Origin of the sequence: Shewanella sp. MF05960 (assembly GCF_050849305.1) — a bacterium.
Taxonomy (GTDB): Bacteria; Pseudomonadota; Gammaproteobacteria; order Enterobacterales; family Shewanellaceae; genus Shewanella.
In genome coordinates, this window is record NZ_JBOZPS010000003.1 from 1 (window position 1) to 230,686 (window position 230,686).

Annotated in this window: 206 protein-coding genes, 1 tRNA gene, 6 pseudogenes and 1 riboswitch (1 of these 214 cut by a window edge); of the genes and pseudogenes, 95 read left to right on the forward strand and 118 right to left on the reverse strand. The window is 42.2% G+C overall.

Features of this window, described 5'->3' with window-relative positions:
* Positions 1-110 precede the first annotated feature (110 nt).
* Positions 111-545, reverse strand: a complete 435-nt coding sequence (locus ACROAE_RS03375) for a hypothetical protein (RefSeq protein ID WP_432399514.1) — start codon at positions 543-545, stop codon at positions 111-113.
* 661 nt (positions 546-1,206) lie between these two features.
* Positions 1,207-1,446: a helix-turn-helix domain-containing protein gene (locus tag ACROAE_RS03380; RefSeq protein WP_124731077.1), complete on the reverse strand. Its 240-nt coding sequence runs from the start codon at positions 1,444-1,446 to the stop codon at positions 1,207-1,209.
* 156 nt (positions 1,447-1,602) lie between these two features.
* Between ACROAE_RS03380 and ACROAE_RS03385 the strand changes: the two genes are divergently transcribed.
* Positions 1,603-2,112: a hypothetical protein gene (locus ACROAE_RS03385; RefSeq protein ID WP_432399515.1), complete on the forward strand. Its 510-nt coding sequence runs from the start codon at positions 1,603-1,605 to the stop codon at positions 2,110-2,112.
* A gap of 155 nt (positions 2,113-2,267) precedes the next feature.
* Here ACROAE_RS03385 and ACROAE_RS03390 read toward each other — a convergent pair whose 3' ends face one another.
* Entirely contained in the window at positions 2,268-2,678 is a 411-nt protein-coding gene (locus ACROAE_RS03390) for an antitoxin Xre/MbcA/ParS toxin-binding domain-containing protein (protein WP_432399516.1), read from the reverse strand.
* A 349-nt stretch (positions 2,679-3,027) separates the two neighbouring features.
* On the opposite strand from ACROAE_RS03390, the gene ACROAE_RS03395 reads away from it, so the two are divergent.
* From ACROAE_RS03395 to ACROAE_RS03405, 3 genes are read left to right on the forward strand one after another with little or no spacing between them, the layout of a single operon-like run.
* Positions 3,028-4,260: an ABC-three component system protein gene (locus ACROAE_RS03395; RefSeq protein ID WP_432399517.1), complete on the forward strand. Its 1,233-nt coding sequence runs from the start codon at positions 3,028-3,030 to the stop codon at positions 4,258-4,260.
* Positions 4,241-4,906 (forward strand): ABC-three component system middle component 1, encoded by a 666-nt coding sequence (locus tag ACROAE_RS03400; protein WP_432399518.1) that lies wholly within the window; start codon positions 4,241-4,243, stop codon positions 4,904-4,906. Before ACROAE_RS03395 ends, ACROAE_RS03400 begins: the two co-directional genes overlap by 20 nt.
* Positions 4,881-7,214, forward strand: coding sequence for an AAA family ATPase (locus ACROAE_RS03405; RefSeq protein ID WP_432399519.1), 2,334 nt, complete (start codon positions 4,881-4,883; stop codon positions 7,212-7,214). Before ACROAE_RS03400 ends, ACROAE_RS03405 begins: the two co-directional genes overlap by 26 nt.
* A gap of 200 nt (positions 7,215-7,414) precedes the next feature.
* On the opposite strand, the gene ACROAE_RS03410 is transcribed toward ACROAE_RS03405, so the two are convergent.
* The 3 genes from ACROAE_RS03410 to ACROAE_RS03420 form a co-directional block, all read right to left on the reverse strand.
* Positions 7,415-7,657, reverse strand: a complete 243-nt coding sequence (locus ACROAE_RS03410) for a DUF1778 domain-containing protein (RefSeq protein ID WP_188923824.1) — start codon at positions 7,655-7,657, stop codon at positions 7,415-7,417.
* 434 nt (positions 7,658-8,091) lie between these two features.
* On the reverse strand, positions 8,092-9,423 hold the full coding sequence (locus tag ACROAE_RS03415; RefSeq protein ID WP_432399520.1) for a tyrosine-type recombinase/integrase: 1,332 nt from the start codon (positions 9,421-9,423) through the stop codon (positions 8,092-8,094).
* A gap of 87 nt (positions 9,424-9,510) precedes the next feature.
* Positions 9,511-9,600: transfer RNA gene (locus tag ACROAE_RS03420), tRNA-Ser, on the reverse strand.
* Positions 9,601-9,922: 322 nt separating this feature from the next.
* On the opposite strand from ACROAE_RS03420, the gene punR reads away from it, so the two are divergent.
* From punR to ACROAE_RS03450, 6 genes are all read left to right on the forward strand, one after another.
* Positions 9,923-10,825: a DNA-binding transcriptional activator PunR gene (gene punR, locus ACROAE_RS03425; protein ID WP_432399521.1), complete on the forward strand. Its 903-nt coding sequence runs from the start codon at positions 9,923-9,925 to the stop codon at positions 10,823-10,825.
* A gap of 191 nt (positions 10,826-11,016) precedes the next feature.
* Positions 11,017-11,676, forward strand: coding sequence for a Bax inhibitor-1/YccA family protein (locus ACROAE_RS03430; protein WP_188955293.1), 660 nt, complete (start codon positions 11,017-11,019; stop codon positions 11,674-11,676).
* Positions 11,677-11,741: 65 nt separating this feature from the next.
* Complete coding sequence (tusD, locus tag ACROAE_RS03435; RefSeq protein WP_432399522.1) at positions 11,742-12,131, forward strand: sulfurtransferase complex subunit TusD; 390 nt, start codon at positions 11,742-11,744, stop codon at positions 12,129-12,131.
* A gap of 17 nt (positions 12,132-12,148) precedes the next feature.
* The gene (gene tusC / locus ACROAE_RS03440) at positions 12,149-12,505 is read left to right on the forward strand and encodes a sulfurtransferase complex subunit TusC (protein ID WP_432399523.1); all 357 of its coding nucleotides are present in this window, start codon (positions 12,149-12,151) and stop codon (positions 12,503-12,505) included.
* Positions 12,502-12,810 (forward strand): sulfurtransferase complex subunit TusB, encoded by a 309-nt coding sequence (gene tusB / locus ACROAE_RS03445; protein ID WP_432399524.1) that lies wholly within the window; start codon positions 12,502-12,504, stop codon positions 12,808-12,810. Before tusC ends, tusB begins: the two co-directional genes overlap by 4 nt.
* A complete protein-coding gene (locus tag ACROAE_RS03450) occupies positions 12,804-13,142 on the forward strand; it encodes a TusE/DsrC/DsvC family sulfur relay protein (protein WP_432399525.1) in 339 nt (112 codons plus the stop codon). Before tusB ends, ACROAE_RS03450 begins: the two co-directional genes overlap by 7 nt.
* Positions 13,143-13,767: 625 nt before the next feature.
* Here ACROAE_RS03450 and serS read toward each other — a convergent pair.
* The 6 genes from serS to lrp form a co-directional block, all read right to left on the reverse strand.
* On the reverse strand, positions 13,768-15,054 hold the full coding sequence (gene serS, locus ACROAE_RS03455; RefSeq protein ID WP_432399526.1) for a serine--tRNA ligase: 1,287 nt from the start codon (positions 15,052-15,054) through the stop codon (positions 13,768-13,770).
* An 18-nt stretch (positions 15,055-15,072) separates the two neighbouring features.
* Complete coding sequence (gene crcB / locus ACROAE_RS03460; protein ID WP_432399527.1) at positions 15,073-15,447, reverse strand: fluoride efflux transporter CrcB; 375 nt, start codon at positions 15,445-15,447, stop codon at positions 15,073-15,075.
* Positions 15,440-16,771 (reverse strand): replication-associated recombination protein A, encoded by a 1,332-nt coding sequence (locus ACROAE_RS03465; protein WP_432399528.1) that lies wholly within the window; start codon positions 16,769-16,771, stop codon positions 15,440-15,442. The genes crcB and ACROAE_RS03465 overlap by 8 nt, the downstream gene beginning before the upstream one ends.
* Positions 16,772-16,779: 8 nt before the next feature.
* Positions 16,780-17,436: an outer membrane lipoprotein chaperone LolA gene (gene lolA, locus ACROAE_RS03470; protein ID WP_432399529.1), complete on the reverse strand. Its 657-nt coding sequence runs from the start codon at positions 17,434-17,436 to the stop codon at positions 16,780-16,782.
* A gap of 8 nt (positions 17,437-17,444) precedes the next feature.
* Positions 17,445-20,114, reverse strand: coding sequence for a DNA translocase FtsK 4TM domain-containing protein (locus ACROAE_RS03475; protein ID WP_432399530.1), 2,670 nt, complete (start codon positions 20,112-20,114; stop codon positions 17,445-17,447).
* Between the two features lie 294 nt (positions 20,115-20,408).
* The gene (lrp, locus tag ACROAE_RS03480; RefSeq protein WP_432399531.1) at positions 20,409-20,906 is read right to left on the reverse strand and encodes a leucine-responsive transcriptional regulator Lrp; all 498 of its coding nucleotides are present in this window, start codon (positions 20,904-20,906) and stop codon (positions 20,409-20,411) included.
* 179 nt (positions 20,907-21,085) lie between these two features.
* Here lrp and ald point away from each other — a divergent pair, with 179 nt between their 5' ends.
* Positions 21,086-22,201 carry an alanine dehydrogenase gene (ald, locus tag ACROAE_RS03485; RefSeq protein WP_432399532.1) on the forward strand — a complete coding sequence of 372 codons (1,116 nt, stop codon included), beginning with the start codon at positions 21,086-21,088 and terminating at the stop codon, positions 22,199-22,201.
* Between the two features lie 178 nt (positions 22,202-22,379).
* On the opposite strand, the gene ACROAE_RS03490 is transcribed toward ald, so the two are convergent.
* The 4 genes from ACROAE_RS03490 to ACROAE_RS03505 all read right to left on the reverse strand — a co-directional run bounded on the left by ACROAE_RS03490 (position 22,380) and on the right by ACROAE_RS03505 (position 29,289).
* Positions 22,380-24,638: a bifunctional diguanylate cyclase/phosphodiesterase gene (locus ACROAE_RS03490; protein ID WP_432399533.1), complete on the reverse strand. Its 2,259-nt coding sequence runs from the start codon at positions 24,636-24,638 to the stop codon at positions 22,380-22,382.
* Positions 24,639-24,877: 239 nt separating this feature from the next.
* Positions 24,878-26,092, reverse strand: a complete 1,215-nt coding sequence (locus ACROAE_RS03495; protein ID WP_432399534.1) for an RsmB/NOP family class I SAM-dependent RNA methyltransferase — start codon at positions 26,090-26,092, stop codon at positions 24,878-24,880.
* A gap of 124 nt (positions 26,093-26,216) precedes the next feature.
* Positions 26,217-27,485 carry a sugar MFS transporter gene (locus tag ACROAE_RS03500; RefSeq protein WP_432399535.1) on the reverse strand — a complete coding sequence of 423 codons (1,269 nt, stop codon included), beginning with the start codon at positions 27,483-27,485 and terminating at the stop codon, positions 26,217-26,219.
* 172 nt (positions 27,486-27,657) lie between these two features.
* On the reverse strand, positions 27,658-29,289 hold the full coding sequence (locus ACROAE_RS03505; RefSeq protein ID WP_432399536.1) for an alpha-glucosidase family protein: 1,632 nt from the start codon (positions 29,287-29,289) through the stop codon (positions 27,658-27,660).
* A 530-nt stretch (positions 29,290-29,819) separates the two neighbouring features.
* Here ACROAE_RS03505 and ACROAE_RS03510 point away from each other — a divergent pair.
* Together ACROAE_RS03510 and ACROAE_RS03515 are read left to right on the forward strand one after the other, a co-directional pair.
* Positions 29,820-32,609 carry a TonB-dependent receptor gene (locus ACROAE_RS03510; RefSeq protein WP_432399537.1) on the forward strand — a complete coding sequence of 930 codons (2,790 nt, stop codon included), beginning with the start codon at positions 29,820-29,822 and terminating at the stop codon, positions 32,607-32,609.
* Between the two features lie 100 nt (positions 32,610-32,709).
* A complete protein-coding gene (locus ACROAE_RS03515) occupies positions 32,710-34,233 on the forward strand; it encodes a tryptophan halogenase family protein (RefSeq protein WP_432399538.1) in 1,524 nt (507 codons plus the stop codon).
* 122 nt (positions 34,234-34,355) lie between these two features.
* Here the strand turns inward: ACROAE_RS03515 and ACROAE_RS03520 are convergent, their stop codons facing one another.
* Positions 34,356-34,496, reverse strand: a complete 141-nt coding sequence (locus ACROAE_RS03520; protein WP_432399539.1) for a hypothetical protein — start codon at positions 34,494-34,496, stop codon at positions 34,356-34,358.
* Between ACROAE_RS03520 and ACROAE_RS03525 the strand changes: the two genes are divergently transcribed.
* Together ACROAE_RS03525 and ACROAE_RS03530 are read left to right on the forward strand one after the other, a co-directional pair.
* Positions 34,495-36,264, forward strand: a complete 1,770-nt coding sequence (locus tag ACROAE_RS03525; protein WP_432399540.1) for an alpha-amylase family glycosyl hydrolase — start codon at positions 34,495-34,497, stop codon at positions 36,262-36,264. The genes ACROAE_RS03520 and ACROAE_RS03525 overlap by 2 nt on opposite strands.
* A 108-nt stretch (positions 36,265-36,372) precedes the next feature.
* Positions 36,373-38,343 carry an alpha-amylase family glycosyl hydrolase gene (locus tag ACROAE_RS03530; protein WP_432399541.1) on the forward strand — a complete coding sequence of 657 codons (1,971 nt, stop codon included), beginning with the start codon at positions 36,373-36,375 and terminating at the stop codon, positions 38,341-38,343.
* 173 nt (positions 38,344-38,516) lie between these two features.
* Here ACROAE_RS03530 and ACROAE_RS03535 read toward each other — a convergent pair whose 3' ends face one another.
* Together ACROAE_RS03535 and ACROAE_RS03540 are read right to left on the reverse strand one after the other, a co-directional pair.
* Positions 38,517-39,830 carry a coproporphyrinogen III oxidase family protein gene (locus tag ACROAE_RS03535; RefSeq protein ID WP_432399542.1) on the reverse strand — a complete coding sequence of 438 codons (1,314 nt, stop codon included), beginning with the start codon at positions 39,828-39,830 and terminating at the stop codon, positions 38,517-38,519.
* 408 nt (positions 39,831-40,238) lie between these two features.
* The gene (locus tag ACROAE_RS03540; protein ID WP_432399543.1) at positions 40,239-40,481 is read right to left on the reverse strand and encodes a YecH family metal-binding protein; all 243 of its coding nucleotides are present in this window, start codon (positions 40,479-40,481) and stop codon (positions 40,239-40,241) included.
* Between the two features lie 460 nt (positions 40,482-40,941).
* Between ACROAE_RS03540 and trmY the strand changes: the two genes are divergently transcribed.
* Positions 40,942-41,538 (forward strand): tRNA (pseudouridine(54)-N(1))-methyltransferase TrmY, encoded by a 597-nt coding sequence (gene trmY / locus ACROAE_RS03545; protein WP_432399544.1) that lies wholly within the window; start codon positions 40,942-40,944, stop codon positions 41,536-41,538.
* Between the two features lie 598 nt (positions 41,539-42,136).
* Here the strand turns inward: trmY and ACROAE_RS03550 are convergent.
* Positions 42,137-43,256 (reverse strand): annotated as a pseudogene (locus ACROAE_RS03550) (ISAs1 family transposase).
* 581 nt (positions 43,257-43,837) lie between these two features.
* Between ACROAE_RS03550 and ACROAE_RS03555 the strand changes: the two are divergent.
* From ACROAE_RS03555 to ACROAE_RS03590, 8 genes are all read left to right on the forward strand, one after another.
* Entirely contained in the window at positions 43,838-44,323 is a 486-nt protein-coding gene (locus ACROAE_RS03555; RefSeq protein WP_432399545.1) for a hypothetical protein, read from the forward strand.
* A gap of 42 nt (positions 44,324-44,365) precedes the next feature.
* Positions 44,366-45,133: a hypothetical protein gene (locus ACROAE_RS03560; protein WP_432399546.1), complete on the forward strand. Its 768-nt coding sequence runs from the start codon at positions 44,366-44,368 to the stop codon at positions 45,131-45,133.
* A gap of 38 nt (positions 45,134-45,171) precedes the next feature.
* Positions 45,172-45,831, forward strand: coding sequence for a hypothetical protein (locus tag ACROAE_RS03565; protein WP_432399547.1), 660 nt, complete (start codon positions 45,172-45,174; stop codon positions 45,829-45,831).
* Positions 45,832-45,869: 38 nt separating this feature from the next.
* Entirely contained in the window at positions 45,870-46,280 is a 411-nt protein-coding gene (locus tag ACROAE_RS03570; protein WP_432399548.1) for a hypothetical protein, read from the forward strand.
* 551 nt (positions 46,281-46,831) lie between these two features.
* Positions 46,832-48,817 carry a glycoside hydrolase family 97 protein gene (locus tag ACROAE_RS03575; protein ID WP_432399829.1) on the forward strand — a complete coding sequence of 662 codons (1,986 nt, stop codon included), beginning with the start codon at positions 46,832-46,834 and terminating at the stop codon, positions 48,815-48,817.
* 389 nt (positions 48,818-49,206) lie between these two features.
* Positions 49,207-50,745, forward strand: coding sequence for an MFS transporter (locus ACROAE_RS03580; protein ID WP_432399549.1), 1,539 nt, complete (start codon positions 49,207-49,209; stop codon positions 50,743-50,745).
* Between the two features lie 77 nt (positions 50,746-50,822).
* Positions 50,823-53,303, forward strand: coding sequence for a glucan 1,4-alpha-glucosidase (locus ACROAE_RS03585; RefSeq protein ID WP_432399550.1), 2,481 nt, complete (start codon positions 50,823-50,825; stop codon positions 53,301-53,303).
* A gap of 159 nt (positions 53,304-53,462) precedes the next feature.
* On the forward strand, positions 53,463-53,858 hold the full coding sequence (locus ACROAE_RS03590) for a DUF805 domain-containing protein (RefSeq protein ID WP_432399551.1): 396 nt from the start codon (positions 53,463-53,465) through the stop codon (positions 53,856-53,858).
* 134 nt (positions 53,859-53,992) lie between these two features.
* Here the strand turns inward: ACROAE_RS03590 and ACROAE_RS03595 are convergent, their stop codons facing one another.
* Complete coding sequence (locus tag ACROAE_RS03595; RefSeq protein WP_432399552.1) at positions 53,993-54,925, reverse strand: DUF808 domain-containing protein; 933 nt, start codon at positions 54,923-54,925, stop codon at positions 53,993-53,995.
* Between the two features lie 95 nt (positions 54,926-55,020).
* Entirely contained in the window at positions 55,021-56,055 is a 1,035-nt protein-coding gene (locus ACROAE_RS03600) for a LacI family DNA-binding transcriptional regulator (protein WP_432399553.1), read from the reverse strand.
* 761 nt (positions 56,056-56,816) lie between these two features.
* Here ACROAE_RS03600 and ACROAE_RS03605 point away from each other — a divergent pair.
* Positions 56,817-57,245, forward strand: coding sequence for a hypothetical protein (locus tag ACROAE_RS03605; protein ID WP_432399554.1), 429 nt, complete (start codon positions 56,817-56,819; stop codon positions 57,243-57,245).
* 135 nt (positions 57,246-57,380) lie between these two features.
* Here the strand turns inward: ACROAE_RS03605 and ACROAE_RS03610 are convergent, their stop codons facing one another.
* Positions 57,381-58,091, reverse strand: a complete 711-nt coding sequence (locus ACROAE_RS03610) for a DUF3334 family protein (RefSeq protein WP_432399555.1) — start codon at positions 58,089-58,091, stop codon at positions 57,381-57,383.
* A gap of 274 nt (positions 58,092-58,365) precedes the next feature.
* Here ACROAE_RS03610 and ACROAE_RS03615 point away from each other — a divergent pair, with 274 nt between their 5' ends.
* The 11 genes from ACROAE_RS03615 (at position 58,366) to ACROAE_RS03665 (ending at position 68,245) form a co-directional block, all read left to right on the forward strand.
* Entirely contained in the window at positions 58,366-59,976 is a 1,611-nt protein-coding gene (locus ACROAE_RS03615; protein WP_432399556.1) for a methyl-accepting chemotaxis protein, read from the forward strand.
* Between the two features lie 256 nt (positions 59,977-60,232).
* The gene (locus ACROAE_RS03620) at positions 60,233-60,490 is read left to right on the forward strand and encodes an HPr family phosphocarrier protein (RefSeq protein ID WP_432399557.1); all 258 of its coding nucleotides are present in this window, start codon (positions 60,233-60,235) and stop codon (positions 60,488-60,490) included.
* Between the two features lie 10 nt (positions 60,491-60,500).
* Positions 60,501-62,216: a phosphoenolpyruvate--protein phosphotransferase gene (gene ptsP / locus ACROAE_RS03625; RefSeq protein WP_432399558.1), complete on the forward strand. Its 1,716-nt coding sequence runs from the start codon at positions 60,501-60,503 to the stop codon at positions 62,214-62,216.
* A gap of 68 nt (positions 62,217-62,284) precedes the next feature.
* Positions 62,285-62,794 carry a PTS glucose transporter subunit IIA gene (gene crr / locus ACROAE_RS03630; RefSeq protein ID WP_432399559.1) on the forward strand — a complete coding sequence of 170 codons (510 nt, stop codon included), beginning with the start codon at positions 62,285-62,287 and terminating at the stop codon, positions 62,792-62,794.
* Positions 62,795-63,083: 289 nt separating this feature from the next.
* The gene (locus ACROAE_RS03635; RefSeq protein WP_432399560.1) at positions 63,084-63,425 is read left to right on the forward strand and encodes an ArsC family reductase; all 342 of its coding nucleotides are present in this window, start codon (positions 63,084-63,086) and stop codon (positions 63,423-63,425) included.
* Positions 63,425-64,555, forward strand: a complete 1,131-nt coding sequence (gene dapE, locus ACROAE_RS03640) for a succinyl-diaminopimelate desuccinylase (RefSeq protein WP_432399561.1) — start codon at positions 63,425-63,427, stop codon at positions 64,553-64,555. The genes ACROAE_RS03635 and dapE overlap by 1 nt, the downstream gene beginning before the upstream one ends.
* A gap of 68 nt (positions 64,556-64,623) precedes the next feature.
* Entirely contained in the window at positions 64,624-65,256 is a 633-nt protein-coding gene (locus ACROAE_RS03645) for a M15 family metallopeptidase (RefSeq protein WP_432399830.1), read from the forward strand.
* A 36-nt stretch (positions 65,257-65,292) separates the two neighbouring features.
* A complete protein-coding gene (locus ACROAE_RS03650; protein ID WP_432399562.1) occupies positions 65,293-66,141 on the forward strand; it encodes an alpha/beta fold hydrolase in 849 nt (282 codons plus the stop codon).
* Between the two features lie 109 nt (positions 66,142-66,250).
* On the forward strand, positions 66,251-66,865 hold the full coding sequence (gene can, locus ACROAE_RS03655) for a carbonate dehydratase (RefSeq protein WP_432399563.1): 615 nt from the start codon (positions 66,251-66,253) through the stop codon (positions 66,863-66,865).
* A 396-nt stretch (positions 66,866-67,261) separates the two neighbouring features.
* Positions 67,262-67,999: a 3-deoxy-manno-octulosonate cytidylyltransferase gene (gene kdsB, locus ACROAE_RS03660; RefSeq protein ID WP_432399564.1), complete on the forward strand. Its 738-nt coding sequence runs from the start codon at positions 67,262-67,264 to the stop codon at positions 67,997-67,999.
* A 36-nt stretch (positions 68,000-68,035) separates the two neighbouring features.
* Positions 68,036-68,245, forward strand: a complete 210-nt coding sequence (locus ACROAE_RS03665) for a DUF2897 family protein (RefSeq protein ID WP_432399565.1) — start codon at positions 68,036-68,038, stop codon at positions 68,243-68,245.
* Positions 68,246-68,562: 317 nt separating this feature from the next.
* On the opposite strand, the gene ACROAE_RS03670 is transcribed toward ACROAE_RS03665, so the two are convergent.
* Together ACROAE_RS03670 and ACROAE_RS03675 are read right to left on the reverse strand one after the other, a co-directional pair.
* Entirely contained in the window at positions 68,563-69,642 is a 1,080-nt protein-coding gene (locus ACROAE_RS03670) for an AI-2E family transporter (RefSeq protein ID WP_432399566.1), read from the reverse strand.
* 29 nt (positions 69,643-69,671) lie between these two features.
* Positions 69,672-69,893, reverse strand: coding sequence for a sulfurtransferase TusA family protein (locus ACROAE_RS03675; RefSeq protein ID WP_432399567.1), 222 nt, complete (start codon positions 69,891-69,893; stop codon positions 69,672-69,674).
* A gap of 178 nt (positions 69,894-70,071) precedes the next feature.
* On the opposite strand from ACROAE_RS03675, the gene ACROAE_RS03680 reads away from it, so the two are divergent.
* From ACROAE_RS03680 to ACROAE_RS03690, 3 genes are all read left to right on the forward strand, one after another.
* Positions 70,072-71,490 carry a M48 family metalloprotease gene (locus ACROAE_RS03680; protein WP_432399831.1) on the forward strand — a complete coding sequence of 473 codons (1,419 nt, stop codon included), beginning with the start codon at positions 70,072-70,074 and terminating at the stop codon, positions 71,488-71,490.
* A gap of 85 nt (positions 71,491-71,575) precedes the next feature.
* A complete protein-coding gene (gene arsC / locus ACROAE_RS03685) occupies positions 71,576-71,932 on the forward strand; it encodes an arsenate reductase (glutaredoxin) (protein ID WP_160052293.1) in 357 nt (118 codons plus the stop codon).
* Between the two features lie 11 nt (positions 71,933-71,943).
* The gene (locus tag ACROAE_RS03690; protein ID WP_432399568.1) at positions 71,944-72,321 is read left to right on the forward strand and encodes a DUF2069 domain-containing protein; all 378 of its coding nucleotides are present in this window, start codon (positions 71,944-71,946) and stop codon (positions 72,319-72,321) included.
* Positions 72,322-72,417: 96 nt separating this feature from the next.
* On the opposite strand, the gene hda is transcribed toward ACROAE_RS03690, so the two are convergent.
* Both hda and ACROAE_RS03700 read right to left on the reverse strand, forming a co-directional pair.
* Positions 72,418-73,128 (reverse strand): DnaA inactivator Hda, encoded by a 711-nt coding sequence (hda, locus tag ACROAE_RS03695; RefSeq protein ID WP_160052290.1) that lies wholly within the window; start codon positions 73,126-73,128, stop codon positions 72,418-72,420.
* Between the two features lie 84 nt (positions 73,129-73,212).
* Entirely contained in the window at positions 73,213-74,310 is a 1,098-nt protein-coding gene (locus ACROAE_RS03700) for a DUF2066 domain-containing protein (protein WP_432399569.1), read from the reverse strand.
* A gap of 249 nt (positions 74,311-74,559) precedes the next feature.
* Between ACROAE_RS03700 and ACROAE_RS03705 the strand changes: the two genes are divergently transcribed.
* On the forward strand, positions 74,560-75,795 hold the full coding sequence (locus tag ACROAE_RS03705) for a uracil-xanthine permease family protein (RefSeq protein ID WP_432399570.1): 1,236 nt from the start codon (positions 74,560-74,562) through the stop codon (positions 75,793-75,795).
* 100 nt (positions 75,796-75,895) lie between these two features.
* Here the strand turns inward: ACROAE_RS03705 and grxD are convergent, their stop codons facing one another.
* The gene (grxD, locus tag ACROAE_RS03710) at positions 75,896-76,237 is read right to left on the reverse strand and encodes a Grx4 family monothiol glutaredoxin (RefSeq protein ID WP_011637214.1); all 342 of its coding nucleotides are present in this window, start codon (positions 76,235-76,237) and stop codon (positions 75,896-75,898) included.
* Between the two features lie 235 nt (positions 76,238-76,472).
* On the opposite strand from grxD, the gene sodB reads away from it, so the two are divergent.
* The 4 genes from sodB (at position 76,473) to ACROAE_RS03730 (ending at position 82,175) form a co-directional block, all read left to right on the forward strand.
* Positions 76,473-77,057, forward strand: a complete 585-nt coding sequence (sodB, locus tag ACROAE_RS03715) for a superoxide dismutase [Fe] (protein ID WP_432399571.1) — start codon at positions 76,473-76,475, stop codon at positions 77,055-77,057.
* A gap of 307 nt (positions 77,058-77,364) precedes the next feature.
* Positions 77,365-79,299: a PrkA family serine protein kinase gene (locus tag ACROAE_RS03720; RefSeq protein WP_432399572.1), complete on the forward strand. Its 1,935-nt coding sequence runs from the start codon at positions 77,365-77,367 to the stop codon at positions 79,297-79,299.
* Positions 79,300-79,355: 56 nt separating this feature from the next.
* The gene (locus tag ACROAE_RS03725; RefSeq protein WP_432399573.1) at positions 79,356-80,621 is read left to right on the forward strand and encodes a YeaH/YhbH family protein; all 1,266 of its coding nucleotides are present in this window, start codon (positions 79,356-79,358) and stop codon (positions 80,619-80,621) included.
* Positions 80,622-80,630: 9 nt separating this feature from the next.
* A complete protein-coding gene (locus ACROAE_RS03730) occupies positions 80,631-82,175 on the forward strand; it encodes a SpoVR family protein (RefSeq protein WP_432399574.1) in 1,545 nt (514 codons plus the stop codon).
* A gap of 124 nt (positions 82,176-82,299) precedes the next feature.
* On the opposite strand, the gene fadR is transcribed toward ACROAE_RS03730, so the two are convergent.
* Entirely contained in the window at positions 82,300-83,019 is a 720-nt protein-coding gene (gene fadR, locus ACROAE_RS03735) for a fatty acid metabolism transcriptional regulator FadR (RefSeq protein WP_432399575.1), read from the reverse strand.
* Positions 83,020-83,602: 583 nt separating this feature from the next.
* Between fadR and nhaB the strand changes: the two genes are divergently transcribed.
* Together nhaB and dsbB are read left to right on the forward strand one after the other, a co-directional pair.
* The gene (nhaB, locus tag ACROAE_RS03740; RefSeq protein ID WP_432399576.1) at positions 83,603-85,195 is read left to right on the forward strand and encodes a sodium/proton antiporter NhaB; all 1,593 of its coding nucleotides are present in this window, start codon (positions 83,603-83,605) and stop codon (positions 85,193-85,195) included.
* 112 nt (positions 85,196-85,307) lie between these two features.
* Positions 85,308-85,817: a disulfide bond formation protein DsbB gene (gene dsbB / locus ACROAE_RS03745; protein WP_432399577.1), complete on the forward strand. Its 510-nt coding sequence runs from the start codon at positions 85,308-85,310 to the stop codon at positions 85,815-85,817.
* A gap of 141 nt (positions 85,818-85,958) precedes the next feature.
* Here the strand turns inward: dsbB and ACROAE_RS03750 are convergent, their stop codons facing one another.
* The 3 genes from ACROAE_RS03750 to ACROAE_RS03760 form a co-directional block, all read right to left on the reverse strand.
* Positions 85,959-86,405 (reverse strand): YcgN family cysteine cluster protein, encoded by a 447-nt coding sequence (locus tag ACROAE_RS03750; RefSeq protein ID WP_432399578.1) that lies wholly within the window; start codon positions 86,403-86,405, stop codon positions 85,959-85,961.
* 61 nt (positions 86,406-86,466) lie between these two features.
* Complete coding sequence (locus tag ACROAE_RS03755) at positions 86,467-87,429, reverse strand: lytic murein transglycosylase (RefSeq protein ID WP_432399579.1); 963 nt, start codon at positions 87,427-87,429, stop codon at positions 86,467-86,469.
* Positions 87,430-87,461: 32 nt separating this feature from the next.
* Positions 87,462-87,740 carry a YcgL domain-containing protein gene (locus ACROAE_RS03760; RefSeq protein WP_432399580.1) on the reverse strand — a complete coding sequence of 93 codons (279 nt, stop codon included), beginning with the start codon at positions 87,738-87,740 and terminating at the stop codon, positions 87,462-87,464.
* 119 nt (positions 87,741-87,859) lie between these two features.
* Here ACROAE_RS03760 and minC point away from each other — a divergent pair, with 119 nt between their 5' ends.
* The 3 genes from minC to minE are packed head-to-tail and all read left to right on the forward strand — an operon-like array spanning position 87,860 to position 89,625.
* The gene (gene minC, locus ACROAE_RS03765) at positions 87,860-88,525 is read left to right on the forward strand and encodes a septum site-determining protein MinC (RefSeq protein ID WP_432399581.1); all 666 of its coding nucleotides are present in this window, start codon (positions 87,860-87,862) and stop codon (positions 88,523-88,525) included.
* 27 nt (positions 88,526-88,552) lie between these two features.
* On the forward strand, positions 88,553-89,362 hold the full coding sequence (gene minD, locus ACROAE_RS03770) for a septum site-determining protein MinD (protein WP_432399582.1): 810 nt from the start codon (positions 88,553-88,555) through the stop codon (positions 89,360-89,362).
* Positions 89,363-89,364: 2 nt separating this feature from the next.
* Positions 89,365-89,625, forward strand: a complete 261-nt coding sequence (gene minE / locus ACROAE_RS03775) for a cell division topological specificity factor MinE (RefSeq protein ID WP_160052275.1) — start codon at positions 89,365-89,367, stop codon at positions 89,623-89,625.
* A gap of 103 nt (positions 89,626-89,728) precedes the next feature.
* On the opposite strand, the gene rnd is transcribed toward minE, so the two are convergent.
* The 8 genes from rnd to ACROAE_RS03815 all read right to left on the reverse strand — a co-directional run bounded on the left by rnd (position 89,729) and on the right by ACROAE_RS03815 (position 98,513).
* The gene (gene rnd, locus ACROAE_RS03780) at positions 89,729-90,841 is read right to left on the reverse strand and encodes a ribonuclease D (RefSeq protein ID WP_432399584.1); all 1,113 of its coding nucleotides are present in this window, start codon (positions 90,839-90,841) and stop codon (positions 89,729-89,731) included.
* 73 nt (positions 90,842-90,914) lie between these two features.
* Positions 90,915-92,588 carry a long-chain-fatty-acid--CoA ligase FadD gene (fadD, locus tag ACROAE_RS03785; RefSeq protein ID WP_432399586.1) on the reverse strand — a complete coding sequence of 558 codons (1,674 nt, stop codon included), beginning with the start codon at positions 92,586-92,588 and terminating at the stop codon, positions 90,915-90,917.
* 213 nt (positions 92,589-92,801) lie between these two features.
* A complete protein-coding gene (locus tag ACROAE_RS03790) occupies positions 92,802-93,689 on the reverse strand; it encodes an alpha/beta fold hydrolase (RefSeq protein ID WP_432399587.1) in 888 nt (295 codons plus the stop codon).
* A gap of 203 nt (positions 93,690-93,892) precedes the next feature.
* Positions 93,893-94,756, reverse strand: coding sequence for a class I SAM-dependent methyltransferase (locus ACROAE_RS03795; protein WP_432399588.1), 864 nt, complete (start codon positions 94,754-94,756; stop codon positions 93,893-93,895).
* A complete protein-coding gene (locus ACROAE_RS03800; RefSeq protein ID WP_432399589.1) occupies positions 94,753-95,427 on the reverse strand; it encodes a M50 family metallopeptidase in 675 nt (224 codons plus the stop codon). The genes ACROAE_RS03795 and ACROAE_RS03800 overlap by 4 nt, the downstream gene beginning before the upstream one ends.
* On the reverse strand, positions 95,420-95,749 hold the full coding sequence (locus tag ACROAE_RS03805; protein WP_432399591.1) for a hypothetical protein: 330 nt from the start codon (positions 95,747-95,749) through the stop codon (positions 95,420-95,422). The genes ACROAE_RS03800 and ACROAE_RS03805 overlap by 8 nt, the downstream gene beginning before the upstream one ends.
* Before the next feature lie 64 nt (positions 95,750-95,813).
* Complete coding sequence (gene tsaB, locus ACROAE_RS03810) at positions 95,814-96,515, reverse strand: tRNA (adenosine(37)-N6)-threonylcarbamoyltransferase complex dimerization subunit type 1 TsaB (RefSeq protein ID WP_432399593.1); 702 nt, start codon at positions 96,513-96,515, stop codon at positions 95,814-95,816.
* 72 nt (positions 96,516-96,587) lie between these two features.
* Positions 96,588-98,513: an ATP-dependent DNA helicase gene (locus tag ACROAE_RS03815; protein WP_432399594.1), complete on the reverse strand. Its 1,926-nt coding sequence runs from the start codon at positions 98,511-98,513 to the stop codon at positions 96,588-96,590.
* A gap of 282 nt (positions 98,514-98,795) precedes the next feature.
* Here ACROAE_RS03815 and ACROAE_RS03820 point away from each other — a divergent pair, with 282 nt between their 5' ends.
* Entirely contained in the window at positions 98,796-99,353 is a 558-nt protein-coding gene (locus ACROAE_RS03820; protein WP_432399595.1) for a DUF1569 domain-containing protein, read from the forward strand.
* A 90-nt stretch (positions 99,354-99,443) separates the two neighbouring features.
* Here ACROAE_RS03820 and ACROAE_RS03825 read toward each other — a convergent pair whose 3' ends face one another.
* On the reverse strand, positions 99,444-99,803 hold the full coding sequence (locus ACROAE_RS03825) for a Fis family transcriptional regulator (RefSeq protein ID WP_432399596.1): 360 nt from the start codon (positions 99,801-99,803) through the stop codon (positions 99,444-99,446).
* Positions 99,804-99,986: 183 nt separating this feature from the next.
* Here ACROAE_RS03825 and ACROAE_RS03830 point away from each other — a divergent pair, with 183 nt between their 5' ends.
* The gene (locus ACROAE_RS03830) at positions 99,987-101,330 is read left to right on the forward strand and encodes a hypothetical protein (protein ID WP_432399597.1); all 1,344 of its coding nucleotides are present in this window, start codon (positions 99,987-99,989) and stop codon (positions 101,328-101,330) included.
* Between the two features lie 158 nt (positions 101,331-101,488).
* Here ACROAE_RS03830 and ACROAE_RS03835 read toward each other — a convergent pair whose 3' ends face one another.
* Complete coding sequence (locus tag ACROAE_RS03835; RefSeq protein ID WP_432399599.1) at positions 101,489-102,355, reverse strand: diguanylate cyclase domain-containing protein; 867 nt, start codon at positions 102,353-102,355, stop codon at positions 101,489-101,491.
* A gap of 688 nt (positions 102,356-103,043) precedes the next feature.
* Between ACROAE_RS03835 and hisG the strand changes: the two genes are divergently transcribed.
* From hisG to hisIE, 8 genes are all read left to right on the forward strand, one after another.
* On the forward strand, positions 103,044-103,943 hold the full coding sequence (gene hisG, locus ACROAE_RS03840; protein ID WP_432399600.1) for an ATP phosphoribosyltransferase: 900 nt from the start codon (positions 103,044-103,046) through the stop codon (positions 103,941-103,943).
* A 5-nt stretch (positions 103,944-103,948) separates the two neighbouring features.
* Positions 103,949-105,238, forward strand: a complete 1,290-nt coding sequence (gene hisD, locus ACROAE_RS03845; RefSeq protein ID WP_432399601.1) for a histidinol dehydrogenase — start codon at positions 103,949-103,951, stop codon at positions 105,236-105,238.
* Positions 105,239-105,268: 30 nt separating this feature from the next.
* A complete protein-coding gene (hisC, locus tag ACROAE_RS03850) occupies positions 105,269-106,330 on the forward strand; it encodes a histidinol-phosphate transaminase (RefSeq protein WP_432399602.1) in 1,062 nt (353 codons plus the stop codon).
* 61 nt (positions 106,331-106,391) lie between these two features.
* Positions 106,392-107,459, forward strand: coding sequence for a bifunctional histidinol-phosphatase/imidazoleglycerol-phosphate dehydratase HisB (gene hisB, locus ACROAE_RS03855; RefSeq protein ID WP_432399603.1), 1,068 nt, complete (start codon positions 106,392-106,394; stop codon positions 107,457-107,459).
* 9 nt (positions 107,460-107,468) lie between these two features.
* Positions 107,469-108,113: an imidazole glycerol phosphate synthase subunit HisH gene (hisH, locus tag ACROAE_RS03860; RefSeq protein WP_432399604.1), complete on the forward strand. Its 645-nt coding sequence runs from the start codon at positions 107,469-107,471 to the stop codon at positions 108,111-108,113.
* Positions 108,110-108,847, forward strand: a complete 738-nt coding sequence (gene hisA / locus ACROAE_RS03865; protein WP_432399605.1) for a 1-(5-phosphoribosyl)-5-[(5-phosphoribosylamino)methylideneamino]imidazole-4-carboxamide isomerase — start codon at positions 108,110-108,112, stop codon at positions 108,845-108,847. The genes hisH and hisA overlap by 4 nt, the downstream gene beginning before the upstream one ends.
* Positions 108,829-109,602: an imidazole glycerol phosphate synthase subunit HisF gene (gene hisF, locus ACROAE_RS03870; protein WP_432399607.1), complete on the forward strand. Its 774-nt coding sequence runs from the start codon at positions 108,829-108,831 to the stop codon at positions 109,600-109,602. Before hisA ends, hisF begins: the two co-directional genes overlap by 19 nt.
* Positions 109,603-109,626: 24 nt before the next feature.
* Positions 109,627-110,250, forward strand: coding sequence for a bifunctional phosphoribosyl-AMP cyclohydrolase/phosphoribosyl-ATP diphosphatase HisIE (gene hisIE, locus ACROAE_RS03875; RefSeq protein WP_432399608.1), 624 nt, complete (start codon positions 109,627-109,629; stop codon positions 110,248-110,250).
* An 88-nt stretch (positions 110,251-110,338) separates the two neighbouring features.
* Here hisIE and ACROAE_RS03880 read toward each other — a convergent pair whose 3' ends face one another.
* The 12 genes from ACROAE_RS03880 to speA all read right to left on the reverse strand — a co-directional run bounded on the left by ACROAE_RS03880 (position 110,339) and on the right by speA (position 123,087).
* Entirely contained in the window at positions 110,339-111,208 is an 870-nt protein-coding gene (locus tag ACROAE_RS03880; protein ID WP_432399609.1) for a mechanosensitive ion channel family protein, read from the reverse strand.
* A 76-nt stretch (positions 111,209-111,284) separates the two neighbouring features.
* On the reverse strand, positions 111,285-112,220 hold the full coding sequence (lpxM, locus tag ACROAE_RS03885; protein ID WP_432399610.1) for a lauroyl-Kdo(2)-lipid IV(A) myristoyltransferase: 936 nt from the start codon (positions 112,218-112,220) through the stop codon (positions 111,285-111,287).
* Between the two features lie 162 nt (positions 112,221-112,382).
* The gene (gene ihfA / locus ACROAE_RS03890) at positions 112,383-112,682 is read right to left on the reverse strand and encodes an integration host factor subunit alpha (RefSeq protein WP_432399611.1); all 300 of its coding nucleotides are present in this window, start codon (positions 112,680-112,682) and stop codon (positions 112,383-112,385) included.
* Positions 112,683-112,685: 3 nt separating this feature from the next.
* A complete protein-coding gene (pheT, locus tag ACROAE_RS03895; protein ID WP_432399612.1) occupies positions 112,686-115,073 on the reverse strand; it encodes a phenylalanine--tRNA ligase subunit beta in 2,388 nt (795 codons plus the stop codon).
* Between the two features lie 14 nt (positions 115,074-115,087).
* Positions 115,088-116,071, reverse strand: coding sequence for a phenylalanine--tRNA ligase subunit alpha (gene pheS / locus ACROAE_RS03900; protein WP_432399614.1), 984 nt, complete (start codon positions 116,069-116,071; stop codon positions 115,088-115,090).
* A 753-nt stretch (positions 116,072-116,824) separates the two neighbouring features.
* The gene (locus ACROAE_RS03905; RefSeq protein WP_432399615.1) at positions 116,825-117,718 is read right to left on the reverse strand and encodes a RimK/LysX family protein; all 894 of its coding nucleotides are present in this window, start codon (positions 117,716-117,718) and stop codon (positions 116,825-116,827) included.
* Between the two features lie 50 nt (positions 117,719-117,768).
* Positions 117,769-118,119, reverse strand: coding sequence for a DUF3802 family protein (locus tag ACROAE_RS03910; RefSeq protein ID WP_432399616.1), 351 nt, complete (start codon positions 118,117-118,119; stop codon positions 117,769-117,771).
* 81 nt (positions 118,120-118,200) lie between these two features.
* A complete protein-coding gene (locus tag ACROAE_RS03915) occupies positions 118,201-118,776 on the reverse strand; it encodes a YceI family protein (RefSeq protein ID WP_432399617.1) in 576 nt (191 codons plus the stop codon).
* A 79-nt stretch (positions 118,777-118,855) separates the two neighbouring features.
* Positions 118,856-119,311 (reverse strand): YaiI/YqxD family protein, encoded by a 456-nt coding sequence (locus tag ACROAE_RS03920; RefSeq protein ID WP_432399618.1) that lies wholly within the window; start codon positions 119,309-119,311, stop codon positions 118,856-118,858.
* A gap of 29 nt (positions 119,312-119,340) precedes the next feature.
* A complete protein-coding gene (gene pdxH / locus ACROAE_RS03925) occupies positions 119,341-119,979 on the reverse strand; it encodes a pyridoxamine 5'-phosphate oxidase (protein ID WP_432399619.1) in 639 nt (212 codons plus the stop codon).
* A gap of 161 nt (positions 119,980-120,140) precedes the next feature.
* Complete coding sequence (locus tag ACROAE_RS03930) at positions 120,141-121,070, reverse strand: adenosylmethionine decarboxylase (RefSeq protein WP_432399833.1); 930 nt, start codon at positions 121,068-121,070, stop codon at positions 120,141-120,143.
* A gap of 106 nt (positions 121,071-121,176) precedes the next feature.
* On the reverse strand, positions 121,177-123,087 hold the full coding sequence (gene speA / locus ACROAE_RS03935; protein ID WP_432399620.1) for a biosynthetic arginine decarboxylase: 1,911 nt from the start codon (positions 123,085-123,087) through the stop codon (positions 121,177-121,179).
* A gap of 594 nt (positions 123,088-123,681) precedes the next feature.
* On the opposite strand from speA, the gene ACROAE_RS03940 reads away from it, so the two are divergent.
* The 4 genes from ACROAE_RS03940 (at position 123,682) to ACROAE_RS03955 (ending at position 127,212) form a co-directional block, all read left to right on the forward strand.
* Entirely contained in the window at positions 123,682-124,515 is an 834-nt protein-coding gene (locus tag ACROAE_RS03940; RefSeq protein WP_432399621.1) for a CvfB family protein, read from the forward strand.
* A gap of 260 nt (positions 124,516-124,775) precedes the next feature.
* Positions 124,776-125,429 carry a YceH family protein gene (locus ACROAE_RS03945; protein WP_432399623.1) on the forward strand — a complete coding sequence of 218 codons (654 nt, stop codon included), beginning with the start codon at positions 124,776-124,778 and terminating at the stop codon, positions 125,427-125,429.
* Positions 125,430-125,482: 53 nt separating this feature from the next.
* Positions 125,483-126,316: an ABC transporter permease gene (locus ACROAE_RS03950; RefSeq protein WP_432399624.1), complete on the forward strand. Its 834-nt coding sequence runs from the start codon at positions 125,483-125,485 to the stop codon at positions 126,314-126,316.
* Positions 126,313-127,212, forward strand: a complete 900-nt coding sequence (locus tag ACROAE_RS03955) for an ABC transporter ATP-binding protein (RefSeq protein ID WP_432399626.1) — start codon at positions 126,313-126,315, stop codon at positions 127,210-127,212. The genes ACROAE_RS03950 and ACROAE_RS03955 overlap by 4 nt, the downstream gene beginning before the upstream one ends.
* A gap of 762 nt (positions 127,213-127,974) precedes the next feature.
* Here the strand turns inward: ACROAE_RS03955 and ACROAE_RS03960 are convergent.
* From ACROAE_RS03960 to ACROAE_RS03970, 3 genes are all read right to left on the reverse strand, one after another.
* Positions 127,975-128,181 (reverse strand): cold-shock protein, encoded by a 207-nt coding sequence (locus ACROAE_RS03960; RefSeq protein WP_011637160.1) that lies wholly within the window; start codon positions 128,179-128,181, stop codon positions 127,975-127,977.
* Positions 128,182-128,423: 242 nt separating this feature from the next.
* Positions 128,424-129,257 carry a 23S rRNA (guanine(745)-N(1))-methyltransferase gene (gene rlmA / locus ACROAE_RS03965; protein ID WP_432399627.1) on the reverse strand — a complete coding sequence of 278 codons (834 nt, stop codon included), beginning with the start codon at positions 129,255-129,257 and terminating at the stop codon, positions 128,424-128,426.
* 23 nt (positions 129,258-129,280) lie between these two features.
* Positions 129,281-130,087 (reverse strand): hypothetical protein, encoded by an 807-nt coding sequence (locus tag ACROAE_RS03970; protein ID WP_432399628.1) that lies wholly within the window; start codon positions 130,085-130,087, stop codon positions 129,281-129,283.
* 172 nt (positions 130,088-130,259) lie between these two features.
* Between ACROAE_RS03970 and sbcB the strand changes: the two genes are divergently transcribed.
* The 5 genes from sbcB (at position 130,260) to ACROAE_RS03995 (ending at position 136,547) form a co-directional block, all read left to right on the forward strand.
* Positions 130,260-131,675, forward strand: coding sequence for an exodeoxyribonuclease I (gene sbcB / locus ACROAE_RS03975; RefSeq protein WP_432399629.1), 1,416 nt, complete (start codon positions 130,260-130,262; stop codon positions 131,673-131,675).
* Positions 131,676-131,721: 46 nt separating this feature from the next.
* Entirely contained in the window at positions 131,722-132,618 is an 897-nt protein-coding gene (cdd, locus tag ACROAE_RS03980) for a cytidine deaminase (protein WP_432399631.1), read from the forward strand.
* A gap of 268 nt (positions 132,619-132,886) precedes the next feature.
* Entirely contained in the window at positions 132,887-135,910 is a 3,024-nt protein-coding gene (locus tag ACROAE_RS03985; protein WP_432399632.1) for a YdbH domain-containing protein, read from the forward strand.
* A gap of 88 nt (positions 135,911-135,998) precedes the next feature.
* Entirely contained in the window at positions 135,999-136,199 is a 201-nt protein-coding gene (locus ACROAE_RS03990; RefSeq protein ID WP_432399634.1) for a YnbE family lipoprotein, read from the forward strand.
* A gap of 12 nt (positions 136,200-136,211) precedes the next feature.
* A complete protein-coding gene (locus ACROAE_RS03995; RefSeq protein WP_432399635.1) occupies positions 136,212-136,547 on the forward strand; it encodes a YdbL family protein in 336 nt (111 codons plus the stop codon).
* Positions 136,548-136,642: 95 nt separating this feature from the next.
* Here the strand turns inward: ACROAE_RS03995 and ACROAE_RS04000 are convergent, their stop codons facing one another.
* The 3 genes from ACROAE_RS04000 to ACROAE_RS04010 all read right to left on the reverse strand — a co-directional run bounded on the left by ACROAE_RS04000 (position 136,643) and on the right by ACROAE_RS04010 (position 140,010).
* Positions 136,643-137,032 carry a hypothetical protein gene (locus ACROAE_RS04000; protein WP_432399834.1) on the reverse strand — a complete coding sequence of 130 codons (390 nt, stop codon included), beginning with the start codon at positions 137,030-137,032 and terminating at the stop codon, positions 136,643-136,645.
* A gap of 401 nt (positions 137,033-137,433) precedes the next feature.
* The gene (locus ACROAE_RS04005) at positions 137,434-138,057 is read right to left on the reverse strand and encodes a 2OG-Fe(II) oxygenase (protein WP_432399636.1); all 624 of its coding nucleotides are present in this window, start codon (positions 138,055-138,057) and stop codon (positions 137,434-137,436) included.
* A gap of 204 nt (positions 138,058-138,261) precedes the next feature.
* Complete coding sequence (locus ACROAE_RS04010) at positions 138,262-140,010, reverse strand: SulP family inorganic anion transporter (RefSeq protein ID WP_432399835.1); 1,749 nt, start codon at positions 140,008-140,010, stop codon at positions 138,262-138,264.
* Positions 140,011-140,414: 404 nt separating this feature from the next.
* On the opposite strand from ACROAE_RS04010, the gene ACROAE_RS04015 reads away from it, so the two are divergent.
* The 3 genes from ACROAE_RS04015 (at position 140,415) to ilvN (ending at position 144,294) form a co-directional block, all read left to right on the forward strand.
* Positions 140,415-141,590 carry a multidrug effflux MFS transporter gene (locus tag ACROAE_RS04015; RefSeq protein ID WP_432399836.1) on the forward strand — a complete coding sequence of 392 codons (1,176 nt, stop codon included), beginning with the start codon at positions 140,415-140,417 and terminating at the stop codon, positions 141,588-141,590.
* 491 nt (positions 141,591-142,081) lie between these two features.
* Complete coding sequence (locus ACROAE_RS04020; protein WP_432399638.1) at positions 142,082-143,800, forward strand: acetolactate synthase 3 large subunit; 1,719 nt, start codon at positions 142,082-142,084, stop codon at positions 143,798-143,800.
* Entirely contained in the window at positions 143,800-144,294 is a 495-nt protein-coding gene (gene ilvN, locus ACROAE_RS04025; RefSeq protein ID WP_432399640.1) for an acetolactate synthase small subunit, read from the forward strand. The genes ACROAE_RS04020 and ilvN overlap by 1 nt, the downstream gene beginning before the upstream one ends.
* A gap of 131 nt (positions 144,295-144,425) precedes the next feature.
* Here ilvN and ACROAE_RS04030 read toward each other — a convergent pair whose 3' ends face one another.
* The 3 genes from ACROAE_RS04030 to pdsO form a co-directional block, all read right to left on the reverse strand.
* The gene (locus ACROAE_RS04030) at positions 144,426-145,034 is read right to left on the reverse strand and encodes a class GN sortase (RefSeq protein ID WP_432399642.1); all 609 of its coding nucleotides are present in this window, start codon (positions 145,032-145,034) and stop codon (positions 144,426-144,428) included.
* 11 nt (positions 145,035-145,045) lie between these two features.
* Entirely contained in the window at positions 145,046-147,205 is a 2,160-nt protein-coding gene (locus tag ACROAE_RS04035; RefSeq protein ID WP_432399644.1) for a marine proteobacterial sortase target protein, read from the reverse strand.
* Positions 147,206-147,287: 82 nt separating this feature from the next.
* Positions 147,288-148,049, reverse strand: coding sequence for a sortase-associated OmpA-like protein PdsO (pdsO, locus tag ACROAE_RS04040; RefSeq protein ID WP_432399646.1), 762 nt, complete (start codon positions 148,047-148,049; stop codon positions 147,288-147,290).
* A 238-nt stretch (positions 148,050-148,287) separates the two neighbouring features.
* Between pdsO and pdsR the strand changes: the two genes are divergently transcribed.
* The 4 genes from pdsR to ACROAE_RS04060 all read left to right on the forward strand — a co-directional run bounded on the left by pdsR (position 148,288) and on the right by ACROAE_RS04060 (position 152,950).
* Positions 148,288-148,977: a proteobacterial dedicated sortase system response regulator gene (gene pdsR / locus ACROAE_RS04045; RefSeq protein ID WP_432399648.1), complete on the forward strand. Its 690-nt coding sequence runs from the start codon at positions 148,288-148,290 to the stop codon at positions 148,975-148,977.
* A gap of 3 nt (positions 148,978-148,980) precedes the next feature.
* Complete coding sequence (gene pdsS, locus ACROAE_RS04050) at positions 148,981-151,152, forward strand: proteobacterial dedicated sortase system histidine kinase (RefSeq protein ID WP_432399837.1); 2,172 nt, start codon at positions 148,981-148,983, stop codon at positions 151,150-151,152.
* 158 nt (positions 151,153-151,310) lie between these two features.
* Positions 151,311-152,501: a cystathionine beta-lyase gene (locus ACROAE_RS04055; protein WP_432399838.1), complete on the forward strand. Its 1,191-nt coding sequence runs from the start codon at positions 151,311-151,313 to the stop codon at positions 152,499-152,501.
* 23 nt (positions 152,502-152,524) lie between these two features.
* Positions 152,525-152,950 carry a hypothetical protein gene (locus tag ACROAE_RS04060; protein WP_432399650.1) on the forward strand — a complete coding sequence of 142 codons (426 nt, stop codon included), beginning with the start codon at positions 152,525-152,527 and terminating at the stop codon, positions 152,948-152,950.
* A gap of 270 nt (positions 152,951-153,220) precedes the next feature.
* On the opposite strand, the gene ACROAE_RS04065 is transcribed toward ACROAE_RS04060, so the two are convergent.
* The 3 genes from ACROAE_RS04065 to ACROAE_RS04075 form a co-directional block, all read right to left on the reverse strand.
* On the reverse strand, positions 153,221-153,733 hold the full coding sequence (locus ACROAE_RS04065) for a CreA family protein (RefSeq protein ID WP_432399652.1): 513 nt from the start codon (positions 153,731-153,733) through the stop codon (positions 153,221-153,223).
* 14 nt (positions 153,734-153,747) lie between these two features.
* Positions 153,748-155,154, reverse strand: coding sequence for a molecular chaperone (yegD, locus tag ACROAE_RS04070; RefSeq protein WP_432399654.1), 1,407 nt, complete (start codon positions 155,152-155,154; stop codon positions 153,748-153,750).
* Positions 155,155-155,402: 248 nt separating this feature from the next.
* Positions 155,403-156,419, reverse strand: a complete 1,017-nt coding sequence (locus ACROAE_RS04075; protein ID WP_160052210.1) for a rhodanese-related sulfurtransferase — start codon at positions 156,417-156,419, stop codon at positions 155,403-155,405.
* Positions 156,420-156,636: 217 nt separating this feature from the next.
* Here ACROAE_RS04075 and ACROAE_RS04080 point away from each other — a divergent pair, with 217 nt between their 5' ends.
* The 4 genes and pseudogenes from ACROAE_RS04080 to ACROAE_RS04095 form a co-directional block, all read left to right on the forward strand.
* The gene (locus tag ACROAE_RS04080; protein ID WP_432399656.1) at positions 156,637-157,371 is read left to right on the forward strand and encodes a glutathione S-transferase; all 735 of its coding nucleotides are present in this window, start codon (positions 156,637-156,639) and stop codon (positions 157,369-157,371) included.
* A gap of 843 nt (positions 157,372-158,214) precedes the next feature.
* A pseudogene (locus ACROAE_RS04085) lies at positions 158,215-158,886 on the forward strand (IS4 family transposase); the annotation flags it as partial.
* A 71-nt stretch (positions 158,887-158,957) separates the two neighbouring features.
* A protein-coding gene (locus ACROAE_RS04090) for an IS3 family transposase (RefSeq protein WP_282111312.1) occupies positions 158,958-160,489 on the forward strand; the annotation gives its coding sequence in 2 pieces (ribosomal slippage) (positions 158,958-159,420 and positions 159,420-160,489; 1,533 coding nt in all).
* 32 nt (positions 160,490-160,521) lie between these two features.
* Positions 160,522-161,048, forward strand: a pseudogene (locus ACROAE_RS04095) (transposase); the annotation flags it as partial.
* Positions 161,049-161,182: 134 nt separating this feature from the next.
* Here ACROAE_RS04095 and ACROAE_RS04100 read toward each other — a convergent pair.
* The 5 genes and pseudogenes from ACROAE_RS04100 to ACROAE_RS04120 form a co-directional block, all read right to left on the reverse strand.
* A complete protein-coding gene (locus tag ACROAE_RS04100) occupies positions 161,183-161,989 on the reverse strand; it encodes a hypothetical protein (RefSeq protein ID WP_432399658.1) in 807 nt (268 codons plus the stop codon).
* Positions 161,990-162,037: 48 nt separating this feature from the next.
* On the reverse strand, positions 162,038-162,178 hold the full coding sequence (locus ACROAE_RS04105; RefSeq protein ID WP_432399660.1) for a hypothetical protein: 141 nt from the start codon (positions 162,176-162,178) through the stop codon (positions 162,038-162,040).
* A gap of 369 nt (positions 162,179-162,547) precedes the next feature.
* Positions 162,548-162,700, reverse strand: a pseudogene (locus tag ACROAE_RS04110) (transposase); the annotation flags it as partial.
* Between the two features lie 208 nt (positions 162,701-162,908).
* Positions 162,909-163,907 (reverse strand): GGDEF domain-containing protein, encoded by a 999-nt coding sequence (locus ACROAE_RS04115; protein WP_432399662.1) that lies wholly within the window; start codon positions 163,905-163,907, stop codon positions 162,909-162,911.
* Positions 163,908-164,107: 200 nt separating this feature from the next.
* Positions 164,108-164,344, reverse strand: a complete 237-nt coding sequence (locus tag ACROAE_RS04120; RefSeq protein WP_432399664.1) for a hypothetical protein — start codon at positions 164,342-164,344, stop codon at positions 164,108-164,110.
* Here ACROAE_RS04120 and ACROAE_RS04125 point away from each other — a divergent pair.
* Positions 164,337-164,468, forward strand: coding sequence for a hypothetical protein (locus tag ACROAE_RS04125; RefSeq protein WP_432399666.1), 132 nt, complete (start codon positions 164,337-164,339; stop codon positions 164,466-164,468). The genes ACROAE_RS04120 and ACROAE_RS04125 overlap by 8 nt on opposite strands.
* 46 nt (positions 164,469-164,514) lie before the next feature.
* On the opposite strand, the gene ACROAE_RS04130 is transcribed toward ACROAE_RS04125, so the two are convergent.
* From ACROAE_RS04130 to hinT, 11 genes are all read right to left on the reverse strand, one after another.
* Positions 164,515-165,063 carry an NAD(P)H nitroreductase gene (locus ACROAE_RS04130; protein ID WP_432399668.1) on the reverse strand — a complete coding sequence of 183 codons (549 nt, stop codon included), beginning with the start codon at positions 165,061-165,063 and terminating at the stop codon, positions 164,515-164,517.
* Between the two features lie 101 nt (positions 165,064-165,164).
* Complete coding sequence (locus tag ACROAE_RS04135) at positions 165,165-165,758, reverse strand: HvfX family Cu-binding RiPP maturation protein (protein ID WP_432399670.1); 594 nt, start codon at positions 165,756-165,758, stop codon at positions 165,165-165,167.
* Positions 165,759-165,850: 92 nt separating this feature from the next.
* Positions 165,851-166,696, reverse strand: coding sequence for a DUF6279 family lipoprotein (locus ACROAE_RS04140; protein WP_432399672.1), 846 nt, complete (start codon positions 166,694-166,696; stop codon positions 165,851-165,853).
* A 61-nt stretch (positions 166,697-166,757) separates the two neighbouring features.
* Positions 166,758-167,783, reverse strand: a complete 1,026-nt coding sequence (locus tag ACROAE_RS04145) for a phosphotransferase (RefSeq protein WP_432399674.1) — start codon at positions 167,781-167,783, stop codon at positions 166,758-166,760.
* Between the two features lie 36 nt (positions 167,784-167,819).
* The gene (gene pnuC, locus ACROAE_RS04150) at positions 167,820-168,497 is read right to left on the reverse strand and encodes a nicotinamide riboside transporter PnuC (RefSeq protein ID WP_432399676.1); all 678 of its coding nucleotides are present in this window, start codon (positions 168,495-168,497) and stop codon (positions 167,820-167,822) included.
* A gap of 5 nt (positions 168,498-168,502) precedes the next feature.
* The gene (locus ACROAE_RS04155; protein WP_432399678.1) at positions 168,503-168,763 is read right to left on the reverse strand and encodes a hypothetical protein; all 261 of its coding nucleotides are present in this window, start codon (positions 168,761-168,763) and stop codon (positions 168,503-168,505) included.
* 49 nt (positions 168,764-168,812) lie between these two features.
* Entirely contained in the window at positions 168,813-171,011 is a 2,199-nt protein-coding gene (locus ACROAE_RS04160; protein ID WP_432399679.1) for a TonB-dependent receptor, read from the reverse strand.
* 57 nt (positions 171,012-171,068) lie between these two features.
* Positions 171,069-171,175, reverse strand: a riboswitch (TPP riboswitch).
* Between the two features lie 147 nt (positions 171,176-171,322).
* Complete coding sequence (locus ACROAE_RS04165) at positions 171,323-171,715, reverse strand: YcfL family protein (protein WP_432399680.1); 393 nt, start codon at positions 171,713-171,715, stop codon at positions 171,323-171,325.
* A 36-nt stretch (positions 171,716-171,751) separates the two neighbouring features.
* Positions 171,752-172,219 carry a PaaI family thioesterase gene (locus ACROAE_RS04170; RefSeq protein WP_160056244.1) on the reverse strand — a complete coding sequence of 156 codons (468 nt, stop codon included), beginning with the start codon at positions 172,217-172,219 and terminating at the stop codon, positions 171,752-171,754.
* Complete coding sequence (locus ACROAE_RS04175) at positions 172,212-172,724, reverse strand: PaaI family thioesterase (RefSeq protein ID WP_160056246.1); 513 nt, start codon at positions 172,722-172,724, stop codon at positions 172,212-172,214. Before ACROAE_RS04175 ends, ACROAE_RS04170 begins: the two co-directional genes overlap by 8 nt.
* Positions 172,724-173,077: a purine nucleoside phosphoramidase gene (gene hinT / locus ACROAE_RS04180; protein WP_160056248.1), complete on the reverse strand. Its 354-nt coding sequence runs from the start codon at positions 173,075-173,077 to the stop codon at positions 172,724-172,726. Before hinT ends, ACROAE_RS04175 begins: the two co-directional genes overlap by 1 nt.
* Positions 173,078-173,279: 202 nt before the next feature.
* On the opposite strand from hinT, the gene ACROAE_RS04185 reads away from it, so the two are divergent.
* Complete coding sequence (locus ACROAE_RS04185; protein ID WP_432399682.1) at positions 173,280-175,037, forward strand: M61 family metallopeptidase; 1,758 nt, start codon at positions 173,280-173,282, stop codon at positions 175,035-175,037.
* A gap of 118 nt (positions 175,038-175,155) precedes the next feature.
* Here ACROAE_RS04185 and ACROAE_RS04190 read toward each other — a convergent pair whose 3' ends face one another.
* The 20 genes from ACROAE_RS04190 to yceD form a co-directional block, all read right to left on the reverse strand.
* Positions 175,156-175,788, reverse strand: coding sequence for a LuxR C-terminal-related transcriptional regulator (locus ACROAE_RS04190; RefSeq protein WP_432399683.1), 633 nt, complete (start codon positions 175,786-175,788; stop codon positions 175,156-175,158).
* 224 nt (positions 175,789-176,012) lie between these two features.
* Positions 176,013-177,800: a protein kinase domain-containing protein gene (locus ACROAE_RS04195; protein WP_432399684.1), complete on the reverse strand. Its 1,788-nt coding sequence runs from the start codon at positions 177,798-177,800 to the stop codon at positions 176,013-176,015.
* 41 nt (positions 177,801-177,841) lie between these two features.
* On the reverse strand, positions 177,842-179,308 hold the full coding sequence (locus ACROAE_RS04200; RefSeq protein WP_432399685.1) for a NarK family nitrate/nitrite MFS transporter: 1,467 nt from the start codon (positions 179,306-179,308) through the stop codon (positions 177,842-177,844).
* Between the two features lie 11 nt (positions 179,309-179,319).
* Positions 179,320-179,646, reverse strand: coding sequence for a nitrite reductase small subunit NirD (nirD, locus tag ACROAE_RS04205; RefSeq protein WP_432399686.1), 327 nt, complete (start codon positions 179,644-179,646; stop codon positions 179,320-179,322).
* Positions 179,643-182,273, reverse strand: coding sequence for a nitrite reductase large subunit NirB (nirB, locus tag ACROAE_RS04210; RefSeq protein WP_432399687.1), 2,631 nt, complete (start codon positions 182,271-182,273; stop codon positions 179,643-179,645). Before nirB ends, nirD begins: the two co-directional genes overlap by 4 nt.
* Before the next feature lie 309 nt (positions 182,274-182,582).
* Entirely contained in the window at positions 182,583-183,188 is a 606-nt protein-coding gene (locus tag ACROAE_RS04215) for an ANTAR domain-containing response regulator (RefSeq protein WP_432399688.1), read from the reverse strand.
* Positions 183,176-184,351 carry a glycosyl transferase gene (locus ACROAE_RS04220; protein WP_432399689.1) on the reverse strand — a complete coding sequence of 392 codons (1,176 nt, stop codon included), beginning with the start codon at positions 184,349-184,351 and terminating at the stop codon, positions 183,176-183,178. Before ACROAE_RS04220 ends, ACROAE_RS04215 begins: the two co-directional genes overlap by 13 nt.
* Positions 184,344-185,216 (reverse strand): uroporphyrinogen-III C-methyltransferase, encoded by an 873-nt coding sequence (cobA, locus tag ACROAE_RS04225; RefSeq protein WP_432399690.1) that lies wholly within the window; start codon positions 185,214-185,216, stop codon positions 184,344-184,346. The genes ACROAE_RS04220 and cobA overlap by 8 nt, the downstream gene beginning before the upstream one ends.
* Positions 185,216-187,984, reverse strand: a complete 2,769-nt coding sequence (locus ACROAE_RS04230; RefSeq protein WP_432399691.1) for a nitrate reductase — start codon at positions 187,982-187,984, stop codon at positions 185,216-185,218. The genes cobA and ACROAE_RS04230 overlap by 1 nt, the downstream gene beginning before the upstream one ends.
* A 461-nt stretch (positions 187,985-188,445) precedes the next feature.
* A complete protein-coding gene (gene cctA / locus ACROAE_RS04235; RefSeq protein WP_432399692.1) occupies positions 188,446-188,781 on the reverse strand; it encodes a tetraheme c-type cytochrome CctA in 336 nt (111 codons plus the stop codon).
* A 370-nt stretch (positions 188,782-189,151) separates the two neighbouring features.
* A complete protein-coding gene (locus ACROAE_RS04240) occupies positions 189,152-190,027 on the reverse strand; it encodes an NAD(P)-dependent oxidoreductase (RefSeq protein WP_432399694.1) in 876 nt (291 codons plus the stop codon).
* A gap of 13 nt (positions 190,028-190,040) precedes the next feature.
* Positions 190,041-190,529 carry an acyl-CoA thioesterase gene (locus ACROAE_RS04245; protein WP_432399695.1) on the reverse strand — a complete coding sequence of 163 codons (489 nt, stop codon included), beginning with the start codon at positions 190,527-190,529 and terminating at the stop codon, positions 190,041-190,043.
* A gap of 90 nt (positions 190,530-190,619) precedes the next feature.
* Positions 190,620-191,861, reverse strand: a complete 1,242-nt coding sequence (gene fabF / locus ACROAE_RS04250) for a beta-ketoacyl-ACP synthase II (protein WP_432399696.1) — start codon at positions 191,859-191,861, stop codon at positions 190,620-190,622.
* Between the two features lie 163 nt (positions 191,862-192,024).
* The gene (gene acpP, locus ACROAE_RS04255; protein WP_011496723.1) at positions 192,025-192,258 is read right to left on the reverse strand and encodes an acyl carrier protein; all 234 of its coding nucleotides are present in this window, start codon (positions 192,256-192,258) and stop codon (positions 192,025-192,027) included.
* 163 nt (positions 192,259-192,421) lie between these two features.
* The gene (fabG, locus tag ACROAE_RS04260; RefSeq protein ID WP_432399697.1) at positions 192,422-193,168 is read right to left on the reverse strand and encodes a 3-oxoacyl-ACP reductase FabG; all 747 of its coding nucleotides are present in this window, start codon (positions 193,166-193,168) and stop codon (positions 192,422-192,424) included.
* Between the two features lie 10 nt (positions 193,169-193,178).
* A complete protein-coding gene (gene fabD / locus ACROAE_RS04265) occupies positions 193,179-194,105 on the reverse strand; it encodes an ACP S-malonyltransferase (protein ID WP_432399698.1) in 927 nt (308 codons plus the stop codon).
* Positions 194,106-194,186: 81 nt separating this feature from the next.
* A complete protein-coding gene (locus tag ACROAE_RS04270; RefSeq protein ID WP_432399699.1) occupies positions 194,187-195,146 on the reverse strand; it encodes a beta-ketoacyl-ACP synthase III in 960 nt (319 codons plus the stop codon).
* A gap of 8 nt (positions 195,147-195,154) precedes the next feature.
* Complete coding sequence (plsX, locus tag ACROAE_RS04275; protein WP_432399700.1) at positions 195,155-196,183, reverse strand: phosphate acyltransferase PlsX; 1,029 nt, start codon at positions 196,181-196,183, stop codon at positions 195,155-195,157.
* Between the two features lie 15 nt (positions 196,184-196,198).
* Positions 196,199-196,369, reverse strand: a complete 171-nt coding sequence (gene rpmF / locus ACROAE_RS04280) for a 50S ribosomal protein L32 (protein ID WP_011636967.1) — start codon at positions 196,367-196,369, stop codon at positions 196,199-196,201.
* A gap of 17 nt (positions 196,370-196,386) precedes the next feature.
* Positions 196,387-196,911 carry a 23S rRNA accumulation protein YceD gene (yceD, locus tag ACROAE_RS04285; protein ID WP_432399701.1) on the reverse strand — a complete coding sequence of 175 codons (525 nt, stop codon included), beginning with the start codon at positions 196,909-196,911 and terminating at the stop codon, positions 196,387-196,389.
* A gap of 249 nt (positions 196,912-197,160) precedes the next feature.
* Here yceD and ACROAE_RS04290 point away from each other — a divergent pair, with 249 nt between their 5' ends.
* Positions 197,161-197,778, forward strand: coding sequence for a Maf family protein (locus ACROAE_RS04290; RefSeq protein ID WP_432399702.1), 618 nt, complete (start codon positions 197,161-197,163; stop codon positions 197,776-197,778).
* A 95-nt stretch (positions 197,779-197,873) separates the two neighbouring features.
* Here the strand turns inward: ACROAE_RS04290 and ACROAE_RS04295 are convergent, their stop codons facing one another.
* Entirely contained in the window at positions 197,874-198,521 is a 648-nt protein-coding gene (locus ACROAE_RS04295) for an HAD-IIIA family hydrolase (protein ID WP_432399704.1), read from the reverse strand.
* A 45-nt stretch (positions 198,522-198,566) separates the two neighbouring features.
* Positions 198,567-199,523 carry a 23S rRNA pseudouridine(955/2504/2580) synthase RluC gene (rluC, locus tag ACROAE_RS04300; protein ID WP_432399705.1) on the reverse strand — a complete coding sequence of 319 codons (957 nt, stop codon included), beginning with the start codon at positions 199,521-199,523 and terminating at the stop codon, positions 198,567-198,569.
* A 627-nt stretch (positions 199,524-200,150) separates the two neighbouring features.
* Between rluC and rne the strand changes: the two genes are divergently transcribed.
* Positions 200,151-203,516, forward strand: coding sequence for a ribonuclease E (gene rne / locus ACROAE_RS04305; protein WP_432399706.1), 3,366 nt, complete (start codon positions 200,151-200,153; stop codon positions 203,514-203,516).
* Positions 203,517-203,916: 400 nt separating this feature from the next.
* Here the strand turns inward: rne and ACROAE_RS04310 are convergent, their stop codons facing one another.
* Positions 203,917-204,834 (reverse strand): bifunctional methionine sulfoxide reductase B/A protein, encoded by a 918-nt coding sequence (locus ACROAE_RS04310; protein WP_432399708.1) that lies wholly within the window; start codon positions 204,832-204,834, stop codon positions 203,917-203,919.
* 157 nt (positions 204,835-204,991) lie between these two features.
* Here ACROAE_RS04310 and ACROAE_RS04315 point away from each other — a divergent pair, with 157 nt between their 5' ends.
* Both ACROAE_RS04315 and ylqF read left to right on the forward strand, forming a co-directional pair.
* A complete protein-coding gene (locus tag ACROAE_RS04315; RefSeq protein ID WP_432399709.1) occupies positions 204,992-205,831 on the forward strand; it encodes an isopenicillin N synthase family dioxygenase in 840 nt (279 codons plus the stop codon).
* Between the two features lie 164 nt (positions 205,832-205,995).
* Positions 205,996-206,937, forward strand: a complete 942-nt coding sequence (gene ylqF / locus ACROAE_RS04320; RefSeq protein WP_432399711.1) for a ribosome biogenesis GTPase YlqF — start codon at positions 205,996-205,998, stop codon at positions 206,935-206,937.
* Positions 206,938-207,050: 113 nt separating this feature from the next.
* On the opposite strand, the gene ACROAE_RS04325 is transcribed toward ylqF, so the two are convergent.
* Both ACROAE_RS04325 and ACROAE_RS04330 read right to left on the reverse strand, forming a co-directional pair.
* Positions 207,051-207,545: a low molecular weight protein-tyrosine-phosphatase gene (locus ACROAE_RS04325; RefSeq protein ID WP_432399712.1), complete on the reverse strand. Its 495-nt coding sequence runs from the start codon at positions 207,543-207,545 to the stop codon at positions 207,051-207,053.
* 151 nt (positions 207,546-207,696) lie between these two features.
* Complete coding sequence (locus tag ACROAE_RS04330; RefSeq protein WP_432399713.1) at positions 207,697-208,545, reverse strand: DNA ligase; 849 nt, start codon at positions 208,543-208,545, stop codon at positions 207,697-207,699.
* A gap of 147 nt (positions 208,546-208,692) precedes the next feature.
* On the opposite strand from ACROAE_RS04330, the gene ACROAE_RS04335 reads away from it, so the two are divergent.
* Positions 208,693-209,061, forward strand: coding sequence for a diacylglycerol kinase (locus ACROAE_RS04335; RefSeq protein WP_432399714.1), 369 nt, complete (start codon positions 208,693-208,695; stop codon positions 209,059-209,061).
* A gap of 73 nt (positions 209,062-209,134) precedes the next feature.
* Here ACROAE_RS04335 and hdfR read toward each other — a convergent pair whose 3' ends face one another.
* Entirely contained in the window at positions 209,135-210,010 is an 876-nt protein-coding gene (hdfR, locus tag ACROAE_RS04340) for an HTH-type transcriptional regulator HdfR (protein ID WP_432399715.1), read from the reverse strand.
* A 108-nt stretch (positions 210,011-210,118) separates the two neighbouring features.
* Between hdfR and ACROAE_RS04345 the strand changes: the two genes are divergently transcribed.
* The 3 genes from ACROAE_RS04345 to ACROAE_RS04355 all read left to right on the forward strand — a co-directional run bounded on the left by ACROAE_RS04345 (position 210,119) and on the right by ACROAE_RS04355 (position 213,066).
* Entirely contained in the window at positions 210,119-210,547 is a 429-nt protein-coding gene (locus ACROAE_RS04345) for a DUF413 domain-containing protein (protein ID WP_432399716.1), read from the forward strand.
* Positions 210,548-210,993: 446 nt separating this feature from the next.
* Positions 210,994-211,905, forward strand: coding sequence for a DUF481 domain-containing protein (locus ACROAE_RS04350; protein WP_432399718.1), 912 nt, complete (start codon positions 210,994-210,996; stop codon positions 211,903-211,905).
* A gap of 135 nt (positions 211,906-212,040) precedes the next feature.
* Positions 212,041-213,066, forward strand: coding sequence for a GGDEF domain-containing protein (locus tag ACROAE_RS04355; RefSeq protein ID WP_432399719.1), 1,026 nt, complete (start codon positions 212,041-212,043; stop codon positions 213,064-213,066).
* 91 nt (positions 213,067-213,157) lie between these two features.
* Here ACROAE_RS04355 and bioD read toward each other — a convergent pair whose 3' ends face one another.
* From bioD to bioB, 4 genes are read right to left on the reverse strand one after another with little or no spacing between them, the layout of a single operon-like run.
* On the reverse strand, positions 213,158-213,889 hold the full coding sequence (gene bioD / locus ACROAE_RS04360; protein WP_432399839.1) for a dethiobiotin synthase: 732 nt from the start codon (positions 213,887-213,889) through the stop codon (positions 213,158-213,160).
* A gap of 7 nt (positions 213,890-213,896) precedes the next feature.
* Positions 213,897-214,655 (reverse strand): methyltransferase domain-containing protein, encoded by a 759-nt coding sequence (locus ACROAE_RS04365; RefSeq protein ID WP_432399721.1) that lies wholly within the window; start codon positions 214,653-214,655, stop codon positions 213,897-213,899.
* Between the two features lie 30 nt (positions 214,656-214,685).
* On the reverse strand, positions 214,686-215,873 hold the full coding sequence (locus ACROAE_RS04370; protein ID WP_432399722.1) for an aminotransferase class I/II-fold pyridoxal phosphate-dependent enzyme: 1,188 nt from the start codon (positions 215,871-215,873) through the stop codon (positions 214,686-214,688).
* Positions 215,874-215,879: 6 nt separating this feature from the next.
* Positions 215,880-216,932 (reverse strand): biotin synthase BioB, encoded by a 1,053-nt coding sequence (gene bioB / locus ACROAE_RS04375; RefSeq protein ID WP_432399723.1) that lies wholly within the window; start codon positions 216,930-216,932, stop codon positions 215,880-215,882.
* A 114-nt stretch (positions 216,933-217,046) separates the two neighbouring features.
* On the opposite strand from bioB, the gene bioA reads away from it, so the two are divergent.
* Positions 217,047-218,381 carry an adenosylmethionine--8-amino-7-oxononanoate transaminase gene (bioA, locus tag ACROAE_RS04380; RefSeq protein WP_432399724.1) on the forward strand — a complete coding sequence of 445 codons (1,335 nt, stop codon included), beginning with the start codon at positions 217,047-217,049 and terminating at the stop codon, positions 218,379-218,381.
* On the opposite strand, the pseudogene ACROAE_RS04385 reads toward bioA, so the two are convergent.
* A pseudogene (locus ACROAE_RS04385) lies at positions 218,368-218,859 on the reverse strand (LysR substrate-binding domain-containing protein); the annotation flags it as partial. The gene bioA and the pseudogene ACROAE_RS04385 overlap by 14 nt on opposite strands.
* Positions 218,860-218,998: 139 nt before the next feature.
* Here ACROAE_RS04385 and ACROAE_RS04390 point away from each other — a divergent pair.
* Positions 218,999-220,089 (forward strand): annotated as a pseudogene (locus tag ACROAE_RS04390) (ISAs1 family transposase).
* Here ACROAE_RS04390 and ACROAE_RS04395 read toward each other — a convergent pair.
* Positions 220,077-220,286, reverse strand: coding sequence for a hypothetical protein (locus ACROAE_RS04395; RefSeq protein WP_432399726.1), 210 nt, complete (start codon positions 220,284-220,286; stop codon positions 220,077-220,079). The pseudogene ACROAE_RS04390 and the gene ACROAE_RS04395 sit on opposite strands and share 13 nt — an antisense overlap.
* 24 nt (positions 220,287-220,310) lie before the next feature.
* Positions 220,311-220,505: a LysR family transcriptional regulator gene (locus ACROAE_RS04400; protein ID WP_432399728.1), complete on the reverse strand. Its 195-nt coding sequence runs from the start codon at positions 220,503-220,505 to the stop codon at positions 220,311-220,313.
* A gap of 223 nt (positions 220,506-220,728) precedes the next feature.
* On the opposite strand from ACROAE_RS04400, the gene ACROAE_RS04405 reads away from it, so the two are divergent.
* A complete protein-coding gene (locus ACROAE_RS04405) occupies positions 220,729-221,271 on the forward strand; it encodes a LysE/ArgO family amino acid transporter (RefSeq protein ID WP_432399840.1) in 543 nt (180 codons plus the stop codon).
* 52 nt (positions 221,272-221,323) lie between these two features.
* Here ACROAE_RS04405 and ACROAE_RS04410 read toward each other — a convergent pair whose 3' ends face one another.
* Both ACROAE_RS04410 and ACROAE_RS04415 read right to left on the reverse strand, forming a co-directional pair.
* Positions 221,324-221,923, reverse strand: coding sequence for a glutathione S-transferase family protein (locus ACROAE_RS04410; RefSeq protein WP_432399841.1), 600 nt, complete (start codon positions 221,921-221,923; stop codon positions 221,324-221,326).
* A 15-nt stretch (positions 221,924-221,938) separates the two neighbouring features.
* Entirely contained in the window at positions 221,939-225,361 is a 3,423-nt protein-coding gene (locus ACROAE_RS04415; RefSeq protein WP_432399729.1) for a hybrid sensor histidine kinase/response regulator, read from the reverse strand.
* A 287-nt stretch (positions 225,362-225,648) separates the two neighbouring features.
* On the opposite strand from ACROAE_RS04415, the gene acs reads away from it, so the two are divergent.
* From acs to ACROAE_RS04430, 3 genes are all read left to right on the forward strand, one after another.
* Positions 225,649-227,601: an acetate--CoA ligase gene (gene acs, locus ACROAE_RS04420; RefSeq protein ID WP_432399731.1), complete on the forward strand. Its 1,953-nt coding sequence runs from the start codon at positions 225,649-225,651 to the stop codon at positions 227,599-227,601.
* A 331-nt stretch (positions 227,602-227,932) separates the two neighbouring features.
* Entirely contained in the window at positions 227,933-229,660 is a 1,728-nt protein-coding gene (locus tag ACROAE_RS04425) for a DEAD/DEAH box helicase family protein (protein WP_432399733.1), read from the forward strand.
* Positions 229,661-229,739: 79 nt separating this feature from the next.
* Positions 229,740-230,000, forward strand: coding sequence for a GrxA family glutaredoxin (locus tag ACROAE_RS04430; protein WP_432399735.1), 261 nt, complete (start codon positions 229,740-229,742; stop codon positions 229,998-230,000).
* Between the two features lie 64 nt (positions 230,001-230,064).
* Here the strand turns inward: ACROAE_RS04430 and ACROAE_RS04435 are convergent, their stop codons facing one another.
* Positions 230,065-230,686: the 3' portion of a DcaP family trimeric outer membrane transporter gene (locus ACROAE_RS04435; protein ID WP_432399737.1), read on the reverse strand. Its footprint extends 530 nt past the window's final position; 622 of the gene's 1,152 nt are visible here — the last part of the coding sequence; its start codon lies off the right edge, out of view; the stop codon is at positions 230,065-230,067.

Consider the following 230,686-nt stretch of genomic DNA (forward strand, 5'->3'; position numbering starts at 1 on the left):
AACGATTATTCATTGCGAAGGTGAAAGTTACCGACGCAAAACAGCGCTCAATAAGAGCAAATAAAATTCGGTGTCAACCGGCCAAGATAATTGACGCGGAACCGGCCAAGTTAATTGACGCTAGATACTCCAGTTAGGGCGCATAACTGAAAAGCATTTTTCCCGGACAAACAAAGCACTTCTGTTTGTGCTAACGATGTTAATTCAGCTCGAGAGAAAGGATTAGGCTCTGCGTGACAAACCGATAGATTTTGAACCCCATCCATTGGATTTCTAACGATTACACCATCCCGAAAAGCATTGTTAAATATTGCACGCAGAATGATATAAAACTCATTAATTGATTTGTTTACATAGCTTTTATGTAACTTTTGACGTAATTGAATGATGTCACTATGACATAGGGAATTAATTGCGTGCTTGCCGACAAGCTTAATAACTTTTTTAGCTTTACACGTTTCTGAATTTAGCGTGGAAGGAGCTACTTCATGTTTTCTTGAAGATAAATATTGTTCAACATAAAACTTGATACTGAGGTCTTGCATAACGAACCCTACTGCAGCTCTACGGCTGCTTTTCTTAGAGTTAGATTAACATATCTTTGAACATACACAATACGAAATATTAAATAACATGTTATATTTCAATAATTTATATACATTTAATATTTTAAAAAGTCAATATTACAACGTCATGAACAAAATAAAACATTACATAATCACAGTGTTAAATGTCATAGCGAACACATTTAATATGACTGAAATCATCGACAACAATTTATATTATGAGTAAATTATTTTTTGAATATGTAGAAAAAGACTGAGGGGGGGGAAGTATTAACGGTTCGTCATGACACAGTAATGTTACCGACATTGTTGAGCTGTCATAGCATGCAGTAACTTAGTCAACTTTACAGTCATCACTTTCAATACAAACAAAGTATCACTAAATGACATTGTGTATTGATGAGCAAAAATTATATTTGGCAGCTTTACCCACCTTAGCCGTTTATCTTGTGCTTAAGTGGCTTTTGCAAGTTTGAATCATACATAAAAAGCATTGATAATCGATATACCGCAAAATACTGTCATAGAGTTGTTCTAGACGTGCTTCGATAAGATTATTCTCGTAACTGCATTACGCAGCATATCGTCTCTTCTAACGTTAAATAAACCTTCATTTTACTCAACAATCTTGTGTCTTAAGCTATTCAGCCTCAAGTAAAATCGCTTTCTCGTCTGGGATTAAATCATGCACTGAGCATTCAAGAATCGCTGCAATAACATACACTTTCTCTAAGCTGATACTTTTCTCACCACGCTCTACGATACCAATATAGTTGAGGCTAAAGCCGCATTGCTGTGACAGGTCTTTCTGAAGTATGTCTTTTTCTTTTCTTTTTTCTGCGAGTTTTTTTCCAAACTCAATCGCAATCTTTTTTTTCATTCTTATCTTGTAGATTAAATTAAAACACACTATAGTGTGTTTTGTGGTGATTAATCACTTAGCTAATATCAGTTTGCCGCTGCCTTATTAGCTAAACGCTCGCCCACGGATGCTAGCATCCGTGGGTTTATTTACTCACAACTCGAATCCTTCAAAATGACACAAGTTGATTTTATAGACATTATTAATAAACATTGCCCCATCGTGTTTACTACTGAGTATTTGTTACAAGCCCTTATCTATACGTATGAGACTGAAGATGCCGCCATTCTTCGAAAATGCATGCATAACCATTTATATCGATTAGAAAAATACCACTTTGTGAAACGGCTTTCTCCTAAAAGAAGTCGCAACGCACAATACGAACAACGATTAAATCTACAAGCCCCAATTCATATGCTACCCAAAAGACCAGACAGTGCTTTACATAAGCACACTGATAATCAGAGCATGGTAAAAAACCACTATAATGTACTTCAGCAACATATCAAGCAGTTAACACATAAACTCAATGCTTTTAAATTGCTTAGTCATAAGTTTCATTTATATAGCCCCATCATCAATGGCAAAATCAAGGTGTTAGATACCGAGCTATATGCAAAAGGCATTGAGCTCAATGCCGTCAATGAATTGATAGATGAAATCAAAAAGAGCAGCGGAGGTTGAACGTAAGTTGGCAAAAGGCATTATTGACTAAGGCATACTATTCACAAAGTAGAGTCAATCGACATTTTCAACGGCATTTGCCGTTGAAAATGTTGGATGGAATAGAGTTTGGTAATTAAAATTGTCGTCAACGCGCTGTAAATCCACTGAGGTTGTTACGCCGTCATGCCATAAGATAACTTAGTTATCGTCGCATTAATCATGTCCACACCAATTATGGTATATAACAGCGTTATCGGTTGTTGATTAGCAAACGCCTGGTTGGGTGTCTTTAGCCATAAAAGCATTTTATCTTGCGTACCAAAGTACTCTGTTCCTGCTTGAATAGTACTGATGAGCATCAACACACGCTCGGTCGCGATGACTGGCAACAGCTTATCGTGAAGTCTTAATTTTACCCCTAATACTGTTTCTAATTCACGCTTAGATAAGCCAGTAAACGTCATCGCATTAGTTAGCATGGCAGCAGTTAAGCCCTGCCTAACAAGCTCTATATCGCTATGTGAGTCATGATGAGGAGCATTGATGCATGTACCAACTAATGCTGAAAACGCTTTATTGAACATACAGGCCGACTCCCACAGAAAACGATTATTTGATAACAGTATAAGTGAAATTCAAAAGCCTGAAGACCTAATTTATTCGGAGACAATAAAGGCTAAGCTTCGTTGTCACTTCAAACACACTTTTGGACAGAAATGAGTTAGGGTTAGTGCTCTAAACTGCAAGCTTCGCATAAGCTGAGTTCGGTCAAATAAAGTTTCGAAAGTGTCTACTGAGTATGTAGCTATTCAGACAATATTCTTGAACAAGGCCGAAAAGTTCAGAATATGTTTACCAACCAAACGAAATAATTACATAAAGCATCATAAATACAGTAACATGACTCAATCACGCAGGCAGCAAGGAGTTCATGTGAGTCAAGAAGATGATGAGAAATACCCAGCCAGCGCCATATCCTCGTGGAGCGGCTTCGTTTATCAAGGAAAAGTTGCACTATATCACTCACTTAAGCTTATTCACGATGGCGACTTGGACTTCGAGCTTCAGCTAGACAGTAGCGACGACTTCGCTATTTATAAAGATGGAAAGCTACATACCGCCCATCAAGTCAAAGCGAAGATTAGCGAATATCGTAGTGGCTACACCACGGCGCTGGAGCAGTCCACTTTAATCGAATACGACAAAATCAAAGGGACGACCCGTTACTTTCACGTATCCGTCCAGCTAAACAATACAGACGTTCACAAAGGCGCTAGCGGAGAAACAGTGAAATTCTACCGCTACGGAGACAACTATCATTGCGGACTGGGTGAAATTGAAGGGCTGACCAAAGAACTCATAAAAAAAATATGTGAGAAACAGTCCATCACTGTCAGTGATAACCTTATAAATTTTAACTACTGCTTACTGTCAGAAAAAATAAGCACCAAGGCAATACATACCCATAAATTAAATCAAGTTGACGGAATCCCAGAAGACAGAGCCGCATACGAGGGCCGCATCAACGCCAGAAACATTTTAGATGACCTGCTGGCCGAAAATCCCTATCAGAATAGGGACTATTATGCAGTTGAATTAAAGGCCAGGCTCCAAACCCATCTAGAAGAAAGACTGGATCAGACGCTACCAACAATGAGTGACGCCACTTATGAGAGAGCTAGGCGTCTGTGTGAGCACATTCGCGAAACGCACATCAACGAATTAAAAACCCTATGTCAGATGATGAAGCCATCCGAGCGGTTTCAAGACGTTCAGACGAACGACATCAGGCGATACACCAAGCTTATCCAGGCTATTTCGGTGGAGCCCATATTCAACCATCTCCCGCACTACCTCGACAGCGAAAATCGGTTCTACGTACCTACCGCTCTTGACGTAGATGAAAGCGAAGAGTGTGAGTCTGACATGATCAGTGAAATGAAAAACAACAGGGATCTACTGAGACTACTTTTTGAGTACAACCATCTAATCGCCAGCAAAGCGGAAGCCTCATTCACCTTTAATACAAAATTCACAAACTCAGATGATTTCGACAACAAGCAGACCACTGAAAAGCTTGAAAGCAACATCACCAAGTCGCTATGCATTAGCGTAATGACAAAAGACGACGCGGAGGTTCGACTGAATGATAAAGCAACTCATTAATGAAGCACTTGTTGCCCATGGCTTTGTGAGTATACGCGAACTGGGTACCACAAGCTTTTATATTCGCGAGTCTGGATCTGCCATCAGGTTCGCAGTCCTACATAATCTTGACGACTTCCCAGACCCAGCTGAGCTGAATAATAAAATCAATAACCTTGCTCCTGAGGAATTTCTCAGTAACCCTAGCTTTAAGAAAAACTGCGATTTGATTTGCATTCATCGCCTTGACGTTCTGGCCGAGTTCAAGGATCACGAAGAAGAAATATTCGCTATCGAGGAAGACCCGCATTTTTATAAAAAATATGTCCTTTATTACAGTATTGCGGAAGAAAGCGCTCTCACTGATTTTACCTACGACAAACTGGTATCTGTGATTGCTGACAAAAAGGAATTTCTTAACTACAAAGAAAACCCTCTTGCTGCCACACAATACAGCTTTGCGGCGAAGACCTTTATCAAGCTTCCTTTCTTAGAGCTACCTAGCCATCAAGGAAACCTTGTGTCCTTGAGGTTACAGGCAGCTGAGGCCGTTGCAGAAGCCGATCTGAACGATACGTATTCGACTATCCAGAAAGTCACAGGCAAAAACGCCGACGAAATTATCAAGGAAATGATTAACAATGAACTGGCAAATATCCAAGATTGAAGTCTCTAGCTTCAAAGCATTCAAGCATATCTACTTAGATCTTGGCGAGTCGTCCTTGCTAACTCTGGACGGCCCTAACGGTTATGGTAAAACAAGCATATTCGACGCCATCGAACTACTACTCACCGGCCAGATCAATCGAATACAAAACCTATTCTCTACTTTATTAACCAAGAACAAAAGGGACTACGCGGACAATCTCTTCTGGAACAACCGCTCCGGCGAGAATGACCTCTGCATTAAAATTGAATTCATTAATGATGATCGTAAACTTGTTTTAGCAAGACATTGTCCAACTGCGATATTCAAAAAACCAGCGAACAATCGTGCAGACAAGTATGAAAACTTTAAGCTTTACGAGCTGCCGGAATTTGAATCATCTGACTTCACGAAAACCAATCAGCGCGATAATAATTTCCTTGACGAAGTTTTTGGTAAAAACTTCAGAGAAAATTTTTCCTTTCTGAACTATCTGGAGCAAGGACAAAACCGGCTGCTACATACTCGGGTAGACGAACGTAAGGATAAACTAGGAAACCTTTTCAACATTAGTGATATCGAAGCCGAGATCGAGAGCTGCAACGCCATATACAATAAATTCACAAAGCACATCAACGACCCTGAGCGTAAAGCAAAAGTTGAGTCACTCACGGAAGAGATAGCCACCCTAAGAAACACATTGCAGGCAGAGGCAGGGATCGTTGAGTACAAAAAGCTCTCGACGACCGATGTCCAACCAGTGTGGGACAATGAGATTCTGTTCTCAACGTATTCAGCGGTAGACCATGCTGCTTACCAAGAATCAGTAAGCAAGATTATTGCCCTTCTGCCACTCAAAGCCACGATAAAAACCAGGGTTTACAACGAGACAATCGATGCCGACATTGATCGTAACGAGGAGTCTCTGAGAAGCTTGGCTCGGTTCGGTAAAGACCTTGGTAAGCTTGATGGGCTTGAAGCTATCAAGAAGAGGATTGATGAATTAGAGCGCGCAGCAAACATCATCAAACGCGGTGCCACAGTCATCAAGGTCGAAGAAGCCAGAACACTACCAAACTGGAAGGATGGGCGCCTTGAGTGGTTTGAGTTACAAATTGAGTCCCGAAACAGACTAGGAGGAAAAAGCAGCGCCAACGCGAAAGTCGTAGCCGAATTGGAACGCTTGAAAAAGCAGTTGCTTGAAGAACATAAAAAGTCCTATCCCGACGACGAGTTGTGCCCTCTCTGTGGCGCTGACTGGGAAGTTCACAAATCAATGGTGGATGCCATTGAAGCGAGAACCAAGCAGATCTCTGATTCGCTTGGCCAAGACGGTAAGGATTTAGTTAGCTTTATCGCTGTTATGGACGCTGAGCTGAAGCTCATCGACACTCATATACAAGACAGCCTCAAACTTCTCAAGCCTACATTTGAACCAAATCTTCATGCAGCACTGACTAAGATTAAGCTTCGGCTCCCGGCAATAACCCAGTTACTGGAGAAGCTGCAAAGCGAAAACATTCAATTTACTGACTCATTTACGGAAATTGATGACGTAGTAAATGAGCGACTTGAAAAGCTCAAAGAGATTCTAAGGAATAAAAAACAGGTTGAAGCTGACGCTTTAGCGCTGCCGGAGGACTGGCGAGAAACAACAAATAGCGTCTTCAAAGACCTTCAGGACTTCTACATAATCACAGCTGAAGACCTAAAGGACAAAGAACAGTACATATCGATTAAAGCCAACGAGGCTCAAAACGCCAGGCTCCAAACCTGCATTTCCGATCTTAAGCTTATCGAAAAAGAAACCCTGGCGGCCAAAAAAGCACAAGGTAAAATCGAAAAGCTCCGCAGCACACTGAAGAAGACAGAGCAGAGTTATACCGACCAGACAATTTCGGCGATTGAGCTCATATTCCACATCTACAGTGGCCGACTGATCCAAAACTATCAGCGTGGCCTGGGCCTGTTTATCGAGAGCCGCGAAGGTACGCAGTTGAGGTTCCTGACTGCCGAGAAGTCTGAACACGACGCAGTCATGTCCATGAGTTCTGGTCAGGTGTCCGCCCTCAGCCTTGCCTTCTTCCTCTCGCTCAACAAGGTCTATGCTCGGGTACCTCTCATACTAATTGATGATCCGTCGCAATCCCTAGATGAAGTAAACGTTGCTTCCTTGACCGACCTACTCCGTTGTGAACTCAAGCATTGTCAATTGGTTGTATCCTCCCACGAGGACGATATCTCGGCCTTTATGCGCTATCGGTTTGACAGAGCCGGTTTGACAACAAGTTCGCTCAACATGCAGCTATTGGCGAAAGAATCTTCGTAAAAGCCGCCCGTATCAATGTAATAGAGCTGGGCGACCGTGATGTTCATATGGATGGGTTAACCATCCTGAAGAGGTTGTCACAAACAACAATAGGATCTGGTTTTACGCTTTCCTTCATTAGGTAAAGTATTCCAAAACCAAATCTCAATTAATGTACCTTCTGTCGTTCATAACTTATTTTGGGGCAAAAATGCGTCGGTTTATTCCCAAGGCGCTTTTCGTTTAAACAGCTTTTTGAGAGCTTCTACCTTGGCTGGCTCTGTCTCTGAATTAAGATATGTTACAAACTTTTCGTAGTCGGCGTCGTTTAACGCTATTAGTTCAGCTTTTTCTAGCATTTCAGTCCATTCTTTAATACTGACTTCACTAAGTTCATCTGCATGTGCGGTATAAGAAGTCATACTTTCTAGCACTTCTTTTTCAGTTAAGTTTTTTTTAGTCATCACAAATCCAAGGAACGAATTTTGGTTGGCCACATTATAGCAATTATCTGTTTATCTGATTCAAATTTAATCTGCGGTTAGCAAAGTTTGGGGCAAAAATTTGTTAGATTGAGCAGAACTGCATTGGGACTGATTTCGCTCTCAGTGAGAGCGAAAAGGTTTATTTCGCACTACCCTATAGCTGATGAGTGCTGGGTTGCAGAGCATTTAAGACAATTTATTAAAAAAGCAACGTTTGAAACGCTTGTTTGATTTACACGTTTTTTCGCACTCACTGACTGCGAGCCATTTTCAACACCATTAATTTTCGCTCTCTGCTGTAGCGAAATAATGACAGCTTTGGCAGTGTTTGTGCCTCATTTGGCGCTGTTACTGCCAATTGCGTCTGGATATTTTTCGAGGTTTAATGCTTATCGATTAAGCACACCCGATCATCAAATTTGATAGTCAATTCTCTCGATATCCTTGAGCAATGCTGCAACGTTTATATCTTTGCCGTAACGACTGAAAGTGATGTTGGGATTAGCGTGACCGACGATTTGAGCAACAATATGCTCACTGATATCCAGTTGCTTCATTTCATCGATAAACGTGTGTCTGAAGCCATATGACGTGGGGCGCAGGTTCGCTTGCATGCCTATCTCGGTTTGAAGCTTGGCGAGCTGTTTGCAGTAAGTTTTTGACCAATCTTCAATGATGCCGACAGGTTTATAATCAAACAGCTGGGTATGTGTTGTTTTTCTTTGCTCAACAAACGCAATAAAGCCTAGCTCAAGCAAGCACTGATGAATGGGCACATAACGCTTGGCATTGAGGTTCTTTAATCGTTGTACAGCGCCACTGTCATCAATGCAAATACAGTGTACGCCGTCGATTAGTTTGATATCTCCAGGTTTGAGCTGGCAGGCTTCTGAAGGCCTTAAACCGCCATAAAGCATTAATCGGGTGACCCATTTGAAATCGATTGTTGAAGCTTTGAATGATGAGCTGCGAAGTAGGCGTTTAAGTTCAGGATGCGTCCAGCGGTCTCTAGCTTGATTCGGTTTAGCTTTTGGTTTTTGACCGACAGTAACGCTTTCAAAGGGGTTGCTGGTGCAGTAATTCATTAATTGGCACCACTTAAAGAACTGAAATATGGCAGCTAAGTACTCTTTATTGCTTTTGTAGCTTCGGCCTTGAGTTAGTAAAGCATCGCGATAGGTCATCGCATCAGCACTGGTGATGTCATGCACACATTTATCATCAGTTTTAAGCTTGGTTTTAAGAATGGATTTTGATGATACGGTATCAATAAAATGCCGAGTACGCTGCTCAAGCTGCTTGATAGACAGAGGCCTAATGGCTGATTTTTGTTTTGAGATAATAAATGCGCTTAATGCTTCGTTTAACCCAATAACAGGCTTTGCTTGCGCCACAGCGGTAGTTTCACGATGCTGAGACAATTTAGTCTCTCTAATGGGGATAGCATGAGGTTTTTGCGTGATGTTGAATGTAATATCAGGATCAGCTGCATCAAACTGAGCTCTAAGATTGTTAATGACCTCATCAACGTAGCGAATAAAGTCATTAATACGGGTTTGATGGTCAATAGACTTGATGATTTTTTTGAGTGCTCCGGCAACATCAATGTTACGGATGACCGCTTCTGCTCTGTCACGAGTCAATAAGGAGACTTTTACGTCAAAGGGAAAGCCCTTGTCGCGTAAATATTTGGCTAAACAGATGCGTGTGAAGTATACGTTGTTGGGTGCTCGATAAAGATACATTGTCTGAGTCAATCCTTATGGAGAGCCCCTCAAACGCCAAAAACAAAAAAAGCCGTTGATAATCAACGGCTTTTCTCGTATTTAATGTGGCGGAGGGATAGGGATTTGAACCCTAGAACGGGATAAACCGTTGCCGGTTTTCAAGACCGGTGCATTCGACCACTCTGCCATCCCTCCGAGCGGCCGAATAATATGACAATGGCTGTTTGGTGTAAAGGGTAAATTGAAAATAATCAGTTAAGTGGCGATAAAACACTCAGAAGATGAATAGATAGCCTGTGAATTATAATTTATCGGCACTTTAAGGTCGATATAGTGACTCACATGGCTGTCATTTATAAGGTATTGAGAATGGTCTGCATTCATTAAACAGGTTATCTGGTCTTTTGCTCAGCAAAATATGTGATTAAACAGCTGATAACCGCGACTTTGCTTGATTTGATTGGGGTTAATGTTTACCTTTACAGCAAGTAATGTTGCCAATGCCAAGGATAGCGAGATGCTTTCAGAACAAGCATTCGAAATGATAGATATAGTTGCCCGAGTGGGCAGTTTTACTGCCGCCGCCAATAAATTAAATAAAGTCCCCTCGGCGGTGAGTTATGCAATTAAACAAATTGAAGATGACCTAGGGGTCATCTTATTTGAACGTCATCATCGTAGTGTGAGTTTGACGCCTGCGGGTGAGCATTTTGTGGCTCAGTCGCGTGAGATCATGACTAAATTGAATAACATCAAGCGTGATACTCAAAAAGTCGCCAATGGTTGGCGGCCTTCTTTGTCTATCGCGATTGATAATATGGTGCGCGCCGACAAGATAAGCGGGTTGATTGCCGATTTTTATCGCCACTTTACCGACATTGAATTAATCATCCGCCTTGAAGTGTATAACGGCGTATGGGAAGCGTTATCGACAGGTAAGAGTGATGTTGCCATTGGCGCGACCTCGAGTATTCCTGTTGGTGGGGTATTTAAGTCTCGCGATATGGGAATGATTCAGTGGTCGTTTTTGGTCGGTAAAAACCACCCATTGGCTAAAGCTGAACATGCATTAACTGACGAGGAGTTATTACAATATCCGTCTATTTGTTTACAAGATACAGCGCATAATATCGCACACAGACCTAACTGGTTATTAAACAACCAGCGCCGTATTGTGGTGCCAGACTGGATCCGCGCATTAAACTGTTTTCGTGAAGGCTTAGGTGTAGGTTATATGCCTAACCATTTGGCGGATATATTCATTAAAGCCGGTGCATTAATAGAAAAGCAATTAGACAAACCCAAACAAGATACCGCCTGCTGTTTGGCCTGGAATCATGCCAATATGACCCCTGCAATGCAGTGGGTTCTCGATTATTTAGGCGAGACACCTAAGCTTAAAAAAGAATGGCTAAGCTAAACGGAAGCTATTGAAGATTATAAGGTTATATTACTCTTAGCTTTATGGTAACGTAGCGACATGAATCGATGTCATAAATTAATTTATATTTAATGTACATTGCTTACGCTAGTAACAAAGATTTACTGTCAGAGTGAAAACGATAGGTTTTCGCGTTGAACAAATCATTGAGTTAATCTCTGGAGACGATAATGAGTCAACAATCAGTTATATCCCCTAGTCTATCGACTACTGAAGTCAATAAACTGTTAAAAAACACCTATATGCTGTTATCAATGACATTGGCTTTTGCTGCGGCTAGCGCAGGTTTAAGCATGTTATTTGAAATTGGTCGCTGGCCATCACTGGGCTTAGCATTAGGTGGCTTAGTATTATTATTTGTGACTTTGAAAAAAGCTGACACTGCGGCGGGTATCTTTTGGGTATTCGCCTTTACCGGTATGGAAGGTGCCTCATTAGGTTACATCCTTAACCATTATGCTGGTATGGCCAATGGCCCTGGCTTAATTATGCAAGCACTAGGCTTAACATCCGTTATCTTTGTGGCGTTATCAGCTTATGCACTGACTACCAAAAAAGACTTCTCGTTTATGGGCGGGTTCTTGTTTGCTGGCATGTTAGTCATGATTGGCGCACTAGTGATTAACTTATTTGTGCAAAGCTCGATTATGTTTATGGCAATGAACGCGGGTATTGCATTACTGATGACCGGTTTTATTTTATATGACACTAGCCGTATCGTGAACGGCGGCGAAACCAACTACATCCGTGCAACCGTTTCATTATTTTTAGATTTCTTAAACTTATTTATGAGTCTTCTGCATTTAATGGGTATGGGCAACGACGATTAATCGCCGATAGAGTTCAGCGTTAAATTACGATAAAATGACCCTACTTTAGGGTCATTTTTTTTATCATGAGCAAATTCATTATTCAAGTAAACGGCAGTGTTTATGGCTCTAGCGCCAGTTTTCGTGCATTGACCTTTTGTCAAAGTGTGTTGGTCAATGGTCATGACATTATCACGGTCTTTTTCTACCAAGATGGCGTGACAAACAGTAACGCCCTTACCTGCCCAGCCTCTGACGAAATAGACATGCATGCACAGTGGCAAGCTTTTGCACAACAACATAATGTGCCGCTCACTAATTGCGTGTCTGCTGCGCTTCGCCGTGGGGTGTTATCACAGCAAGAATCACTTGAAAACGGTAAAAGCCATTGGAACAGTGACGAGGCCTTTAGCATGGGCGGCTTAGGCGAATTAGTGGTTGGCATAGAAAAAGCCGATCGTTTAATCAGCTTTTAAAATCGATAGGATCAATCATGAAATCTGTGGCCATTGTATTTCGCCATGCACCATTTGGATCCACCAGTGGCCGCGAAGGTTTAGATGTTGCTATGCTTAGCGCCAGCTTTGAGCAGCAAGTGAGTCTTATTTTTACTGACGAAGCGGTATTACATCTCCTGGGTGGGCAAACCCCAGAGCAAGCAGGCGCAAAAGATTACTTAGCGGCCCTAAAAGCACTGCCGTTATACGATATTGAAACGGTATTAGTGTGCAGTGAATCGATGCAGCACTTGGGGATGAATGCTAGCGAATTGAGTATTGATGCCGAGGTTGCTAGTGCCGATATGATAACCCAAACATTGCAAGCGGTTGATGAGGTATTAGTATTTTGATTTTACATCATATTCAAACATCAGCATTAACCGACAACGCACTCAACACCTGCTTACGGTACATTAACTCTAACGACAGTATATTATTGGCTGGCGATGCCGTTAACTGCTTATTACAAGCCCCGTGGCAACAGCGTTTAGCCTCGGTTAACCTATTTGTGTTGCAAGATGATATTCAAGCGCGGGGATTACAGCAGCGTATTGATATGATTGCAGAACATATGTCAGCCGAACTTTTTCATATTATTGATTACTCAGATTTTGTTGAGCAATCACTTAAGCATAGCAAGGTCATCACTTGGTAAACTCTTTTGAATTTAATGGTCTACAGATTGAAATTGACCATCAAGGCTATTTAAAAAATGTTGCAGATTGGCAAGAGCCAATGGCGCCGGTTATTGCAGCGACTGAAAACATTGAATTGACAGAACAACACTGGGAAGTGATTCGGTTTGTACGCAATTTTTACCTAGAATACAAAACCAGCCCAGCGATCAGAGTGTTAGTTAAAGCCATCGGCCAAAGCTTAGGTGCTGATAAAGGTAACTCTAAATACCTGTATACCCTATTCCCAATTGGCCCTGCCAAACAAGCCACTAAAATTGCCGGATTACCAAAACCGGCTAAATGCTTGTAGATTATTGAAATACCATTGCGCGTTAGTAAATGATCTCTCAGCGAGAATTTAAAAGGGTTTAAACAAGGCGAATGACTGAATGAATAGTTGTTCTCTTTCGAAGTCATGCAACGCAGTGTAAGCCCTTTTAAAACTCGCCTGAAAGGAATGTCTCAGCGGCTTTTGCTTTGCGTTCTCGCTATTTGAAAGGGAACAACCATTACTACATAGCGACGCCTTAATCAAAAACCGCTGGACGCATTCTGAGTGGTCACTTATTAATGCGCAATGGTATAAATACCAAACAAAAAGCCCAGTTAAGCATGCTTAACTGGGCTTTTTACTGTTCACTATTTTTCGGTACTTTTACTTCGACGCTTGATTTGGGCTTTAAATTTAGAACTTTACATTCAGGGCTTTATATTCAGAGGCTTTACTGAGGTACGACATTATCTAATAAAATAAAGGCAACTTGGCCAAGCAACACGAATACCAATAATACAAAAAACATCCCAATCGAAGACGACACAAATCTGCTGTTATTACGCTGACCAGTAGCCACCGCTTATTATCCTTTGCAAGTATCAAAAATGTTTGTCGCACTCGAGGAGCACGACAAATACATTACACCATTAACCATTAACCATTAACCAATTACGCTTAAACCGCCCATGTACGGACGTAAGACTTCCGGCACGGTAATGGTGCCGTCTTGGTTTTGATAGTTTTCAAGAACGGCTACTAAGGTACGGCCGACAGCCAAACCAGAACCGTTGAGTGTGTGTAATAATGCAGGCTTATTGTCGACTTTGCTACGGTATCGAGCTTGCATTCTACGCGCCTGGAAATCTTTCATATTTGAACAAGATGAAATTTCACGGTAAGTATTTTGCGCGGGTAACCATACTTCAATGTCGAAGGTTTTGCTTGAGCCAAAGCCCATGTCACCAGTACACAACACCATAGTGCGGTGAGGCAGGTTTAATAGCTGTAATACTCTTTCAGCATTAGCAGTAATTTCGTCTAATGCTGCCATAGAGTTATCTGGATGAGCAATTTGTACTAGCTCAACTTTATCAAATTGGTGCTGGCGAATTAACCCGCGAGTATCACGGCCGTATGAACCCGCTTCACTTCTGAAACATGACGTTAATGCGGTCATCTTCATTGGCAGTTCGCTTTCTTCAACAATCATATCGCGCACATAATTGGTTAATGGCACTTCAGCGGTAGGAATAAGCGATAAACCCTGACCTTCTTCTGTAGCCGGCTTAGTATGGAATAAGTCTTCACCAAACTTAGGTAATTGGCCTGTGCCCATTAAGCTGTCTTCGTTAACTAATAACGGAACGTAAGTTTCTGTGTAGCCATGTTCTGTGGTGTGTAGGTCTAGCATAAACTGACCTAATGCACGGTTTAAACGGGCTATTTGGCCGCGCATAATAATAAAGCGCGAACCGGTGATTTTAACGGCGCTTTTAAAGTCTAATCCGCCAAGTGCTTCGCCTAAATCTAAGTGATCTTTGACTTCAAAGTCGAATACTTTTGGGGTGCCCCACTGACGCACTTCAACGTTTTCGGTTTCGTCTTTACCTACTGGCACTGACTCGTCTGGCAAGTTCGGTACGCTCATGGCAATAACGTTAATTTGTTGTAATAGCTCAGCAAGCTCAGCCTTTTTCGCATCTAACTGCGATCCTAAATCACCCACTTGCGCCATAATGGAACTGGTGTCTTCGCCGCGAGCTTTAGCTTGGCCAATCGACTTAGAAATCGCGTTACGCGATGCTTGTAAGTCTTCAGTTTCTACTTGAAGCGATTTACGCTTTTCTTCAAGCTTGGTCAAATTATCGACATCAAGAGTAAAACCACGAGAGGCTAAACGCTCGGCAGTGACTTCGAGTTCGTTACGCAAAAATTTTGGATCTAGCATGTTGTCAGTTCTTTTTAGTTAAACGCGAGAAAATACAAGTTGTTGACCGATGTACACCATAAAAAGACACAAGGTGACATTCAACAACACATTTAAAACAGCCTTATGCCAAAGGCCGTCCTGGATCAGCAATAAGGTTTCATTCGAGAAAGTTGAAAACGTGGTGAGTGCGCCTAATAAACCCACACCAACCAAGGCTTTTAATTCTGGACTCACGTGACTCAGTTGCCCGAGTGCATAAACAACGCCCATTAAAAACGATCCCAATATATTGACCATCAGTGTACCAAAAGGAAAACTGCTTCCAAATAGCTGGATCATAAATATTGACAAAAGATAGCGTAAAACAGCACCAATTGAGCCACCCAACGCCACAAGTAATACATTAGTCATAGCGTTTGACCTCACTTTGCCTGTCAAGCTCGTTGAGTTGTGCCAATTTTTCTTGAATGCGTTTCTCAAAACCACGATTCGTTGGCTGGTAAAACTGGCTGTGTTTGAGTGATTCAGGAAAGTAATTCTCACCAGGTGCAAACGCGCCCGGTTCGTTATGGGCATAGCGGTATTCTTTACCAAAGCCGATTTCTTTCATCAGTTTGGTCGGCGCATTACGCAAATGATTGGGCACAGGCTCATGGCCAGTTTGTTTAGCTAACTCTCGTGCGGCGCCAAAGGCACTGTAAACGGCATTACTTTTAGGCGCACTGGCTAAATAAAGCACCGCTTGTGCGATAGCGCGCTCACCTTCTGCGGGGCCGATACGGTGATAACAATCCCAGGCATTAAGCGCAACAGTCATGGCTACAGGATCGGCATTACCGATGTCTTCAGAGGCAATGGCCAATAAACGCCTGGCAACATAAAGTGCATCGCCGCCGCCTTCTAAAATTCGGCAAAACCAGTAAAGTGCAGCATCAGGCGCTGAGCCTCGAACTGATTTGTGTACCGCTGAAATTAAGTCGTAAAACTGATCGCCATTTTTGTCGTAACCTGCCGCTTGATGGCCTGCCACTTGAGTGAGCATCTCTGTTGTAAACTCACCGCCATCGCTGACTAAATCACTCATGAGCTCAAGCAAGTTTAACGCTTTGCGGGCATCACCTTCACTGATGTCGGCAAGTTGCTTAGCAACGTCTGTCGGTAGCATTAATTGGCGTTTGCCATAACCACGCTCAACATCCGTTAAGGCTTGATTGACGATTAAGGCTATTTCATCGGGCGTTAACCGATTGATTAAATACACACGCGCACGTGACAATAAGGCGTTATTGATTTCAAACGAGGGGTTTTCGGTTGTCGCGCCAATAAAAATAACCGTACCGTCTTCAATAAACGGTAAAAAGGCATCTTGTTGGCTTTTGTTGAAACGATGAACTTCGTCGACAAATAATAAGGTGCGCTGGCCACGACTTTGCGCAATGGCTTTGGCTTGCTCAATGGCCGCTCGAATATCTTTTACACCCGAGGTTACCGCTGAAATTCGCTCGACATGGGCATTAGCATAATGGGCAATAAGTTCTGCTAAGGTGGTTTTACCTGTTCCGGGTGGCCCCCACAATAGCATTGAATGGGCTCGGTTTGCCTCTAGCGCTTTACGTAGCGGCTGGCCTTCGCCAAGCAAGTGAGCCTGGCCAATATACTCACTAATTTCCCTTGGCCGCATACGCGCAGCCAAAGGACGAAAATCGGGTGCAAAATCGAAACCTAGATTAGCCATGAAACAACTTAGTTACCTTGCTTTAAACGCTGATCATCAATATCAACGTTGTCTGGAATGGCAAACTTAAACAAGTTTTTTTCAGCAGGCAACACAGCACGCTGCGCAGACAATTGGAATTGGCTTAAATTACCTTGCTCGTCAGTTAAGTTAAATTGAGTTAATTGATCTGCATTAAAACACACACTGACCGCAACAACGCTGCTATTTAACTTTTTAGGTTGAATATCAAAACAGTTCGATTTAGCTTTGTTTTTACGCTTTATTACTGTGTATTTATTCCATGTTTCATCATCGCGATGCACTAATAACGCCATAGGCGAGGCATCAACAGCTTGTGAAACATCCATTACAGTCACTTCTTCAGCAAAGGGGTTAAACACCCATAAGTTGGTGCCATCGGCCACAATTAATGATTCGTCTGGCTCGGTTAAGTGCCAGTAAAATTGATTAGGATAAGCCAGTGCAAAAACGCCGTTACCACTTTGAATAGGCTTATTGTTAATGTCGGTCACTTGCTGAGAAAACGTGGCATGCAAGTTATCTATTTTAGCTAGTTTGGTGCGTAATTCGGTGGCGTCATCGGCCTGCACGGCGGCAGATAACATGCTCGTCGTTAAAAATAGGCTTAATACTGTACTTAAAACTGTAATGCGTTTGTTCATCATTATTCCTATTGGCTTCTTGGTGGTGGCGGTGCCAACACCTCGCGGTTACCGTTGTGGCCTTGCGAGCTCACAATACCTTGGCCTTCCATCATTTCAATGATGCGAGCGGCGCGGTTGTAACCAATCTTAAACTTACGTTGTACGCTTGAAATAGAGCCTCGGCGGGTTTCGGTTACAAACGCCACGGCATCATCATAAAGCGCATCATATTCTTCTTCAGTATCTGAGGTTTCACCCGGCAGCAGCACTTGCTCACCTTCTGACACCCCATTTAAAATTTCATCAATATACTGTGGTTTACCACGTTCGCACCAATCGGCTACCACTTTGTGCACTTCATGGTCGTCAATAAATGCACCATGGACACGGTTAGGTACACTGGTACCGGGTGGTAAATACAACATGTCGCCCATGCCTAACAAGGTTTCTGCACCTTGCTGATCTAAAATGGTGCGCGAGTCGATACGTGACGACACCTGGAACGCTATACGGGTTGGGATGTTGGCTTTAATCAAACCGGTGATCACATCAACCGACGGACGCTGTGTCGCTAATATTAAGTGGATCCCTGCCGCACGTGCTTTTTGCGCAATACGAGCAATGAGCTCTTCAACTTTTTTACCCACAATCATAATCATGTCGGCAAACTCATCGACAATCACCACAATTGATGGCAACTTTTCTAATGGCGGCGCTTCATCTAGCATGCTCTCAGATGATTTCCATAATGGGTCTGGAATGTATTCACCTTTGGCAGCAGCTTCTTTAATTTTGTAGTTGTAACCTTTTAAGTTACGTACACCTAAAGCCGACATTAATTTGTAACGACGTTCCATTTCACCTACACACCAACGCAGTGCATTGGCCGCTTCTTTCATGTCGGTGACCACTTCACATAATAAATGTGGGATGCCTTCATATACAGACAGCTCAAGCATTTTAGGGTCAATCATGATAAAGCGAACATCATCAGGGCCAGATTTATATAACAAGCTGGTGATCATCGCGTTAACCCCGACAGACTTACCAGAACCTGTCGTACCTGCCACCAATAAATGCGGCATTTTACCTAAATCGACGACAACGGGTTCACCGGCGATGTCTTGGCCAAGCACCATCGATAACGTTGATTTACTGTCGTTGAACGCTTCGCTGTCTAGCACATCGCGCATAAATACGGTTTCACGGAACTTGTTTGGTATCTCAATACCGACATATGCTTTACCCGGAATAACCTCTACAACTCGCACGTTTTCAGCTAATAAAGAACGCGCTAAATCTTTAGCAAGGTTAGAGATTTTTGATGCTTTTACCCCAGGAGCCAACTCAAGCTCAAAACGAGTAATCACCGGGCCTGGGTAGACTCCAACCACGTTGGCAATAATATTAAAATCAGCCAGTTTGGTTTCAACAAGTCTCGCAACCTGGTTGAGCTCTTCTTCGCTAATCGGGTTTTTCTTACGATCGGGCACATCAAGTAAAGTAATGCTGGGTAGCGGATCCATTTTGCGTTTTTCTTGTGGCGCCTGGCCATCAATAACCACTAAACCATCGACAATTTTGGCTTCTTTTTTCGGTTGTTTTTGAGCCACTAACGCACCTACAGAATGCGGTTTCTCAAACGCTCCTGCAAATGGATCGGGCGTGATGTCGATATCATTCTCAGTGTCAGTATCGTCGATATCATTGTTAACACTAAAGCTGACTTCATCTACATCGTCTTTACTGGCAACCCATGGTGCAAATGTTGGCTCGTCATCTTGCAGTGTAATCGACGGCTCTTGACGGTCATCGGTGTCTAATTCGTCATCATCAATATCGCGGGGTTCAAATACGTCAACCACTTTAGGTTTACGGCTAAAGAAGCTGCGTTTTTTCTCCACCGGCGCAACGGCTATGTCGTCTTCGACTGCAGCCTTGGTTGCAAACATCTCTTTGGCTTTTTTAGCCTCTTTTGATGTAACGGGTATACCTGAAGCGTCTTGACCGTCTAATTCATCACGGCGTTGTTTAAACTTATCAACCAATGACATAAAGCCTTTGGTGTCTTCGGTTTCACGCTCACGCTTAAACAGGCTTGGTAACGTCCATACTTTTTTGGCACACCAAATGGCACCAAAACCAATTAACTCAATAATAGTGAGCCAACTTACCCCTGTAGCTAAGGTAAAACCGGCACAAATAAAGCACATTAATAACAGTGTGGTGCCTAACGTACTAAAATACGGCAGCATCGCCTGCCCTATCACATCACCGGCTACGCCACCGGCTGAAAACACAAACATGTTGTCGGCGTTCATGCTGACTAGTGCGGCTAACGCCAACAGCATGAGCATAAAGCCTATGATGCGTAATCCGACGGAAAAATAATCAATCTCAAATACCCGATGAGCACGGTTAAAAATAAACCACCCTGTGGTGGCGATAATCACCGGGATTAAAAAGGCAATAAAGCCAAAAAAGTAAAACAGCACATCGGCTGTCCAAGCACCTACAGCGCCAGTCCAGTTATGAATTTCACCTTGAAAATGCGACTGACTCCAGCCCGGATCATTCGGGTTAAAACTGGATAGCGCCAATAGAATGTAGGTTGCAACCATGCAACAAAGAATTAAACCACCTTCAAGCAAGCGTTGTAAGCCGCTGAGTGTTTTTAGACTATTTTCCTGAGTCAAACGAAAACATCCATAAAAGAGTGAAAAATAAGGGTTAAGATAACAGAATATCACTGTATTTGCAGTGATTATGCACCTTGATTTCATCAAGCTCAATGGATTGTTATAGGGAATTAATCCAACAAATCAAAACTGCGATTGAGATGCATAAAACTGAATGATTTATCGACAAAAAAAATCAATGATGAACTGATAAGTTGCAGCGCTATTGTCCATCACGATTGAAATATAAGGCATTGCAGCTAGCACTTCATGCTACCTAACAGGTAAAACCACTTAGTGATTAAGATAAGGTTATCCTAGGTTGTATAAAGCAACTTTATTCGTTTGCTTTACCTCTTCCATCACCACATAAGTACGAGTATCTGATATAGACGGTAATTTCAGCAAGGTTTCACCTAATAATCGTCGATATGCAGACATATCTGATACTCGAGTCTTCAATAAGTAGTCGAAATCACCAGAAACTAAATGGCATTCTTGAATGTCATCAAGTAATTGAACTGCACGATTAAAGCGGTCGAAAATGTCTGGAGTATCTCTGTTTAAGGTTATTTCAACAAAGACTAACAGTGATGCACCTAAATAATGTGGATTAACGAGTGCTGTGTACCCGTTAATAAACCCTTGTTTTTCAAGTCGTTTAACTCTTTCAAGACAGGGCGTTGGACTTAAACCCACTCTTTTAGATAACTCTACATTAGAGATGCGTCCGTCAATTTGAAGTTCATTGAGTATGTTGCGATCGATACGGTCTAAATCTTTAATTGAATAGTTTTTATTAGTTGCCATACATTTAACCTTGTTTTGTCCCTAAAACAATATTTAAACCTTTTTAAGGGGAATCTTCAGCAGCATAATCTGCTTAACCGGAACTATACTAGAGTTCCCTGAAATAAGCACGTTCAGGTCACAATTAATAACAATTATACCCACTTACAAGTGGGTTTTATGCAAATTGAGGCTCAAAAATGATTATTGGTGTACCAACAGAAATCAAAAACCACGAATACCGTGTTGGCATGGTTCCTTCAAGCGTGCGCGAATTGACCATTAAAGGTCATGACGTATTTGTTCAATCTGATGCGGGTGTGGGTATCGGTTTTACCGATCAAGATTATATTGATGCTGGTGCTTCAATTTTAGCAACTGCTGCAGAAGTCTTTGCTAAAGCTGAAATGATTGTAAAAGTGAAAGAGCCGTTAGCTGTTGAACGAGCGATGTTACGTAACGACCAGATTTTATTTACTTATTTACACCTTGCGCCAGATTTGGCTCAAACGAATGATTTAGTTGCGAGCGGTGCAGTGTGTATCGCTTACGAAACAGTGACTGACGACCGTGGTGGTTTACCGCTACTTGCCCCTATGTCAGAAGTGGCTGGCCGTATGTCGATTCAAGCGGGTGCGCGTGCACTTGAAAAATCGTTAGGTGGCCGCGGCATGCTATTAGGCGGCGTACCAGGTGTTGAACCGGCTAAAGTTGTGATCATCGGTGGCGGCATGGTAGGTACTAACGCAGCGCAAATGGCTGTTGGCATGGGTGCCGATGTGGTTGTACTTGACCGTAGCATTGATGCATTACGTCGTCTAAACGTGCAATTTGGTTCTGCTGTTAAAGCCATTTACTCAACTGCAGATGCCATTGAGCGTCATGTGCTTGAAGCTGACTTAGTTATTGGTGGTGTATTAGTACCAGGTGCAGCAGCACCAAAGCTTATCACTAAAGACATGGTTAAGCGTATGAAGCCTGGCAGTGCGATTGTTGATGTGGCAATCGATCAGGGTGGTTGTGTTGAAACTTCACACGCTACCACTCACCAAGACCCAACGTATATTGTTGATGACGTAGTACACTATTGTGTTGCTAACATGCCTGGTGCTGTTGCACGTACATCTACTTTCGCATTAAACAATGCCACGCTTCCTTATATCATTAAGTTAGCTAACCAGGGTTACAAACAAGCTTTATTAAATGACAAACATTTATTAAATGGCTTGAACGTTATCCACGGTAAAGTCGTGTGTAAAGAAGTCGCTGAAGCATTAAACCTTGAGTTTACTGAACCAAAGAGCATGCTTAACTAATCGCCTTATTTGAGTTAACTCAGTTAGGGTTAACTCGATTTAGCTTAAGCTGGTTCAATAAAAATGCCGCATAGTATTATGCGGCATTTTTTATTTAACACTGTCAAACACACACTGACATTGGTATTAATCGCAAAAAATAACCTTGAAAGATTAGCAGCCTCTAAACTAATAGCGGTTATTTGGCTTGTGCCTGTTTGGCTAATAACTCAAAGAATGCGTGTTCTGGCATCGGTTTGTAGAAAAAGTACCCCTGCACCGCCTCAATATTTTGCTGTTTAATAAAATCCAGTTCTGTTTGAGTTTCAACGCCTTCGGCGACAATCGATAAATCTAAAGCACGACTCATACTGACAATCGCTTCAATGAGTGCTTCATGGCGAGTGCCCATTGATATTTTTTGAATAAAAGACTTATCAATTTTCACCTGATCAACGGGGAAATTCGCCAGATATGATAATGATGAATAGCCGGTACCAAAATCATCAACCGATATTTGCATACCACGATGCCTTAATTCGATAAGAAGTTGGTTAATGGTCTCAAGCTGCTTCATCATTAACGATTCTGTGATTTCTAGGGTAATCAATGAGTACGGCAACCGCTCAGCACCGTACTCGGCTTCTTTGGCATCAAAATACGCTAAAAATCGTTGTTGTAATTCGGTGGTCCAAAACTCAATGGTCGACACATTAATCGATAATGGGATCGCTAAACCGCGGTTTTGTAAGGTAGTAATAGTATCAATAGCCTGGTTTCTTACCCATTCGCCAATTTGCACGATAAAGCCTGACTCTTCTGCAATGGGAATAAACTCATCTGGCGAGATAAATTGGCCATCGTATTGCCAGCGTAATAATACTTCCGCTTTAATAATTAAGCCGGTATTTGGGTTCACTATCGGTTGATAATAAAGTTCAAACTGCTGTTCATTAATGGCCGATTTTAAACGCAGATGAAGCTCGGCATTGCGTTCTGCATCTTTCTGAATTTGTTGATTAAAAAATTTAAAACCGTTACGTCCATGTGACTTAGCATTATACATCGCTTGAGTGGCACAATTTAATATTTGCTCGACTTTGTCAGCATCGTCTGGGTATCGCGCTAAGCCAATGCTAACAGTCAGTTTAAGATGTTGTCCACCTACTGAAAAGGGATTATCTAATACCGCAGAGACATCGTGAACCATACTGATGAGTGTTTCTGTCGACCTTTCGCCCGGAAATACTAAAGCAAACTCATCGGCGGCAATCCGAGACAACAGCACATTTTCAGGGATGACACTCGACAAACGTTTAGCCATCAAGGTGAGGATTACGTCACCTTTGTCATGGCCTAATGTATCGTTAATTTGTTTAAAATGATCGATGTCTATCAACATCAAACTAAACTGTTTTTCATTTTTTTTATGTAAATCATCAGGTTCAATGATGCTTTGTAAACTGTCGAACAAATATTTACGATTTGCCAAACCGGTTAGTTGATCATAATTTGTTTGAAAATGAATCGTTTGCTCAGCATTTTTTCTGGCTGAAATATCATTAATTAACCAGGCAAAACAATTTTGCTGGGTAAACGAGTCACGGATCACCGCTACGGTTAACGATATATCGATAATGTCGTTATCAGTTCTTAAGCCTTTTAACTCACCCTGCCAGGCATGGCCTCGTGATAAATGCTCAAATAAATCGACAATTTGCTCGGCGGGTGAATGGCTTAAAAATCGCTGCACATCAAATAATTTGAGATTGGCATAATAAGTCGAAGTTAACGATTTAAAAATCGGGTTAGCTGACAATACTGAATTGTCTTCGCTGGTGATCACTAGGGCAATAGGTAAGCTGTTAAAGATTTTACTGCTCAAGCGCTGAACATGCATACCGCGACTGCGTTCAATGGCCAAACTGGCTAAACGAGCCGCTTCTTGAATTAAAATTAAATCCTGTTCAGTAGGCGATTTTATGGTGTCGTAATACATGGCAAATGTGCCGAGCACTTTACCATCACTGTCTTTAATCGGTTCTGACCAACAGGCTTTTAACCCACAGTTAATTGGAATTTCTTTATATTGCTGCCAATTAGGATGGCCATCAATATCTTCAACAATAACCCGCTCAGCTAAAAAGGAAGCCGCACCACATGAGCCGACTTGAGGACCTATCTCAATCCCGTTAATGGCCTGATTATACGCATCGGGTAAGTTAGGTGCTGCACCCGATATTAATCGTTTCCCGTCTTCGCTGATTAATAATACTGACGCGCGAGTGCCAATTTTTTGCGCTTCGATAAGCAGCACTAATGCGTTCAGCATTTCGCCAAGTGGCAGGCCTTGCAACACCATATTCAAGATAGTGCTGTAACGCTCTAATCTTGACTCATGGTAACCCTCTTCAAGAGGTTGTTGCTCAGAGTTGTCGATATTCGGTCCTATATCCATATGGCTCCACAATGGTATGAGTAAACTCATATTACAACTGAATAATATGTTAATAAGATTATGCATTTATAGAAAGTTTATCAACGTTAAATTAAGATTTAATTATATAAAACACTATAAAATCTATGCTTTATTGTACAAATAAAAAAACGGTGCTTAAAAAAGCACCGTTAAGTAATTGTTAATTATCAGTTACAGAAAATCCAGTCCAATAACGTTGATAACACCTTGCGCAAATATTATTCGGCAATGCGTTCCATCTTAGCAAGGTAGAAGCCGTCAAAGCCGCGCTCCGACACTAAAATATTTTCATCTTCTAATAAAGTAAACTGTGGGTTTTCAGCTAAGAAGGCATCCACTTGTTGACGGTTTTCTTCTGGCATAATTGAACACGTTGCGTAAATGAGCATTCCGCCCACTTTGACCATACGACTATAGCTTTGCAAAATATGCTTTTGCAGTTCAATGAGCACTGGCAAACGCTCTGGAGTATCACGCCATTTTGAATCTGGGTTACGTTTTAGTACACCTAAACCTGAACATGGCACATCAAGCAAGACACGATCAGCGGTTAGCTTTAAACGTTTGATGGTTTTAGAGCTGGCAATAATGCGGGTTTCAACATTATGCGCGCCGGCACGTTTGGCACGGGTTTTAAGGTTATCGAGTTTCCATTGCTCAACATCCATGGCCAATAAACGCCCCTTGCCTTGCATTTGAGCTGCTATGTGCAATGTTTTACCACCCGCACCTGCACACGCATCAACCACACGCATACCCGGTTTGGCGCCTACTGCATCGGCCACTAATTGCGAACCGGCATCTTGTTGCTCAAACCAGCCATCTTTAAAAGCATCGGTGCGAAACAGTGCAGAATCTGAGGTCACTTCAACTGCTGAAGCAACATCGGACAATGCAACGGCTGTTACACCCTCTTTTTGTAAGCGAGCAATCAGCTTTTCACGATCGCACTTAAGCTCATTAACACGTAAATACCGCTTAGGTTGCTCGGCTAATGCGGCGCGCTCTGCTGGCCACTTGTCGCCTAATTGAGTTTGCCCTAGCTCGTTTAGCCATTCTGGACAACCGTCCCATAACACAGGATCGGCTTTGGCTTTTTCGAGATTGGCATCAAATGATGCTTGTTCGATTTGCAATGAATACTGCATTTTTGGCAAATCAAGACCATGAAACACATGCCAGCCATTAAGCAGTTTTGAACCTAGACGCTCAAACTCATCTGGGGTGATATCGACTAAAAAACAATATAAATTCAGCCGACGTAAGATATCGCCAGTAACTTGGGTGATCCGCGCTTGTTCTGATGGATTAAGCGATAAACCTGAAAAGTGCTCAGAGTAAGCTCTATCTAGTGGTTTTCCTCGGGTTAACACCATGGTCAGTACGTTTAATACTAATTCAGATGAACTGCCAGACAGCGGGTAAGTTAACATGGGCTCTCTCATAAAATAACAATAGTGTAAAAACGTGCCGATCATAGGGATTTAGACCACTGATAGCAAGAAAAAGCGACCCGAAGGTCGCTTAGTTTATCAGCCGTTAACGCATAAGATGCGATTACATTTTTGAGCCTTTAGCACCATAGAACAAAATAAAGCCATAACACACAACCGGTAAAATAAAGGCTAATTGCAAGCCCATGTTATCTGCCATTACGCCTTGCAGTAACGGCACAATGGCGCCGCCGACAATGGCTAAACATAAAATGCCGCTGCCTTGTGAGGTGTGAGGTCCTAAATCACGCAACGCTAAGCTGAAAATGGTCGGGAACATAATCGAGTTAAATAAACCCACCGCTAAAATAGACCACATCGCCACCGCGCCGCTGCTGTTCATCGCCACTAAGACCAACGCCGCCGCCATTAACGAATTAAAGGCTAATAGGGTGCCAGCTGGAATTTTTTGCATTACAGCTGAACCAATAAAGCGACCGACCATCGCCCCGCCCCAATAATAGGTAATGTACTTAGCCGCATCGGCTTCTTGCAATCCGGCGATATGTTCTTCGCCTAAAAAGTTAACCAAAAAGCTGCCAATTGAGACTTCTGCGCCCACATAAACAAAAATCCCCACCGCACCTAATACTAAGTGCATACTCTGCCATGCACTGGTTTTTCCTTTATGGGTAACAACGCCATTGTTGTCTGACACTTCATTGTGTTCTGCAATGGTCGGTAAGTTTAGTTTAGAGAAAATTAAGGCCAGCAAACCCAACATACCTGCCAAAATAAGATATGGCAGTTTAACGACTTCAGCTTCTGCTTGAGCATGGCTTAAGCCTGCTACTGCGCCCGTAGCCACAGATAAAATCAATACCGCGCCAAAATAAGGGGCAACCGTTGTACCCAGCGCATTAAACGCCTGAGTTAGGTTTAAGCGGCTCGATGCGGTTTCAACACTGCCTAAGGCATTAACATAAGGATTAGCGGCCACTTGTAAAATAGTAATGCCTGACGCCAACACAAACAGCGCGCCTAAGAATAAACCGTAAGTGGCAAACGCAGCGGCTGGGTAAAACAATAAACACCCTACACAGGCAATCAATAACCCGCACACGATGCCTTTTTGATATCCCATCTTTTTCACTAACTTACCGGCTGGCAATGACACCAAAAAGTAAGCACCAAAAAAGCAAAATTGAATCAACATGGCTTCGGTATAGTTAAGTGAGAACACCGCTTTTAAATGCGGAATTAGAATGTCGTTTAGGCAGGTAATAAACCCCCACATAAAAAACAGCGATGTTAATGACACCAGAGCAAAGCGATAATTACCGCTATCACCGTCTGTGGTTGTGTGTTGTGAACTTTGCATTGTTGAAGCCATAATTGGTCTCTTCTTGTTAGTTATGTAGATTTAGTGATTTCGATTTTGATTTAGCTGTTTAGGACATCTGCTGTGATGTCTGTGAGATGGCACATCAAGGCCCATTCAACTCGATATAGAACCTTTTGATCAAAAAAGCCGAAATACTCAGCGTACTTCGGCTTTAATTAAGTTAGTCGATAAAGGCATAAAAGCTGCTAAACCCTGGTAACACAATGGTGTTTGCTTGCTGCTTATCTTGATGCCCTGCTGCTAGTCCATGGTCGTTCAGCACGGTATTGACCTTAATGTCAGCTAACTCAAACTGTGATGGTTGTGTCGATAAGTTAAATAATACCAACATCCGCTGCGAGCCGAGTGTTCTGACAAAAGCCAACACATTAGGATGTGCATCGACAAATTGGATGTCACCGTCGATGAGTATATTTTGTTGTTTACGCCATGCTAAAAAGTGACGATAACTGTTTAAAATAGAGTCGCTCTCGGCTTCTTGTACATCCACTGCACTATTGATGTGCTCTGCTGAGATGGGTAACCAGGGTTGTGTATGGCTAAAACCGGCATTGTCGGCAGACTTAACCCAGGGCATTGGCGTACGACAACCATCACGACCTTTAAACATTGGCCAAAAGGCAATACCAAACGGGTCTTGTAACTGGTTAAATTCGATTGGCGCTTCAGTTAAGCCTAACTCTTCGCCTTGATAGCTGCAGACACTACCGCGTAACGAAAACAACATGGCATTGAGCATTTTAACCATGGTCGGGTTAGCTTGCTCTTTACCCCAGCGCGTGGCAACACGTTGAACGTCATGGTTGCCTATTGCCCAACATGGCCAACCGTCACCAATACTGGCTTCTAATGCTTCTACTGTTTGGCGAATATAGGCTGCGCTAAAATCATCGGTTAATAGCTCAAAACTGTAGGCCATATGTAGGCGGTCATCGCCCTGAGTGTATTGAGCCATGGTCGCGAGTGAATCTTCTGACGAAACTTCACCTAATGTCACTGCACCGGGATAACGGTTAATCAATGCACGCAACGCTTCAATAAAGCCCACCGTTTGCGGCCGGGTATTATTGTAATAGTGGTATTGATAAGCGTAAGGATTGTCTTCGCTGAACCCACGGCCTTGGCGTTGGTCTTTCGGTTTAGCAGGATTGTCGCGTAATTGCTCGTCATGATAACAAAACGTGATCGCATCAAGACGGAAACCATCGACACCCTTTTTAAGCCAAAACTCCACGTTGTTTAACACCGCCTGACGGACTTGTGGACAATGAAAGTTTAAATCTGGTTGGCTTTTAAGGAAGTTATGTAAGTAATACTGCTGACGACGAGGCTCCCATTCCCATGCGCAACCACCAAAAATAGCTAACCAGTTGTTTGGCGCGCTACCATCATCTTTAGGATCCGCCCACACGTACCAGTCGGCTTTATCGTTGTCACGACTCTGGCGACTTTGCTCAAACCACGCATGTTGATCAGAGGTATGACTTAATACCTGGTCAATCACCACTTTAATATTGCGTAGATGAGCCTGTTCAATAAGTTGATCAAAATCAGCCATGGTGCCAAATAATGGGTCAATTTCAAGGTAGTCACTGATGTCGTAACCAAAATCTTTCATTGGCGACTTAAAGAAAGGAGAAATCCATATCGCGTCAACATTGAGGCTAGCAATATAATCAAGCTTGGCTATGATCCCCTGCAAGTCACCCACGCCATCGCCATTCGAATCCATCAAACTGCGAGGATAGACTTGATAAATCACCCCACCACGCCACCAGGTTACCTGACCCATTGTTTCCCCTTAAAATAAGCTAACCCGTCTCAAGACTCGCAAGTTAACTTTATGTTGCGAACGAGTAACAGCCCGCTGTTGTTTTATTGATATCCCTGAGGATACGTGAATAAGGAAATCAGGTTCAATACACCTGCATACGTATGCAAAGAAACAAATAGCATTACCACTTTACCAGAAACAATAAATAAATAATAAAAACAGAATCTTACCTTTTATTTTGATGTCAGCTACAATGGCTTTTAAATATACAATTACCCCTCTATATCCCTGCAACAAGCTTTGAATACGTATGCATAATATTGTCGGCAAAAGTGTACTGGGAGTAGTATCGTCACTGTTGTGCAACAATTTGGTCATAACTCCAGCACTTATGCAGTCACTTATAATGGTTATTTAACATAGTTATTTATCATAGTCATTGAGCATGCTGGGGCATAAACACAATAAAGACTGTAACCATAATTCAAAAGGACACTAACACTCGACCTAAATCAAGCGGTTAAGTGTTCACTAAAGGGGAAAGATGAATGTTGCTATTTAAACCGAGCCTACTTACGTTAGCATTAGCCGCCGCGGGTGCGAGTATCAGCGCTTACGCTGCAGATGATGTACAAACAACAGAAACCGCTGAAGAAAATATCGAAGTGATCCAGGTCACAGGTATTCGTCGCAGTTTACAAGAATCACAATCATTAAAAATGTCTTCATCTTCAATCGTTGAAGCCATTTCTGCAGAAGACATTGGTAAATTACCTGATGTCAGTATCGCAGAGTCACTCGCTCGCCTACCTGGTATTACCGCACAGCGACTTGATGGCCGTGCAAACGTTATTTCTATTCGTGGCCTAGGCCCAGATTTTACCACTGCCACCTTAAACGGTCGCGAACAAGCGTCTGTCAATGACAACCGTGGCGTTGAATTTGACCAATACCCTTCTGAATTACTTAACCGTGTTGTGGTGTACAAAACCCCTGACGCCTCGGTTATGGCGCAAGCCATTGGTGGCACGGTAGACATGCAAACCATTAGCCCACTGACTCATGGCGAGCAAGCCATTGCGGTGTCATTACGTGGCGAAATGAACGATTTGGGTTCACTTAACAGTGGTTCAAGCGACACTGGTTATCGTGGCAGCATTTCATATATCGACCAGTTTGCCGACGACACTATTGGTATTGCATTGGGTTATGCCCGTATGAAGTCGCCTAACCAAGAAGAGCGCTGGCAGGCATGGGGTTACCCAGATTTATACAAGCATGTTGATAATGGGCGAGAGTTTTACAATGCAAACGGGTCATATAACGATGTCGATGGCGAAGCTGCTGGCTTCACAGGTTTAGGTGGAGCAAAACCGTTTGTACGCTCAAGCGAATTAGAGCGCGATGGTGTATTAGCTGTATTTGAATACGCACCTAATAACCAATTCACTTCAGTTGTTGATATTTATTACACTAAATTTACTGATGATCAGCGTTTACGTGGTATAGAAATTCCTGGTGCTTGGGGATCTAACGGTGGTTTAGTTTCACCTATAAGTGAAGATGGTTTGATGGTGTCGGGCTCGATAAGTGGCGCTGAAGTTGTTGTGCGTAACGATGTCAACAAACGTGATGCTGACTCGTTATCAATTGGCTGGAACAACAAGTACACCATCAATGATAATTGGCGCGTTGAAGCTGACATTGCAATGTCAAAAGCCGATCGTACCGACATTGGTATGGAAAGTTACAGCGGCACAGGTCGTGGTACCGGCGTTGGCGCGGTTGATGACTTAGGTTTTGCCTATAATGGCGATGGCGGTTATGACTTTACTCACAACTTAGATTACGCCGATCCAAATGTGATTAAATTAGGCGACCCACTCGGCTGGGGCAGTCCATTAGGGCCTAACACCCAAGACGGTTTTATTAATAAACCAGAAATTGAAGATGAGCTAAACTCGTTCCGTTTAAGTGCTGAGTACATTTTTGATGAAGGCGCTGTTCGTAGCGTTGAATTTGGTGTTAATCGCACAAATCGTGACAAGAGTAAGCTTGATAAAGGTTATTACTTAACACTTGCCGGCTACGATGGGTCAGATAACTACCTAGAAACCGTGCCAGATCAATTCTTGCTATCGCCGACTTCACTCGACTTTTTCGGTATGGGTGATGTACTCAGCTATGACTCATTAGCATTTTATAATGCCGGTGGTTACACCGAAACAGACGTAGCAGATGTGGATTTATCTCGCGCAACTAACTCTTGGTCTGTTTCAGAAGAAGTGTCTACTGTATTTGTTAAAGCAAACCTGGAATCTGAATTAATGGGTTTCCCATTAATGGGTAACGTCGGTTTACAAGCCGTACATACTGACCAAAGCTCTGACGGAACAGTCGCAACCGTTGAAAGCGGAGTGGTTAGCTTAACACCTCGCACCGCAGGTGACTCTTACGTTGAATGGCTACCAAGCATGAATTTAGGCTTTGAAGTTGCCGACGGTCAAATGGTTCGCTTTGCAGCTGCGCGTACCCTAACCCGTGCGCGTATGGACAAAATGAATGCTAACGTTAACTTTAGCTACAATGAAAATCCAAACGACGGTGTTAACTGGTCTGGTGGTGCGGGTAATCCTGAATTACGCCCTTGGTTAGCGCGTCAATATGACATTAGCTACGAAAACTACTTTAGCGATCAAGGTTACTTCTCGTTAGCTGTTTTCTACAAAGACCTAGAAAACTACGTCTATGACCAACAATCAGCCTTTGATTTTAGCACTATTTTACCTCAAGGCGCTGACGACAACCCAATCGGGCTTGTGTCTCAACCACAAAATGGTCAAGGCGGTTATGTACAAGGTATTGAAGCCTCTTTATCACTAGATTTCGGCTTATTTGCAGATCAACTTGAAGGTTTTGGTACCATCTTAAGTGGTTCGTATAACGACAGTGAAGTGAAAGAAACCTCAGATAGCGCAGCGACAACATTGCCAGGCCTATCTGAAAAAACCTTTAACGCAACGGTTTACTATGAAAACGCCGGCTTTGAAGCGCGTATTAGCTCACGCTACCGCAGCGACTTCCTAGGTGAAGTGACCGCAATCAGCTTAACGCGCGTTAACGTTAACGTGAAAGCTGAAACCGTCGTTGATGCGCAAATTGGTTATGACTTTACTGAAAGCGGAATCGATGCACTATACGGTCTATCGGTTCAGTTCCAGGTCAACAACTTAACCAACGAGCCATTTACCTCGTACACAGGTGAAGATGCACGTCACGTACGTGATTATCAAAACTATGGTCGTAACTTTATGTTAGGTGCCAACTACAAGTTTTAAACGGCTTGTAATATAAAACCTCCCTCAAAAGCCTCTGTACCTTTTACAGGGGCTTTTTTACTTTATTGCACTCATCACACAATAAACAAAGGCGATAACAATGAAACAAACAACAATAAAAAACATTGTCATTGTGGGCGGCGGCACCTCAGGGTGGATGACAGCGGCCATGCTAGCGAGGCTGTTTAACACCCAACTCCATATTACTCTCATCGAGTCTGACGCCATTGGCACTATTGGTGTGGGCGAAGCGACAATCCCCCCGCTACAAATTTTTAATAGCGTACTGGGCATTAAAGAAAGCGACTTTATTAACGCGACCCAAGCCACTTATAAATTGGGTATCGAATTTGAAAACTGGTATCAACAAGGTGATGCTTACATGCATGCCTTTGGTAATGTTGGCCGCGACCTAGGCTTTACATCATTCCATCATTACTGGCTTTGTGCCCAGGCCACTCAAAATGCTGACTCAAACACACAATATAATTCAGCAGACTTTTGGCGATACTCCATCAATTACCAGGCCGCTAAACACAATAAATTTCAGCCTATTGCCAATATTCCTAATGCACAAATGTCCGGCATTACTCATGCATACCATTTTGATGCCAGCCTATACGCCACCATGCTCCAACAATATTGCTTGCAACGAGGTGTAAACCGTATTGAGGGGAAAATAGATAACACAACACTTGATAACCACGGCAATATTGCCAGTGTTATCTTGCAAAACGGCCAAACCATCTCCGGTGATTTTTTTATCGACTGCTCGGGCTTTTCTGCCCTATTAATTGAGCAAGCGCTTGGTGTCGATTATGAAAACTGGCAACATTGGTTACCTTGTGACAGTGCCTACGCCGTGCCGTGTGAAAGTACTCATCCACTGCTGCCATATACTAAAGCCACCGCACATGATGCAGGTTGGCAATGGTGTATTCCGCTGCAACATCGCACCGGCAATGGCATTGTTTATAGCAGCAAATTCATGAGTGATACGCAAGCAAAACAGCTGTTACTCAATAACCTTGATGGCACACCATTAGCTGAGCCCCGTAAAATCAAATTCACCACGGGCAGACGGGTAAAGCAGTGGCATAAAAACTGTGTCGCGATTGGTTTATCGAGCGGTTTTTTAGAGCCGCTAGAATCCACCAGCTTACATTTAGTGCAATCGGCGATTATTCGTCTAACTAAATTGTTCCCGCATCATGGCATTCAATCTCAGCAAGTCGATGAGTTTAATCGCCAATCACAAACTGAGTTTGAACAAATTCGCGACTTTATTATTTTGCACTACCACCTCAACGCCAAACAAACAGAACCCGATAATACTGGGTTATGGCAGCATTGCCGCGACATGAATATTCCTGAGAGCTTGCAGCAAAAAATCGATTTATTTAGCCAAACAGCCTGTGTATTTAGGCACCAAGACGAACTCTTCACCGAAGCAGCCTGGATACAGGTGATGCTCGGCCAGGGCATTACACCGGCAGACTTTCATCCGCTCGCGGCAGCGGTTGAGCCTGCTGCGTTACAAGATTATTTAGGCAACATCAGTAAAGTGATTAACACCACAGTTGCCAACATGCCTGAACATATCGCGTTTATTCGCGCGCTTTAGTGGATTTGGTGCATGGCATCTGTTGAAGATAAGAAGCTCAATACCATAAAAAATAAGAACTAAAAAGGACACCTCATGACCTTGTCGAACTCAAAGTTACACTCAAAGTCACGCTCAAAGACTCACGCAAAGCCAAACTCATTAACGCCAGCAAAAAAGTGTTTGCTTGCAGGTTCAATTTTATTCGGTTTAGCAATCAGTTGCAGTGCATTATCTGTGAATGCGGCGGTTAATGTTGAACCCCTTTCGTGGTGGGCAGGCATGCACAATCCACAACTGCAATTATTGGTTGCTGGCGATAGTATTCGTGGCCACCAGGTTAAACTGCTCAACGCACAGGGCGTAAAGCTGGTAAACGTTGAGCAAACCGCTAGCTCCAATCATTTGTTTATCAATTTAGATTTACAAGATGCCAAAGCACAACAACTAAAAATTGGCCTTTATGATAATGATCAGCTCGTTGAGCAATTTGATTATGCTATTCAAGCAAGGGAGCCTGGCGCGCGCGAACGCCAGGGGTTTAGTAATAAAGATGTGATTTACTTAATCACCCCAGACCGCTTTGTTAACGGCAATCCAGATAACGATAATCACCCAAGCATGCTCGAAAAGAGCGATCGTAGCTTTGATGGTGGTCGTCACGGTGGCGATATTTTGGGGATCCGTAAAGCGCTGCCCTACCTGCACGAGTTAGGTGTGACTCAGTTATGGATTAACCCACTGCTTGAAAACAACCAAGATAAGTATTCTTATCACGGTTATTCAACCACCCACTTTTATCAAATAGACCCACGTTTTGGTACAAACGAAGAGTACAAGGCACTAGTGCAAGAGGCGCGCAGCTTTGGCATTGGGGTCATTAAAGATGTCATTGTGAATCACATGGGCTCAGGTCATCAATGGATGGCCGATTTTCCGAGCGAAACCTGGGTTAACGGCCAACAAGCCTGGCAGCAAAATCCGCAAGAGATTTTGTACACCAGCCACCGTCGCACCACAGTACAAGACCCATACGCGGTGACCAGTGACACCGCTGATTTTGACAAAGGCTGGTTTACCGACACCATGCCCGACATGAATCAAACCGATCCACACATGGCAACTTACTTAATTCAAAACAGTATCTGGTGGGTTGAATATGCAGGCTTGAGTGGTATACGCGAAGACACCTATTCTTATGCAGACAAAACATTTTTAACACGTTGGTCTAAAGCCATTATGGACGAATACCCAAACTTTAATATTGTTGGCGAAGAATGGACAAGCAACCCGATTACCGTGAGTTACTGGCAGTCAGGTAAACAAAATAACGATGGTTACACCTCATACACCCCAAGTATGATGGACTTTCCGCTGTACGACACTTTGATTGCCAGTTTAACCGAGCCAGAAGGCTGGGACACAGGCTTAATTAATTTGTACCAACGCTTAGCCGACGATGTGGTGTATGCCAAGCCGACATACTTAGTGTTATTTGAGGGCAATCACGACACCAACCGTTTATACAGCCTGATGAAAAACGATTTAGGCTTGTTTAATATCGCAATGGCCTACGTGCTCACCAGTAACCGTATTCCACAGATTTTTTACGGCACAGAAGTGCTAATGCAAAGCCCAAGTGAAGGCAGAAACGATGGCGCGGTGCGCGGTGATTTCCCGGGTGGTTGGCCGCAAGATAAGGTCAACGCCTTTACCGGTGAAGGCTTAGATAACCAGCAACAAGCCACATTGTCATTTATGCGCAGCTTGCTTAATTACCGTAAAAATTCTGCAGCAATACAACACGGCAATTTACGTCATTTTGTGCCTAAAGATGGCGTTTACGTGCAAAGCCGACATGCTGATAATGAAACCTTATTGATTATCTACAATAAAAATGAGCAAAGCGTTGAGCTCGACTTATCACGCTTTAGCAGCATATTTAATGGCAATACTCAAGGCGTTGATATTATCAATCAACAATCATATCAATTAGATACCCCGCTTAAGCTTGAGCAAAAAGGCGTGACCATTTTGTCGCTCAAACGATAAGATTACACATTGCTAAGGCTAGGCTGAACCACTGTGGATTAGCCTAGCCGTGATAAACACACACGCTTATGCACCACACCAAGTGGATACCAAGATAAAAGAGTCCCTATGTTATTACCTTCAGTATCAATTAACGTTAACATGCGTCCCCTCGCCTACATAACCGTGATAGGGTTAAGCTTAAGCATCAGCGGCTGTAAGCCCACCAATACCGACATTCAAAAAACTGAAAATGTGAGAGAATCGGCATTATCAATGACACAAGTTAAGTCATCGCCAACAACCGGTAAACCCGTGGTATACCAGGTTTTTACTCGCTTATATGGCAACACTAATACCACCAATAAACCTTGGGGCACCATTGCCGACAATGGTGTCGGCAAATTTAGCGACTTTACCGATACCGCTTTACAAGACATCAAATCCCTCGGCACCACTCACGTGTGGTATACCGGAGTGCCGCATCATGCGGTCATTAACGATTACACCAGTATTGGGATCAGTAATGACGACCCCGATGTCGTTAAAGGCCGTGCAGGCTCACCTTATGCGGTAAAAGATTATTACAACGTCAACCCAGATTTAGCGACCAATCCAGCCAATCGCCTAGCTGAATTTGAAGCCTTAATCGAGCGCACTCACGCTAATGGCATGCAAGTGATTATCGACATAGTGCCCAATCATATTGCCCGTAACTATCACTCTCTGTCAGCCCCAAAAGGTGAACTAGACTTTGGTGCCAATGACGATACCTCACAGGTTTATAGCAAACATAACAACTTTTATTATGTGAGCGGTGAAGACTTTGCCGTACCCGATGCTCCTAATGGTTACGCCCCGTTAGACGGAGAAACTCATCCTCTGAGTGACGGTAAGTTTACTGAATCTCCAGCTAAATGGACTGGTAATGGCTCACGTTTAGCCAAACCTGACGCCAACGACTGGTATGAAACCGTTAAAATAAATTATGGTGTTAAGCCCGATGGCAGCCAAGACTTCCCTGCACTGCCCGCTGAATATGCAAGCAAAACGGCCGCGAAGCATTTGGCTTTTTGGCAAGCACAAACCGCGGATGACATCCCAGATTCATGGCGTAAGTTTGAGCGCATTGCCCAATACTGGTTAGCCAAAGGAGTGGATGGATTTCGATACGACATGGCCGAAATGGTGCCGGTTGAATTTTGGAGCTACCTCAACAGCCACATTAAACACACAAACCCCAATGCCTTTACTCTGGCAGAGGTATATAACCCTGATTTATATCGTGATTATATTCATTTAGGTAAAATGGATTACCTTTACGACAAAGTGGATTTATACGACAGCTTAAAAGCCATTATTCAAGGTAAAGCGAGCACAGCGGTTATCGCCACAGTGCAAGCAAAAGTGAGCGACATTGAACAACATATGCTGCACTTTCTAGAAAACCACGACGAGCAACGTATTAACACCGCCGATTTTGCCGGTAATGCATTTAATGCTCTGCCGGCAATGGTGGTCTCTACAACGTTAAGTCGCTCACCCACCTTGCTGTATTTTGGTCAGGATGTCGGCGAGCAAGGCGCTGAAAATGCAGGCTTTGGACAACCGACTCGCACCAGTATTTTTGACTATGTGGGCGTACCAGCTCATCAACGCTGGATGAATAACGGCAAGTTTGATGGTGGACAGTCAACACCTGATGAAAAGGCATTGCGCACCTATTATCAAACGCTAATAAACTTAAGCCATACCGCTACTGCGCTAAGCGGTGAGTATAGAGAATTAGACAGCATCCAACGCCAAAATAAGCTTAAAGGCTATGATGACAGCGTATTTGCTTTCAGCCGCTTTAACGATGTTCAGCAATTAATCATCGTCAGTAATTTCAGCCAAAGCCAGAGCAAGCAATTTATCCTTCAGCTACCGAATACACTCATGCAAATGTGGCATATTAACGGAAATAAACAACTGACCGATTTATTAAAAAATACCCCACTCAATCAGCAACTCATTTGGCATCAAGATGGCAGTGCCAGTGTTGATATTGAACTAGCCCCTTTACAATCTGTGATTCTTGACGTTATCAATAAGACGTAAAATGATACTGACAAGACTTTAGGGCCTGTTGATATCAGACTTACCCATTGGTTTGTTAGCAAGGCGCAGTCTTTTATTACTAACTGCGTCAATCGCTAGCCTAAGGCAAATCAATGCAACGCAGCTGTAAGACTAAGGGCTGGTTGATAGCCGTTTATTAATCCGTTCAGGGGTTAAATACTTGCCAGCGTTTCAATTGCGCTTAAGGGTAATTCACGGGCCTGCTCGCGAAGAAAATCCATCCCAGATAAAAAGCCTGAAAACATTTTAAGTGCAATAAACTGGCCTTCAACGGTGGTAATGTAATTCTCACCTTGTTTAGTCAGCGCCCCTGCTGAAATTAAAAAACTCATTTCTAACGGAAATGCATGCCACAAAGACTTGCCCGTGTAGGCTTTACATTGTTGATTATTCAGCAAGCCAAGGCCCATCATCATCATTAAATAATGCTGTGAAAGTGCCTTGGTTTTTAATGGTTTGGTATAACAAGTGCCACTTTGTCCTGCTTTGATACGGTGAATATAATTTGGAATATCAAAACTGGAAATTCTAAACTGCTCGCCAAAACGACCAAATGCGCCAGAGCCGACACCGAAGCAGTCTTCACCATCTAATACATATTTATGTTCAACTGGCTGACCAAAGTTACGGCTAAAGGTCCACGGAAACTCCATAATATAGTGTTCTGCTAATGCTTCTTTAACTGCCAAAAATTGAGGCCATAACGCTTCAGATTTGCCAGCAAGGCAACCGGCTTTTTTACGGTTTTTACCCAGGCCAAGGGTTAATGGATAGGTGGTGATTTGATCAGGATGTAACCGGATGGCTTGTGCTAAATCAATAGCTACTGCTTCAGGTGTTTGAATCTTAAATCCATACATCATATCAATGTTGACTGTAGGTATTATTTCGATAGCACGACTGACATACTCAGCTTGTTGTAAACTACTGCCAAACTTTTCAAAGCGGCCAACCATTTTTAAGATTTCATCGTCAAAGCTTTGTATTCCAATCGACATACGGTCGACCAAACCTTTGAGTAAATGCGGATTACCGTCTTTAAAATAAATAGGGTCACTTTCACACGTGACTTCACGTACTGAGGTTAATGACTTAATCAACTCTATCGTTTTAATCAACTCATCTTCTAAAATAGTGGTCGTGCCGCCGCCAATATACACCCGATTAAAACGAAAGCCCTGGGCTATAACTTGACGAATTTCTTGTCTCAGCGCCGTAAAGTATTCGCGCGCGACAGGCTCATTAAATTTAATTTTATGAAATGAGCAATAACGGCACAAGGTATGACAAAAAGGAATGTGGATATAAAGCGTTTCAATCGGCTTGTCTGGCACAATAAGTGGCTGTAATTCATCAATTGCGACAGCATCGTTCAAGTTTAATGAATGCCTTATGGTTTGACCCATAACCCAGTCAAGGCTGCTTGTGGCAATGTTTAACTTTGAGGACGTAAATAATGTGTTCATAAAGTTGGCCTTAGTCTTAGAAACAGCCAATGGCATGAATAGTTAAATCAGCCGGATTGGCTTTAGCACTGCAGAGCTGTGCGACGTAAGTATGCTATTTAACCGCGATGATTTGCATAATATTAGAAAATCTATATTTGCTTGTATAACCACACCTACACCGTTACCTACACAATACGAGCCTTCTTATTGTTAAAATTTGATGTCGGTCACATATTGAACTTCAAAGGTTTAACGGGAAGCTGTGGGTTAATTGGTAAAATCGATTTATCCGAGCCAGAAATCATCACTAAAGAGTAAGTGATTCACATTGAAGGGGGGATCTTACGTTAGATTAGGTAATATTAGGCTTATCTAGAACCAACTAGTGCTAAGCCATATATTGCTACTTTAGTGACCTTAGAGAGTTTAATGATTACAGATTTTGTCGGCTGCGGTGGTAATACCGCCATTACTCGGAATAAACTTACCTTTGCCTTCTAAAAATGTAATCAGCATCTCAGCATCCATTTCTTCAGCAGAGCAAGTATGATAGCGAGTCTCTGCGCCAAACGTAGTTTCCATCATCATTTTAAGCTCTTGCTTCGTTAACGCAGAACCGTGGGTTAACATCATTTGCATTACTTGATGGCCGTGGATTGAATCAGACATTGTATCTCCAGTTAAGATGTAAAATTTTTATACTTTATATCTTATTCTTGACAGGCAAACCCTGATCTCGCACACATGTTCAGCAAAGTGATTGGCCATTTAACATAAATAATGAACAATGTGAGCCTATGATTTACTTTCACTGGGACTCAAATTGATAAAATGCGATAGCTACCATCGAACCGACTACAGGTCATCAACGCCAAATTCAAGACACTTCAATAGCGCAATATGCGTATAAACCCACCGTCACCCATGGCGTAAAATGCTGTTTAAGCTTGATTAAGATTCATAATGTTAGTTACTGAGATTAATCGCATTACAGTAGGCATTAAAACTGTGATAATGGCCAATATACTTTGTCGCTAATGGATTGGGGGATACAGATTTAACTGTGACTCACTGATTAGCGGAGAAGAGAATCGATGTTAGCTTAATTTAATTTCCAATAGGATTTACGATGCGCGCTTTTGTAGTTCGAGCCAGAGCGGCTCCAGTTGATAGCCAGCAGTTTTTGGCGGGCATTGGCCAATCAGCTCATACCGAAATTTTAGCCCACACCTTAATGAATACCATCTTCGTTGCTCAATCACATCGTGATGATGTCGTGGTGTATTTAGTATTAGAAAGCACGACCGATTTTTCACGCACAATATGCTTTCGTTCAAGTGAGTTAGGTCATATTGGTGGCTTTCATGAGCAAAACCTCACCAATAAAATAGCCAAGGCATTAACGGTATCCAAAGGTATGGATAAAGAACAGTTACGTGACGTAGAAGCAGGCATCACCGTTCGCACTGTTAGCTTTGAAAAATTAGTGCAAGAATTAGCCGAAGATTATCAGCTGTATATGTTAGAGAAAAAAGGTACCCCGGTTCGCGATGTTGAGTTTGCGCAAAACCCATGTTTTTTACTAACCGACCATATCCCTATGCCTAAGAAGAGTTTTAACAGTCTTAAACGTCTTGGTGCTCAACACATTAACTTAGGCCCTAAAATGCTGTTTGCATCGCAATGTGTGGTGTTGATCCACAATGAATTAGACATGAGATTGTAATGATGATGCCCGTGCGGCCATTTACCTTGTGAGTCCTTGATCTACCGTCACTAGCGTTGTGGCGCTTCTCCCATAAAAACTTTAAAACTTGAGAAGATCGCAACGTTTCCTTTGCTCATACTAAATAACACTGTCTTTACGGCAATGCTTTGAGCCGTGAACCAGCATTTTACTTTATGGTATTTTCCCCTACAGCTAATGGATATAGCCAAAGGATGACAACTATAGTTAACGTTTATATTTTGGAACACCTCATAATATAATCATGGATGTAATTTTATCCTTATTTTTATAAACGTATAATTTTAACCTGATATCCATTGTTTTGTTTACTTCATAGCAGTATACCCAATAGGGAGCTTTATTAATGTCTAAAGAATTGGCACTCGCCATGCACTATTTCGACCTTTCCAATGAAAGTAAATTTTCAAGTATCGAACAACTATTCGATAACGATTAAACATTTTGTACTCGTAACTTAGATTACTTCATCGGTGTTGAAAATATTATGAAAATGCAAAGAGTACATCATGGTTCTTTCAAAAAACTCCATTGGTCAGTAACCGCTATCAATGCAGGGCAACCGCATGAGTGTTCATTAATTAGCCATATCACTGAATCTAGCATTTAATACCGCTTCTAAGTATGCTGTTTTCATCCAGGCTCGTTTTTGTTTAGCTGGTATGCTTCCCTTTGAAGGTTCGCTTCTAAGCATATTCAATGCGCCTTGGCGTAACATAGCCCAATTTTCAGCACCATGGTCTTGATAAATTTGGCAAGCATCTTCAGCCATACTGACATCTAACACCCAATGCAGGCTATTTTCTACAGCCCAATGAGCACGCACCGCTTCAGCGAGTTGCAACTCTGTCAGTTCAGCGGAACTGATATGGTAACGATACATGAGCTCAGGCGCTTTTCCTTTTTGCTGACGAAAGCTCATACTCATGCCAAGTGTATGTAATTGAGGCCATTGTGAGAATTCTTCTGTAAACTGTTTGGCACTTAAGACATGGCAAATTCGCGCTTCGATACGACCATGTTGTTGCTCAAAGCTTACGCCGCCTAGCGGGGCTTTACGTGTCTCAAAAAATGCTGTTTCTACAGCTTTATGTAGATTGCCCTGATTACTTTTTAGCGTAAATAAGTAATCGCCACCTTGCTCGACAATGTGCTCTGCAATGTTAATTTGGCAACCCATGGCATCAATCGAAACCAAAGCACCTTCAATATCCAGAAGCTTTATTAGCTCTGGGATTGCTGTGATTTCATTGGACTTTTCAGAGGTCTTGACTTGCCCAAGAACGACTTTGTTTTTACATGCAAACGCATTCACCATATAAATTATTGATTGTCGGTTCCCACGTTGATAGGAGCCTCTCAATGTCTTGCCGTCTATCGCGATAAGTTGACCTTGCGTTATTTCATGCACGGTTTGAATCCACTTTATGAAACACAGCCTAAATTTCTCGGGGTCAATGCGTGAGATAGTCCTCGCGATGGTGTAATCGACAGGGACACCATCACTTAAATATCCATGCTGTTGAAACCAATCAAGATGACCATCAGCGTAATCACGGATCTCGCTCCAGCCCTGCTCCAACAATAACACCACAGAGAGTAACAAATAAAATATCTTAGAGAGGATAAGTGATTTTAGCCGATTGACGAGTGTCGGTAAGCTCGCTGAAAAAGGTTGTGAAGGCTTCAAGGTACATAATTTACTCTCCCAAAAGAGAGTATAAGATCACAGCTAAGCCAAGGCGTCAAACAGATTGTGTGTCAATATCAGCAGCTCAAAAAACGTTCACGATCTCACCCTGGACTAATGGTGATCTGTCACAGGTAGAGTTTGAAAGTTCTCAATTAAAAATGTACTGTTTGGCTTTTCCAGTACAGTTATTAACATTCAATTTTTCACAATAAAAAGCATTCCCTTAATACAGTTAACATCACATATAATGTCATAAAGATATAAACCCATCATAAATAATAACTTATTATTTAAATTTTAAATTTTAAATTTTAAATAAACACCACAAAGTATTACACGGCCACACCCCAACACACCTCAATTAACTACTACTGAAATACTAAATAAAAATTGTTTTTATGAAAATAATAAAAGACTCTTGAAACAGAGCTAAGCACACAGTATATTACCCGAAACTTCTTAAGGAAGAGATACATCTTACATTAAAACAACCATGTAATTTAAGGTGTCATCAAGGCGGATGAATAAAAATTTTCATTTTACCCTTAAATCTTCCAACATAATCTATTGATTAAGGTAAATATAATGTTCAAAAAAAATATCATAACAATTTCGCTGTTAACGCTTTCCACATTTACAGCTAATGCTGCAGATATGAAAACAAAAATAGAAATAAAAAAAGCAGAAGAGAGCATACAAGAAGCAAAAGTAAAACTAGTCAGTGCATGTGGCAATAAAGATGTTAAATTCAATATTGATTGGACAAATTACGACACGTACGATTATAAAAAACTGAGACGATCACAAGAACAAATCGTACGCTTCAGTGGTGCACTAATAGTCAAACTTGTAGAGAACCTTACCGAAATATGTTCTCAAGGTGAATACGCGGAAATGTATAAAAGTGAACTTACTAAGATATCGCAAATAAACATCTCTGGTCATAAAGATCAGGAATTACGGGATGCTTCGTTCAAACTTGAAAATGAAGGCGAAACGCTTTTAATGGAACTAAATGCATCTTCAGCTTATGATTCAAAATTTGAAAAACTACTTAAAGCACTTTGGTAAATATTAGACTGTTATGAACTTATTTCATTTTTAAGGAATAAAATGAAAACTTTTTTAGTAACTACATTGCTTTTCTTTAGTTTATCTATCGATGCTCACAGCTATAGTGATACTGTGAATGAGCAAGAAATACAGATACTCGTAGAACAAGGAAGTTTTCAGGAAGCTATTGATGTCTTACCTGAAATATCACCTTCAAAACGTTCTCTAGAATGGAACATATTAGCTAAAAAATCATTCGCTAATTTAATTGAACGCAATATAATCAGTGGCAATTTCTACGGTAATATTGAACAGGGTTCCGTTATAAAATCTAGGTATCCATTTTTACTTAAAGATACTAAAATTATGAGTAATATATTTAAGAGTGGATTGTTCATTAATCCGAACTGTAACACTCGCTTTGATAATGAATGCATGTCCATGCTAGGTTACTCTTTAGCCTTTAACAATGATGGTCCTAAAGTGGCTGCGAGGTTGGTAGAAAATAACAGAAATCAGATGGCTGGCGAACCCTTAGAATTAATTCAACTTTATGAAATGGCAGCAAAAACCAAACAAAATGAAATTTGTTCTGATAACAAGTTACAAAATGCAGTTAGCTTAGCTGCATCAAAAAATGACAAAGTTTACCAAAGTTTTGCTTCTAATATAGTAACTAAATCTTGTGATAAGTTTATGTTTAAGTCTCTTGAAGATAATCTACATCGTGATGAGACTATCCAAAAATTAATGTGCAAGCCAATGAGCGTATCCAAGCAACTAGGTAAAATTAGTCTTATGGTATGTAAAGACAAAGGTTTAATTTAATGTTATCTAATTCCCTATAAAAAATTAAAAGAGAATTTATGCTTCCACCTTCATATGAAATATTCATCTCTTCTTTTGAAAAAATTTTAGAGAGAATAAAACAAAAAGAGAATATAGAACCGCCAAGAATCGTTTTAAATGATAAATTTGGACACCGTTACATTGGATTTCTAACTCACTTAGACTTAGATAATAGAGTTTTAGTTTTATATTCAAAAGAAGATTTTATAACATACATTCAGATCGAAAACATAGCTTCAATTGGTTTATTAAATGCGAAAACCAAATTGAATTTATTAGAAATTAATAACAAAAAAACCAATTCTTTTGATTCAAAATCAGAACGAGCTATTTCATTAGATGAAAAATCAGAGATGATTGAAGAAGCCATTCAAAAAAATCTAGGTGTAAAAATTAAATTTATCCCTCCAAATATTGAAATGTATGACAGTGTTATGATAGACAATGTATTATCGTTAATAGATAGCACTTTTGATTCATTAATGGAGATAGCTTATGACGAATTTGGTAAAAACTTAGTCTCAAAAGTTGATGCGATTGAATTTGTTAATGTTGATAATAATTTTCTATCTTTGACTAAAACAAATAACCGAATAACATTAAAGTATTGTTTGTCAAAAAGCCTTCCAAATGACTACAACTCTTTAATAAAAAACAAATTAGAAAAAACTTTGTAATTTCGTAATAAAACCTACTATTAACATGGAGATTTAAAATGGGTTTAGCTGAAAGACGTGCGACAAAAGAATTTCAAGATAATCGCTTAGAATCTTTGAAAGATAAGATATTCAAAGATGCAGGCTTTAAGTTTGAAATTGAAGTCAACTGGTCTACTTTAGAAGTAGAACGCTTCAGTCACTTATATGATGAGTGCTGGCCAAAAGTTTACTTCCAACCTCTTGCAAAAGCATTTAAAGAAATGTGTTCTGAAGATTTTGCAAGAGAAGTAATACAAGAATCGTTAAAAAAAGTAGTTATTCAGAATTATAGTGATAATCACAGAAGCGATAAATTTGCTGAATTCAAAAGTGGAACACTAACATTAAATCACTCTCCAATTACGAATGTAGATCAAGTAGATGATCGTGCATTTAATATTCAACATGTTGTTGAAAAAGAACTATAATTTAAATTAGCTCTTAAAAAATAAATTTTAAGAGTCTAAGGTTTTAGTTGTTACATAGAAGCTGATTATACTTTTTAACCAGCTTCTAAAATAAATTTCCTCTCTAAATCATCACGTCAGCATGTTCAATTAGCGTCTAATTTTCCCTGCATTTTTACTGGTATAATTTTACTAAATTTAATCGTCAATATTGATCGCCCTCTGTAGCATAAAATAAGTTAGAACAAATAAAATTTGTGCTTAGCATTCTGCTTTTTCAAAAAAACTCGTTAGAAATTATCAATAATTATTGTACACAAACACGCAATTTATTCGTACACTTTTTGTGTAGGTATCCTGAATACGTATGCAGATCTTTGCGGTAAAATCTAAAAGCGTCATATATTACTTGTTGATAACGATATAATAATAAACAACAAGGATACCGTATGACGCCCTCATACCCACAGCCTGCGACCTTGTGTCGTAGTGCTGAGACTCAATCTCGATTTAATAAATCAATTATTAGTTTAACCTGCGCTTTAGCGCTATCTGGCTTAGCATTTTCTAACATGGTGAATGCTAAAACCGTGCATGTGAGCTCGCCTGACACCCACATCAATATCAGTTTAACTGACGACAATGGTCGTCCTGAATATCAAATAGCCTTTAACGGTAAAACCGTCATTAACCCGAGTAAACTTGGCCTGGTATTTCAGCAGCTAGGTGAGTTTGGCAGTGAGTTTACCATTAAAAATGTCAGTCGTAGCAATGTTGACCAAACCTGGCAGCAACCGTGGGGTGAGCGTGAGAATGTACGCGATCATTACAATCGTATCAAAGCCACCTTGTCTAACGGTAAACTCGATTTTGATATTGAATTTAAAGCGTTTAACGACGGCATTGGCTTTCGTTATCTTGTGCCAAAACAAGCGGGTCTAGCGAGCACACCCAAACTGGATATTACCGACGAGCTCACCGAGTTTGTTATCCCAAATCCACAACTCACAACAGCATGGTGGATCCCCGGACGTGGCTGGAACCGCTATGAGTATTTATACCGCACAACTTCGCTGGATAAAATCGACCGCGCCCATACTCCTATGACGTTTAGAACAAATGATGGTGTGCACATGAGCATCCATGAAGCCGCTCTAACCGACTATGCTGCCATGGTATTAAATCAAGGCCGTGACGGTACATTACGCGCAGATTTAACCCCATGGTCAGACGGTATTCGGGTGAAAACTCAACCAGGGTTCACCACACCGTGGCGCACCATTCAAATTGCTGACAATGCTATTGGTTTACTCAATTCCGACTTAATCTTAAACCTCAACGAGCCTAACAAACTGGGCGATGTATCTTGGGTACAACCAGGTAAATACGTGGGTATTTGGTGGGGCATGCACCTAAACGAAAACACCTGGGGCAGCGGACCTAAACACGGCGCAACCACCAGTGAAACAAAACGCTACATGGACTTTGCTGCGCAATATGGCTTTGACGGTGTATTAGTTGAAGGTTGGAATGAAGGCTGGGATGGTAGTTGGTTCGATAACGGCGACGTGTTTAGCTTTACTAAAGCTTATCCTGATTTTGACATCGATGAGATAACTCAATATGGACACAGTAAAAACGTTCGTTTAATTGGCCATCATGAAACTTCAGGTTCTGTGACCAACTACCGCAATCAAATGAGCGATGCATACGACTTATATAAAAAATATGGCGTCACTCAAATTAAAACCGGTTATGTGGCCGACGGCGGCGACATCAAGCGTATTGATGAAAACGGCATAGTGAGACACGAATGGCACGACGGTCAGTTTATGGTTAATGAGTATTTGCACAGCGTAACGGAAGCGGCAAAACGCGGCATTAGCATTAATACTCATGAGCCAATTAAAGACACAGGCTTGCGCCGCACTTACCCTAACTGGATTGCGCGCGAAGGCGCGAGAGGCCAGGAGTTTAATGCCTGGGGCAGCCCACCCAATAATCCTGAGCACACCGCGATATTGCCATATACCCGAATGCTGGCAGGACCAATGGACTTTACCCCAGGTATTTTCAACTTGGCCCCACAAGGATTAGATGCCGAAAACCGCGTACAAACCACGCTAACCAAACAACTGGCGCTGTACGTTGTGTTATACAGCCCCATCCAAATGGCGGCAGATTTACCGCGTAACTATGTGCAACGACTTGATGCATTTCAATTTATTCAAGATGTGCCAACTGATTGGGGCGAGAGTATTGCCCTTGCCGGTGACATTGGTGATTACGTGGCGTTTGCTCGTAAACAACGCGGCGCAGAAGATTGGTATTTAGGAGCCTTGACTGACGAAAACCCACGTAAATTCACGGTTAAACTCGACTTTTTAACGGCTGGTAAACGTTATGAAGCCCAAATATACCGTGATGGTCATAACGCTAATTGGCTAACAAATCCGTATGATTACGTCATTGAAACCAAGATTGTGAGTGCCAAAGACACTCTTGCCCTGTCACTCGCGTCAAGTGGCGGTACCGCAATTCGTTTTAAAGCACTGTAATATGTTACGTAAGTGTTCGTGTTAGGTTGCTCAAATGGCATGAATACGTATGTAGCACGTTGAACCCACAACAGGCTCAAGGCTACTATAAAACCTGCTATTTCGTTCTCAGATTGCAGGATGAGAAGGGCTAGGTCGTTTCTGGTAAGCCACTTGTTGAGGCCACCAGCTTTAAAGCACCTTAATTGCCTTTATTGATGGTTTATTAGGAAAATAAGCCATCGATAGAGCTTAGGTCTTGGCGAATACTTGTCTTAGGGAGATGTGTATTCGCCATTTTTTATGACACCATTATCTCAAGTTTGTATCTGGCAAACTTAAGAGCCACGTAGCATCATTAAAAGTAATAATAAAAAATCAGCATAGCGACTGATAAAAAGGGATATAACATGTCTGCGGAAAATCATCATAAAGTGACTCAACAGCCACAGCTCAGCTTTTGGCAAATCTTTAATATGTGCTTTGGTTTTTTGGGGATTCAATTTGGTTTTGCCCTACAAAATGCCAACGTCAGTCGTATTTTTCAAACCTTAGGTGCTGCCATCGACGACATTCCTATTTTATGGATTGCCGCGCCGCTTACAGGCTTAATTGTGCAGCCCATTATTGGTTACATGAGTGATAACACCTGGAATGCCCTTGGCCGTCGTCGTCCTTATTTTTTAATTGGTGCAGTGTTAACCACATTGTCACTGTTTATTATGCCTCACTCACCTACCCTGTGGATTGCTGCGGGCATGTTGTGGATTATGGACGCATCAATCAATATCGCTATGGAGCCATTTCGTGCCTTTGTTGGTGACAACTTACCTAAAAATCAACGTACCCAAGGGTACGCAATGCAAAGCTTTTTTATTGGCATAGGCGCCGTTGTAGCCTCAGCAATGCCTTATATGTTGACCAATGTATTCGACGTAGCCAATACCGCTGCAGCGGGTGAAATTGCAGATTCAGTGCGCTATTCATTCTATTTTGGTGGTGCGGTTTTGTTTGTCGCGGTGGGTTGGACCATTGTTTCAAGTAAAGAGTATTCGCCTGAAGAGTTAGCCTCGTTTGAGCAACATGCCAACCATGTTGACACAGCAGAAAATCCCAACTGCCGCACCAGTAAACAGTATCAAAACGGTGGCATTATTTGGATGCTCATTGGCGGAATATTTACCGCAGCCATTGTCATTCAAGAACTTGATAAACAGCTTTATATTCTCAGTATTGGTATTTTTGCTTTTGGGCCTCTGCAACTGTTTTGTGCCCGTAAACTCACTCAAGCAAACAACACCAACGTGCAACGCAAAAACTTTGGCATGCTGTTTAATGTGGTCGATGATTTGTTCCATATGCCAAAAGCCATGCAGCAATTAGCTGTAGTGCAGTTTTTTGCCTGGTTTGCCCTCTTTGCCATGTGGATTTATACCACTGCGGCCGTGACCTCACACCATTACGCTACCAGCGACGTGCTTAGCCAGGCGTATAACGACGGCGCCGATTGGGTGGGAATGTTATTTGCCTCATACAACGGCTTTGCCGCAATTGCCGCCATCATTATTCCCTTTTTAGCCAAAGCTGTCGGCATTAGACTAACCCACACCATCAATATGTTTTTGGGTGGACTGGGACTTATCAGCTTTATGTTTATTGAAAACCCGAATCAATTGTGGATCCCCATGATTGGTGTTGGCTTTGCTTGGGCCTCTATTTTGTCTGTGCCCTACGCCATGTTGTCGTCTGCGTTACCCGCTAAAAAAATGGGGGTGTATTTAGGGATTTTTAACTTTTTCATTGTTATCCCTCAGCTACTTGCGGCCAGTATTTTAGGCTTGTTATTAAAAGTCTTTTTTGACGGCCAGCCGATTTACGCTCTGGTATTGGGCGGCGTATTTATGATGGTGTCGGGCATTGCCGTACTGTTTGTAAAACAAGATAACTAAATCAATTAACCGTTTATTAAATACAAAACAATAACAGTGATCTGTCATCGTCACAGACAACATTTTTGGGGAAGTTTATGTTAAAGCCACACTCACATCGTAGTGCAATTTCGAGTGCCATAACGGCAAGCTTACTAGGCCTGTTTTTAACAGGCTGCTCGCCCGCAGACACATCAACAAAGGTTGAAGTGTTACCAACAACGGCACCTTTAAGTGTTGTCGCGCCGGGCGCACCGGGTACTGAGCCTACGTGGGCATTCTCTGGTAAAACCGGTATCGGCACATCATATGAACCCTATATTAATGGCGAATATCAAGACCAAGCCACTAATCCTGTCAGTAAAGTGTGGTTTTCGATTGCCCAGGGCATACTCACCGAAACCATGTTTGGCCTTATTCATAATGCGCAATTAAAAGAACTGCAATTTATTATCAGCGGTAATGGCTTTGTTGATACAGAAAAAGACAACACCATTAGTACCATCGAATACCTCGACACCGACGAACAAGGCCGACCATTGTCGCTTGCGTATAAGATTATTAATAAAGACGTGGAAGGCAAATACCAAATCGAAAAGCATATTTTTACTGATCCTGATAGAAATAGCTTAATGATGAACGTGACATTTACCGCTTTTGAAGCCGGAATTACCCCACACTTGTACGTTAATCCGCATATCGATAATAGCGGTGCGAATGATATTACCTTCATTGATGGCCAAGCGCTGGTAGCGCACACCAATGAGGCAAACTCAACGGTGATGACCATTAAAACCGATGTTGATTTTGTCCACGCAAGTGTAGGATTTGTGGGCACATCAGACGGGATTATCGATTTACAAGACAACGGTAAACTTGATTCTCTGTACCAAACCACCAGCGATAATAATCAAGGCGGCAACGTTGCGCTAACGGCTCAATACCCTACCCTTTCAAATGCCAATGATAGCTTAAGCTTTAATCTTGCCATCGGCTTTGGTAAAGACAAAACCAGCAGTCTAGCCACAGCACAAGCCACATTAGATGCAGGTTACGATGCCGTTAAGCAGGCTTATTTAGGCGATGACAGCCATATCGGTTGGAAAGACTACCTTGGCTCTTTAGCGCCATTAAACGACATGAGCGCTAACACCACAGATAACGGCAAACTGCTGTATGCCAGTGCACTCGTGCTCAAAGCACAAGAAGATAAAACTCATGCAGGCGCACTAATCGCATCCTTATCAAACCCTTGGGGCGACACAGTATCTGCAAAAGTAGGCAGTACGGGTTATAAAGCGGTATGGCCACGCGACTTTTACCAATGCGCCATGGCATTTTTGGCCATGGGCGATACTCAAACACCTAAAGTGGCATTTGAGTATTTAAAGAAAGTTCAGGTTAATCAGCAAACCCCAGGCTTTGCCGGCACACCAGGTTGGTTTTTACAGAAAACCCACGTTGATGGCGAAATTGAATGGGTTGGCGTGCAGTTAGACCAAACCGCAATGCCAATTATGCTCGGTTGGAAACTCTGGCAAGCTGGGGTGTTAACAGATACAGAGATCACCACCTGGTATAAAGACATGCTAAAACCTGCCGCTGACTTTTTGGTAAGCGGTGGCAAGGTAAAGCTCGATTGGAATGACACCGAAATTACTCCGCCAAGCACCCAACAAGAACGTTGGGAAGAACAGGCAGGCTTTTCGCCTTCGACAACCGCTGCCGTCATTTCAGGGTTAGTGGCCGCAAGTGATTTAGCTGAGTTGGCCAATGATCCACAAGCAAGTGAATACCGTGAGCTTGCCACTAAACTGCAACGCCAGCTTGAAACAACCATGGTCACCACTAACGGCTTGCTTAATACCACAGATGCGGCAAATACCGAGGGTAATACGGCTCCTTATTACGTGCGTATTAGTCCTAATGGCAACCCAAATACCGCTGATACCTTATTAGATAACAACGGTAAGCCAGGCTTAGATCAACGGCTAATTTTAGACGGCGGCTTTTTAGAGTTAGTGCGTTATGGTGTAGTTGATGCGCAAGACCCTGTCATTAAAAACAGCGTAATGCTTATTGATAATCAACAGCTTGAAGATAACTTACGGGTTAAATACGAGTTTACCGCGAAAGATGGCAGTAAAGTACCGGGTTATCGCCGTTATGGTAATGATGGCTACGGTGAAGATACCGTGACGGGGATGAGCTATGCAGAAAAAGGCAATACTGAAGATCAACGCGGCCGTATATGGCCCTTCTTTACCGGCGAGCGCGGCCATTACGAGTTAGCACTTGCTAGATCTGAAGGCAATTTAACCCCTGACAGTAAAAAAGCTTTGATTAACACCTACGTGCAAGGCATGGAAACCTTTGCAAACCAAGGGTTAATGTTACCAGAGCAAGCGTGGGACGGTGTCGGTAACCCAACACGTTATGATTATAAAATGGGTGATGGAACCAACTCAGCAACGCCTTTGGCCTGGACTCATGCAGAATACGTTAAATTGGTGCGTTCAATGACCGATGAGCAAGTATGGGACTTTTACCCTGTGGTGAAACAGCAGCTGGCTAAATAAGCCTTTTTAATTACACCGATGTGATTAACGATTAAATAAAGCCATTGTGAATATCAATGGCTTTATTTTTGCCACTCACTTAAACAAAACCTTGTTAATTCAACGCTATCTTGTTACAAATACATCAGATTAAGAAATGTTAACGTTAAGGAACAACGAATGGATTGGTATTTAAAGGTTTTAAAACAGTATTTCGATTTTAAAGGTCGCGCGCGTCGTAAAGAATATTGGATGTTTGGACTAATCAGTGCCGTGATCAGCATCGTTCTGACGCTGATAGACATGGGTACGGGTATGTACAATGACGCTTTTGGTGCTGGAGCATTAAGCTCAATATACTCACTCGCCATCATGATCCCAAGTATTGCCGTTAGTGTGCGCCGCTTACATGACACAGACCATTCAGGATGGTGGTTACTGTTGATATTAATCCCATTCCTAGGTGTATTAATTCTGCTTGTCGTCATGTGCTTTAACAGTAAAGATGACAACGAATACGGCCCAAATCCAAAAGCTGAACCAAACTTTACAGATAACGACAATTTAACCGCTTAAATTATCAGCATCGTTAAAACAAAAAAGAGCAGGGTCAATGCCCCTGCTCTTTTTTTACATCGCTCATTTACATCTTTAATGTACATATCAAACTAAATCATGTTTTACCAATGAAGCGCTTTAACGCTACAGCGTTAACCTTTTGATGGCATTAATTTCATCACACCATTCATCAATAATACCGCTAAACCGCCAGCAACCACACCAAATAGTGCATTGAGTAGACTTGGGGTTAACATCCCTAAAAAGCCACCGACAACATTGATTTGCTCAACAACCACTGCCGCATGCTCTATCCATTCAAACACCACATGAATACCGTGCGTTAAAATGCCACCGCCCACCATAAACATGGCAATGGTGCCAACTACGGTGAGTATTTTCATTAAATAAGGCGCAGCAGACACCAGCATTAAGCCAATATTGTGTCCTAAACCTTCGGCTTTACGTTTGGCAAGGTATAAACCTAAATCGTCAATTTTGACAATACCAGCGACTAAGCCATATACGCCAACCGTCATGATAATAGCAATAACCGATAAGGTTAAAAATTGGCCCATTAAATCCATGTGAGCGGCAACACCTAGGCTAATGGCAATAATTTCAGCTGACAATACAAAATCGGTACGAATGGCACCTTTGATTTTGTCTTTTTCAAATGCCGCTAAATCGTCAATGTCAGCTTTACCTTTAGCAACAATGGTTTCATCGTCAGCTGGTGCAGCCTTTTTGTGCACCATCGAATGATAAACTTTTTCAAAGCCTTCGTAGCATAAAAATAAGCCACCAAACATCAACAACGGCGTAATGGCCCAGGGAATAAACGCGCTGATCAATAACGCCAGCGGCACCAGGATTAACTTATTACGAAATGAGCCTTTGGCAACCGCATAGACCACAGGTAATTCACGTTCTGAGGCTACCCCTGACACTTGTTGGGCGTTTAAGGCTAAATCATCGCCAAGTACCCCTGCGGTTTTGCGTGCGGCAACTTTACTCATTGCTGCTACGTCGTCAAGAATTGTTGCAATATCATCTAACAAGGTTAATAAACTGGCGCCTGCCATAATTGCTTGTGTCCTTTATCAATAAAAAAGAGTGGGTGTGATGCTATATATTTATTGTGTTTTTTAGCCGTTATCAATCGTTAACGACGGCTCGCTTATTCGTCTACGTTAGCACCGCATGAGCTGCGAACCACTAAGCTGGTTTGAATTAACCGCTGACTGACTTCTTCCCCACGGATTAATTTCAACACACTTTCAACTAAAATCTCACCCGCAAATTGAGTATCTTGTTTTACTGTGGTTAATGCTGGATTGGCAAAACTGGCAACCGGAATATCGTCATACCCCACTACAGCAACCTGCTCAGGCACTAACACACCGCGCTTTTTTAACGCACGTATTGCACCAATAGCAATGAGATCGCTGGCAGTAAAAATCGCTTCAAATTGAACACCACTATCAAGCAAGGCAATAGCAGCCTCATACCCTGAAGCCTCGGTATTAATAGCGTGATGCAATAACAGTTTATTGGCATTTATTCCCGCAGCAGTTAACGCATCAACATGACCTAAGTAACGGTCACGAAATTCTGGGCTGTGCCCTGAGGCATCACCTAAAAATGCAATATGTCTGTGGCCAAGAGTTAATAAATGTTCAGTGGCTATAACGCCTCCCTGGTGATTGTCGCAACCAATCGATAACACGGCTTTATTGTGCTGCTCGGCGCCCCAAATCACAAAGTGGGTATTTTTTTCAATCAAGGTATCCAGCTTATGGGCGTAGTCCATGTAATCGCCATAGCCGAGTAAAATAATGCCGTCTGCTTTATTACTGTCTTCGTAATCGGCGTGCCAATCTGTCGACAATTGTTGAAACGACACTAATAAATCATAGCCTTGCCGTGCTGTTGCACGCGTAATAGACCCAAGCATGGATAGAAAGAACGGGTTAATCATTGAGTCATCATTTGTGGGGTCTTCACAAATCAACAAGGCTAATGTCAGACTGTTTTGGGTGCGCAAATTACTGGCATTTTTATCGACTTTATAATTAAGCTCTTTGGCAATGGCTTGAATACGCTGGCGAGTTTCTAAATTCACCAATGGGCTGTTTCGTAATGCTCTAGACACTGTCGATTGCGATACGCCTGCACGGTAAGCTATATCAATAGAAGTCGCTTTAGAAGTCATTGCTCTGCATCGCCTTTAGTTATTGGGTGAAGGTTGAAATTGAAAGCACTCGAATATGCCTTTAGTACTTAAAATTAACAAGCAGTTAGCCTCTACTACTTTGTAATTTGTATACATTTTACTTTACTCGCTTAACTCGCTATTCAAACATTTGTCATTTGCTAGTAATGGGTCAACTTAAACGAACTGAATATGCATAAGAGAGATAGCTAACCTCATCTTTTTCATTGGTTTTAATCATCTATAATCACATGTTAAGTTATGTCTCCAGTAATTACTACGGGTAATTTTTTTAACTTTAAGAAGGTGGTATTGTTAATTATTCATTTAAAAGGACTTAGTAACATGCTTATTCAATTTAATAAATCATGGGTTAACCATCCTTATCCCAGCAACCCTTGCGACAAAACGTAATTCGCTAATCAATGTGCTATCCGCATGGGTGTCTCATTAGAGGTGTCTGGAATCGATATTTCATCTTTTGATAAAATGTATCCTCAACGTCGCTGTTATCCTGGTTTAAAACATACGCCGAGGCATATCCTTGCTGCACAAGAACTTGCAAATTAGATTGACTCTGCAAACTGTACATTTGTTGGTGACAAACAAGTCCTTAAAAACGATGATCTATCTGTTTTAAAAGATAAAAAAGGCATTGTTTTTATAATGAATGGTTGGGGAAGTACTGATCTTATTGATTTATGGGATGGTGAATATTTAAAGGCTGGAGATCCTGACTGGCTTAATTTAGGAGAGCAAATATGGTTCTGGGAAATGTCAGCATGATTCGACCATTTGGTTTAGTCGGATCATTATTGTTAATGTCATGTGCTAACGCTCATATCAGTTTGAACGATGATTCAGGGCAATGCGTTTTCGATAAAGATACTCAACATATTGCATTACAACTAAAAACACCATGCTCTCTTGTAAAAGTTAATGACAATGGGCGTTATTTTTATCAATACAACAATGTGAAAGTTTATATTGTTGCTGGAGCGCCTGCTGCTTTGGATGAACTCAAAAGGTGGCAAGTGAAAGCGATTGATAAATGCTCATTACAATCACAAGCTGTGTTTATTACTGATGGCAAGATGACTGTTTCAACTGTAAGAGATAAAGGGTTAACGTGTCCAACAATTGGCCTAGATGAAAAGGTCTTCCGTCACTTCCTTAATAATAAACAATAATTTTTTAATGATAAGATTCTTGACGCTATAAGCTGACTTTATTTATAGAGCTTTGATAAGAAATTAACAACCGAGATAATCTAATTCGAGAGAAATAACCAAGATGAATTGGTTATTTCTCTCGATCTGCATTACTTATAAACCCAGCTCACTGAGTAAATCATCAGCATCGTCAACCACTATCCCTTTTACATTGGGATCGCTTAGCACGTCTTTAGATTGACGAGGTTCTGGAGACATGGTCTTACGGTGTGCTTCGATTAGCGAATCTGGGTCAAACTCTTCGTCCATTTCAAAATCGGCCGAACGAATAAACTCGGTTTGATCCATGGCAAATTCAAGGTAGAAAATATGATTACTTTCAGTTTTAAATGACACGCGCCTTGCCACAGCATTATCAAGGTTAGTGTCTACCGATATGGTTAACTCTTTATTAATGGTTAACATTTTCGGCTGGCTTTGAGTAATAGAGGTTTGTAACTCTTTCGAGATTTTACCAATAAAATCACCCAAAATTTGGTTCATCAGCTCGCCCATCACATTACTGACATCATCTGACGTGTGAGAAAAAGCCAATTCTGACTCTGGCATGCCCATGTTAATCATGTAACGACGATATATCTCAATGGCGGCATCGGCTGAAAAATTGATAACAACAAGACCGGAAAACCCGCCATCAAAAATTGAAAAGCAGCCTAAATCAGGCTTTAAACGTGTACGAGAAATGCTTTGCACCATGCCAGCATGGCTAACTCGGCTTGCACTAGCACTCGACAATACATGAGAAACTGAATGGCATAGTTTTAAAAGAATGTCGTCGTTGTTAACTGCGTTAGAAGAATTCATGGCTTGTATACCTTTTCGTTATTTAGGCTAATCTTGCGGGTAAAACGTAAAAAAATCAAAATTAAAACAATTGATTAGCATGTTTTATCATCAAACATATCATAAATGTGATTAACCGCATGATATACATGTACTTTTCAAAAGCTATTTACTCACGCCGCACAATTGTAAATAAGCGTTGTTTGTTCACAAAAACACACATTAATCGTTAATTTTTTTCACAATGCTATTATAATTCGAACACGCTATATGGATATGTATTTTAGGACTATAAATGATTGAATTATTAAGACGTTTAACCATTTTGAAACGACTTTTCATTATGCTTATTCTCGCGGCGATTGGTACTGTGGTCTTTGGCACTTTTTCCGTTAAAGAACAATACAATCATTTAGTCGAACAAAAGCAACAGCAAGTAACTGCTCAAGTGTCACTACTTAACAGTAGCCTTGAGGCGATGCAACAGCATCAGCCATTATCTAACCCGGAATTATTAGCGCTTATTAGTGAAATACACTTTACTGATCATGTAGGCTTATGGGTCGTCGATGAACAACAGCGTGTATTAATTGACAGTGCAAACTCTACTAATGTGGGTCAGTCAGTTAATGCGTTAGCAAGCGGCGACAATAGTCGTATTTTTAATCAACTGTTAACCGATGCTAAGCAAGCCGTCGTTCATACACAATTGACCATTAACACTGTAGGCAATAGTGCTCAAACGGTGTTAACAGCCGCAACTTATTTCCCTAGCCATCATTGGACACTCATCACTCGTGCAAGTTTACAGGATGTTAACCAAAGCATGATCGGCATTATTATTGATTATTTAATTATCATGATGATTATTTCGGTGCCTATTTTTGCCTTCTTTTTATTATTGAATCACTCGATTACCCAACCCTTAAAAACGGCGATTAACGCAATGGAGCAAATTGCTAAAGGCGAAGGCGATCTTACCCAACGCTTATCGACACAGGGCAATGATGAAGTGGCCCAAATGGCCCATGAATTTAATCAATTTGTGATCAAAATAGCCGACATGGTTGCCCATTTACAGCCGTTGGGTGTCAATTTACAAGATGAGGCACTTCATTTGCTCAGTACGGTTACCGAGTCGAACCAAAGCGCAAACAAAGTAAACAATGAAACTCAAAGCGTTGCCACTGCCATAAATCAAATGTTGTCCACTAGCCAAGAAATGGCTCGTAATACCCAAGATGCCGCACAAGGCGCTAATAATGCTAAACACCAGGCTTTGCAAAATCAGCAGCTAATGCGCCAAACAGTTGAGCACACAGACAGCTTAGTGAGCGAGTTAAAACAGTCTGAAAAAGTCACCTTAAGTTTAAGCCAATCATCGGCAGAAATTGGCAGTATCTTGGATGTTATTGGCAGCATTGCTGACCAAACTAATCTATTAGCTCTTAATGCGGCAATTGAAGCCGCGCGAGCAGGTGAACATGGGCGTGGGTTCGCCGTGGTTGCAGATGAAGTGCGCGCATTAGCCAACCGCACTCAATCATCAACCAATGAAATCAATAAAATTATTAATCAAATTCAGCACGGCATTCAATCGGTTATTGACAGTAACACCCATACTCAACAACAGTCATCGCAATTACAAACTAAAGCGATTCAATCTAGCGACGCCATCGTGGAGATTTTAGCGCTTATCGACAATATCAGTAATATGACCGCGCAATTAGCCAGTGCAACGGAAGAACAAGCGCTGGTGACTGAAGATATTAACCGTAATGTCACGACCATTTCAGAACTGACGGAGTTATCACTGAGCGCCAATGAAACCCATGCACACGCTGCGCAGTCATTACAAACTGTCAGCAAAGACATGAGCCATACTTTAGGTCAATTTAAAATATAATCCTGTAAATCGTTATGCTAGCCATTTGCCTGACTGGCATAACGATTCATCTCCTACACCACACCGCGACAGACTTTGCGCTTGGCATCACTTTTAGCCTTGCACACTTTAGGGTATATTAAGCGCTTCAGATAGAATACCTTGGTATTTCAGCCTTGTTTAACACGGTGTTCCAACACGGTAGTAACAGTATAAACATCTGAAATATAGCGTTAAATGAGTATTTAGTTGTCATTCATTAATGAGTATTTTCTCTATGTATCAAAAAACGGTTACGATTGTCGCACCTCATGGCATTCACACTCGCCCTGCGGCTTTGTTAGTTAAAGAAGCGAAAACATTTACATGCGACGTGATGGTAGAATGCAATGGCAAACAAGCCAGTGCGAAAAGTTTATTCAAATTACAGACATTAGGGCTATACCAAGGCGTGTCTGTTACCGTATTTGCCACTGGAGAACAAGCGCAAGCGGCAGTCGATAAAGTTGCCTCTTTGCTGCTCACCCTCAGTTAAAGGACTGTTTATGTCATTCAATGGAATTGTGGTTTCTGCAGGCATTGCATTTGGTAAGGCATTAACCATGACCTCGCACATGCCGCCATTAGACTTTAAACTGCTCAGTGCAGAACAAATAAGCCTACAACAGCAACAATTAACCCATGCCATTGAACTGCTCATCCACCATTTACAACATTGCCAACGTCATTTGTGCCAAGAGTGTGAAAATTTTCAGCTGATTGATGCTGATATCATGTTGCTCGAAGATGAAGAATTACAGCAAGAACTACTGCAACATATCAAGCAGTTTAAAGTTTGCGCGGCGGTAGCGATTGATAGAGTATTTAATCAGCAAGCCGCTGAATTAGCTGAGTTAGATGACCCATACCTTGCGAATCGCAGTAACGATATTTTGTGCTTGGCCAAACGATTAACAAGCACAATACATGGTCATTTACAGTGGGATTTATCAACCCTCACTGAAGACACTATTTTATTAGCCGACGATTTAACCCCTGCCGAATTTGCCATTTTACCGCTGAAACACATTACCGGCATCGTGTTACAAACAGGCGGGCTCACCAGCCATACTGCCATTTTAGCGCGTGCTGCGGGTATTCCAGCACTGCTCAATTATCAGTTTTCACAACGTCCTGTAAAAATTAAAGATGGTGAACAACTGGTATTAGATGGTATGTCTGGCGAGCTGCATATTGCGCCAACCGAGGCAGAATTTGAGCAATTACTGCAAAAACAACAACAGGAAAGACAACGTCGTCAAGCATTGACAGCATATAAAGATAAACCCAGCGCCACTCTTGATGGCCACGCAATTACCTTGCTGGCAAACGTTGGTAATTTAAGTGAAATATCTCATGTTACTGATGTAGGTGCTCAAGGTATTGGTTTGTTTCGAACTGAGTTTTTGTTGATGAACGCCAAAGCATTGCCGGATGAACAACAGCAGTACAAACTGTATTGCGATGCCCTGCACAGCTTGCAAGGACAAGTCTTGTCTATTCGCACTTTCGATATTGGTGCCGATAAAGAGATCCCCTATTTACAACAAACTCAAGAAGATAACCCAGCACTGGGTATACGTGGGATCCGTTATAGCCTGGCACACCCAAACACCTTTATTACCCAAGTTAAAGCCGTTCTTCGCGCCGCCAATCATGGTCAAATCAGATTAATGTTCCCAATGGTGAGTCAAATTGAAGAACTTGAGGGCGCATTAGCATTAATTGAACAAGCTAAATCACAATTAATTGAACAAGAAAAAGGCTTTGGTGAGCTAAGCTTAGGGATTGTGGTTGAAACACCTGCTGCAGTGTTTAACCTGCCCAGTATGTTACCTTTGCTTGATTTCGTTAGTATTGGCACCAACGATTTAACTCAATACACCCTAGCCGCAGACCGGACGAATCCGCATTTAGCCAAGCTGTATCCTGCGTTATCACCGGCGGTAATCCAGTTAATTGCAATGACGATTCAATTATGTAAACACGCCAAGGTTAAAGTCTCTTTATGTGGTGAACTTGGCAGCGATCCGCAAGTCTTACCGTTATTGGTCGGCCTAGGCTTAGATGAAATCAGTATTAATCCGACTAACTTACTCGAAGTGAAAGCCGTGCTAGTACAAGGCCGGTATCAAGATTTTGTTAAACATGCACAAACGGTATCGGCATTAACGCGTATAGATGATATCCGCGCGGCTATCAGCACTATTAATTACAATTAAAACTGGTAAAGTTGCCAGAGCTGTTTACAATTAAACATATAAAAATATTAATAAAAGGGGCTTTTCATATGGGATTTTTAAGCCGTATTCGACGACTTATTTCAGGCCAACCGCAATTAACTGGCGGCATTGCTATTTTGGCTCCGGTATCGGGTGAGATTGTGCCAATTGAAAGAGTACCAGATGTCGTTTTTGCTGAAAAAATCGTTGGCGATGGTATTGCCATCGATCCTAAAGGCGAATTTATTGTTGCCCCCATTGACGGCACCATAGGTAAAATATTTGAAACCAACCACGCCTTTAGTATTGAGTCTCCTCAGGGTCTCGAGCTATTTGTCCACTTTGGTGTTGGCACAGTTGAGCTAAGAGGCAAAGGCTTTAAACGCTTAGCTGAAGAAGGCCAACAGGTTAAAGCGGGCCAACCTATTCTGTCATTTGACTTAGCCTTTTTACGCGACAATGTCGAAAGTTTACTCACTCCAGTGGTACTGGCAAACATGGAAGATGTGATCAAATTAGACAAAGCCCAAGGCAGTGTTATTGCCGGTAAAGACGTGATTTTTACCGTTCAAATGTAATCAAATTTCATCCTCACTTTTACATTTTTTGCCACCAAGATTGACTAAGATGCAAGCAACCTCAGCTTGCATTTTATGAAATCTATTCAAATGCCTGCATTACCCTTGTTCAAGCTGCAACTCAATGCCACAATGTTGTCATTATCTCTATTGTCATTACCTTAGTTGTCATTGCCTTATTTCATAAAAGCCTCATGTGCACTCATGGGCTGAAGTATTGCTTATGGATTACAGGGTTCATTCGGCAAACTCGACACATAAAATTTAACCGATAAAAGGGAGCCCACCTTTGACTTTATACGGCATTAAAAATTGCGATACAGTGCGTAAAGCACGCAAATGGTTGGAAGCAGAAAAGATTGATTACACCTTTCATGATTTTCGTGATGATGGTTTAACGGCTGATACCATGAGTCAATGGGCCAATATTGTCGGCTGGGAAACATTATTCAATAAACGCAGTACCAGTTTTCGTGGATTAAGCGATGCAGAAAAAACAGACATCACCCAAGACAAAGCCATCGTGCTTATGGTGCAACACCCTACTCTCATAAAACGTCCAGTTCTGGTCAATCAAGAAAACATTCTGGTTGGGTTTAAAGCTGAGCAATACCAAGCGTGGTTCGCATAATGAATAATGATGTTGTTGAATTAACAAAAGAGTTAATTTCTCGTCCATCGGTCACCCCGCTCGACGAAGGTTGTCAAACATTAATGGCTAAACGCCTAGCCGCCATTGGATTTGATATTGAACCGATGGTTTTTGAAGACACCACCAATATGTGGGCTAGACGCGGTAAAGGTAATCCCGTATTTTGCTTTGCGGGCCACACAGATGTCGTCCCAACCGGTGACTTAAATCGTTGGCATACCCCCCCTTTTGAACCCACCATTATTGACGACTATATCCATGGGCGTGGCGCTGCCGACATGAAAGGATCCTTAGCGGCCATGATTGTGGCCACCGAGCGTTTTGTTGCAAAGCACCCCGACCATAATGGTTCGATTACCTATTTGATCACCAGTGACGAAGAAGGCCCGTTTATTAATGGCACCACTCGCGTTATTGATACGCTGGAAGCTCGCAATGAAAAGATCACCTGGGCACTTGTGGGCGAACCATCATCGACCCATAAACTCGGTGATATCGTCAAAAATGGTCGCAGAGGGAGTTTAACCGGTAATTTAACTGTCAATGGTATTCAAGGTCATGTGGCTTACCCTCACCTTGCCGATAACCCCATTCACAAAGCCACACCAGCATTAACTGAGTTAGCGCAAATGCATTGGGACAATGGCAATGAGTTTTTCCCACCGACCAGTTTTCAAATTGCCAATATTAATGGCGGCACCGGCGCATCGAATGTGATCCCAGGCGATCTTAAAGTGATGTTTAACTTCCGTTATTCAACTGAAGTTACCGCTGATGAATTGATAAAGCGCGTGGTTAATATTCTTGATGCTCACGGCCTAGATTACGATATTGATTGGGTCTTCAATGGCTTGCCCTTTTTAACCGGTGATGGTCCACTGCTTGAAGCCACACGTGATGCCATACGTGAAGTCACTGGTTATGAAACCGATCCACAAACCACTGGCGGCACTTCAGATGGGCGTTTTATTGCGCCAACAGGGGCGCAGGTGATTGAATTAGGTCCGGTTAATGCCACTATTCACAAAGTGAATGAGTGTGTAAAAGTGTCTGATTTAGAAGTATTAGCTAATTGTTATGAGCGCATTTTGGAAAAATTATTGTGCTAGTAACACCGTCGCTCAACATCGATATTCCTCAACAACAACTCAAGCTATACGGCTTAGATGGCCAGCATATGGTGTCTGTTGGGGACTATTTACTTGAGCAAAATACCGCAGCAGCGTTTTGCAAAATGCAGAACGCTGCAAAAAAAAGCGGCATAGATTTGCAATTGTGTTCGGCTTATCGACCTTTTGAACGTCAAGTGCATATTTGGAATGCCAAAGCCTCAGGTACACGGCCTTTGCTCGATAAAGCATCGCAACCTATTGATTATGCATCATTGTCTGAACAACAGCTTATCGACACTATTTTAATTTGGTCAGCCCTACCCGGCGCGTCAAGGCACCATTGGGGCACCGATATCGATGTATTTGATGCTAAGCAGATCAGTAAACACGCTCTGCAACTAGTCAGCGTAGAATACCAAGAAACAGGCCCGTGTTTTGCTTTACACCAATGGCTTGTACAACATGCGGTTGAATATGGTTTTTATTTTCCTTACCAAACACAACAAAGTGGCGTAAGCCCTGAGCCCTGGCATTTAAGTTACTTTCCGATTGCCAAAGATTACGTCAGCCAGTTTCGGGCAGATGAACTGGCAAAGGTGTTGTCTCATGCTGAAATATCATTACAATCGCCGCTAATTGAACGATTAACCGAGTTGGTTAATCACTATGTATTTTATGTCGCGCCCTCTCCGGCTTAACGCCTGCGTGTCGCCTAATTAAATGAGCCAACTGTTATGCCAACCTTGTTACCCAATATCATTATCGACGAACAGCCACTGCATTATATTGATAAAGGCCACGGACCAGTGGTGGTGTTTTGTCACGGTTTATTAGCCAACAGCCACATGTGGCAAGCGCAAATTGATGCGTTATCGACACAATACCGATGTATTGCGATTGATTTTTGGGGTCACGGCCAAAGCCAAACGTTGCCCGGAGGCTGCGATAGTTTACAAGATGTTGCCAAACACGTTTTACGGTTACTTGATGCTCTTGCAATTAACGTTGTTGCGGTGGTTGGCCATGGCAGCGGCGGAGCCATTGCCGCAGAAATGGCATTACTGGCGCCAGCACGCGTACACGCATTAGTGATGCTAAACAGTTTTGTTGGCTTTGAGCCACAAGTAAACTGCATAAAATATCAAGGCTTTATGGCACAAGTGGCCAATGCCCAAGCGGTTCCTGTAACGCTAGCCGCAAGCTTAACTGAGTTGTTTTTCAGTAAAGATGCTAATGAAATCAGTCAACACAATATCGCCCTAGCCCAAGCCATCAAAACGTTTGAGCAACAATTAATTGCCATTAACGCACAACAAATTGCCCCGTTGCTTAAATTTGCCAATATGGCGATTTTTAAACGCGATACCTTAGAGTCGGTTGAAGCTTTAACCTTACCGACACTCGTTGCCGTAGGGCTAAATGGCCACCTTCGTACCGCATTAGAAAGCTACTTAATGCACGACTGTATTGATGGCAGCCAATTGCTGCATATCGAACAAGCTGGGCATTTAGCAAATATTGAAAAAGCCGATTTATTTAATCAGCATCTTATTGATTTTTTGAATAAAGTGAATTTTAATTAATCCACTTAATGGATAGACCAGATCCGCAAACATTGCTGATATACTCGTAACTTAATGACATATTGCCTGTAAATCCTAACAGGCAAAATACTGAATAATCCGAGCACCAATGAAACTCCTTAAACCATTATTTGATAATAATCGCCGTTGGGCAGAGCGGATCAACAAAGAAGATCCTACTTTTTTTGAACAGCTAGCTAAGCAACAAAATCCTGAATACTTGTGGATTGGCTGCTCAGATAGCCGAGTACCTTCAAACCAAATTATTGACCTACTCCCGGGCGAAGTATTTGTTCACCGTAATATCGCCAACATGGTCATTCATACTGATTTAAATTGTTTATCGGTACTGCAATATGCAGTTGATGTACTCAAAGTTAAGCACATTATGGTTGTTGGCCACTATGGCTGTGGTGGTGTTCGCGCCGCAATGGGGAACGAGCGATTAGGCTTAATCGATAATTGGCTAGGCCATTTGCGCGACGTTCATCGTATTCATCAGGCCGATCTTGAACCCATGACTGAACAACAGCGTTTTGACCGTTTGTGTGAACTCAACGTAATGGAACAAGTGTCTAATGTTGTATCAACCAATATTGTTCAAGAAGCCTGGGATAGCGGCCAAGATGTGGCAGTCCATGGCTGGATTTACGGTATTAACAATGGCTTATTAACCGACTTAGATGTCACAATTGACCGCATTCATGGTCGTAATATTCCGTAAAACAGTGACTCAAATCGCGACAACAAAAGGCCTGCATGGCCGTCAGATATTCGACGGTTATTTGCAGGCCTTCGTTTTCCTAAATAATGCCTTAAAAAGTGTTAAGATATTTATTATTAAAAGTATTATTATTGTCCCAAGGCTGTTTTTTTAAGCATGTAAACGCGCAATTGACTGCCGCTAAGAGAAAGAGGCAGATTAAAATATTACCTTGTATATAATTAACGGTATTGCTTACTCATATTGCTTAACCTACGTGCTTAACTTACGACGCGCTTAACTAATGCAATTAATCAGGGCACTGCAAATCAGTGCGGTTAACGCACAACATATTCTGTTATTGAGGATAAGTCTAAATCCTCAATAGGTATTTTCTACAACAGTAGGGCTAATTTAATGAACGTGACTCTCATCATCCCAGCACGATATGGCTCAAGCCGTTTCCCGGGTAAACCACTGGCTCTCATTGCGGGTAAACCTATGATCCAGCGAGTTTACGAGCGCGCTGCACTGGCCAAAGGCATCGACAATATTTACGTTGCCACCGATGACGACAGAATTAAAAACACCGTAGAAGGCTTTGGCGGCAAGGCAGTCATGACCGACCCTGATGCCGCATCAGGTACAGATCGCATTAACGATGCCATTGAGCGCCTAGGCTTAGGTGACGATGATTTAGTGATTAACCTACAAGGTGACCAACCGTTAATCGATCCAAGCTCTATTGAGCAAATGGTGAGTTTATTTCAACAACACCCAGGCGAGTTTGAAATGGCCACGTTGGGCTTTCAAATTACCGAAGAGAAAGAATTAGACGACCCAATGCACGTTAAAGTGGTGTTTGATAACGACTATAACGCCTTGTACTTTTCACGAGCTCGCATTCCTTTTGGCCGTGACATTAAAGACTACCCTGTTTATAAGCACATTGGCGTTTATGCTTATACCAAACGTTTCATTAATGCATTTGCTAAGTTGCCAGTAGGCAGACTAGAAGACATTGAAAAACTAGAACAATTACGCGCATTAGAAAATGGCCATAAAATTAAAGTCGTTATCAGTAAATACAACGCTCCTGAAGTTGACGTGCCGGACGATATTGAAAAATGTGAGCGCATTTTAGCGGCAAATTAAATGGTACCGACACACACCATTACCAAGGAGTAACCCATGAGTTTAGAAGGCTACGAAGTCTGGTTGATTATTATCTTAGTGCTTGGTGTTATTGCCAGTAATATTGCGGTTTTAAAGTATTCAGCAAAATTTAAAATGCCACAATTTGGTGATCCAAAAGATAACAAGGCGACACCAGATCAGAATAACGCTGACACAGACAAACCGTCAGACACAAAAGATGATGACAGTAAGCCTAATGGCTAATCTTGAGCCTCTGTTCTAATGCTTATTAGAGACAAAAAAACGCTAGCCTCTTCGCAGTGGCTAGCGTTTTTTTATTGCGGGACTCTTAATATTGGAGCACTAAGTGCTCGTTCATAGGAGCTTAATCAAAGTCGCTAAATCATTAGGAACTAAGTCAAAGTAGTTAGATCATTTGAAACTGAGTCATTTGGCTCTAAGTCATAGGAGCCCTGCGCTAAACCTTAAACCTAAATGCTTGGAGCTAAATGCTTGGAGCTAACTAAAATAATGCTCGGTAAATTAACTCATAGCGCAATATTCAGCAGAAATCCTATCGATTATTCGTAATCAAAGGACTCTTTAGGTGCGACATCATTAGGCCAGGCATTAATCACCGCTTTGACTAACGATGCCAATGGAATCGCAAAGAAAACCCCCCATACGCCCCACAGCCCGCCAAACACAAGTACCGCTGCGATAATCACCACAGGGTGTAAATCAACCGCATCAGAGAACAATAAAGGCACTAATACGTTACCGTCTAACGCCTGAATAATACCGTAACCAAGCATCAAATAACCAAACTCAGGGCTAAATCCCCACTGGAAAAAAGCCACTAGTGCGATGGGTAGCGTCACTAAGGTCGCACCAACATACGGTATCAATACCGACAAACCAGTAAGTACACCTAACAATGCAGAATAGCGCAGCCCCATAATGGCAAAGAAGATATAGCTCGCAACGCCAACAATTACAATTTCAATGACTTTACCGCGGATATAGTTAAAAATTTGCTGGTCCATTTCAAACCAAACATTGCGTGCTAAATCACGATTTGTGGGAAAAAAACGCTTACTGCCCTTCATTAATTGGTCTTTGTCTTTTAAGAAGAAAAACACCAGTAATGGCACTAAAATCGCGTATACCATCAACACTAATAATGACGCAGAATAGCCTAACAACTGCTTACCTAAGTCTAACAAGTGCTGAGTATCAAGCATCTTATTAATCTCTTCCATCATAGAGTCTATCTGTGGAGCACTGATAAATTGCGGGTAATCAGCACTAAATTCTCTAACAATGATCATGCCTTTATCAATCATTGACGGTAAATCGGTTACCAATGACACACCCTGACGCCAAATACTGGGTGCTAATCCCAACATTAAAATTAGCATTAAGCCTAAAAATACCACTAACACGATAGAGGCTGCCGCCGTTCGACTAATGCCTAAACGCGACATTTGCGCCACAGGCCATTCAAGTAAAAATGCTAACACCAACGCAACCAATAAAGGCGCAAGTAAACCAGCACCAAAGTACAACGCAAGACCAATACCAATAATAATAAACATTAAGGTAATGGCTTGTGGATCGCTAAAACGGGTTTTGTACCACTCTGTTAAAAATGCCAGCATTGAACAACCTTTATATTAAAAACACTAATTTAATTTGTTTTGGTAATAATTACGGACAAACAATGCAACTCATCGGCAACGATTTCAATACCAAAACCCATTTTTTTCATTAACAAGGGAACATCTCGACGTGAACCGTGGTCAGATAGAAGAACATGTAAGGTTTCACCCACTTGTATTTGCTTGAGTAAAAGTTTCACTTTAACTAAAGGATACGGACAAGAATACGGCGTTAAATCAATAAAAATCATTATGAACTTGCTTTAATCATTCTAGGGCTATTATCCTAGCTTGAACAACAAACCACAAGCGATGTTGCAAAACCAACTTGTGCGTTAAGCCAAGAACTTACGACTCATTTAGCATTAAAGGTTTCGCTTGCGTAAATTATCATTATCGACCTTTTCAAAAGCATTAACAGCCACTGCCATTAGCATTGTATTTGCCGGCAGTATTGCCCACAGCTTTGCCAATAATGATCTTCCCGATCTTGGTACTGCAGCTGTTAACACCTTCAGTTTAGAAAAAGAAACCGTGTACGGTGACGCATACATGCGAGTCATCCGCTCATCTGCACCTGTACTGGCCGATCCGGTACTGACACAATATTTATCTGAACTAGGGAATAAATTAGTTGCCAATGCGACAGGCGTTAAAACCCCTTTTTACTTCTTCTTACTGCGTAATGATGAAATCAACGCTTTTGCGTTTTTTGGTGGCCACGTTGGCGTACACACGGGTTTGTTTTTAAATGCTGAAAACGAAAGTGAATTAGCATCAGTGCTCGCACACGAAATTACCCACGTTACCCAGCGCCATTTAGCCCGTTCAATCGAGGCACAGCAAAAAAGCTCGACGGCGACGATTGCAGGCATGTTAGGCGCGATTTTATTAACGATTGCCGCACCGCAAGTGGGAATGGCGGCATTAGCGACAACACAAGCGATGGCCACTCAATCGAAAATAAACTATACCCGTCTTCATGAAAAAGAAGCAGACCGAATTGGGATGCAAATATTGGTTGATGCAGGCTTTGACCCCAATGCCGCGTCTACTTTTTTTGGCCAACTTGCCGTACGTTACCGCTTTTCAACCACGCCACCACAAATGTTGCTCACTCACCCGTTACCAGAGTCTCGTATTACTGAAGCGCGTAACCGTGCCGCGCAATACCCTAAGCGCTTTGTGCCTGACAGTTTAAATTACCAATTAGCCAAAGCCCGTATTCAAGTGCGATTTTCTAACTTTAGTGACGACGGCGCGTTATCGTTATTTGAACAACAATTAAAGAAAAACAACTACACATTTGAAGATGCAGCCCTATACGGTAAAGCATTAGCATTATTCCGTTTAGAAAAGTTTGCTCAAGCAGAAGCCATCATCGATGCGTTATTGAAAAAAGATAATAACAATTTGTTTTATCTAGACACAAAAACAGATCTACTCGCTCAGAAAAAAGACTTCACCGCTGCCATCGCATTACTGGAAGCGCAGCGTAAAATTAAACCCACATCGCAAGTGGTCAATACCAACCTTGCCAATATTTACGTTGAAGCAGACCAACCACTAAAGGCAATTCCACTGCTTGAAGAGTTAATCTTTTTCGACAAACAAAATATGTTGCCTTACCAGATTATGGCTGACGCTTATCGTAAGCTTGATAATAAAGCCTTAGAGTATTACAGCAATGCCGAAATTATGGCATTAACCGCCAATTATCAAGGCGCAATCGACCAATTAAACTATGCCTATCGTTATTCTGAAGGACAAACCTTGCAGCTTGCACGAATTGAAGCCAGGATCCGCCAGTTTAGACAAGCCGATAGAGAACTTGATCAGTTTAAGTAACCATAACGGTGTAACTTTAGCGGTCTTTTTTTGATAGAATAATGGCAAACTGAAGGTTTGCCATTTTTTATGACGGAAAATAAACATGACAAAAACTAAAACGACTATTTTACACAATCCTCGCTGCTCAAAAAGCCGTGAGACGTTAGCGTTACTTGAAGCCCAAGGTGTTGATATTACTGTAGTCGAGTACCTAAAGCAGCCTCCGAGTGAGACCGAAATCAGTAATATACTTACCCTTTTAGGTTTAACAGCACGCCAAATGATGCGCACCAAAGAAGATGAATATAAAGCGCAAAACTTAGCAGACCCGGCACTGACTGAAGCACAGCTTATCAGCGCAATGGTTGCAACGCCAAAATTAATTGAACGTCCAATTGTACTGGCTAATAACCAGGCTGCGATTGGCCGACCACCTGAAACTGTTTTATCTATTCTGTAACGAGCAAAATAATGACCACACAAACCTTATTCCAACTCAGCCGTATTGGTTACCTTGCTTTACTCTTGCTGCTTAGCGGTTGGTTTATTCAACAAGGCTTAAATGGCACCTATTCTCTTGGTTTTAGTTTAATTTGGATTGTCCCATTACTCTTTCCGTTAAAAGGCATTATTACCGGCAACCCATACACCTATGCCTGGGCGAGTTTTATTTTATGTGTGTATTTGCTACATGGTTTGACCCTAGCGTATATCACCACTGACGCGTTTGCCTTTGCACTGATTGAATCTGTCTTGATTTGTATTTTATTGGTTACCTTTCCTTTCTATGCCCGCAAACGCGGCCGCGAATTAGGCTTAGGATTAAAGAAAAAATCTGAACAACAGTAGAATATAAATAAACAAAAACGCCAAATGAATTCATTTGGCGTTTTTTTATTGTCATTTAAGTGCATTACGCGCGTTATCTGTGATTAAAATCTAGCTCTATAACCTAAGCATTTCTTTAATAAACGGAATAGTCAGTTTACGTTGATGAACCATCGACGCTTTATCAAGTTTATCGAGCACATCAAATAAGGTACGTAAATCACGAGCCATTCGTGTTAGCAAAAAACGCCCTACTTCATCAGATAACTGTAAACCGCGCATTGCAGCGCGGCGTTGTAATGCGGCGAGCTTTTCATCATCTGCCATGGGTTGTAGCTGATAAATCAATCCCCATTGCATACGCGAGACGAGGTCAGGTAAAGAGAATCCCACCTCAGATGGCGATGCATTACCGCTGACAATCAAACGACAATCTTGCTGCTCTGCAATACGATTATACAGATGAAAAATGGCTTCTTCCCATACAGGATGTCCGGCAATGGCTTCAACATCATCGATACAAATCAGCTCTAATGATTCGAGCCCTTCAAACAATGCTGGAGAAATACTGGCGTGGATCCCTAATGGAATATATAGCGTACGTCGCTCTAAATCATTCGCATGGGCACAAGCTGCATGCATTAAATGAGTGCGACCTGATTTTTCGGGACCATAGATGTATAAAGAAGACGCAAGTGACCCTTCAGCACTAGCTTGAAGTTTTTGGATCAGCTCATCGTTACCCGAAGCAGGATAATAACTTTGAAAGGTTTCATCGTCAGGTAAGTAAACGGGTAAAGATAATTGTCTTGGTGAGTTTTGTGTCACTCAGATAGGTCTCGAAATCATAAACGAACAAACGTTATTATACATGTAAGCGCTCTATAATCACAGAGCGCCACCTTTGCCGACTTATTGGCCGAGCCATTGATACATTAACGAGGGTTGCGAAACCTCAGTTTTTTGTTGGTAAAATGACTCCACACTGCCCATTGTATCAAGCTTTGACAGGCGGCTGTCGATATCCAGTAAACGCTGTAAATCATCGACACTACTATATAACTCAACGTTATAGGTTGCAGTGCTGCCTTTAAACGAATGCAAGCTTATTGATTTAATGGCGCTTAACTGACGTAAATAGGCTTCAATATTGACCACCTGAGTCATGTTATTTAAGCCAGAAAAGCTCACTTCTGTGGCCGCATTACTGCCTGTTGACGCAATCGCATACTGACTAATGTGGTAATCGGCTAAAATAGTCATCATGCGTTTTACCGCTTGTTGATTGTCTGCTGCCTCGCCTTGCTGCGCGACTAAAGGTTGTAACACCCCATCGGTTCGGGTTTTATTGAATAAATTGATCGTAAACATCACTCGACTGCCTTGGTTTTCAATATTGGCAATCGCAAAGTAATCTGACTGGTAACGTGCCGAGGCAACAAATACGACATCCGTAAAACCGCCACGCACATCATTGACGGTGACACCCATCACGTCATCAAGATCCATAATCGGTAACATCACCGGAATGCCTTTATTGGCAGACGCTTGGGTTAACTCATCACGAAGTTCTGATAAAGAGGCATCAGCTAAAATAGTGGGCTCAGTATTTTCATCAACCGTTAACCACATCAGCGTTAATGGGCGTTGGCTTCCCCATACAGGCAAACCGGCCTGACGTAGCTTGGCAATCACTCTTTGATGATCAAAACTGGCTTTCAGCATCAGTTCGCCATTTTGTTCGAAATAGCCGTACTGAGTCAAAATGACTTCAGGCTCATTTATCTGAGCTTTAATGAGTGGGTTTAACACCACACTTGGGCTGCCAGAATTTTTTAAAAACACAGCCGCTAACGCTTCTTTCAATGCATTATTTTTAACATCGTTTGCACGTGAACTCACCGCAATATCAGCCTCTTCAAGCTTACTGACTTCAGCAGCTTGCACGAGCGCGATTGAGGTTAACGCAATTAAAGGTAACACAATGAGATTAATTAGTTTTTTCAGCATCTGATAACATAAACGCAGCAAATATAAGTAGCAAAATTATATCATAATAAAAAATGGATAACGAAAACTCTTTTTACGGCAAGGTAGCACTAAGGTCAATTTGACTAAGTATTGTAGCGATATCAAATAACTATAATCACCACATAGGCCTAATACAGGTTATGAAAACACAGGCTTTTATGTGACAATTCGCGCCGTTTAATCACACGCCAGCTTCTAGCCTGCTTCTAGATAATGATGGAGAAAAATATGAAACGCGTGTTAATCCCGCTTCAAGGTGCACAAATGTTATTTGTCGCCTTTGGTGCACTGGTACTTATGCCATTATTAACTGGCCTAGACACTAGCGTCGCCCTGTTTACTGCCGGTTTCGGCACCCTTTTGTTTCAACTCGTCACTAAGCGTCAAGTCCCCATATTTCTTGCTTCTTCTTTTGCCTTTATTGCGCCGATTTTATATGGCGTACAAACCTGGGGCATTCCGGCCACTATGGGTGGATTAATGGCGGCTGGTGTGGTGTACATGTTACTGGGCTTATCGGTTAAGTTACGCGGCACCGGCTTTATTCATAGGCTGTTACCGCCTGTGGTCGTCGGCCCTGTCATTATGATTATTGGCTTAGGCTTAGCCCCTGTTGCAGTCAATATGGCGCTGGGTAAAAGTGGCGACGGCAGCATAGTGATTATTGAACAAAACACCGCATTATTTATTTCACTTGCCGCATTAATGACTACGGTTTTGGTTGCTGTATTCGCCAAAGGATTAGTGCGATTAATGCCGATCCTTGCCGGTATCTTAGTTGGCTACGGCGCCAGTTTAGCCTTTGGCATCGTTGACTTTACCCCGGTAACGCAAGCGGCGTGGTTAGCCATGCCCAACTTTGTTGCCCCAGAATTTAATTGGCACGCTATTTTATTCATGATCCCAGTAGCCATTGCACCTGCAGTTGAGCACATTGGAGATATTTTAGCGATTTCAAATGTGACCGGTAAAGATTTTCTTAAAAAGCCAGGCTTGCACCGCACATTAATGGGTGACGGTATTGCGACTATTGCAGCATCGGCGTTAGGTGGACCACCAAACACCACATACAGTGAAGTCACTGGCGCAGTAACATTAACCAAAAGCTTTGACCCACGCATTATGACATGGACGGCTATCACCGCGATTACGCTTGCTTTTGTTGGTAAATTGGGGGCATTAATGCAAACGATCCCGGTACCGGTAATGGGCGGCATTATGTGCTTATTGTTTGGCTCTATTGCGGCGGTTGGTTTAAATACCTTGATACGCCATCAGGTCGATTTATCTGAGCCACGTAATCTGAGTATTGTTGGGGTGACTCTGGTATTTGGTATTGGCGGCATGGCCTTTGGCATCGGCTCATTTAGCCTAACAGGCATCAGCCTTTGCGGTATTGTGGCGATAGTCATGAATTTAATTTTACCGACGGTAAAAAAGCCTCACACAGATGATACACATTAAGATTGATACCTGACTCGGTTAAATAACAGATAATAAAAAGCCCCAATGGCTCTCGCTTTGGGGCTTTTTTTATTGCGTTAAACACATTAAAGGTTAACGATTACTCTGCTGCATCTTCTGTACGGAATTTATCAGCAGTGGCTTTAATAATTGGTTGAAGCTCACCTTTTTGGAACATTTCTGTGATGATATCACAACCACCAATCAACTCGCCTTCAACCCATAATTGTGGGAATGTTGGCCAGTTAGCAAATTTTGGTAATTCAGCACGGATATCTGGGTGCTGTAAAATGTCTACGAATGCAAATTGTTCACCACAGTTGATCATCACTTGAGCAACCTGAGATGAAAATCCACAGCTTGGTAATTTAGGCGAACCTTTCATGTACACAATAATTGGGTTTTCGCTAATTTGCTGTTTAATCTTTTCTACAGTTTCCATTTGATTTCCTAAGTACGACGACTGAACACATAATAGCTATTGTACGACACCTAGACAAATAACAAAATGCTACGATTTGTAAGGTTAATCTAAAATCCAGCAAATCAATTAGCCCAAGCGCGATAATTCCCTAAACAATGATTCACATCACAAAAATAATCAGTACAATAGCAAGAGAGCAATGTTACCTGATTGGTAAACAAAAACGATAACCTGAATCCATGGAGAGATACTAATGGCTTTCGAACTACCAGCATTACCTTATGCAAAGAACGCACTTGAACCGCACATTTCACAAGAAACTATCGAGTTCCATTACGGTAAGCACCACAACACTTACGTGGTAAAACTGAATGGTTTAGTTGAAGGAACTGAATTTGCTGGCAAGACGCTAGAAGAAGTTGTTAAAACTTCAACAGGTGGCATGTTCAACAACGCAGCTCAAGTTTGGAACCACACTTTTTACTGGAACTGTTTAGCGCCTAACGCTGGCGGCGAAGCCACTGGCGATATCGCAGCGGCTATCAATGCATCTTTCGGTTCTTTTGAAGAATTCAAAGCTAAGTTTACAGATTCTGCAGTAAACAACTTCGGTAGCGCTTGGACTTGGTTAGTGAAAAAAACTGACGGTTCTTTAGCTATCGTTAACACCAGCAACGCTGCAACGCCGTTAACAGATGAATCAGTTACTATTTTATTAACTGTAGACGTATGGGAACATGCTTACTACGTTGATTATCGTAACGCACGTCCAGAGTATTTAGCTCACTTCTGGCAACTTGTTAACTGGGAATTTGTTAACAAAAATTTTGCTGCTTAATCTTAATTAACAGTAAAACTTAAGGAGCCTATATGGCTCCTTTTTTATGCCTGCATGTCATTAACGCTCATACTTTATGCTCAGCTCTATTTTTGCAACTATTGCAAATGCTACTGTTTGTCTTTGTTTTTATTTAACTTATTTTAACTTATTTTAACTAAAATTTAGCTAAGTCGTTTTCCCTGTCCTACACTTTAGTCGTAAAGCCTAATGTAGCTGGATAGGTCTAGCAGCATATTCCCCTAGATCCTCTCCCATCACTTTGGCTTTTAAAAGTGAGACAACTGTATGTTTTGAGGGGGTTACCATGGGCATATTTGAGCATTATCAACAACGTTATGAGAAAAAGCTCGACGAGGAATACACCTTAGCGCAATTTCTTGATATTTGTAAGCAAGACAAAAGTGCATACGTGTCTGCTGCAGAGCGATTATTAATGGCCATTGGTGAAGCCAAAATGGTCGACACAGCCAAAAATCCCATCCTGAGTCGAATTTTCTCTAACCGTTTAATTGCAAGTTATCCCGCTTTTAAAGATTTTTATGGCATGGAAGATGCCATAGAACAAATCGTGGCTTATTTAAAACATTCAGCTCAAGGCTTAGAAGAATCAAAACAGATCCTGTATTTGCTTGGCCCTGTCGGTGGCGGTAAATCATCACTGGCTGAAAAACTAAAAGCCTTAATGCAACAAGTCCCTATTTATATTCTCAGTGCAGATGGTATGCGCAGCCCTGTCAACGACCACCCTTTTTGCTTATTTGATCCCGAAGAAGACAGCGCGCTGCTACAGAGCGAATACAATATTCCCATTCGCTACCTTAAAACGATTATGTCTCCCTGGGCAGTTAAACGCTTGCATCAATACGGCGGCGACATCTCTAAATTTAGAGTCGTAAAAGTCTATCCATCAGTATTAGATCAAATTGGTATTGCGAAAACAGAGCCTGGCGATGAAAACAATCAAGATATTTCTGCGCTTGTCGGTAAGGTGGATATTCGTCAACTTGAGCATTTTTCACAAGATGATGCCGATGCGTATGCATACTCTGGTGCGCTGTGTCGTGCCAACCAAGGCTTGATGGAATTTGTCGAGATGTTTAAAGCGCCCATTAAAGTGCTACACCCATTATTAACCGCCACTCAAGAAGGCAATTACAATGGTACAGAGGGCTTATCTGCACTGCCCTACAATGGGATTATTTTGGCTCACTCAAATGAGTCAGAATGGTCGACATTTAGAAATAACAAAAACAACGAAGCTTTTTTAGACCGGGTTTATATTGTTAAAGTGCCTTATTGTTTGCGCGTGTCAGAAGAAATGGCAATCTATCAAAAATTGTTAGTCAACTCCGAATTATCTGCAGCATCATGTGCACCTGGAACGTTAGAAACCTTAGCACAGTTTAGTGTGTTATCACGCTTAAAAGTCCCTGATAATTCATCGATTTATTCAAAAATGCGTGTCTATAATGGCGAAAGTTTAAAAGACACCGATCCAAAAGCTAAATCATACCAGGAGTATCGAGACTACGCCGGTGTTGATGAAGGCATGCAAGGATTGTCGACTCGTTTTGCCTTTAAAATTTTGTCACGTGTGTTCAACTTTGATAGTGCTGAAATTGCCGCTAATCCTGTGCACCTTTTTTACGTACTTGAAAAGCAAATTGAACAAGAACAATTCCCAAGTGAAACAGGCGAGAAGTACCTTGAGTTTTTAAAAGGCTACCTTATCCCTAAGTACGTTGAATTTATTGGTAAAGAAATTCAAACCGCCTATCTTGAGTCTTATTCAGAATATGGCCAAAATATTTTTGACCGTTATGTCACCTACGCAGACTTTTGGATCCAAGATCAAGAGTATCGCGATCCTGAAACCGGTCAGTTATTTGACCGTGGCGCCTTAAATGCTGAGCTGGAAAAAATTGAAAAACCAGCAGGCATCAGTAATCCTAAAGACTTCCGTAATGAAATTGTTAACTTCGTTTTACGCGCCAGAGCCAACAACGAAGGTAATAATCCATTGTGGACCAGTTACGAAAAACTGCGCACTGTGATTGAAAAGAAAATGTTTTCTAATACAGAAGATTTATTACCCGTTATTTCATTCAATGCCAAAACCTCAAATGATGATCAACGTAAACACGATGATTTCGTCAATCGGATGATGGAGAAAGGCTACACCAAGAAACAAGTCCGCTTATTGTCTGAATGGTATTTACGCGTTCGAAAATCATCATAATCAACACCCAGCCCTGGCTGAGACATACTCAGCCAGATAGTTGACTTGGGGGGCGTATGGCAAACTTTATCGATAGACGACTTAATGCTAAAGGAAAAAGCACGGTTAATCGTCAGCGTTTTATTGAACGCTATAAAAAACAAATCAAAAAAGCGGTCAGTGATGCCGTGACCCGTCGCAGTGTGACTGATATTGATAAAGGGGAAGAGATCAGTATTCCGACTCGCGACATCAGTGAACCGCTATTTAGGCAAGGTCAAGGCGGTAAACGAAATCGCGTTCATCCTGGTAATGATCAGTTTAATCGTGGAGACCAAATACAGCGCCCTAGTGGCGGTCAAGGTGGTGCGGGCCAAGGCGATGCTTCAAACAGCGGCGAAGGCAATGACGATTTTGTCTTTAATATCTCAAAAGATGAATATCTAGAATTATTATTTGAAGACTTAGCGCTACCCAACTTGCAAAATAATCGCCTTAATAAGTTGGTTGAGTATCAAATTTATCGGGCGGGTTTTACCAACGATGGCGTGCCAGCCAATATTAATATTGTACGCTCGCTGCAATCGTCACTTGCGCGCCGTATTGCGATGTCTGGCAGTAAAAAGCGCGCCCTCAAATTATTAGCAGCCGAGCTTGAGCAATTACAAAATACACCAGGCTCAAAAGCTGAAAACATTCTCGCGTTAAAAGAGCAAATTGAATTGCTCAAAAAACAAATCGCCAATGTGCCGTTTATCGACACCTTTGACTTAAGGTTCAATAACTACGCAAAACGTGAAAAACCATCCAGTCAGGCGGTAATGTTCTGTTTAATGGATGTATCTGGCTCGATGGATCAAGCGACTAAAGACATTGCCAAACGGTTTTATATATTGCTGTATTTGTTTTTAACCCGCAGTTATAAAAATCTTGAGGTGGTCTATATCCGCCATCACACCCAAGCAAAAGAAGTCGATGAACACGAATTTTTTTACTCGCAAGAAACTGGCGGCACCATAGTATCGAGTGCATTAACATTAATGAATGAAATACAACAAGCACGTTATCCCGAAAACGAATGGAACATTTACGCAGCGCAGGCCTCTGACGGTGATAATTGGGTCGACGATTCGCCCCAGTGCCATGACTTATTGGCCAACCATATACTGCCTAAAGTGCGATACTTTAGTTACATCGAAATCACTCAGCGTGCCCACCAGACCTTATGGGATCAGTATCAAGATCTGCAACAACAATTTGATAATATTGCAGTGCAACACATTCGTGAAGTCGAAGACATTTATCCGGTATTTCGCGAACTCTTTAAAAAACAGGCTGTATAGGGGGTGACCATGGTTAATGCAACTCGCAAGCCGTTGGATGATGGACCCGAATGGACATTCAACTTACTTGACCAATATCAGCATGCCATTGCTGAAGCTGCAGATTTTTTCAAATTGGATGCATATCCAAACCAAATCGAAATCATCACCGCCGAGCAAATGATGGACGCTTACGCCGGAACTGGTATGCCAATCGGTTATACACATTGGTCGTTTGGCAAACGTTTTATTGAAACGGAGCAGGGTTACAAGCGCGGGCAAATGGGCTTAGCCTACGAGATTGTGATTAACTCAGACCCTTGCATTGCCTATTTAATGGAAGAAAACACCATCACCATGCAAGCCCTAGTGATGGCACATGCGTGTTATGGCCATAACAGTTTTTTTAAAAATAACTATTTATTTAAAACCTGGACTGATGCCAGCTCAATTATTGATTACTTAGTGTTTGCCAAGAATTACATTCGGGAATGCGAAGTAAAATACGGCATTGAACAGGTTGAACTCACGCTCGACTCTTGCCATGCATTAATGAATTATGGCGTTGATCGTTACAAGCGCCCTGCTGAGGTGTCGTTTAAAGAAGAGCAAGCACGCCAACAAGAGCGCGAGGATTACCTGCAAACTCAGGTTAATGACTTATGGCGAACCATCCCCATATCACCGCAAAAAACACCCCAAGATAACGACAAAATCTTTCCAGAAGAACCGCAAGAAAATATTCTGTATTTTATCGAAAAAAACGCCCCATTATTAGCACCTTGGCAACGTGAACTGGTGCGTATTGTGCGTAAAATGGCGCAATATTTTTACCCTCAAAAACAGACTCAGGTCATGAATGAAGGCTGGGCAACATTTTGGCATTACACCATTTTGAATCGTCTTTATGATACCGGTAAAGTCAGCGATCGCTTTATGTTAGAGTTTTTACAAAGCCACACGGCAGTCGTCGCGCAGCCGTCTTATAATAGCCCTTACTATACTGGCATTAACCCCTATGCATTAGGGTTTGCCATGTTTATTGATATTAGGCGTATTTGTGAGAATCCAACGGATGAAGACCGTCAATGGTTTCCCGATATCGCGGGCAGCGACTGGCTAACCACAGTACATTTTGCGATGCAAAACTTTAAAGATGAGAGTTTTATCAGCCAATACTTATCTCCTAAAGTGATAAGAGATTTTAAGTTATTTGGGATTTTAGATGATGAAAAACGCAGTCATTTAGCCGTATCCGCCATTCACGATGAACAAGGTTATCAAGATATTCGCAATACACTGTCGCAGCAGTATAACTTGTCTAACATCGAGCCTAACATTCAAGTACAACAAGTGCTGGTCAATGGCGACCGTTCAATAACACTTCGTTATATCCCTTTTGATAATATCCCGTTGGCAGACAATCATCAGGAAGTATTGAAACATCTGCATCGGTTATGGGGGTTTACTGTGACACTCGAGCAAGTTGATGAACTTGGCATGATAAAAGTACTATCCACATGCCCAGAAATAGAACCACAGCCACACCAATCTTCTTATAACGTTATCGCTTAGGCTCATTACATAAGCTAATAACATATGCTATAACATAAGTCCTTTAACATAAGTCCTTAGCTTATGGGCATAAAAAAACCAATCGCTAAACGATTGGTTTTTATGTTTAAGCTATCAAACTGATTTAGCTGTTGTCATGACCGATTTCAGCAGGCATATCATCACGCAGTTTTTGCCATAATTTACCGCTTTCAATACCATTGTTACGCATTAACGTAGGCACTTCGGCATAGTTTTTATCTTTGGCTAATTTTTCAAGTTTGATATAGAAACGCATCGTCAATTCTCGAGCTTCTTGGCTTGAAAAGTAGAAACGCCCCACACGGTTATATAAACCTTTAAATCCATTTAAAATCAACACATACAGTGGATTTCCTGACGCAAAAGCCAAAGTGTGATGTAATTGGTAATCAAACTCGGCATAGGCTTCAGCATCGTTTTCTAACGAATGAATACCTGCTAAAGCGGCAATGGCTTTATCGGGATTATGTCTAATCGATGCTCGGAAATAAATGTTACTCACGTTGCCACGCGCTGACATTAACTGATCGACTAATAACGGAAATCCATCTGGATTTAAATCCGCGATGGTTTCAAGAATATTGAGTCCTGATGTTTCCCAAAAGTTATTCACTTGGGTTGGTTTGCCATGTTGAATTTTCAACCAGCCATCTCGAGCTAAACGTTGCAGGACTTCACGTAATGTTGTGCGAGTCACTCCAATGAGTTCAGAAAGCTCACGTTCCGCGGGTAAAATTGATCCGGGTGGGAACTTGTTTTCCCAAATGGAACGAACAATGTACTTTTCGGCGAAACTTGCTGGGCCTTTGGCATTGATGATCATTAGCCTTCATATCCTATTGCTAAACAATGGCGAAACTATTGACTGATCATACCAGAGCGGTGGAAAATAAAAACCATTGTTTATTCACAACACATATAATGCTTGTTTTTTAAACATACCTAATTTATTCAAATCGGATTAACTGAATTCACTTCACAACTTGACTATTATCATCAACATATCGTGATTTATGTCGATAAAATAAAACAAGTTTAGTATATACTCATGTAGCTAGTTTGTTAGTGCTGTGTAGGTATTTTTGCCCGTACTACGGCATTACAATGAGACTTGTTTAAGCTACACTAGCGACGAAAATAATGAGCCATATAGCGTTTTTCGCATTACAACATGCGCTAAAACCTTGTTTAATAAATCAATTCATCACTATTTTCAATTAACCACAGGCCATTTGTAATACTATAGTAGGTAAAGTTTTAATGAAAATTAATGAAATATTGATTTTCATCAAGTTTTTAATCCGAACTTGCCTCTATTCTCCCAACCTGTTGAAAATAAGAATGTGTTGTTTGCTATCAAGAAATGGTACCAATACTGTCACAATAACAATATCGGAGAGGCTGCTATGCAGGCAACCAAGGGTCAAGCGCTATTTGTTAACTTTTTAGGCAATTCGCCTAAGTGGTACAAATACGCCATTTTGGCATTTTTAATTATTAATCCCCTGCTGTTCTTTTATGTCAGTCCATTTGTCGCAGGATGGGTGCTGGTTGTTGAATTCATTTTTACACTCGCGATGGCATTAAAATGTTATCCGTTACAGCCAGGGGGCTTGCTTGCAATTGAAGCGGTGATGATAGGCATGACATCGCCCACCCAGGTTCTGCATGAAATAGAAGCCAACTTAGAAGTGCTTTTACTATTAGTGTTTATGGTTGCCGGTATTTACTTTATGAAGCAGCTGTTGCTGTTCGTATTTACCAAGATGATCACGAAGGTTCGCTCCAAAGTCATTGTGTCCTTGATGTTTTGCACCGCATCGGCCTTTTTATCTGCCTTTTTAGACGCTTTAACCGTTATTGCAGTGATCATTGCTGTGGCGGTGGGCTTTTACTCTATTTATCACAAAGTCGCGTCAGGCAAGAGCTTTAGCGATAATGATGGGCACGACCATACATCGGAATCTTCAGACCAACTCAACGACGATGAATTAGAAGCATTTAGAGCGTTCTTACGTAACCTATTGATGCATTCTGGTATTGGTACCGCTTTAGGTGGTGTATGTACCATGGTGGGTGAGCCACAAAACTTAATCATTGCGGCGCAGGCTCATTGGCAATTTGGTGAGTTCTTCTTACGTATGTCACCAGTCACTATGCCGGTGCTGTTTGCGGGTATTTTTACTTGTTTCCTTGTAGAAAAATTAAAATGGTTTGGCTATGGCGCGCAGTTACCTGATGCTGTTCACCGCATTTTAACTGACTACGCAGCTCATGAAGATTCGCATCGAACCAACCAAGATAAAATGAAATTGGTTGTTCAGGCGTTAATTGGTGTTTGGTTAATTGTCGGCTTAGCACTGCATTTAGCATCTGTAGGCTTAATCGGTTTATCTGTCATTATTTTAGCGACGGCCTTTAATGGTGTGACTGATGAACATGCATTGGGTAAAGCGTTTGAAGAAGCATTACCGTTTACTGCACTTTTAGCCGTGTTCTTCGCCATTGTTGGTGTGATCATTGACCAAGGCTTATTTGCGCCAGTCATCCAATGGGCATTAGGTTATGAAGGCAATACGCAGTTGGTGATTTTCTATATTGCAAACGGCTTATTGTCTATGGTGAGTGATAACGTCTTTGTGGGTACGGTGTACATTAACGAAGTTAAATCAGCATTATTGAGTGGCCAAATTACCCGAGACCAATTTGACTTACTTGCTGTCGCAATTAACACAGGTACTAACCTTCCGTCAGTCGCTACGCCAAACGGCCAAGCTGCGTTCTTGTTCTTGTTGACCTCTGCGATTGCACCGCTTATTCGTCTGTCTTATGGTCGCATGGTGTGGATGGCATTACCTTATACCATCGTATTATCGATTGTGGGAGTGATGGCCATTGAAACCGGTTTCTTAACTGATATGACCCAAGTACTGTACGACACGCAGTTGATTATTCACCACTCAGCGAAAGATTTGGGCGGTATGGTTAGCGGCCATTAGTGAGCTAGGATGTTGGACTTAATAGATAATTTATCTTAAAGTCGACACAACCCATTTGAACACCCTCAATTGAGGGTGTTTTTTTATCTCAAAATTGCACTAGGAGCAGTACTTGTCAACGTTACAACTCTTTTGTCGTGGTCGTTTATCGTGGGGATTACTCGCGCTCTCTGGAGTGGTATTAGAGCTTGCCGCATTGTTTTTTCAATATGGAATGGATCTGTCACCCTGCGTAATGTGCATATACGTGCGTGTAGCCGTTCTTGGCCTTATATTGGCGGGATTAATTGGCATGCTTCAACCCACATGGTGGATTTTACGCTTTGTAGGCTTAGTGGGTTGGGTGGTGTCTGCTGTATGGGGATTTCGTTTAGCTTATGAGCTTAACAACATGCAAGTGAACCCGTCACCTTTTGCAACATGCTCTTTTTATCCTGAATTCCCAAGCTTTATGCCATTAGATGTTTGGCTCCCATCGGTGTTTTCTCCTACCGGAATGTGTAGTGATCTGCCTTGGACGTGGTTATCGGTGAGCATGGCACAATGGATGATGGTGTGTTTTGCTATCTATGCCCTGATTTGGTTAGCTATGCTTGTTCCGAGCTTAAAACCGGCAAAATAACCTATCACCGTGATTAAACAAAAAAAGACCTCAATAGAGGTCTTTTTTTGTCGTGACGCACATCGGTGTCTGCAATTTTATCGAAACCGCTGGACGCATGCTGAGTGGTCACTTATTAATGCGGATTAGTATTATAGTTTACTATTCAACATCAAGTAATGGCCACAAAACAATACAGTCTTCTAAGTATTTAACTTTCATCTCGTTAACCGTTTTACCTTGCACCGAAATACCTGCAGCATGCATAGCCTCTTTGTCACCGGTCAATAATGGGTGCCAGCTAGGTAACGCTTTACCCAAATATAAACGACGATAAGCACAGCTGTCTGGCAGCCAGGTTAACTCGCTAATGTTAGCAGGCGTTATCGCAGTACATTCTGGCACGTATTTAAAACGTTCAATGTAGCGTCGACAACTGCAACTGTCCCCATCGAGTAAATGACAAGCAGCATTGGTGTAATACAATTCATCGGTTTCATCATCGATAATTTTATTTAAGCAGCATTTACCGCAGCCATCACAGAGCGACTCCCATTGTATCGGAGTCATTTCATCTAACGGGGTTGTTGTCCAAAACTGTGTCATCATGGTCTATCTAAAGAATTATTCATCAAAATTTGTCAGCATTTTACACCGAAAACAGTTCAAGTTACTGCTTAATTTTTTCAGAAAGATAGGTTAACGCAAGGGTGTCATGAAATGAGGGCGTAAATTGATGTAATAATCGAAAATTATCGTAAACCAAATAAAAGCGACCTTTGCTACCGTCGGGAGCAATTAACGACACATTCATATCGCTGCGCGATGGCAAGTTATCACCATTAAAACGCCTAATGCCATATGCCTGCCATTGGGGAAAAGTATGAGTCGTGGCCAACCCTAATAAATTAGGGTCCAACATCATGGTCGCTTTAACTTGCCTGCCCCAGGTAGAGTCAAATTGCCAACCTTGTTGATGTAACATATTGGCCGCGCTGGCAAACGCATCTTCTGTCGTATCCCAAATATCAATTGTGCCGTCTTGATTGCCATCTACTGCATACGCTAATAACTGTGATGGCATCATTTGCATTTGCCCCATAGCCCCAGTTGATGAACTACGCAACGAAGCGATTGGGATATTTTTCTGCTCAATGAGTTTCAACGCAGCAATAAACTCATTAACATAAAAAGATTCATTTTCACCTTTAAAAGCAAGAGATGCTAAAACAGATAATGTTGAAAACCGACCAGATTGCTCGCCAAAGCGCGAATTAACTCCCCATAGGGCAATCAGAAAACGAGGTTGAATTTGATAACGCTGGCTGAGCTTATGAACGAGCACTCCATGTTGTTGCAACATGGCTCTAGCGGTGCTGACAATAATTTCTGGGATGTCTTGTGCAATAGAGGTTTCAAGCGTGTGTTGTGGCTTAGAATCAAGATTGGCTTTTTTGAACACTTTAATCTGTGAAATATGCCGCTCTGCCGTCACAGGAGCAACACCGGCATTAATGGATTGTTGTTGTAGGGAAAGCAGATAATCCTCAAATTGGTGATGACTACTCTTAGCCATCACTAACGGAGAAAATAAGAAGTAAACTATTGTGCTTAAGATGATTTTTAGAATCATATGAGTCCTGTTTACTCCTCAAAAGATTCAGTTTATTGCTTAAAACCTATCTCTTGTTTGTGTTGGTCGAGTAAATTAATATTCGGTGGCGGAATTTGTAAATAAAAGCCTTGTTCTTCTAATGCCACTTTCACTTTACCAATATCAGCAATACCAAGATGATCACGCTTTGATAAAGGTACAATCATCACTAATGTTGGTGCGCCAAACATTTCCATTAATTGAGCTGGAACATCATCAAAAACATCACGTTTTTTGACAAAAAGGTAAGTATCGGCTTTTCTACTGCTTTTATATACTGCACAAATCATTTTAGTGTAAATTTCCAAAGGTTCAAACTTGATAGTCAACTAAGCACACTATAACATGGTGACTCAAGAAAATAATTGTAAATCAGTTTCTAGCTGATGTTTTGGAGAATGATGCCGGGATGGCTAAACAAAATCTCGAATTAAAAGCCACGTCTTTTACACTGTCAGTACTGCACATAAATAATAGTAATCTCGACATTATTGCTGCTGAATTAGATAACAAACTGGCACAAGCCCCGCAATTTTTCTTGGGCGCGCCTTTGGTGTTAAATCTTGCTGCGATTAAGCATACCCAAATCGATTTTTACGCGCTCAAACAATTATTAACTGACCGAAATTTAATTATCGTTGGCATTACCGATGCGAATGAAGCGCAAATAGAACAGGCTAAAAACATGGCGATTGCCGTGGTCAAATCAGGTAAACAAGCCGCAAAAGCTGAGCTACCTAAAAGAGCCACTAAAATTGTTAAGCAAAATGTGCGTTCTGGACAACAAATATACGCACAAAATGCTGATTTAGTCATTTTTGGTGCGGTTGGCAATGGCGCTGAAGTCATTGCTGATGGTAGCATTCATATATATGGTGCACTTCGTGGTAAAGCCATGGCAGGTGCTGCGGGTGATAATAAAAGTGTGATTATTGCTAACTCGCTTGAAGCAGAATTAGTGTCGATTGCTGGGCAGTATTGGTTAACAGAACATTTACAACAATACGCACTCGATCAAAGAGGTTGTATCCGCCTTGAAGGCGAATCTCTCACAGTTGAATCATTGCCTCAATAATTGGCAAATAAAAGGATATAAAACAAAATGGCGCAAATTATTGTTGTCACATCAGGTAAAGGTGGTGTGGGAAAAACAACATCCAGTGCAGCAATTGCCACAGGATTGGCTTTAAAAGGAAAAAAAACCGTTGTTATCGATTTTGATATCGGTTTACGTAACCTTGATTTAATTATGGGTTGTGAACGTCGTGTAGTGTATGACTTTGTTAATGTGATTAATGGCGAAGCAAACCTCAATCAAGCCTTAATTAAAGATAAGCGCTGTGACAAACTCTTTGTATTACCTGCGTCGCAAACACGTGACAAAGATGCATTAACCAAAGAGGGTGTGGGGCGAGTATTAGACAATTTAGCCAAAGACTTTGATTACATCGTCTGTGACTCACCAGCCGGTATTGAGCAAGGCGCAATGATGGCATTATACTTTGCCGACATAGCCATTGTAACGACTAACCCTGAAGTCAGCTCAGTGCGCGACTCAGACCGTATATTAGGCATGTTACAAAGCCGTTCTCGTCGTGCAGAGCTGTCACTTGAGCCTATTAAAGAATATTTATTACTTACCCGCTATTCACCTGCTAGAGTCAAAACAGGTGAGATGCTCAGTGTGGAAGATGTAAAAGAAATTTTAGCCATCGAGCTACTTGGGGTTATTCCTGAGTCTCAGTCGGTACTTAAAGCGTCAAACTCTGGTGTACCAGTGATTATTGATCAAGAAAGTGATGCAGGCTCAGCCTACAGCGATACTGTCGCTCGCTTATTAGGTGACGATGTACCGGTTCGATTTATCACAGAAGAAAAAAAGGGATTCCTTAAAAGGATTTTTGGTAGCTAACTATGTCGATACTTGATTATTTCAGAAGCAATAAAAAACCTAATACCGCATCGCTGGCAAAGGAAAGATTGCAAATTATTGTGGCACATCAGCGTGGAGAACGCGGTGCGCCCGATTACTTCCCAAAGATGAAGCAAGAAATCATCGAAGTGATCCGCAAATATGTTCAGATATCAGACGACCAAGTCTCTGTGCAACTTGATCAAAACGATGATAATTTATCGGTATTAGAACTTAACGTCACCTTACCTGATTCAAAGTAGTTCGCTAAGGTGAAAAAAGGATACTGGCATAATGCGAGTATCCTTTTTTATTGGCTATCGAAAATAATGACATTTACGATAACCCACAATCCCTTACGACCACTTAGCTAAACTGAATATCAGCCAGTAAGTCACCGATTAACTGCCCTCTCCAACCGCACAATAATAACGGTGTAGGTGTTTGCTTTTTATGATAAAGCCATAATAAATATTCATGAATATGGCGTTTTGAACCGACAAACTCTAACGACACTTGTTCGCGCTCACACAATTCAGTTAAACGGGTTTTAAGGTCTTTAAATGCAGACTTGTAACCTGATTTTAAAGCGACTATATCAACCTCTTCAGGCAGATTAGTTAAATCGGCCGTGGCCATCACCGCTAATAAATCTTTGCCATGAATCCGTTTTTCTTGCTCAGTTAAATCAGTTAAACGACTTAATTCGGCAAGGGTTGTCGGCTGCTTTTTAGCAAGAGCAATGAGCGCATGGTCTTTAACCACAAAACCCAATGCCAAATTACGGTTAACCGCTTTGCTTAAACGCCATTTCGCCAGTACTTTTAAATACGCAAGTTGTTGGCCATTAAGTTGAAATGCATTTTTGACTTTGAGGTAAATGCTGTCACCGTCGGGCAACGTCATTCTGCCCTCAGTCATGCGTTGGCCTTCTTCAAACAACCAGGCTTCGCGTTGATTTTCAATTAGTTTTTGCTGTAATTGCGGATACAACTTATACAAATAATACACATCATTGGCAGCATACTGTAACTGAGCATCGGTTAACGGTCGCTTCATCCAATCTGTTCTGGATTCGCCCTTATCCACTTCAACCTGTAAACATGCTTCAACCAGTTTGGCATAGCCTAAACCATGGCCAAACCCTGCCAGGCTTGCCGCGATTTGACTATCAAATAACGGACTTGGTTGACATTCACCATAATGGGCAAACACTTCGAGATCTTCACTGCATGAATGCACTAATTTAACGATATTAGGGTTAGTCAGGAGTTGCCAAAACGGGCTGAGATCAGTAATCGCCACAGGATCAATCAAGGCTAACGTATTACCATCATAGGCTTGAATAAGCCCTAACTTTGCATAATAAGTACGGGTGCGGACAAACTCAGTATCAAGTACCAATAAGGTACTTTGTTGGTATTGCTCAACTAATGACAAAAGGCTCGCATCATCACTGATATATTCAAACGTTAACAAAATAAGCTCCGCTAAAAAATACAAATGGGGAAAGGCACCAATAAAAAAGCCGGCGCAATTGCCGGCTAGTATTTTATGCTTTCTTCACTTCGTCTCGAAGTTGTCGGCGTAAAATTTTACCCACATTCGTTTTTGGTAATTCGTCCCTAAATTCTACCAGCTTAGGCACTTTATATCCCGTTAAATGATGTCGGCAATGTTTAATTAGCTCTTCTTCAGTAAGCGACTTGTCTTTGGCGACCACGAAAATTTTAACCAATTCACCACTGGCTTCATGCGGTACACCAACAGCGGCGACTTCAATCACCTTAGGGTGCATAGCAACAACTTCTTCCACTTCATTAGGGAATACGTTAAAACCAGACACTAAAATCATGTCTTTTTTACGGTCAACAATGAAGAAAAAGCCTTTTTCGTCCATGTAACCGATATCACCTGTTGCGAGCCAGCCATCTTTATCAATGACTTTTGATGTCTCTTCAGGACGCTGCCAGTACCCTTGCATAATCTGTGGGCCTTTTGCATGTAGCTCACCAGTTTCGCCTTGGGCCAAGACTTTTGAGTCATCATCACGGATTTGGATCAATGTTGATGGCGCTGGAAAACCAATAGAGCCGTTATAACCTTCTAAATTATAAGGACAACACGTTACCAATGGCGATGCTTCTGTTAAGCCGTAACCTTCTAATAAGCGAGTTTTGGTAATTTTTTGCCATTTATCAGCCACTGCACGTTGTACCGCCATCCCGCCGCCAATGGAAAACTTAAGCCCAGAAAAATCTAACTTATTAAATTCTTCATTGTTCACTAGCGCATTAAATAAGGTGTTAACCCCGGTAAGTGCTGTAAATGGGTATTTTTTTAACTCGCCTACAAACGCCGGAATATCGCGTGGGTTAGTTATTAATAAATTTTTGCTGCCTTTATGTAAAAACAATAAGCAGTTAACGGTTAAGGCAAAAATATGATAAAGCGGCAGTGCGGTGACCACAAACTCAACACCGTCTTCCAGCGCTGGCGAATAGGCGCCATTAGCTTGCAATACATTACTCACCACGTTTTTATGGCTTAACATCGCCCCTTTAGAGACGCCAGTTGTTCCGCCGGTGTATTGTAAAAACGCTAAATCATCGCCATTAATAGCCGCTTTAATGTACTGTAGACGACGACCTTTTGTTAGCGCATCACGAAATGACAATGCGTGAGGCAAATGGTATTTAGGTACCATTCTTTTAATGTATTTCACCACAAAATTAACCAGTGTACGTTTAGGTGCACTGAGCTGATCGCCAAGACTGGTAATAATAACCGACTCAACTGGCGTTTGGTCAACGACTTCTTCAAGGGTGTTGGCAAAGTTTGAAACAACCACAATGGCTTTTGCGCCAGAGTCGATAAGCTGATGCTTTAACTCACGAGGGGTATACAGTGGGTTAACGTTAACCACCACCATGCCTGCGCGTAAAATACCAAATAAAGCAATAGGATATTGCAATAAGTTCGGCATCATAATAGCGACACGATCACCTTTATTTAAATGCAGATCATTTTGTAAGTAGGCTGCAAATGCGCGGCTGCGTTCTTCAAGCTTACGATAGGTCATTGTGGCACCCATGTTGATAAATGCAGCTTGATCGGCATATTTAGCCACTGAATCTTCAAACATATGTACTAACGAACTATATTGAGATGGGTCTATTTCGGCCGGAACATGTTCAGGCAGGTGATTAATCCAAGGCTGGTCCACAGGTGTCTCCTAATAATTCCACTGTGCTAAGACGTGCATTCCCCGTCAGTGGTAAATTTTATAGCACTGCGTATCATTAATATTGTTATCGCAGGCTTTTTTATATTACCTGTAATGATAATTGTAGTGACAAAAATCATACAAGTGTTTTAATTTTTGATCATAATCACATAAATACATTCAAAATAACAGCGATTTTAGCTGTCTAAACCACTAATTTAGAATAAAAGCTCCAATCGTTTCTGCGACGCGGTTTGCATTACCCATATGTAGGTGATGATCGCCTGCTAATGTTACCATTTTAATGTTGCTAAACCAGGTATTTGCATGCTGGTCTGTTAAGGTGAGTTGTTTGTAACCGTCTTGGGCACCAATGAAGAGTGTTTGCGTGTCACTAGTGGACATTAATCCATCTACTTGTTCAAACGTAAAACGATTTAATGAATCAAGCTTTAATCTTGGGTCGCTTCGCCAAGCACATTTTCCATCGATCAATTGCATATTTCGTTTCGTGATCAGCTCACACCAAGGCAATGCAAGCCCAGTCAATTGATGGCGAGCTTGAACGGCCACATCCATCGACGAATACGTTGGTATTGGCCGTGATAATTGGCGGTTAAAACGCTGCTGTTGCAGTAAACCTTTACGAAGTCGAGTCTTAGCATGCTCTGCAGATTCATATAAAGGCGCGAGTGCTTCAATCAAAATCAGCTTATCCACATTTTCCCCCATACAGGCATTATATGCAGAGGCAATAATGCCACCCAACGAATGTCCTATGAGTGTTATAGGCTGCCCTTCGATTGATATAGCTTGAATAACAGCTTGTAAATCATAGATATAATCAATCCAATGTAATGGGTAGCGTCCTGGGCGATGTTCAGATAATCCGTGGCCAGGCAAGTCAATACAGATCAGTTGATGCGACTCAAATAATCCATGTTGTTCAAATACATTGGCTAACGGAATAAAGCTGTCGACGTTATCTAACCAACCGTGTAGAGCCAAAATAATGGGTTTATCGGCTTGTCCATAGCGCTTTGCGGCAATATTGATATGCGCCAATGGCAATTGAAATTCGGTTGAATTGAGTGTCAACATGATTGGCTCACCTTTTATAACTGTAAAACGCATTAAGTGGAGATACACAATAAAACACAACGCGCATCATCGACATGTACAAACCATGACATGATAATCAATGGGATAAGAAAGATTTCGCGGAATGGTATTACTCATAAAAATAACACACGGCGTATTCGCCGTGTGTTATTAAAAAGGACTGATTAACTGACTCTAATAGCTTACTTAGCAGCAGTTTTGGTGAACTTAAGCGTCATACGATCACTTTCACCTATATCAATATACTTTTGCTTATCTTGATCGCCCATGGCTAAACGCGGTGGCAGTGTCCACACGCCTTTTGGATAATTTTTGCTGTCTTTTGGGTTAGCATTGATTTCAGAGCTTGCTGTAAGTTCAAAACCGTATTTATGGGCTAACTCAACCATTTGATTTTGGTCCATATAGCCGCTTTCAGCTGCCATACCGATGTTTGCACGATGCTCAACAACGCCAAATGACCCACCCACTTTGAGTACATCATGTGCGGCTTTAAACACGCCTTCCAACTCGCCTTTCATTGCCCAGTTGTGCAGGTTGCGGAATGTCAGTACGTGATCGGCAGAGTTATCTTTGCCCAACGAAAATTTAGTCGGTGGGTCTAACGTCACAAATTGCACATTGCCAACGCTGGCTTTGTTGTCGCTGACCCATTTTTCAAACTTTAATCCAGCAGATTGATAATAAGCACTTTGTTTAGTGTCTGTAGCCGGTTTTGTTTCAAAGTTAGCCGCGACGTATTGGCCCTTTTCGGCTAAATATGGGGCTAATATTTCAGCATACCAACCACCGCCTGGCCACAACTCAATGACGGTTTGCTCTGGTTTAATATCAAAAAACGCAAGCGTTTCTGCAGGGTGACGATAATTATCACGTAATTTATTTTCTGAAGAACGAAACTCACTTGCTACGGCTTTGGCTAATGCTGCATTAATTTGCGGCATCGCCTCTTGTTTAACAGGAACAGCATCAGCGGCAAGCACTGAAGTGGTAAATCCAAGGCTCGAAAAACCAATTAAGGCGCCTAACATCATGTTACGTTTCATTTAATAACTCCCTTTTTGTAATCTACTTTCTGCCAACATAGCCACAGCATAAAACCACTGAATAATAGCCATGTCATTACCCATAACCAAGCTGGGATCCAGGTCAACTGCGCTAACATCACCGCATCGCCTTGACCGCTTAACCCGAATAACACCATAGGGCTTGCCATGGCATTTAAAATTATCATAAGTCCTAATATACGCAGTAAGGTGTTTAACACACTACTGTTTTTTAATTTAAGTGGTAACAAAAAAACAATGGCTAGTACGATCAATATGGCAATAGTGAGTAAATCGCGTGCCCAGAAAACTAATGATGCCGCTACCGTAAGTCCGAGTAAGCTGAGCGTAAAGCGGATAATGCTTTTTTTAGTGGCCAATAAAAAAATCACATAGCCCCATAACGCGGCACCAAAATATCCAGCATAGGCAATAAAAATACTGCTGCCACCTTGGCTAAAACACAGACCGGCGCCATTAGGGAACAATTGAATATGACTCACCATGCCACCGGTTAATAATGTGGCAATACCATGGGATAACTCATGAAAGTAGCTTTCAAGCCATTTGAAAGGAATCGAAATATACGGGAATCGTGTCAGTAAAAAAGCCACCAGCAGCTCAAACATAAAGCGGCTGCGACTCGGCGTTGCAGATAAACCACTAGGCATATAAGTCGATACCGACCATTTGTTGAATTTCTTCGCGTTTTGCTGAGTGTTGAGTCGACAAGTATTGCGCTATAGCACCGCGTTGACTGTTTGTGTCACGGTCATACTCTACACGCGCTTGTTGTTTTGCCGATAAGGTTACATCATCAACAATGGCAACCTGTTGGCTCTCAAAATGTTGCGAGTCAACTTCGGCGGCAACAGGATTAACAATAATAGGGTCGCGGGCCGGCGTAATCGGGCGATTTCCGGCAACAGCTTGGCTCAGGCTAACAGGGCCCGATTGATTATTCGCCATAGAAAGTGCTGCATTAATCGTCATTAACGATACCGTTTACCTAATTGTTGTGATGTTTGTTAAATATAAGTCAAAATATCGCCAAAGGCTATTCTCGGCCAGGAAGTTTTTTCCACGTCACAGTATCACGTAAATAAACCGGTGCGAGTTCATCAACCGTTGTGTGTAAATTTTGCTGATATCCTTGCTGCGCTAATATCAACATGTATTTTGCATCTGGATAAGTCACTGCTGTGCATAACGTAATATGCGGAGCCAAGGTCAAGAGTTGTGGATAGGCCTGAAAACCAGTACCACATGCGTGAATAGCGTGTTCAGTGTCAAGTAGCAATTCGACAGCTTCTGGCGCACTAACATGCTCTTCACCCACTAATGTTGCAATACCCTCTTTGGCAATAAATTGGCCCCAGTACACTTCATTCATACGGGCATCAATACTGCACAATACTTGAGTTGCGCCCGCTTCGGTAATGGCAGCCTGCGCCATTGCCGCGAGTGTAGAAATACCAATAACAGGCAAATCTAAACCAAGCGCTAAGCCTTGAGTCATACTGGTGCAAATTCTGATACCAGTAAAACTGCCAGGTCCACGGCCATAAGCGATTAAGTCAACATCTGCTAATGCAACTTGAGCTTGAGCTAATACGTCATCAACCATGGGCAATAGGCGCTGGCTATGTTCACGAGGTGCATCTGCGATAAGCGAAAAGACCTGGTCATTGACAGTTAACGCAGCAGAACAAGTTTCGGTACAGGTATCAAGCGCGAGGATGGTTAACGGCTTAGGCATTATGATGGGTTATCCAGTAAAAAACTTCAAATAAGCTCAATATGATAACTGATACAGGCCGTTTTAAAAAGCTTAGGGGATCTGTTTTAAAAATTGTAAGGCACGGTCTAAATCACGGGTGCGGTGCATCGGGGGCAGTGAGTTAATAAAAGCCTGGCCATAAGCGCGATTAACAATACGGTTGTCGCACAAAATCAACACGCCACGGTCTTTCTCGTCACGAATAAGTCGTCCTACACCCTGCTTTAAACTAATCACCGCTTGGGGTAATGATATGTGGCTAAACGGATCTAATCCCTGACGTTCAGCATTGGCTGCGCGCGCTTTATATAAGGCATCATCAGGCGATATAAAGGGTAATTTATCAATGATGACACAACTTAATAGCTTACCTCGAACATCTACCCCTTCCCAAAAGCTACTGGTACCAAGCAATACTGCATTGCCTAGCTGTCTAAACTTATTGAGTAAGCTTTGTTTGCTCGCCTGCCCTTGAACCAAAAGTGGATAGGCTGTACGGCCTTGCAGTGCTGAAGCAACTTGCTCAAGCATATGGTGACTGGTGAACAAAATAAACGTTCTGCCCTGCGCAGCATTAATCGCTTGAACACACACATCGACTAACTGCTTTACCGTGTGTTGAGACTGACCTACTTTACCTAAGTGCCTGGGTACACAAAACATCGCTTGGTTTGGGTAATCAAATGGACTGTCTAAGATAATCTGTTTAGCCGATACCAAGCCTAGCTCTGTGGCAAAATGCCCTAAACTGCGGCTGACTTGGAGGGTTGCAGAGGTAAAAATCCAGCGAGTGTTATCATCAAATAATTGCTGGCATTGCTTTGCCACATTTATCGGACTTAATCTGAGCATCACGAATCGTGCCCCCAATTCAACGCTATACGCCGCTTGCAGATCTTTGCATTCAAAATAGTCTTGCAGCTTTTGTGCAAGTTCGTGCAATTGCTCAAAGGCCAAATCAAGTTGGTCATCGCGGCCAAGATGATGTGTCATCACGTTAGTTAGATCGGCCACAGCTTGCTGCAATGCCCATGACACAGTCGCTAACGGCTTATTAGCTAACACTTTGCGCCAATCTGACACTTGACTGTCGTACATCGCATTGTGCCATTCACTGAGTGCGACTAAGCCACGTTGGGCTAATTGCTCTATTTGAATGCTGTCGCGAATGACCGTTTTATGCAGCTTAATAATACCGTTGAGCAAGGTGTCTATTTCGCGGCTTGATATATGACTGCCAAAATAGTTAATGCAAATGTCTGGGACCAAATGTGCCTCATCGAAAATCACCACATCAGGATCAGGTAACAATTCGGCAAAGCCAGTATCTTTAAGGAGCCTATCAGCAAAAAATAAGTGATGGTTAACCACCACGACTTTGGCTTCCATTGCACGTAATCGCGCTTTACGCGTAAAGCACACATCGTAATGCTCACATTTTTTCCCGGTACAGCTTTCTTTGGTGCTTACCACACTTGGGATAACTTCAGAATGCTCTGCAACTGAGGTTAAATTGCCAATATCACCGTCTTTGCTTAAGTGGGCCCATTGATTAATTTTAAGTAAATCATCAATGTAGTAGTCGCTATGCTGACTGGCATGTTGCATTTGTGATGCTAGTCGTAACTGACACAAATAGTTATTTCGCCCTTTAAGCAATGCAATGGGTACATGTACATCTAACATGGTGAGTAAGGCGGGTAAGTCTTTTAAAAACAGCTGTTCTTGCAAATTTTTACTGCCCGTACTGATCACCACTTGCTTGCCACTGAGCAATGCCGGGATTAAATAAGCAAAGGTCTTGCCCACACCAGTACCGGCCTCAAGGATAAGGTTATGTTTTTGACTAATAGCCTCACTCACCGCAACAGCCATATCGGTTTGGCTTTGACGGTTATGATAGTTGTGCACATTTTTAGCTAACGCGCCGTGTTCGCTAAATTGGTGAATAACGGTTTGAGTGAGTCTTGAGCTCAAAATATCCTCAAAGGATGCATTACAGTAAGGTTTAATGGACGGGTATTATGCTTATAACGGTTGCATCTTCCAACCACTAATCATCACTTTATGCATGAGTAATGTGAATACGATAAATGAGTCATTGGAATAGCGAATATCAATATCGCACTACTGCAGCATTTTCGATTTCATGTCTTGGTGTTGCGCCTTATACCCAATGTTAATGGTCATAACGTTTGTGAGATAGTGTATGCTCAAAAATATGCGACACTCAGCCGTCATGATTAACAGGGATACTCGATGCAGCGTAGACAATTTTTAAAAGTGGGCATGATAAGTACTTTTGTCGGTGTTAGTGGTGCGAGTGCGGTTTGGTTAAGCCAAGGCGTCGATGCAAAATACCTAACTCTTGAAGCATTATTATCTAAGCTGCAACAATTTGCTGCACTTCCTGTTGCGGAACTCGCGGACTTGAGTCTAGGTCAGTGGAATAGTGCGCAAGTATTCACTCATTGTGCCCAAAGCGTTGAGTTTTCAATGAGTGGATTTCCTGAGCACAAATCAGCAATATTTAAACACACAATAGGTGCGTTAGCATTTTCAGCTTTTGCCACAAAAGGCGCAATGACTCACAACCTTACAGAAGCCATCCCTGCTGCACCAACGCTTGAACCGCTCGTTAATGCTCATCAAGCATTAGCTCGGTTCATAACATCCTTGCATAATTTTTCGCAATATCAAGGACAATTAGCGCCGCATTTTGCTTATGGCGAACTCACTAAACAAGATTATGAATTAGCTCATGTACTGCATTTTTATAACCATCTAGACAACTTCAAGCAACTGAGTAAGGGATAATTCATCTCAATTGACATACTCATAAAATGACACTTATTAGCGGTACTTATTTTAGAGCTAGTGATTAGTGGCAGTGATTAGCGGCACTGATTAATGATACTGATTGGCGCCGCTCAAGCGTAATGCCCAATTGCCATGGTGTTGTTGTGCGCATGCAGCTTCGGTATCAAACTGGACATGTTGCTCGATATTGTTGAGCACAATACCATCTTTAGCCAAAGTGCCTTTAATTAACTGAAGTAATTCAAGTTTATGGCCGTTATGGTTAAATTGAGTAAGGTGAACCTCGGTGTCAAACACGCACACAATGCGTAAACTTTTAGGGAATGTATTGAAGTCAACGGTGTGTGTTAACCATTCAAATCCCGTATATGCAGCCAAAGCATGATCGCAAACTTCAGTGAGTGATTGCCTAAGTTGGTTATCTATTTTCTTATCTGTTTTACGCATAATGTTCCGTTAGTCACCTTATATACCCAACCATATAGCATGCAGAAGTGCGTACCCGGATTCACCATAAAAGGCTTTTCCATTTTGCCAACCTGGGATTTTAACATTTCATTGCAATCTAAATTGCATCATAATAACGTAAACCTCATGAAATCTTTAAATACAGCTTAAGGAAAAGCAATAATGAAATGGTTAATCGTGGTCGTCATCAGTTGGAGTATCGGTTTTGTCAGTTACCCACTGCTTTGGCCTAGCGACTCTCACAATACCACGAGCAGTGCCAATGTTTTAAACCAAAGCACGGTAGTACAGCATACATCTTCAGCACCATCAAACCATACATCGCCACAACAGCCTCAACTCATCGAGCAAAAACAATTTGATCGTGACGCGCTAAAAGCATCATTAAATACCGATGAAACGCCGTATATGTCGATTTTCAAAATCATGCAGCTCGCAGAACAAGATCCTTTAGAAGCCCTACTCATTGCTCAAGAAACTCAGCATGAAGATTTATACGGCTTTATCTTAGAGATTGCCGGCAAAAAACAATTTTCGAATGTGATTTCATGGCTTGAACAGCAAAAAAGTACAGAGCTATACGAATCGTTACTCGACAGCTACTTACGCGGCTTAGCCTCTGTTAACCCACAACAAGCATTAAGCGATGTAGAACTGTTAGCAGTAGAACCAATGAGATCGTCTATTGTGATGTCGATTGTCGATTCATGGGCCAGTACCGATGCTATCAGCGCATTTGAATGGTTAAAACAACAACCTGAAACTCAATCGACCTTAAAAATGTATCTGAATACCATGTACTACTACATTGAGCAGTCTCCCAATGAAGCGGCAAATTTAATCTCATCATTACCGTTGAATGAATCAACCAATTATTTGGTAACCTCGATGGTCTATCAGTTAGTTGAAAAAAATATTCAAGATGCTGTCGACTGGTTAGAGGGTATTTCGTCTGAACAACGTGCTAGCGGTGTATTTATTATTTCACGTAAAATGGCTGAAACCGATGCCGAAGCGGCATTAGTGTTTTTAAATAATCAAAAACAAGCCTACGATTTAAATCAAGACTATTTCAACAGTGCATTAGCTGAAATCGCCAGCGTTGAACCCAACATGATGCTCGCCAGAATAGATAATTACGATGCCAATGTGCAGCGAGATATTATTATAAATGCCAGTTATGCCCTAGCTGAACATTCTGAATCGAGCTTTTTACAGGTGGTAGAAATGCTATCTGATGACAATAAAGACATTGCCTACCGTCAACGGGCAAATCAACTCAGCCAAAGCGATCCTCAACAAGCCTTTAATGTCGCAGAGAAAATTAACGACTCAGCCTCACGAGAAGAATCTATCGTCAGCACAGTGAATGTGTGGAGTGGATTTGATAAACGCGCAGCACTGAGTGCCATTGATAATTCTACGCAATTAACGGCAAGTCAAAAAGCAGACATAAGCAGTCAAATACAGTTACAGCTCACCTCATCGAATATCATTTATCCATAACAAGATTTGGTGATAAACAATACTGAGACTATCGAAACTCTTAACTAGCAACAAATTTTCTAGCGAGAGTTTTACTGGCGAAAATAGGGTTAGCGAGGATATGATCAGTAAAGTTACATTGAAAATACGTTATTACTGTTACCAATAACGTATTTCTATTAAATTTCAATGCGGTTGCCGCCCGCATTTTTGGCTTTGTACATGGCATTATCTGCATGTTTGAGTAATTGATGCTCGTTTTCACCATGTTCTGGATAGCGCGCCACACCAATACTGGGTGAGAGCTGTAAATTATGCTGTTCGAGTTGATATGGCCGTTCAAGCTCTGCACGAATAGTTTCAGCAATAAGCAATACATCAGTCAATAAATCAATACCATTGAGCACTACAACAAACTCATCACCGCCAAAACGCCCTACCGTATCAGAATGTCGCACACAATCACTTAAACGTTGCGCAATACACTTTAACAGTTTGTCGCCGATGAGATGCCCATAGTTGTCATTCACATGTTTAAAGCCATCAATGTCGATAAACAATAAAGACAGGTGGGAGACTTCGCGACGCGCTAAACCAAGAGAGACTTGTAAACGGTCAAAAAACAATGCCCTGTTAGGCAAGTCGGTTAATGGGTCGTGTCCGGCACTATAATGAAGCTGTTGTTCCATCAGTTTTCGCTCAGTAATATCATGAGCAATGGCGATGCGAAATTGGTGGTCTTCAGACCAACGCGCAGACCATAAAACGTGGATGATACTACCGTCTTTACGGATCCAACGATTTTCAAACCGAGGCAGAAGGTTGCCATTCAATAAACCGGCGACCACATTTAATGTCACTTCACCATCGTCCGGGTAAACATGATCAATCATAGGTTTGCCGATGACTTCGTCTGGCGAATAACCAAAAATATCTTCAAATGCGGCACTGACAAAGACAAAATCGCCTTTTTTGTTTACCACACAAACAGCATCTAACATCAGATCCATCACATCTTTAAGTGCCACTAAATCAAAGGTCTTCATGCATACACACCTCGGGTAACGCTTTATATTATGAAAGGATAATACACCCTAGCCTGTAAGGCGAATCAATAATGCTCAGGGTATACGCAACATTACACGTATGATGGGCTGACTTAAACTGAGCCGGTAGGCCGTTATATCACAAGAGTCAAACCCCATGATGACATGACATAATGTTAGCACTCGTAATATCTTGCGTAATATCTTGCGTAATATTAACTGCATTATTGCCAACAGCAATTAACATCACGGCGTTCAAATTTTATCCTTAATTAGACCGAATTGATCGCCAATAAGCAACAAAGCATAACTTATGCAAAAAATCTGGTAATAAAATGACATTAATGCTTTATCCACTATTGCAAACAAACATAAATGCGGTTAAGTTAACTGCAAGTCGATTTACACGACATTGAATGAGTGAATAAATCCTCATTTAAACTGATTAGTTAATACAGCATTAAGAGAACAATTATGAACATCCAAGTGACTACAATCCATCATCATCACCATATGCGGTAGCCTTCGGATGCTTACTGCCGAAGGACGTTATCCTTCTGGTGGTGAACATATTTTCACATAAACCCCTGGAAGGAATTTCAGGGGTTTTTTGTTTTCTATCGTTTTATTTTTATTTAAGCTTTTAAATTTACAACATTTTATATTTAACACATTAAGGAAGTATCACATGAGCCAATCTACACGTTTACGCATCGCCATTCAGAAATCAGGCCGTTTATCAAAAGAGTCTCAACAGCTACTTAAAAGTTGTGGTGTAAAATTCAACGTCAACGAACAACGCCTTATTGCTCACGCAGACAATATGCCAATCGACTTATTACGCGTTCGTGATGATGATATTCCAGGCTTAGTGATGGACGGTGTTGTTGACCTCGGTATTATTGGTGAAAACGTACTTGAAGAAGAGCAACTTGAACGCCAACTAGCCAACAAGCCGGCTGAATTTACAAAATTACGTGAGTTAGATTTCGGTTCATGCCGTTTATCACTTGCTGTGCCTAATGAGTTTAAATACAAAGACGCGAACTCGCTTGAAGGCCTTCGTATTGCAACCTCTTACCCAAATCTGCTGCGTCGTTTTATGCAAGAAAAAGGCATTAACTACAGCGACTGTATGTTAAAAGGTTCTGTAGAAGTCGCGCCTCGTGCAGGTTTATCTGATGGCATTTGTGATTTAGTGTCAACTGGTGCAACGCTTGAGGCAAACGGTTTATATGAAACTGAAGTCATTTACCGCTCAATGGCATGTATTATCCAGTCTAATAAAACTCAATCGACTGAAAAACAAGCTCTCATTAATAAAATCTTATCGCGTATTAATGGTGTTATTCGTGCCCGCGAAAGTAAGTACATTTTATTACACGCGCCACTAGAAACCTTAGATCAAATCGTTGCCCTACTGCCAGGTGCTGAAAACCCAACAGTATTGCCATTAAATGATGATACCAATCGTGTGGCTATTCACGTAGTGAGCACAGAAGATTTATTCTGGGACACGATGGAAGAATTAACCGCACTGGGTGCAAGTTCAATTCTTGTTATGCCAATTGAAAAAATGATGGGGTAACACAGATGCAAATTCTCGATTGGGCGTCTTTATCTACTACTGAGCAGCAACAAACATTAGCGCGCTCACCATTAATCGGTGACGCCAGTGTTGAGCAAGGTGTGCGCGATATTATTGAACAAGTTAGCAGCCAAGGCGACGCGGCGTTAATCAACTTTAACAAGCGTTTCGATGGCGTTGAACTGACCGAGCTTGCGTTAACGGCTGAGCAAATCAGTGCGGCATGTGCCCGTGTCAGTGACGATGTAAAGCAAGCTGTAGCACAAGCCGTGAGTAATATTGAGACATTCCATAACGCCCAAGTGTTTAATGGTGTCGATATTGAAACCCAACCGGGAGTGCGTTGTGAGCTTCGAAGTGAGCCAATTGAACGCGTTGGTTTATATATTCCAGGTGGTACCGCGCCACTAATTTCGACCGTGATGATGCTGGCGTTACCCGCAAAAATCGCCGGCTGTGAAAAGCGCATTTTAGTCAGCCCACCGCCCATTAATGATGCGATTATTTATGCCGCTAATGTGTGCGGGATTACCGAGATATTTCAGGTTGGTGGTGCCCAAGCCATTGCTGCACTAGCATTTGGTACCGAATCTGTGCCAAACGTCGATAAAATTTTTGGCCCAGGGAATCGATATGTCACCGAAGCTAAACGTTTGGTGTCGCAAGACAATCGTGTCAGCGTGTCGATAGATATGCCTGCAGGTCCCTCTGAAGTGCTGGTCATTGCCGACAAAGATGCCAATCCAGCATTCGTGGCCTCTGATTTATTGTCACAAGCAGAGCATGGGGTTGATTCACAAGTCATGTTAGTGACTGACTCAGTTGATTTAGCAAAAGCGGTCAACCAAGCGTTAACTGAACAACTTGCGCAGTTGAGCCGTAAAGACATTGCCGCAACAGCACTTGAATGCAGCCGCAGTATTGTTGTCAGCGACATGGGCGAAGCGGCTAAAGTGTCCAACTTATATGGCCCAGAGCATTTGATTATTCAAACCAATGCGCCCCGTGATGTGCTTAAACAAATACGCGGTGCTGGCTCAGTATTCTTAGGTGCTTATACACCAGAGTCGGTAGGTGATTATGCCAGTGGTACCAACCACGTGCTGCCCACTTATGGTTACAGTCGCTCAGTATCTAGTTTGTCTTTAGCCGACTTTAGCCGTCGCTTTACAGTGCAAGAGTTGAGCGTGCAAGGGTTACAAACCTTAGGTCAAAGCGTCATGGTACTTGCTGAAAATGAATTGTTAGATGCGCATAAAAATGCCATTGCGGTTCGTTTAGCCAGCCTACAATAATGATAATTTAGTGAATTAGAGAACATAGCCATGAGCCAAAACACCGCAGCGCCTTTTGACCCAAAACAGTTGGCCAGACCCGAATTACTTCAGTTAACGCCATACCAAAGCGCCAGACGTATCGGCGGGCGTGGCGATATTTGGATCAATGCCAACGAATCACCGTTTAATAATAGTGATTTAGATAAGGTGAACCGTTACCCAGAATGCCAACCTCCTGAGCTGATTAATGCATACAGTCACTATTCCGCTGTAAAGGCCAGTAACATTGTTGCCAGTCGCGGCGCAGATGAAGCCATTGAACTGTTAATCCGCACCTTTTGTACGCCCGGTGTCGACAGTATTGCCTGTTTTGGTCCCACTTATGGCATGTACGCCATTAGCGCTGCCACGTTTAACGTTGGGGTAACCGCATTAAGTTTAACCGATGATTATCAGCTGCCACAGGCATGGCCAACTCAAATTGGCGCAGCTAAAATCGTGTTTATTTGCAACCCAAATAATCCGACGGGTACGGTGATATCAAAAGAGAACATTGAGAAAGCCATTCAAGCTGCGCCCAATGCCATCGTAGTGGTTGATGAAGCCTATATTGAGTTTTGCCCACAATACAGCGTGGCAGACTTACTTGGCACCTACCCTAATCTGGTCGTACTGCGCACGTTATCTAAAGCTTTTGCATTGGCCGGCGCACGTTGTGGTTTTATGTTAGCCAATGATGCCATTATCGATTTAGTGATGTTAGTGATTGCACCTTATCCAGTACCTTTACCCGTGTCTGAATTGGCAACTAAAGCATTAAGCTCACAGGGCATCGACACCATGCAAACTCAAGTGGCCAGTTTGGTTGAACAAGGTCAACGGTTAAGTGAAGCATTAAGTTCATTTGGCGCTAACGTTCTGCCGGCAAACGGTAACTATGTATTAGCCAAGTTTGAAGATGTTGTCAGCGTAGCTGAGCGGTTACGTGAGGCAGGTATTGTTGCCCGTGCATATAAAGATCCACGCTTAGCTGATGCTATCCGCTTTAGTTTTACCAACGAGCAACAAACCAATGCCATTGTTGCGTTGTTTGACGGCTCAGCGGCATGAACCTATTTAAAACTTGTAAAATTTAATTATAAAAATTACACCCTATTGTTAAGGTAGTCACATGAAACAGAACATATTATTCATCGACCGCGATGGCACATTAGTAGAAGAGCCTGCAATCGACAAGCAATTAGACAGCTTAGAAAAATTGGTTTTTGAGCCGCAAGTGATTCCAGCATTACTCAAGCTACAAAAAGCAGGTTTTCGCTTAGTGATGGTGAGTAATCAAGACGGGTTAGGCACGCCTTCATTTCCAAAAGAAGACTTTGATGCCCCGCACGATATGATGATGCAAATCTTTGCCAGTCAGGGTGTTAAGTTTGACGATGTGGTGATTTGCCCACACTTTAATGACGAAAACTGCAGTTGTCGCAAGCCAAAGCTTGGCCTGGTGAAAGACTACTTAACTCAAGGTAAAGTTGATTTTACCACCTCAGCCGTAATTGGCGACCGAGAAACTGACATTGAGCTTGCCAATGCCATGGGCATTAAAAGCTTTAAATACGACCGCCAAAGCCTTAACTGGGACGACATTGCTAATGCCCTATTGAGCAAAGGCCGTATCGCGACGGTAGTGCGCACCACCAAAGAAACCGACATCACTGTCACTATTGACTTAGACAGTCAAACCAAAGGTTCAATTGAAACCGGTATCGGCTTTTTTGACCACATGCTTGACCAAATTCAAACCCACGGCAATTTCAAAATGGACGTGCACGTCGACGGCGATTTAGAAATTGATGATCACCACAGCGTCGAAGACACCGCGCTGGCCATTGGTGATGCTATCCGCCAGGCACTCGGCGACAAACGGGGCATTGCTCGCTTTGGTTTTAGCTTACCAATGGATGAAGCCAGCGGCGAATGTTTAATGGACATTTCTGGTCGTCCATTCATTAAATTCACGGCTGATTTTGACCGTGAAATGGTCGGCGAAATGGCTACCGAAATGGTGCCGCATTTCTTCCGTTCATTTGCAGACGGTCTTCGCTGCACACTGCACATTGGCTCAACGGGTGATAACGACCACCACAAAGTGGAAGCACTATTTAAAGTATTAGGCCGCACACTTCGCCAAGCTGTGAAGGTCGAAGGCGACATACTGCCATCAAGCAAAGGCGTACTGTAAGGAGTTAACGTGACACAACAATCTGTTTCTTCAAGCAACGACCTCACAGTGATTATCGACACGGGCTGCGCCAATTTAAGCTCTGTGCGATTCGCTTTTGAACGTCTTAACGCCAATGTCGTTGTCAGTGCTGACTTTGATGTTATTCGCAGCGCTGCGCGCGTAGTGCTGCCAGGTGTGGGCACTGCAGGCGCCGCGATGGATGCGCTAAAGCAAAAAAACTTAATCGAGTTGATTAAAAGTTTAACTCAGCCGGTCATGGGTGTGTGTCTTGGCATGCAAATGCTTGCCAGTTTATCAAATGAGCATGGCGGGCGTAGCGAGCAAGATATTACCTGTCTGGGTCTTGTGCCTACAGACATTGGCGATCTTGACAGCAAAGGCTTGCCATTGCCGCACATGGGCTGGAACCAAATTGATGTTGGCGATCATCCGTTATTTAGCGGGATTGAAAATGGCAGCTACGTGTATTTTGTTCACAGCTACCGCGCCCCCATTAGTGAGTACACCTTAGCCAGCAGCACTTATGGCGAATCATTCAGTGCCGCCATTGGCAAAGATAACTTTTTCGGGGTGCAATTTCACCCCGAAAAGAGCGCTAAAGTGGGTGCTCAAATTTTACAAAACTTTCTAAATATGGGGACACCACAGTGATTATTCCTGCCATAGATTTAATTGACGGCCAAGTGGTGCGCCTATACCAGGGCGACTACGACAAACAAACCACCTTTGACTTAAGCCCGCTGGCACAATTGCAGTCTTATCAAGCACAAGGTGCTACGTTACTGCACATTGTTGACCTCACTGGCGCAAAAGATCCCAACAAACGTCAAACCCAGCTGATTAGCGAATTAGCCGCAGGGCTTGATGTTGATATTCAAGTAGGCGGTGGTATTCGCAGTGAAGAACAAGTCGCAGAACTGCTTAATATTGGTGTTAAACGCGTGGTAATTGGCTCACTAGCCGTTAAAGAACCTGAACTGGTTAAAAGCTGGTTTATAAAATACGGCAGCGATGCCATTTGTTTAGCGCTTGATGTCAATATTAATGACGCAGGCGAAAAAATTGTCGCGGTATCGGGTTGGCAATCAGGTGGCGGTAAGTCGCTGGAATCGTTAGTCGACGAGTTTGAAACCGTTGGTTTAAAGCATGCCCTCGTCACTGACATCAGCCGTGATGGCACCTTAACCGGCGCCAATACCGAGCTTTATACAGAGCTGGCAGCAGCTTACCCTCACATTTTGTGGCAAGCCTCTGGCGGTATCGCCACCCTAGATAACGTTGCCGCTGTTCGCGACAGCAAAGCATCGGGCATTATTATCGGCAAAGCCTTGCTGATTAATCAATTTACCGTTGAGGAGGCAATACAATGCTGGCCAAACGCATAGTTCCGTGTCTTGACGTTCGTGACGGCAAAGTGGTTAAAGGCGTGCAATTCCGTAACCACGAAATTGTCGGTGACATCGTTCCCCTCGCCGCCCGTTATGCAGAAGAAGGCGCTGATGAGCTAGTATTTTACGACATTACCGCCAGTGCCCACGACCGGGTAATCGATAAATCATGGGTTAGCCGCGTCGCTGAGCAAATAGATATTCCTTTTTGTGTTGCCGGTGGCATTAAAACCATTGAACAAGCACGGGAAAAACTGGCTTTTGGTGCCGACAAAATATCAATCAATTCACCCGCATTAACCGATCCAAGCTTGATCTCGCGCTTGCAAGATGAGTTTGGTCGCCAGTGTATTGTGATTGGGATTGACTCATACTACGACGAAGCAACCGATAGCTATAAAGTCAAACAGTTTACTGGCGATGAAGCCGCGACCAAAGACACCCAATGGTATACTCAAGACTGGGTTGAAGAAGTACAAAAGCGTGGTTGTGGTGAAATTGTGCTTAACGTGATGAACCAAGACGGCGTGCGCGGCGGTTACGACATTAAACAGCTCAGCATGATACGCGCTATTTGTGATGTGCCGTTAATTGCCTCAGGTGGTGCTGGCACCATGGAACACTTTAAAGCCGTATTTGAACAGGCCAAAGTTGATGCTGCATTAGCTGCAAGCGTATTTCATAAAGGCATTATTGATATTGGTGAGTTAAAGCAATACTTACACGCCAATCACATCGCCATTCGTTTATAACGTTGCCGAAAAAAGAGAATTTTAATGACTGATATCGTATTTGACAGCACGAACATAGATTGGGACAAACAACAAGGGTTGATCCCAGCGGTGGTTCAACATCACCTAACAGGCAAAGTGCTGATGCTTGGGTACATGGACCAGGCGGCTTTAGAAAAAACTCTAGCCACTAAGCAGGTTACCTTTTTTAGCCGCTCTAAGCAGCGTTTATGGACCAAAGGTGAAACCTCAGGTAATACACTCGACCTTATCGCTATCGACAAAGACTGCGACAACGACAGCTTTTTAGTGCAAGTCATTCCCAACGGCCCAACCTGCCACACAGGCACAGAAAGCTGCTGGAAAGACGGCAACGCGCACCCTTTTATTGATAATCTGACCAATTTGATTATTTCACGTAAAGGCCAAAGTGCAGACTCAAGCTATACCGCGTCATTGTTTGAACGTGGTACGAAGCGCATTGCCCAAAAAGTCGGTGAAGAAGGCTTAGAAACCGCACTTGCTGCAGCCACTCACGACAAAGAAGAGCTGGTTAATGAAGCCTCTGATTTGATGTATCACTTAATCGTGTTACTTGAAGACCAAGGTTTATCAATGGCTGATATCAATAAAAATTTATTGGATCGCCACACCAAAGCCAGCAAATAGCATCCATTTAGCCATGCTTTAGTGCTGCTAAATAAACAACAAAAAAGACGCCGCGGCGTCTTTTTTATTATTTCAAAATGGTGAGCATTTAGTTTTTATGGCTTTGAGTAATGGTTAAATTGCCATCAACATGTAAATCACGTTGTGGGTAGGCTATGACCACTTGATGTTCATTAAACAACTCATACATTCTAAAGCGAATTTCACTGCGGCGACGGCGAATATCGGTTTCAGATACCGCACTCACCCAAAAGATTAAATCAAAAATAAGTGCGTTATCGCCAAAGTCTTCAAACAACACTAACGGTTTAGGTTGTGGCAAAATATCATCACGTTCACCAATCACCTGATAAATCAACTCGCGGACTTTAATCACATCAGAACCATAAGCCACCCCAACTCGAATAAAGGTACGGGCGTTTTTATCAATTAAGGTCCAGTTGGTCACGGTGTTTTCAAGTAACTGGCTATTTGGCACCAACATGTGTACGCCATCGTTACGACGAATTAACGTTGAGCGAGTATTAATACATTCAACCACACCACGCGCTTCGCCGACTTCTAAAAAGTCGCCAATACGAATTGGCCGCTCCCACATCAAAATCCAACCACTGATAAAGTTATTAATGATATTTTGCGCACCAAAACCGACACCAATGGCAATCGCACCAGACACAAACGCAAATGCGGTTAATGGAATATTTAAAATCTCCATACTAGTAAACACCAGCACCGCAATACTGATAATAAAGTACATGCGAGTGAATAAATGGATCGCATCAGCTCCAACATTACGACGTTTTAAGGCTTTGACAATCAATCGACCGGCACGAGTAATAATAAACCAGGCTAAAAAGATGTATAACGGCACTTGCAAGAGCTGCAGCAAGGTAATCGGCCGGGTGTCATAAGTGAACACCACAAACGATAAGGCTGATAACAATTCATTAAAATCCATATAAACCTCTTATTGTTCTTATATTCAGTATTGTTGAGCTTGTTAGCGCATCTTTAACGCTATGGTAATACGTGTGTTAGTAAAACCGCTGCTCGCCTGGCGGGCGCGTTTTAAGCAGCTTTAAAAACCACATGTATTGTTCTGGGTAAGCTTTAATCACCTGCTCAACCGCTTTATTTAACGCCAACGCTTCGTTTTCTTTACCTGCCATATCTTGTGGATCTATCGCGGGCATTATCGTCATAACAAATTGCTTAGCTTGTTCATTATAGCCAATATTTACGGGCATCACTTGGGCGTTGCCCGCTTGGGCAAGACGACCCACTACGGGTAATGTCGCTTTTACTGTACCTAAAAACGGCGTAAATACGCTTTTATCTGGTCCTAAATCTTCATCGGGCAAATAAAAGAAGCTGTTATCTTTTTTAAGCTCGGCTAATAACGCGCGGATCCCCGCTTCACGCATGTACACGCGGCCATTTTGGCTAGTGCGCATACGATTACTAAACCAGTTAAACAAACCGTTGCGATGCGCTTTTGCCATCGTTACGATGGGAATTTCCATGTTGACACGTAGCCCTGCGTATTCCATTGGCCACACGTGAGGCATAATAAAAATAATAGGTTGACCAGCATCTCTGGCCGCTTTGACGTGCTCAAAGCCATTCATTTGGATACGACGCTTTAAATGAGCCGTAGATCTAAACAGTAATTCCGCTTGTGAAAGCAGTACCAACACAAACATCCGCACATTGCGCTTAACTAATTCTGCAACCTCTGCTTCCGACCATTCAGGAAAACAATGACTGATATTAATTCGGGCAATATTGATAGGCTTTTTGGCCACTTTCATCACTATGACCGCCAAAAACCTGGCAATAGGGTCACGCACACTGGCGGGTAAAATACCAAATAAAAACAATACCGCTATGGCTAGCCATGTCGCCCAATAACGGGGATGTAATAAGGCCATTTTAAAGCGGGTATCAAAATGTTTTGTTTCTCGAGACAAAAGAACACTCCAAATGAACGTGCACGAACAATACACACTTAAGCTTGATATCTAGGATTATACCAATTCTGTGGCAAACTCAAAAACAAAAGAGCCACTCAATAAAGAGTGGCTCTTAGTAATACAGATCCAGTAAACGGATTTGGCGTATTAACCAGTGATCTATTTCTTACCCGAATTTGCCGCTTCAACGCGTGCTTTTAACTTCTGTCCAGGACGGAAAGTTACAACACGACGAGCAGAAATGGGAATATCTTCACCAGTTTTCGGGTTCCTTCCCGGTCTTTGATTCTTGTCCCTAAGGTCAAAGTTGCCAAAGCCAGATAGCTTGACCTGCTCACCACTTTCGAGTGCTTCACGAATTTCTTCAAAAAAAGACTCTACCATCTCTTTAGCGACACGTTTGTTGATGCCTAATGTTTCAAAAAGATGTTCTGCCATTTCGGCTTTGGTAAGTGCCATACTTTAATCCCTCAACGATGCGTTGAACTCGGTCTTAAGAGCGGATAATACTGAATCCATAGTTTCGGTAATATCTTTTTCTTCAAGTGTACGAGTAGTGTCTTGTAATGTAAGTGCGATAGCGAGGCTCTTTTTGCCAGGCTCAACACCTTTACCTTGGTATACATCGAACAAGTTTAAGCCAACCAACTGATTTTCGCCAACTTTTCTTATCAAATTCATAACATCAGTTGCAGAAACTGCTTCGTCTACTACTAGCGCGATATCGCGACGGTTAGCAGGAAACTTAGATACAGCTTGGGCTAGCGGCAAACGGGCGTGCAATAATGCATCCAGTTCTAACTCAAAAACAATTGTTTTGCCATTGAGTCCAAACGGCTTTTCCAAACTTGGATGGATAGCGCCGATGTAACCAATGACTCGATTATTTCTTAATATTTCAGCACATTGACCTGGATGCAGCGCAGGATGTGTTGCCCCTTTAAAACTAAATTCAGAAGCGGCAACTGTCAAGCCGAGAATTGCTTCTAAATCACCTTTTAAATCAAAGAAGTCGACAGTTTTCGATTCCATTGACCAATGTTCTTCGTTTTGCACACCTGAAATAACCGCGCCCAGCATGGCTTGCTGGCGAACGCCAGAATCTGCTTGTGCATCAGGAACAAAGCGTAAACCCGTTTCAAATAATCGTACTCTATTTTGCTGACGGCTCTGGTTATAACCCACCGCAGTCAGTAAACCGGTAAACATTGACAAGCGCATGGCCGACATTTCAATAGAAATCGGGTTTGGCAATATCATGGCTTCTTCACCTGGATGCACGATATTTTGCATCTTAGGGTCAACAAAGCTGTACGTCACCGCTTCTTGGAAGCCTCGGGCAACAAAAACACTACGAACACGCTTAAGCGAAATATCCGCTTCTTTGTGATCAGGCATTGTTAACGCAGCTTGTGGCGCGGTGTTCGGAATGTTGTTGTAACCGTAAATACGCGCCACTTCTTCGATTAAATCTTCTTCAATCGCCATATCAAAGCGGTACGTCGCGGTAGTAACCTGCCATGAATCATTAGCCGCTTTAACGTTAAAGCCTAAACGCTCTAAAATTTCCACAACGTCAGAATCAGGAATGTGATGGCCTAAAGTTTTGTCTAACTTGTTACGACGTAATGTAATGGTTGCCGCTTTCGGTAAATGCTCAGCAGAAACCGCTTCAATCACTTGGCCAGCTTCGCCACCACAGATGTCCAATACAAGACGTGTAGCGCGATCCATTACCTTATGTTGAAGCTCTGGGTCTACACCACGTTCAAATCGGTGTGAGGCATCTGTGTGTAAGCCTAAGCGACGAGATTTACCCATAATGGCAAGTGGTGCAAAGAATGCACACTCTAACAAGATGTCTTGAGTGTTTTCATTCACACCTGTGCTTTCGCCACCAAAGACACCTGCAAGCGCAACAGCTTGTTTGTCATCGGCAATCACTAATGTGTCATTGGGGATGGTAATTTCGTTACCATCGAGTAACGTTAGCTTTTCAACGCCATCCGCTAAACGTACGGTAATACCGCCATTTAAGGTGTTTAAGTCAAAGGCGTGCATGGGCTGACCAAATTCAATCAACACATAGTTAGTAATATCGACAATCGGGTCGATTGAGCGAATACCGCTACGACGCAACTTTTCCTGCATCCACAGCGGTGTTGCCGCTTTCACATTGATATTTTTAACCACACGGCCTAAATAACGTGGACACAAGTCAGGCGAGACTACATTGATGCTATATGGCGCATCAATCGTTGCGCCCACAGCTTGCCAAGTCGGCTCTGTCACTGCTTGACGGTTTAATACGCCCACTTCGCGCGCAAGACCAGCCATGCCTAAACAGTCAGCACGGTTGGCAGTTAAGTCAACATCAATAATGGCATCATCTAATTGTAAAAACTCACGCACATTAACGCCTAATGGCGCATCGGCTGGCAGCTCAATAATGCCATCGCTTTCGATATCGATACCAAGTTCACCGTATGAGCAAAGCATGCCCATTGATGGCTGGCCACGCAATTTGGCTTTTTTAATTTTAAAATCGCCAGGCAATACTGCGCCCACCATAGCAACCGCAACTTTTAAGCCTAAACGGCAGTTTGGTGCGCCACATACGATGTCGATAAGCTCATCGCCACCCACATTGATTTTAGTTACACGTAGTTTGTCAGCATCTGGATGCTGACCGCATTCAACCACTTCACCAATAATCACGCCGCTAAAATCAGCCGCTACTGGATCAACGCCGTCAACTTCAAGACCTGCCATGGTAATTTGGTGTGATAATGCGTCACGACTTATCGATGGGTTAACCCATTCACGAAGCCAAGATTCACTGAATTTCATCTAATATTGCTCCGTTATTTGAATTGCTTAAGAAAACGTAAATCGTTTTCGAAGAAGGCACGTAAATCATTTACGCCGTAGCGCAACATGGTTAAACGCTCAACGCCCATACCAAAAGCAAAACCAGAGTATTTTTCAGGGTCAATGCCCACACTGCGAAGCACATTTGGGTGCACCATACCGCAGCCTAAAACCTCTAACCATTTACCGTTTTTGCCCATCACGTCTACTTCAGCTGAAGGTTCTGTGAATGGGAAGTAAGATGGACGGAAACGCACTTCTAAATCTTCTTCAAAGAAGTTACGTAAAAAATCGTGCAAAATGCCTTTTAGTTCAGCAAAGTTGACGTTTTCTGCAACCATCAACCCTTCAACCTGATGAAACATCGGTGTGTGAGTTTGGTCATAATCGTTACGATAAACACGGCCTGGAGAAATAATACGCAGCGGTGGTTTTTCGTGTTCCATGGTGCGAATTTGTACGCCAGAGGTTTGGGTACGCAACATCACTTTAGGATTAAAATAAAACGTATCGTGATCGGCACGAGCGGGATGATGTTCAGAAATATTTAGCGCATCAAAATTATGAAAATCATCTTCGATTTCAGGACCTTGTTTAACTACAAAGCCTAACTCACCGAAAAAGGTTTCAATGCGTTCGATAGTACGAGTAACCGGATGTAAGCCACCGATTTCTAAGGTACGACCCGGTAAAGTGACATCGATTTTTTCAGCAATTAATTTTGCTTCTAATTCCGAGGCTTTCAATCCATCGATACGCTCAGTCAGCTTTTGCTGTACGGCTTGTTTAGCTTGGTTGACGGCTTGACCAAAGGCAGGCTTTTCTTCTGCGCTGATTGATCCCATCATTTTCATCATGTCTGTGATTTTACCTTTTTTACCAAGGTAATCGACACGGATATCATCCAATGTCTTTAGATCACTGGCCTTGTCAATGACCTCTAAGGCTTGTTCTACGATCTCGGTTAACTGCTGCATGTTATCATCCACTGCATTTGTGCATATCAATGCGATTGGGCGTCTGATTCGACTATCAAATAAATCAAATAAATCAATAGTGCCGACGCGATAGTTTAACTCTTGTTATTTGCCACAAAGAGCTAAAGCTAGGGTTCAAATGAAAGAGAGAAATTTTACGTTAGCGACCGTGATTTTACTAGTCATTATTGGACTTTTTAGTGGCAAATAGCTGTATTTAACTGCAATTTCTAATTGTGAGCTTATCAGTCATGTTAAACACGCCAGATTATCAATTGTGAAACCGTCTTTTCAACATTTCAATATCAGCGCCTTCGTACTGACAAGCTCAAATAAGCCAACAAAAAAGCGTTGTGAAGGGCTTTTTAAGTCTGTTCTCTCTCAACGTCTAGGTTTCAATACAAAGACAGAAACTCGATGGCGTAATGGTCAGATTAATGGAATATAAATTAAGGGATTAAGTACAACTATGTTGTCATTGCCGCTATTGTAGCGAGAACCAACACAAGTCAGGTTGTGTCGTCGTGTCAAAAACATTCATTTTATACCCATCCGCATGAATAAGTGAACACTCAGAATGCGTCCAGCGGTTTTTGATTAAGGCGTCGCGATGTAGTAATGGTTGTTCCCTTTCAAATAGCGAGAACGCAAAGCAAAAGCTGCTGTGGCATTAGATAAAGCATTGGGTGATAAAAAAACCGCTCAACATGAACGGTTTTTTTAATAACATTCGTATTTTGAACAACGTTAGTCTTAAATGGGTTTATGCGGCAGTGACATATCGACCACATAATGGCCTTGTAACCAATTTCGGCCTATAAGCAGTTTATAACCCATTTGACTTCGGTCAGTTAAATTAACGTCAACCTGATACTCATTTGTTGGCTCGCCGATGCTTAACCTTACCGTATACCTAATTTCGGAACCTTGAGCATTACGAATTAACGTCGCGCCTCTAATTCGTGTGGTAAAACTAACCGTTTCACCATTTTCGTTTTCAGTATCAAAACGGATCATCTTACCGATGTTGTTCTCCATCACATCCGCGTCTTCATTTTCAACCTTGATATTTACGGCATGCAAAGAGTTCTGGCCAGCGCCGGTATCAATACGAGTGGTATAAAGTAAACCGATTTGCTTAATATTAAGTTGGGCTACTGGACCAATTATTTTTTTAGACGCAACATCGACAACGTATTTTTGTTTTAGAAAATTACGACCTATCAATAACTTGTAGTTCATATGGCTGCGGTCGCGCAAATTAACGTAAAGTGGCTGTAAACTATCGGGAAAGCCCACTTCTAATTTAACGGTATATCGACTTTCCGTTCCTAAGGCATTTTTGACCGTCGACACTTTTACAATTTCAGCTTGAAGGCGTTGTTGATCGCCTAGCTCATTTTGGGTTGTAAACTCGACCAGTTTACCGACATTACCTTGCATTGTTTCAGCAGAGCCACCAATAATCTCTAAATCCACGGCATGCAAAGAAGTATTCACAGCCCCCGTGTCAATCCGTGCTTGATAAATCAAATCAGACTGTGAAACGGTCATCTCTTCAACTTGACGGATTATCGTTTTACTATTGGCAAAAACGGGTAATGATAAAAAACTCAACACGGTAACAATGGCTATTTTTCTAAACATGTCTATTCCACACATCCACAAATTTCTTTAACGCGGTAAATGCAATGCGCTTAACGCAATAAATGATCAATTTCTTGATCAAATAAATTTTTAATTAAACCAGAAAACTCAGTAATAAAAATACTTTGTTCTGCAGTCGCTTGATGATTAGCGACTTTAGCTAAAATCTCTTCTAAATCATAGACTATCGCATCAATTTCACGTATCACCATATTACGCTGCGCAAATGACAATTGCGGGTTTTGACCGCAAACCATAATAATCTGCGCAGATAACTGTTCTTCAAACAGCTCCATCACGGTCTCCGTTGCGGCTGCATTGTTTTCAGGCCCTTCAAACAAGCCTAAGTGTTCAGTTAAATACTGAATCAAATGCATATATCCGTCTTTATCGGTAACCATGTTATTTCACCTTTATATACTGCTAAAAAATGAATATGACTTAAATCAATACGATAAAAGCCATGATCAAATGTGTAAGTGCTATTGCGCTAAGGTTAGCACAAATGACACTGGCACCGCTAAGCTGATACTGGGTAAGCCTGCGATTTCTCTCAGTTTTTCGACACCTGTAACAAAATTAAATTCATCCGCTTGAACAATCATTGGCGCAAAACTACTGACTACCATTTTATTGTCTGATAATTTCGCCACTAGCACATCAATACTTTTCTTTTGTTTTTTACCATGCATTTCAACCATGGCATCTATTTGTGTTGTTAATGTATCACCCACTTTCATGCCCATCAGTAATTTAGGGTTAATGACAGCGTTGACTTTTAACTGAGGAAATTGTGCCACCTCAAATAAAATAGTTTGCATGCGTTCATCACGAATTTGAATGCCTGTATCGACCGAGTTCAAATCAATGGTTAGTGCAAAAGCGCCCGCATCGGTGAGTGAGCCGGCAACATGTTTAAAGTGATGAACTTCAGCAATATCGTTTTTCTTAACCGATATAAAACTGACGCGTGAATGATCTTGATTGATTTGCCAATCGCCAGCCATGGCTTGAAAACTTAATAACCCAGCAGCGAACAAAGGTAATGCGATTTTCATTATGTCGTCCTTTTTGTTAACAATAACGCGTTATGTCACTATAAAAATAAGTATAGATGACGGTTTAATCAATTAGCCATTATTTTACTTTGGCCAACCATTTGTCTAATGCCTGTGCAAAAGCGTGCTTATCAGCTTGAGAGAAACTGTTTGGCCCGCCAGTGTGTATTCCACTGCTGCGCATTTCTTCCATAAAATCACGCATGGTTAAGGTTTGCTTGATGTTCTCAGTGGTGTAAACCGTACCACGAGGGTTTAACACCAACGCCCCTTTATCTATCGCATCGGCAGCAAGCGGTATGTCGGCGGTAATAACCAAATCACCCTTGTTAACTTGCTCAACAATATAATTATCGGCTTCATCAAACCCAGAGCTCACTCTAATCATACTGATGAGGGGTGAAATAGGCACTTTAATCAATTGATTTGCCACCAACACCAACTGAATAGATTTGCGCTCTGAAGCTCTAAATAACATGTCTTTTACGGGATTTGGACACGCATCAGCATCGACCCAAATTTTATTGCTTATCACGCGATAATGCTCCTATTTATTAACACAGATTAAGGTGCCAAACGATCTATTTGCCAATCGCTGTCAGCCTTAGTGTATATAAATCGGTCGTGTAGGCGATGTTCGCCACCTTGCCAAAATTCAATACTGCTAGGACGCACTAAATATCCCCCCCAAAATTTAGGTAATGGCACTTCACCTTGAGCATATTTGGCTTTCATTTCAGCAAATTTACCCTCTAAAGCCTGCCTAGCAGATATTTTGCTCGACTGTTTTGAAACCCATGCGGCAATCTGGCTGTCTTTTGGTCGACTCATAAAATACTTCGCCACATCTAACATAGACAAAGGCTCTGCCTCGCCGATAACGGCCACCTGACGCTCTAATGGATGCCAGGGAAACAACAAACTGATTTTACTATTAACACCAATTTGTTTGGCTTTACGGCTTTCAAGGTTAGTGAAAAAAACAAAGCCGTTATCATCAAAGCGTTTTAATAACACAATCCGCTGAAAAGGTTGGCCGGTTTCATCGACAGTGGCAACACACATTGCGGTGGGATCGGTTAATTGCGCATCTTTGGCTTGCTGCATCCACTTTTCGAATAAATCCATTGGATTAACAGGTAGGTCACCACGTCTTAAGCCACCTTGGGTGTACTCTCGGCGAATATCACTTAAATCACTCATTGTGTTTCCTTGTTTATGCTAGCTAAATCTATTTTACGCTGAGCAGGCACAAAAAAGCCAACCTCTATACGTTGGCGATGTTATTTAAACGGCTTTTTAATTATGCCAATCTTTTTGCTTCAAAAAACCACATTTCAAGACCTAACGCAACACAAGCTAATTTACATCAATTCGGGATTGAGCACTTCTGTGTCAACCTGTTGAAAATGACTAAAATGCACATGATAATTTTCAACAATGGGGTATGAGCAATAGGCTAGACAAACATTGTGAGAACCAGCCCCCGCCTTAATAGGTGTATTAAATCCGATAGTGTCCCAACTAATAGGCTGTAATAAAGCCAGTAATTGCACAGCGATGGGGTTATCGGCTGCATTAACATCCACATTGGTTTCGACACTGACATAAGAGCTTTGCTCTTGCGGAGTAATGTGAATCGTAAAATATCGGTCGCCTTTGATACCATTGACAGAAAAGCCGAGAGGGGAAAATAGGTGACAGTCATAGTCAAAACCAGCAAACAATGTGTCGAGTTGTAATAATTGACAAATTTTTTGTTCAGATTGATTCTCGCTAATTAAATACTGCGCGAGCGGCCCACTAATGTGGTACATCAACAGTTCGCTTGTGGTGTCATTTGAGGCTAACTCAGCCGCTTTTTCGCTAGTAAAAATGAAATGGTGATGGCTGTCTAAATGGCCTATTCGACAAGCTTTGCCAGGTATTTTCTGGCGCAATTGGCTAATGTCATCGGCAAACGTAGAGGCTTGCAAATGCGCAAGGTATTCATTTTTACGTTGATAACTTACAAACGCTACATTTGCGATACCAATGTGATCAATAACAGCGATTAAACTGTCTATCAAGGTTGAGAGGCCGCAAGTAATGATAACTAGGCGCTTGTCCCATACAAATAAACTCGATTCACTCAGTAAATAAGCATCACATTGATCATTGCTGATAACAGAAATAATGTCTGCTTTCGCTAGTGCAACGATGTCGGTCCAAAATGCTCGTCCAAACGATCGCAACGACCCTAAAGTAGGTTCGACAATCAGTTCAACTTTTTTTTCTGAACCTTCAAAAAACATCAATACTTGAAACTCTCTTAAAAAATAACTTAAACGCAGAATAATAAATAAAGCCTTAGCTATTATTAATAACTAAGGCTCTTTAAACAATCACTAACAGTAAATATTAGAAATCTTCTAGGTAAGTATAACCGTCAAGACCTGCTTGTAACTCTTCTAAAATGCTTTCTCTTTCATCTTCAACAATATGTTGAGTCACTAGCTCTTCAAAAGTGCGCATAAACTCTTCTGCGTCTAAGTTAACATAACGCAATACGTCTGCAACAGTATCACCTTGCAATACTGACTCTATATTTGCAGCGCCATGTTCATCAAGACGTACAACAGCAGAGTTAGTATCACCAAATAGGTTATGCATATCTCCCAAGATTTCCTGGTATGCACCCACCATGAAGAAGCCAATTAGATAAGGACTTTCTTCGCTCCACGCTGGCACAGGCAATGTGGTTTCAATACCTTGACCGTCAACGTATTGGTCAACAATACCGTCTGAGTCACAAGTAATGTCCAACATCACGGCACGGCGCTCAGGCGCTTTATCTAAACCTGACAATGGCAATACAGGGAATACCTGGTCAATACCCCATGCATCAGGTAATGATTGGAATAAAGAGAAGTTAACAAAGAATTTGTCGGCTAACTTTTCATTTAATTCATCGATAACCGGACGGTGATAACGATTATTATTGCTTAATAAGCCTTTGACTTCATGGCATACGCGTAAGTGAGCTTGTTCAGCCCAAGCACGATGCGCTAAGCTAAATTGACCTACTGAAAATAACGAATGCGCTTCAGCAATGTCACTTTGAGTATCATGGTAGATCTCAATAATGGCACGTTGATCGTTGCCACCGCTAATGTCTTCCCACGACTGCCACATGTTATGTAACAACTGCGGATCATCTTCAGCTGGCGCTTCAATCACTTCAGGCATGTACGCTTCAGTACCAATCACATCGGTAATCAATACCGCGTGATGAGCCGTTAAGTGACGGCCAGATTCAGAAATAATACGTGGCATTGGCTGATCGTATTCATTACATAAATCAGTTAGCACATTAACGATGTTGTTAGCGTATTCACTTAAACCATAGTTCATTGAGTTGTTGCTTTGGCTACGCGTACCATCGTAGTCAACCGCTAAACCACCGCCCACATCAAAACATTTAATGTCGGCACCTAGTTGGCGCAGTTCACAATAAAAACGCCCCGCTTCACCCACACCCTGGCGAATATCACGGATATTGGCAATTTGCGACCCTAAGTGGAAGTGCAATAACTGCAGAGAATCTAGCATGTTAGCATTTTTTAATTCGGCAACGACTTTCAATACTTGCGCAGCAGACAAACCAAATTTAGATTTTTCGCCGCCACTTGCTTGCCACTTGCCTTTCCCTTGGAACGCTAAACGTACACGAAGGCCTAAACGTGGGGTCACGCCTAAAGTTTCAGCTTCGGCCAATACCATTTTAAGTTCTGACATCTTTTCAAGCACGATGTAAACTTTGTGGCCTAACTTTTCACCGATTAACGCTAAACGAATGTATTCTTTGTCTTTATAGCCATTACACACAATTACAGAGCTGGCTTTTTGCGCCATAGCTAATACGGCCATTAGCTCAGGCTTACTGCCCGCTTCAAGGCCTAACTGTGGTACTTCTTTCGATTTTTGGCTAGCCAGAATTTCTTCAACAACCGTTTGCTGTTGGTTAACTTTAATCGGGTAAACTAACAAATAATCATTTTGATAGTCGTACTTAGTAATAGCATCATTAAATGCTTCACATAAGCTTTCAACTCTGTGGTGCAAAATCTGTGGGAAACGTACAAGTACCGGTAACGAAACGCCCGCTTTTACCATATCTTTGGCTAATTCATTTAAGCCAACTTTATGATTAGGATTTTGTGGATCAGGTGACACAGTCACTTCGCCATCTTCACGAATACCGTAAAAGCCTTGGCTCCAGTGAGTCACGTTATAACCCGCACGAGCATCTTCGATAGACCAATCAGACATAATTATTTTCCGTATTTGTATCAAAGTAAGCAGCAAACATCGTGCTGCTTGTTAAAATCTGACAACGACTTAGCGCTGTCTCTGGTAAAGCTGTTGTCTTTTACGGCTGGGCTTATTGGCCAGCCGTGACAACACACTTTATGTTGCAATCCACAGTTGACGTATAAAATGAGATTATCCTTTATGGTCAATATCACTCTTCGTCTTCACTGCGCTTAAGCTATTTGTAAGTACATATTAGTCTTACATCAGCATGGCTTGCAAATATTGAAGGCGAACCTCAGTGTGTATACATCGCCAATGTTTTACTGAAGTAATCGACAAAAAGATCACTTTCATACACAGAAATAGCACTGACACTCGCCTTGATAAAATCGGCGCAATTAAAACCTGCAATGCAGTGTAATGCAAGTAAATTACCCATTAATCCTTATAAAAAGTTGCATTTATTGGGATTGAAAGAGTTCAATAATCTTGCCAACTAAAAAAACGTTTCACAGCAAGCTAATTGACACAACTAAGTGCTGATTTACGTGTATAATTAATCGATTTTGATTAAATCACCTTTTCATCTTTTATTAAGTAGAGTCATTCATGATACAAATCGGTAAACGTTATTCATTAGAAGTCGTAAAGCAAGTGAACTTTGGGGTTTACTTAAATGCTCAAGAGCTAGGACAGGTCTTGCTTCCTAATAAATTTGTCCCTACCGGTTGTAATGTCGGTGATATGGTAGATGTGTTTCTTTACCTAGACTCTGAAGACATTGTGATTGCTACCACCCAAAAATCATTAGCTCAGGTGGGTGAGTATGCTTATCTAAAAGTCGTCGCCACGGGTCCATTCGGCGCATTTTTAGATTGGGGCTTAGACAAAGATTTATTACTGCCTTTTGGTGAGCAACATAAACCGGCCGAAGAAGGCCACTCATACTTAGTTTATGTCCATGCTAACCATGCCGACGAACGTATTATGGCGTCTTCAAAACTGGATAAGTTTGTCGATAAAACTGAAGCGCATTACACCGAAGGTGAACAGGTTAACTTAATCATTGGTGGCACTACAGAGCTAGGTTACAAAGCCATTATTAATAACCTGCATTGGGGCGTCATTTACACTAACGAAGTATTCCAAAAACTACGTTTTGGTCAAAAAGTCACTGGCTACATTAAATCAATGCGCAGCGATGGCAAAATTGATTTAGTGCTACAAAAAAGTGGTAAAGAAGACTTAGACAAAAATGCCCGTCTGATCATCAACAAATTGCGCAGTGCTAATGGTTTCTTACCGTTACACGATAAAACAGATGCTGAAATTATTTATGATCAACTTGGTATGAGTAAAAAAGCCTTTAAGAAATCGATTGGAGGCTTGTTTAAAGCCGGTGAAATCAGCATTGAAACTGATGGTATTCGCCTCACCATGTAACATTGATTGCTTTATAGCGTTTGAATCATGAGTGAGCAACAGATGTTAATCACTCATGATTTTAACGGTTTCTACATCTCGATTGACTACCATCTTGGATACACCGGTTTTTAACTACGCCATTTTCTCATGACCTTACTTAACAACCTCACCAGCTTGAATGGCATAAGTCAGTAATCTGATGGGTTCTGATTGGTATAAAACTCTTACTCTGATATAAACACTAACAGTGCAAAGATTATTTATAATAAGGATAGTGTATGGAATTAACGCCCTTAGAAGCTCGGGTTATTGGATGTTTACTCGAGAAAGAACTCACCACGCCAGACCAATACCCCTTATCTCTTAATTCATTAACGCTCGCCTGTAACCAGAAAAGCAGCCGTGAGCCAGTATTGTCATTAAGCGAATCCGATGTACAAGACATTATTGAAGATCTCAATAAAAAGCGCTTAATCAGCGAACAGTCTGGATTTGGAAGTCGTGTAGTTAAATACAAACATCGATTTTGCAACACAGAATTTAGTGAGTTACAGCTTAATAGTGCTGAAGTGGCACTGATTTGTGTGTTGTTATTACGTGGGCCACAAACACCTGGCGAACTTAAAACACGTACGGCTCGATTACATGAATTTACTGATGTAAGCCAGGTAGAAACGGCTTTAATTGGATTAAGCCAACGTGAAACGTCATTAGTTGTGCAGCTCGCACGCGAACCTAATAAGCGAGATTGTCGCTTTATGGAATGCTTTAGCGGCAATATAGACGATCACCAAGTCAACAGTAACGACAATCTACACGTCTCTGCGCAAACGCACCAAAGTATTGCTCAAGACAGCCGTATTGATGAACTGAGCCAACGAGTCGCCGTGCTTGAAGAAAAAATAGCTCAACTTGAAAGCTTATTAAATTAATTCAATCAACTTGATTTTTTACACGAAAACACCGCTTAAGCAAGGAAACGTTTATGCCCGTTACGACTCCCCCATCGGGGATATCTCACATTTGGTTATTAGCTAAATATGAACTCACCAAACGCTTTACTAATAAAAGCGGTATGGTCGCTTTAATTGCATTTATGCTCATTTGGGCAATTTTATTACTTTACCCCATAAAAAGTGCATCTGAATTTATTATGCAACCCAATTTCAAAGAGTTCACGGAAGCATTATTTGGCCCCGGTAGTTTGCAACACTTATTTGAATGGCCTGTCCCTGAGTTAGCCGTATTTTGGCTTGCGGCACTGTATTTATTCCCTATGTTCAGTATTTTTATTTCTGCAGACCAATTTAGCTCTGACAAACAACGTGGCAGCTTACGGTTTTTAACCTTAAGAGTGAGCCGTAGCAGTTTGTTTTTCGGGCGTTTTATCGGGCAAATGCTCATTCAATTCGCACTCATTATATTAACGCTATTAGCCACTATTGTGATGGTGATTAGCCGTGATGTCAGTTTGTTACTGCCCTCATTAACTACCAGCTTATTAGTGATGATAAACCTAGTTATTGTGTTACTTCCTTATACCGCAGCAATGGCGGTGTTATCTCTACAGGCAAACTCGGCAAGGCAAGCCAGTATATTTGCGGTGATATTATGGGCAATAGTGTCCATCATCATTGCGATTATTAATTTTCAGTTTCCACAATTGAATGGTTTAAGCATGATATTACCTGGCTCGCAGATCTCCAGTATGATTAACACTCAGGGGTTAGGCTCATTGGCATTTGCCCCGATCCCACTAGTGCAAACCGTAGTCATTTTAGGATTGGGCAATGTATTCATGAAACGGAGTGCCCTATGATCCTTATTCAATGTGATAACTTATCAAAGCAATACCCGAATAAATTAGCACTCGACAATGTGAGCTTAATCCTTCAACCGGGGGCGCCAATAGCATTAGTCGGGCCAAATGGTGCGGGAAAAACCACATTATTTAGCTTGTTATGCGGTTACATTCAACCGACTCATGGCAGCATTCGCATTCTTGGACATGCCCCCGGCAGCAAAGCATTACAAGGTGTGTTATCCGCTCTACCGCAAGATGCGGCATTGGATCCTAACTTTACGATCGCTTCACAATTGCAATTTTTTGCTCAATTGCAAGGCTTTAACAAAACAGATGCCAAGCAAGAAGTCATACGAGTATTGGAACTGGTTGAACTTAGCGACTCTGCACAGGCGAAACCAAAAAGTTTGAGCCACGGTATGAGTAAACGCGTGTCAATTGCGCAAGCACTTATCGGCGCGCCTGAAATAGTGTTACTTGACGAACCGACTGCAGGACTGGATCCTGCAAATGCTAAAAAGATCCGCCAAATCGTTAAAAACTTAGCCGGTGAAACAACATTTATCATCAGTTCTCATAACCTTGATGAGCTTGAAAAACTTTGCGACCATGTTGTCTACCTTGAAAAAGGCCAATTACAACAATCGGTTTCAATTAAAGCCAGTCAGGCAACTGACTTTATTACGCTCACCATGCAAACTTGCGATATGGACAGTCTGCATCAACAGTTACTCAGTTTAATCAATGTCATTGAAGTCAAACGTAGCGGTGATGAGCAGTATGTTATTGAATATCAAAAACAAAGCAACTTTGAACTTGAACTGCAATTATTGAATTTATTCGCCCAGAAGCAATGGCAATACAAAGCCATACTCAAAGGCAGAACATTAGAAGAAACGCTGTTTTCTTAAGCCATTGCTGCTTATCAATATGCTAATCACAGGCCCGGTAAAACGGGCCTTTTTATCTACAATATTGAGTTAAAACGAAGACCCCTACTCCCTATCAATCCTATTAACTGCCTATTTTTTATCAGAATTGAGTCACGCGCATACGTAACCTCATACTATTTAACCTGAATGAGTTATAAGAAATGAACTTATACTATTTAAAATCAGCATCTTAATTAACCTCACTTGTAATTTTATCATTTATGATGCCAATAAGGCCAATTGTCGCGTCAATAACCAACCTATTGTAAGTTGATTCAACGCAATAAGCAGGGCAAAGAGCTGTTTAAAAGGCATTTACTCTCAAGTTCTCAAGTTATTTAATACCCATTCACTATCGATACTCAAGCATGTTCAGTCTAAATAAATCGAGTTTTCAGCATGCTTGAGGACTCGAACAAGCCTATGAGTTATCTAATTACGATTCATTTGTGAGTTGCTTTCAATACAGAGGTACAGCCCAAAATATGCTTAAAGGTATTAAACGCTTTTTTAACACCACCTGATATGCGTACTTCAAAATAATGAGTGATGGAATGGACGATGAGAGATGAAATGAACGATATATGGTGAAATGTACGATAAGCAATGAAATGGACGATAAGCGATATAGGGTAAAAAGATTACTTTAATAATCTAACAATCATGAATAAAAAAGCAAAAAAAAACTGCAGCATAAATGCTACAGCTTTATTTATTTAATTTTTAGCCGAAGCCAAAAGATTAAACGATTGAAACGTTCTCAGCTTGAGGACCTTTCTGACCTTGGGTCACAGTGAAAGATACTTTCTGACCTTCGTCAAGAGTTTTGAAACCGTCTGAGTTGATAGCACGGAAGTGAACGAATACGTCTGGACCAGACTCTTGCTCAATAAATCCGAAACCTTTGTCAGAGTTGAACCACTTAACAACACCAGTAACTTGAGACATGATATAAATCCTGTAAATATATAAAATAAAGCCTTAACGGCGGTAAAGCTGGAAAATGCCGGTATTACTTATGTTTACAGGACGAATCTGATCGTATTGTTAAATATAAGCCCAACCTTCAAGCTGAGTAAACTATAAACCATTTTCAGAATAAGTCAACAAAGATCAAGCGCCAGGCTAAATATATTTAATGAGTAAACAAATCGGTTTATCTTTGAGCATCAATTAGTTATTTGTCTGATTTAATCAACAGTCGATTGTTCGCGTTGATGAATTTCGATTTTAAAATCTATCTCACATTCGAGCCCTTGCTCTATTATTTGTCGTTTTTGCATATCACTTAACTTCCATGCGTACGGTGTCATATTGAGGAAGTGTTGAATATCATCCACTTGTGTTAGCGCTAGCGAGTAAGTCAGTGATTCGTGCGACAGATAATTAAACCCTTCGAGCAACAACGATTCTTGTGGATGCAATCTTGGTTGGCTGTATATCTTTTGTTTCAACGCAAAATGATGCATCGGCCCTGGCGAGACAGTAATTAATGTACTGCCAGGTTTCATCACTCTTTGTAACTCCTCGACTTTAGACGGGGCATAAATGCGTATAGCCAGATCAACGCTGTCATCAGCAAATGGCATTTCAAACACGCTGGCCACACAAAAATGTAAATCCGAATACCGCTTTGCCGCAGAACGAATCGCCGATTTAGAGATATCGAGGCCATAAAGCTTACAATGATTTATAGATGCTTGTTGCATGGCTGCAAATAAGCGATGGCTGTAATACCCTTCGCCACACCCTATATCGAGCAGCGTTTCAGCATTGGGATGATATTGAGCAGCTAATTGATTCACTTTATCGCTCAACGGCTGATAAAAGCCTTTATCAAGAAACTCTCGTCTAGCGATCATCATTTCTTTGTTATCACCAGGATCTTTGGTTTTTTTCTTTTGCACTGGCAATAAATTTACATAACCTTCTTTAGCGCAATCAAATTGATGACGCTGGGAACATGCCCAACTTTTATCGCCTAGGATTAACGGCGCAGAACAAATAGGACAAATATACGGCATGAGTAGGCTCTGAATGGTAAAAATTACATTTCGTCGTCAGACAGTTTATTGACCATATCTGACACGTCTTTAGGGGCTAACAGCTCAAAGCAGTCTAACTTTCGCTGTAATTGTTCAATATTACACAGTTGCTCATTCGACGAACGCCCTAGGTTAGGCCGCTCTAGAGATTGATGGTACGTTCTGAGCAACCACTGGTGTTTATTTTGCAATAAATGATCAAGCTTTAACAGCTCAGTTGACACACCTGGATGAATTTTACCCGACTCACCTTTAAGGTATTCTCGTAAATCGCGTCTGACTTGTTCAAGCTCACTGATATGTACCGCCAGCATTGAAGACGGTTCATCGTAATCAAATTTACGCCCTAAAATCGCTTTGGCCATCACTAACGCATGAGGTTCACTTAAAATCCGTAAATCTTGCTCAAGGGAGATTAATTCAAAGCGAGCAAGGGTTTCTAAACTAAAATAGACATGTTCATCTGCTTGAATATCAACGGTAATACCTTTTCTGAGTTGGTCAATACACACTCTGGGGGCTATCCCCATCGTTGGGTATAAACGAGTACCTTGCCCAATCGATCGTACTTGATCATATTTGTCAGCAACTTGCTGTGTATCATGATAAATCAGTTCAATAAAAGGTTGATGACGCACAATTAACGTTGCTTGCGTTGCGTTGACTTGGCTGACCACAAATTCAACGATAGGATTTGTCATCGACGATAGTACCAACAAATCACTCACCGACTCTAACAAGCGAAGCGTCAACAACGTGGGCTGTTTAATTTCACTGACAATGGGTTGAGTAAAAATATGTTGATGCATTCAATATCCTTTTAAAATCGATACGACTTGTATAATTTATCTTACTTATTAAATTGAAACTAGCAAACCTATTGAGAACATGGTAAAAAATTTGCAAAATTCACGCTATTATCAATTTAAGGCTCATCAATGTTAATATGCCAGTAATCGCGAAAAGGATCTTAATTTTATTATGGCAAATGCAATTCAACCCACCCTATTCTGGCACGATTATGAAACCTTTGGTGCAAACCCGGCCAAAGATCGCCCGTCGCAATTTGCAGGAATTAGAACGGATCTCGACTTAAATATTATTGGTGAGCCAGAAAGCTTTTATTGTAAACAATCACCCGATTATTTACCGGCCCCCGAAGCCATTCTTATTACCGGTATTACCCCACAACTGGCGAACATGAAAGGCATACCAGAAGCTGAGTTTATGCGCCGTATCAACAGCTTATTTAGCCAACCTAATACCTGTGTTGTGGGTTACAACTCGTTACGTTTTGACGATGAAGTTAGCCGCTATGGTTTTTATCGCAACTTTATTGATCCATACGGGCGTGAGTGGCAAAACGGCAATTCGCGTTGGGATATTATCGATTTAGTCCGAGCTTGCTATGCTTTTCGTCCGCAAGGCATTAACTGGCCGATGAAAGAAGATGGCTCGCCAAGCTTTAAATTAGAGTTATTAACTCAAGCAAACGGCTTAAGCCATGAAAAAGCACATGATGCGATGTCAGATGTTTACGCAACCATTGCAATGGCCAAACTCATTAAACAGCAACAGCCTAAATTGTATGAATACTATTTTAATTTGCGCCGTAAGCAAGCCGTTGCTGACCATATTGACGTATTAAAAATGCAACCTTTGGTGCATGTTAGCTCTAAAATCAGTGCGTTAAATGGCTGCACAACCTTAATCGCACCTGTGGCTTATCACCCAACCAATAAAAACGCCGTCATTTGCATTAATTTGGCCATGGATATTTCACCATTGATCGAGTTATCCGCTCAAGAAATCAGCGACAGAATGTACACCCCACGTCATGAATTAGCAGAAACTGAGCTGGCGATACCCATAAAACAAATCCACCTCAACAAATGTCCTTTCATTGGATCGCCAAAATTACTTGACGACGAGGTGACTGCAAAATTACAGTTTGATAAAGACTTTGCGCGTGAACAATATAAACGCTTAAAAAATCATCCAGAAATACGAGAAAAGATTAACCAAGTATTTGAATTAGAGTCAGATCGCAAGCCCATTACCGATCCTGACTTAATGCTATATAGCGGCGGTTTTTTCAGTCATGCTGATAAAACCAAAATGGAAATTATTTGTCATACTGAACCGCGGAACCTAGCGGCTTTAGAGTTACAATTTGATGATCCGCGCATCAATGAAATGTTATTTCGTTTCCGGGCCCGTAACTACCCAGAAACATTGTCTGATAATGAAACTCGTCGATGGCGCGATTTTTGCCAACAACGACTCTCAGATGCCGATTATGTGATTAATCTCGAAAACTTGGTCGAAGAAACCAGCGAGAATGAACACAAACAAAAGTTACTTAAAGCCCTATATCAATACTTACAGTCATTATAGTGAATTATCACTTTTACCCGATTTATTTCATTTAAGGATTAAGGGAATGCAAAATCGATTTTTAGACAGCATTACTCAGTTAGACAAACCATTAGCGACCGCGCTTGCACCATTACTGCATGAGCAATTTTGTGGCCACATCGATGCCAACCAATTTGCCATGTTAGTTAAAGCCAGCGGTAAGCCAGAAGAACAAGTGTTAATGGATTTATTACCTATTGCAGCCGCTTTGGCTAACCCACCTATCAGTGAATTTTATGTTGGTGCTATTGCTAAAGGTGCCAGTGGCGACCTATACATGGGTGGCAACCTTGAACTACCCGGTGAAGCGCTGTTTCACAGTGTACATGCAGAGCAAAGCGCCATTAGTCATGCATGGTTAAGCGGCGAAATAGAAATTGTAGATATTATTGTTAATTACAGTCCGTGTGGCCACTGTCGTCAATTTATGAATGAATTGTTCAACGGCAGTAATATCAAGATCCATCTGCCACAGCAAGAAACTAAAGCCTTATCTCATTACTTACCGTATGGCTTCAGTCCTGCCGACCTCGATGTCACCTTGCCATTATTGTGCAAACGTGAAAAAGAATTTAGCCTAAATTCTGACGACCCAATGATCATTGAAGCGGTAGATCAAGCAGGCCTGAGCTATGCGCCTTACACTGACAGTAATGCCGCAGTAGTGCTTGAAACCATGGACGGAGCGACATTCTGTGGCCGTTATGCCGAAAACGCAGCATTTAACCCATCAATGCAACCGATGCAAATGGCGTTATCGAACTTGATTAGACACAACCGTCAATACAGTGAAATTAAACGTGCTGTATTGGTTGAGTCATCTGAGGGGAAAATTAGCTTAGTGGGCGCGACAATGGATGCATTACACGCGATTGCAGCCATTGAGTTAGAACACATTGTTGTTGAACCTACGCCAACTTAACCACTGCAAAATTTACCCATTAGGCGCTTAAGAGCGCCTTTTTTATTGGCATATTGGCACGTTAAAGGGATTAATTATCTTTTATAGGGTAATTCAATCAACCTGTTAACATGCTAATCTTAAGTCAAATCAAAATTGATTTAACTGCATTATTGAGCCGTAATAACGCTATAGCACAGCAATAACAGAAGCAACGAGTGAGTTACTATTGCGCATATTTACCCTAAAAAGGATTTTAGTTTTTATACTGCTATGCACAGTAGGTTTAGTGTGGGCCATTATCGAACATGCAAAGCCACTGACCGTAAAACTACTCAATAGTTTACTAGCAGACAATCACATTGAAGTCCTGAATTTTGATGCTGAATACGTCTCGTTGAATCATATTTATATTCCAAGACTTATCCTCAAAATTGAAGACAGCCATATCGCGGTACAAGAATTTAATCTCGAACTGCGTGACAGTATTCAAATGCTTAAAAATCAGCAATTCAATGCCGACGATATTGTCAGTATTGAAACACAAAGCGTGTATGTCGACTTAGGTGAAAGTTTTTTTATTAGGCAATCAAAGCAAACCGAAGACTCACCCGCCACCTTACAATTAAATCTCGCGAAACTCCCAACCATTAATTTAGGTAATATCACCATAAGACTCCCCGTGTTAGAGGCCGCACAAGCCAACCAACACAGCTTAACCATGGATAATCTAACCCTGTCAAAAACAGGGAAACTCAATACCGTGTGGCGTTTTGATGAGTTTCCGCTATTCAGTGTTGATGCAACACTTAGCAAACGAGCTTGGGAATTTGACACCTTGGTTGACTTAGGTGCAAGTTATCAAGGGCTTGAGTTATTAAAGAAATATTTAGACTTGTTGCATGATAAACAATTTAAGGCTAATCCAAACAGCAATAACCTATTAAGCGGCTTACACAAACAACTGACACATATACTCAACCCTATCACTGAGCAGCAATTATCGGTTCAAGGGCAATGGACCACTCACACCCAACTTAACTTAATTAATGGCGAGCTTAAGAGTCAGCAATCCATACGCGATTTATCATTACATTCATCGCGTTGGCCAAGTGTCTTTTTTACGCCAAAACAACCGATAAACTTTACCCTCGACATAGGTCAATATTCTGTTAACGATCCGTTCAAGGCTATGACTGACGAGCAAAAACCACTTGAAACGTTAGCGCTCAAACTCGCTATTGCGCCTTTCAATTATCAACTGAATCCGAGTGAGACAGACATCAACCAGTTAATCGACTTACTGATTGTTAATCCTGATAGCAAACAACACCTCAATCATACCATTCAGCAACTTCTCCCCTTATCAGAGCAACCTTACCTTGCGGTTAATATGACCGAGCCCGTTGAGGTGTTCATGCCTCTTCAGCAAGACACCGCAGTAACACAAGTGGCCATACCAAACTTAACCTTAAGTCTTAATGGCTTGCGCTTAAAAACACAACTGTCATTAAGCCACATCAAGGTAAATAGCCAACAACAATGGCGCAGTGATTTTGATTGGGATATTCAGTTAGCCTCACCACAAACAACAGATAATCCTCAACCTATTGACCTCAAAAAATTATTAGCAAACATTGATGTTGAACAGCTTAGCGTTGAGAAAGCATCAGTCATATTGAAAGGTACGATAAACAATGTGCAAGAAAATGATGTTAATATCGCCCTGTTCCCAAGTTCCACTGTCGCGTTTAATAAACTGTACTTTACCCAGAAAGATGGTGATAAAACCATCCATAAAATTCAAAAAAATACCGCTGCGCAACTTGCCTCGTTAACACTTAATTTAGCCCAGACCTCGACCATTAAAAAAAGTCACAACCTCGATATTAAATTGGCTCCGTTTATCGTTACCGCAAAACAATTTGTCGGCCAGCAAATCATCAGCCAAAAAAACATTAAAACAATCACCACTAATGCCAGCGCCAATCTTGCGAGCATTGACGTTCAACAAGATGTGTTATTTAGCCTAAATGACAATGAAACTATCGAACAAGCCATCGCCCGTTGGTTACAAACCCCAACAACAAACCAGATTGTATGGAGCATTAAGCAACTTGATGCCGTTAAACAGGTTGGCAAAAGTCGTCGCCAACCCTTGCTTGCACTTAACAGTGTTAATTTGCAGCAACAACTTAATTTGTCAAAAGGCTTATTGGTGGGCAGTGAGCAATGGCAATTAGATACCCTAGCATTAAGCAGTTACCATTTATTAAAGTTTGCCGATGCCAAAAGCCCTCTTTCACTGGCAGGCCAATGGACATTTGACACCGACATTGAGAAGGCGCTTCACATTCTTAAAAAAGTGCAGCCATTACCCGACAACTTCAACCTTCAAGGTCACAGCCGCTTAGTCGCCGGTTTTGCGCTGAGCGAACTCAATAACAGCAGTCAATTTGAAATGAAAATTCAGCAACAACTTTCATCGTTGTCTGGCCGCTTAGCTGACAGGTCATTTATTGGTGGCGATGTGTTTGCACAGTGCCAATTTAACTGGCAACAGCAGCACGATAAACCCAACACACCGCTGGCAGAGCAACATTTTGCCCAAAGTCAATTAGTGTGCCCTCAAACAGCCATTAGCTTACAAAAAGCCAATGTCGGTTTATTAATGACTAATCTCAACATCAATGCCAATATTGAATTAACCAAAGACGGCAATAAAGTGCCCGACAATTGGCTACAACAAATCACTGGACTCAGTGAAACCAACGTCAGTTTAACAGCCAGTGGCGACATGCTCGACGGACGCTTTTTACTGCCAGAGTTTGTGCTTAAGTTGCATGATAAATCCCATGGCTACCTTTTATTACAAGGGTTAAGTTTAGCCAAGTTTTTAGAAGAACAACCTCAAGTCGGTGTAAAAGCCAGCGGTCTATTTGATGGCGTACTCCCTGCCGAACTTGTCGATGGTAAAGTGACGATTGCGGGCGGGAAACTCGCGGCTCGTAAGCCCGGTGGATTAATTGAAGTGGCAGGAAATCCAGCAATGGATCAACTGGCCCTATCTCAGCCTTATTTGGAATTAGTGTTTACCGCACTGGAGCATCTTAACTACACTGAGTTATCGAGTACTTTTGATATGAACCCAAACGGTGATGCCTTTATTCATGTGGGGGTTAAAGGAAAAAGTCGCGACATTGAGCGCCCTGTTCATCTTAACTACGACCACCAGGAAAACCTTATTCAGTTATACAAAAGCACTCAAATAGGCAACCAATTGCAAAACAAAATTGAAACCAAGGTTCAGTAGTAAACGTTCAATAGCATACACTCAATAACATAAGCTCAGTAACACAAGTTGAATAACATCCGTCAAGTCGCATTAAAAGGAAATACAGGTGAAATACTCGTCGATATACATTGTTAGTATCAGTACCCTGCTCGGCTCATTGTGGCTCTCAGGTTGCACACCCACGGTGAAAATAGAGCCACCCGATAAACCGATTGTGATTAATCTTAATGTCAAAATCGAACATGAGATTAGGATCAAAGTCGATAAAGAGTTAGACACTTTGATTGAAAATGATGAGTTATTTTAGGCGGAGAACACAATGAAACCTTCATTAGCGATCGTGACACTATTGTGTGCCGCCAGCCTGTTATGGTGTTCAAGTGTGTTGGCTGCAGTGACCTTGCAACAAGCCAAAGTATCGGGCTGGGTAGGAGAGCAAACCAATGGCTATTTAGGCGTGGTGGTGGATAGCCAAGAAACGCAAACATTGGTGTTCGCAGTAAACGATAAACGTAAGAAGTATTACCTGGTGATTGCAGAGCGTAACCACATAAAACTGGATACGGTTGCTAAGCTTGCTGCACAAAAAGCCATACAAGCAGCTGAACCCGGCCATATAATACAAACGCCACAAGGAAAATGGCTAACTAAGTAATGCTTAATTAACGACATATCCACTCGCGGCGTATTCTATTGATGGATGGCACCATCGATACTTTCAGGCAATACCAGTATTACATGGTTGCCGTATTACATTGTTGCCATTGTCCAGTAATCTAAACGTTTTTGTGGATCATCAACTAATGTCTTGCAAGCGTCTTTATACTGAGCCATTAAACCGCCAAGGTTGTTTGAGCCAGCGAGCTTTTTCACTTGGGCTTGTTTAGCTGCAGCCACATCTTTTTCAACTTGCTCTGCCCCGCGATATTTACTGGCAAGCGTTTGCGCATCACTTGCAGAGGTCTTTAGACGTTCGCCTACCGCTTTCATTTGTGGTGCATTCATTGCAGCAATAGCTTCAGAGCTAATTTGGTAATACGCAGTACATTCAATTAATTCATTAGTAAAAGCTTTTTCGGCAGCATCTTCTGCAAACGAAACCGTGCTGAAGCACACAAATGATGAAGCCAAAATCCACATAGCTGGTTTGAACATTCTATTGTCTTCCTTATATAAAATAGTGTGTTATTTTATCGTCTCGCTCGCCAAGACCTAAATCATCATCTAAAACAATGACTACTTACGCGTTCAACATATATACAGTCAACGTCGTGAGAGTTTTTGCTGCGATTAATAAAATTTGAATTACCACAACATAAGCAGATGGTGAATACGATATATATCACATTATCGTATATCAATAGTGACTAAATTGAAAAGCATCACTGCAAGCACGCAGTTGATTTATTGTAAGAGAACATGGCAACGATGGCGGTTTACAAAAAATAGCAGATTAATATCAATAAAAATAGCGTGTTATAAAACACAGATAATTGTTATCTACATCATTATCTGTGTCTTAATCATAACCCCATTAACGATTAAAAGCCGTGATTAGCGTTACTGACCCTAAACCAACCGGCAATACTCTTACGCGTTTTAAACGTTGGGCGCACTTCGTGAGGAAATCGCTCACTCAAAAACAGCACTAGCGTACCAATTTGTGGATTCACCACATCGAGTTGTTGGTCAAGCTCATCGTAAATCACCAACTCACCACCGTCGCTTTCTTGCCATTCTGGATTCAAGAAAAATACCGTCGACAAAATTCGATTTTGGCTACCGTGCAATGCATCAACATGTTTTTTATAAAATGCACCAGGCTCGTAAACGGCATAATGGCTTTCAAAATCGAACAGCCCCATAAATAAGCGTCGATTTAAGCCCTCTTTTAGTTGATCCATAATCGACAAGTATTCGCGATCGGTATGATCTTGATTGTCTAACCAACTAATTTTATCCGAGCGAATTTCGGTATTGATTTGTTGTTCAATACCTCGACCAATTGCCGCGTCTTTAAAATTAATATCTTGCTCAGCTTGCATTTTTTCAAGCAAGGCTAAGCTTACATAATCAGGAATGATGTCAGATAAAAGAATGTATCCTTTATCGACTAACGCATCTGCGATCACATCCAGCATTGCTTCACTTACTTGCGAAACCATACATGCCACATCCAAACAGAAAGACTACGCTTTTTACTTTACTTAAGGACTCAGAAAGGAAGTTAAGAGTCTGATTTTCGAGGGGGCGTCATTAAAAGGTATGATTGCCATACCTCAATTATTTAGGGCGATTCTATAGAATAAAACCGCCCTAGACAACACATATTAAAACACATAAAAATCAATGGCTTAATTCAGATCCAATTAAATTTGACTGTGAAGTAAAACCGACTGATTGTCTGCTGTATTTTCTGCTGCATTGTCTTCACTCGTTGTGGGTTCTACGGTGGCAGCCAAATGGCTTTGATGTAGCCTTAATGCCAAATATAAATCTGAGCGTATTGTGATACCGTCGTCACCTGACACCATGTCAGTTTGTTCAAACCAACTGATTAACTGCCGTTTTCTGCCCGCTAACACCAAGCTTACGCCGCGTTTACGCAATAATGCCTCAATGTCTGTCAACATGGCCATCACACTCAAATCTAAATGTGTAAAGCACGGCACTGCATCAATAATCACACAATCAACAGGTTCGAGTTGATTCTGACGAGCAAAACGCTCAAGTAACCTGCGTTTAAAGTAAGTTGAATTAAAATAGGTCAAAGGCGAGTTAAACCGATAAATAAACACACCGGGTACCGCAGCCGCTTTATCACTGCCGTCAATACTGCGAATAATCCCTTTTGCATCAAGGCCTAACACTTGATCTGTTGGGCGCATCACGGTGCGTAAAAATTGAAATAAACCCAGTAATACTGCAAGCGTGATACCTGGGATAACACCAATAAATAACACCGCAAATAAGGTTGTCAGCGCGAGGTAAAATGCTTGACGGTCGCGCAAACGTAACACCCAAATCGCTTTAAAATCGATTAGGTGTATGGATGCTATGACCAATACCACACCTAGTGCAGCACTGGGGATGTATTCAAGTGGTGCGGTTAGAAATATCGCCACTATCGCAATTAATACCGCGGCAATAATCGACACAAGTTGGGTTTTACCGCCATTAGCATCATTTACGGCAGTGCGAGAATCTGCACCACTGACAGCAAAACCTTGGGATAACGCCGATGCAATATTGGCTAAACCTAAGGCTTTAAATTCTTTGTCTGCATCAATGTCGTAACCGTTTTTAGCGGCAAAACTTCGAGCCGTAAGCATCATGCTAACAAAGCTGACCATCGCTAAGTTAAGCGCTGGCATCACCAGTTCACGCGCGATACCAATATTAAATGCAGGGGTTTGAAATGACGGTAAACCACCCGTCACAGAGCCAATGACCGCGATATCGTATTGGGTAAGCTTAAAGCCCCACACCAACAACGCACCAACGGCAATAGCAAACATGGACGCTGGCCAAGTGGGTTTAATCCGTTTCATCACAAAGTAAACAATCACAGTTAATACTGCCATTAACAATGTAGGCACATGAGTTTGTGACAAGTAGCTTGGTGCCCCGCCTAAACGTTCTAACAGGTATTTTTCATCGAAGGTAAAGCCAAATATTTTCGAGAACTGGCCAACAATAATGGTAATCGCGACCCCGTTAAGCAGGCCCATTAAAATCGGTTTTGATAAAAAATCGGCCAAGACGCCTAACTTAAACCGACTGGCAATTAAACACCAAAAACCGGTCATCACCGTCATGGTCATTACAAGTTGCCAATGCATTAAACTGTCGCCCGCAGCAAGGGGAGTAACCACCGCGGCAATCACCGCACAGGTGGCGGCATCAGGGCCAACAATAAGTTGTCTTGATGTACCAAACAAGGCGTAAACTAGCATCGGTAATACGCAAGAATACAGCCCAACGGCAGCATTAACCCCAGTTAATTGGGCATAAGCGATAGCCACGGGTAATGCCACAGCAGCAACAGATAACGCGGCGGTAACATCGTCTTTGAGCCAGCTTTTCTCATAACGAGAAAAGGTCTCTAAACCAGGCATAAACGCATACAATCGACTCAGAAACACAACGACCCCACCACATTGACTTTGATTGTTATCATAGATTTATTTCAAAATAATTACGACACATTCAATCGCGCTAAACAGGTAAATTTTTGTTAACCCAGATAAATTGATAATGCCCTACGCAAAACCTTAGCACCTCATGTGCAAAAAAAGTTGCGCATAATCAGGCAAATCTAGCACTAAAAGGTGAGCCCTCGTAGAGTAGACTATGCCAAATTCGCTTACAAATATGACGGCTCTCCCGCCCTAGTTACATGCTAAACTGTTACCTCTTTGCGCACTGTTCATATTTTTCGTTTTCTGTTTTCGAGGTTTTTGTGGTATTGCCAATAAAATCAACGTCATCTCCCATCACCGCAGGCATTCCTAATCTGGCTATGCTGATCCCTATGTTGGCTGCTATTGTGGCGATTACCCCTTTAGCAATCGACATGTATTTACCGGCAATGTCGGTGTTGGCACTGGGCTTTGACACCAGTATTACCATGGTGCAACAGTCTTTAAGTATTTATTTAGCAGGTTATGCCTTAGGCATGCTCACTTTTGGTCCATTAGCCGATAAAATCGGCCGCCGACCATTAGTGATTTTTGGTTTATCCGGATTTACGGTTATTAGTTTACTCATTGCCTTAAGTACCAGTATTGAACAATTTTTAATTCTACGATTTGCCCAGGCATTTATTGGTGCTGCAGCTACGGTCGTAGTGCCAGGCTATATAAAAGAAGTGTACGGCGACAATACGGCTAAAGGCATGTCTTATGTCAGTTTAATTATGATGTTGGCCCCTTTACTTGCTCCAACGCTAGGCAGTCTCATTATGGAGCTAGGCGACTGGCATTTAATCTTTTTAAGTCAAAGTTGTTATGCCATCACCTTGTTAGCACTGGTGCTGTTTAAATTAAAAATGCCCAGTGATAAAGATGCTGATAGTCGCAGTCAAAAATCTTTTCTTCGGGCCTATTACACCGTATTTGCAAGGGATGGCGTCAAGCTCAATATTACCAGTGGCGTATTAACGTCATTTGCCTTTTTTTGCTATTTAACCGCATCCCCGTTTATCTATATGGAAGTCTTCAATTTAGATAAATCACTCTTTGCGATCCTATTCAGCACTAACGTTGGCGCTCTGATGCTGGCAAACATTGTTAACTCAAGAATTGTCAGTCGCTATGGCTCAAAACGCATGTTGCACGTCTCGACATTTTTTGGCGTGATTGCCGCTTGCGGTTTATTGATGGTTAATCTGCTGGATTTAAGCTACCACTTTACAGTGTTGATGCTCATCCCCTTAATGGGCTCACTTGGGGTGATGTCGGTGAATGCTGATGCCATTGTATTATTAAAATTCAAACAAGAAACCGGTACAGCGACTGCTGTCATTGGTACTCTGCGTTTTGGATTTGGTGCAACCGCAGGGCCTTTACTGGCCTATTTTTACGATGGCAGTGCTGTGCCCTTCTCTGCACTCATGCTTTGTGCCATTTTGCTTGTGGGTGTATGCCAATTTTTACAATCTCGTTTACCTAAAAGCCGTATACAAACCTCTGTCTAATATTCGGCTTTAATATAAAGTCACGAAGACGAATACTGTAAATCCTAACATTTTGGCCATCACATCGATGGCCATCATTGTTTCTATAAGGTGGTAGTATCAACGCATCAAAAGCAAATAAGAAAATAAGCCCACAAAACCAACCATCAAAACCAACCATCAAAACCAACCATCAAAACCAACCATCAAAACCAACCATCAAAACCAACCATCAAAACCAACCATCAAAACCGCCAGTAAAAAATCATAAACATGAAATGATTTCAACCTTGAAAAATATTTAACCAAAGAGCTTGCAGTAAATTTTAATTTACATAAGATGGATGTCAGTGACTCATCTGGGTTGCTGAATGAACAAGTCATTGAGTTTAGCTACTGTTAAATTCAATCGTCGAGTTTGAATTACCGTTCAAACTTATTTTTAAAGCGATTACCGTCGTTGTATAACAAGATACTGTTTACCATACGGTAACTTAAAAAGGACTCATTTCATGGAAAAGCTTTCTGGCGCGAGTATGATCGTGCGCTCTCTAATCGATGAAGGCGTAAGCCACATCTTCGGTTATCCCGGTGGTTCAGTTTTAGACATTTATGATTCTCTTCATAAAATTCCCGGCATGGAACACATTCTTGTGCGTCATGAGCAAGCGGCTGTGCACATGGCTGACGGTTACGCTCGTGCTACAGGTAAAGTCGGGGTCGTACTTGTCACCTCTGGCCCAGGCGCAACTAACGCCATTACTGGCATTGCCACCGCTTACATGGATTCTATCCCACTGGTTGTGTTATCAGGCCAGGTACCGAGTAACCTTATTGGTAATGATGCATTCCAAGAATGCGACATGATTGGTATTTCACGCCCTGTTGTTAAACACAGTTTTTTAGTCAAAGATGCCAAAGATATTCCTGAAATTGTCAAAAAAGCTTTTTTCATTGCATCGACAGGCCGCCCAGGCCCGGTTGTTATCGATATCCCTAAAGACTGTTTAAGCCCAGATATACTTCACGATTACATTTATCCAGACAGCGTTAAAATGCGCTCTTATAACCCGACAACGACAGGCCATAAAGGCCAAATCCGCCGAGGATTACAAGCCTTATTAGCCGCTAAAAAACCTGTGTTATATGTGGGCGGCGGCGCGGTGATATCGGGTTGTGATGCACAAATACTTAAACTAGCAGAGCGCTTGAACATTCCTGTCATCAGTACCTTAATGGGCTTAGGTGCATTCCCTGGTACTCATAAGCAAAGTTTAGGCATGCTTGGTATGCACGGGCTTTATGAAGCCAACATGGCGATGCATAACACCGATTTAATTTTTGGTATTGGTGTCCGTTTTGACGACAGAACCACCAACAATGTTGATAAATACTGTCCAAATGCCACTATTTTACACATCGATATAGATCCCTCTTCAATCTCTAAAACGGTACGCGTTGATATTCCGATTGTGGGCTCAGCTGATAATATCCTAGACAGTATGCTAGAGCTGTTAGATGAATCGAGTGAAACCAACGATGCTGATGCACTTGCCATATGGTGGCGCGAAATTGACATTTGGCGCTCACGTAAAAGCTTAGAGTTTGACCGCACAAGTGACCGCATTAAACCGCAACAAGTGATTGAAACACTCTATAAATTAACCAATGGTGATGCCTATGTTGCATCCGATGTCGGTCAACACCAAATGTTTGCCGCCTTATATTACCCATTTGATAAGCCACGTCGTTGGATTAACTCAGGCGGTTTAGGCACCATGGGCTTTGGTTTACCTGCGGCTATGGGCGTTAAGATGGCATTTCCTGATGAAACCGTAGTGTGCGTCACCGGTGACGGTTCGATCCAGATGAACATTCAAGAGCTATCAACTGCATTGCAATATGATACTCCAGTTAAAATCATTAACTTAAACAACCGTTTCCTAGGCATGGTTAAGCAATGGCAAGACATGATTTACTCAGGTCGTCATTCACAATCCTATATGGACTCTGTGCCTAACTTTGCCAAAATTGCTGAAGCGTATGGCCATGTCGGCATGAACATCAATCACCCTGATGAGCTTGAATCAAAACTAGCTGAAGCCTTAGCAATGAAAGACAAGTTAGTGTTTGTCGATATTAGCGTAGACGAAACTGAACACGTTTACCCTATGCTCATCCGCGGCGGCGCGATGAACGAAATGTGGTTAAGCAAAACGGAGAAAAGCTAATGCGTCGTATTATTTCTGTATTACTTGAAAACCAACCAGGCGCATTGTCACGCGTTGTAGGGCTTTTTTCTCAGCGCGGTTATAACATCGAAAGCTTAACCGTAGCGCCAACGGAAGACACAACGCTATCACGCCTCAATATTACCGTGATTGCCGATGAAACCGTGTTAGAACAAATTGAAAAGCAATTGCATAAGCTTATCGATATTCTAAAAGTGGCTAACATCACCGAAGCGGCGCACATTGAGCGTGAAATTGCATTAGTCAAAGTGAAAGCACAGGGTGAGCAACGCGAAGAAGTAAAACGTACTGCGGATATTTTCCGGGGTCAAATTGTCGATGTCACGCCCAACTTGTACACCATACAAATGGTGGGAACCAGCGACAAAATCGATGCGTTTATACACGCTTTAGGTGACACTACAAAAGTGATTGAAATATCGCGCTCTGGTGTTGTCGGCTTAGCACGCGGCGAAAAGTGCATGCGGGCTTAACTTAATTAGTGCCGATACATTTTAAATGATAAAAAACCGCCTTTATGGCGGTTTTTGTTAACACGGCAATAAGTACATATTAAACGGCCTAAACTAAGACTTTTCGGCCGATATCCCTTCAATATTATGAACTACACCAATGGCGTAGCTTCAACGATATAGCGATATTCAGCATTGCCTGCCAACTGATCAAATGGATAACAGGTGATTAAGGTTAGCTTGCTGCTTTCTGTTTGCTCCAGTACTTCCGTTGCGGTTTCATGTACCACTTGCGTGGCGGTAATTTGGTACACCAGTAATTGCCCTGTTGCGCTGTAAAGCTCAATCATGTCACCGACATTAACATATTGTAAGCGCATAAAATGGCTGTCGCGGTGTCCGGCAATAATCATATTGCCCTGCTCGCCAACACCAGCTCCGGCCAACATCAAGCTTGGCCCAAAGGCGAGGTTTCGGCCTGAAGCCCCAGCAAGCACATATAAATCCTGGCCAAGTGGTTGCACTCCTTGTGCATTGTGTTGCAGTAAGCGCATTTTGGCGACTGGGTGCGTGTCGGCCCATGACCATGGCTTATGGGGCTGATTATCCACCAGCGTTTGTTCAAATGCGCGCTCAATTAAAAACTGGGCAAAATGGGCTTTAGCTTGCATATATCCTCCTTGAACAATGAGCCCAAGGCCCACTAGTATTATCAGCGCCATAACCCAAAAATGTGTTTTGGCGTGCAGAGATGGCTTCATTATTTATCTCCTTAAACATTGGCTTCTATTACCAATACCTGGCCAGGTAAGCGCTGTCTAAGCCACAAAAAGTGCAAGATACCTAAGCCCAATAAGCTAAATCCAATCAATAACCATAAGCGGCTCGATGTCGAGGTTTGCGGTAAAATTTGTGCCTGATTACCCACTTGTAACCCGTGAGGCAAATGCGATTGCACATTGGCATTAATAGTCGTGTCACTCATTGGGTTTACGGGGGTCACATCGACGGCAACTAAGCTGGTTTGGCTGGTCACTAAATGGTATTGCATGCCTAAGGCTTCGACTTGCTTATTCACTCGTGGGCCGCTGGCGGCATTTTTATGTAACTCCAATGCGGTAATTTGTGCATTCGCCCATAAAAGATCTATACCTCTTGCTGGTTTATTATCAGTAAAATCAAGTTGTTGCTGCCAGTATTGACCATTAATATTGCCCGATACAATAATCGGCTGCAGTAACTGGCTTGGTGATTTAATACTGACCCACAACGGCTCGTTTTGATATAAATCGCTAATGGTCGATGGCCAGTAATCCGGTACGCTACCGTCGAGGTAATACAAACCAATATTGGTTAAAACCGGTTGTTCGATTTTAGTCAGTAGTTGCTCAATTTTTTGTTTCACTTCGGTTTCTTTACCAATGTAGGTAAAGGTGCCTCGGCCCATGCTGGCTGCTCGGCGCATAAAGTCTGAATTGGGCGCCGAACCGATGCCAACGGTAAAAAAGCGACTGTCACCCAGTTGATCGCTAATTAATTGATACAACTGCTGCTCATTACTGACCGCACCGTCGGTCATAAATATCACTTGGCGCAATAAAGATTCGCCGCGCGCATTAACCGATTCGGTTTGCAAAGTGTCGACTAATGCAGCTTGGATAGCTGGCGCCATTTCTGTGCCACCATCGGCCTCGAGCGTCGAGATAAAACGATTTGCCAAGCCCAAATTATGGCTATTGGCCGTTAATGGCACTGGGGACAATAAACTGATGTCTTGATTAAACTCGATAATATTAAAGGTATCGATATCGCGCAGCCCAGCAATCGCAAATTGCAGCGCTTGTTTGGCTTGAACAATGGATTGGCCAGACATAGACCCCGATGTATCAATCACTAAAATCAATTCGCGGCCGATTAAATGTTGCTCGCTCACTTCAACGCTTGGCGGCATTAACATCACTAATGAATACACGCTTTGATCACCCGCGGTGGTGGTTATATTGTCGTCTGGATTAACCGCTGCGCTATGTGTTTTACCGGTTTGATAAAAGGTTGCCGCTTGCGGTAGCCCGCCAACATCAGCTTGCCACTGCAACACAAAATCACGATCGGCAATTTGCTTACCTTCAAAACTCACCGTATAACGTTGGCCACTCACACTTTGCTTAATAGGGTGATACAGACTGTTAATAGTATTTAGCGTAAAACCTGCATCAATGGTAATTTGCATATTGACATTAATGCCCTGGGTGTTGCTGGTTTCAGCGACCGTATTTGGCAACACGGTTGGGTCAATATAGGCTATCGCTAATGCCTGTTTGTCTTTGTTGCTGGTATTGTCTGGGTGATAACGTGGCGTAATGGCCATTGGAAAGCGCAAACTAAACAGGCCGTCGTTAAAGTCCAATGTTTGTTGGTAACTGAGCTCCACCACTAATTGATCGTGCGGGCCTAAGTTTGCCACTTCTGAGGTGAAAATATTGCGGCGCTGTTGTTGCAATAAACTCGCTTGTTTGCCTTGTTTTTTGGCCGTTTCAAAGGTTTTTATCGCTTGTTTTTTTGGTTGAACTTGCCCCGCTATGATTTTATCGCCAATACGCAGTTGCATGCTATCTACGGCAGCATTTTCAGGTAATGGGAACACATATCGGCCATTAAGCCATTGGTCTGAATCGTTAATAAATACTTGCTTAACCGTCACGCGATTCAGTAAACCAGACACATCCATACTCACTTGCGTGTCCATCGCCAAAGCTTGTATCACTTTATCTTTAGCAAAATAAACCAAGGTACCTTGAGTAATATCCTCATCGGTTGCACCTGACGGTGAGGCTTGCACTGTGGCAGTAAAAATAACCAACAACACACTAATAAACCACTTTTGATAACCCAATGGGTTCGATAAACACGACATACGAGATAACCAGCACATAGCAGCTCCTTGCTCTATTACGCATGCTCTCTAAGCATTGGCGTAACAGAGTCGGTATTAAAATAAAATGAATAACAATCGATTAGTTTGCGGCTAGCTCGGCACCTGGAGACATTAACGTCAGGGTGACTCTGCGATCGAAAAAGTCATTTTCGTGGTTTTGCTCAGTATGTAATGGTGACGTTGCACCATAAGCTCTGCCTTGTAGACGTTGGCTGTCGATACCCTGCACGACTAAGTATTGGGTCACTTCTGCTAAACGTTGCTCAGACAACGCCTGGTTATATTGGTCTGCGCCTCGGCGGTCAGCATAGCCGGTTAAATCAATGGTCAGCTCAGGTGATAAGGTCATCATATAAGCCACATTATCTAACTGCTGTTTAAACAAAGGCTCTATTTGGCTCGAACCCGTTTTAAATTGCACATTCATGCCGATGGTCAATTCATTAAGCGTTTGTTGTTGATTGGCATTGAGCTCTGCGAGGTTCGTTTGTAACTGATAATACTTTTCAGACACTTGCACTAACTCTTGCTGCTGCAAATCCATTGCAATAAGTTGCTGCTGTGTTTCAACCAATTCATGTTCTTGTTTTACCAGTTGTTGTTTTTTATCGGCAATCTCTGCTTCATCACCCACCGTTTTACCAATCATGGTGCCAGTGAACGCTCCAATGATTGCGCCAACAGGGCCCGCGATGACCGCACCTAATAATATGCCTGAGCTTAACCCGACTAATTCTTCTGTGTGCTCGCGCTCTTCTTGAGGCTCAGCCACAACAGCCCATGAAGTGTGAGGTAATAAAAGTGCGCTGATAATAGTGGCGGCGATAAGTTGCTTTTTCATAATGAGTCCCTTTTAGCAATGATGTGTAAAGTGAAAGTCATTGAGTTAACGTGCAACCTCATAACTTTATGCCGTTATTAAACAATATATAAATGGCTTTATTGGGGAGCAAAAGTGGCAATGTGGCGATCAAATGTGGCAACAATATGGCAATTGGCATTAGCGGCTTTTTTGGTTAATAAAATCCTGTATAGTCAGCACTATATCTATTTATGTCCCTATTGATTGAAGTCACGCCATGAAACGAATTGCCATTGTTGAAGATGAAGCGGCTATCCGCGAAAATTACAAAGATGTGCTGCAACAACAAGGTTACAGCGTCCAAGCTTATGCCAATCGTCCATCTGCGATGCTGGCGTTTAATGCGCGCCTGCCCGATTTAGCCATTATTGATATTGGTCTTGAACATGAAATAGATGGTGGTTTTACTCTGTGCCAGGCACTGCGAGCCATGTCGAGCAGTTTGCCGATTATTTTTTTAACCGCGCGAGACAGTGATTTTGACACCGTTTGCGGCTTGCGTTTAGGCGCCGATGATTACTTAACTAAAGATGTCAGCTTTCCACATTTACTCGCCCGAATAGCCGCGCTGTTTCGCCGTTCTGAGCTGATTGGCTCAAGCCCAATAGAAGACAACTTACTCGAGCGAGGCCATTTAACCATTGATGGCAACCGCATTCAGGTGTACTGGAAAACCCAACCCATTGAACTTACCGTTACCGAGTTTTGGATGGTACATGCTATGGCCAAACACCCGGGGCATGTGCGTAGCCGCCAAGACTTAATGCAAGAAGCCAAGATTTATGTCGACGACAGTACAATTACCTCACACGTAAAACGTATCCGTAAAAAGTTTATCGCTATCGACACTGAATTTGATTGTATCGACACGGTTTACGGCATGGGTTATCGCTGGGACAATATTTAATTGATGTACTTACCTCTAGGGCTACGAGCCAAAGTCGTTATCTTGTCACTCTTTTTACTCTGCCTCCCCTGGCTTGGGTACGAGTACGTATGGGAGATGGAAAAATACCTACGTCATGGTCAGGAAAAAACCCTTGAAGGCACAACACAAGCACTCGCAACCGCATTACACGAGCGCCCTAAACTGTTTGACAACCAGGCCAGCTTTTTAAATCAGGTTGAAAAAGGCCGCGACTTATATGCCTATCCCATTGCCGGCCCCATTCAGCTAGACGGTAAATTAAGCGACTGGGACTTATACCAACATCGCACATTAAATTACGCCGATAACCACCTGATCTATCAGCGTAATGAAGCCGAACCTATCAATATCAGCTTTACCCACATGGTGGGGAAATACGGCGGTTATTTGTATGGCTTTTTCCAGGTTAGAGACCCTGAAGTGGTGTTTCGTAGCCGTAAAAGTTTACGGGTCGACAGAAACGATCATTTAGTGATGGCCACGCAATCACCAGACGGCCAATTTAGACGCTACATTATTGCTAATACCAAAAGCGGTTGGCTCAGTGCATTTGAACTGCCCGCCGATCCGACGCAATCAACCCCGGTAGAGCCAGAGTCGCGGATTCAAGGGCAATGGTTGCAAACAGACCAGGGATATAACATCGAATTCAGATTACCCCTCACCATGGTGGGCAGTAAACTCGGCTTTGCTATTCATAACGTGAACGATGCCAATACTCGTCAGTTAGTCAATGTTATTGGCACCTCAGCAACCGACTCAGTCGCCAGTTTAGGCACGGTACTCGTGCCCTCGCCTGAAATAGAAAGCATCATTAAAGGCATGAGCCACAATAGCTCGCGTATTTGGGTGGTCGATAATCATGGCCGCGTATTAGCAAAATCGGGCGACATTCGCACCTCATCTAACACCTGGGCAGACGATTTAGACGTGAGCCAGTCCAGCTCATTTTGGCAAGGTATTAAGCAAAACTATATATTGCCCTTGTACTACAAAATACTCACCCGACCACCACAAGATTTTATCGACTCACTGCAAGACTCAACCGAGCTTACGGGCAGTCACATTGAAAAAGCCTTAAGCGGTAAACAAGGTTCAACCTGGCGCTTAACCCCCGACAATAAAGCGGTAGTGTTAGCGGCAGCTAGCCCGATTTGGATTGACGATAAAGTGATGGGGGTAGTGATAGCCGAAGAAACCACTCATGGCATTCGCAGCCTGCGTAACCGTGCCCTTGAAAAACTGTTCAACGTTATTTTAACCATTATGAGCATGGGTACGCTGGCCTTGTTTATCTTTGCCTCGAGCATTTCGAGTCGCATACGCAGTTTGCGCGACCAAGCTGAACTGGCAATCGACAGTCAAGGCCGCGTACGCCAGCAAATTGAGGCTTCTAAAAACCGTGACGAAATTGGCGATTTATCACGTAGCTTTTCGAGTATTGTCAGTCGTTTAGGTCAATACACCCATTACCTTGAAAACATGTCGTCGCGCTTGTCGCACGAGCTGCGTACGCCAGTCGCAGTGGTGCGCAGTTCGCTTGAGCATTTAGGTTTACAACAACTTGATGACCAATCGCAAAAGTACGTTAATCGCGCCCAGGAAGGGGTGAATCGCCTGCACTTAATCTTAAATAATTTAAGTGAAGCCACCCGATTAGAAGCCAGTTTAACTCAAGCAGAAAGCTGCCGATTCTCGCTTAAAAAAGTCATTAGTGGCTGCATGCAAGGTTATCAACTCACTTATCCTGAGCAATTGTTTACGGTCCACATAGAAGACAAAACCATGCAATGCCAGGGGGTACCTGAATACATTGCCCAATTAATGGATAAGCTGATTAATAATGCGATTGAGTTCAATGACACAGGCACCGCCATCACGGTTAGCCTGACGCAATACCATAAGCAAGCCATCTTAAAAGTCACTAATATCGGACCCTTGTTACCCAAAGACATGAACAGCCAAATTTTTGAATCCATGGTGTCTATTCGGCCGCAAGGCGTGAATGGCAAGCCACATTTGGGTCTGGGTTTGTACATTGCGAGGTTAGTGAGCGATTTTCATCATGGCACGATTAAAGCCACTAATATTAGCGAAAATGACCTTAATGGCGTTGAAATCTGTTTAACCTTACCGTTAAGTGATGAAAAATAGTCAAGCTTGCTCATTTGGCAGTTTTATTTAAATGACTTGGTGCTAGGATGGTACAAAGATGACATCACTTATTGCAGCGCATTTCATCATATTGTTAGTAAGCAATTAATATTGCAAAGATTAACTTTATGAACACTGCCCCAACTGGAAAAATTAACATGAGCAAAGATGATAAATTAGCCACACAAATCGTCAGTGTCGGTCGCGAGAAAAAATTCACCAAAGGCATTATTAACCCGCCAGTATTTAGAGCCTCAACCGTGGTCTTTGACACTATGGATGAGATGCGTTTTGCGATAAAAAATAAAACCAATGGTGAAATGTTTTATGGTCGCCGCGGCACGCCAACCCATTTCTCATTTCAACAAGCCATTAGCGAGCTCGAAGGTGGCGTAGGCACTGCATTATACCCATCAGGGGCTGGCGCAATCAGTAGCGCATTATTGTCATTCTTAAAAAGTGGCGACCATTTACTCATGGTCGACACCGCCTATGAACCCACACGTGATTTATGCAATAAAATGCTCGCTGGTTTTGGTATCGAAACCACTTATTATGACCCAATGATCGGTGAAGGCATTCGAGAACTTATTCGCCCTAATACCAAGGTGCTGTTTTTAGAATCACCAGGTTCTATCACCATGGAAGTGCAAGATGTGCCAACATTAAGCCGCATCGCTCACGAACACGACATGATTGTCATGCTCGACAACACCTGGGCATCACCGATTAACTCGCGCCCATTTGATATGGGGGTTGATGTGTCGATTCAAGCTGCCACCAAGTATATTGTCGGCCATTCTGATGTGATGATGGGCACCGCGACCGCTAATGAAAAATGCTGGGATCAACTGCGCGAAAACAGTTATTTAATGGGACAAACCACCTCACCAGACGACGTGTATTTAGCTGCCCGCGGCTTGCGTACCTTAGGGGTGCGTATGGCGCAACATAATAAAAATGCCCTCAAAGTGGCTAACTGGTTAGCCAGTCGACCAGAAGTCGACCATGTGCGTCATCCAGCCTTTAAAACCTGCCCAGGCCATGAGTTCTTTAAACGCGACTTTAGTAGTGGCAACGGGTTGTTTTCATTTGTATTAAAGCAAGGTGATTTAGCCTCTGTTACCGCATTTGTTGAAAACATGGCCCACTTTAAAATGGGTTTCTCATGGGGCGGTTTTGAAAGCTTGATTTTAGGCGTATTTGGTATTAACAATATCCGCACGGCCACCCAATGGGATAGCAGTAAACCGCTGATTAGATTGCACATCGGCTTAGAAGATACCGATGACTTAATTGCCGATCTTGACGCGGCTTTTGAACGCTACAATGCCGTGTTAAACAAGTAAGCTTTTCATTTAAAAGGACACAAATGAACTTCATCAGATTAGTGATACTCAGTTTATGCGTAGGCATAGCTTATTTCGCGTTAAGTATCACAGTGATAGGACAATCCGCTGCGGGTAATGTTTTTTGGTGGTTTAACGTAAGCGGCTACCCCACCATTACTCATTTAGCTCAAAACTTTATCGGGATAGGTTTGGTGGCGTTTGTCCCAGCCTTCATAATTAAAAGCTATGAGCCAGGTAGACAATGGTTAGCGGTGACACTTGTTGTATTAGCGACCATATTATTACACGGTAACATGCATTATATGCCGTGGGACCCTATGGGTATTGTCAGGTTTATTTTTAGCACTTTATTGTCCGGCGATATCGGCGCTACAGCAATGTTTTTCTATATCACCCTATTACCAGTATTGTGGCTATGGATATTAAAACGTGCGGCAAGGGTATAACACCTAGCTCATCATTAAAAAGGCAATCTATTTAACCTGAGCTCGGGATAATAAACGCCTTTCAAACAGTCCTTTGCCCTGCTAACTGCGTTGAATCGACTTGCAATAGGCTAGCTATTGACGCGTCAATTCGCCTTGTTAGCAGAACAAATGACAAGCTTGAAAGTGACAAGGGGTAACATGTTGATTTTAAATGGCATAAGTTCATCCCTTATCCCGAGCTCAGGTTATTTTCCTTTTTTATTATGCGTTTACTTTTTTATTATGCGCTTACTTTGCGGTTAATGGCTTTTGCCAGGCTGCAGTGCCGTATAGCGGCACGGTAGACAACGCATGTTTATGACTGCCGTTGGTCTCTTTGGTTGAGTATGATAAATACAATAACGTTTGATTTTCAGCATCAAAAATACGGCGCACTTTTAAGCTCTTAAATAAAATACTCAAAGACTCTTTAAATACCACCTCGCCATTTTTCGACATATCAATATCGGCTAATTCAGCATGACTTATCGGACCGGTTTGACGGCAACTGATGCTCATATCAGACGGGTCAGCTAAATCTAAATTGGCCTCAATACGACTAATATGACAAGTCACCCCAGGAATTTTAGGATCGTGTTTAGCATCAATAATCACATCTTTGGTGGTAAATAATCCTAAGCTCACTTTACCCACATCATCGCCACAGCCGCTAAGCAATACACTGCCCACTAATGTCGCTAATAACAGTGATGCCGTTTTAGGTGCATCCTTTGCAAACGTAAACCTTAATTGACTCAGCATAGTATTGACTCTATTTAGTTAAATGCATATTGGGCACAACGGGTTAACCCTGCAGTTACCGAACCAAAGTGATCACCTACCACCACTTTTGCAGACGGATAAACACTGGCAATTTTTTGGTAAATCGCAGGGCTACGCGCTGTACCACCCGTAACATAAACAATATCAGGACTGCTTGGCAAAGCGCAATCTTGTTGTTGAGCTTGAGCAATAGCCGTTTGCATAGCTTGCTTCATTAAGGCTTCTACTTTAGCAAGTGGATCGCTAATCGCTTGTTCAAACTGAGTGGCGCTTAAGCTCACAAACAGGTCTTTTTCAATAAAATCTAATGTGCACAGAGTTGTGTCACTGTCAGATAAACTGATTTTTGCTGCTTCAGCCTGGCGTACAACCTGGTAGCTCATTTGATTTTTTTGTACCGTTTGTAAGCGTTTTAGAAGTTGTGGTTGTTCAGCCTCTTTGATCATTGACTCAACCAATTTACGCGATGCTAAACTGACAAACTCGCGCTGAGCACTAATATCGTTCACCGACACCGCATTCCAAAATGGCGCTCTTGGCATAGGTTTGCCATTGGTCATTACGGTATCAGCACCAAAACTCGGCATTAGGCCTGTCATGGCCAGCGCGATATCTAAATCATTACCGCCAATACGTTGGCCAGAGTGGCCTAAACAATCTTGAGTACGATCGGTATTGTTGCTGTGTGAAGGCCCCATCGTTACCACTGAGCAATCCGTTGTACCACCGCCCACATCGACAACCAATACGGTGTTATCGCTGTCTAACGTTGACTCAAAATCCATCCCTGCGGCTAACGGCTCAAACAAGAATGTCACTTCAGTAAACCCTGCACGAGATGCCGCAAGGCGTAAAATGGTTTCGGCTTGTTGGTTACTGTCTTCACCGCCTATGCCTTGAAAGTTCACCGGCCGGCCAATAACCGCGTGCGTTGCCACTGACAATGATTTTTGTTGTAGGGCTTTATCCGCTAGCGTTTTCACGTGTTGCATCATTAACGTGACAATGTCTTCAAACAAGCCTATCTGATCTGGACGCAGGCCATTAGCGCCTAAAAATGATTTTGGCGAACGGACATAAAATCCTTCTTCGGGCATTTCAAGGTATGCATCAATGGCGGCTTGACCGACAAATACGGCCTGTTCATTGGGCATTAAGTCCAATTCATGACGCATTTGCTTGGCACGCATTAATTGTGAGCTGCGAAGGTGAGAATATTCAGCTTTTAAGCTTTCTGGTAATCCTTGGTATACCGCTTCTGCAATCAGCTCACGGTCCATGGCATATAAGGTTGAAGGCATAAAATCCGAGTGTGTTGATAAAGGCAGTAAGGTTACCGCATCATCAATCATTACCCCTATTGCACAGTTGGCACTGCCATAATCAAATCCAACAAACATTGGCTTACCTTCAGTCGTCTAATCGAAAAAAGCGCTCAAAATAACACACTTATGGCGCTTGCTAAACCATTTATACGGGTTAAATGTCTGCTTTGCTCAATTACTCTAAATAAATTTTAAATATGAAGCACTTACTCTACTGCGTTACATTTGCTATCTCTGGAAGTTAGCATTCTATGAGCACACGATAACAACAAAAAAGCCCAATCGTTACCAATTGGGCTTTTTTAAACAAGGCCTAATAGGCGTTATTTTTTATTCACTTTCTCTTGCGCTTTACGCTGCGCTTCTTTTTGTTGACGACGAGCTTCAATCACTTGATTAACATCGCTACCAATGTGCGCTTCACCACGTTGCAACGCCAATTGCACCTGGCGTTCACGCTCAATAAAACGTTGACGCTGCTCAGCTGGAATTTTGTCAATACAATGTGGGCAACTCACACCTTGTACATAAGCTTCAGACAGTTTTTCTTCTTCGGTGATCGGCATACGACAAGCATTACATTGGTCATATTGGCCTTTCTCTAGGCTGTGATTAACCGCCACGCGATTATCAAACACAAAACACTCGCCTTCCCACAGGCTTTGCTCTTGTTCAACTTCTTCAAGATATTTTAAAATGCCGCCTTCAAGGTGATACACCTCATCAAAGCCCTGCTCTTTTAAGTATGCGGTTGATTTTTCACAGCGAATACCACCAGTACAGAACATCGCCACTTTTTTGTGTTTGGCAGGATCTAAATTCTGTTTAACGTACTCAGGAAACTCACGAAAGGTTTCTGTTACAGGGTTAACGGCATTTTTAAAGGTGCCAATTTTTACTTCGTAATCGTTACGCGTATCGACCAAAATGACATCAGGATCAGAAATCAGTGCATTCCAATCCTTAGGTTTAACATAAGTACCCACCACTTTACGTGGATCAATACCTTCAACACCCATAGTCACGATTTCTTTTTTAAGCTTCACTTTGGTGCGATAAAAAGGCATTTCAGTGTCAAACGACACTTTGGTCACAATATGATCTAACCCAGGTTGTGTATCTAACCAACCCAGTAAGTTATCGATACCTTGTTGTGTACTCGCCACAGTGCCGTTAATACCTTCCTGAGCCAATAACAAGGTCCCTTTCACTTCGTTTTGCTCCATTACAGACAATAAAGGCTGACGGATCGACTCAAAATGAGGCAAAGCGACAAATTTATAAAGGGCACACACAACGACTTGAGTGGGCGATGTTTGGGCTAAATGAGTGTCTTGCATACAATAATAACTCCGCTGGCTGGAACTTAACTTCCAGTGCATATAAGGCTAACGCACCGTGCGCTAACTCAAAAAAACGGCGGGAATTATACCCAAGTCACCATCAAAACACACTCAAAAATTCGATCTGCAAGTAAATTAGCCTTAAACTGTCGACCTCAGCGGGTGTCTTGGTTGTTTGGCACAAATATTTTCTCATTTTTAGAAAAGTGACTTTATGAATTCAGCTATTTTGTACACGTTTCGTCGATGCCCCTATGCCATGCGCGCCCGAATAGGTTTACATTTAAGCACGTTAAACCCCATCGTGCGTGAAATCGAACTCAAAAATAAACCGCAAGAGATGCTCGCGGTATCGGCAAAAGGCACAGTGCCAGTGTTAATCACCGCAGAGGCACAGATCATCGCTGAAAGCATTGAGATTATGCAGTACGCTCTAACACAGCATCCAGACCCACACTCACCCTGGTTAACGCCCGAGGCTTATCAAACATTACTTGATGAGTTACCAAAGCCACAAACACATGCGTTAATTAAAGCAAACGATCATGATTTTAAGCCCTGGTTAGATAAATATAAATATGCAGACAGGTTCCCTGAACACAGCCAAACCTGGTATCGCCAACAGGCAGAAATATTTTTGCAGTTATTAGAAGATAAATTAGCTCAACAAGCGTACTTATGTGCAGATAGCCCAACCATGGCGGATTTTGCTATTTTTCCATTTATTCGCCAGTTTGCGAATGTCGAACCCGGTTGGTTTAACGCTTTACCCTACCCCAATGTCTACCAATGGTTACAAAGTTTAGTGAACAGTTCACTCTTTTTGGCCGTAATGCATAAGTACGCATTGTGGTTACCTGAAAGAAGTATGATGCAGTTCAAACAATCACAACATCAACAAGTAAAAATCATACCTTTGTGTAAAAATGAAAATATTATGAATATTTAATGGTTTACTGACTATTATTCTGTTTAATTTTGCAGTAAATTAGCAATGTAAGAATGAATTGCAGAGTTGAAAGCGGATTTTCGAATTTTTTACTGCAAAATTTTAATTTAAGCTTACACTTAATTAACGTCATTGCTGCAATGCAAAGGAACATGACATGAATAATATGGATATTACATTAGTCTTTATGCTTATCGCTTTAATGATATTGCACATCCACTTTTGCTATCGAGCCTTTACCTCGAAAGCACATATCAAAAATGCCCAACGATTGTTGTGGTCCATGCTAAGCCTATTGATGGGCCCGCTAGGTTACTACGTTTATCAAAATATCTTACCCCTCGAATTTTACGATTAGATTTATTTTAGGGCATTGCTTTGGCGTTTAGCGAATAAACGAATAAACGTCTGATTGTTTCTTGTACCAATCCGAATTAATACATTACTGAACAAAGCTTGTTACCCACCTTCTTGTCGTCCTGGCAGTGCTTTTTAGCCGGGATCCAGATGTTTGTACTTTTGTACATATGGCATGCTGCCATCAAAGTCGTGCCGTTTTGCACAGACCAAAGAATGAATCTTTTTATTAATAAAGTTGGTTAACGCCCTTCTCGTCGTCCCGGCAATGCTTTTGAGCCGGGATCCAGGTGTTTGTATTTTTGTACAACTCTTTTTTGGATAAAAAGGGTTAGAAGTTACCATTTTATTAAAGTTTACCCTGACCCTGACGAATCCCCACAAAAGAATGAATAAAAATAATGAGATAGGTTAAAAACTGAGGAACATTCATGGCATTTGGTGATCAAATTTATCGCCAAACAAAAATTACCACGAGTAAATGCCATGAATGCAAAACAACTTTTATCAAAATGCCTCTCACTTGTCACCCCATTAATGCACAAAACACTCCGCTTTAGTTTGTTTACTGCCATTGAAAGCTCAATGAATGGTGGCTCGCTTTCTATCACCGGACTTGGTCGCAACATTACTAATAAAGCTAAAGAAAAACATAAGATTAAGCGCGTAGATAGGCTTTGTAATAATACTAATGTTCATCGTGAAATCGAGCTTGTATACACCCGTATGGCCTGCTTGCTAGTCGGAAAAATGAAGCAACCCATTATTCATATAGATTGGTCAGATCTTGATGACAGAAAGCAGCATTTTCTCATTCGAGCATCTTTGGCGGCTCAAGGACGCTCATTGACACTTTATGAAGAAATACATCCCCTAAACAAAAAAGAGAAACCTAAAACTCATCTACTCTTTCTGACCAAATTAAAGGCGATGCTACCTAACGATAGCAAGCCTGTCATCGTGACTGATGCTGGATTTCGAATGCCATGGTTTAAACAAATACTGTCACTTGATTGGGATTATGTCGGACGATTCAGAAACAGAACTCACTGTAAAAAGCATGTTGAGGATGATTGGTTTCCAGTTAAAAAATTGTATGTTCAAGCAAACTCAAATGCCAAAAATCTCGGCATATATTACTTAGGTGAGCAAACTGCCCCCCTGTGTCAGGATAGTTGTCGCCTCAGTTTTTCATAAAAATAAAACAGGGAGCGGTAAGTTTGTTATGAATGAAGCATTATCCAGAAGAGCATAAGCAAGCCGTCATTAGAAAGCTCCTTGAAAGTGGCTTATCATTAGGCCAATTCGCAAAGCTAGAAAGTATCAACTTATCTACTTTGTATTCATGGCGAGATAAGTATTTAAAAGTAGGTTCTAGTTTGGCAGAGAGTAATAATTTAGATGGTTGGTCACCAGAGCAAAAGTTCTCAATTGTTTTAGAAACGTCAGCATTAAGCGAAATTGAGTTAAGTGAGTATTGCCGTGAAAAAGGGCTTTACCCTGAACAAGTTAAAGAATGGAAGCAAAGCTGTATTGCAGGCAATCAAACACAAGCCCAGCAGCGTAAGCAATTAGCCCAAGAGCGAAAAGCCGACCGTAAGCGAATTAAAGAGCTAGAAAAAGAGTTAAAACGTAAGGATGCAGCCCTAGCAGAAACTGCGGCATTATTGGTGTTAAGAAAAAAGTTAAATGCCTACTGGGGGGAAGACGAGGACAGTTAACCTCACTCTCAGATAGGCTGCATTACACATCCTTGATTGATAATGCCGTTACCTCAGGCGCAAGAAAGGAGAAAGCCTGTGAAGAAATTGGTTTGTCTATACGGACGTTACAGCGTTGGCAGGAGCAAGGTGAAATCATCGGTGATAAAAGGCCTATAGCGGATAGACCCCAGCCCCAAAATAAGCTAACAGAGGAAGAACAGCAAGCCATATTAGCTATCAGCAATCAAGAAGAATACGCTAATTTAGGGCCAAGCCAGATAGTACCAATGCTGGCAGATAATGGGCAATATATCGCATCTGAATCAAGCTTTTATCGTGTGCTGAAGGCCAACAACCAACTCACTCATAGAGGAAAAGAAAAACCTAAAGGTAGCCGAGCTAAGCCTAAGGGGTACACAGCGACAGGACCAAACCAAGTGTGGACCTGGGATATCAGCTACTGTCCTTCAACAGTGATTGGACGGTTTTTCTACCTTTACATGATAATCGACATTTTCAGCCGTAAAATTGTGGGTTGGGAAGTTCATGATAGTGAATCAGGTGACTATGCTGCAAAGTTACTTGAGCGAACTCTCTGGGCTGAGAAATGCGTTAAACAAAACGTGGTATTGCACTCAGATAACGGCAGTCCGATGAAATGCTTAACGATGCAGTCCAAGATGCTTGAAATGGGAGTAATAGGCTCTCGTAGTCGTCCAGGTGTCAGCAATGATAATCCGTACTCGGAATCACTGTTTCGCACGGTCAAATACAGCCACCGCTGGCCAAGTGAAGGCTTTAAAAGCCTTGAAGATGCAAGAACTTGGGTGAAAGACTTCGCGAATTGGTACAACAATGAGCACAGACATAGTCGTATCAAATTCGTGACACCGGCACAACGTCATCATGGTGAAGATAAAGCGATATTGGCAAAACGCCGTGAGTTATACAAAAAATCGCAAAAAATTAACCCTAACCGCTGGTCAAATGGCACCAGAAACTGGGATGAAATCGGTGAGGTGGAGTTAAACCCAGAGAACAAAAAAGAAGCAGCTTAACAGCTTAGGCGACAACTACCTTGAAAAACGCCGCTGCTTTTAAATCTCGCTTAGTGATTTTTAAACGTAACGCTAAAGGGCGAAAAGACAACGTGGCAACAGGTGATAAAGCTAGACAGAGTAAACAGTCACGAACAAGTGCCGAGCGAGAAAAAGAGCCGTGGTTACTGGCAACATCGCTATGCAGTAGCAGAAATGCTGCTAAAAGAGTCGTTAAAATTTATGCGACGAGGATGCAAATAGAAGAGAGCTTTAGGGATGTCAAAACGGGTTTAAAAATGAATGATAGTGGCTCAAGGATTACGCATAAGCTCAGCGTATTGTTACTCATCGCCTGCTTATCTCAATTTATGCTATATCTGCTAGGATTGGCAGTTAAAGGGCTGATAAACATAGACAATACCAAGCGAATTCAATCAAGCACCGTAATGTTTTATCAAATCAATTTATAGGATTAAGGGCCTATAAAGATAAGTCTTTGAGGCTACTGAAGTCTCACTGGTTAGCTGGAATTAAGATGCTACAATCGTTAATCAAGGATCCACAAGCATGCTATTAAATTCGTGGGGATCCCTCAGACCCTGACCCCACTAAATTTGTAAATTCGAACAACATCACTTTCATAACTTTTCATTAAATCAAATTATTTTTCTTAGTATTGAATTTTGATCATTCCCGTATTACGTACTTTCATTACTTATATCTTTGAAAAACCATTTTATTTAAATAAAACTGACAATTCCTATTGTTTTCATTTGATTGTTGAGAGCACCACAAGTCCATTTTTTCTTTAGTAACAATACTACAAATATTTTTAACAGAGCCCTTCCCGTTGATAATAGAAATACTGGGTTCATTTAGATGTTTATCTTTAGACAAATAATTTGCAAAATAGAATTTATTTTCCAGTTTAAGTATTTTGTTTGGCGCATAGTTTTCATAAACAACTTCTAGTGAACAGTCTTTTATATCAACTTTGCTATAGGTATCAGCCCATGCTGAAAAATATAAACCATAAAGTATTACCACTTCATCATCTCCATCATTATTAATATCGATATTTTCATATATTTGATAGTGGTCATTAGAATGTGCAATATCATCATAAGATGGTTCAAAGCCTGTAAATTTAGCCACCCGTTTAGTCTCAGACAATATATCTCGTCTAACTTCAACAACTTTATCAAAGACATTAGGACACTGTTTAAATACTTTATGATTCCTGAATTCTTCAAACATTACAGACTTATCATTTTCACTGTAATATCTATTCAACTCAGGAATTGGATCAGAAAGATACTCTATATTTGATTTTACAATAAACTTCAGGCAATTTTCTCTATCACCATAAAATACAAACAAGTCTTTACTATTAGAAGTTAGCACTATTTCATTCTCACCATGTTCACCAGTAATAATTTCACTCGCTAACGAAAAAAAGGCTAGGCCATAAACAGCCAAAAAAAGTAATGGCTTTATGAAAGTTACTTTATATTTCATACAGTTAAACCTCAATCTAAAAAATAACACATTAAGTAACTAACAGCATTACTTTGAACTATTGCTACCCAAAATAAGATTAACCCCATCTAAATACACTTCAGGGTTTTCATGACCGCCTTTTTCTAACTGCTTAATCAACTCATAACGCTGATTTTCATACAATATCCGTGCTGAATTCGTTGGCATTGTCATATTCTTATAAATTTTTAAAAACAACTACTGTTAGTTTTCCATTTTTTTGTATGAACAAATTGCTCTTGTACTAACTAATTTATTCTCTCGAAATCGGAAAACTAAGCCACTCATAATTTGAACAAATAACATATCTCATTTTCATTGCTTTGGCGATAATTCTGCTAGATGTACTCAACTCACCAACGTTAATCAATATGGTTAAAAATTAGCGTTAAATTAGTAGTTTACCTATCCTATACAAAGTTCAACATAGCAGAAAAACCTGATAGCAATCAAGTATAAGGAAATGGTAATTCGATTGGGGATGATGACTTAAGTGCACAGCCAGCGCTGACAATTTGCAGCGCCTTGTCGTCGTTTTCAGTCTAAATGCTCGCAATATTCGGTTAAGGCAGGTAATGCTCCTACAGCGCCTTTAAATAATGCGCCAAATTCTGTAGTGATTTTAAGCCAATTATCTTTGGGGATGTTGTGTCTATTCAGTATGTCCTGGCTGCTTGAACTAATGGCGCCACACTGATATCAATGGCAAAGAGGGGCGCTAAGTCAAGAATGCCCGAATCGAACCACTCACGCCGATGCTCAAAGTTTTCACCTGTTGAATTATCAATACCACAACCACTTGGAAAGTGGTAAATAACGCGTAGCTCACTGTTCGTTATTCAGTCAATTATAATCATTAGCTTAATTTTATGGTTTTAGCTTTTGCATTGTTTTTTTGTTAATAAGAAACCCTATTTCTGCCTAAGCGTTTAGCTTCATACAACTGTGCATCTGCCTGTGATAAAGCCTTAGATAGCGTCATCTCTGTTTCAAATTGGGTGACCCCTATACTTAAGGTTATGGATAATATCTGATCTTCAAAGTTGAATTCATGTTGACTGATTTGCTGTCGAATTGATTCCGCTAATACTAATGCTTGGGTTAATTCTGTTGCCTCAACAATGACACAAAACTCTTCGCCCCCAATCCGAAAAGTATAATGATGATTAGCTATTAAGCTAATTTTTTCTGCACATTGCTGAAGTATAATATCCCCAGCTTCATGGCCATGATTGTCATTTATGTCTTTAAAGTAATCAAGGTCTAGCAACATTATATACATTGACGCATTTGGCTTAGTTGATATTTTTTGAAACTGCTTTGTTAACGCTAAGCGATTATATCTTTGGGTGAGAGGGTCAAGTAACGCTAATTCTTGCAACTCTTTTTCTGAATTCTCTCTATTCGTTTCATATACATAAGACACAATCCACACTGTAAGGTAACTACATATAAAATTAATCAACATAGATGAAAACATCATTTCCGACTTTACGCTGATATCTAACACTGACAACACCAGCAAAATACTGGTAGGAATAGTGGCTGATTTTTTACCCAGCATAAGGAAATACAGAATAGGGATAACCAGTGCCCAGCAAAATCTAAAGTTAGTTAACTCTGCGATATAAATAGCAAAAATAATCAGTGCGGTAAGACTATAGACGTATAGATGCACTTCCCATTCTTGATGGCGCTTGTTTAATGCACGGTACATTAATATAAGTGATAATAGAGCGTATATGAGTTCAAACGTCGCTAATATTGGGCTAGCTTCTGCTCTGAGCAAGTTAAATATGCCTAAAAATAATCCAATGATACTTAATAAACAACAGGTACCGATTAGCACTTTTCTTCTAAGAAGATAGGTTTTATCTAACTCAATCCTATGCAGCATAGCACTCCCATATCAAATTAATTTACATCATGTTCTTTTATCATAGCGTTATTTGGAACAATGAGTAATAAACATAAACATTAGACTTCATTGTTCAACCTTAACACTGGGTCATAATTTTATGGGAATATCATTGACCATGCCAACACGACATTCGTAAATCCATTCACATCAGACTCCGCTCAGAAGCGTTAGCATTTTCATTCTTTGCCATAAAGAGGTGGCTGAAGCAGGCTACAAGCGAGGTAAAAAGCGGGATAATTTTCCGTCGCACTTTTTTCGCTGCTTTTTTTTGTTAAATTTTTTGTTAAATTTTTTGTTAAATTTTTTGTTAAATTTTTTGTTAAATTTTTGGTTAAATTTTTGGTTAAGCTATTGGTTAAAAGCGAAAATATTTCCGGAACACTGAGGGTTTGCAAAGGTTGATTGATGAACAAGAATGCGCTTTATCCCTTTGCTCTAGTATCGGCTTTACTCTGGTATCGGCTTTACTCTGGTATCGGCTTTGCTCTGGTATCGGCGAACGCGACGTTAGTGGCCGCAGGTCATGCATCAATATGAAGATGGCCGAAGGTCATAACCCCGAAACGTTATGACCTTACGTTGCTTACAAATAACGCGCAAATTGCTGGCCACTTTTTAGCGGTTTAGTGGGTGCAACCACCGCTGGAGTGCCGACATATAAAAAGCCCACAATTTGATCGTCTGCGGCTAATCCTAATGCGGCATTCACATCAGCGTTAAAAGCAAAATCACCACTGCGCCATACTGCGCCAATACCTAAAGAGAATGCAGCTTGTTGCATGGCCATGGTGGCGCAGCCTGCTGCGATATGTTGCTCTAAAACTGGCACTTTGTCATGCTGTTGCGTTTTGGCAACAACGGTTATCACCATAGGTGCACGATATGGCATATTGCCGGCTTTGGTTATCATGGCTTCGTCGGCACCTTGTGCTTTGGCTGCGGCAACAAAAACATCAGCCAATTTTGCTAAACCATCGTCAACGGCAATAATAAATTCCCACGGTGTTAGTGCGCCGTGATCGGGTACTCTAGCTGCGGCGTCGAGTAAAAAAGTCAGTTGTTCTGCCGTTGGTGCTGGGGCGACTAGACGAGGCGTTGACTGGCGAGTCAATAACAGTTGTGTTGCGTCCAAGGTTCAATCCTTTCAAGTAAAATTATGCGAATGATATTAACAAAAATCCCACCAATTTGGTGGGATTAATTAAACGGGTTTCATCGACTGAGTGAACAACACTACTTTAATAAGCGACGGCTAATAAAATAGTCGACACTGGTGTAACGTCCACCGCCAATAACCAATAACGCTAACAACATGAATAAGTAAGTAATGGCGAATTCGATACCATTATTTAAAATCACAAAATTGCCAGAGCTGGTCAGCCATTCGTAATTACCATGTTGTTGTAAAATAGATTTAGCCGCGGCCAGTTTTTCTGCTGATGCCATCACGTTTTCATTGGCAAGCCATGAACTGGCATCGGCAATAGCTAACCATCCATTAGGTAAATGCACTGCAAATGCTGCCACTAGCATGGTGATCATCATAGGCAATGCGACTAATCGAGTGGCTAATCCTACCAGTAATAATGCTCCGCCAATTAGCTCGGTACCTGCCGCTAATGCTGTCATGACTTCTGGCATGGGTAAACCTAAGCCCCAATCTGGGTTTCCAAACCAGGCTGCGGTGTCGTCAAAATGAGATAGCTTATTGTATCCTGCCTGCATTAATACCGGCGCAAGGTAAAGCCTTAAGGCCAAAGCGGCTATGCCGTCTGAGTGCTTAATAACAAGTAAAAATTGTTGATATAACCCAATTAACGCCTGCATAAATAATTCGTCCTAAATGTGTAGTGAATCAAAAGACCTGCTTTAGCGGCAAAATCTTTCAATTTACGCTGAGGTATCTCAGTGAGGTTCAGTTATTTATCTAAGTGCAATTCGGTTAAATCGTCAACTAACTCGGTTAATTTACCATTAAAGTGTTTGCGCTGTTTGTCGCTAAAGCTTTGGTTTAAAGCAATTATCATCACCCCAAACTTATGTGTATTCTCAGTGACATTATTTTGATAAACAGATGACTTTAGCTCATCAGGTGCGGTGAGTAAGCGTGTCATTTGAGCGGTAAAATAGTCAGCCTCATTACGGCGCAATAAAGCTTGCTCAAATTGTCGTAGCCATTCGTGACGGTATTCTAACCACATATCTAAGGTGGCTAAACGCTCTGTATTGGCTTGATGAATAATCTGCTGTTGCGCCTCACTGACACTACCGGTCCATTCTTTTAACTGTTTTTCGATACGCTTGTCTGAGTCTGTTATCAGTTCACTTTGCTCTTTACCGGCGTATTCTTCAATTAACTCTTTTTGCTCTTTTTTAAGCTGAGTTAATACCTGTTGAACTTGTTTGTCATCAAAGCTTGCTACTATGGGGAGTAAGTCTGGCATGACGACATTAAAAATTCGATACCAGTGCGCTTTGGCCATAGTGACTTGTTGCTGCCATAACTCTGGTGTTAATGAATATTCATTGGCTTGAGTTGATAATAAGGTTAGCTGATCGCGGTATCGAGGTAATTCATCTTGTCGATGCCATACTAAAAACTTTTCAACAAGTTGATCAAATTTATCTTGCTGATCACGATTTAAATCAACATATTCTTCAACTTCCCACTCGATGGCCCAATCGAGAAAGAAATAGCTCACCTTGGTTGAACAGCCTACAAATAAAACCGTACAGCACAATAATAACAACAGTTTTTTGGTCACAATTGGTCCCTCAAAATTAGGTGAATCTATACTATACCCAAACAACCTGAAGATACGTTGATTAATGGATCAGGGCTAAGTATTGATTGTAAAACTTAATGTATTTAGCCATCGCTAATGTATCTTGTTGAGATTCATTAGCCGCCATAAGCAGTGACCACATTGCCGAGAATAACCAAAAACAGTTTATCGCAGCAGGCATTGCCGCTTTAGCGGCGGCTACATCGGTCAAACTCGACATTTGGCAATATTGCACAATAACCTTGTGAGTTAATTGCGCCACTTGGTCTTCTGTTAAGTTATGGGTTGCTACAGTGCTGGCTAAATCAAACAATGGATGGCTGGCAATAGCATACTCATAATCAATACAAAATAGTTTACTTTGCGGCAATGCGCTATTTATGGGGGCGGGACTTAACAGCAAATTGTGTGGGGTTAAGTCGCGATGACAAAAAATAGGCAACAGAACACAAGATTCAAGCTGTGACAGCCAATGCCTGATACGCATGTTCATACCCTGCAATGTTTGCCATGCGTGATGCCACTGTGCGTCAGTTTGTTGCTGACTCATCGCATCTAATTGCAAAGCGTATTGCTGCCATTGCCCACTTACACTTATGCATTTAGACGGTACGGGTAATTGGCTCAGCGATGCAAATAATTGCGCCAACAAAGCAACCGCATCCACATTCGGATGAGCGATTGCCGACAATGGCCGAGTAGATGAATGGCCAAACATGGATGAGAACTGGCTCCAATCGCCTTGCGGTTGAGCGACAAAATCACTTAAATAAAATTGCTTGTCGTCACTCACCCATTCGAGTTTCGGCGCGATATTCGCCGCGATAGCAGAGCGCCAACATTCAACCTCAAGCGCCCTATTACACCAATGACTGTGGCGTTGATTGACGCGCAACACCTTGTCACCCGAGGGGCAAGACAACAAATAATTTTGGTTACTTAAGCCAGTATTTAATAAGGTAACGGCAGTGCATTGCGTTAATAATGAGTGATATGTTGCAGCGGGTATTGCCTGCTGCAACATATTAATTAACTCACTGGGTAACGTGAGTAAAGGTGATGACATAAATTTTACCGCAATAACAATCTGATAATGCTGTGATTATACACTAATTGCCTGTTGAGAAAGCTTATCTTGTTTAACAATGGAGTGTTGATATTTTTTACGCCACATCATGTAACCGCCAACGGCCATAGCGACATATAAAATAAACAAACCTGAGGTCAACATCAGTCCTTTTTGGAAGTAAAGGTAGATAGAAACCAAATCAATCACCACCCAGTACAGCCAGTTCTCGAGCACTTTTTTTGCCACTAAGTACGTGGTAACAACCGCAAAACAGGTGGTGGCTGCATCGATATAGGGAAATGCTGCACTGGTATAATTCGCCATACCGTATCCCACCACTATCGACACCAAAGCAGTAACGGCGATAACAATACTGTGAGTCGTCAACGACCAACTGCTAATGCTCAGTTGTGTATTCACTTCATGGTGTTGAGATTCCTGCACAGGCGGTACATGCAACCACAGCCAATAACCATAAACAGCCATGCCCATGTAATAAATATTGAGCACCGACTCCATTAATAGCGACACATTCCAAAACAATACTGTGTAAATGGCGGTGCTCAGAAACGCCGCCGACCAACACCAAATGTTAGTCCGCATTGCCAGAATAAGGTAAGCCAGCGCAAGCATGACGGCAATGGCTTCCCAAAATGTCATGACCGACGCTTCGCTAAAAGCTTGTTGAATGGCTAACATCACGTCATTCATGGCTGTTATTCGCTATGACTTAGGTTAAGTTCGCCACCAATAAACTTGCACACAAATACGGCTTTGCCCCACTTCTCGTGAGCAGCTTGCATTTCAATGGCCAGCATTGACATAACATCAGCGTACTCACCGCACACTTGTGTTGCCATGGCATTGGTGACACGTTCAATATTGTTGTAGCTATCAACACGGCCAATAAACCACTTGATTGGATCAAGGTAGTTTTCGTTGAATGGATACATACTAATTTCAGCGGTTAATTTCATTGTTCATTTCCTAAAAGGTATGCGGCACCGGGTGATGCCGCAGTTGAACTTACATAAATTTATAGTCGAACGTCACACCCACTTGGCGAGGGTCGCCATAACGAATGTATTGTTTGTCGGCCCAATCTAAATCGGGTTCGTTACCAAAATAGAAGCCGCGCACACCGTATTCTTTATCAAATAAATTACGGCCCCATAAGTAAGCCGACCATGTTGCTGTTTCGTAACCTAGGCGGGCATTATAAATGGTGTATGCATCTGATGTTGACTCGTTACTATCTGAGTAATAAAAATCACTTTTTCCACTGGCATTGATATTAGCAAACCAGCCCGAATCGGCGACATACGTCATACCGGCACTGTAGGTAAAATTAGGAGAATGGGCTAATTCACGACCCGACAAATCAATAATCGAGCCGTATTTGTCACTGTATTCATACTGGCCGTATTCGGTTTCTAACCAGCCAACGCTGCCGTAAAACTCAATATTCTCAGTGACGTACCATTTAGCATCGACTTCAGCGCCGTAGTTTTGTGAACTACCGGCATTTTCAGTAAATAATACAAATCGTTGTGGATTATCTGGGTCTTGTAAAGAGGCTGACACTTGTTGATCTTCACGATCCATGAAGAATATTGCCAATGTCGAGTCAACCTTGCCGTCTAACCAAGTCGATTTCATGCCGATTTCGTAGTTATATAAAATCTCGGTATCAAACTCTTTTTTGTTGGCTAATTCTGTTGGCAACGTCATATTAAAGCCACCCGCTTTATAGCCTCGCGCAATGCGTGCATAGGCATTATGGTGACTATTTATGGCTTTTGACAAGGCGATATGACCGCCCCACATGTTTTCTGACGGATCAAAATTATCGTTATTACTGTCGCGGTATTCACTGTCTCTTTGCTCAAAACGCAAACCGGTAGACAACAAATAATCATTGCCTAAATGACTGTCTAATTGAGCAAACACAGCATAATTTGTGGCTTCGTAACTCGACTGCAACACTTCATCTGGCCAGGTGTTGTACTCAGAATATAAGTCATTATCTTCATTGAGGTTCATGGCATATACACCCACTAACCAGTCAGTGCTACCTGCAAAAATCCGCCCTGCATCTTTTGATGATAAACGAAACTCCTGGGTAAGCGTTTGGCGGTCGCCTTCTTTATCCCAGGTATAATCGTACTCACATGGCTCGCTGCCTGTGACGTTGTAGTCATCATCATACAAAGTACATTGCTTGCTGGCCCAGTAGTCAGGGTTTGCCCAGTCACCATCATATGCGTGGTGGTGGTCGGTTTGCGCTATCGAGGTGAGTGAGGTGAAGTCAAATGCTGTGGCACCGGTATAAATAAACTTAAGCCCAGCACCTGTTGTTTCTTGCGCATCAATACCCGGTTGATCGGTTAAGGTATTAGTGGTGTTGTCTAGTGTCCAGGCATCATAACCGTTATCGAAATTGGCATGTAATAAGGTCAAATCAATTTGTAAATCGTCTGTGGCATACCAGCGTAATTTAGCGCGGGCACTGAGCTCGTCACGTTGATTGCTGTCGTCACTATTTAGGTACAGATTATTTCGGTAACCATTTTGAGTATGTTGTTCAACCGATACCCGATACAACAATTTACCTGAGTCATTTAATGGCCCAGAACTAAAGCCAGAAAACGTGCGTAAATCATCATCGCCAACGCTGACTTTTGCGCCATGCTCAAATGAATCGGTAGGATCATTACTTTTTAGATAAATTAATCCCGCTAAGGCATTGGCACCGTATTGTGTCCCTTGCGGTCCACGCAGCACTTCAACCTGTTGCATGTCATACATGCTCGACACCATGCCAAGTCCTGATAAATCAATATCATCGACCACAAAGCCAACTGATGAGTTTGGCGCGCCCTGGTATTGCTCTTGCTCGCCGACACCGCGGATTTGGAAGTATTTAGGACGAGAGCTACCACCAGACCAGTTAAAGTTAGCAATGGAATTCAGCACATCTTCAAAATGCTGCGCACCTTCGTCTTTAAGTTGCTGAGCATCGATAACGGTCACGCTCGATGGCATTTTATCAAGGCTGATATTACTAAAATCAGCATTAACAACAATGACTTCCATTTTTTCATATTCGGGAGTTACGCGCTCAACATCAGCCGTTTTGGCTAAAACAATCGGCGAGCTTAGTGCTGCGATAACCGCTAAGGCAATTGGGGTGTGGGTTAACCCGGTAGATTTTTTCGTGAACATAGGACCTCAAATAGTGATTTTGAGATCCGGCAAGAGTAGCGAATAAGAGGTGCACTTAAAGATAGTGTGGCCCATTCCTACGCCGGTATAAGCCGGATCAGGTTCTAAGGGTTCGTCTTAACGACATCTCAGTTCAGTATTGCTGAACACCCCTTGGCGGCCACGAGTATAAACTATCTAAAATCTGATTACACGATCCGTCATACAATTTGATAACACAAAAAGCACTTTGCCAATGTCGACATTATGCTAGTGCCTTTGTCGTATCAAACAAGCGGTAAACCTCGTGTACAAAATACGAATATAAAGCGTTAATCAGAGTAGGTTTCGCGCACGTATACCTCAAAATGACTGACTTGAGTATTAGGTGCTACTGCACTGACTTGCAGTTGTTGCATGCCATGTAATTTGACCGACTTCCAACTTGTTGCCTCATTTTCAATGGTATAACCGTTGGCATCAAACCAGGTAAATTTGTATTGCACGCGTAAGTCTGTGCTCGATTTACTCTGAATTAACGCCGAGGCTTTAACTAAGTCGCCCACCATAATTGACGCAATATCAGTGACATTGACATCACTGGCAAAAGAGCTGCTATCAACGCGAACTTGCCCATTAGAGTCAAGGGCAATACCCGCGGTGTTGTGAGCACAAGCGCCAAGTAACAACGTTGATGTGAGTACGATAATCGATGCGAGTTTCATAATCTTTTCCTTAAATGTTACTGGCGGTTTGGGTTATTAATCTAATAAAAAATGCGCTCTGGCTGTGGCGATCAATTGTTTACGGTTAGTTTGCCAACAATTAATGCTCACATTCGCCACGCGGCGCCCTTGACGGGTAATTTTACATTCTGCAAAGGTGTCTTGATGTAAACCTGCGCGTAAATAGTCAATTGAAAAGTCGACAATTTTAGGCACCTTTTTGGCCTGCATAAACACCATTAATTGCACAATGGCCGACATTTCCATAAAGCCTGCAATCACCCCTCCGTGAATAGCCGGTAGAATGGGATTGCCGATATTGTCATCTTTTGCGGGTAATCTAAACACCATTTCGTCGCCAAAACGGGCTACAGACATACCAATAAATTGTGAGTACGGCACTTTTTCAAGCAAATAACTGTAGTCATTTAACTCAATGGCACGCTTTACCACATCTTGAACATCCAACTCACTTGATGCAACCTGGGTTGTTTGCTCAGTCATGCTGACTCTCCGGCAAGTTTCCCATTAACGCCTGACGAAACTCTTCGCCAACCATTTCAGGGCTAATACGCATAAATGAACCTACCGCATGGGCAATCGGTTCATCAATACTTTCTTGATAGGCAATCGCGCGGGTAAAGGCCACACTAGACGATAAACGGTAACACTCTGCAAAGGCATAAACCGGTTTATGTGGCTCAGCAGGCTTCATGTAATCGACCCGTAAATCTAATGTTGGTGACAACTCAAGCGATTGATATTTTTTTAAAATGGCGCACACCACTGCGGTGCCGCAAGCGGTGTCGATGAGGGTGGTAATCACCCCACCATGGATCACACCCGTATCAGGGTAACCAATAATGTCTTGGCTGTATGGCAACTCAATTAATACGTGATGCTCACTGGCTTCTTTAACACTTAACCCTAAGCGGCGGCACTGAGCCAATTGGTTAACAAAACGAGTGGCCACTTCAGTTAATGGGAAAAAATCACTGTTAATTTTCATTAGTCGCGGCTCAGCATTGGACCTAATGGCTTACCGCCTAAAAGATGCATATGAATATGGTATACCTCTTGGCCACCATGTTTATTACAATTCATAATCAAACGATAACCATCTTCTGCAATGCCTGCTTCATCGGCTAATTTAGCCGCTACGGTCATCATTCGGCCTAAGGCTTTTTCATCTGATGCTTTGACATCATTGGCCGTGGCGATTAAATGATTAGGAATAATAAGTATGTGCGTGGGCGCTTGCGGAGCGATATCACGAAATGCAGTGACGAGTTCATCTTGATATAAAATATCGGCTGGAATTTCACGACGAATAATTTTACTGAATATGGTTTCTTCGGCCATTTTAGGATCCTTAATGAATGACAGCATTCTGCTAATGATGATAGTAACAAGTCTTTGATCTCTGACTCCAGAAAAAACTCAATAAATCAGTTATCTTTTACAGAAAATGGGATTCGTTTGCTTAACCGAGTCATTTTTGGCAGCATTGTTGATTATAGCTCAATCCTTTTGATTGCAACGCTTCTACTATTTGGAATTCTTTATGCATTATCATATCCATGCGATCGATCCTAAAGCGCACTTATTTGAAGTCACTCTCACCGTCACCCAAGCCTCACCGTCACAAGTTTTTTACTTACCGGCCTGGTTACCTGGCAGTTACATGATCCGTGATTTTGCTAAAAACATTATCGAAATTGACGCCACAGAAAATCAACAAGCATTAACCGTCACCCAGTTAGATAAGCAAACCTGGCAGGTAAATAACCAGGGTAGCGACATCATATTATGCTATCAAATTTACGCCTGGGATTTATCGGTACGTACCGCCCACCTTGATACAAACCACGGTTTCTTTAATGGCAGTAGCGTATTTTTAGCCGCAAAAGAGCTTGAGTCACACCCGCACCAGGTTACCATAGCCAAGCCCGCATTAGCCGAGTTAAGCCACTGGATTTTAGCCACCAGCATGAACAGAACCGCTGGCGAACAATTTGGTTTTGGTGATTTTAGCGCACCAAACTACGATGACTTAATCGATCATCCCGTTGAAATGGGCGAGCTGAGCATAGAAACCTTTTATGCAGCTGGAGTGCCACACGATATCGTATTAAGTGGTAAACACCGCGCCAATATGACTCGCCTGGTTAAGGATTTAACCGCCATTTGCGAGTATCAAATTAACTTATTTGGCACGCCTGCACCGTTTGAACGTTATGTGTTTATGACCACCGTATTAGATAACGGCTTTGGCGGACTCGAACATAAAGCCTCAACCGCCTTAATGTGTTCGCGCAATGACCTACCTTTGTCACTCGATGCGCCGGTTGATAAAGGCTATCGGACCTATTTGTCACTTTGCAGCCACGAATACTTCCATTCATGGAACGTAAAACGCATTAAACCTGCCGAATTTACCCCATTTGATTTATCGCAAGAGTCGTACACAGAGCAATTATGGGCATACGAAGGGATTACGTCATATTACGATGATTTAATTACTTTTAAGTCTAAGTGCATTGATGAAAAAGGTTATTTAACTCTGCTGAGCCAAATTATGACGCGAGTGTATCGCGGCGAAGGACGCTTTAAGCAAACCCTTAAGCAATCGAGCTTCAACGCATGGACCAAGTTTTACAAGCAAGATGAAAATGCTGCTAACGCCATTGTGAGTTATTACACCAAAGGCGCACTATTTGCGTTGTATTTAGACCTAACCATCCGCATAGAAACCCAGGGCAAGCACAGCCTTGATGATGTAATGCGCACGTTATGGCAACAATATGGATTGCCGCAAATCGGCACCAATAACATGAGCCATCAACAGATTGTTGAAAAACTGCTTAACCGCTCGTGTGATGATATTTTTGCTTATTTAGACAACACCCAAGACATACCGCTAAGCAGCTTACTCGAACAAGTCGGTGTTAGCATGACAGTGCGTGCCAGTGAAGGTACAGCAGATTTAGGTGGCGGGGATGCCAAAGGTTATAAAATCGCCTTCGGTGCCAAAACAAAACCAGAATCACTCGGCCTTAAAGTGTTAGCGGTTAGCCAAAACAGCCCTGCACATCAAGCGGGACTCAGCGCCGGAGATTTACTGATCGCCGCTGACAATTTACAGGTTAACGCCCAATTTGAGCAGCAACTGCAAAGCTATAGCGTAGGACAACAACTCAATTTACATTGGTTTAGACGCGATGAATTAATGCAAGGCCAACTGCCGGTGCGAGAAGCAGTAGCGGACACGATTTCATTAACCATTAGCGATGCCAGTAAAACCGCACTTTGGTTTAACTAGCTGTGGTTTAACTGACAATGGTTTAAGTGATAAAGGTTAAACTCTCCACAAAAAGCAGACACAAAAATGGGTATCAACTGATACCCATTTTTATTTACAAAAGCTGTTGAGCTAAGGATTATACCCTCACCTCATGCATGTGAGTTTGCGCCCAGGCAATGGCTTGGCCTCTGCAGGAAACACCTATCTTTCTAAATGCACGATATAAGTGAGTTTTAATCGTTGATTCACTAACAAATAATTGATTCGCAATATCTAAATTGGTACTGCCTGACAATAAGGCGTGCAGCACTTCACGTTCGCGGATAGTCAACTGATCGCCTTCCACTTCGTTATCATCATTCATCATCGAATGTAATAACTCCTGCGGCATGACACTTCGCCCTTTCATTATGTCGTTCAATCCCAAACTGATTTCCGTTAAGCTGGTGTCAGCGTAAAAAACACCTAGAGTCGTCGAAGGGTGAATAAGAAAACGCGTATCAAGTTGTTTGGGGAAGTTAATAAACACGGTATGGATAGAGCTATATTCTCGCTCAATAAGACGTTGTAATTGATAAGCTTGTTGGATATCGATGGTTGATAAGTCAAAATAGACCACTGAAATAACTTCTTCAGCCAATTTATTTGCCATATTACCGGGCTGGGCGGGAGTTAATTTAACTAAAAATTCTTGCGGCCAACGGCAATCAAGTAAGTCAATGAGCAACTGAGATCGTGACACTAACATCCAATTTACGACTTTAAACATCTCAAACACTCCATGTGAACTGACTAAACGACTTCATTGCCAAGTAATATTCCAACATGTGAATATTACCAATCATCCTCATTGTTGAACATAAGCCAAAAGAGCCATCACCATAAAAAAATAACACTTTAGTATTAATGCTAACTAATTATCTATGCGTAAGGTTATTTTAGTTAACTGAATTCATTAATACCCGATTTTTATACTCAGAAACCATATTAGGCCTAAACCAATAAGCTGGTGATTAAAGCCAGAAAAAGTACGATGGAGGTGGCTTGCCAAAATCTGACTGGATTACGGTTGATGAGAGGCACAAAATGCTTTGGGCGTTGACGAGCACTGGCGGTGGTTAATTGGTGAATAAGCTCGCAAGTGTCGGCCTGGCGCAAATTAGGCTCAATGCTTAAGGCTTTTTTTAGGGCCTGGTCTATCCAGATGGGCACCATGGGATTGAGTTGGTACACATTGACGTATTCTAATCGCGAGAAAGCTTGCCTGGTATTGCATTTGCTGAGTTTGCCTTTAAAAGGGTGTTCGCCTGCCAACATTTCATAAGCAATCACAGCAAGGGAAAACAAATCAGCTCGTCCATCAGCCTGATAACCCAATATCACCTCTGGAGCGGTATAATCTGCGGTCCCCAAAATATGATCGCGTGTCAGTGGGGTGCTAATTTCAGCAACGCCTTTGATATAACAAGAGCCAAAATCAATAATTTTCACCACGCCATCACGGGTAATAAAAATATTATCCGGCTTTAAATCTTGATGTAGCGTTTCTCGGCGATGAAATGCCCTTACGCCTAATTCGATTTGTTTTAGCAGCGCTAGCACATCTTCTACTGGGGCTTTTTTATGTTGAACGAGCCATTGCGCTAAGCTCACTCCTGGGAGAAATTCGGTTAAGTAATACAATGCCGATTTAGGTTGATGTTGCTCTACCACCTTCACGACATGAGTACTGTTTATACGCTGACCAATCCAGCTTTCTAACATAAAACGCTCAATATAAGCCGCATCATCAATGTAATTGACTGAAGGCGTTTTCATGCAAAAAGCGTGTTGCTGCTGATTCTCAACCCGATACACCTGGCTACGTTGAGATTGATGAATAATGTGAGTGACTCGATAACCATCAAGCTTCATCCCGACACTCAACGGAGGCGGAAATGGACGCTGCGATAAATGATGGTAAACATCATCAATGGCTTGTTTCGGCAATTGCTGAACACACAATAATTGCGCACTCAAATTATCTTTACTGCCAAGTTCAAATGCTTTTGTTATCAATTTACGGCAAAACTGCTCACATAAGTCATCGCTTAATTGCGGATGTAATTGATAAAAACTGCTTATCCTTTGCAGTAATTCAAACTCTGTAAATTGATCGTGTATACCGTCTGTGGTTAATAAATACAGATCGTCTTGCTCAACCGTTAATGCTTTATAATCAACATCTAATTTGACATCCATGCCTAATGCACGGGTTAAATATTGATGCGATGCGTTTATTTTTGTGCTGTGATCATGGCTTAATTGAGTTAACTCGCCACGGCGAAAACGATAAATGCGTGAATCACCCACATGTAGCATGTGCACAGTGCACGACTTAAACACCAATGCGCTGAAGGTACATACAAATCCACGCCGTGCATCGCGATAATCTTGCCCTAACCCATACAGCCAACGGTTTAATGCGGTTAATACTTTGGCGCTTGAGGTTTGCACGCTCCAGCTATCTGGTGTGGAGTAATAATCGGCTAAAAAATTACTCACGCTAATCGCTGATGCTTGTGCGCCTCCCTCTGCGGTACTGACACCATCACTTATCACGCTGACGATACCTTTAGTCATAAGAGATACACCACTCGGGATGCGTATGCCTATCGCATCTTCGTTTTGCGATTTATGACCTTTTTCAGAGGCTTGTCCCACTAGCAATTGCAAACTGGTTGCAAAAGGCAGCGTGTCATCTATCACAGGGCTGGCATGTGTATCTAACTTAGGAGGCATAGGTTTCCTGCTGTAATAACGATCCCACTCATACGGTTCGTCTAACTGACGCTTATCAAGGTCACTTCGCCGTCTTCATTCACCTCGGCAATATGACCTTTCGGCTCATTCATAAAGAATAAGGTAATAAAACCAAATACGGCACTCACAGCAATGACATAGAAGAACGTTTGTGTCGACACCATTGAATATACCGTTAAGAAAAACACTGCGCCAACATTTCCGTAAGCGCCTGTCATACCTGCTATTTGACCGGTTAAACGACGTTTAATGAGTGGTACTGCAGCAAAAACTGCGCCCTCACCGCCTTGAACAAAGAAAGAACACGCCATCACCACAACCACCGCAAGGGGGAGTGACCAACTTGAGTCTATTTGTGCTACCGATAAATACCCTATCGCTAAACCAGCAGTTAAAATCAATAGTGTGGTTTTACGACCAAACTTATCACTTAACCAGCCACCGCCTGGGCGAGACATCAGGTTCATAAAGGCATAACTGGATGCCACCATACCTGCTTGCGCCATACCTAATGCAAAGGTTTCGGCAAAAAATAAAGGCAACATTGACACCACCGCCAGCTCAGAACCAAATGTGGTGAAATACAATACATTGAGTACCGCAACTTGCTTAAACTCGTAACGTTCAAACTCTGGCACTTCAACAGAAAAGAGATGCTTGTTGACCTGATACGTTTGATAAAAATCGATTAAAAATACAAAGACTAAACCCGCGTAAATCAAATTTGTCGTATCTTGAGTAAACATGCTGACACCCGCTGGCGACAACTTCCATCCCAATAGCGCTAAGGTGGCATACATCGGCACTTTCATGACTATGAGTAACACTAAATCATTTTTGCTGGTTACCTCTAACCCGCCGCCTTTTTTGGGCTTAAAGTATGTTGAGCCTTTTGGTGTGTCGGTGACATTAAAGTAGTAAACAAACGAAAACAATAAGCTCATTAAACCAGTAATACCAATGGCATAGCGCCAACCGTCTGGGCCACCAAATGCAAGAGCAACCGCGGGTAAAGTAAAGGCTGCAGCAGCTGAACCAAAGTTACCCCAACCGCCGTAAATGCCCTCTGCGGTGCCTAACTCTTTAGCAGGAAACCATTCACTGACCATACGAATACCAATCACAAAACCGGCACCAATAAAGCCAATTAAAAAACGGGCTAATGCGAGCTGTTCAAATGAATCGGCAACGGCAAACATAAAGCACGGAATAGAACAAATGGCGAGTAACGCCGAATAGGTTATCCGCGGTCCGTATTTATCGGTCACCATCCCGATAATAATCCGCGCAGGAATGGTTAAAGCAACGTTGAGGATCAACAAGGTTTTAATTTGTGCGGTCGTCAGCCCTAAGCTGTCGGCAATCACACTCACCAGCGGTGCGGCGTTAAACCACACCACGAAGGTGATAAAAAAAGCCATCCAGCTTAAATGCATAATCTTCATTTTGCCGTTAAAAGAAAATAACTTAAATTTTTCAGCACTCATCGTAATACTCCTTATGCTTTGGCTAATACAAGGACATCTCCCTGTTCAGTTTTAATATCAAACGGACTGGCAATTAATGACGTATCTTCAATGCACACGCCTGTGGTTAATCGATAATGTTGTTTGTATAACGGCGATGCCACGCACAGTTCACCGTCCATTTCACAAATTAATCCGCGAGCTAATAAGCCCACGCCTGAGGCGGGGTCGACATTATCGATGGCATACAAACCATCTTTGCCTAAGTTAAAAATAGCCACTGCCTTTCCGGCAACCCAGGCAGCAACACCTGTGCCTATGGGTAAGCTTGTTTCTTCACACACATTAATCCAACTCATGCTAATACCTCATCTGCTTTTGCTTGTTGCTCAGTGGTTTGCTGCTCGGTAATTTTTTGCTCAGTAATCTGTTTAATCGCAATGTTGCCTGCACCGGTATCTTTACCATTAGGGAAGCGCTGATCGCGCACTCGTTGGTATGCATTAGCATCTGCAACAGGTGCCTGGCTTGGGTTAACAAACTCATTAAAGCGCGCTAAGAATGCCGGTTGTTCAAGACTGGTTTTCCATTCACATTGATACGTTGCTGCAATCAACTCCATCTGTTGTTCGAGGGTTGAGTTGATCCCCAGCGCGTCATCAATGACCACTGATTTTAAATATGCTAAACCACCTTCTAATGAATCCATCCAGGTAGAGGTGCGCTGCAGTTTGTCGGCGGTTTTAACGTAAAACATCAAAATACGGTCGATGTATTGATAAAGCGTTTCGGTCGATAAATCGGTAGCAAACAAATCACCGTGACGTGGACGCATACCGCCATTGCCTGCCACATAGAGGTTCCAACCTTTGTCGGTTGCGATAATGCCGATATCTTTACTTTGTGCTTCGGCGCATTCGCGAGTACATCCCGATACGGCAAACTTCAATTTATGCGGGCTACGTAGGCCCTTGTAACGATTTTCTAAATCGATGGCAAAACCCACCGCATCTTGCACGCCATAACGGCACCAGGTACTGCCGACACAAGACTTAACCGTTCTTAAAGACTTGCCGTAGGCGTGTCCCGTTTCAAACCCTGCATCAATGAGTTTTTGCCAAATTTCAGGTAATTGTGACAAGGTTGCACCAAACATATCGATACGCTGCCCACCTGTGATTTTGGTATATAAGTCATACTCTTGAGCAATCTGCCCCATTGAAATCAACTTGGCTGGGGTAATTTCGCCACCGGCAACCCGTGGCACAATAGAATAAGTGCCGTCTTTTTGGATATTGCCTAAATACGCATCATTGGTGTCTTGCAGCTGAACATGGCCGCTGTCTTGGTTTAATACATATTGGTTTTGTAAACTGGCAAAAATCGAGGCGGCTGCGGGTTTACAAATATCGCAACCATACGTGTGGCCGCTTGCTGAAGGTTTGCCGTGTTGACGCATTAATGAATCAAAGTCATTAATGCCTTCCACTTGGCATAGGTGATACAAAGCTTGTCTGTCGCGATCAAAATGCGCACAAATACCGGCATTAAAATCAAGCCCAGCAGCTTGCAAGGTTTGATCAATAATTTTTTGCACTAATGGCGCACAACCGCCGCAACCCGACGCTGCGCGGGTACACGATTTAATTTCAGCCATCTTATGATTGCCAGCTGAAACCGCTTCAACAATGTCGCCTTTCGTCACTTGATGACAAGAACATACAATAGAGGTGTCTTTTAAGTCGGCTTCATCTTCAGCACCCGCAAGTAATAACTCAACTGCAGAGCCTGCAATTTCATCCTGAGACAAATACAAATCCAGTAAGCGGCTGTAATCGCTATTGTCGCCAATGAGTACCGCGCCTTTTAAATACTTACCACTGTCATCAAGCCAGAGCTTTTTATAAATACCCGTTTGATTATCAGACAACTCAACAAATTGAGCATCCTCAAAACCACGGCTTGCGCCAATAGCGGCCACATCGACGCCTAAGAGTTTAAGCTTGGTACTCATATCAGCACCGGTAAACGATTGGCTTGGGGAGCTTGATGATAATGAGGCAATATGTGAAGCAACAACACGTGCCATTTGATAACCGGGTGCCACTAAACCAAATATTTTTTGTTGCCATAATGCACATTCGCCGATGGCATACACATCGGGAGCTGATGTTAGGCAGTGATCGTCAATTTCAATACCGCCACGCTCACCAATGCTGATATTTGACACGCGGGCTAAAGCATCCTGTGGGCGAATACCGGCAGAAAAGACAATCATGTCGGTTTCAAGAAAAGATTCATCATTAAATGTCATGCGGTGCAGTGCAGTTTCACCATCAATAATGGCGGTCGTTGCTTTTGAGGTATGCACACTCACCCCGAGCTGCTCGATTTTACTGCACAGCAATTCACCGGCTTTATCATTAAGCTGAACGGGCATCAATTGTGGCGCAAACTCGACAACATGGGTTTTCACCCCAAGTTGCATCATGGCATTTGCCGCTTCTAAGCCCAGTAGTCCGCCGCCGACAACCACCCCGACCTGACTATTTTTCGCCGCTGCTTGAATAGCCTCAAGATCTTCAATGGTGCGATAGACTAAACATTGAGCGCGATCGTTGCCTTGTATTGGCGGCACAAATGGAAACGAACCAGTCGCCAAAATTAATCGGGTATACGAGTAACATTCACCTTGGGCACTTGTGACGGTTTTCGCTGCGATATCAATCGCCGTGATGGGAGTATTTAAATGCAGATTAATGCCCCAATCTTGATAATCCTGCGCACTGGTTAGCATTAACGGATCGGCACTGCCTGTCTCAAAATATTTAGATAACTGCACTCGGTCATAGGCTGGACGAGGCTCTTCGCCAAACACATGTACTTCAAAGGTTTTATTCAGCCCTAGACTGCATAATTGCTCAATAAAGTGATGACCCACCATGCCATTGCCAACGACCACTAATTTGGGTTTTGAGACTGTCATTTCCTGCTCCTTCATGCCTTGGATGGTAAAAAACAAAATGGCGCCAACTCCTGTTAAAGAGTTGGCGCCATTGCCAGTTACAATCCCGATTTTTTTAAATTTTACTGTTCGTGCTTTTATGGGTTATGTCCCATTAATGCGTTGCAGTATCATACTGTGATGTTGCAGACTCTATGCCAACAAATAAAACTATGTAATAAATTGATTTATAAAGACTTTAAATATTCAACGTTAACTTTGTAGTGATAACACGTCCTTTTTAGGCTCAACCGCACCAACATTGGGCGCACCATCACTGTTCAATGTTATTTACTCCGCCAAACGAGCACGGTCAGATTGGCTAACCAGCGCAATAATTTGCGCGGACATTTGCGCCATCGACATGCCTTTTAACATCGCTTGCTGCTGTATAATCTGGTGTGCTTTAGTTTCATCAAACCCTTGTTGCATCACAATCAACTTAGCCCTACTCAGCAATTTAATGCTCCGGATCTCGTCGTCTAATTTTTTAAATTCTGCGAGCGTTTTACTGGCGGCATTAAAGCGAATTTGTGCCAAACTAATCACGCTGGTTAACCGGTTCACCGTTAACATGTCGGGAATAAAAGTGATTCGTCCGCAATCAAGTAATTGTGACAGTACATCTTGTTGCCATGACTTGGCATTAACAATAATCACCATAGGTTTAATGGCCAAAGTGCGTTGTATTAACCCCTGAATTTGACTATGCAATTGGTCAGTTAGAATAAGTAAAGTATCAACATGTTGTTGATGTAAACGTTGCTCAATTTGACTAATTGACGTCAACACACTGACATGCCCAAATGCCGCCAAACAAGCTTGGTATTGCACCACATCACAATCAACGACAGGCACCAGTGAAAAGCCTGCATCACAAAAAATTAAACTGCGCATGGTCGCTCCTTTTTGTGCCATTGAGCCAATAGGTTATTCGCATCACTCAAACGATTTGCCCAACACTGCTGGCTTAAACTAATGGCCTGCTCTACCGTCAATGATTGTTGCGAACCGCCCGCCATATGGGATTGCTGATTCAGTAACAGTATTACGGCAGTTAATGTCGCGCTAATACTACTCAATGCTTGCTCAATCATGGTGCGCGACATAACACCACTAAGCTCAGTTGCCAATAATGGCTGAGTTTCGCGCCATAACAGCGCAAGTATGTCGCTAGACAGGTCAGCCTGACCCACTTTTGCACCACAAAAGCCTGCTAATAATGTCGGAATAGTCGAGCTAGACACGGTTACATTGGCCGCTTTTTTACTGACGACTTTCATTAACGTAGCCACTCTGGGGTTAAATTCTGTTTCGCCTTGCAAGCCTTTAAAAATCGCAACATGACCGGGTGGATATTCATTATTAGCAAATAATGCTTCGCTGACCTGTTGATGCAAATCATCTAAGCCTGGGTGAAAATAACTGCGCAAACTGATTGGAGCGTTACTTGGATTAATACAGCGTGCAGCGGTTTGAATGACGCTGCGTAATCCCAATTCTTGATGCAATTGACGACAATCATCTAACACGGGGGCTAAGTCACCTGCGCGCACATAGACAATACCGTCAGACGCTAATGCTAACGCTGCACTTTGAGGGGTGGTGCAACACCGAATACTTAATGCATCTAAACATGACTCAACATGACGGCGATGCGGTAACGCTTGGCTATCGCCATGCAGCATCACACGGACACCTTGCTTAGCCAGCAATGTTGCCACCAGCAATAACCAAGGTAATTGTTCACGTTTACCTGCATAAACAGGCCAATCAATATCGACTGATAAAGACTGCCAATCACTATGTAACGTATGACGTAATCCCGCGACTATTCCGGCAACTTCATCCACGGTTTCGCCGCGAACTCGCATAAGCATCATTGCGCTCGCCATTTGCACTCGCGTGGCATGCCCTAACGCAAACCCTTCGAGTAACAGACTTGCTTCTGCAAACGTTAACGAACGAGATCCCTTTTCGCCTTTACCCAACGCTTTTATCAATAACCGAAAATCAAATGTTTCGGCAGATGTCAGGGTTAATTCACCTATTTTAGGCATACAGCGCCTCATATTGTGTATTGACCTGTGAAGATGACAAGTCGATATCATCAAGTAAACAGGCAAGTTGCTGGCCGACACTGACCACCTCGCCAATAATGATTAACGTGGGTCCTGAGTCTTTAATGGTTAACGCTGCATCAGCCATTGAAGTCACTGTCGCAAACGTTACAATTTGATTAGGCCGACCTCCATTAGTGATAAATGCGACAGGTAAACTGGCGGTGCATTGTGCTGTAAGTAAGCCAGTTGCAATACGCGACGCTTGCTCTTTTCCCATATAAAAAACCAAGGTCGACTGCGCAGCTAATAATGCTTGCCACTGGCTAGGCGCAACAGCGTTATCAACATCGGTCATTTTTGTGCCAGTGATCAGCGTGACACTGCGAGCCATGCCGCGAAACGTCAGTGGGATCCCTGTGCTTGATGCACAACCTAAAGCAGCAGTGACGCCGGTAATAAATTGTGAACGAATACCCTGCTTGGCGAGATAAAGCGCTTCTTCAGATCCACGGCCAAAAATATGTGGGTCGCCACCTTTTAAGCGCACCACTTTCAAACCTTGTAGCGCAAGCTTGAGTAATAGCGCATTGATATCATCTTGTTTAATACTTGGTTGGCCGCAACGCTTACCGACAAAGTGACGCTGACAATGTGTATCAACTAAAGTCAAAATATCGCTACTCACTAGGCTGTCGTAAACTAATGCATCTGCTTGGGCAACAATACGCGCAGCTTTTATGGTCATTAAATCGAGTTGACCACACCCAGCACCAACAATGGCAACCTCACCCGCTTGCAGCGCATCGGCACAAGCGACGCCAACAGAGTTAACACCTTTGATTAATCCATCTACCATATTCATTAGGCGACATCCTCTTCTGTTACAGTTGCGTATTCAAGTTCGATGTACGATAAAGCCTGTTGCCAATGGTTTTGGGCACATTGCTTCACTTCACTATTACAGCTGCCACATTGTCGACCACACCCTAAGCTTGATTGCGTAACATCTAATGCCTTATTAAATTGCAGATGTTGCTTACCATCATGAAATATTTGTTGGTCAAACTGCGCATTTATCTCATCAGCAATTTGTGCATCAGTCACCCCGGTACAGGCACAAATTAACGGGCTATTACCGGCATTAATTTGTTGATGTAACTGCTTTATAAACGTGTTGTCGACGGGTTTTCCAATAAAGGCATTCAGCGGCTCAACGGCTAGGTTAACCCGAGTGTGAGACAGCACTTTTATCGCGCTAACAATGCCCTTTTCCATATTGCATTGCACATGCAGGCGCTGGCCATGAACATTCGCTGACCAGGCAAGTGAGTGGGCAGTAGCTTGATAAGCAAACCCCTCCTCTGCATCAGTAAATCCGACGTGATGACATATTCCGGTGGTTAATGTTTGAGCGACTTGCCAGCATAAACCTTGCGCTTCAGGATCGTGCAAACCAAACACCACACCTTGCAATGCCAGTTCGACAGGCTTCAGTACCACATCTTGACACTTATATCCGGGTTGCTGCGATACTGGGTCGACTCGGCTATCGAGGTATTGATTAACCCCTTTGCCCAATGAGAATTGCTTAGACCAATGCATGGACATCAACGCCATCTCAAGCGGTATATTTTGATCAACCACCACCCTGGCCAGAGCAAATGACGTAGATTCTTTGTCTACGGCGGAGCCGATGGTCACAAGGTCGCCATCTGCAATAGAAAAGCTTGCGAGGTTATCAGGATGAAGTTGTATTACAGGCTCAGGAATACTTGCTCGTAGACTCGCAATATGACCTGTGCGAGTCATGGTGTGCCATTGATCGCGACTGCGGCCACTGTTAAGTAATACGCTAGCCTTTTTGGCTACATTTGCAGCCACTTGCGTTACTGTCTTCGCGGGGAAAATGAATTGTGCTTTTCCTGTCGGCGTAGCAAATACGCCATCACTAAATACTCGCAGCCCTTGCTGACCAATGTGTTCAGCTGATGCTATTGGCCACTGAGTCGGTCTTAAATCGTCATATTCTTGTTGGCTTAAATCGGTTAACCCGCTTATATCAAATATCTTATTGGGAAATGCCTGTTTAACGTTTGCCGACAACGCGGCAAACTCACGAAACACGCTAGCACTGTTGTCAAACTCAAATCCTTGAAAACCCATTTTTTGCGCCACTTGGCTTATGGCCCACCAATCCGCTTTGCTTTGTCCTTTTGGGGTAATAAAGCCTCGCTGACGGCTTATTGTGCGTTCACTGTTGGTCACTGTTCCGCACTTTTCAGACCAACCTTGAGCGGGTAATAATATGTCTGCAAATTTTGCGGTATCAGAATCAGGGCTTATTTCAGACACCACCACAAAAGGACAATCGGCCAAGGCTTTAGCAATTTTATTACTGTTAGGCAATGACACCACAGGATTGGTGCCCATAATCCAAATGGCTTTTATTTTACCGTCAGCTAAGGCATCAAACATGTCGACAGCGGCTAAACCTTTTTTGTCAGCAACGGTATCGACCTGCCAAAAATCGGCGAGTAGTTCACGTTCCGATTGAGAAAATCCCATATGACAAGCCAGTTGAGTCGCTAAGCCCCCTACTTCGCGACCGCCCATCGCATTAGGTTGACCCGTTAATGAGAAAAAACCGCATCCGGCTTGGCCAATATGCCCTAAGGCTAAATGGCAATTAATAATCGCATTCGTGGTGTCAGTGCCAATAACAGACTGGTTAACGCCTTGGCATGATGCTGTCAGTATGGCTTTATGTTGAATAAACAATTGATAAAATTGTTTCAATGTTGACTCGGTTAACCCCACTTGCTTTGCAAGGCCAAGCAGATCTGTACTCAATTGTTTGGCGTGACTTACCACAACATCAAAACCGTCGGTATGCGCATTAATGTATTCATGATTAACACGTTCATTATCCGCCAAATAGCCTAACAAACCGTGGAACAAGGCTAAATCGGCCCCTGGCGTAATCGCTAAATGAAGGTCAGCTTGTTTTGCTGTCGCGGTTGTAACTGGGTCTATAACCACTAACGTTGTGTTATTGGCTTTTTTTGCTGCCAATATCCGTTGAAATAACACAGGATGAGTCCAAGCGGTATTCGCACCAATTAATACAATGACTTCGGCATGTTCAATATCGTCATAACAACCTGGCACTACATCTTCACCAAATGCGCGCTGCATAGCACTCACAGCAGATGACATGCATAAACGTGAATTAGTATCGACATTTGCCGTTTTTAAATAGCCTTTGGCAAATTTGTTTGCTACATAATAATCTTCGGTGAGTAACTGGCCTGAAAGATAAAGTGCAACAGAATTGGCTTCGTACTGGGCGATAGTTTGCGCAAATTTATCAGCAATTAACGAACTGGCCTGATCCCACGAAATGGGTTTACCTGAGCGTAAAACAGGATAACGCAGCACATTGGGTTGCGCTAAACTGTCAAGTAGTCGCTCACCTTTTGCACACAAGTGACCATAATTTGCAGGATGATGTTTATCACCGATTAAGGTTAAAGAAGACACATCAACGTCAACCCAATCGGCTTGAGTCGAGGACACGCTAACGCCGCACCCGACACCACAATAAGCACAACTTGATTGGATTATTGACATACATTGACCCTTTCACATTAACCATTTCATGATGGTATTACTGCGAAAGCTGTGCCAAAAAATTAACTTACTGATTTAACTTAGAAATAGAAAAATAGACTGGTATTCAACGCTACATTTGCGCAACATAAGTGCAAACGCATGCACTTAAAGCGCGCATCTGTTTGAAAACAAAAGAAATTAAATACCTACAAAGAGGTAGGGATATCCATCCGCATTATTAAGTGACCACTCAGAATGCGCCCAGCGGTTTTTGATTAAGGCGTCGCTATCTCTATTGTGGCTTGATGGTTGCTCCCCCTTCAAATAGCGAGAAAGCAGATAAAACTACTGAGGAATTCATTTCTGGCGAGTCACTTATTAGCGCGCAATGGTATTAGATATATACTTCTCGGTTTTTGAAAGAGGCCAGAAACAAAAATACCGACATTAATGTCGGTATTTTTAATCAGCGGGACAACTTATTTAGCAGTACGGCCATCATCATGACATGTGTCACACTTTGGTTTTTCGCCAACTTTAATTTCATGCGGAGCATGACAATCTGCACACATTAACGCACCATCATGCGCTTTATGGGTATCATCCATCTCTGCAAGTGAACCATGGCAACTTTGACATTGTTCAAATTCATATGCACCATCAGCTGATGGCTCTTCATTAGCATGGCAGTTTTCACAGCCACCCATTTCAACGTGAAACTCTGCGAGGGTTTCATCAGCAGCAAATGATGCAGAAGACATCATCATTACCGCGAAACCTGTCGCAAACAATGCGCTGAGTAGTTTGTTGCTCATTATTCATTCCTCCAATTTAGTGTATGCCCGCATTCTTATTATCTGACACGGGTCTTACACTGAAGCACGACACTTTACTTAAGAATTAACTCACCCCTTTATATCGACCGAAATCAAAATTGAGCGACAATATAAAAGTAGTAAATTAATTCACTTTAAGCAAAATTAATTTAGATTAAGCAATAATAACAGTCTTACTTGTTTGAATATGTGCGCTACATCATGTAACTAGATGGTTTTTAGTGATTAAATTAACTTTCACGCCAGAAAACCCTAATGTAGTAACGCCTTATGTATTGGTTTTTATAAGCAAAAAAAAGCCCCAATCAATGTTGAGGCTAACAATAGTAAACTGAATATATTGTCTAAGTTAATTTCTAGATTTTTCTAACCTAGCCAGTAAACTCGAGGTATCCCAACGGTTACCTTTCATCGCTTGCACTTCTGAATAAAACTGATCGACCAATGCGGTAACCGGTAAATGACTACCATTTCGGCGAGCTTCATCTAATGCAATGCCTAAATCTTTACGCATCCAATCAATCGCAAAACCAAAATCATATTGACCTTGCCACATGGTTTGATAACGATTCTCCATTTGCCAGCTTTGCGCAGCACCTTTACTGATCACTTCAATCACTTTAAGGCCATCTAAACCGGCACTCTTAGCAAAGTGAAGCCCTTCAGCCAATCCTTGAACCACACCGGCGATACAAATTTGATTGACCATTTTAGTCAATTGCCCTGAGCCGACTGGCCCTAATAGTTCAGCACAGCGACTGTAAGCAGCAAGAACAAATTGAACAGCATCAAAATGGACTTGTTCACCGCCCATCATTACTGTTAATAAGCCTTTTTCAGCGCCAGCCTGGCCGCCAGATACTGGCGCATCTAAAAAGCCAATATTGAGTGGTTTAATTTGCTCTGCAATCTCACGGGCAACATCAGCTGAAGCCGTGGTATGGTCAACCAAAATCGCACCTGCGTGCATACCCTGTACGACGCCGTGCTCACCTAATACCACTTGACGCAAGTCATCATCATTACCGACACAGGTAAACACGATATCTTGACCTTTCGCTGCTTCTTTAGGTGTAGCGGCAGATTGACCACCAAATTGTTCAACCCACTGAGCCGCTTTTGAGCTTGTACGGTTATATACAGTGACCTCATGGCCATTTTTAACTAAATGCCCCGCCATCGGGTATCCCATTACGCCTAAACCAATAAATGCGACCTTGGCCATGATTTTTCCTTATTTATTCAACTGAAGGTTTAACGTGTGCTTCCATTTCAGCACCGATACGCTTACGCATATCCATTAAACGTAAAGCACTATCACGTAAACGAATATCATCTGCTGTTGCCGGGATCCACTCAGGAACCGATGTTGGATGACCTTCATCATCTACTGCAACCATGATAACAATACAATGAGTGGTTAAATGACGTTCTGATTCTTTGGGATCGCCCGCTTTTACATCTATCGCAATATGCATTGATGTTGTACCGGTGTAAATCACTTTACCCGTTACCTCAACAATATTGCCTACATGGATAGGTTTAACAAAACGGATCCCGCCAGCATAAACCGTAATGCAATATTTACCGCTCCAACCCGCAGCAGTTGCATATGCGGCTAAATCGATCCATTTCATTACAGCACCACCGTGTACCTTACCGCCAAAATTGACATCTGCAGGTTCGGCCAAAAAACGTAATGTAAGCTTTCTATCTTTACCGGCCATAAAGCCTCCCAGTCATTCGATGGTGTATCAACGATACACGTTGTACCGATACAAAAAAAGCGCACTAGGCGCTTTTTATCTTGAACAATATTAATCTATTTTTTTGAATAGTAGCGAACCATTCGTTCCACCAAAACCAAATGAATTACATAACGCGTAATCAAATTGATGGCGGCGTGAAGTATGCGCAACAAAGTCTAAATCGCATCCTTCATCTGGGTTATCAAGGTTAATCGTTGGCGGTACGTGTTGATCGCGCAGCGCAAGCAAAGTAATGATGGCTTCAATCGCACCTGCTGCGCCGAGTAAATGCCCTGTCATTGACTTGGTTGAACTCACCAACAAATCATAAGCATGTGGGCCAAATACCGCTTTAACCGCGGCAGCTTCAGCTTTATCGCCGGCATGAGTTGAAGTGCCATGGGCATTGATGTAACCCACTTGTTCTTTTTGGATCTGTGCATCGTTAATGGCATTAACCATTGCAGCTGCTGCACCTGCGCCATCACTTGGCGGCGAGGTCATGTGAAATGCATCGCCACTCATACCAAAACCCACTAACTCGCCGTAAATTTTAGCACCGCGCGCTTTAGCACGTTCATATTCTTCCATGACAATAACGCCCGCACCATCGCCAATCACAAAACCATCACGGTCTTTGTCCCATGGGCGGCTTGCTGCAGTTGGATCGTCATTACGGGTCGATAACGCTTTAGCTGCACTAAAACCAGCTACACCCAATGGACTTGTGACATCTTCTGCACCGCCAGCAACCATTACATCGGCATCGCCATAAGCAATAGTACGTGCAGCAAAACCGATATTATGAACGCCTGTAGTACAAGCGGTAGTCACTGCAAAGTTAGGACCTGTCATGCCATACATAATCGATAAATGGCCTGCGATCATGTTAATAATGGTGCTCGGCACAAAGAATGGCGATACTTTACGTGGTCCACCGTTTAATAATGCCGAATGGCCTTGTTCAATTAACCACATCCCCCCCATACCAGCACCGATTGCAGTGCCCACACGAGCTGGATTTTCTTGGCTCATGTCTAAGCCTGAATCGGTAACGGCTTGAATGCCTGCGGCCATGCCGTATTGGATAAACAAATCCATTTTACGTGCATCTTTTTTTGTTAAGTATTTTTCAACATCAAAATCTTTAACCGAACCACTAAAACGCGTGCCAAATTCGCTGGCATCAAATTTAGTGATTGGCGCGATACCACTTTGGCCTGCCAATAAGGCATTCCAAGAAGACTCGACATCATTACCTACTGGAGTCACAAGTCCAAGACCTGTGATGACGACACGACGTTTAGACATGATATTCACCTTTAAATAAAAATCTGCCACGATGCCATTATTGCGATAACGCTAAAGGAGTATAAGAAGGGATATGTTAGTGCAATTAAATGGAACGAGCGTTTACAAATGCTTTAAACAAAAACAGGCGGCATAAATGCCGCCTGTCAATGTGAATTCTTGATTACTGATTCTTAGAAACGTAATCGATCGCTGCTTGAACAGTAGTGATCTTTTCAGCTTCTTCGTCAGGGATCTCGGTATCAAACTCTTCTTCTAGAGCCATAACCAATTCAACCGTGTCTAGAGAATCAGCGCCTAAATCGTCTACAAAAGAAGCAGCTGATTTAACGTCTTCTTCTTTAACGCCAAGTTGTTCGATGATGATTTTCTTTACACGTTCTTCGATGTTGCTCATTAGTTTTCTTTCCTATTCAAATTACGCACTTGCGTAAGATTGCGAGTAGTTTATTCGAATTAGATAACAATGCAAGCTTAGATTTTGTGGTCTAACCACAAAAATTAACATTGAATTGTCACTAACACTGACTCAAATGAAGGTAGTTTCCTACCTATCGCCCTTAAACCATGTACATACCGCCATTCACATGCAATGTTTCGCCTGTGATGTAAGCGGCTGAATCCGAGGCCAAAAACAATACTGCATTGGCAATTTCTTGTGCTTGCCCTAAACGTTCCATCGGAACTTGCGACATAATAGCTTGTTGCTGCTCAGGTGTCAGCTCATCTGTCATATCTGTCTGAATAAATCCAGGTGCAATAGCATTCACTGTTATTTGACGAGATGCAACCTCTCTTGCAAGAGATTTTGTAAACCCTATCAAACCCGCTTTTGCCGCCGAGTAATTTACTTGACCAGCATTACCCATTGTACCTACTACTGAACCGATACTGATAATACGTCCGAAACGTTTTTTCATCATAGATCGCATTACAGGTTTAGACAATTTAAATAATGACGTCAAATTGGTGTCAATAATGTCTTGCCATTCATCATCTTTCATCCGCATCAATAAATTGTCGCGAGTGATACCAGCGTTGTTAATAAGAATATCAACATCACCCGTTTTTTCTTTGATCTGACTATACAAATCGGCAACCGATTGACTATCAGTGACATTTAACACCATCCCAAAGCCTTTGTCACCTAGGTATTGCTGAATTGCTGCCGCGCCTTTTTCACTGGTCGCGGTACCAATAACGACTGCACCTGCTTGTTGTAGCGATTCAGCAATTGCACGGCCAATGCCACGACTCGCGCCGGTAACTAACGCTACCTTGCCGTCTAGACTGATGTTAAAGCTCATAAAAACTCCTTTATTCGGTTAATGCCGCAAATGAAGCAACATCATTTACCGCTTGAGCGGATATGGATTTATTAATTCTTTTTGTTAACCCGGTTAATACTTTACCAGGCCCACACTCAACTAAATTTGTAACACCTTGTGTCGCCATAAACTCAACCGTCTCGCTCCAGCGAACTGGGCAATATAATTGACGCACTAAAGCCTCTTTTATTAAATCAGCATCAGTTGGCATAGCAACATCGACGTTATTAATCACATTAATGCTTGGGGCAGAGAACGTCACATTAACTAACGCTTTAGCTAATTCATCAGCAGCAGGCTTCATAAGCGCACAGTGAGATGGCACACTTACAGGCAAAGCTACGGCCATTTTCGCACCAGCGGCTTTACACGCAGCGGCTGCGCGTTCAACTGCGGCTTTTTCACCGGCAATCACGACTTGACCTGGGCTGTTATAGTTAACAGGACTGACAACATCACCTTGGGCAGATTCTGCACACGCCGCGGCAATGGCCTCATCATCGAGACCAATAATGGCAAACATCGCACCAGAACCTGCTGGCACAGCTTGTTGCATTAATTTACCACGCAGCTCAACTAATTTAACGGCATCGGTAAATTCAATCACCCCAGCACACACTAAAGCAGAATACTCACCTAAACTGTGACCCGCTAACAAACTTGGCATTGGCTTGTTAGATGCTTGATATGCACGCCAAATCGCCACACTTGCAGTCAGTAATGCTGGTTGAGTTTTATCTGTCTCGTTTAACGTTTCTACTGGGCCATTGGCCACTAAATCCCATAAATCATAACCTAACGCGTGACTCGCTTCGGCAAAAGTTTGCCCAATAATGTCGTTAGATTGTGCCAAGTCAGCTAACATTCCAACAGCCTGAGAACCTTGACCAGGGAATACAAAAGCAACATTTTCCATAAACACTTACCTGTATAAGAATTGATTTAAGTAACTGCACATTTAAATAAAAGCACATTTAAATAAGAGTAAATTTAAACATTAATAACGAATGAGGGCACTGCCCCATGCAAAACCGCCACCAAAGGCTTCGAGCAATAATAATTGACCACGTTGAATACGACCATCACGCACGGCTTCATCAAGCGCAATAGGCACTGAGGCTGCGGATGTATTACCGTGTCTGGCTAACGTCAATACCACTTTATCTAAACTCATATTGAGTTTTTTGGCAGTGGCATTAATAATGCGGAAATTGGCTTGATGCGGCACTAACCAGTCAATCTCAGACTTATCGACGTTATTTAAACGCAGAGTTTCAGTGACCACATTCGATAACTGAGTGACGGCAACTTTAAATACGTCATTGCCTTTCATTGTCATAAAACTAACGGCTTCAGAGCCTTCACCCGAGCGAGGAGGAAAAGCGCACTTTAATAAGTCGCCTTGACTACCATCAGCATAAATATGGGTCGCAATAATACCTGGTGTATCACTTGCGCCAATAACAGCTGCTCCTGCACCATCACCAAACAGAATCACAGTTGTTCGATCGGCAGGGTCACACATGCGCGACAATACATCAGAGCCAATGACTAATACTTTTTTAGCGGCACCTGTTTTGACGAATTGGTCGGCGACAGACAACGCATACACAAACCCTGAACATGCGGCGGCAATATCAAAGGCTGGAATATTTTTAACGCCGAGTAAGGCTTGAATTTCGCAGGCTGCTGCAGGGAATGCATTGGTTGCACTTGTGGTGCCACAGACAATCATGTCTAACTCGCTGGCATCAATGCCGGCCATTTCAAGCGCTTTTAATGCCGCTTGATGGCCCATGGTTGCCACCGACTCGTCTATAGCAGCGATGCGCCGCTCAGAGATACCGGTTCGGTCAACAATCCATTGGTCATTGGTTTCAACCATTTTTTCGAGATCTTGATTGCTACGTACTTGCACAGGCAGATAACTGCCTGTTCCGAGAATTTTTGTGTGCATATATGAGATCAGCTATTGATGTCTAAAAGAATCGACTCCAAACGATCTTTAATCATTTCAGGAAGACGACGTTTTGCTTCTGTTGCTGCTAAATTTAATGCTTGTAAAAATGCAGCTTCATCCGCGTTACCATGACTCTTTACTACTATTCCGCGCAATCCTATCAGACTTGCACCATTATAGTGGTCGGGGTTCATCTTACTGAGTACAGCTTGTATGTGTGGAGCGATGAGTTTGGAGAGTAAACGTACAAAAAAGCCGTCTTTTAAACCGCGCTTTAATTGATGTACTAATAACTTGGCAATGCCTTCGGAAGTTTTAAGGGTAATGTTACCGACAAAACCATCACAAACAATGACATCGACATTACCAGTATAAATTTCATCACCTTCAACAAAGCCAATGTAATTGACTTGATCGGTGTGTTGTAACAACTGTGCAGCTTGTTGAACTTGATCGTTGCCTTTTACTTCTTCGATGCCCACATTCAATAATGCCACTTTCGGGCGCGCTTTTTTATGGACGGCTTCACATAAAACCGAACCCATAATGGCGAATTGAAATAATGCTTCAGAGTCACAAGAGACGTTGGCACCTAAATCGAGTAAATAAACCGGCTTGCCAGTAACCGCAGGTAAACAAGACACTAATGCAGGCCTATCAATACCCGGTAAGGTTTTTAGCAATACTTTTGCCATTGCCATTAATGCCCCCGTGTTACCTGCGCTGACGCAAGCGGCCGCTTTTCCGTCTCGTACTAATTCCAGAGCAATTCTCATTGAACTGTTTTTACGTGAACGCAAAGCATGAACGGGCCTATCACACATGGTGACAACTTCGGTGGTATGGATTATTTCAATACGGTCTAAATCAGTAGAAGGTGTTTGAGGTAAATATTTTTGAATTTCGGTTTGATTACCAACCAAAATAATTTTGAGGGTGTTATGAAATTTCAGTGCCTGCATTGCTGCAGGCACTGTCACGTGGGGACCGTGATCGCCCCCCATCGCATCTAACGCAAGCGTCAGATTTGTCATCAGATAATCAACAAATTACTTGTTGATTACCTTTTTACCGCGGTAAAAACCATCAGCAGTCACGTTGTGACGTAGATGTAATTCACCGCTAGTAGCGTCTACTGATAATTGAGCAGTGCTCAATGAATCATGTGAACGACGCATGCCGCGCTTTGAACGTGATTTTTTATTCTGTTGTACAGCCATTTGACCTGTCTCCTAGATTACTTGCTCTTCAGTTTTTCTAACACTGCAAACGGATTTGGACGCTCCTCATGAGCGGGTTCGATCTCGCCTACAACTATATCTTTCGACCCTAATTTGCAATCAGTATCTTCATGCATAGGGATGATCGGCATAGCGACTATCAATTCATCTTCAATCAATTGATGCAGACGTACTTCGCCAATCTCATTACACTCAATTGGGTCATACGCATCCGGGAGCTCATCGATTTCTGCCTCAGTCTTACAAGGACTAAAACAAAAGTCGACCGTAACCTCCGTAGTATATTGTGTCATGCAACGTTGACATAGCAGAGTGAGCTCCGTCACAGCCTTCCCGCGAAGGTAGACTATCCCCTGTAAGTCGACGCCACATTCCAACGACACAACTACGTTGGAACAGTCGCCGGCACATAACTCGCTTAATCGCTTAAGTTGCTCACCTGGCACGAAACCTTCATAACGAAGGCCGCTTGAGGCAGCGCGTATAGGATCAATTGAAACCGGTATCTTTACTGTTTGCATAAGGCGCGCATATTATAGTTTGAAAACGCTGGAGTCAAAGAAAATTTCCGTAAAAATACGGTCATCTCACCTAACACTGACTATTTAGGTATTCTTTAATCCGGCATTGAATTTGAAAGTTGGCAAATTTTACCGAACCAAACCCCATCACACAAGCATTACTCGGTGAAAAATACTCCATTTGACCTAATGAATGCAGTAAACTGCACGATAATTGATTATTGATAAATAAATAGTGAAATAAACCCGATGAATTTCAATCTTGTACTCGCATCAACGTCCCCTTTTCGGCAACAACTATTGCAAAAATTAATGCAGCCATTTGACTGTGTAAATCCCAATATAGACGAAACACCACAGCAAAATGAAACAGCAACGGCATTAGTGCAACGTTTAGCTGAGCAAAAAGCGCTCGCGGGTGCCAAATTAGCGATTAAAACAGATTCAACACAATTAATTATTGGTTCAGATCAAGTCGCAGTGATAAACGGGCAGATTATCGGTAAACCCCATACTGTCGACAATGCGATTGCCCAACTAAGTGCCGCATCTGGCCAGGCCATAACCTTTTATACTGGGCTTGCCGTATATAACCAAGTCACACAGCAGATGTTATCGTGCATCGAACCTTTTACAGTACATTTTAAAAGCTTAACGCAAACACAGATCCGCTATTATGTCGAAACAGAACAACCTTTATATTGTGCGGGAAGTTTTAAAAGTGAAGGCCTAGGGATTGCGCTGTTTAGCCGTTTAGAAGGTGATGACCCCAATACCTTGATTGGCCTGCCATTAATTAAATTAATTGAGTTACTGCAACAACAAGGTATGGATGTGTTAAGTAAGTCATCCGTGATGAGAAGTTAGTCGTAAATAACAAGTAGGTGGGAATAAGCAGACTTTACGAAAAAACAGTGTGTAAATGAGGGCTTTCAATCAATATCATGAAGCCCAACATCATATTACAAGTAATCGCGAATTGCAGAAGCTTGACTCACAATAGCCAAAGGCTGAAGCACTTGTAACCGCGCTTCATCATGGGCACCATAACTCACACCAATACTGGCCATGTTAGCGTTATTGGCCATGGTTAAGTCATGAATTGAATCACCAATCATAATCGCTTTGTCAGCGCTGATCTCAAAATGACTTAACAAACTTTGAAGCATTTCTGGGTGCGGTTTACTTTGAGAATCACTGGCACAACGTGATGCATGAAAATACTGTTCTAGCCCATTCAACTCAAGTACCCTATCTAACCCTTCGCGTGCTTTGCCCGTCGCAATTGCTAATAAATACCCCGCGTCATGTAGCTGCTTAATCAATAATTCCACACCGTCGAATAACGGTGTTGGATAATCGCTGGCTAAATGATGGCGACGGTAACAATCAATAATTTGTTGATGATCTTGATGCCCAGCAAACAAAATCGGCATAATCGTAGGCAAAGACAATCCAATCACATCTCTTACTTGTTGCTCAGTCGGCACCGTTAATGCTAACTCATGCGCCACACCTTGCATACAGGACACAATTTTACCCACGGTGTCCATTAACGTGCCATCCCAGTCAAAGATGACTAAATCAAATGCTTTGTCTTTACGCTTCACGTTATGCCTTACTTTTTTGATTCAACACATTGCAAATACTGTAGTTTAAGTTCGTTTGAGCTTATCCAAAGTATTCAATAATATTTCATCTAATGGTGCTTTGACTTGCATGACTTCATTATTTTCAGGATGAGTAAACTTGAGCTCAGCCGCATGTAAAAACAGGCGGTCTAATCCTAACGCTCTCATGCTGTCATCAAATTGTTGCTCGCTGTATTTGTCATCACAGGCAATTGCATGGCCCGCATACTGGCAATGCACACGAATTTGATGCGTACGACCTGTCACAGGGCTGGCTTTCACCAACGTACACCCTTGGTAGCGTTGCATGATTTTGTAGCGAGTCTCAGACTCTTTACCTTCTTTATTGACGCGAACAATACGTTCACCCGATTTTAAGGTGATTTTTAATAACGGCGCTTTGACCACTTTATCGCTTGCTTGCCACTCGCCACGCACTAAGGCTAAATAATCCTTTTGCATGGTTTTACTGCGCAGTTGCTCATGTAAATGCTTTAATGCACTGCGTTTTTTAGCCACAAGCAGCACACCTGAGGTGTCTTTATCTAAACGGTGCACTAGCTCTAAAAATTTCTGTTGTGGCCGCAGTGAACGTAACCCTTCAATCACGCCATAATCAACACCACTGCCACCATGTACAGCAATACCAGCGGGTTTGTTTAACACAATAAGATGATTATCTTCGTGGATAATCCGTTCTTCAAGCTGCGACACTCGAGATAAATTAGGCGATGGCGCTTTGCGATTATCTTTCTCAGCCATTCTCACCGGCGGAACACGCACGATGTCACCGATTTGCAATTTGTATTCTGGCTTTATGCGCTTTTTATTTACGCGCACTTCTCCTTTACGCACAATCCGATAGATCATGCTCTTAGGAACACCTTTTAATTTGGTGAGTAAAAAATTATCGATGCGTTGTTCAAAATGATCTTCGTCGATAGTCACGTATTCAACTTGGGGGGTAGTTTCAGTATTCATGATGCGCCATATAGTAGTAACCGCGATAGTGTACCTTATCTTGCAAATGATTGGCTATTACCATGGCGGACTTGAAATAAATACATGAAAGAATATGGGCTTTTGATTGATGACAATAGCGTTTGTTGCTATATTTGCGCTCAGGTTGAGAGTAAACAGTGGATAAAGTGTTCACAACTTTCACCAAATGCGAAAGAACTGCAATTAAGAAAATGAGCTTTATCGGTAGCAAGTCATTGATTTGCAAATTGTATATAAATAAAAAACGACAAGAAACGTTTCGACAATTAAACCGTAAGTCTTCAATAAAGATTTCAATTTAACTGCAGTAAATCGCCCCAAATTCGAACAATATTTTAGCTTGTTATCAAACAAACCGATTCGACTTGGGCATTAACGGATTAAATTACCATAATTTATGGGGTTGGTTGTAAGTCAACGAATTCCTTGTTTTTGTAAATATTAGAAAATAAGCCATAAATAGGATGCGACACGCAGCGACTGCGTTTTACAGTGATGAGCACCTAATTGCCTGAAGCTAACCGTGAGGTTACACCGATTAATTCAGGCCCGTAATGCAGAAAGATCGTGTTGTTTGATGACCTCATTTAGAAGAATCACGTCATCATGAAACGTATGTTAATTAATGCAACTCAATCAGAAGAGTTGCGTGTTGCCCTTGTAGACGGGCAACAACTGTATGATCTAGATATCGAAAGTCCTGGTCACGAACAGAAAAAATCAAATATCTATAAAGGTAAAATCACTCGCGTAGAGCCCTCACTTGAAGCTGCTTTTGTTGATTATGGCGCTGATCGTCATGGTTTCTTACCGCTTAAAGAAATTGCCCGCGAATACTTCCCTAAAGGTTACTCATTCCAAGGTCGTCCTAACATCAAAGAAGTGGTGCAGGAAGGTCAAGAAGTCATCGTCCAGATTGATAAAGAAGAACGCGGTAATAAAGGCGCGGCTCTAACAACCTTTATCAGCCTTGCGGGTTCATACCTGGTACTCATGCCAAATAATCCTCGTGCTGGCGGTATTTCACGTCGTATCGAAGGTGATGAACGTACCGAACTTAAAGAAGCTATCTCTGAACTTGAAGTACCAAATGGCATGGGCTTAATCGTTCGTACCGCTGGTGTTGGTAAAGAGTCAACTGAACTTAAGTGGGACTTAAAAGTACTTCAACACCACTGGGATGCCATTCAAGAAGCGGCACAAACTAAACCGGCACCATTCTTAATTCATCAAGAAAGCAACGTAATTGTACGTGCTATTCGTGATTATTTACGTCGTGATGTCGGTGAAATCCTCATCGATCACCCACGTATTTTTGAAGAAGCTAAACTGCATATAGGTTTAGTTCGCCCAGATTTCGTTGAGCGTGTTAAGCAATATGATTCAGAAGTGCCGTTATTTACTCACTTCCAAATTGAGTCGCAAATTGAGTCAGCATTCCAGCGTGAAGTGCGTTTACCGTCTGGTGGTTCAATCGTAATCGACCCAACAGAAGCATTAACGTCTATCGATATTAACTCTGCTCGCGCCACTAAAGGCGGCGATATTGAAGAGACTGCACTAAACACCAACCTTGAAGCTGCTGATGAAATTGCGCGTCAATTACGTCTGCGTGACTTAGGTGGTTTAGTGGTTATCGACTTTATCGATATGACGCCTGTTCGTCATCAACGTGAAGTTGAAAACCGTATGCGTGATGCCGTGCATCATGACCGTGCTCGCGTGCAATTAGGTCGTATCTCTCGTTTCGGTTTAATGGAAATGTCACGTCAGCGCCTGCGCCCTTCCCTTGAAGAGTCAGCAGCACATTTATGCCCACGTTGTCATGGCCAGGGTACTATTCGTAGTACTGAATCTTTAGCGTTATCCATTTTACGTTTAATGGAAGAAGAAGCCATTAAAGAAAATACCACTCAAATTGAAGCTATCGTTCCGGTTGATGTGGCGGCATTCTTGTTAAACGAAAAACGCAAAGCGATTCGTATTACTGAAGAGCGTCATGAAGTTGAAGTGTACATCATTCCAGATGCCCACATGCAAACGCCAGAGTATCGTGTTGTTCGTCGTAAAAGCGATGATGAAGTTAGCGAATCTAGCTACAAGCGCGTTGAAAAACCGTCATCAAAGTTATATGAACCACGTAAACTTGAGCGTGCAGCGTCACCAGAACCTGCTTTAAAAGGCTTTGCTGCACCACAAAAAACAGCAATAGATGAAGCTGCTCCAACGCCTGCTCCAGTGGCTAAAGCCCCTGTTGCTGCAGCGCCAACTCAACCAGGGTTCTTTGCGCGTATCGTTTCAGCAATCAGTGCACTGTTTGCCACCAGCGATAGCGAAACCAAAGACACTAAACCAGCTGCGCCTGCAAAAGATGCGTCACAGGCTAACAATCGTCGCCCACGTCGTAATGACAGCCGTAACGATAGTGCGAATCGCAACACCAGCCGTAACGACAGCCGTAACGACAGCCGTCGCCAACGTACTGACAGCGATAAGCCAAAAGACGGTACAGAGCCACGTACTCGTAACAAACGTAATGATCGTAATGATCGTAATAGTAAAAATAATGCTCAGGACGATAGCGTTAAAAACAAACCGCGTAATGAAAAAGTAGACACGCCATTAGCAGAAACTAATGAGCCGAAAGCTGCCGATATCAATACTGAAAAATCACCTAAGCAAGAAGCTGCACGTGAACGTCGTCAACGTCGCAACATGCGTCGTAAAGTGCGAATCGAAAGCGAACAAACTGATGATACAGTTGCAAAAACAACGGATGCGAACGATAAAGCAGAAGAAGTTAACACAGCAGATATCAAAGCGGTAGAGCCTAAAGTAACTGAAGAAAAATCAGAAACAAGAGCGCCTCGCAGCCGTCGCCAGCCACGTAAAGAAAGAAGCGAACAATCGAATGACGCGCAAGCTAAAAACGATACAGAAACATCAGACAATACTGATAAGACAGTAGCGTCAGCGCCACAAGCAACGGCAGATGTTGTTAAAGCAGATGCTACTGAAGTTCAAGTTGAAGCGAATGCGGTTAAAGCAGAGCAAACAACTGCGACAATTGAAATGGTTAACGAAACCAGCAATACTGAAGCAACTGTTGCCGTTGAAAACACCGAAAATGGTGACGCTACGGATGACAACGATGCAGATGCATCTGAAGACGCGAAGGCAGACGGCCGTGAAGGTCAACGTCGTAGCCGTCGTAGTCCTCGCCATCTTAGAGCTGCAGGTCAACGCCGTCGTCGTGATGATAGCGACACAACTCAACAAGCAGTATTTACCTCTGTTGATGAGTTAGAGAAGCAGTTAGATGCTGAGCAATCTCAAGACAAGGCACCAGTAAAGCAAGCAAACGTTGAAGCCACTGTTAAACCGGTAACTGACACTCAAGTCGAAGTAACAGCAGTTGCGACTCACGCTGAAGCAGCAACACCTGTTGTTGAACCTGTTGCAGAGAAAGCGGTTGAAGCACCTAAAGCTGTAGAGCCTAAAGCAGAACCGATAGCGGCAGCAGCTCCTGAAGTTGTTAAAGCTGAAGTGAAAGCTGAAGTGAAAGCTGAAGTGAAAGCTGAAGTGAAAGCTGAAGTAGTGAAGGCTGAACGAGTAACGGAAACAGTTAAATCTGAGCCAGAAGTCAATGTCGCTCACGAAAAATCAGTAGCTTCAAATGCTTCTGCGCCAATGGCCAAACCTGCTGCTATGGTACGCAAAGTTCAAACTGAGACTGTAACTGATGTTAAATCAGAGGTTACCGCACCGGTTGAAGCTGCGCCTAAAGCCCCCGCTAAAGCCAGTCGTTTTGGTTCAATGGTGTCTTCAGATATGACTAAGCCGACTGTTGATGTACGCGAACAACAAGCGGTACCGCAAGGTCGAGCTTATGAAGCGCAAGCTGAAACCAATGCACCTAAAGTCGCAATGGGTAACAGTGCATCATCTGATATGGCTCGCCCAGGCAAGTAATATCATAAGAAGTAATAATACTTCTTAACCATAAAGCCATGCTTAGCATGGCTTTTTTATTGGGCTATTTTTAATTCTGCGGCGATGTGTGGCGCTGTAAACTTACTAACAACCTGTCCAGTAGTTGTTGATAGAAATGCTGTGCTGACGGCCTGATGATTTACATCGATAGGATATTTGATTAAAGCCAATATGAATGAAGCAGATGAAATGCAATTAAGTGCGTATATTCAGACGTTGTAGGCTCAACGTATAAACGCCATCAAAGTCTTTTGAAAAGCGGCAACATAAAGATAAAAAAGGGAGTGATTGATGATTCAACCTCCCCCTTTTTTATTTAACTGATGCACTACTTTTAACCAATACTTTTTTAACTAGAGCATTAATTTTAACTAGTGAACTATTTTTTGCGTTTATCAGCGAATTTTCGCATCACTTTATCAAACTTTGGTTTCACCACTAACTGGCAATACGGTTGTTCGCCATGTTTAGCAAAGTAATCGTCATGATAATTTTCTGCCGGGTAAAATGTATCAAAAGCACTAATTTGAGTCACGATAGGGTTAGGCCAGATTTGTTGTGCATTCAAGCGGTTGATAAACGCATTGGCTAAGTCAACTTGTTCACTGTTATGCGCAAAAATAGCCGAACGATATTGTGGCCCTTTATCGTTGCCTTGTTGATTTAATGTCGTTGGATCGTGACTTTCGAATAACACGGTTAAGAGTGTTTCATAGCTAATCAGAGCCGGGTCAAACTCAATGTGCACAACTTCAGCGTGCCCTGTACGCCCCGAACATACCGCATCATAGTTTGCCTCTTGTGCATCGCCACCGCAGTAACCAGACTTAACACTGATCACCCCCTCAAGTTGAGCGAAAATCGCTTCAACGCACCAAAAGCAGCCCGCACCAAAAGTGGCTTTTTGATTACGACTAACAGCCATATTTGATGCGTTTAATTCATCGATTGATTTGAACACCATCGACACCGAATTAACGCAATGACGTACATTTTTATCTGTCAGAAATTCACCTTCAAATACATGGCCTAAATGTCCACCACACTGATCGCAGGTAATTTCAACACGACGCCCGTCGGCATCAGGGGTGCGCTTAACGGCACCCGTAATCTCATCGTCAAATGCGGGCCAGCCACAATGAGCGTTAAACTTATGTTCGCTCTTGTATAAAGGTGCCAAACATTTTTTACAGCAATACACGCCTTGAGCATCATGGTCCACATACTCGCCACTAAAAGGGCGCTCTGTGCCTTTTTGTTCAATCACGTATTTTTCAAAGTCGGTTAAATTATTCATTGCTTGTTCTCACTGATTTTTTGCGGCATCGATAAACAATACGCGAGATCAATAGCATCAGTTCAACCAATACTCTTTGAATACGCGCAAATAATTGCGACAAAGTGTGACTAAGGTTACCATTGACGTGGGTCAACACACTAATAAGAAATATATAATGAAACTTAATACAATTGATTATTTAGCACCAGATAGTGCTGAGCGCTTTGTCGAGTCACTTCGTGAAACGGGTTTTGGGGTATTAACAAACCACCCTATTCAAAAGCAACTTGTCGAAGACATATACCAAGAATGGTATGCATTTTTTCAGTCTGAAGAAAAAAATGAGTTTTTATTTAATAAAGAAACTCATGATGGATTTTTCCCTGCATCAGTGTCAGAAACAGCCAAGGGCAACACAGTAAAAGATATCAAAGAATATTATCATGTGTATCCATGGGGTCGTATTCCTGATTCACTTCGAGCAAATATTCTTGCTTACTACGAGCATGCCAATACCTTAGCCTCTGAATTACTTGGCTGGATTGAACAATATACCCCTGCAGACGTAGCGGTTAACTATTCTATTCCACTACCAGACATGATAGCGCAAAGCGAAAAAACCTTATTGCGTATTTTACATTACCCGCCGATGAAGGGTAATGAAGAAATGGGCGCTATCCGCGCGGCTGCACATGAAGACATCAATTTAATTACCTTATTGCCTGCGGCAAACGAGCCTGGTTTACAAGTTAAAACCAAAACAGGTGAATGGATAGATGTGCCAAGTGATTTTGGTAGCATCATTATTAATATCGGTGACATGCTTCAAGAAGCCTCTGGCGGTTACTTCCCGTCTACATCACACCGCGTGATTAACCCTGAAGGTACCGACAAAACTAAGTCGCGTATTTCACTGCCATTATTTTTACACCCTAATCCAGATGTTGTACTGTCTGAGCGTTATACCGCTGACAGTTACTTAATGGAAAGATTACGTGAGTTAGGTGTTATTTAACCTTAACGTGATTAAATAGCACTAAGACTAAGCGCCGTTAGGCGCTTTTTTTATGCTTTTACTAAGCTAACAAGGTACAATACGGCTTTTATATTCTTTGATTAAATATTCCGTTATTTACTCGAATATTTACTCGAACAGGCATTCGGTTATAAGGCAACATCATGGCAATTCAGTGGTATCCAGGACACATGCACAAAGCACGTAAAGAGATTGAAGAGGCGATGCCTCAGGTCGATCTTGTTATTGAAGTGCTCGATGCGCGCATTCCCTACAGCAGTGAAAACCCAATGGTGTCACAACTTCGTGGCGATAAACCGTGTATTAAATTGCTCAATAAATCAGATTTAGCCGATCCCGCGGTCACTGAACGTTGGATTGAATACCTCGAGCGTGAACAAGGCGTAAAAGCTTCAGCGATTACCACCTTACAACCCGGCATGGTGAGAAATATTCCAGATATTTGCCGTAAATTAGTGCCTCATCGTGATGTGATGGAAAAAGACATCCGCACTATGATTATGGGTATCCCAAACGTGGGTAAATCGACCATAATCAACACCCTCGCTGGCCGAACTATCGCCAAAACAGGTAATGAACCAGCGGTGACCAAAACCCAACAACGCATTAATCTACGAAATGGTATTGTGCTTTCTGACACGCCTGGGATTTTATGGCCAAAAGTTGATAACGAAGCCAGTAGTTATCGTCTTGCGGTAACCGGCGCCATTAAAGATACGGCAATGGAATATGAAGATGTGGCAATGTTTGCCGCAGACTACTTCTTAAAAGCTTACCCAGAAGCGATTTGCGAGCGTTATAAGCTCAGCTCTTTACCCGATACAGACATAGGCTTACTTGAAGCCATTGCTGGCTCACGTGGTGCGTTGCGTCCGGGTGGACGTATTGATTATCACAAAGTCTCGGAGTTGTTATTGCACGATTACCGATCAGGACGGATTGGTTTATTAAGCTTGGAAACACCTGAGATGGCAGAAATGGAACAAATCGAAGTTGCCCGAGTATTAGCAGAAAAAGAAGCAATAAAGCAGCAAAAAATTGAACAAGAAAAACTAAAGCGCTCAGGTAAACGTCACAACGACTAGTTTTTACCTTTATCGCTAACACCAAGAATATTGTTCAAACTAAGGATATTGCTCAAGCCAAGAATATCGCTAAAACGAAGAGTATCGCTCATCATGATTAACGGGGTAATTGCTTACCCCGTTTTCGCTAATACCAATTGCTTCGCTAACTCAGCAAGGCTAGTCTCGAGTAAATCGATCACCAATTCAAATCCCCTGTCACCACCATAATATGGGTCTGGCACTTCCTTTACCCCTTCGCCTGCAAAAGACAAAATCAAGCGGATTTTATATTGTAAATGCGCAGGACAACGTGAGTACAAATCGATTAAATTGGCCTCATCTGCCGCTAAAATCAAATCAAATGTGTCGAAGTCACTGTCAATAACTTGCCTGGCTTTCATACCTGAAAAATCTAAACCACGCTTGCGTCCCGCTATCATACTGCGAGGATCAGGAGCGTTACCTTGATGAAACGCAATTGTGCCTGCGGAGTCTATCTTAAGCGATAATCCGTGTAATTTAGCTTGCTGTTTAAATACGGCCTCGGCAGTCGGTGAACGACAAATATTGCCCATGCACACAAATAATACTGACGAGATGTTGGTTAAATTTGTATTATCGTTCATGTTTTTTACCTGTTGGTTTATTTTCGAGATGACTATATTGCTCAGGTGGTGACTTATCAATTCACGTTTAAACATGATGTCATTTACAGCTAACTCGATGGCCTATCTTCAATGATGCGCAGTCAATGAACTACCATCAATAAAGCCAACACTATTGAGCGGGTCGCTCGCGTAAAAACGTAGCAAAACGCGGAGTCCCTTTTTGGGTAAACCCTAAATATTGATAAGTAATAATCGTACCAATAGCGGGCGGATATTGTCTTTGTATGTCACTGAGCCCACTGCCAATATTAAACACTTTTCCTTGGGGCGTTTTAACCGTTAATGCACCGAGTTGTCCTGTGTATTTGCCTTTACCTGCAGTGTGACCTATCACCACAGCTTCTGCATCATATTTCGGTTTTAATTTTACAATATACGGACTGCGTCCAACGGTATAAAAAGCATGGCGATAGTGCAGCATTAACCCTTCCCCGCCAGTATCGACCACGCTATCAAGCTCAGAAAAGAGCGTGTGATTATCTGCAAACGTTAATTGTGGAATAACCTGTAAGTGAGCTGAATTAACCTTTTGAGCGAGTTGTTGCATCGCCATATACCGTTGTTCAAAGGTGCCACTATGTTGCGGTAAATCAAATATCATAAACGTGACAGACTGCCACTCTTGAATTTGTGTATGCTGGCGACGAACCAGGGCAGAGATTTGCTCAAACTGCTCCCGACCTAGCCATAACTCACCATCAATAGGGTATTCAGGAAAGCCTTGCGTAAAAGTTGCAGGAAGGTTAACCGTGCGCCCACTTCTCGTTAGCATCTGTTTACCCGTCCAGTATCCTCGCACCCCATCTAACTTTTCGCTTACAAGGTAATCGGTTACATCTAAATCGGCGGCATAGTGACTCGCAAGTTGAATTTCAGGCTTGGGAAGCGCTTCACTTTGACACACCATACAGCTCATCAAGAATAGAACGGAAAATAGAAAAGTGTGAACACGTAACATAAGCAATCCTTGCATAATAGCTTGAGCCTCATGGCAAGCTAAAGCCTAGTACAAGTCGAATAAATGTGCACATATAGCCAAAAACACTGGTAGCTGTGGTCGTGAATGTTACAATCAGCACAATGTGAATAAAAAGAAATAAAAATAATGAAACCAGCAAATAATCATGGTCTTAAACGCGTATTTAGAGCAACGGGATTCTCAATAAAAGGCCTAAAAGCCGCATGGCAAAATGAAGCAGCATTTAGACAAGAAGCCGTTTTAGCTATACTAATGTTACCTGTAGCCTTACTTGTTAATGTCAGCGCACCTGAACGAATATTATTGATAATGACACTGATGATTGTGTTGATTGTTGAATTACTCAACTCAGCCATTGAAGCGGTAGTGGATCGTGTCGGTGATGAGATCCATCCATTAAGTGGTCAAGCCAAAGACATTGCATCTGCAGCAGTGTTTATCAGTTTAGTTATGTGCGCAATCACTTGGGCGATGATTCTTTTACCATTAATTTAATCATATTTAGCAACAGGTCTTACCCCAGATGGCTTAGTAGACAATCACTGTTCGCTAAGCCTTATATGGATGGTTATTGATCGATACACGGCGCCATATCAGTGGTTAATCTATTGGACAATATCTCTATGGCTTGTTCAATATAAGCCAACCTTTCATTTTCAGCCCAGTACGCCGCATACACATTGCGGGTAATGCTGCTTGCCCCTTCAACAATAAATAAGGTTTTGTTGGTTAAATAAGGTTTAACGAGCACTTCAGGTAAAAAAGCGCAACCGCCGTTATTCAATATAAAATCCAATGCCATTCTGGCTGAGCTGGTATGCAATACCGGCAGTGGCAGCATAGTGTATTCTTGCGCATGGGTGATATTAAATGCAGTGCCCCAATCAACTTTAATATAAGGAATGGTTGAGGTTTGCGACACGCTAAGGTTGGGCTGTTTAGCCACTAAGACTAATTTGATCTGTGCCAGCTTAATCAACTCAAGCTCATCCAGTTTTGGCGGATCGAAACTAATGGCAATGTCCAAACTGCGCTCAATGAGTTGGCGCGTCATGACCGAGCCAGACAATACATCTGTGCGTAATGCCACACCGTCTAACCCTAGATGAAGTGGTTGTAAAAAGGGTTGTAGATACGCATCCCAAATATTGTGTCCTGCAGACACCGTTAATTGAGTGCTGTGTTGTTGGTTTAAAATAATATCTTGTTTGGCCCTTTCCCACGCATTCAATACTGCTTCGGCGTGTCCGAGCATTCGCTCACCGGCGGGTGTGGGTTGAATATTATTACGTAAACGTTCAAAAAGCTCGACGCCTAGAATGCCTTCTAATTGTTTTATCCTAAAACTCACCGCACTGCGCGTTAAGTAAAGATTTTCAGCCGCCTTACCAAAGTGGCGTGTACGGGAGACTTCTAAGAACGTTTTTAATAAATCTGTATCCATAAAAATTCTTTACCATGAAGGACAAAATATTTTGATTTAAAAAATGATAATACTAGCCAATACTCCAGTTGAAAATCTTTATATCTCATAATCTAGAAGGTATTAGCCATGTCTCAGCAATCATTTGTCAATGCGAAACAAGGTATTGAAGCTCACACCAATGGGTCAAGTGACAGTTTCCGCTCTACTAAACGCTTCTATGATGACGCTAACTTTCCTAAAGGCTTTAAACGCTGCGGTGATTTTACCAGCAAGGAAGCTGACTTGCTTGAACAACATGGTCAAGCAATGAAAAGTTTAGCCGAAGGTGCCCAGCTGCCCTGTAATGTCGATGAAGACCAATTCGTCAACGTTGCCAAAGGCCATTTACCCGCATCTACCGCTATGGAATTACTGTGGGCTAAATATTGTCGTTTGGCAAAAGGTAAACCTTTTTATGCCGTCGTCGGTACGATTCATGCTCCTGCGGGTGCAAAAGTGGAAATCGAATTCGATGATGTTGAAGATGATAGCACTGACACCGATGAGTCTGAATAACGGGTATTCGGGCCACAAAACAACAACCTACAAATCTTAACATTTTGCTAACCATTTCAGTTAAAGTAGAGCATTTTTAATGCTCTACTTTTTGTATTTAACACAAAAAAGACACCTCACACACTCATCGCCAATGCTCAGACCTCTGAATCACCAGCTTTTGCAACAAAAAAGGTGATTTTTAAGCCTTTAAGTTCAAACTACCAACGAAAACTTGATTTAGCGCAATTTTTACATACAAATACTTCACATTTAGTTACAAGCTGCTAATATGTTTGCTGAACAGTTTGTCCTATTTTTTTGTTTGAACTTTATGACGACACATTTTGATAACCCTACATTGGTTATTGTCGAAGGAAAATAAACTCAGCCTCAAATACGGCAACAGCATCATATGAAGACGCATATCTTGTAACACTAGAATAAATAATAAATGCGGAGTTTCAATGATTAGGCCCCTTTTTTATATTGTCGTGATGCTATTAAGCACTCAAACTGCCTACGCAGCGAGTAGCCATAATAGTAATACATCGTCAGTAATGGATAAATTTGCCCTCGATATTGGGGTGTTTTATGCTAACTCCGATTCCAACATGGCGGTTACCAATCCTAAAACCGGCGGATCGTTTCCGATCGATTTTGAAGATGAATTTTTACTCGCAGAAGAACAATATCTCCCTTATTTCGAACTCACCTACTCTTTCAATCAACGCCACAACCTTTTTATAGATTGGAAATCTCTCGACAGAAAAGCCGATAATAATGCCGTAAGCCAAGATTTCATCCTTGAAGATATTGATGGTAAAGATTACCTAATCGAAGTGGGTGCTAAATTAAACACTGAATTAAATATTGATATTTTACGTATCGGTTACGGATACGATATCTGGCAAGGTACAGATTATGCTGTTGGTGTTTCGATTGGGTTACACACCATGTTTGTCGAAGCCGTATTCAAAGGCACGATAGGCACATGCATACCAGACTCATCCCTCACGAGCTTATGTAATAATGTCGTCGCTACGCCTGAGGTGGTAGATGATACGCTTACTGCGCCACTGCCTAATGTCGGTATTTATGGGGCTTATGAGTTTTATCATGGTTGGAATTTCTCAGCGCATGCGCAATATTTCTCTATCAGTTATGATGATGTCGATGGATCACTCATTGATGTCCGCTTAGGTGTAGAAACTAAGTTCTGCGACAACTGGTCGTTAAAGCTCGCTTATAATTATTATGACGTAGACATTACGATAGAAAAGCAACGTAAGATGAACAACAATGAAATGAGAACCTTCGACCATAAAATCAGCTACAGCTTCACAGGTCCTATGTTTGCCGTTTCATATGCCTTCTAACCCGCACACATTATTGTCATAAAAGCATCTTAGGATGCTTTTTTTGTGATCAGTAAAATGATAATGTCCTACTATTCATTCTATTATAACTAATCTCCTTAATGTCTTTTTACCGCCCTATTCATGAGGCACTTAATGTCTAACACGTTATTGCAAACTGCTGCCGCCAACTTGAAAAAAGCGGTGCCGTTAATGCTTAAATACAGGATCCCTACCACTCCAACCAACTATGCGCTTTGGTACGCTTATGTTGGTGAGCAAAATCCATTGTTAAATCAAGAACTCGACACGGCAATCAAACAGAATCAAACATGCTCCCCAGTTACCAGCGAGTTGTTATATCGAAAGCATGTGGCCGATCCTGTCGAGCTTGATGTACGCGACATGCGTAAAAACTTAGATGCGATGGTATGTGAATTGTCACAATCTCTTAGAGATACCAATTTAGACACTGAGACATTTCAGACTCAAATGGATAAAGACTTTAAGAAATTAAGTGATTTGGAAACCAAAGGCTTTTCGCTTGAACAAGTCATTGGTGTTGTAAGAAGTATTGTAAAAGAATCGTCCAGCATTCGCTCAAGTACGGTTAGCTTTACTGAGCAATTGCAAAAAGCCCAATCCGAAATTGATACCCTCAAAACACGTCTTGCTGCATCAGAAAAAGACATGTTATTTGATGCCTTAACCAATATTTTAAACAGACGCGCATTTGACCACGATATTGAAGCACAAATTGATTTATCGCCAACCGGTACATGCTTGATTTTAATAGATATCGATCACTTTAAAAACTTTAACGATACCTTCGGCCATCAATTGGGCGATTTAGTCTTAAAAACCGTTGCTAAACGTATTCAAGAAGCGTGTCGAGATGGCATAAAACTGTACCGATATGGTGGAGAAGAATTTGCCATTCTCGTGCCTAGTAGCCAATTGAGAGTCGCAAGACAGCTAGCCGAAGGGATCCGTAGAGCACTGGAAAAACTCAGTGTAAAAGACCGTCGTAGCGACAAAGTGATTGATTCGATTACGGCTTCATTTGGTGTGGCAGAGTGGAAACCCAAACAAAATGTGGGTCAATTAATTGAAGCGACTGACAAGTTATTGTATGAAGCAAAACGTCTTGGCCGTAACCGAGTGATGCCAATCTCCAGTTAAACGATAAAGGTCTTATTGAACGCTAAAAAGCTCCGCGTTGTTATCAATCATTATGATGAAAGCACCGCTGAGCTTTTTATTAATTTAATCATTATTGAGGTAATTGTAGATATCCTGCTGCATTTTCGGCGCTAGGATTGTCAAGGTGTGGCACATAACCTAAAAATGGTGCTTGCATCATCTGTTGCAAACTTTGCAAGTTGTCGTCAATAAACGCCATGTCGGCATCAACCTGATTTGCTACCCAGCCTGCAATACTCAATCCATCGGCTAGCAGCGCTTCTTGAGTTAACAACGCATGATTTAAGCAGCCGAGTTTCATCCCCACTACCAGAATGACTTCAAGTGTCGTGTTTTTCGTTACAGCATGAGTTAACTGAACATTATTGCCATAAGTGGATGTCTCTTGTTGAAGCGTAGTCTGCAATAATTTAACCGTATCAGATAGGTACTCGCCATTACCTAACGGTAAACGCCAGCCACCAGCCCCTTCAATCAAAGCAAAGTCGGCATTAACCATTGCCGGATGGAACATCGCATCAAGTACGCCTTGTGCACTTAACGCGTTATTGACTTGCGATGCAGCAATATGGGGCGCAATTGCGGGCTCAAAACTGATTGGGTTAATCTCTTGATAAGCAAGCCCCATATTAGATTGCGCCATTAACATTAACGCATCACTATTGCGTAAACCATTTTCAGTCATAGCACAACCCGAAGCTATGGGTTTAAAACCACACTTATGCCCTTGTGCTTTAGCTAACAAAGCGGCGGAGATTAAGGTTTTACCACTGTCAGTATCAGTACCCGTCACGAAATACAACATAAGATTAGCCTCGTTTAACGCGGATAAACGCAATTTGATAAGTTAAAGGAATGCCTTTATCAGTGCGCAGAGTTTCAGCTAACTCAAGCCGGTGTCGCCATTGCTGCTTGGTTAACAGTGGCCGTTTTTTACCATTTCCTTGCTGATCAAACGAAGCCCCTACGCCTTTAATGGAATACAATAAACTGCGTAAGTCATCAAAATACACTTGAATGCTTTCAAGCTGAACATCAACATATTGCCAATTATCCATTGCCATTTTTGAGGATAAAAAAGTGGCTTTTAAACTCTCAACAGAATGAAATTGGTTTACATGAAAACCGAGAGTGTTTAATTCTGCTAGGCTGCCATCGGCAACGATACTCAAAAAGCATTCACCGCCAGGGCGTAAAACACGATGAAACTCCATAAAAGCGTTTGGTAATTGCTGACACCACTGTAATGCTAAATTTGAATATAGCGTATCTACAGAACCACTTTGCAACCCTAAAGCTTGCGCATCACTGCACAAAGGCAAATAATTTGTAAATTGTTGGGTTAACTCAGTGAGCATGCCATGGGCAATATCGACCGCAATAACCTGACTAACGTGAGAGAATGCACCAAAATCAGTACCAGGTCCTGCGCCGACATCCAGTAACGTGCCGTATAGATCCGCTTTTTGGAACAACTTTTGCGCGCTTAAACGCTGCAATACATCATGTTGTTTGTACTGCGTTGCTGCGCTTGAAAACTTATTGGCCAGTGGATTATCTAACGTCATGAGGTTGCTCATTGATCCAAATTGATGTCGTTACAATGTGTGTAAAGGTGCTGATGTGTTTGTGTCTGCATCATTGTGATTCATCAGCGATGCGAGTGCAGCAACCAAGGCGCGAATATCGTCAGCCTGGTGCTGAGCATTGAGGGTGATCCGTAATCGCGCTTGCCCCTTAGGCACAGTAGGTGAGCGTATTGCACCCACCAAAAAACCTTGTTGAGTTAACTGCTTTGCAATGGCTACCACACGCTGATTATCACCAACCATAATCGGTTGGATAGCCGTTAACGACTCAGTTAACGGTAATTGATTTTGTGAAGCGACCTGTCTAAACAGCGCGATATTGGCCAACAGTTGGGTTAACAATTGCGGATGAGAGTATTGCCAGTTAATTGCCGCTAACGCCAAATGAGCATTCGCAGGAGACAAGGCTGTTGAGTAGATATATTCCCGCGTTGTCGCCACCAAATAATCAATGACATCTTGAGAGGCTAATATCGCCGCACCTTGACAGCCTAGGGCCTTACCAAAAGTGACCACTTGAATATCAACCTTGTCTGCATTAACCAAGTCATTCGGTAACACACCAAAGCCATGGGCATCATCAACAATCAACCAACAATGATGTTGGCGACACAAATGCGAAAGTTCAGTGATTGGGGCGATATCGCCGTCCATACTAAATACACTTTCAGTCACCACAGCGCAGCCAGGATTGCGTTCAATAATGCGCGCAGCGCTGCTAAGATCATTATGTAAAAAACGGCTAATTTTACATTGGCTGTCTTTTAAACCATCAATCACCGATGCATGCACTAATTTGTCTGCAATCACGGTGTCATCTGCATTAAATAGTGTTTTCATCAATGCGCTATTGGCGCTAAAACCTGAGCTAAACAGCATACACGCCTGGTGTCCCGTTAGCTCACATAAACGTTGTTCAAGCTGTTGATGGGCAACACTGTAACCACTGACTAATGGTGATGCCCTGCTGCCGACACCGTATTGTTGTGCCCCTTGATAAAGAGCCTGAGCTAATGCGGGTTCTTGAGATAAGCCAAGGTAATCATTATGGCTAAAATCAATAATCTTGGTTTGCGAAACAAGCCCGTTAACTCGCCTTTGACGTAAAAGACCCGTCGTGTGTAATTGCGCAAGCGTATTATTGATCCGCAGAGCAAGTGGATGGTTATCCTTTACTGACAGGTCTGATTTTGCCATGGCTAATTACAGTGCTGCGGCATCATAAAATTGTTTGGTAGACTTATCTTGCTTAGCACTGGCTTTAGCAAGTAATGCACTGTCTGATTCAATATTAGCTTGTGGTCCCTGCTCCGGGTGTAAACCCAAACGACGGAAAAGACTCATGTCATCGTTTTCTTCTGGGTTTGGCGTAGTCAGTAACTTACAGCCGTAGAAAATCGAATTAGCACCAGCAAAGAAACACATCGATTGCAGTTCATCGCTCATGTTTTCACGCCCTGCAGATAAACGCACCCGCGACTTGGGCATTAAAATACGCGCAACGGCAATGGTACGCACAAATTCAAGCGGATCAAGATCATCTAATTTTTCAAACGGTGTGCCCGCAACTTTCACTAACATATTGATGGGCACTGAATCTGGGTGTTGTTCTAAATTTGCCAATTGTTGCAGTAAACCTGCGCGATCAGTGGCTTTTTCGCCCATACCAACAATCCCGCCCGAACAGACTTTCATGCCAGATGCACGTACGTTTGTTAGTGTGTCTAAACGGCTTTGATAAGTTCGCGTGGTAATCACATCACCGTAATATTCAGGCGACGTGTCAAGGTTGTGGTTGTAGTAATCTAAACCCGCATCGGCCAATTTTTCGGCCTGTTCAGGCGACAACATGCCTAATGTCATACAAGTTTCCATACCTAAGGCACGCACATCTTTTACCATTTGGGTTAAATATGGCATGTCTTTGTCACGTGGGTTACGCCAAGCGGCACCCATGCAAAAACGTGATGCACCTGCGGCTTTAGCACTTTTAGCTTCAGTGAGTACTTTTTCAATTTCAAGTAAGCGTTCTTTCTCAAGACCTGTGTCGTAACGCGCACTTTGCGGACAGTATTTACAATCCTCAGGGCATGCACCGGTCTTAATCGACAATAGACGACTGATCTGCACTTCGTTAGGGTCAAACGTTTCACGATGAATACTGTGCGCTCTAAACAATAAATCATTCATAGGCAATGCAAACAATGCTTCAATTTCAGCTTTTTGCCAATCGTGACGAACTTCAGCTAACGACATGGATCAATCCTTTATTTTGATTTTATGTTGGCTAGGATACCCTGAGCCCGTAAACTGTCAACGCAGCGACTACTTCGCACTTTACAAGCGGTTAAAAAAAGAGCACCTATAATTATGGCACTTTCAAACACAAATACCACTATCGATTATACTTTTGATCAACAACATATTTGGCATCCCTATACCTCTATGACCCAGTCTCTGCCTGTGTATGGAGTGGTTTCTGCTCAAGGTTGCGAGTTGACGTTAGACAGTGGCAAAGTGTTAATTGATGGTACCAGTTCATGGTGGTCATGTGTGCATGGTTATAGTCATCCGACCATCTTAGCAGCCATGCAGCAACAGCTTTTAAGACTCAGTCATGTCATGTTTGGTGGCATTACCCACCAGCCAGCTATTGAAGTGTCAAAACGCTTAGTGCAAATGACTAGCACCAATTTAACCAAAGTGTTTTTGGCCGACTCAGGCTCTATTGCGGTTGAAGTGGCACTAAAAATGGCGCTGCAATATTGGCAAGGGCGTGATAAGCCGCAAAAACAACGCATTATGACGGTTAAAAGTGGTTATCACGGCGACACTTTTGCCGCGATGAGCGTGTGCGACCCAGATGGCGGCATGCACACCATGTTTGGCAATAATGTCACTAAACAGGTATTTATCCCCGCGCCAACATCGAAATTTAATGAACCGCTAAATCAAACCGATATCGATGCTTTAGAGAATGCATTTAGCCATTACCATCAAGATATTGCTGCAGTGATCATAGAGCCGATCATGCAAGGCGCAGGCGCAATGCGTTTTTACTCGCCGGCTTATTTAAGCAAACTTCGCCAACTGTGCGACCATTATCATGTACTGCTGATTTTAGATGAAATAGCAACAGGGTTTGGCCGTACAGGTAAATGTTTTGCTTATGAACATGCCAACATTGAAGCGGATATTTTATGTGTGGGTAAAGCACTTACCGGTGGTTATATCAGTTTAGCGGCAACGCTTTGCAGTGACGAAGTCGCCAGCGGCATTAGTGACTCGCCTGCAGGCGTGTTTATGCACGGCCCAACATTTATGGGCAATCCATTAGCCTGCGCCGCAGCTACTGCCAGTTTAGATTTATTGCTTAAAGGCGACTGGCAACAACAAGTCAGCGCCATTGAAGCTCAGCTTAAACAAGAGCTCGCCAGTGCCACTGATTTAGTGCAAGTTCAAGATGTACGCGTGTTGGGCGCCGTTGGGGTGATAGAAATGATAAGCAGTGTCAATACCGCGCAATTACAACAAGCATTTGTCGATCTTGGGGTTTGGGTAAGACCTTTTAATAAATACATTTATATTATGCCGCCTTACACGATTAGTGCTGCGCAATTAACGCAACTCACCTCAGCAATGGTAAGCGTTGCAGCCAGTATTGAAGATAGTGGTAGTAAGCAGAAATTTATTAGTCATGGCTAGCCAATACTTGCTGGGCATAGGATATGATCGCGTCAGAGACTTCTTCATAAATTCCCTTGAGTAAAATACAATGGTGCCAATACAGTGTCTCTTCAATGACTTTATCTGGCAGGATCTGCACTAATTTTCCACTGGCTAGCTCATTGTTAACTTGTAATTGTGGCGCTAAACAATAAGCAGCGCCGTGTTTAGCCATATTAATGAAGGCTTCTGATGAGCGAACGGCGTGTAGTGGGTATTGGCCTTCTTCTAAACCAAAGTGTTGCTCAATAAAACGGGTGTGCATATTGTCTTTGTGATCAAAGGCTATCCCTGGTGCTCGCATTAACGTTTGCGCATTTATCCCATCACAAAAATAGCGTTCAACAAACTCTGGCGTCGCAACAACAATATAATTAATCTTGCCTAATCGCGTTAACTGGCACCCTTTTATCGCCACATCTTGTACAGCTATCGCTCCAAATGATTGGCCATCTTTGAGTCGTTCAAGGGCAGGGGCTGATCATACTCGATCGCTTTTCATACATCCTTTTTAAAAACAAAGAGATAAAAAATAGCTTGATTGATCACGCCTGTGTGATCAAATAGCGCTCTTTTTCTTTGTCTTTATACATAATATGCTTAAACATCTCGATAAGATTACTGATTGCCGTTCCCATATAAATCAAGAACATGATGTCATTGATATCTGCTTCCTCGTCCTGAGCGCAGTGATATCAGGTGCGCAAAGTTGGGCCGATTGCCACGAGTTCGGGACATTAAAACTCATGTGGCTGCGTAAATATTGCCCCTTCGCTAATGGTATTCCCAGCCAGCAGAGCATTGGTCGCATCTTCAGAGGAGTGTCAAAGCAATCCTTGCTAGATGCCTTGTTGAGTTGGGTCAACGAGCATCGGCTTGCTTCTATTACGATTGATTGGAAAGTGCTTAAAGGTGCCAAAGCATCAGCCTCAAGCGCAGCATTACATATGGTCACTGCATATGATACCGGCTCTGGTTTAGTCTTCAGCGCTAAATCAGGTGCGAGCAAAAAGAGTGAACTCAAACTCGTTCAAGAATTGCTGACGTGTCTTGATTTGAAGTCTGAGTTACTGACATTTGATGCGCTGCATTGTCAGACACAAACACTTAATTATATTGTCAAAGAAGGTGGGCATTGTATTTTGCAAGTCAAAGGTAATCAGCCCAAGCTGTACGAGGCAGTACAGGCACAATTTGCTGATTACATTACAAATACTCCAGATGCCGAATGCTTTACGCAAGATGATAAAGGCCATGGTCGAGTTGAAAAACGGATAACGTTTCAGTGTCCATTGAATTTAGCCGCTGAGATAAAAATGAAATTGTCTCAATTAAAAACATTAATCGCAGTAGAGCGTCATCGAAAAGTGGGTAACAAAACCAGTATAGATACACACTTTTATGTCAGCAGTGCAGTATTGACATCAGAAGCCTTTGGTACAGCGATTAGGGCTCACTGGCAAACGGAAAATAATCAGCATTGGCTTTTAGATACACTATTTCAAGAAGATAAGCAGAAGATGTATGATGAAGATGGTGCCAGTATTCTGGCTATTTTAAGGCGCTGGGCATTAAATCTAGTGAAGCTACATCCCGCTAAACAAGCCAGAATCAGAAATTCAATAGAGCTTGTTGGAGTGATGATTTCAGGGAAGAGATTATTTTTGGCGCTGGTCAAAAAGTGTAATCAGCCCCTGGTTCAAGGGTGCGTTCCTCATCTTTAATCAATAAATTGACTTCTAATAGATGCTTTTTAATTAAAGGGGCAATCGCCGGAATAAGCCAGGTCGCTAGAGAATCGGCATTGGTGGCAATATGCAATGTTAACGGGGTTAATGGCTCATTAGGCATCACACTTGGCAGTAATTCTGCCTCTAGCTGCACGACTTGGTAATAATGCCTTAAAAGTTACTGACCTAACGCCGTAGCGCGGATTGGATGACTTCTTATCACAACAGATTGAGCCAGCTGCTGTTCTAATTGTTTAATCCTTTGAGACACCGCAGATTGCGACAAACATAATACATTGGCAGCTCGTTCAAAGCTTTGCTCTTTAATCACACAACTCAATGCTTGCAGTAATTTGTAATCGAGTTTACTCATGCGCAATCACCTTTTGGTTTAATACTGTCATCTTAGCGGATCGATTTGCCACCATCATTAATTTAACTTATACATAAACAATGAGTACTTTAGTGGCTTATTAACAAGCAAATTTGTCATAAGGACACTCATAGTTACCTCAGTATTACTGCAAGGTTTAATTCTCGGCGCTGGGATGATCATTCCTATTGGCGCGCAGAACTCCTATTTGCTCAGCTAGGGGATTAAGCGTAATCATCACATTTTAGCGGCAACCATTTGCATGTTTTGTGATGTCATTTTGATTGGCCTCGGGATTTTTGGCGGCGGTAAGCTCATCGCCAGTTGCGAATGGTTGATGTTAATTATCGGTTGGGGTGGGATCAGTTTTTTGATTGTTTATGCCGCAATTTCTTTGCGTAACGTATGGCGAAATCAACATCAAGTTACAACCCATGAAGCTGCAGCCAATAGCCGTAAACACATTATTGGCACCACACTGGCAGTGACGTTACTCAACCCTCATGTTTACCTAGATACCGTGATGATTTTAGGCTGTGTGGGCGGCATGTTTGAGGGCAATGAACGATGGGCATTTGCCATAGGCACTGTATTGGTATCAGTGTTGTGGTTTTACAGCCTCGCGTTTGGAGCCGCCAAACTGGTCCCCTGGCTAGGTAAACCGAAAATACAACGTGTAATTGATGCCTTGGTTGGCGCTATTATGTTATTTATTGCTTATTCGGTATTTAACACCTTACTCAGTAATGGTGCAGTAATGTCATAATCGCTTGAATTCACATTAGCAAACAAAACACCTAAACAACACCGTTTAAGCTTTAAGCCTGCATTGCAACAAAGCCTGGTATTTGTGTAATGCGGGTTAACCAGCCTCTGATGTGCGGATATTCCACTAAATCAAAACCACCTTGATGTGCCACATGGGTATAAGCATAAAGTGCAATATCCGCTAAGGTAAATTGCTCACCGCATAAGAATGGCTGCTGTAAAAGTGTAGACTCCATGACATTGAGCGCTTTATAACCTTTGGCATGTAAAGAGTGATACTCGGCTAAACGGTCATCTGGTAAGCCTAAATACAGTTGAATATAACGGGCAACGGCAATATAAGGTTCATGACTATATTGCTCGAAGAACATCCATTGATACATTTGGGCTTTGCTAAATTCATCAGTTGGGATAAGTGGTGAGCCCGCCGCCAAATAGCCTATAATCGCGTTTGATTCAGACAATACTCGTCCATCGTTAAGTTCAATTAGCGGTATTTTACCTGCTGGGTTTTTAGCTAAATAAGCGTTGGTTTGTGTATCACCATTAGCAATACTCATCTCTTGCCATTGATGCTCAATATTGAGCATATGTAACACCAGTTGCACTTTGTAGCAGTTGCCAGAGACGCTATCGCCGTATGCAGTGATCATGTACACCTCAGATTATTTTTTAACTAAGCTCGAAATTAAGGCGCGTAAAGCCGCTGGTTTAACCATTTTTGCCATGTAGTGATAACCGCGTCGTTCAATGTCATCCACTAAATCTTTATTAGTATTGGCGGTAATTAAAATTCCAGGGACATGATCACCATAACGGGAACGAATATCATCCATGGCATCCACGCCATTTTTATCATCATCTAAATGATAATCAGCCAAAATAATATCGGGAGCAACGCCTTTGAGCCCTAGCTTAATTCTCGCATCAGCTAAGTCTGTGGCGCAAATAACCTCGCATTGCCAACGGCTTAATAATGAGTCTAGCCCAGCTAAAATAGTATCTTCATTATCAATACATAATACTTTAATACCTGCGAGTGGCTGCATTAATGACGGCATAGGTTTTGTTACCACCTGACTGATTGTTTGCCCTAACGGAACAATAATGGAAAACATTGACCCGACACCCAACGCTGAGCGCACTTGGATTGGATGGTCGAGCACTTTACTGATCCTGTCTGCAATCGCTAAGCCTAACCCTAAGCCACTCACGTTACGACTACTTGGATGGTTTAAGCGTTTAAACTCTTTAAAAATCTCTTGAGTATCGTATTCATCAATACCACACCCAGTATCCAGCACTTGAATTTCAACGTATTCACCTCGATGACGGCAACCTAATAACACTCTGCCGCCACGGGCGTAACGGTAAGCATTGGTTAAGAAATTTTGCAAAATACGCCGTAATAATGATGGGTCTGAATTAACCGTAGCCGAGCAAGGCACCATCGAAAATGAAATTTGGTTATCGCCCGCCATCGCATCAAATTCGACCGATAAACCGTTAATGATTTCGGACACGGCAAAATCACGACGATTAACATCAACCATGCCTGAATCAAGCTTAGAAATATCGAGTAAGTCCGTAAGCAATTCGCCAGCGGTTTTTAACGAGCTGTTGACATGGGTTAAGGTCGTGCGAGCCTCAAGGTCTAAATTAGGGTATTGCGATAATGACGCAGTAAACAACCTAGCGGCATTGAGGGGCTGCATTAAATCGTGGCCTACCGCAGCTAAGAACCTTGTTTTAGACGCATTTGCGAGCTCTTCTTGCGCCTTAGCCTCTAGTAACTCACTGTTGAGCATCGCCAACTCATAAGTACGCTCTTTGACTCGACTCTCAAGAGTTTCATTCGCTTCAAGCAGTGCTTTTTCTTGTAAGCGATATTGGGTAATGTCGGTAAAGGTCATTACAAAGCCACCATCGGGCATTGGGTTACCTTGAATTTTAATGACTTTACCGTCTTTACGCTCACGCTCAGAGGTATGCGGCGTACCATTACGCATATGCTGCACTCTTACCGCAACTTGGGTTTCCATATCTCCTTTACCACAAAAACCACGCGATGCATTAAAACGTACTACATCGGCAATCGGCATACCTTGCTGTAAAAAGCCTTCAGGATATTGATATAAATCGGCATAACGATAATTCCATGCCATCAGATTAAGGTCTTTATCAACAACGCTCATCCCTTCGTATGCGTGTTCAATTGCCCCGCGGAGCATGTCCTGACTTAAAATGATTTTAGATGACGCTTCATCGACCAAACTAAACACTTCATCGAGAGCTAAATCGCGACCTTGTAATACAGAATCCATCACTAATGACGCACTAGAGGCACCGAGCACCCCTGATAACATATGTTCGGTGTGAGCAATTAATTCTTCTGGGGCCGCTTTATACCAACTGTCACTTTTAACCGCGTCGGGTGAAAAGCGACTAAAGCTTTCATAGGCACGGGTTGGGCTCACAAAGCGGCTGGCTAAAATCAATAAATCTTGTTGCGATATAGGACCCTGGCGCTTATTCGCATCTTTTTTTAACGCCCAGGGCTTAACAAAATTACTCGCTTGAATGCGCTCGGCAACCCCCGCCCTAAACCAAATAGACCCTAATACGTAGCACGCCACGTTAGCCAGTAGCGCAATCAATGTATCGCTAACATTAGGGGTAATAGCATTGAGTAAATCAAACTCTCCGCCAATTAATCGCGCTTGACCCGCACCTTGCAACAAAATGAAACACCACAAACTAAAACCAACCGCGAGGCCTAAATACACCCCGGTACGATTACCATGTTTCCAGTAAAGCCCACCCACCAGCGCCGGTGCTAATTGCGAAAATGCGCCAAATGACAACATGCCTAAATGTGATAACGAATCGCTGTCTGCCAAGGTTAAATAACTTAAATAACCAAAGCCTAAAATCACTACAATTGCTAAACGTCGAACGTTTAATAGCAATTGCGAAAACTGGCTAAAATTTTTCTCTCTGATCTGCCCTGTGCGCAACAAAAACGGCACGAGCCATTCGTTACTCACCATCACACTGATGGTGACCACCGCAACAATCACCATACCCGTCGCTGCGGATAAGGTGCCAAGTAATGCAATAACGGCTAAAAAGGGTTGGTCTAGTGCCAATGGTAGGTTGATTACATAGGTATCAGCCGCGACAGAATCGCCTAATAACACTTTGCCAGCCAACGCTAAAGGCGCAACAAACATACCAAACAAAGCTAAATATATGGGGAATATCCAACGTGATTTTTTTAAAATATGTTCGCCGCCGCACTCAACGACCATCACGTGAAACTGTCTTGGCATACATAAAAATGCCGCCATACCGACAAATAGTTCAGGTAAAAATGACTCAAGCCGCAAGTGGCTATTTTCTATTAATCCTTTCTCAGAGGCTTGTTGCCAAATATCGCCAAACCCATCAAAAAAACCAAAACTGATCACGGCGCCAACAATGATAAAAGCGGCTAGTTTGACTAACGACTCAAACGCAATGGCCACCATCATGCCGGGATTATGTTCTGTCGCATCTAATTTTCGAGTGCCAAATAAAATAGCAAACACGGCAAGGATCATGGTGATTAACAGCGGCACTGCAACGGGGCTTAATGGGTTGTCATCGGGCTGGAATAAATTAAGACTAAAGACCATCGCTTTAAGCTGCAACGCGATATACGGCATGATGCCAAAGAGTGCAATAAGGGTCACAATCGCGGCTAATAACTGTGACTTACCATAACGGGCGGCAATAAAATCGGCCACCGAGGTGATATTTTGTGCTTTAGACACCACCACCATTTTGCGCAACATGCCAAAGCCAAGCGTAAACACTAAAATGGGACCCACAAAAATGGGTAAAAAAGACCATAAATCAGTAGCTGATTGCCCTACCGTGCCTAAAAAACTCCATGATGAGCAATACACAGCAAGACTAAGACCATAAATCCACACTTGAATTTTTTGACTTATTTTACTAAACCAGCGCTCTGCACCCCATGCCAAAATAAACAGCAATGACACATAACACACCGCGATGACGGCTACTATAAGAGTTAAATTCATCAGACGTCCGCTATCATTTTATTTTTATATAATCTCATCTCAGGTGTAGAGACAAGCTGACTTAGTGCTTTTTATCGCTTACAGAATCGCACGCATTGAACACAAAACAACCTAGACAACATAAATTGTGCTCATTCGCTCACAATTTACCGTCACACTTACTCACTTTAACACGTGCAACAGACTAAATATTAAGGATATTTTAAAACTAGACCAAGGTCTAATAGTGTTAGGCGTCGGTTAAAGATGATACTTTAGCCACGCCATTTTTAGAAAGGGAAGCCCCTATGAGCTCGCAGTCTCTTTACAAAGTTCCTAGTGACATTGCAGATAACGCACTGGTTAATAACGATCAATATAAGAAAATGTACCAGGAGTCCATTGTTAATCCAGAAGGTTTTTGGAGAGAACACGGCAAACGTATCGATTGGATGAAACCTTACACCAAAATTAAAAAAACCTCATTTGATGATCATAATTTATCTATCAACTGGTTTTATGACGGTACGCTCAACGCATCAGCTAATTGTTTAGACCGTCATTTAGAGCTGCACGGCGATAAACTGGCGATTATTTGGGAAGGTGATGACGCCAATGAACAGCGTAAAATCACCTATGCAGAATTACATGCTGACGTCTGTAAGTTTGCCAATGCATTACGCAGCCAAGGTGTGAGTAAAGGCGATATTGTCACAATATATATGCCTATGGTGCCAGAAGCCGCAGTAGCAATGCTCGCGTGCGCCCGAATTGGTGCAGTCCACTCTGTAGTGTTTGGTGGATTCTCACCAGATTCAATTGCAGCAAGAGTCATTGACGGTAAATCTAAAGTACTCATTACCTCAGATGAAGGTGTTCGTGGTGGCCGTAAAATTCCGTTAAAACGCAGTGTTGATGAAGCGATTGCCAACCCAGATGTCACCTCAGTTGAAAAAGTCATTGTATTAAAACGCACCGGTGGTGATATTGATTGGGTTGAAGGTCGTGATGTGTGGTGGCATTCGTTAATGGAAGTCGCTTCTGAATATTGCCAACCTGTTGAAATGAACGCTGAAGACCCACTATTTTTACTTTATACCTCAGGCTCAACCGGTAACCCTAAAGGTGTGTTACATACCACTGGCGGATACATGGTTTATGCTTCGATGACACATGAATATGTGTTTGATTATAAAGCCGATGAAGTTTACTGGTGTACTGCAGATGTTGGTTGGATTACCGGCCACTCGTATATGGTGTATGGCCCATTTGCTAACGCCGCGACAGTATTAATTCATGAAGGTGTGCCAAATCATCCAACGCCTGCACGTCTTGGCGAAATGATTGACCGCCACAATGTGAATATTCTGTACACAGCGCCAACATTAATCCGTGCATTAATGGCTGAAGGCAAAGAGCAATTTAGCAGCTACAAAGGTGACTCATTACGTATTATGGGCTCAGTGGGCGAACCGATTAACCCAGAAGCGTGGCGCTGGTACCATGAGGTGATCGGTCATGAAAACTGCCCGATTGTCGATACCTGGTGGCAAACAGAAACCGGCGGCATTTTGATTAGCCCGCTACCAGGCGCAACGGATACTAAGCCAGGCTCAGCCACTCGACCTTTTTTTGGCGTACAACCTGCATTAGTAGACAACATGGGTAATATTGTTGAAGGCGCTACCGAAGGAAACTTGGTTATTCTTGACTCATGGCCTGGTCAAATGCGTACCGTATACGGTGACCATGACAGATTTGCCCTAACCTACTTTAAAACGTTCCGTGGCATGTACTTTACCGGTGATGGCGCGCGTCGCGACGAAGATGGTTACTACTGGATAACAGGCCGTGTCGATGACGTAATTAACGTTTCTGGCCACCGCCTAGGTACTGCAGAAGTTGAAAGCGCACTTGTGTCGCATGAGCTCGTTGCAGAAGCTGCCGTTGTGGGTTATCCACATGACATTAAAGGCCAAGGCATTTATGCCTACGTCACCTTAACACGCGACGTTGAGCCAACTGAAGAGTTACGCCAAGAATTACGCCAATGGGTGCGAAAAGAAATTGGTGCCCTAGCGACCCCAGATCTTATTCAATGGGCGAGCGGATTACCTAAAACACGCTCAGGTAAAATCATGCGTCGTTTTTTACGTAAAATTGCGGCAAACGAAGTGACTAACTTAGGGGACTCTTCAACACTGGCTGATCCAGCGGTAATTGATACCTTAATTGAAAGCCGTTTAAACAAAACAGAATAATGTCACACTATCAATCTATCCACCCATGAGAAATCCTGACCAATTTCTCTTTTTGGCCCCTCCCAGAGGGGCCTTTTTTTGTTCTTTATATTTCGGCAATCACACACAGCATTGCAATAGATTGAATTAAATTAGCAATATTGATCATCACAATGCCATTTAACCTCATACAACGCTTGATACAACACCAAATATAAGATCGGTGTAAAGTGATATCGATTAAACAATTAATGCGATAAACCACAATGGCCTTTATCCACTATATGAATATGCTACTCTGTTGCAAAATATGATGATGTATAGATAAATATTACCACCTACGACCTCAAATATGATGATTAACCTTCGCGATTACCAACAACAAGCTGTAGATGCCGCTGTGGCGCATTTTAAACAAAGCCCACTATCTGCGGTATTAGTTTTACCTACAGGAGCAGGTAAGAGCATTGTGATTGCTGAATTGGCAAGGATCGCTAATGGTAATGTATTAGTGCTCACCCATGTGAAAGAGTTAGTGGCTCAAAATGCAGAAAAAGTAGGGTTACTGACTCAAGAAGCCAATATTTATTCTGCGGGGCTCAAACAAAAAAAAGCCAATGGCAAAACAGTTGTGGCCAGTGTTCAATCAGCTTCACGCGCGCTCAATAAATTTGATCAGGCATTTTCATTGATCATTATCGATGAATGTCATCGCGTGAGTACAGAGTCGACGAGCCAATATCAACAGTTGTTAACTCATTTACGCACTAAGAACCCACAAATAAAACTATTAGGACTGACCGCTACGCCTTATCGGCTTGGATTGGGCTGGATATATCGACACCATTATCACGGTAAAGTCGGTAACACTGATAAACCAGTATTCGAGAAGTGCATTTTTGAGCTGCCTATGCGGCCATTAATAAAAAAAGGTTATTTAACTCAACCCACGATTTTTGATGGACTCAGTGCACAATACGACTTCAGTAATTTAGCACCGGTTGAAACCAATGAATATTCGGCGACAGAAGTTGATAACCTACTGCACCATCAAGGCCGTGCGACGACAGCCATTATTAAGCAAGTTAGACAATTAGCACTACATCGCCAAGGCGTACTTATTTTTGCTGCCACAGTGCGCCATGCTGATGAGATAATGGCGTTAATGGATGATGATGCGGCATTGATCACGGCAAAAACGCCACACTCTGATCGTGATGACATCATAGAACGCTTCAAAGCCAAAAAGCTCAAATTCATCGTTAATGTTGCCGTGTTAACCACAGGGTTTGACGCGCCGCATGTCGATTTAATTGCCATATTACGTCCAACGGCGTCTGTGAGTTTGTTTCAACAAATGATTGGCCGTGGGCTCAGGCTTGCAGATAATAAAGCCGACTGCTTAGTGATTGATTATGCGGCAAACGGCTATGATTTATTTTATCCAGAAGTAGGTCAAGCTAAACCAAACAGCAAGTCAGTCCCTGTACAAGTCCACTGCCCTATTTGCCAATTTGCCAATACATTTTGGGGGTTAGTTGACGCTGATGGCGATATCATTGAACACTTTGGCCGACGCTGCCAAGGATTGATCGATGACACCAAACAGTGCGATTTTCGTTTCCGCTCAAAATCGTGCCCTGACTGCGGCGCTGAAAATGACATTGCTGCGCGTATTTGCCAAACTTGTCAGTCAACCTTAATTGACCCAGACAAACGCCTTAAACAAGTACTTAATGCCCAGCATCATCACTTATTTAAATGCCAAGAGATGTTATTACTTTGCCAAGACGAAAAGCTCATCATTCAATACATCGACATTGAAGGTAACGATTTCAAACAGACATTCCAATTTTCTACCCCCGCTCAACGTCGAGCATTTTATGCCGTGTTTGTATTGAGCCACACTCGCACACCCGGTTTACTTCATCCTAAATATAACCAAGCTAACGATGTGTTGGCCGATAAAGAGCGGTTTAGAAAACCCGATTTATTACTATTAAAGAAAAATAAATATCGCTGGGATTTAGTTGATTCATTTTTTGATTATCAAGGCAAATATAAAATCGATATGAGTTAAAACAAAATTAATCGCGTTGAATTATGAAAAAAAAAGCTCATATGGTATAAATTGTCCATATCATTAAACAGGAGTCACCATGTTTGTAGTTATTTTTGGCCGTCCAGGTTGCCCATATTGTGTTCGTGCTGTTGAACTGTCTGAAAAATTAGCAGCTCAAAGTGAAGATTTTAAATTTAAGTATGTTGATATTCATGCTGAAGGGATCACAAAGGCAGACCTTTCTAAAAGTGTCGGTAAGACAGTAGAAACTGTGCCACAAATCTTTATTGATGAATTGCCAATTGGTGGTTGCACAGAATTTGAAGCCTATGTTCGTCAAAACAATTTATTAAAGTAAATTGCTCAATTTGATGCTCATAAAAAAGGCAACCTGATGGTTGCCTTTTGTTTTATTACCACCTCTACAATACGTATTTAGCGGAAAAAATCACACGATTTAAGTCACCTTCAAACCCATTTTCAAGCTCGTTCAGTGCATGCATAAATTCCACACCAAAAGTTAATGGTTTTGATGGAGAGTACAATAAATTGACGTAAGCTGAATAGGCAGATTTATTCACAGCCTCTCCAGTCAGCGCGACATCATTATCGGCCGTAAAACCAGAGAAGGTCACACTAGAACGCCATTGCTCAGTCCACCAGTGGCGGTACGACACAAAACCACCAAACGACTTAATCGCTTGAATATCGCCATCAGCATCAATTACGCCTGCGTTGGCATAGTTCAAAGCCATATAACGCCCAAGCCCTTCACCATATGTCGCCGTAAATTTAAAGTCATCTTTGCCTACAGGGATAACCCCTGCAAAACTGGCACCGTAACCTAGCTCAGAGGTGTCATAAGTTGTGCCGCCAATCACTTGCTCTACATTGAGTTGTCGCACGATGGCTGACGCAGAAAATGATGACCCATTAGCCGTGCTAAAATTATAACGGCCTATAAAATCAGGCACCACACCACTACCACTGGTTATCCGAGCGCCGCCACCAAAAGGGGTAACCGTGGTTTCAGGATTTTCTATC

What these genes read in the sequence shown, in the direction of transcription:
- ACROAE_RS03430 (WP_188955293.1), top strand. Translation starts at nt 11,017, where the DNA reads ATGAGTCAACAATCAGTTATATCCCCTAGTCTATCGACTACTGAAGTC.
- ACROAE_RS04415 (WP_432399729.1), bottom strand. Translation starts at nt 225,361, where the DNA reads ATGAATTTAACTCTTATAGTAGCCGTCATCGCGGTGTGTTATGTGTCA.
- ACROAE_RS04010 (WP_432399835.1), bottom strand. Translation starts at nt 140,010, where the DNA reads ATGCCTGGTTTAGAGACCTTTTCTCGTTATGAGAAAAGCTGGCTCAAA.
- ACROAE_RS04365 (WP_432399721.1), bottom strand. Translation starts at nt 214,655, where the DNA reads ATGACGTTAGATAATCCACTGGCCAATAAGTTTTCAAGCGCAGCAACG.
- bioB (WP_432399723.1), bottom strand. Translation starts at nt 216,932, where the DNA reads ATGTCGTTAGCTGAAGTTCGTCACGATTGGCAAAAAGCTGAAATTGAA.
- ACROAE_RS03700 (WP_432399569.1), bottom strand. Translation starts at nt 74,310, where the DNA reads ATGCTGAAAAAACTAATTAATCTCATTGTGTTACCTTTAATTGCGTTA.
- ACROAE_RS04345 (WP_432399716.1), top strand. Translation starts at nt 210,119, where the DNA reads ATGTCTCAGCAATCATTTGTCAATGCGAAACAAGGTATTGAAGCTCAC.
- acs (WP_432399731.1), top strand. Translation starts at nt 225,649, where the DNA reads ATGAGCTCGCAGTCTCTTTACAAAGTTCCTAGTGACATTGCAGATAAC.
- ACROAE_RS03560 (WP_432399546.1), top strand. Translation starts at nt 44,366, where the DNA reads ATGAAAACTTTTTTAGTAACTACATTGCTTTTCTTTAGTTTATCTATC.
- ACROAE_RS04195 (WP_432399684.1), bottom strand. Translation starts at nt 177,800, where the DNA reads ATGCCTCCTAAGTTAGATACACATGCCAGCCCTGTGATAGATGACACG.
- ACROAE_RS03960 (WP_011637160.1), bottom strand. Translation starts at nt 128,181, where the DNA reads ATGTCTCAAGTTACTGGTGTTGTTAAGTGGTTCAACTCTGACAAAGGT.
- ACROAE_RS03945 (WP_432399623.1), top strand. Translation starts at nt 124,776, where the DNA reads ATGGAATTAACGCCCTTAGAAGCTCGGGTTATTGGATGTTTACTCGAG.
- serS (WP_432399526.1), bottom strand. Translation starts at nt 15,054, where the DNA reads ATGCTAGATCCAAAATTTTTGCGTAACGAACTCGAAGTCACTGCCGAG.
- ACROAE_RS04160 (WP_432399679.1), bottom strand. Translation starts at nt 171,011, where the DNA reads ATGTTCACGAAAAAATCTACCGGGTTAACCCACACCCCAATTGCCTTA.
- fadR (WP_432399575.1), bottom strand. Translation starts at nt 83,019, where the DNA reads ATGATCATCAATGCCAAAGGCCCAGCAAGTTTCGCCGAAAAGTACATT.
- ACROAE_RS03800 (WP_432399589.1), bottom strand. Translation starts at nt 95,427, where the DNA reads ATGCCTAGTGGTTTATCTGCAACGCCGAGTCGCAGCCGCTTTATGTTT.
- ACROAE_RS03835 (WP_432399599.1), bottom strand. Translation starts at nt 102,355, where the DNA reads ATGAAGACCTTTGATTTAGTGGCACTTAAAGATGTGATGGATCTGATG.
- ACROAE_RS04335 (WP_432399714.1), top strand. Translation starts at nt 208,693, where the DNA reads ATGAAACCAGCAAATAATCATGGTCTTAAACGCGTATTTAGAGCAACG.
- ACROAE_RS03795 (WP_432399588.1), bottom strand. Translation starts at nt 94,756, where the DNA reads ATGAAACGTAACATGATGTTAGGCGCCTTAATTGGTTTTTCGAGCCTT.
- ACROAE_RS03905 (WP_432399615.1), bottom strand. Translation starts at nt 117,718, where the DNA reads ATGTTTAGAAAAATAGCCATTGTTACCGTGTTGAGTTTTTTATCATTA.
- ACROAE_RS04115 (WP_432399662.1), bottom strand. Translation starts at nt 163,907, where the DNA reads ATGCTGCATAGGATTGAGTTAGATAAAACCTATCTTCTTAGAAGAAAA.
- lrp (WP_432399531.1), bottom strand. Translation starts at nt 20,906, where the DNA reads ATGGCAACTAATAAAAACTATTCAATTAAAGATTTAGACCGTATCGAT.
- ACROAE_RS04330 (WP_432399713.1), bottom strand. Translation starts at nt 208,545, where the DNA reads ATGTTACGTGTTCACACTTTTCTATTTTCCGTTCTATTCTTGATGAGC.
- ACROAE_RS03650 (WP_432399562.1), top strand. Translation starts at nt 65,293, where the DNA reads ATGCCAACCTTGTTACCCAATATCATTATCGACGAACAGCCACTGCAT.
- ACROAE_RS03790 (WP_432399587.1), bottom strand. Translation starts at nt 93,689, where the DNA reads ATGTTGACACTCAATTCAACCGAATTTCAATTGCCATTGGCGCATATC.
- ACROAE_RS03910 (WP_432399616.1), bottom strand. Translation starts at nt 118,119, where the DNA reads ATGGTTACCGATAAAGACGGATATATGCATTTGATTCAGTATTTAACT.
- ACROAE_RS04005 (WP_432399636.1), bottom strand. Translation starts at nt 138,057, where the DNA reads ATGGTTTCGCAAGTAAGTGAAGCAATGCTGGATGTGATCGCAGATGCG.
- ACROAE_RS03415 (WP_432399520.1), bottom strand. Translation starts at nt 9,423, where the DNA reads ATGTATCTTTATCGAGCACCCAACAACGTATACTTCACACGCATCTGT.
- ACROAE_RS03955 (WP_432399626.1), top strand. Translation starts at nt 126,313, where the DNA reads ATGATCCTTATTCAATGTGATAACTTATCAAAGCAATACCCGAATAAA.
- hinT (WP_160056248.1), bottom strand. Translation starts at nt 173,077, where the DNA reads ATGGCCGAAGAAACCATATTCAGTAAAATTATTCGTCGTGAAATTCCA.
- ACROAE_RS04100 (WP_432399658.1), bottom strand. Translation starts at nt 161,989, where the DNA reads ATGAAATATAAAGTAACTTTCATAAAGCCATTACTTTTTTTGGCTGTT.
- ACROAE_RS04165 (WP_432399680.1), bottom strand. Translation starts at nt 171,715, where the DNA reads ATGAAACTCGCATCGATTATCGTACTCACATCAACGTTGTTACTTGGC.
- ACROAE_RS03385 (WP_432399515.1), top strand. Translation starts at nt 1,603, where the DNA reads ATGACACAAGTTGATTTTATAGACATTATTAATAAACATTGCCCCATC.
- ACROAE_RS04065 (WP_432399652.1), bottom strand. Translation starts at nt 153,733, where the DNA reads ATGCTGAGTCAATTAAGGTTTACGTTTGCAAAGGATGCACCTAAAACG.
- ACROAE_RS04370 (WP_432399722.1), bottom strand. Translation starts at nt 215,873, where the DNA reads ATGGCAAAATCAGACCTGTCAGTAAAGGATAACCATCCACTTGCTCTG.
- ACROAE_RS03565 (WP_432399547.1), top strand. Translation starts at nt 45,172, where the DNA reads ATGCTTCCACCTTCATATGAAATATTCATCTCTTCTTTTGAAAAAATT.
- rluC (WP_432399705.1), bottom strand. Translation starts at nt 199,523, where the DNA reads ATGAATACTGAAACTACCCCCCAAGTTGAATACGTGACTATCGACGAA.
- ACROAE_RS03830 (WP_432399597.1), top strand. Translation starts at nt 99,987, where the DNA reads ATGAAATGGTTAATCGTGGTCGTCATCAGTTGGAGTATCGGTTTTGTC.
- sbcB (WP_432399629.1), top strand. Translation starts at nt 130,260, where the DNA reads ATGGCAAATGCAATTCAACCCACCCTATTCTGGCACGATTATGAAACC.
- ACROAE_RS03970 (WP_432399628.1), bottom strand. Translation starts at nt 130,087, where the DNA reads ATGCATCAACATATTTTTACTCAACCCATTGTCAGTGAAATTAAACAG.
- ACROAE_RS03590 (WP_432399551.1), top strand. Translation starts at nt 53,463, where the DNA reads ATGGATTGGTATTTAAAGGTTTTAAAACAGTATTTCGATTTTAAAGGT.
- ACROAE_RS03950 (WP_432399624.1), top strand. Translation starts at nt 125,483, where the DNA reads ATGCCCGTTACGACTCCCCCATCGGGGATATCTCACATTTGGTTATTA.
- ACROAE_RS03880 (WP_432399609.1), bottom strand. Translation starts at nt 111,208, where the DNA reads ATGGATTTTAATGAATTGTTATCAGCCTTATCGTTTGTGGTGTTCACT.
- ACROAE_RS03615 (WP_432399556.1), top strand. Translation starts at nt 58,366, where the DNA reads ATGATTGAATTATTAAGACGTTTAACCATTTTGAAACGACTTTTCATT.
- ACROAE_RS03500 (WP_432399535.1), bottom strand. Translation starts at nt 27,485, where the DNA reads ATGGCTTCAACAATGCAAAGTTCACAACACACAACCACAGACGGTGAT.
- tusD (WP_432399522.1), top strand. Translation starts at nt 11,742, where the DNA reads ATGAGCAAATTCATTATTCAAGTAAACGGCAGTGTTTATGGCTCTAGC.
- ACROAE_RS03940 (WP_432399621.1), top strand. Translation starts at nt 123,682, where the DNA reads ATGATACAAATCGGTAAACGTTATTCATTAGAAGTCGTAAAGCAAGTG.
- cdd (WP_432399631.1), top strand. Translation starts at nt 131,722, where the DNA reads ATGCAAAATCGATTTTTAGACAGCATTACTCAGTTAGACAAACCATTA.
- dapE (WP_432399561.1), top strand. Translation starts at nt 63,425, where the DNA reads ATGAATAATGATGTTGTTGAATTAACAAAAGAGTTAATTTCTCGTCCA.
- ACROAE_RS03380 (WP_124731077.1), bottom strand. Translation starts at nt 1,446, where the DNA reads ATGAAAAAAAAGATTGCGATTGAGTTTGGAAAAAAACTCGCAGAAAAA.
- hisF (WP_432399607.1), top strand. Translation starts at nt 108,829, where the DNA reads ATGCTGGCCAAACGCATAGTTCCGTGTCTTGACGTTCGTGACGGCAAA.
- crcB (WP_432399527.1), bottom strand. Translation starts at nt 15,447, where the DNA reads ATGACTAATGTATTACTTGTGGCGTTGGGTGGCTCAATTGGTGCTGTT.
- minC (WP_432399581.1), top strand. Translation starts at nt 87,860, where the DNA reads ATGGCTAAACAAAATCTCGAATTAAAAGCCACGTCTTTTACACTGTCA.
- ACROAE_RS03515 (WP_432399538.1), top strand. Translation starts at nt 32,710, where the DNA reads ATGAAACAAACAACAATAAAAAACATTGTCATTGTGGGCGGCGGCACC.
- pdxH (WP_432399619.1), bottom strand. Translation starts at nt 119,979, where the DNA reads ATGAGTGATTTAAGTGATATTCGCCGAGAGTACACCCAAGGTGGCTTA.
- ACROAE_RS04215 (WP_432399688.1), bottom strand. Translation starts at nt 183,188, where the DNA reads ATGCGCAGTTTAATTTTTTGTGATGCAGGCTTTTCACTGGTGCCTGTC.
- pnuC (WP_432399676.1), bottom strand. Translation starts at nt 168,497, where the DNA reads ATGAATGACGTGATGTTAGCCATTCAACAAGCTTTTAGCGAAGCGTCG.
- ACROAE_RS03720 (WP_432399572.1), top strand. Translation starts at nt 77,365, where the DNA reads ATGGGCATATTTGAGCATTATCAACAACGTTATGAGAAAAAGCTCGAC.
- ACROAE_RS03670 (WP_432399566.1), bottom strand. Translation starts at nt 69,642, where the DNA reads ATGCTGGCATTTTTAACAGAGTGGTACAAAACCCGTTTTAGCGATCCA.
- nirB (WP_432399687.1), bottom strand. Translation starts at nt 182,273, where the DNA reads ATGACAGTCTCAAAACCCAAATTAGTGGTCGTTGGCAATGGCATGGTG.
- ACROAE_RS04030 (WP_432399642.1), bottom strand. Translation starts at nt 145,034, where the DNA reads ATGAAGCCATCTCTGCACGCCAAAACACATTTTTGGGTTATGGCGCTG.
- pdsO (WP_432399646.1), bottom strand. Translation starts at nt 148,049, where the DNA reads ATGAAAAAGCAACTTATCGCCGCCACTATTATCAGCGCACTTTTATTA.
- ilvN (WP_432399640.1), top strand. Translation starts at nt 143,800, where the DNA reads ATGCGTCGTATTATTTCTGTATTACTTGAAAACCAACCAGGCGCATTG.
- ACROAE_RS03390 (WP_432399516.1), bottom strand. Translation starts at nt 2,678, where the DNA reads ATGTTCAATAAAGCGTTTTCAGCATTAGTTGGTACATGCATCAATGCT.
- ACROAE_RS03580 (WP_432399549.1), top strand. Translation starts at nt 49,207, where the DNA reads ATGTCTGCGGAAAATCATCATAAAGTGACTCAACAGCCACAGCTCAGC.
- pheS (WP_432399614.1), bottom strand. Translation starts at nt 116,071, where the DNA reads ATGCAGCAGTTAACCGAGATCGTAGAACAAGCCTTAGAGGTCATTGAC.
- ACROAE_RS03675 (WP_432399567.1), bottom strand. Translation starts at nt 69,893, where the DNA reads ATGATTTTTATTGATTTAACGCCGTATTCTTGTCCGTATCCTTTAGTT.
- ACROAE_RS03405 (WP_432399519.1), top strand. Translation starts at nt 4,881, where the DNA reads ATGAACTGGCAAATATCCAAGATTGAAGTCTCTAGCTTCAAAGCATTC.
- ACROAE_RS03585 (WP_432399550.1), top strand. Translation starts at nt 50,823, where the DNA reads ATGTTAAAGCCACACTCACATCGTAGTGCAATTTCGAGTGCCATAACG.
- ACROAE_RS03610 (WP_432399555.1), bottom strand. Translation starts at nt 58,091, where the DNA reads ATGAATTCTTCTAACGCAGTTAACAACGACGACATTCTTTTAAAACTA.
- ACROAE_RS04350 (WP_432399718.1), top strand. Translation starts at nt 210,994, where the DNA reads ATGATTAGGCCCCTTTTTTATATTGTCGTGATGCTATTAAGCACTCAA.
- ACROAE_RS03525 (WP_432399540.1), top strand. Translation starts at nt 34,495, where the DNA reads ATGCACAATCCACAACTGCAATTATTGGTTGCTGGCGATAGTATTCGT.
- ACROAE_RS03820 (WP_432399595.1), top strand. Translation starts at nt 98,796, where the DNA reads ATGCAGCGTAGACAATTTTTAAAAGTGGGCATGATAAGTACTTTTGTC.
- ACROAE_RS04190 (WP_432399683.1), bottom strand. Translation starts at nt 175,788, where the DNA reads ATGTTTAAAGTCGTAAATTGGATGTTAGTGTCACGATCTCAGTTGCTC.
- minD (WP_432399582.1), top strand. Translation starts at nt 88,553, where the DNA reads ATGGCGCAAATTATTGTTGTCACATCAGGTAAAGGTGGTGTGGGAAAA.
- ACROAE_RS04425 (WP_432399733.1), top strand. Translation starts at nt 227,933, where the DNA reads ATGATGATTAACCTTCGCGATTACCAACAACAAGCTGTAGATGCCGCT.
- ACROAE_RS04155 (WP_432399678.1), bottom strand. Translation starts at nt 168,763, where the DNA reads ATGAAATTAACCGCTGAAATTAGTATGTATCCATTCAACGAAAACTAC.
- ACROAE_RS04315 (WP_432399709.1), top strand. Translation starts at nt 204,992, where the DNA reads ATGAAACTTAATACAATTGATTATTTAGCACCAGATAGTGCTGAGCGC.
- ACROAE_RS04035 (WP_432399644.1), bottom strand. Translation starts at nt 147,205, where the DNA reads ATGTGCTGGTTATCTCGTATGTCGTGTTTATCGAACCCATTGGGTTAT.
- speA (WP_432399620.1), bottom strand. Translation starts at nt 123,087, where the DNA reads ATGTCTGATTGGTCTATCGAAGATGCTCGTGCGGGTTATAACGTGACT.
- ACROAE_RS04015 (WP_432399836.1), top strand. Translation starts at nt 140,415, where the DNA reads ATGCTGATCCCTATGTTGGCTGCTATTGTGGCGATTACCCCTTTAGCA.
- fabD (WP_432399698.1), bottom strand. Translation starts at nt 194,105, where the DNA reads ATGGAAAATGTTGCTTTTGTATTCCCTGGTCAAGGTTCTCAGGCTGTT.
- sodB (WP_432399571.1), top strand. Translation starts at nt 76,473, where the DNA reads ATGGCTTTCGAACTACCAGCATTACCTTATGCAAAGAACGCACTTGAA.
- pheT (WP_432399612.1), bottom strand. Translation starts at nt 115,073, where the DNA reads ATGAAATTCAGTGAATCTTGGCTTCGTGAATGGGTTAACCCATCGATA.
- ACROAE_RS04185 (WP_432399682.1), top strand. Translation starts at nt 173,280, where the DNA reads ATGCATTATCATATCCATGCGATCGATCCTAAAGCGCACTTATTTGAA.
- ACROAE_RS03505 (WP_432399536.1), bottom strand. Translation starts at nt 29,289, where the DNA reads ATGGGTCAGGTAACCTGGTGGCGTGGTGGGGTGATTTATCAAGTCTAT.
- ACROAE_RS03555 (WP_432399545.1), top strand. Translation starts at nt 43,838, where the DNA reads ATGTTCAAAAAAAATATCATAACAATTTCGCTGTTAACGCTTTCCACA.
- ACROAE_RS03620 (WP_432399557.1), top strand. Translation starts at nt 60,233, where the DNA reads ATGTATCAAAAAACGGTTACGATTGTCGCACCTCATGGCATTCACACT.
- ACROAE_RS03725 (WP_432399573.1), top strand. Translation starts at nt 79,356, where the DNA reads ATGGCAAACTTTATCGATAGACGACTTAATGCTAAAGGAAAAAGCACG.
- bioA (WP_432399724.1), top strand. Translation starts at nt 217,047, where the DNA reads ATGGCACTTTCAAACACAAATACCACTATCGATTATACTTTTGATCAA.
- arsC (WP_160052293.1), top strand. Translation starts at nt 71,576, where the DNA reads ATGACAAAAACTAAAACGACTATTTTACACAATCCTCGCTGCTCAAAA.
- ACROAE_RS04175 (WP_160056246.1), bottom strand. Translation starts at nt 172,724, where the DNA reads ATGAAAATTAACAGTGATTTTTTCCCATTAACTGAAGTGGCCACTCGT.
- fabG (WP_432399697.1), bottom strand. Translation starts at nt 193,168, where the DNA reads ATGAGCTTTAACATCAGTCTAGACGGCAAGGTAGCGTTAGTTACCGGC.
- ACROAE_RS03530 (WP_432399541.1), top strand. Translation starts at nt 36,373, where the DNA reads ATGTTATTACCTTCAGTATCAATTAACGTTAACATGCGTCCCCTCGCC.
- ACROAE_RS03510 (WP_432399537.1), top strand. Translation starts at nt 29,820, where the DNA reads ATGTTGCTATTTAAACCGAGCCTACTTACGTTAGCATTAGCCGCCGCG.
- ACROAE_RS03570 (WP_432399548.1), top strand. Translation starts at nt 45,870, where the DNA reads ATGGGTTTAGCTGAAAGACGTGCGACAAAAGAATTTCAAGATAATCGC.
- hisIE (WP_432399608.1), top strand. Translation starts at nt 109,627, where the DNA reads ATGACTGATATCGTATTTGACAGCACGAACATAGATTGGGACAAACAA.
- plsX (WP_432399700.1), bottom strand. Translation starts at nt 196,183, where the DNA reads ATGACAAATCTGACGCTTGCGTTAGATGCGATGGGGGGCGATCACGGT.
- nhaB (WP_432399576.1), top strand. Translation starts at nt 83,603, where the DNA reads ATGCAGGCAACCAAGGGTCAAGCGCTATTTGTTAACTTTTTAGGCAAT.
- ACROAE_RS03750 (WP_432399578.1), bottom strand. Translation starts at nt 86,405, where the DNA reads ATGATGACACAGTTTTGGACAACAACCCCGTTAGATGAAATGACTCCG.
- ACROAE_RS03495 (WP_432399534.1), bottom strand. Translation starts at nt 26,092, where the DNA reads ATGTTAACTTACCCGCTGTCTGGCAGTTCATCTGAATTAGTATTAAAC.
- ACROAE_RS04135 (WP_432399670.1), bottom strand. Translation starts at nt 165,758, where the DNA reads ATGCAGGCGTTAATTGGGTTATATCAACAATTTTTACTTGTTATTAAG.
- ACROAE_RS03595 (WP_432399552.1), bottom strand. Translation starts at nt 54,925, where the DNA reads ATGGCAGGCGCCAGTTTATTAACCTTGTTAGATGATATTGCAACAATT.
- rlmA (WP_432399627.1), bottom strand. Translation starts at nt 129,257, where the DNA reads ATGCCGTATATTTGTCCTATTTGTTCTGCGCCGTTAATCCTAGGCGAT.
- ACROAE_RS04145 (WP_432399674.1), bottom strand. Translation starts at nt 167,783, where the DNA reads ATGTCATCACCTTTACTCACGTTACCCAGTGAGTTAATTAATATGTTG.
- ACROAE_RS03645 (WP_432399830.1), top strand. Translation starts at nt 64,624, where the DNA reads ATGGTGTCTGTTGGGGACTATTTACTTGAGCAAAATACCGCAGCAGCG.
- ACROAE_RS04310 (WP_432399708.1), bottom strand. Translation starts at nt 204,834, where the DNA reads ATGAATAATTTAACCGACTTTGAAAAATACGTGATTGAACAAAAAGGC.
- pdsS (WP_432399837.1), top strand. Translation starts at nt 148,981, where the DNA reads ATGTACTTACCTCTAGGGCTACGAGCCAAAGTCGTTATCTTGTCACTC.
- ACROAE_RS04055 (WP_432399838.1), top strand. Translation starts at nt 151,311, where the DNA reads ATGAGCAAAGATGATAAATTAGCCACACAAATCGTCAGTGTCGGTCGC.
- ACROAE_RS04200 (WP_432399685.1), bottom strand. Translation starts at nt 179,308, where the DNA reads ATGAGTGCTGAAAAATTTAAGTTATTTTCTTTTAACGGCAAAATGAAG.
- ACROAE_RS04430 (WP_432399735.1), top strand. Translation starts at nt 229,740, where the DNA reads ATGTTTGTAGTTATTTTTGGCCGTCCAGGTTGCCCATATTGTGTTCGT.
- ACROAE_RS04400 (WP_432399728.1), bottom strand. Translation starts at nt 220,505, where the DNA reads ATGAGTAAACTCGATTACAAATTACTGCAAGCATTGAGTTGTGTGATT.
- ACROAE_RS03915 (WP_432399617.1), bottom strand. Translation starts at nt 118,776, where the DNA reads ATGAAAATCGCATTACCTTTGTTCGCTGCTGGGTTATTAAGTTTTCAA.
- ACROAE_RS04355 (WP_432399719.1), top strand. Translation starts at nt 212,041, where the DNA reads ATGTCTAACACGTTATTGCAAACTGCTGCCGCCAACTTGAAAAAAGCG.
- ald (WP_432399532.1), top strand. Translation starts at nt 21,086, where the DNA reads ATGATTATTGGTGTACCAACAGAAATCAAAAACCACGAATACCGTGTT.
- ACROAE_RS03760 (WP_432399580.1), bottom strand. Translation starts at nt 87,740, where the DNA reads ATGATTTGTGCAGTATATAAAAGCAGTAGAAAAGCCGATACTTACCTT.
- ACROAE_RS04270 (WP_432399699.1), bottom strand. Translation starts at nt 195,146, where the DNA reads ATGCACACAAAAATTCTCGGAACAGGCAGTTATCTGCCTGTGCAAGTA.
- ACROAE_RS03995 (WP_432399635.1), top strand. Translation starts at nt 136,212, where the DNA reads ATGAAACCTTCATTAGCGATCGTGACACTATTGTGTGCCGCCAGCCTG.
- nirD (WP_432399686.1), bottom strand. Translation starts at nt 179,646, where the DNA reads ATGAGTTGGATTAATGTGTGTGAAGAAACAAGCTTACCCATAGGCACA.
- ylqF (WP_432399711.1), top strand. Translation starts at nt 205,996, where the DNA reads ATGGCAATTCAGTGGTATCCAGGACACATGCACAAAGCACGTAAAGAG.
- ACROAE_RS04080 (WP_432399656.1), top strand. Translation starts at nt 156,637, where the DNA reads ATGAATTCAGCTATTTTGTACACGTTTCGTCGATGCCCCTATGCCATG.
- hisG (WP_432399600.1), top strand. Translation starts at nt 103,044, where the DNA reads ATGAGCCAATCTACACGTTTACGCATCGCCATTCAGAAATCAGGCCGT.
- hisC (WP_432399602.1), top strand. Translation starts at nt 105,269, where the DNA reads ATGAGCCAAAACACCGCAGCGCCTTTTGACCCAAAACAGTTGGCCAGA.
- ACROAE_RS04170 (WP_160056244.1), bottom strand. Translation starts at nt 172,219, where the DNA reads ATGACTGAGCAAACAACCCAGGTTGCATCAAGTGAGTTGGATGTTCAA.
- rne (WP_432399706.1), top strand. Translation starts at nt 200,151, where the DNA reads ATGAAACGTATGTTAATTAATGCAACTCAATCAGAAGAGTTGCGTGTT.
- minE (WP_160052275.1), top strand. Translation starts at nt 89,365, where the DNA reads ATGTCGATACTTGATTATTTCAGAAGCAATAAAAAACCTAATACCGCA.
- ACROAE_RS03520 (WP_432399539.1), bottom strand. Translation starts at nt 34,496, where the DNA reads ATGCCTGCCCACCACGAAAGGGGTTCAACATTAACCGCCGCATTCACA.
- crr (WP_432399559.1), top strand. Translation starts at nt 62,285, where the DNA reads ATGGGATTTTTAAGCCGTATTCGACGACTTATTTCAGGCCAACCGCAA.
- ACROAE_RS03805 (WP_432399591.1), bottom strand. Translation starts at nt 95,749, where the DNA reads ATGACGATTAATGCAGCACTTTCTATGGCGAATAATCAATCGGGCCCT.
- ACROAE_RS03755 (WP_432399579.1), bottom strand. Translation starts at nt 87,429, where the DNA reads ATGATTCTAAAAATCATCTTAAGCACAATAGTTTACTTCTTATTTTCT.
- yegD (WP_432399654.1), bottom strand. Translation starts at nt 155,154, where the DNA reads ATGTTTGTTGGATTTGATTATGGCAGTGCCAACTGTGCAATAGGGGTA.
- cobA (WP_432399690.1), bottom strand. Translation starts at nt 185,216, where the DNA reads ATGAATATGGTAGATGGATTAATCAAAGGTGTTAACTCTGTTGGCGTC.
- kdsB (WP_432399564.1), top strand. Translation starts at nt 67,262, where the DNA reads ATGAACGTGACTCTCATCATCCCAGCACGATATGGCTCAAGCCGTTTC.
- acpP (WP_011496723.1), bottom strand. Translation starts at nt 192,258, where the DNA reads ATGAGCAACATCGAAGAACGTGTAAAGAAAATCATCATCGAACAACTT.
- yceD (WP_432399701.1), bottom strand. Translation starts at nt 196,911, where the DNA reads ATGCAAACAGTAAAGATACCGGTTTCAATTGATCCTATACGCGCTGCC.
- tsaB (WP_432399593.1), bottom strand. Translation starts at nt 96,515, where the DNA reads ATGCCTAAGCCGTTAACCATCCTCGCGCTTGATACCTGTACCGAAACT.
- hdfR (WP_432399715.1), bottom strand. Translation starts at nt 210,010, where the DNA reads ATGGATACAGATTTATTAAAAACGTTCTTAGAAGTCTCCCGTACACGC.
- trmY (WP_432399544.1), top strand. Translation starts at nt 40,942, where the DNA reads ATGCGCGCTTTTGTAGTTCGAGCCAGAGCGGCTCCAGTTGATAGCCAG.
- ACROAE_RS03465 (WP_432399528.1), bottom strand. Translation starts at nt 16,771, where the DNA reads ATGGCTAATCTAGGTTTCGATTTTGCACCCGATTTTCGTCCTTTGGCT.
- ACROAE_RS03490 (WP_432399533.1), bottom strand. Translation starts at nt 24,638, where the DNA reads ATGGATATAGGACCGAATATCGACAACTCTGAGCAACAACCTCTTGAA.
- hisB (WP_432399603.1), top strand. Translation starts at nt 106,392, where the DNA reads ATGAAACAGAACATATTATTCATCGACCGCGATGGCACATTAGTAGAA.
- ACROAE_RS04240 (WP_432399694.1), bottom strand. Translation starts at nt 190,027, where the DNA reads ATGGCCAAGGTCGCATTTATTGGTTTAGGCGTAATGGGATACCCGATG.
- pdsR (WP_432399648.1), top strand. Translation starts at nt 148,288, where the DNA reads ATGAAACGAATTGCCATTGTTGAAGATGAAGCGGCTATCCGCGAAAAT.
- tusC (WP_432399523.1), top strand. Translation starts at nt 12,149, where the DNA reads ATGAAATCTGTGGCCATTGTATTTCGCCATGCACCATTTGGATCCACC.
- ACROAE_RS03575 (WP_432399829.1), top strand. Translation starts at nt 46,832, where the DNA reads ATGGTGAATGCTAAAACCGTGCATGTGAGCTCGCCTGACACCCACATC.
- ACROAE_RS03930 (WP_432399833.1), bottom strand. Translation starts at nt 121,070, where the DNA reads ATGTTTTTTGAAGGTTCAGAAAAAAAAGTTGAACTGATTGTCGAACCT.
- cctA (WP_432399692.1), bottom strand. Translation starts at nt 188,781, where the DNA reads ATGAGCAACAAACTACTCAGCGCATTGTTTGCGACAGGTTTCGCGGTA.
- ACROAE_RS04290 (WP_432399702.1), top strand. Translation starts at nt 197,161, where the DNA reads ATGAATTTCAATCTTGTACTCGCATCAACGTCCCCTTTTCGGCAACAA.
- ihfA (WP_432399611.1), bottom strand. Translation starts at nt 112,682, where the DNA reads ATGGCACTTACCAAAGCCGAAATGGCAGAACATCTTTTTGAAACATTA.
- ACROAE_RS03665 (WP_432399565.1), top strand. Translation starts at nt 68,036, where the DNA reads ATGAGTTTAGAAGGCTACGAAGTCTGGTTGATTATTATCTTAGTGCTT.
- ACROAE_RS04000 (WP_432399834.1), bottom strand. Translation starts at nt 137,032, where the DNA reads ATGTGGATTTTGGCTTCATCATTTGTGTGCTTCAGCACGGTTTCGTTT.
- ACROAE_RS03825 (WP_432399596.1), bottom strand. Translation starts at nt 99,803, where the DNA reads ATGCGTAAAACAGATAAGAAAATAGATAACCAACTTAGGCAATCACTC.
- ACROAE_RS03690 (WP_432399568.1), top strand. Translation starts at nt 71,944, where the DNA reads ATGACCACACAAACCTTATTCCAACTCAGCCGTATTGGTTACCTTGCT.
- ACROAE_RS04230 (WP_432399691.1), bottom strand. Translation starts at nt 187,984, where the DNA reads ATGTCAATAATCCAATCAAGTTGTGCTTATTGTGGTGTCGGGTGCGGC.
- fabF (WP_432399696.1), bottom strand. Translation starts at nt 191,861, where the DNA reads ATGTCTAAACGTCGTGTCGTCATCACAGGTCTTGGACTTGTGACTCCA.
- ACROAE_RS04220 (WP_432399689.1), bottom strand. Translation starts at nt 184,351, where the DNA reads ATGCCTAAAATAGGTGAATTAACCCTGACATCTGCCGAAACATTTGAT.
- ACROAE_RS04325 (WP_432399712.1), bottom strand. Translation starts at nt 207,545, where the DNA reads ATGAACGATAATACAAATTTAACCAACATCTCGTCAGTATTATTTGTG.
- ACROAE_RS03535 (WP_432399542.1), bottom strand. Translation starts at nt 39,830, where the DNA reads ATGAACACATTATTTACGTCCTCAAAGTTAAACATTGCCACAAGCAGC.
- ACROAE_RS04075 (WP_160052210.1), bottom strand. Translation starts at nt 156,419, where the DNA reads ATGCAAGACACTCATTTAGCCCAAACATCGCCCACTCAAGTCGTTGTG.
- ACROAE_RS04125 (WP_432399666.1), top strand. Translation starts at nt 164,337, where the DNA reads ATGAACAAGAATGCGCTTTATCCCTTTGCTCTAGTATCGGCTTTACTC.
- punR (WP_432399521.1), top strand. Translation starts at nt 9,923, where the DNA reads ATGCTTTCAGAACAAGCATTCGAAATGATAGATATAGTTGCCCGAGTG.
- ACROAE_RS03605 (WP_432399554.1), top strand. Translation starts at nt 56,817, where the DNA reads ATGGTTCTGGGAAATGTCAGCATGATTCGACCATTTGGTTTAGTCGGA.
- can (WP_432399563.1), top strand. Translation starts at nt 66,251, where the DNA reads ATGAAACTCCTTAAACCATTATTTGATAATAATCGCCGTTGGGCAGAG.
- rpmF (WP_011636967.1), bottom strand. Translation starts at nt 196,369, where the DNA reads ATGGCTGTACAACAGAATAAAAAATCACGTTCAAAGCGCGGCATGCGT.
- ACROAE_RS04020 (WP_432399638.1), top strand. Translation starts at nt 142,082, where the DNA reads ATGGAAAAGCTTTCTGGCGCGAGTATGATCGTGCGCTCTCTAATCGAT.
- grxD (WP_011637214.1), bottom strand. Translation starts at nt 76,237, where the DNA reads ATGGAAACTGTAGAAAAGATTAAACAGCAAATTAGCGAAAACCCAATT.
- lolA (WP_432399529.1), bottom strand. Translation starts at nt 17,436, where the DNA reads ATGAACAAACGCATTACAGTTTTAAGTACAGTATTAAGCCTATTTTTA.
- ACROAE_RS04105 (WP_432399660.1), bottom strand. Translation starts at nt 162,178, where the DNA reads ATGCCAACGAATTCAGCACGGATATTGTATGAAAATCAGCGTTATGAG.
- ACROAE_RS04245 (WP_432399695.1), bottom strand. Translation starts at nt 190,529, where the DNA reads ATGGCCGGTAAAGATAGAAAGCTTACATTACGTTTTTTGGCCGAACCT.
- ACROAE_RS03400 (WP_432399518.1), top strand. Translation starts at nt 4,241, where the DNA reads ATGATAAAGCAACTCATTAATGAAGCACTTGTTGCCCATGGCTTTGTG.
- ptsP (WP_432399558.1), top strand. Translation starts at nt 60,501, where the DNA reads ATGTCATTCAATGGAATTGTGGTTTCTGCAGGCATTGCATTTGGTAAG.
- ACROAE_RS03375 (WP_432399514.1), bottom strand. Translation starts at nt 545, where the DNA reads ATGCAAGACCTCAGTATCAAGTTTTATGTTGAACAATATTTATCTTCA.
- ACROAE_RS03410 (WP_188923824.1), bottom strand. Translation starts at nt 7,657, where the DNA reads ATGACTAAAAAAAACTTAACTGAAAAAGAAGTGCTAGAAAGTATGACT.
- ACROAE_RS03730 (WP_432399574.1), top strand. Translation starts at nt 80,631, where the DNA reads ATGGTTAATGCAACTCGCAAGCCGTTGGATGATGGACCCGAATGGACA.
- hisD (WP_432399601.1), top strand. Translation starts at nt 103,949, where the DNA reads ATGCAAATTCTCGATTGGGCGTCTTTATCTACTACTGAGCAGCAACAA.
- ACROAE_RS04060 (WP_432399650.1), top strand. Translation starts at nt 152,525, where the DNA reads ATGAACTTCATCAGATTAGTGATACTCAGTTTATGCGTAGGCATAGCT.
- ACROAE_RS03540 (WP_432399543.1), bottom strand. Translation starts at nt 40,481, where the DNA reads ATGTCTGATTCAATCCACGGCCATCAAGTAATGCAAATGATGTTAACC.
- ACROAE_RS03705 (WP_432399570.1), top strand. Translation starts at nt 74,560, where the DNA reads ATGAAACGCGTGTTAATCCCGCTTCAAGGTGCACAAATGTTATTTGTC.
- ACROAE_RS03600 (WP_432399553.1), bottom strand. Translation starts at nt 56,055, where the DNA reads ATGACTTCTAAAGCGACTTCTATTGATATAGCTTACCGTGCAGGCGTA.